Genomic DNA, 227,206 nt, shown 5'->3' with positions numbered 1-227,206 from the left:
GGCTGGGCGGCTGCAACGCCGTGCTGCTGGCCCCGGCCGGCGACCTGGCCGTGCGGCAACGTGACCTGATCCTCATTTCCACCGGTCTGATGCTGCTGATCATCGTGCCGGTGATCGTGCTGACGCTGGTGTTCGCGTGGCGCTACCGCGCCGCCAACGCCGATGCGCACTACAACCCCGACTGGGACCATTCCACGGTGCTGGAGCTGCTGATCTGGTCGGCGCCGCTGCTGATCATCATCGCGCTGGGGGCCATTACCTGGGTCAGCACCCACAAGCTCGACCCCTACCAGCCGCTGGCCCGCCTCGATGACAGCCGCCCGCTGCCGCCGGGCACGCAGCCGCTGACCGTGGAAGTGGTGGCGCTCGACTGGAAGTGGCTGTTCGTCTACCCCGAGCAGGGCATCGCCACCGTCAACGAACTGGCCGCCCCGGTCGACCGGCCGATCCGCTTCAAGATCACGGCCGCCACCGTGATGAATTCCTTCTTCATTCCCGCCCTGGCCGGGCAGGTCTACGCCATGCCCGGCATGGAAACCCGCCTGCATGCGGTGGTCAACCAGCCGGGCGTCTACGAGGGTTTCTCGGCCAACTACAGCGGCGCGGGCTTTTCGCACATGCGCTTCCGCTTCCACGGGCTGAGCGACGACGAATTCGGCCGCTGGGTGCGGACCGTGCGGGCCGGCGGCGCACCGCTGAGCCGGGCCACCTACACGCAGCTGGCGCAGCCCAGCGAACGCGAGCCGGTGCGGCGCTACGGCAGCGTCGACGCCAACCTGTTCGATGCCATCGTGAACCGTTGCGTGCAGGCCGGGCAGGTCTGCCAGAAGGACCTGATGGCGCGCGATGCACAACGCGCGGCGCAAGGCACCATGGGCCTGGGCGCCGCCGTCTGCACCGCCAGCAACACGCTGGACGAGCCACTGTTCCCGGCCGGCGCGGCCAGTGCCGGCAAGCTGCTGCGATAGCGTGCCCGCGGCAGGCGCTGCGCAAGACTGTGCCAATGACCGTGACCTAGAACGCCGTTGTTGTCCTGGAGATCCACATGCCGGAGCGATCCGAACTTGCCACGCAACTCTTCGGCCGCCTGAGCTGGGAGGCAATCCCGCTGCACGAACCCATCCTGCTGGCCACTTTCGCGGTGGTAGCCATCGGCGGGCTGGCGCTGGCCGGCGCGGTCACGTATTACGGCAGGTGGGGCTACCTGTGGCGCGAGTGGTTCACCAGCATCGACCACAAGCGCATCGGCATCATGTACATGATCCTCGGCATCGTGATGCTGCTGCGCGGCTTTGCCGATGCCGTGATGATGCGGATCCAGCAGGCCATGGCCTTTGGCGACAACCTGGGCTACCTGCCGCCGCACCACTATGACCAGATCTTCACCGCGCACGGCGTGATCATGATCTTCTTCGTCGCCATGCCGCTGGTCACCGGGCTGATGAACTTTGTCGTGCCGCTGCAGATCGGCGCGCGCGACGTGGCGTTTCCGTTTCTGAACAACTTCAGCTTCTGGATGACGGTGGGCGGCGCGGTGCTGGTGATGATGTCGCTGTTCGTGGGCGAGTTCGCGCGCACCGGCTGGCTCGCCTATCCGCCGCTGTCAGGCATCCTGCAGAGCCCGGACGTGGGGGTGGACTACTACCTGTGGTCGTTGCAAGTGGCCGGGGTGGGCACGCTGCTGTCCGGCATCAACCTGCTGGTCACCATCGTCAAGATGCGCGCGCCCGGCATGACGCTGATGCGCATGCCGATCTTCACCTGGACCGCGCTGTGCACCAACGTGCTGATCATCGCCGCGTTCCCGGTGCTGACCGCGGCGCTGGCGATGCTGGCGCTCGACCGCTACCTGGGCCTGAACTTCTTCACCAGCGACCTTGGTGGCAGCGCCATGATGTACGTGAACCTGATCTGGATCTGGGGCCATCCCGAGGTCTATATCCTGGTGCTGCCGGTGTTCGGCGTGTTCTCCGAGGTAGTGGCCACTTTCTGCCGCAAGCGCCTGTTCGGCTATGCCTCGATGGTGTATGCCACGGTGGTGATCACGGTGCTGTCCTACCTGGTGTGGCTGCATCACTTCTTCACGATGGGCTCGGGCGCCAGCGTGAATTCGTTCTTCGGCATCACCACCATGATCATCTCGATCCCGACCGGGGCCAAGCTGTTCAACTGGCTGTTCACCATGTACCACGGGCGCATCCAGTACGAGGTGCCGATGCTGTGGACCGTGGGCTTCATGGTGACGTTCGTGATCGGCGGCATGACCGGCGTGCTGCTGGCGGTGCCACCGGCGGATTTCTCGCTGCACAACAGCCTGTTCCTGGTCGCGCATTTCCATAACGTGATCATCGGCGGCGTGCTGTTCGGGCTGATGGCCGGCATCACCTACTGGTTCCCCAAGGCCTTCGGCTACCGGCTGGACCCGTTCTGGGGCAAATGCTCGTTCTGGTTCTGGCTGGTCGGCTTCTACGTGGCGTTCATGCCGCTCTACGTGCTCGGGCTGATGGGGGTGACGCGGCGCGTGAGCCATTTCGCCGACCATTCGCTGCAGATCTGGTTCCAGCTGGCGGGCGTGGGCGCGCTGTTGATCGCGCTGGGCATCGGCTGCTTCCTGGTGCAACTGGTGGTGAGCTTCCTGCGGCGTGAGTCGCTGCGCGATGTCAGCGGCGATCCCTGGGACGGCCGCACGCTGGAATGGTCGACCTCGTCGCCGCCGCCGCCGTACAACTTTGCCTTTACGCCGGTGGTGCACGATACCGACGCCTGGTGGCAGATGAAGGCGCTCGGCTACCAGCGCCCCGCGCAGGGCTTCATCCCGATCCACATGCCCAAGAACACCGGCGCCGGCATCATCCTGGCCGGACTGAGCACGCTGTGCGGCTTCGCGCTGATCTGGCATATCTGGTGGCTGGTGGTACTGGCCTTCGCCGCTATCCTCGTCACCGCGATCGGCCATACCTTCAACTACCAGCGCGATTTCTATATCCCGGCCGACGACGTCCACCGCACGGAGGCAGAGCGCAGCGCGCTGCTGGCCGGCCATGGCTGATATCTACGCACCCTTTACCGCCGACGGCGCGCGCGCGCACGAGGGCCCGCCGCAGCGCGCGCCCGCGCCGCCGGCCGAGCTGCGCTTCTACATGGCCGAGGAATACCACGCGCCCAATGGCACGCTGCTCGGCTTCTGGCTCTACCTGATGAGCGACTGCCTGATCTTTGCCTGCCTGTTCGCCGCCTACGGCGTGCTGGGCCGCAACTACGCCGGCGGGCCTACCGGCGCCGAGCTGTTCGAGCTGCCGCTGGTGGCGCTGAACACGTCGTTCCTGCTGCTGTCGTCGATCACCTATGGCTTTGCCATGCTGGAGACCCAGCGCGGGCGGCTGGGGCCGACCCAGGGCTGGCTCGCCGTGACCGGCGTGCTGGGGGCGGCCTTCCTCGCCGTCGAGATCTACGAGTTCGCGCACCTGGTCGGCGATGGCGCGGGGCCGCAGCGCAGCGGCTTCCTGACCTCGTTCTTCGCGCTGGTCGGCACCCACGGCCTGCACGTGACCTTCGGCATCGTGTGGCTGGTCACGCTGGTGGCCCAGGTGCGCCGCCACGGGCTGATCCCGGAGAACAAGCGCCGCCTGATGTGCCTGTCGATGTTCTGGCACTTCCTCGACGTGGTCTGGATCGGCGTCTTTACCTTTGTCTACCTGATGGGAGTGCTGCCATGAGCGCGCATGACGACACGCTGCAGGCCCACGGCCATGGCCACGGAGAAAGCGAGGTCCATATCTCGCTCGGCGGCTACGTGACCGGCTTCGTGCTGTCGGTAATCCTGACCGCCATCCCGTTCTGGCTGGTGATGGGCAAGGTGTTCGACAAGTCCAGTACCACCGCGATGGTGCTGCTGGCGCTGGGCGCGGTGCAGATCGTGGTGCACATGATCTACTTCCTGCACCTCAACGCCCGCTCGGAGGGCGGTTGGAACATGCTGGCGCTGATCTTCACGCTGGTGCTGGTGGTGATCACGCTGACCGGCACGCTGTGGGTGATGTTCCACCTGAATTCCAATATGATGCCGGGCATGCAGACCACCAAGACCTTGCCTTGACCGGTTCCACCGACGACCGCGCCGCGCCGGTCGAAAATCCGCGCACCGCCAACGCGGCCCACGCCGCCAAAGGCCCATCCGAATCTCCGCGCCCGCTGCCGACGATCTGGCTGATGGCGCTGGCGCTGTTTGCCGCGGCGGCCATCGCCGGCCTGGTGGCGCTGGGCAACTGGCAGGTCGAGCGCCGCGCCTGGAAGCTCGGCCTGATCGCCCAGGTGGCCGAGCGCGTCCATGCGCCCCCGGTGGCGGCGCCCGCGCCCGCGCAGTGGGCGGGGCTGACCCGGGCCAATGGCGAGTACCGGCGGGTGCGCGCCAGCGGCACCTTCCTCGACGATCGCCAGACCCTGGTGCAGGCCGTGACCGAGCAGGGCGGCGGCTACTGGGTGATGACGCCGCTGCGGCTGGCCGACGGCAGCATCGTGCTGGTCAACCGCGGCTTCGTCGCCGAACCGTTCCGCGCGCGCGTGGCCCCCGCCGGCAGCGGTACCCGCGAAGTGGTCGGCCTGCTGCGCATGAGCGAGCCGGGCACCGGCGTGCTGCGCCACAATGACGCGGCGCGCGACCAGTGGTTCTCGCGCGACGTGGCGGCGATCGCCGCGCGCCGGGGCCTGGGTCCGGGCGCGCTAGCGCCGTATTTCATCGATGCCGAGGCGGTGCCGCCGCCGGCCGGGGCGGATCCCAAGGCCTGGCCCGTCGGCGGGCTGACGGTGACGGCCTTTACCAACAATCACCTCGGCTACGCGCTCACCTGGTACGGCCTGGCGCTGATGGTGGCCGCCGCCGCCGCGTACGTGGGGCGCGAGGAATACCGCAAGCGCCGCGCGGCCGACGCCGCCGCGCGCGACCCGCGCCCGTGATGGCGCGACGCTGATGCCACGGCCCTGACGCCGCGCCGGCAAGCCGGGGCAGATGGCGGCACAATGTGGGCTATCCCACCCCAAGGAGCCGCCATGCCCGACCTGTCCATGCCGTACCGCCGCCTCGGCGCCAGCAACCTGCGCGTCTCGGCGCTGTGCCTGGGCACCATGATGTTCGCCGACCAGACCGACGAGGCCGAGGCCACCCGCATCGTCGCCAGCGCGCGCGACCACGGCGTGAACTTCATCGATACCGCCGACGTGTACACCAAGGGCGGATCGGAACAGATGGTCGGGCGCTTGCTGAGCGCCAACCGCCACGACTGGGTGCTGGCCACCAAGCTAGGCAATGCGATGCACGCCGCGCCCAACCACGGGCACTATTCGCGCGTGTGGATCACGCGCGCGGTCGAGGACAGCCTGCAACGGCTGGCGACCGATTACATCGACATCCTCTACCTGCATCGCGACTACCCGGGCGCCAACCTGGAAGAGCCGGTACGCGCCATGGGCGACCTGGTGCGCAGCGGCAAGATCCGCTACTGGGCGGTGTCGAACTTCCGCGGCTGGCGCATCGCCGAAATCGCGCGGCTGTGCGACGCGCTGGGGGTGCCGCGCCCGGTAGCGTGCCAGCCGTACTACAACCTGCTGAACCGGCTGCCGGAGGTGGAGATCCTGCCCGCGTGCGAGCACTACGGCCTGGGCGTGGTGCCCTACAGCCCGGTGGCGCGCGGCGTGCTGACCGGCAAGTACGCGCCTGGCCAGGCGCCGGCCGAAGGCACGCGGGCAGGGCGCGCCGACCGCCGCATGATGGAGACCGAGTTCCGCGAGGAGTCGCTGGTCATCGCCCAGCAACTCAAGGCCCATGCCGAGGCGCGCGGGCTGACCCCGGGCCAGTTCGCCACGGCCTGGGTGCTGGCCAACCCGATCATCTCGTCGGTGATCGCCGGCCCGCGCACGCTGGCCCAGTTCGAGGATTATTTCGGCGCGCTCGGTGCCGGGATCACGCCCGAGGAAGAGGCGATGGTCGACGCGCTGGTGTCGCCGGGCCATGCGTCGACGCCCGGCTACAACGATCCCGGCTATCCGCTGGTGGGCAGGCCGGTGGCGCGCGACGCGTCTGGCCGATAATCTGCCGGCCGCGTTTCGGACGCACCGCAAGTGGCGCAGCCGTTGCACCGCGTGACGCCGGTTTGCAACGACACACAACGCGCGCGCGTGCTTGATGCACGCGCGCGCGACTCCTACTAATATCAATACAGGCGGCGCGCGCGCAGCGTGCACCGCGAAAAAGATTGCGCTTCGAGCCGGTGCAAGGAGATCTTTGCGCGCTGCGCCGGCCCCATGAGGAAGCCCAAACGTGTCGCGTCGTGGCTGGATTTTCGCTGGCTTGGCGGTCGCCCTCACGGGGGGCGCCTATGTCGTGTATAGCTTTGTCGCAAGCGAAGTGCGCAACTCGCACTTGCAGGCCCGGCTCATCGGCAGCCTGGGCCAGCGCCTGACATTCGAGATCCAGCCGGGTGCCAGCGACAGCATCCGCTTCCCGCATTCCGGTCCCTATGACGCCCGCCTGGGCTACGGCAGGCTGCCGCTGTTCGCGCAGCGGCTGGAGCAGCGCGGCTACGTGCCCGCCGAACAGGCGCGCATGTCGCCCGACATGGTGCGGATGATCGACGAGGGCCTGTTCACACCCTATCGGGAAAAGAACCAGGCGGGGCTGCTGCTGCGTGACTGCAACGGACTGACGCTGGCGTTCGAGCGCTATCCGCAGCGCCAGTACCCCGACTTCGGCGCGGTGCCGCCGCTGCTGGTGAGCGCGCTGCTGTATGTCGAGAACCAGGGCCTGCTCAATCCGGAATACCCCAATATGAACCCGGCGCTGGACTGGCGCCGGCTGTCGCGCGCGGTGCTGGACCAGGTCATCCGGCTTGCCGACAAGTCGCACGATGCGCCCGGCGGCAGCACGCTGGCCACGCAGATCGAGAAATACCGGCACTCGCCCGAGGGCCGCACCTCTTCGATCCCCGAGAAGTTCCGGCAGATGGCATCGGCGTCGCTGCGCGCCTACTTGGACGGGCCCGACACACAGCGCGCGCGCGAGCGCATCGTGGTCGACTACCTCAATACGGTGCCGCTGTCGGCGCGCGCGGGATTCGGCGAAATCAACGGCATCGGCGATGCGCTGTGGGTCTGGTACGGCGAGGACTTCGGCGAGGTCAACCGGCTGCTGAAGGAAATGGATCCGCGCGCGCCCGAACCGCGCCAGGCGCAGGCGTTCAAGCGGGCGCTGTCGCTGGTCATCTCGCAGCGCCGGCCGTCCTACCACCTGCGCCGCGACGACACCAACCTCGATGCGCTGACCGGCAGCTACCTGCGCCTGCTGGCGGCTAACAACATCATCACGGCTGAGTTGCGCGACGCGGCGCTGGCGCAGCCGCTGGACAAGGCGGCTGCGCCGCAGCGCCCGCCGCAGGAACCGTTTGTCACGCGCAAGGCCGTCAACCGGGTGCGCGCCGACATCACCCGGCTGACCGGGGTCGAGAGCCGCTACGACATGGACCGGCTCGACCTGACCGTCGACAGCACCATCAACCGCGAGGCCCAGCGCCTCGTCACCGAGACGCTGCAGCGCGTGAACAACAAGGCCGACGCGCGCGCCATGGGCCTGTATGGCCACAACCTGCTGCGCGACAACGACGATCCTTCGAAGCTGATGACCAGCTTCACGCTGTACGAGCGCGTGGGCAACGCCAGCGTGGTGCGGATTCAGGCCGACAATATCGACCAGCCCTTCGACATCAACAGCGGCGCGCGCCTGAACCTTGGCTCCACCGCCAAGCTGCGCACGCTGGTGACCTACCTGGAGATCATCAGCGAGCTGCACGCGCGCTATGCCGGCATGACGCGCGCGCAACTGGCCGCGCTACCGCTGGCGCGCCAGGACGCCCTCAGCCGCTGGGCGGTCGATTACCTGTCCAAGGCGCGCACCCCCGCGGAGCGCGAACTGATGCCGATGCTGGAAGCGTCGATGGAGCGCAAGTATTCCGGCAATGCCGGCGAGGGCTTCTACACCGGCGGCGGCCTGCAGAGCTTCACCAACTTCGAGCGCTGGGAAGGCGAGCGCATCATGACCGTGCGCGTCGGCTTCCAGCATTCGGTCAACCTGGTCTTTATCCGCATGATGCGCGACATCGTGCGCTACGAGATGTTCCATGCCAGGCCTGACATGGGTGACCTGTTCGAGGACCGCAACGCACCGGGCCGGCGTGAATATCTGGAGCGCTTCGCCGACCAGGAAGGCAGCGCCTACATGACCGGCTTCTACCAGCGCTACCGCGGCAAGAGTTCCGAGCAGCGCCTGGACACGCTGCTGGGCCGCGTGCGCATGACCATCCCGCACCTGAATGCGGTGCGCATGTCGGTGACGCTGCTGAGTGCGCGGCCGGATCTGGACGAGGCAAGCTATGTCCGCATCATGCGCGCGCGCCTGGGCGACAAGCAACTGGCCAAGGAAGACCTGCCAGCGCTGTACCGCAAGTATGGCAAGGACAAGTTCAACCTGAACGACCGCGGCTACCTGTCGCGCGTCCATCCGCTCGAACTGTGGATGGTGGAATACCTGGACCAGCACCCGCAGGCGACGCTGGCCGAGATCCTGCGCGCCAGCACCGCCGAGCGCCAGGAAGTGTACAAGTGGCTGTTCAAGACGCGCAGCAAGGCGGGCCAGGATAACCGTATCCGCACGTTGCTGGAGCAGGACGCCTTCACGCATATCGCGCGGCGCTGGCAGCGGCTGGGCTATCCGTTCGATTCGCTGACGCCGTCGTACGCCAGCGCCATCGGCGCCGCCGGCGACCGCCCCGCCGCGCTGGCCGAGCTGGCCGGCATCCTGCTGGCCGGCGGCGTGGTCACTCAGAACGCGGCGGTACGCAGCCTGGCCTTCGCCGATGGCACCCCGTACGCGACCCGCTACGTGCTGCAGCCGGGCCCGGGCAAGCGCGTGTTGCCGGCAGAAGTGGCCGAGCTGGCGCGCCGTTCGATGCTGGATGTGGTGGAGGGCGGCACCGCCAAGTCGATCCGCGGGGCGTTCACGGTGCCGGGGCGCGATGGCGCCACCCTGAACGTGGCCGGCAAGACCGGCACCGGCGACCAGCGCTTCCAGGTCTACGGGCCGGGCGGACGGCTGATCTCGTCGCGCTCGGTGAACCGTTCGGCCACCTTCGTCTTCACGCTGGGCGAGCGCTTCTTCGGTACCGTGGTGGTCAATGCGCGGGAACCCTACGCGGCGCGCTACAGCTTTACCAGTGCGCTCGCGGTGCGGGTGCTGCGGGCGATCGCGCCGCAGGTCTCGGCGATGACGCCGGGCGGCGACCGCGCGCTGCTGCGCTGCCGCGACGCGGCCCCGGGCCTGCGCCCGCCGCGCGCGCCCACCATGGCGGCACCGCCCGACGGCGTCCCCGGCCCGGTGCTGGCGGATGGCCTGGATGCGGCGCTGGACGCCGGATCGCAGCCGCCGGCCCGGCAGGAAGTGGCGGTGGTACCGCCGCCGCCCGCGCCCCAGGTGCCGGCGCTGGCCGACCACAATGACGCGGCCGGCGTGCGGCGCGCGAGTCAGGCCTTGCGGCGCACCATGCCGTAGATCACCAGCAGTACGATCGCGCCGACCACCGAGGCGACCCAGCCCGCCGGTTCGCCCGGCTGGTACCAGCCCAGCGCACGGCCGACGTAGCCCGCCACCACCGAGCCCAGGATGCCCAGGACGATGGTCATGATCCAGCCCAGCTTGTCGTCGCCGGGCTTTACCGCCCTGGCGATCAGTCCGACGATAAGGCCGACGAACACGGTGCCAATGAATGCCATCATGGTGCGCTCCTGTCAGTGGTCTGGGGTAACGGTCTGATGCACTGAGCCGGCTGCCTGTGCGGCCGGCTTCGCTTCATCATACACGCTGGCGCTGCAGGCCGATGGCGCGGAAGGACCTCGCCCTGGCCGCGCCGCTCAGGCCGCCAGGCGGAACTGGCCCACGGCGCGGTGCAGCGCTTCGGCCTGGTCTTCCAGCGAAGCGGCCGCCGCCGCGGCCTGTTCCACCAGCGCGGCGTTCTGCTGCGCCATCTGGTCCATCTGCGACACCGCCTGGTTGACCTGCTCGATGCCGCCGGTCTGCTCCTCGGTGGCGGCGCGCATTTCGCCCATCAGGTCGGTCACGCGCTTGACCGCGTGGACGATCTCGTCCATCGCACGGCCGGCATTCTCGACCAGCACCGCGCCGTCTTCCACGCGCTGCGCCGAGTTGCCGATCAGCGCCTTGATTTCCTTGGCCGCGGTGGCGCTGCGCTGCGCCAGCGTGCGCACCTCGCCGGCCACCACCGCGAAGCCGCGGCCCTGGTCGCCGGCACGGGCTGCTTCCACCGCGGCGTTGAGCGCCAGGATATTGGTCTGGAAGGCAATGCCCTCGATCACGCCGATGATGTCGACCACCTTGCCCGAGGCGCTCTTGATCTCGCCCATGGTGTCCACCACCTGGCTGACGATGGTGCCGCCGCGCACGGCGATGTCCGACGCGCCCTCGGCCAGGTGGCTGGCCTGGCGCGCATTCTCGGCGCTCTGGCGCACGGTGCTGGTGAGCTGCTCCATGCTGGCGGCGGTTTCCTGCAGCGACGCGGCCTGCTCCTCGCTGCGGCGCGACAGGTCGGCATTGCCCGCGGCGATCTGCTTGGCCGCGCCGGCAATCGAATCAGCCGAGCCGCGGATGCTGCCGATCGCGCCGGTCAGGCGCGCCTGCATCCGGTGCATGGCATAGAGCACGCTGTGCTCGTCGCCGGCGCGCACCTGCACCGCGCTGGCCAGGTCGCCTTGCGCAATGCGCCCGGCGATCTGCGCGGTGGTGGCGGGCTCGCCGCCGAGCTGGCGCTGCAGGCTGGCCGCCACGCGCACCATTACCACCGACATCAGCAGGCCGACCGCCAGCAAAATGCCGAACGCCTTCATCAGCTCGGCGCGGAAGGCCGCCTCGATGTCGTCAAGGTACAGCCCGGCAATGAAGTTCCAGTCCCACGGGCGGAAGTTGGCCACGTAGCTCAGCTTGGGCTGCGGCGCTTCGGCGCCGGGCTTGGGCCACAGGTATTCGACAAAGCCCTTGCCGGAACCCTTGCCGATCGCGGCGATCTCGCGGAACAGGTAGACCCCGTTGGGATCCTTGGTGCCGCCCATGGCCTTGCCGTTCATCTCTGGCTTGAACGGGTGCATCAGCACCACGGTGTCGGAACGCATCAGCGTGAAATAGCCGTCGGCGCCAAAGCGCATCGCGCGCACGCGCGCGATCGCCTGCTGCCTGGCTTCGTCGGCAGGCAGCTTGCCGGCCTTCGCCAGCGCCTCGTACTCGGCCACCACCGAGACCGCGGCGTCCGTCACGTGGGCCAGGTCGAGCCTGCGTTCCTCCATGCGCAGCGTGCGGACCTGCCACGCATTCCACAACGTGATGCCGAGCAGGCAGACCCAGCTCAGCACCAGCGGCAACAGCAGTTTTTTCTTCAGGCTCAGGTTATGCAGCATGGCTACCACTCCTCCTTCTTCGCGCTTTGCGCTTCTTTCTCGTCGGTGATGCGCATGGCCGTGCCGCGCCGGTTGGCGCGGGCCGCCCTGCCTGCAGGGGGACAGGGGCCTACGGCGCATGCGTCTGCCGCATAACGGCGCGAAACGGAAGTAACTTGATTGAGGTAGCTCCGCCACATTGACAGTGTGGTTGACTGGCTATAACAGTCAGGTGTCCCTTGTGCTCCATAGAACGCTTTTGACGTCGCCCCTTCCGCGCTTGGGTGATGCCGGCCTCGCTTTGTCGCCCGGCACCGGCAAAATCGTTCAGAATCTGCGCTGTCTTCCGCCACCCTCTTGTTCGCCTCGCCCCATGGCCACCTTGCCCAGCCCTTCCGACGACACCCGCGGCCACGACGGGCCGCTCGCCGTGTTCCTGATCTTCCTGCGGCTTGGCCTGACCTCGTTCGGCGGTCCGGTGGCCCACCTGGCGTATTTCCGCGAGGAACTGGTGCGCCGCCGCCGCTGGCTCAGCGAGGCGGCCTATGCCGACGTGGTCGCGCTGTGCCAGTGCCTGCCCGGGCCGGCCAGCAGCCAGACCGGCATCGCGCTGGGCCTGGCGCGCGCCGGCTATGGCGGCGCGCTGGCGGCATGGGTGGGTTTTACGCTGCCGTCGGCGCTGCTCATGATCGTGTTCGCGCTGGGGGTGACCCACTACGGCGTGGCCGCCGCGCCGGGCGCGCTGCACGGGTTGAAGCTGGTGGCGGTGGCAGTGGTGGCGCAGGCCGTGTGGGGCATGGCGCGGACGCTGTGTGTCGGCCCGGTGCGCATCGCCATCATGCTGGTGGCCGCCGCCACCGTGCTGGCGTGGCCGGGACCCTGGGTGCAGGTGGCCATGATGGCCGCCGCCGCGGTCGCCGGCATGGCACTGTTGCGCCCGGCGCTGGGCGCCGCGCATGAACCGCTGCGCCTGCCGGTGACGCATCGCGGCGGCTCGCTGACGCTGGCGCTGTTCGCCGTGCTGCTGGCTGGCCTGCCGCTGCTGGCGCAGTGGACCGCCGATCCGGCGCTGCGCGTGTTCGATGCCTTCTACCGCGCCGGCGCGCTGGTCTTCGGCGGCGGGCACGTGGTGTTGCCGCTGCTGGATGCGGCCGTGGTGGCGCCGGGCTGGGTTGGCAAGGAAGCCTTCCTGGCCGGGTACGGCGCGGCGCAGGCCATGCCGGGACCGCTGTTTTCTTTTGCCGCCTTCCTCGGCGCCGCCATGCAGCAGCCGCCCACTGGCGTTGCCGGGGGGCTGCTGTGCACGTTGGCCATCTTCCTGCCCGGCGCGCTGCTGGTGCTGGGCGCGCTGCCGTTCTGGGAAAGCCTGCGCCGCAACCTGCGCGCCCAGGCGGCGCTGGCCGGCATCAACGCCGGCGTGGTCGGGCTGCTGCTGGCAGCGTTGTGGCATCCGGTGTGGACCAGCGCGGTACAGGGCCCGCTGGACATCGTGCTGGTGGCGCTGGCGCTGGTGGCGCTGATGCGCTGGAAGCTGCCGCCGTGGCTGGTGGTGGTGGCCAGCGGCGTGGCCGGCTGGGCCGTCACAGCCGTCCTCTGAGGCGGGGGGCGGAGGGCGGCTTGACGTTGTAATGGGCTGTAATCTGGCCCGTCCGCCGACCGTTTGCACTTTCAAATGCGAACGATTATCCTTCTCTTTTTCGCCCGTCCTTGTGCCTGCCATGGCACACCTTGACGCCAAGTGAGCGTTCCAGGGGCGCTCCAGCCACCCGTATGCAGGCAACACGGGCGCGGCCCGACCCGGCGGCGCCTGCCGACCCACCGCAATGACCGACACCCAGCCGGCCGCCGGCCAGCAGCGCCGCGCCTTCTGGCTCAAGCATCTCCACCAGTGGCACTGGATCAGTTCCGCGATCTGCCTGATCGGGATGCTGTTGTTCGCGGTCACCGGCTTCACGCTGAACCACGCCGGACAGATCGAGGCCAGGCCCGCCGTGCAGACCCGGCACGCCATCCTGCCGGCGCCCGTGCTCGACAAGGTCCGGGCCGCTGCCCCGGCCCGCGCGGCCCGTGCGGGCGAGGCCAAGGCGCCCATGCCGGCGGTGCTGGCCGAATGGTTGGCGCAGGCGCTCGCTATCGACGCCAGCGGACGCGAGGCCGAATGGTCCGCCGACGAAATCTACGTGGCGCTGCCGCGCCCGGGCGGCGACGCCTGGGTCAGCATCGCGCTCGACAGCGGCGAGGCGCAGTTCGAACGCACCACGCGTGGCGCCATCTCCTACCTGAACGACTTGCACAAGGGCCGCAACACCGGCGCGGCGTGGAGCCTGTTCCTGGACGCCTTCGCGCTGGCCTGCCTGGTCTTCTGCGTGACCGGCCTGTTCCTGCTCAAGCTGCACGCCGGCGGGCGCGTGGCGACCTGGCCGCTGGTGGGGCTGGGGCTGGTGGTGCCGGTGCTGCTGGCGATCCTGTTTATCCACTGAACTGACGAGGTTTCTCCGATATGCGCCGACTGCTCTCCGTCTCCCTGACCGGCATCGCCGCCGTGCCGCTGGCCGGCCCCGCACTGGCCGCGGACCTGAACGTCAAGGTCGACATCCCGCGCCTGACCGTGGCCGAGTACCACCGGCCCTACGTGTCGATGTGGGTCGAGCGCGCCGACCAGAGCCCGGTGCAGACCCTGGCGGTCTGGTACGACGGCAAGCTCAAGGACGGCGAGGGCACCAAGTGGCTCAAGGACATGCGCCAGTGGTGGCGCAAGGCCGGCCGCGACCTGCATATGCCGGCCGACGGCATCTCCGGCGCGACGCGCGCGCCGGGCGAGCACAGCATCAGCTTCAGCGACGGCAAGGCGCCGCTGGGCAAGCTGCCCGCCGGCAACTACCAGTTGGTGGTGGAGGCCGCACGGGAAGTGGGCGGGCGCGAGTTGCTGCGCGTGCCGTTCACGTGGCCGCCGCAAACTGCACAGACCGCCCGCGTCAAGGGCGAACACGAACTCGGCGGCGTCACCGTCGAACTGAAGCCTTAATCCGCCCCGGAGCCCGACCATGAATTCTTCCCTGATGTCCGTCGCATCTTCCCGCCTGGCTGTGCGCGCTGCCGTGCTGGCTCTCGCCGCGCTGGCGCCGCTGGCCGCCCACGCGCACCGCCAGTGGCTGCTGCCGTCGGCTACCGTGCTGTCCGGCAGCGATCCGTGGGTGACCGTGGACGCCGCGGTCTCCAACGACCTGTTCTACTTCGAGCACGTGCCGATGCGCCTCGACAACCTGCAGGTGACCGCCCCCGACGGCAGCGCCGTCAAGGCCGAGAACGCGGGCACCGGCAAGTACCGCAGCACCTTCGACCTGCACCTGACCCAGCCGGGCACGTATCGCGTGGCGGTGGTCAACCACGGCCTGTTCGCCAGCTACAAGGTCGACGGCCAGGCCAGGCGCTGGCGCGGCACCGCCGAGACCTTCGCCAGGGAAGTCCCGGCCAACGCGCAGGACCTGCAAGTCACGCAGGCCGAGGGCCGCATCGAATCCTTCGTCACCGCCGGCAAGCCCAGCGACAAGGGCCTGCGCATCGTCGGCCGCGGCCTGGAGCTGGCGCCGATCACGCATCCGAACGACCTGGTCGCCGGCGACACCGCCAGCTTCCGCCTGCTGCTCGACGGCAAGCCCGCCAGCAACCTGAAGGTCGCGGTGGTGCCGGGCGGCATCCGCTATCGCGACCAGCTGCAGGAGTTCAGCGCCACCACCGACGCCGACGGCAAGTTCAGCGTCAAGTGGCCGGCTGCCGGCATGTACTGGATGGAAGCCGAGGTGAAGGACGACAAGACCACCTTCAAGCAGGCCAAGTCGCGCCGCGCCGTCTATGCGGTGACGGTGGAAGTGCTGCCGCAATAAGCCGCTTGCAACCCGTGAACCGTGTCCTGGTCCCGGTGGCGCTGGCCGCGCCCCCGCTGCCGCCGGCTGCCGATGCGCGCCTGCAGCGCTGGGGCGGGCCGACCATGGGCACGACCTGGTCGGTGGCCGCGCTGCTGCCGCCAGCCGTGGATGGCCGCACCGTCGGCGCCGGTATCGAGGCCGTGATCGCTCGCGTGATTGCGCAGATGAGCAACTGGGAGGCGGATTCGGACCTGAGCCGTTTCAACCGCGCGCCGCCCGGCAGCTGGCAAGCGTTGCCGGAAGACTGCTTCACGGTGCTGCAAGCCGCGCTGCGGGTCGCGCGCGACAGCGGTGGCGCGTATGACCCGAGCGCGGGCCCGCTGGTCGACCTGTGGGGCTTCGGCCCTGCCTCGATCCCGGCCGCGGCGCGCCGCGTGCCGCCCTCGCCCGAGGCGGTGCAGGCCGCGCGCGGCCGTGGCGGCTGGGCCCGCATCGAAGTCGATGCCGCTGGCCGGCGCGCCCGGCAGCCGGGCGGCGTGGCGCTGGACTTCTGCGCCATCGCCAAGGGCTTCGCCGTGGACGCGGTGGCGCGCTACCTGTGCGAGCAGGGCCTGGACCACCACCTGACCGAGATCGGCGGCGAATTGCGCGGCCATGGCGTCAAGCCCGACGGCCTGCCGTGGTGGGTGGCCGTGGAAGCGCCGCCGGGGCCTGGCGGCGATGATGCGGGCCAAACGCTGGTGGCCCTGCACGGACTTTCCGTGGCCACCTCTGGCGACTACCGGCGCTACTTCGACAGCGACGGGCGCCGCTATGCCCATACCCTCGATCCACGCACCGGTTATCCGGCGAGCCACGCGCTGGCGTCGGTCACGGTGATCCACCCGCAGTGCATGCTGGCCGATGCGCTGTCCACCGCGCTGACCGTGCTGGGCCCCGAGGCCGGCATGGCGCATGCGCGTCGCCACGGCATTGCCGCGCGCTTCCTGGTGCGCACGGCGGACGGTTTTCTCGAACATCTTTCGCCGGCCTTTGCGGCGATGCTGGCATGAGCGCCGGCACCATGCCATCCGCTGTCGTGGCGGCCAGCTGGCTGGTCGTGGCCGGCGGCGTGGCGTTATCCGTGCTCGGGCCGTCGCGCATGGCCATGGCGGGCGGGGTGCTCGCGGCTTACGCCGGGTTTTGCGCGGCGGTGGTGGCCCGTCACCGCCAGCGGCGCGCCAGCGCGAAGGCGCTGGCCGGCACGGAAGACGGCGCGACGCTGGTGGCCTATGCCAGCCAGACCGGGTTTGCCGAACAGCTGGCACTGCAGACCGCCACCGCGCTGCAGGGCGCGGGCATGCCGGTGCAGCTGCTGTCGCTGGCAGAGGTCGACGGCCGGCGCCTGCGGGCGTGCCGCCAGGCCCTGTTCGTGGTCAGCACCACCGGCGAGGGCGATGCCCCCGACAGCGCCTCGGGCTTCGCCCGCCGCCTCCTGGCCGGCGCCGATGGCCTGCACCCGCTGCGCTACGGCATCCTGGCGCTGGGCGACAGCAGCTACGCGCGCTTCTGCGCCTTCGGCCATGCGCTGGAGGGCTGGCTGCGGCGCCAGCGGGCCCAGCCGCTGTTCGACCTGATCGAAGTCGACAACGGCGACCCCGGTGCGCTGCGCCACTGGCAGAACCACCTGTCGGCACTGAGCGGCGGCGTCGAGATCGCCGACTGGGAGCGGCCGCGCTATGACTCCTGGCAGCTGGCGCAGCGGCGCCATCTGAATCCCGGCAGCCAGGGCGCGCCGGCCTTCCATCTGGTGCTGGCGCCGCCAGGCGGCGCGGCGCTGGATTGGCAGGCCGGCGACATTGCCGAGGTCGGCCCGTGCCACGCCCCCGCCGAGGTCGGGCGGCTGCTGGCGCGGCTTGGCCTGGATGGCGCCATCCCCGTGCGCTGCGATGGCGGCGGCACCACCCTGGCGGCGGCCTTGGCCACGCGCATGCCGCTGCCCGAACCCCACTTCGCCGCGATGCAGGGCCTGGCCCCGCAGCAGCTGGTGGATGCGCTGGCGCCATTGCCGCACCGCGAGTATTCGATTGCCTCGCTGCCGCAGGATGGGCAACTCGAATTGCTGGTGCGCCAAACCCGCCACGACGACGGCCGCCTGGGACTGGCCTCCGGCTGGCTGACCGCGCACGCCGCGCTGGGCAGCCGCATCGCGCTGCGCATCCGCACCAATCGCGCTTTCCATCCGCCGGCCGACGACCGGCCGCTGATCCTGGTCGGCAACGGCACCGGGCTGGCCGGACTGCGGGCCCAGCTCAAGGCCCGCGCCGCGGCCGCGCGACGGCGCAACTGGCTGCTGTTCGGCGAGCGCTCGGCGCAGCATGACGCCTTCTTTGCCGAAGAGCTGGCCGGCTGGCGCGCCGACGGCACGCTGGCACGCGTGGACCACGCCTGGTCGCGCGACGGCGGCGCGCCGCGCTACGTGCAGGACGCCTTGCGTCTGCAGGCGCAGGCGGTGCGGCAATGGGTGGCCGACGGCGCGGCCATCTATGTCTGCGGCAGCCTGCAGGGCATGGCCGGCGGCGTCCATGACGCGCTGGCCGAGATCCTGGGCGAGGACGCGCTGGGCCGCCTGACCGACGACGGCCGTTACCGCCGCGACGTCTACTGAGTCGGCGCGGGACCCGACCCGGCGCCCAGCCCGGCGCCCAACTCGCCATCTCCCGCACTGCAAGCGGCGTGCGGAGATCGGCCGCAGGGCTCGCCACCGGGCTGGCCATGCACTATCTTCGGTGTGAACTGCAAGACATCTGCAGCCATCACAACACCGAGGAGACCTGATGTTACGCACCCCCCGCCGGCTGGCCGCCGCGCTGGCCCTGCTCGCCACCACCGTTCCGGCCGCGATGGCCGAAGTCCCTGCCCGCCACGACACCTTTGCCGTACCCGGCCTGGAAAAACCCGCCAGCGTGCTGGTCGACCGCTGGGGCGTGCCGCATATCTATGCCGGCACGCTCTACGACGCCTTCTATGCGCAGGGCTTCATGGCCGCGCGCGACCGCCTGTGGCAGATCGACCTGTGGCGCAAGCGCGGGCTTGGCGAGATGGCGCGCGACTTCGGCCCGGCCTACGTCGATGGCGACCGCATGGCGCGCGCGGTGCTGTTCCGCGGCGACCTGTACCGCGAATGGCTGGCCTACGGCAGCGACGCCAAGCGCGTGGCCGAGGCCTTTGTCGCGGGGGTGAACGCCTATGTGGCACTGACCGAGCAGAAGCCCGAGTTGCTGCCGCCCGAGTTCCGCAAGCTCAACTACAAGCCGGCGCGCTGGCAGGCGGAGGACATCGTGCGCATCCGCCACCATGGCCTGACCCTGAACTTCACCGGCGAGATCGATCGCGCCCGCCTCTACTGCGAGGCCAAGACCCATGCGGCGCGCGCCGACTGGCTGCGCCGCGAGCTCGATCCGCAGATCGAACCCCGGCTCAACCCCGGCGTCGACCCCTGCACCGTGCCCGCGGCCGAACTGCGCCGCGCCTATGAGCTGGCCACCGCCGCGGCGCGCTTCCCGAAAGAGGCGTGGAGCGACGCGAAGGCCGCCAGCCTGCCGCTGGACCAGTTGTACGCGCTGGTGGATGCCAACAGTGATACCGGCCGCAGCCTGGGCTCGAACAACTGGGTCATCGGCGGCAAGCGCACCACCACCGGCCGCCCGATCCTGGCCAACGACCCGCACCGCTCGCACGGCGCGCCCAGCCTGCGCTACATCAGCCACCTGAACGCGCCGGGGATGTCGGTGATCGGCGCCGGCGAACCGTTCCTGCCGGGCATCTCGATCGGGCACAACGGCACCATCGCCTTTGGGCTGACGCGCTTCTACATGGACCAGGAAGACCTGTACGGCTACGAGCTGAACCCGGCCAACCCGCGCGAGTACAAGTACAAGGGCCGCTGGGAGCCGATGGAGACCATCACCGAAGAGATCGCGGTAAAGGGCGAGCCCGTGCCGCGCAAGGTGACGCTCGACTTCACCCGGCACGGCCCGGTGCTGGCGGCCGACGGCGGTCGCGCGTGGGCGCTGCGCGCCGCGTGGCTGGACTACGGCATGGCGCCGTACTTCGGTTCGATGGACTACATGCGCGCGCGCAACAGGGACCAGTTCCGCGCTGCCATGAACCGCTGGGGCGCGCCCGGCGAGAACCAGGTCTACGCCGACACCAGCGGCAATATCGGCTGGATCCCGGGCGGGCTGACCGTCAAGCGTCCCAACTGGGACGGCCTGACGCCGGTGGCCGGCGACGGTCGCTATGAATGGGCCGGCTACCGCAACATGGACGAACTGCCGTGGGCCTATAACCCCGCGCCGGGCTATATCGTCACCGCCAACGAAAACAACATCCCGCCCGAGCACTCGGCGGCGAAGCTGGGCGTGGGCTACGAGTGGAGCGACAACTCGCGCGCGCGCCGGCTCAAGGCGGTGGTCGGCGCCAATCCGCGCAGCTCGGTGCAGGATTCGATGGCGTGGCAGAACGACACCGTGTCGCTGCCGGCCCAGCGCGTGGTGGCGCTGCTGCAGGATCTGCGCAGCGACGACCCGCAGCTGGCCCGCGGCCTGGACCTGCTGCGCGGCTGGAATGGCAACGAGCGCGCCGACAGCGCCGCCGCGGCGCTGTTCGAGGTCTGGTTCAGCAAATACCTGCGCCAGGCGGTGGTGCGCGCCGCGCTGCCGCCCGAGGCCGCGCGCCTGGTCGGCGCCGGCGATGCCGCGCGCGTGGTGGCGGTACTGGAGCAGCCGGGACCCTGGATGCCGGTGGAACGCCGCAATGCGGTCATGCTCGAATCGCTGAAGGCCGCGCTGGCGGAGGTGGAAGGCAAGCTCGGGCCGGACCCGCGCGGCTGGCAATGGGGCAAGCTGCACACCGCCGTGTTCACGCATCCGATGGACCCGATCCTGAGCGACGCGGAACGCCAGCAGTTCAACGTCAACGCCGGTCCGATCGGCGGCTCGGCCTTCACCCCGATGAACACCAGCTATCGCAACAACGATTTCCGCCTGACCGCGGGCGCGTCGTTCCGCATGGTGCTGGACGTCGGCAACTGGGACGCCTCGCGCGTGATCAACACGCCGGGGCAGTCGGGCAATCCCGCCAGCCCGCATTACCGCGACCTGGCGCCGCTGTGGGCCAAGGGGGAGTATTTCCCGCTGGTCTATACGCGCAAGGCGGTGGAGAAGGCGAGCCGGGAGCGGGTGGAGCTGGTGCCGCAGTAGGCCTCCAGCGCCCCAAATCCCGCTTGCGGGAGAGGGCGGGAGTATCAACGAAGTGAAGACCGTCGCTTATTGCCGGCGCCCGCCCTCTCCCCCGGCCCCTCTCCCGCGCGCGGGAGAGGGGAGCAAACCGGCAGCGGGTTGAACGCTGTGTGTCTTACTTCAACAACCCCAATACCGCCTCCGCCCCCGCTTCTGACGACGCCGGATTCTGCCCCGTCACCAGCCGTCCGGCCACCGCCACGTGGCTGGCCCAGTCATCGCCGCGCGTAAACCGGCCGCCACTGGCCTTCAGCACATCCTCCACCAGGAACGGCACCACCTCGGTCAATTGCACCGCCGCTTCCTCGCTGTTGGTAAAGCCCGTGACTTCCTTCCCCTTCACCAGCGGCTGTCCGTCGGCGCCCTTGACATGCCGCAGCACCCCCGGCGCATGGCACACGGCGCCAACCGGCTTGCCGAGCCGGTCAAACCGCTCGATCAGCGCGATCGACCGCTTGTCTTCCGCCAGGTCCCACAGTGGCCCATGGCCGCCGGGATAGAACACGGCGTCGAAGTCCTCGGCCTTCACCTGGTCCAGTGTCAGCGTGCCGGCCAGCGCCTGTTGCGCGGCGGCATCGGTGCGGAAGCGGCGGGTCGCGTCGGTCTGTGCATCCGGATCGTCGCTCTTGGGGTCGATCGGCGGCTGGCCGCCTTTTGGCGAAGCCAGCGTGATGTCGGCGCCCGCGTCCCTGAAGACGTAGTACGGCGCCGCGAATTCCTCCAGCCAGAAGCCGGTCTTCTTGCCCGTATTGCCAAGCTGGTCGTGCGAGGTCAGCACCATCAGGATTTTCATGTTCGTTCTCCGGTTTGCATTCACGGTCGGCCGGGCACGCCCCGGCATTGGCAACATCCTACGCAGCTGGCTATGATTCGAAAACTTCGAATCTTCGATGTCTGCCATCCAAAAAATGAATATCGCCGGCAAGGACCTGAACCTGCTCTATGTCTTCCATGTGCTCTACCAGGAAGGCAACGCGTCGCGCGCGGCGGCGCGCATGGCGCTGAGCCAGCCGGCGCTGAGCCACAAGCTGAACCGGCTGCGCGACGAACTGGGCGACCCGCTGTTCGTGCGCGCGCCGCGCGGGCTGACGCCCACGCCGCGTGCGCACGAGCTGGCACCGCAGGTGCAGCGGCTGGTGGCCGAACTCGATGCCTTCTACGATGCCTGCGATGGCCGCGACTTCCTGGCGCGCAGCGAGGCCGTCCATCTCTACACCACCGACTACATGGAGCAGCTGCTGCTGCCGGCGCTGCTGCCGCGGCTGCGGCGCGATGCACCCGGACTGGTCGTGGTCACGCACAACACCCGCGGCGAGCTGCCGCGCGAAGAACTGGAGAAGGGCACCTGCGACCTGGCGATCGCGGGCTTCTACGAAGACCTGCCGGATACCTTCCACCAGCAGCGCCTGTGCAGCGAAGACTTCGTCGTGCTGGCATCGAAGTCCAACCCGCACCTGGCGCGGGGGCTCGATCTGGAGGCATTCCTTGCCTGCGAGCACCTGCTGACGACGCTGACCGGCGACCTCAACGGCGTGGTCGACCGCGCGCTGGCGGCGCAGGGGCGCCAGCGCAAGGTAGTGGCGGGGCTGTCGAGCTTCCTGGCGCCGAGCCGGCTGGTGCGCGGCACGGCCTTGCTGCTGACCTGCCTGCGGTCGGTGGCGCAAGAGGCGGTCGCGCGCGATCCGGACCTGTTGCTGCTGCAGGTGCCGTTCGCCTTGCCCAGGGTGGAGATGATGCAGATCTGGCATGCGCGCACCGACGCCGACCGGCTGCGGCGGTGGCTGCGCCAGCAGATCCAGGAAGTGGCCGGCTCGTTGCAGCCGCAGCCGCAGCCGCGGCGCAGCCCCGCTGCACGCAAGCCGGCCCGGCCAGCGCTCAGGCGCGGTTGACCACCGGCACCAGCGCGCCCTGCACCGCGCGCGCGGCGTCGGAGGCGAGGAACAGGATCACATCGGCCAGTGCGTCCAGGCCGACCCAGCGCGAGGTATCGGCGTCCGGCATGGCCTGGCGGTTCTCGGGGGTGTCGAGGATGCTGGGCAGCACCGCGTTGACGCGGATGCCCTGGTCGCGCAGTTCGGCCGACATCGATTCGGTGACCCGCGCCAGCGCGTCCTTCGATGCGCAGTAGGCGCCCATCTGCGCCAGCCCGCGCGCCGCCGAATTCGCGCCCACGTTGACGATGGCGCCACCACCGGCGGCCAGCATGTGCGGCACCACCGCGCGTGCCATGTTCAGCACCGTGCCCACGTTCATGTCGAACAAACGGTTCCAGTCGCCCGCGCTGGTCTCGTGGATGCCCGTGCCCATGGCAAAGCCGCCGGCCAGGTTGCATACCACGTCGATGCGCCCGCATGCCTGCACGGCCGTGCCGATGGCCTTGCCCAGGCTGTCCGCATCGAGCAGGTCGGCCTGCAGCGCCAGGTGGCCGCTGCCGGCTTGCGGCAGCGGTGCGGCATGGCGGTCCAGCAGCACCACGCGCGCGCCCGCCTGCGCAAAGGCGTGTGCGACCGCGCCCCCGAGGTTGCCGCGTGCGCCGGTGACCAGTACGTTTTTGCCTTTGAAGTGCATTTGCGTGCTCCTGCGCCGTCGCGGCGCGTATTGTCGTGATCAGCTTCGGCCGGCCGTTTTCCCACCAACGTGGCCGGAGCGAAAAACGCGAGCCAGTCTACGCAACGGCATGCAACATATGCTTGCGAAAACGCCTCGGGGTAACCCTCGAAACGCACAGGAAGTTGCGCGCGGCGTCTACCGTTTGCGCCGTGCCGGGCCCTGCGCGGGTACAACGCCCGATGCCGTCGCTTCCTTCGCCGCGGCGTCCTCCAGGAACCGCACCAGCAACTGTGCCGCCGGCGACAGTAACGAGAAATCGCGGCAGCAGATCGCAAAGCGCCGCCGCGCCCAGTCGTTGCGCAGCGGGACGACGCGCAGGCCGAAGGCCGTGGCGACGAGCGAGGCGATCTCGGCCGGGATGATGACGATGCCGAGTTCCGCGCGCACGCAGCGCAGCGCGGCGTCGAAGGTCGACACCACCGCGCGATGCGCCAGGCGGCGGCCCAGGATCGCGGCATAGCGGGTCAGCATGATCTGCACCGCGGTCTGCGCCGGCATGGCGATCTGGTCGTAGTCCAGCGTGTCTTCGAACAGGCAGGTGTCCGCCTGCGCCAGCGGGTGCCCGGGGTAGACCACCGCGGCGAGGTGGTCGGCGCGGTAGGGGCGGGTCTGGAAGCCCTCCAGGTCGGCCGCATCCCAGCAGATGCCCAGCGGCGCGGTGCCGTCGCGCAGCGCGCGCACCACTTCGCTGCTCAGGCTTTCTTCGATGGTCACGCGCACGTCGCGGTGCCCGGGCAGTTGCATGAAGGCGGCGATGTCATCGGGCAGCGATTCCGCCATCGTCGATACCGTGGCGAGCAACCGCACCTGACCGCGCACGCCGGTGCCGTAATCGGCGAGGTCGCGCGTGACGCGATCGGCGGCGGCGAGCATCGTGCGCGCATGCGCCAGCACCAGTTCTCCCGCGGGCGTGGGGATGACGCCGCGGCGGCGGCGCTCCAGCAGCGTGGCGCCGACGGTTTCCTCCAGTTGCGCCAGGCGCTTGCTGATGGCGGAGGCGACGATGTGTTCCTGCTCGCCGGCACGTGCCATGTTGCGGGTTTCGCAGACGGCAACGAACAGGCGCAACGTAGTGAGGTCGAGATCTCGCATGGAAGGGGCGCGGTGTTTCCGGATTGGAATGCTACGCGCGTTGAGGACGTCATGACATCGCATCCGGGAAATCCCGTAGCGTTTTCCGGACGCATGGGATGGCTTTCCATTCCGGCATGTCTGGATGCGTAAACCATCGCTTCAGCTTGGCTGCAGAAACCCATACAGTTCTTTCGTCGCCCCCGCCCGGGGACGCTTTGCCCCAGCCCCACGAGAACCATGCCCCACTCCTTCCCCAGCCAGGCCGTGATCCGCGAAGTCGGTTTGCGCGACGGCCTGCAAAGCCTGCGCAGCATCCTGCCCACCGCCAGCAAGCTGGCGTGGATCCGCGGCGCGCATGCCGCCGGACTGCGCGAACTGGAAGTCGGTTCGTTCGTCCCCGCGCGCCTGTTGCCACAACTGGCCGATACCGCCGAACTGGTCGCGTTTGCGCGCACGCTGCCCGGCCTGTTCACGTCGGTGCTGGTGCCCAACCTGCGCGGCGCGCAGGATGCGCTGGAGAGCGGCGCCGACCTGATGATCGTGCCGCTGTCCGCCAGCCATGCGCACAGCCTGGCCAACCTGCGCAAGACGCCCGATGAAGTCGTTGCCGAAGTGGCGCGCATCCGTGCCGCGCGCGATGCCAGTGGCGCCAGCACGCTGATCGAAGGCGGCGTCGGCACGGCATTCGGCTGCACGCTGCAAGGCCATGTCGATGCCGACGAAGTGCTGCGGCTGATGCAGGCGCTGCTCGATGCCGGCGCCGACCGCGTCAGCCTGGCCGACACCGTCGGCTATGCCGATCCGGCCATGGTGCGCGAGCTGTTTGCGCGCGCCATCGCCATCGCCGGCGAGCGCTTCTGGTGCGGCCATTTCCACGACACGCGCGGACTTGGGCTGGCCAATGTCTATGCCGCGCTCGAAGCCGGCGTGACCCGCTTCGACGCCTGCCTGGCCGGCATCGGCGGCTGCCCGCATGCGCCCGGCGCCAGCGGCAACGTCGCCACCGAAGACCTTGCCTATCTGCTCGGCAGCATGGGCATCGATACCGGCATCGATATCGAACGCCTGCTGGCGCTGCGTGAAGACGTGGCCGGCTGGCTGCGCGACGAAACCCTGCACGGTACGCTGTGGCGCGCCGGCCTGCCCAAGACTTTCGCGGCCCCGCGCGCCGCGGCCACTGCCTGAGGAAGAACATGCCCCAAGACAGCAACAGCAATACCCTGCCGCTCGCCGGCGTGCGCGTGGTCGAATTCACGCACATGGTGATGGGCCCCACCTGCGGCATGATCCTGGCCGACCTCGGCGCCGAGGTGATCAAGGTCGAGCCGCCTGGCGGCGACAAGACGCGCAACCTGCCGGGCCTGGGCATCGGCTTCTTCCGCGCCTTCAACCGCAACAAGAAGAGCGTGGTGCTCGACATCACCACCGACGAGGGCCGAGCCGCCGCGGCCGAACTGGCGGGCCAGAGCGACATCCTGCTGGAGAACTTCCGTCCCGGCCTGATGCAGAAGCTGGGGCTGGACTACGCCACGCTGTCGCGCGATTACCCGCACCTGATCTATGTGTCGCACAAGGGCTTCCTGCCCGGCCCGTACGAGCACCGGTTGGCACTGGACGAAGTGGTGCAGATGATGGGCGGCCTGTCCTACATGACCGGCCCCAGCGGACGGCCGCTGCGCGCCGGTACCTCGGTCAACGACATCATGGGCGGCATGTTCGGCGCGATCGGCGTGCTGGCCGCGCTGCGCGAGCGCGACCGCACGGGCACGGGGCAGGAAATCCAGAGCGCGTTGTTCGAGAACTGCGTGTTCCTGGCCTCGCAGCATATGCAGCAGTACGCGATGACCGGCGAGGCGCCGCCGCCGATGCCGTCGCGCGTGTCGGCGTGGAGCGTCTATGACGTGTTCACGCTGGCGCAGGACGAGCAACTGTTTATCGGCGCGGTCAGCGACAAGCAGTTCGTCACGCTGTGCCGGGTGCTGGAGCACCCGGAGCTGATCGACAAGCCGGAGTACGCCAGCAACACCTCGCGCGTCGCGGTGCGGCCGCAACTGCTGGCAGAACTGGGGGCGATCCTGCGCCACCATCGTTGCGCGGAACTCGCGCCCAAGCTCGAAGCAGCGGGCATTCCCTATGCGCCGATCATGCGTCCGGACCAGCTGCTCGACGATCCGCACCTGCTTGCCAGTGGCGGACTGGTGCCGATGCAGGCGGACGACGGCTCGACCACGCCCACGGTGTTGCTGCCGCTGCTGATGGGCGGGCGCCGCCCCGGCGTGCGCAGCCCGCTGCCCAAGGCCGGCGAGCACAACGAAGAGATCCTGGGGCAGCTGGGCAACGGCCGCCGCTGAAGTGCCTCGGCGGGAAAGCCGCGTCACCGCAGCACGGAACGCGGACCTCGCCCTACGATAACGATACGGAGACAACGCATGCAACGTCGCACCCTGCTCAAGTCCGCGCTGGCACTTTCCGCCACCCTTGCCGCGGCACTCGCCAGCCCCGGCTTCGAAGCGCTTGCACAGAGCGGCTCGGGCAAGCCCGTGCGCCTGATCCTGCCAATCAGCGCCGGTTCCGGCGTCGACACCATCGCGCGCGCCGCGGGTCCGGCGCTGGGCAAGGCCTTCGGCCAGCCGGTGGTGATCGAAAACCTGCCCGGCGCCGGCGGCATCACCGGTGCCGCGGCCGTGGTCAAGGCGCAGCCCGACGGCAGCACGCTGGGGCTGGTATCGAACAATCACGTGATCAATCCCAGCGTGTTCCGCGCCATGCCGTTCGACGCGATCAAGGATATAACGCCGATCAGCGTGCTTGGCACCACCCCGCTGGTGCTGGTGGTCAATGCCAAAGTGCCGGCGAAAAACGTGAAAGAGCTGGTGGCGCTGCTCAAGGCCAGGCCCGATGCCTACAACTATGCATCGTCGGGCAACGGCACCATCATCCACCTGGCCGGCGAGATGTTCCTCGACGAGGCGGGCGTGACCGCACGCCATGTGCCATACAAGGGCACCGGCCCGATGATCAACGACCTGCTTGCCGGGCAGGTGGAAATGGGCGTGGTCGCGCTCAACGCGGTGGCGCCGCACCTGAAGGCGGGCACGCTGCGCGCGATCGGCCTGTGCGGCGACAAGCGCACTGCCGCCGCGCCGGAGATTGCCACCATCGCCGAGCAGGGTTTGCCGGGCTACAACGTGGCGGGCTGGTTTGCCGTCATCGGGCCCGCCGGCATGCCGGCGCCGGAAGTCAGGCGCGTGCACGACGCCTTTGCCAAGGCCTTCACGTCACCCGAAGTGCTGGAAACGATGAAAAAGCAGGGCACGGTGATCGAGCCCGGCACGCCTGAGGCCGCCGCCGCGTTCTTCCGCAGCGAAGCCGCGCGCTACGCCGCGCTGGTGAAGAAGGCCAACGTCAAGGTCGAATAAGCTCGCAGGGTTCGCTGCTTCCCCGCTGCCGGCGTGGCCCGTGCCTTATCCAGGGCGGGCGCGGTGGCGGCCTTTTTCCTCACCTTACCTATCATGACTCTCTACAAGCTTGGCGAGCTCGCGCCCGCTATTGCCGGCAGCGCCTTTGTCGCGGCCGAAGCCACCATCATCGGCCGCGCGGAACTGGCCGAGCACGTGTCGGTCTGGCCCGGTGCCGTGATCCGCGCCGACAACGAGCCGGTGACCGTCGGCGCCGGCAGCAATATCCAGGAAGGCGCCGTGCTGCATACCGACCCCGGCTGCCCGCTCGCGCTCGGCGCCGGCGTGACCGTGGGGCACCAGGCCATGCTGCACGGCTGCACCGTGGGCGACGGCGCGCTGATCGGCATCCAGGCCGTGATCCTGAACCACGCTTCCATCGGCGCCGAATCGCTGGTCGCCGCCGGTGCGCTGGTAACCGAGGGCAAGCAATTCCCGCCGCGCTCGCTGATCCTGGGTTCGCCCGCCAAGGCCGTGCGCGAGCTGACCGATGAGGAAGTGAAGAACTTGCGCGCCAACGCAGAGGACTACGTCCGCCGCGCCGCGCGTTATCGCACGGCGCTGGAAAGGATCGGCTGAGCCGCCATCGCCGCGGTCTGGTCAGCGTGACCGCCGGCAGGTTGGCCGGCAAGCGCCTAGAATGGCCTGCATCCCGCCATGCAGGAGCACGACAATGCCAGGCAAGCCCGTCAGGATTCCCGGCCCCGACCATCCCATCGCCATCACGCCGACACCGGGCCGCGTGGTGGTCAGGGTGGCGGGGCGCGTTGTCGCCGACAGTACCGCGGCGCTGACCTTGCAGGAAGCCGGCTACGCGGCGGTGCAGTACATCCCGCGCGCCGATGTCGACATGGCGCAGCTGGCGCCCAGCGATCACGCCACCTACTGCCCGTACAAGGGTGACTGCAGTTACTTCTCCATTCCGGCCGGCGGCGAGCGTTCGCGCAATGCGGTGTGGAGCTATGAGGCGCCGTATGCGGCCGTCGCCGCGATCGGCACGCACCTTGCGTTCTATCCGGACCGCGTCGACAGCATCGAGATCGCCGGGCCGTGAGGGAACGCGCCGTGGCAGGGCCTAAGTCAGCGCGCGGGCATCGGCAATTGCACGACCGCCAGCGTGGCGTCGGTGGCGCCGACCACCTTGCTGGCATGGCCCTTGCCAGTAGTGTCTTCGAGCAGCAGGGCACTGCCGGTCGGTAGCGCCCGGCGTTCGCCATCGCTTGCCTCGAATTCCATCGCGCCGCCCAGCACGAAGATCCACATGCGCAACGGCGAGGGGTGCAGGGCGCCGACCCAGCCGGCTGGCACAACCAGGAAGCCCTGGCGCGCGGCTTCCTCCAGCGGCGACACCCAGAACGCGCGTGCGGGCGGCGCGAACAGGCGCTCGGTGATGGCAATGGCAAGCGGGGCGAAATGGGATTCGCCGGCGGCATCCGCATAGAGCCGCTCGAATGCCAGCGGTGCGCGCCCGGCGCTGGCGGACTCCTCGGTGGTTGCCATGATGGACCTCCCTGTGGAACTCTCTGCGGCGCGTGGCGCGCGGCATTGTCATGCAGCCAGTCTAGGCTGCCGGACGCGGAGTGCAATCCCGGTCCGGGGCCTGGCGGGGACGGTTTCAGCCCTTGCTGAAGATGCTGTAGAAGTCCGGCGTGCCGCTGTCCGGCAGGCTCAGGTCGAGCGACCCTTCGATGTGTTCCAGGTGTTCCGCCATCAGCGCGCTGGCCCGCGCGGCATCGCGCTGCTCGATGGCGTCGATCAGCTGCCGGTGCTCGTGCTCGGCGCACGCGGGGGCGCCGGGGCGGTCGTACAGCGTGATGATCAGGCAGGTGAGCGACACCATCTCGCGGATCAGCTTTTCCAGGATGGCATTGCCGGCCATTTCCGCCAGCAGGATATGGAACTCGCCCGACAGGCGGATCATCGCCGCGCGGTCGCCGCGGGCGCGCGCGTTGTCTTCTTCCATGGCATGGCGGCGCAGGCTGCGCACCTTGGCGGGCGTGGCGCGTTGCGCCAGTTCGGCGGCCAGCGCGGGCTCGACCACGCGGCGCGCCTGGAACACTTCGCGCGCCTCGTCCACGCTGGGGCTCGAGACAAAGGCGCCGCGGTTGGGCACCAACGTGACCAGCTTCTCGTGCGCCAGGCGCGCAAAGACCTGGCGGATGCGCGCGCGGCTGGCGCCGGTGACTTCGCACAGCCGTTCCTCGACCAGCTTGGTGCCCGCCAGCAGGCGGTGTTCCATGATCGCGTAGAGCAGGCTCAGGTAGATCGCCTCGGTGGCCGACGCCTCGCCGACGGCGCCTTCCGCGCCTGCCTCGTCGTTCGGGGCGGCATTGGCCGCGGCTTTCTGCGGGGTTTTCGGGTTGGCCTTGGCGGCGGCGCGGCGCGGGGCTTTCGCGGCAGCGCCGGGCGCCGCCTTTTTCGATGTGGTTGCCATATCAGGGTACGGACAGTCTGCCTGTCGCCGGAACTGGCGACGAAATACAGCTATATCGTACACAACTATGGCGACAGAGCGCCCGCTGGTCAGGCCGGCGCGGTTTCCTCGCAGGCCGCGCGCGCCCCGGCGGCGGCGCCCGCGGCTTCGAACGGATGGGCCTGCGCCCAGTGCCGGGCGATGTCGACACGCCGGCAGATCCACACTTTGTCGTGCCCCTGCACGTAATCCAGAAAGCGCTGCAGCGCGCGGAAGCGGCCGGGCCGGCCCAGCAGGCGGCAATGCATGCCGATCGACAGCATCTTGGGGCTGTCCTGGCCGGCCGGGTCGCCTTCGTCATACAAGACGTCGAACGCATCCTTCAGGTACTGGAAGAACTGTTCGCCGGTATTGAAGCCCTGCGGCGTGGCAAAGCGCATGTCGTTGGAGTCGAGCGTGTACGGCACCACCAGGTGCGGCTTCTTCTCGCCGCCGGTGACTTCCACTTCGGTCCAGAACGGCAGGTCGTCGCCGTAGTAGTCGGAGTCATACAGCAAGCCGCCGTGCTCGACCACCAGGCGGCGCGTGTTGGGGCTGTCGCGGCCGGTGTACCAGCCCAGCGGCAGCTCGCCGGTGAGCTCCTGGATGATCTGCATGCCGATGCGCATGTGCTCGCGCTCGGTGGCTTCGTCGATGTTCTGGTAGTGGATCCAGCGCCAGCCGTGGCAGGCGATCTCGTGGCCGAGCTCGACGAAGGCGCGCGTCAGCTCCGGATGGCGCTGCAGCGCCATCGACACGCCGAAGATGGTCAGCGGCAGGCCGCGCTTCTCGAACTCGCGCAGGAGGCGCCAGACGCCGGCGCGCGAGCCGTATTCGTAGATGCCCTCCATGCTCATGTGGCGGTCGGGGTAGGCCGCGGCGCCGACGATCTCGGAGAGGAACTGCTCGGAGGCGGCGTCGCCGTGCAGCACGCAGTTCTCGCCGCCTTCTTCGTAGTTGAGGACGAACTGTAGCGCCACGCGCGCGCCGCCCGGCCAGCGGGCGTGCGGCGGGCGGGCGCCGTAACCGATCAGATCGCGGGGATAGCGGGACTGGAGCATGGTGGTGGAAGCGAAGAGGGAGCGGGATGTCATACGGTTCAGTTCAATGCATAAGGGGCCAGCATGCCCGCATAGGCTTTGGGCAGCGGCCGTGCCCAGTCGCCGCGCTTGCTGGTGCCCAGGCGCACCGAGACCAGCGCCTCGGCCAGCTTGACTGCGCACGACACGCCGTCGATCACGGGCGCGCCGATGGCGTCGGCGATCTCGTCGCACAGGTCGGTCATGCCGGCGCAGCCCAGCACGATGCAGTCGCTGCGGTCTTCTGCCAGTGCCTGGCGGCAGGCCTCGGTGATGACGCGGCGCGCGTCCGAGCCGGGGCGCTCCAGCTCCAGCACCGGCAGGTCGCAGGCGCGCACGTTGCTGCAGAAGCGCTTCATGCCGTAGCGCTCAGCCAGGTGCCAGGCGATATTGCAGGTGCGCGCCAGCGTGGTCACCACGCTGAAGCTGCTGCCGACCACGCTGGCCATGTGCATAGCGGCCTCGGCGATGCCGATCACCGGCCCGCGCGCCACTTCGCGCGCGGCGTACAGGCCGGGGTCGCCAAAGCAGGCGATGACATAGCCGTCCACGCCTTCCTGCTCGCCGGCCAGGATCTCGTCGAGGATGCCGGGCACCGACAGGGCTTCGTCATAGTGGCTTTCGATCGAAGCCGGTCCCATGCGCGGGCTGACCGCGCTGATGCGCGTGCCGGGGGCCGCCACGGCGGCGGCGCACTGCCCGATCTTGTCGGTCATGCTCTGGGTGGTATTGGGGTTGATGATTTTCAGCTTCATGGATGCGGCTCTGCTGGATGCGTCGAAATCGTGCAGTGGTGATATGGGGTAGGGATCAGGCTTGGCTGGCCGCACGGCCGGCCCAGTGGCCCGGCATCATGCGCGGTGCCAGTTGGCGGTACAGCACCAACGCAATGCCCATGCCGATAAACCAGCTGTAGTTGGCCGCCGCCTGCCAGGCCGGCACCACCACGCACAGGATCGGGATGATGGCCGCGGGAATCATGGTGGCCACCGCGGCCGGGTTGAAGCCGTTGCGGTACCAGTAGCGGCCACGCGGGTTCAGCGTGTACAGGTCGTCGACTTCCACGTGCTGGCGCCGCACCAGGTAGTAGTCGGCAATCAGGATGCCGAACAGCGGGCCGATGAAGGCGCCCAGCACGTCCAGCGTGTAGTGGATTACCGCCGGGTTGTTGTACAGATTCCACGGCGTGATGAAGATCGACGCCACCGCGGCGATCATGCCGCCAGTGCGCCAGCTGATGTGCCGGGGCGACACGTTGGAGAAGTCGAACGCGGGCGAGACGAAGTTGGCGACGATATTGATGCCGATGGTCGCCGTCATGAAGGTAAACGCGCCCAGCAGCATGGCGAAGGTGCTGTCGATATGGCTCACCGTTTCCACTGGATCGGTGATCAGCTTGCCGAACACCGGCAGCGTGGCCGAGGTGGTGATCACGGTCAGCAGCGAGAAACCCAGGAAGTTGACCGGCAGGCCCCAGAAGTTGCCGCGCCTGACCGCCTTGAAATCCTTGGCATAGCGCGAGAAGTCACCGAAGTTCAGCATCGGGCCGGAGAAGTAGGACACCACCAGCGCGATCGCGCTCAGCATCACCGGCACCGCTTCCCAGCCGGTGTACTTGACGAAGCTCAGCGTGAAGTTGACGTTGTCCCAGCCGGCCTTGTTCACCAGCCAGATCGCCAGCGCGATCATCACCACGTACACCGCCGGGCCGGCCCAGTCGATGAACTTGCGGATGGTCTCCATGCCGGTCCAGAACACCAGCGCCTGCAGCACCCACAGCACCATGAACGCGCCCCAGCCGAGCGTGGACAGGCCGGCAAAGCCATGCAGCCTGACGTCGGCATACGGCGCCAGCGCGGGGAAGAAGTGCAGGGCCAGCACCAGGAAGGCGCTCGACGCCAGGTAGGTCTGGATGCCGTACCACGCCACCGCGATCAGCCCGCGGATGATGGCCGGGATATTGGCGCCGAGCACGCCGAACGAGGCTCGGCAGATCACCGGATAAGGGGTGCCGGTCACCTGGCTCGGCTTGGCCACGAGGTTGCAGAAAAACTGCACGATCACGATCCCGACCAGCAGCGACACCAGCACCTGCCAGCTGGTCAGCCCCAGCGCGAACAGGCTGCCCGCGGTGATATAGCCCCCAACGCTGTGCACGTCCGACATCCAGAACGCAAAGATGTTGTAGGTGCCCCAGGTCTGCTTGCGCAGCGGCGCCAGGTCCTCATTGGTCAGGCGTTCGTCATAGCTGGGCTTGATCAGGGCATTGCCGTGGGTGGCATGCCCCGCCTGCGCCGGCGCTGCATCGGCTGCGGTTGCGGTGCTTTGCATCATCTGAGTCTCCTGGCAGATGGTTGTCTTGACGATAGGCGACGTGCGGCCGTTCGGGCTCTTTGGCGTGCGCCAAGGGAAGTTGATGTGTCTACTAAATTGTCTACAAAATAGCTGAATGATGTAGACGATGTTGTAGATCACGGATTCTTGATTGTCAACATTCGTTTTCCCTGAAGTCGCAGCGGCTGCAACTGCGCCCGCGGCGGACGAAAAAAAAAACCCCGCTCCGGAGAGCGGGGTTCTGCGGGCGCGGCGGACGGCGGCGGACGTCAGTAGGCAATTTTCGCCGTCAGGCTGATGCTGCGCGGATCCGCGGGCTGGATGTAGTTTTCGTACTGGAAACCCCAGTAGCGCTTGTTGGTCACGTTGTTCAGCGCGGCGCGCAGGGTCAGGTCCTTGCCGGCGACGCGTGTGCTGTAGCTGGCGCCGAGGTTGAACACCGTGTAGCCGCCGGCGTCGAGCGTATTGCCGGCGTTCAGCTTGGTGCTGCCGGTGTATTTGCCATCGACGCCAAGGCGCAGGCCCGGCACGAACGGCACGCGGTAGCTGACGCGGCCCGCCATGATGAAGCCCGGCGCGCCGGCAACGCGGTTGCCGCTGTTGGCCACGCCCTTGTCGTAGTAAGAATCGAGATACATCGCGCTGGCGCCGAACTCCCATTGCGAGCCCAGGCGGTACACGCCGGCCAGTTCCAGGCCCTGGTAGATCGAGGTGCCATCCTGCTGGCGCGTCGGCACGCCGCCGTTGATGCTGTCGTACTCGGCGCCGCGTTCGATGCGGAAGGCGGCCGCGGTGGCGCTCCATGCGGCCTGGTCGGCCTTGACGCCGATTTCATACTGCTTGCTGCGGATCGGGCTGAGCAGCTGGCGCGCGTTGGTGTAGCCGTCCGGCACGATCGATCCCGGTTCCAGCGCCTCGACATAGCTGGCATAGACCGTGGCCGCGGGCACCGGCTTGAACATCAGCGCCAGCGTCGGCGTGACCACGCCGTTCTTGCTGTAGCTGGAGGTCACCGGCACATAGCCGTTCTGCTCGAAGTTGGTCACGCGCAGGCCGGCCAGCACCGACCAGCGCTGGCTCAGTTGCACGGTATCGCTGGCGAACACCGACTTCTGCGTGATGTCGCTGTTGCGGACCTTGTTGAAGGCGGTCGAGCTGTAATAGGTGTTGGGGTTGGGCGCGAAGATATTGCCGGTGCCGATGAGCGCGCCGAAACCGTTGTTGTCATAGCGGTCGATCTGTTGCTGCCACGACAGGCCGGCCACCAGCTGGTGGCCGAACGGCCCGGTGCGGAACTTGCCTTCCAGCATCGCCTGCCATTGCCCCACCTGCTGGTTTTGCGCGGTGTCGTAGCGCTGGTCGGCGTAGTCGCCGGCCTGGTTCAGCAGGTTGTAGGTGCTTTCGTTGCGGCTGCGATTGACCTTGGTGAAGCTGTAGCTGGTGCTGACCGCCCAGTCCGGATTGATCTGGTAGCGCAGGCCGGTGCTGTACAGCTGCAGGTTGGTGTTCAGGTGCTGGTCGGTGCCGGCGAAGTTGCGGATGCGCCCCGATACCGCGTTCGGCAATGCGGTATCGCCGTAGCTCCACAGGCTGAACGACGGCATCTGTCCGGTGGCGCGGCGGTCCTGGTAGATCGAATCGAAGGTCCAGGTCAGGTCCTTGGTCAGGCGCGCGTCCAGCCCCAGCGACACGCTGTCGCGCCGGATGTTGCGGGCATTGTAGGGCGTGCCTTCCTCGTGCGTCACGTTCAGGCGGTAGCCGAACATGTTGTCCGGGCCGGCGCGCCCGCCCAGGTCGACGTGTTCGCTCCAGACATTGGCGGCGCGATAGCCCAGCTCGAACGACGCGGTGAAGGTATCGGTCGGCTTCTTGGTGACGTAGTTGACGATGCCGCCCGGCGTGGCGAAGCCGTACATGAAGCCAGGCAGGCCCTTGAGCAGCTCAACCTGCTCCATGTGTTCGTACGGCAGCGTGATGCCATACGCCACGAACGGCAGGCCGTTGATCTTGAAGCCGTTCTGCCAGTCGATCTGCAGGCCGCGCACGCTCAGGTAGCTGGACCAGCTGTTGTAGCCGTTGCCGTTGTCGCTGACCGACGCGTCCATGGTGAACACATCGCCGAGCTTGGCCACCTGGCGCTCGGCGAGGTCTTCGCCGGTGACGATGGTGGTGGAGTAAGGCGTGTCCAGTTGCGTGCGTGAGCCGAGCGCGCCGGTGCTGGCCTTTTTCTCAAGCTGCAGGCCGGAGTCGTCCACCGCCGCGGCGCTGACGGTTACCGCCGGCAGCGACGCCGCATCGGCCGGCGCGGGGCTTTGCTGCGCCAGCGCGGCCGTCGCCGGAAAGCCGGCGAGCACGGCAAGTTGCGCCAGCACGGCGAGATGGCGGGGTTTGGGTGCGCGCGCGGGCGCGGCGCGAAGGACATGGCGGCTCATGATGGAACAGCAGAAAACAGGCAGGCCTGTATGTAAATGTCAATACAAATGCGAATAATTCGCATTTAGGAAAATACCGAATGATGCCCATGAGTGAGCTGTGGCGTCAAGGCGGGAGGTCAGGATTTGGGGGTGGAAGCAACGGCTGAGGGCGCTGGTCCCGATGCAATCGCTACCCGGTTGCTGCGCGCGCAGCGCGCTGGGCGACGGGCGAGACGCGCCTGCCCAAGCCGCCGCTGCCGTGAGCGGGCCTTCGCGTCAGAACGTGTACGCCGCCGCGAGATAGGTGAAGTTGGTATTGCGCCCGCCCGCCGTGCGCAGCACCGGCGCCACCTCCACGTGCACCAGCCCGGCGTTGACAGCGACATGGCGGTCCACTTGCCAGAACACGTCGAAGGCGAGTTGGCTGCCCGTGTAGCGCCCGGGCCGGCCCGCGGTGCCGGCGATCGGGACGGAGGTTGCGGTATAGACCGCGTCGCCGGTGGTCTGGCGCCAGATAAAGTCCCACGACACCGTCAGCCGCAGCGTTGCCGTCGGCCGCAGTGTCAGCGAGGGCTGCAGGTCCATCACGTTGGCGGTGCCAAGCAGGCCGGCCTGGTTGAAGTAGGCCAGCTTGGGAAACAGCCCCCCGTAGGTGCCGAGCCGCCCGTCGCCTGGGTCCTTGTCGCCGCTGCCAACGGTGGCTTTTAGGCCTGCCCGTGCCTGCCACGCGGCAACGGCGAAGGCGTAGCCGGTGTCGGTCGAGACACCCCAGGCCCGCAGGTCTTGCCGGCCGAAGCTGCCGAACTGCGCCAGCGCTTCCCAGTCCCAATCCCAGCGGCCGTGGCTGCCGAAGATGCGCCAGCCCATGGAATGGCGGCGCTCCACGCCCGCGCCGATGCTGTACAGCGCGCGGCTGTTCTCGAAGCCCAGGTAATAGAGATCCAGGCCGGATGCCGGCACGATGCTGCGCGGAAGGGTCGTATAGACGCCCCAGAAGCCTTGCGCATGATTGGCATGGTCGTCGAAGTTGCCGGCCTGGAGCAGCACCGGCCGGGTGGCGAAAGCATCGATGCGGGTGTCGTCGGCATTGCCGCCGAGGCGCACGCCATCGAACGCGCGCCGTACGTTGGGGGCGTCGCGCACCGACACCAGCCGCTGCGAACCAAACGCCATCTCTTGACGCCCGATGCGAAGGTTGGGATCGGCCGAAGCCGTGCCAGACAGCGGCAGACGCGCGTCGATGAACGCTTGCTGCAGGTCCAGCCGGTCTTCGTACGGCGGCACCGCGACGTCCTTGCCGGCTGCGAGCTGATTGCCGAGCTGGACGAAGGCGCGCAGGCGCTCGCCGGCATGCAGGTCGGCATGCAGCAGGATGCGATGCAGCAGATAGCCGTCTGCCTCGCGGCCCGGCGTGCCGAAGTTCGCTGCCGAATAGTTCTCGAAGCGTTCGCGGATCTCGCCGCCCAGGCTCAGGAAGGCATTGGGCGGGCCAAGCCCAATGTACTTGACGGGATCCCAGGCATCGCGGCGCGTCGCGTCGGCGCCGGGGCCTTGCAGGTAGCGGTAGTCTTCCTCGTAGCGGAGGGACTTGTAGGCAGGCGCGCCGGCCGGTGCCTGGGCCAGCGCGGCGCCCGATACGGCGAGCAAGGCGAGCGCAAGTGCGCGGATAGGAGCCAATGGCTGCTGCGGCGTAGTCGACATTGCAGGCAGGCCGGCTTGCGCATCGCTACGCGCACCGCCTTCGTCAAGCCAACATAGGCCGTGCGGTCTGGCAACACAACCCGCGCTCGTCTGCTACACCACGTTGCGGCGGCGGTCGGCTTGCGCTTTGGCCGCTAGCGCACGTCCTGCGTCAGCTGATAGGTCATCGAGTAGCTGAAGCGGCTTGCCGGATGCACGCCGGTGGTCACGGCGATGACCTGGTCGCGCAGGAAATACGTGCGCACGATGCGCAGCCCCGCGGCATTGTCTTCGACGTGCAGGCGCCCGGCTTGCGCTTCATTGATCAGCACGCCCTGGAATTCCTGCTCGACGCGGGTCACCTTGATGCCATATTGGCGCTCGATCATCGTATAGACGGGAACGCTCAGCACTTCGCCCAGTTCGGGCAACTGGCTGAAGGCGTGGCTGACATAGATGTCGACCAGCGCAATGGGTTCGCGCTCGGCATCGGCGCCGTAGCGGACTCCGGCAATGTGCAGCCACTCCGCGCCCACGTCGCTGCGCAGCAGGACTGCCTGCTCCGCGTCCGCCCGGATGCGCGTACACGAGGTGGTACGCAGCGTGGTGCCTTTGGCATAGCCAACCAGGTCGGCCGGCGAATCCATGACCTGCATGTAGCGTTCGCGCGGCCGGTCCGCAATCACCCGGGTGCCCACACCGGCCTGGCGGCTCACCATGCCCAGGTCTGACAGTTTCTGGATCGCCTGGCGCACGGCGTAGCGGCTCAGGCTCCATTGCTCGCACAACTCCGCCTCGGTAGGCAGCAACTCGCCGATGCGCGGCCGCCCGTTGACGATCTCCTGCATCAGCGTGCGGGCCAGGTCCAGGTGGCGCGGCGGCGTGCTCGCCAGCGAAGAGGGGTAGGCAACGGTGTCGTTTTCCATGGGCTGCGTAGGCACTGCGTTCCGATGATGGCTTCGCCGAAGTATAGCCCAGCTGGCAGGGTTTCTCCTAATATTAGAATATTCGAACAAAGTCCTATAGTTCGTTCCATCGCGGCGGCGGCTGGTGCGCGTCGGCATCGCCCCGCCTTGCTATCCGGAGATGAACCAGCATGTACCCTATCGACTTCCTGTGGCGGGCCGCCCACCGGCATCCGAACCGCGTGGCCATCATCAGCCCCACGGGCAACCTTTCCTTCCGCGAGCTGGCCGAGGTCGTGCTTGCCCGGGCGGCGGCGCTGACGGCGCTCGATCCCGTGCCGCGGAGCCGGGTCTGCGTCGGCGCGGCGAATACCGTTGACCATCTGCTGGCGATCCTCGCCATCCTGGCGGCCGGCAAGGTGTGGGTGCCGCTGAATCCGCGCAACGGTGATCCGGAACTGCGGCGCATCGTGGACTTTGTCGAGCCATCGCTGGTACTGGCGGATGCCGATATGGCGGCACGCCTTGCGGGCGCGCCGGCCACCCTGCATGCGCTGGCGGTGCTGGCACGGCCGGCAGCCGACACTTCGCGCGTGATGATGGGACCGCGCGCGCGTGCCGGCGTCGACCTGGCCGAGGCGCAGGCGGTCAAGTTCACCGGCGGCACCACCGGCTTCCCCAAGGGCGTGATCCAGCCGCTGCGGGCCTGGAACACCAATATCGCAACCCAGGTCCACGAGCTCGGGCTGACGCCAGACGATCGCTACCTGGTCGCCGCGCCGATCACGCATGGCACCTCGACCTACATGCTGCCGCTGCTCGCGGTGGGCGGGGCGCTGGTCTTCCCGGAGTACGCCAAGGCGCCGGCCTTGCTCGATGCCGCCGAGCGGCATCACGCCACGCTGTTCTTCGCGCCGCCCACGCTGATCATGGCGCTGGCCGAAGAGCAGCGGCGCGCGCCGCGTGCCTTGCGCGCCCTGCGCTACCTGGTCTACGGCGGCGCGCCCATGCGCCCCGAGCAGATCCGCGACGCGCAGTCGGTGTTCGGGCCGGTGGTGTGTACGTCGTTCGGCCAGACCGAGGCGCCGCAGATCATTACGTTCTTGCCGCCCGATGAAATGTCGGGCCACAACCTGGCCTCGGTCGGCCGGCCGTCGCTGCTGACCCGCGTGGCCATCGTCGACAAGGAAGGCCGGCCGCTGCCGCCCGGTGAAGAGGGCGAGATTGCCGTGCGTGGCGACCTGGTCATGAGCGGCTACCTGAAGGCCGAGGTGGAAACCCGCAAGACCCTGGTGGATGGCTGGCTGCGCACCGGCGACGCGGGCGTGCTCGACGAGCGCGGCTATCTGTTCCTGCGCGACCGCCTCCGCGACGTGATCATCACGGGCGGTTTCAACGTCTATCCCAGCGATGTCGAGGTCGTGCTGTCGGCGCACCCGGCGGTGGCCGACTGTTCGGTGGTCGGCGTGCCGGATGCGAAGTGGGGCGAGGCGGTGCATGCGGCGGTGCAGTTGCGCCCGGGCATGTGCGTCGAGACCGACGACCTGATCGCGCTGGTCAAGCGCGAGCTCGGTTCGGTCAAGACTCCCAAGCACGTCCACCTGTTCGAGGCGCTGCCGCGCAGCGCCGTCGGCAAGGTGCTGAAGCCCGCCGTGCGGGACATGATCCTCAACCATCGGAGCTGATGATGCCCAACACGGAAGCCCGGAACGGCGGCAAGGCCGCGGCGCCGGCCACGAAGCTGTGCCGCTACACGGAGCAGGCGGTCTATTACGGCGAAAGCGACCTGGTCGCGGATCTGCTCGGGCGGGCCAGCTTCATCGATGTGTTCATGCAGCAGACCTTCGGCAGGACGCCGTCGCCAGCAGAGCGGCAGATCGTCGAAGCCGTGCTGGTGACGCTGATGGAACACGGCATGACGCCCAGCGCGATTGCCTCGCGCATGATCTACGCCAGCTCGCCGGAGAACCTGCAGGCAGGCGTCGCGGCGGGCCTGCTCGCCGTCGCCAGCCAGTTTGTCGGCACCATGGAGCCGGCCGCGGCGCTGCTCGACCGCATCGTGGCCGCGGGCGAGCAAGGTGCAGCCGAGGCGCAGCGCATTGCCGCCGAATTCCGTTCCAGCCGCCGCGCGGTGCCGGGTTTCGGCCATCACCTGCACCGGCCCGATGATCCGCGCGCGATCGCGCTGCTGCGCCTGGCGCGCGAACTCGGCACCGATGGCCAGCGCTGCGCCGCGCTGGCCTTGCTGGCCACCGAAGTCGACGCTGCCGCGGGACGCCACATCACCATCAACGCCACCGGCGCGATCGCCGCCATCCTTGGCGATATCGGCATTCCGGCGGCGCTGATGCGCGGGTTTGCCGTGCTGAGCCGGACCGCCGGGCTGATCGCGCATATCGCCGAGGAACAGCGAGAGCCCTCTGGCCGCTTTATCTGGAGCCTGGTCGACCACGCCATGACGCAAGCGCCCCCGTCAGCCTGAGCAGAAGCCCGGCGCCACGCCCAACCGCAGGCATCGCGCGCCACCCCGATACGACAAACCGTTGGAGACACTCATGACCCAAGCCACACCCTCGATTCAGCGCCATCACCACATCACGCTAAGCGTCGGCACCGCCCAGGAAGACTATGACTTCCACACCAAGGTGCTATCGCTCAAGAGCGTCAAGAAGACCCTGATCTACGACGGCGGCACGCCTTTCTACCACCTGTATTACGGCAACGATATCGGCGAGGAAAGCACGCTGATCACCTGCTTCCCGGTGGCGCATTTTGGCCGCAAGGGCACGCGCGGCACGGGCCAGATCGGCAGCCTTGCCCTGTCGGTGCCGGTGTCCGCAATCCCGTTCTGGGACAAGCGCCTGCGCGACCATGGCTTCGAGGTCCGCCGCTCCGAGCGCTTCGGCGAGCCGGTGCTGGCGTTCGCGCATCCGTGCGGCATCGAGTACGAACTGATCGGCATTGCCGACGACGCGCGCCAGCCATACTCGAACGGCGAGGTCCCGGCCGAGCTGGCGATCCGCGGCCTGCACACCATTGCGGTGAACGTGCGCGAAATGGAGTCGTCGCAGGAGTTCATGGACGCGGGCTGGTCGGCGCGCGAAGTGGCCCGCGACGGCAAATACGCGCGCTTTGCCTTCGGCGACGGCGGTTCCGGCAAGTTCGTCGACTATGCGCTGGAAACCGCCATGCCGCAGGCGAGCTGGACCTATGGCTCCGGCACGGTCCACCACTGCGCGTTCCAGGTCGAGGACCATGCGGCCCAGGACTACTTCAAGCGCAGGCTCGAAGGGCTGGGCTTTACCGATACCTCGGAACGCAAGGACCGCGGCTACTTCGAATCGATCTACGTGCGCACCCCCAGCGGGGCGCTGTTCGAGGCCACGGTGTCCAAGCCCCAGGCCTTCCTGATCGACGAGCCCTACGAGACGCTCGGCGCCGAGGTGCAGGTCGCGCCGCAGTTCGCCAGCCAGCGCGACAGCATCCTGCGGTCGTTGGAAGCGCTGAAGTACTGAACCGAGCAGAGGGCGGCGCACGGTGCCGCCGCCCTCCCGCACACCCGCACACCCGATAAGGCCAGCATCCATGTCTGAACCCAACCCACATCTGCGCGCACCAGTGGCCGTCTTTGGTGCGCCTGCGCGGGAGGCCACCATGGCGGCCATCCTGGTGCATGGCCGCGGCCAGTCTCCAGCCTTGATGAAGCAGATGGTGGTCGAGCGCTGCGGGCGGCCCGACATCGCCTGGTTTGCGCCGGCGGCGGCCGACAGCAGCTGGTATCCCGAGCGCTTCATCGAGCCGCTTGAACGGAACGAACCGCGGCTGTCGCAGGCGCTGGAGCGGCTCGAGGTGTTGTCGCGCGAACTGCTTGCACTGGGCTTTCCGTACGCATCGCAGGTGTTGATCGGCTTCTCGCAAGGCGCCTGCCTGTGCACCGAGTTCGTGTGGCGCCAGGACCGGCGCTACGGCGCGCTGCTGGCGTTCACGGGCGGCCTGATCGGCCCACCCGGCATGCCCAGGCCGGTCATGCCCCAGCACCTGCGCGACATGCCGGTGCTGTTGTCGACCTGCGAAGCCGACCCGCATGTGCCGCTGGACAGCGTGCAGGACTCGGCCCGCTGGTTTCGTGCCGCGGGCGCCGACGTCAGGCTGGTGGTCGAGCCGGGTTGCGACCATGCCATCCGCGATACCGAACTGACCTTTGCCCAGGCCGCGTTGACGCTTTGCGCGCCGCAAGCCGATTGATACTGGAGCTGTGAGCATGGAGCCGTTTGTCCACGAAACCCGCGCCGCGCGCGTCGTCTTTGGCCCCGGGTCACGCCGCCTGCTGCCGCGGGAACTGGAACAACTGGGGATCCGGCGCGCGCTGGTCCTGACCACGCCGGAACAAGCCGCGCTCGGCGAGCAGGTTGCCGCGCTGCTGGGCGACCGCTCGGTCGGCGTCTACAGCAAGGCGGTGATGCACGTCCCCGCCGAAGTCGCGCGCGCAGCGATGGCGACCGTCGCGCAGCTTGGCGTGGACGGGTGCATCGCGGTGGGGGGCGGCTCCACCGTCGGCCTGGCCAAGGCCATTGCGCTGGAATCGGCGCTGCCGATCGTGGCCTTGCCGACCACCTATGCCGGCTCCGAGATGACGCCGCTGTATGGCATCACGGAGGCGGCGCACAAAAAGACCGGCAGGGACTGGCGCGTGGCCCCGCGGGCGGTGGTCTATGACCCCGAACTGACCCTGACCTTGCCGCCCGGGCTCACCATGACCAGCGGCATGAACGCCATGGCGCATGCCGCCGAGGCGCTGTACGCCCCTGATGGCAACCCGGTGTTCAGCCTGATGGCGGAAGAGGGGATCCGGGCCCTGGCCACGGTCCTGCCGCGCCTGCGCGACGCGCCACAGGATCTGCAGGCGCGCGGCGAAGCGCTCTACGGCGCGTGGTTGTGCGGCACCGTGCTCGGCAACCTGCAGATGGGCGTGCACCACAAGCTTTGCCACACGCTGGGCGGCAGCTTCAACCTGCCACACGCCGAAGTGCACACGGTCATGCTGCCTTACGCACTGGCCTACAACGCCGCGCTGGTGCCGCACGCCATGGCGCGCATCGCGCGCGCGCTCGGGCGAGAGGCCGCGCCGGCGGGGATGCGGCAGCTGGGCGAGGGCCTCGGCGTGCCACGCTCGCTGCGGGAAATCGGCATGCCCGAGGAAGGGCTCGACCGCGCGGCCGACCTGGTCGTGGCGGGCGCGTATCCGAACCCCCGCCCGATCGAGCGCGCGGCGATCCGCGCGCTGCTGCAGCGCGCCTACCACGGCGCGACGCCTGGCTGAACCCTGAGGACCCGACCGGAAGCATCACCATGTCATACATCGTTCGTGCCTATTTCCGTCCCGGCGTCGCGGCATCGCGGCTAAAGCTGCGGCCGGACCATATCCGCCATGTCATGTCGGCACTGCCCGGCATCGTGTGCGCGGGCGCGCTGTGCGGCGAAGACCAGCTTCCGCGCGGCTTGTTCCTGGTCCTCGACTGCCAGCGGCGGCAGCAGGCCGAGGCCTTCATTGCCGATGAGCCCTACCACCGCGCCGGCTTGCTGGAGCGCGTCGAGGTGGAACGCCTGATCCAGTTCGCCCCGCATCCGAACCCGCGCATCCTGCATGAGGAGCTGGAACGGGCAGTGGATGCGGCAAGCCGCGCCACCGCCGGCTGAGACCGCGACCGCCGGCGCCGCGGGACCGGCGCCATCACCATCACCATTCATAAAACTAGCGAGATGGCGGTGCCTCGCCGGCACCGCACTTCCGCAGGAGACAACATGTACAAGCCATCCATCGCGCCGGTAGCCGTACCGGCGCCTGATACCGCCTAGCCTGCTGCCGCCGGCAGGCCATCGCCCCAAGTCAAACCCAAGCCATGCAGCGCCACCCTGCGGGGTGGCCTGCGCCTGAAGCAAGTGTGCTGCACGCCGGCAGGGCGCCGCTCGTCCCGCGCCCGGCCTGCATGCCGCTTGCCGGGACGCGGTCCCGTCGAAGTTGTCACGATGAAGTCTTCAATCATGGAACGAATCAAACGCCTCCTCCTCTCCGGCATGCCGCTCGCCATTATCGGCGGGTTGCTGTATGCGGGCCTTTTCGTCAAGCCCAAGCCGGCCGGCGGTGCCGTGGCACAGCCGCTTATCGAGCGTGGCGACGCCTTCTATGGTCTCGCCACACTGCCCGATGGCGGCCTCTGGGCGGCCGGCTCCCACGGCAAGATCCTCTTCAGCGCCGACGCCGGCACCAGCTGGCGCCAGCAGGCGGCACCCGGCCGCGAAACCCTGCAGGACATTGCCGCGTGGGACAGCCGGCGCGCGGTCGCGGTCGGCAACGACGGCGTGGTCCTGGCTACCGACGATGCCGGGCAAACCTGGCGCGCCGCGCAAACCCCCAAGTCGGCCTTCAGCAACAAGCTGATGCGTGTGCAGGTCAGCCAGGACGGCAGCGCCTGGGCGGTGGGCAGTGGCGGTGCGCTGCTGCGCTCGACCGATTACGGCAAAAGGTGGCAGTCCGTGGCACAGCACGAGGACACCGCGTGGAACGGAATCGATTTCCAGGGCCGACGCGGCTGCGTGGTCGGCGAGTTCGGCCGCATCCGCACCTCTGCCGACGGGGGCGCGAGCTGGACCAGCGTCGCCAGCCCCGTAAAGCACAGCCTGATGTCGGTGCGCTTCAACGACGCCGGCCAGGCCGTGGCGGTCGGGTTGCGCGGCACCGTGCTGGCCAGCGACGACGGCGGCAGCACATGGAAGGCCGCGGCGCCGGCGACCGATGAAGACTTGTTCGACGTGACGTGGGATGGCAAGCGGTGGGTTGCCGTGGGCGACAAGGGCATCGTGCTGGTTCACGAAGGAACTGGCAGCGCGGTCGGCAACTGGCGACCGGCGCGCATCGCTGCCGATGATCGCGGCTGGTACACGAGGGTGCGCGCGCAGCACGGCAATTACTACGTTGCCGGCTCACGCCTGGCCGCCACCGCGGCTGGCGCCCTGTAACCCGCGCAGCAAGGATTGGAGAGAGACATGAAAAAGACACTGGGAAGCGGGCTCGAACGCCTGGTCGAGTCCTGCATGGAGCGAAGGGCCTGGGTGGCGGGAATCTTTTTTCTCGTGACCGCACTGATGCTGGCGGTGGCGACAAAGGTGGAGGTCAGGACGGTATTTGAAGACCTGCTGCCGCGCAGCCACCCCTATATCCAGGTGCATGAGCAGTACAAGCATGCGTTCGGCGGATCGAACGTGGTCAGCATCGTGCTGGAAGCCGAGCGCGGCGACATCTTCAACACGCCGTTCCTGAACAAGGTCAAGCAGGTCACGACGGCGTTGCAGCAGGTCGATGGCGCCAACCAGTTCCAGATCGTCTCGCTGGCCTCGCGCAAGCTTAAGGAAATCCGCGGCTCGACCGAGGCGATCGACTCGAACCCGCTGATGTGGCCCGACGTGCCGCAAGACCAGGCCGGCATCGACAAGCTGAAGCAGGCCGTGCTGAACAACCCGCTGGTCTATGGCGCCTATGTGTCGCGCGACCTCGGGTCGGCGCTGGTGACGGTCGATTTCTATGAGAACGCGGCCGACTACAACAAGATCTTCCCGCAGGTGATGTCGATTGCCGAGGCGGCGCGCGGCGACGGGGTGCGCGTACGCGTGACCGGCGAGCCGATCCTGTACGGCTGGATCAAGCACTTCCTGCCCGAGACCCTGCAGATCTTCCTGGTAACCATCGGCTGCCTGGTACTGCTGCTGTTCCTGATCGCGCGGACCTGGCGCGGCACGCTGCTGCCGCTGCTGGCGGGCGTCAGCAGTGCCGCCTGGGCGCTGGGCACGGCGCGACTGCTCGGCTTTAACCTGGATCCGCTGGTGATCGTCATCGCATTCCTGATCACCGCGCGGGCGATCTCGCACGCGGTGCAACTGGTGTCGCGCTTCGACGAGGAACTTGCCGCGGGAGCGCTGACCACGCGCGCGGCAGCGAAGGCGAGCATGCTGCAGCTGTTCAAGCCCGGCATGCTGGGCGTGGTGGCCGACGCCGGTTGCATGATCGTGGTGGTGCTGACCCCGATCCCGCTGATGCACAAGGTCTCGATCATCGGCACGGTATGGGTCATGACCATTGCGGTCAGCGCCTGCGTCATGACCCCGGTGCTGCTGTCGTGGGTGCGCTACCCGCGCGGCTACGCGCACGGGCTGGATCTTGGCCCTTGCCTGGATCGCATTCTCGCTCTTTGCGTGCATACCGCCACCACGCGCTGGCGCTACGCGGTGCTGGTCGCCACCGTCGCCGTGTTCGGCGTGTCGGCGTGGTACGCCGCGCGCATCCAGGTCGGCGATGCGCAGCCCGGTTCGCCGATCCTCTGGCCGGACTCTGCCTATAACCGCGACGCCGCCGCGATCAATCGCCAGTTCCAGGGGGCCGACCGTCTCTATGCGGTGTTTTCCGGCAACCGGCCCAATGCGGTCAAGGAACCGCAGGTGCTGGAGAGCATGGCGGGAATGCAGCGCTATATGGCCGCGCAGCCGGAAATCGGCGGCAGTGTGTCCATTGCCGACGTCGTGCCGATGGTGCGGCGGGTCCTTAACGAGAACAACCCGCGCTACCTCGAGCCCGGACGTACCGCGCAGGAGAACGGCGAGTTGATGTACATGTTCGTGTCGGGCTCCGATCCGGGCGACATGGCCCGCTTCACCGACAGCCAGTCCCGCGACGCCTCGGTGACGTTCTTCTTTCGTGATCACCGCGGCGACAGCATCCGCACGGCGATGGCCCGGCTCAAGGCATACGTCGAGGCGCATCCGCTGGCCGAGGGCACCTACCGCCTCGCCGGCGGCCTGGTCGGCGTGCTGGCGGCGGTCAACGAGGTCATCCTGGCTGGCCAGATCGAAAGCATCGCGCTGGCCTTGCTGGTGCTGGTGGTGTGCTGCGCGGTGGCATACCGCTCGATGACGGCCGGCATCTTCTTCATGGTGCCGGTGATCCTGTCCAACACCATCACCTTCAGCTACATGGCATGGAAGGGCATCGGCATGAACCTGAGCACGCTGCCGGTGGCCGCGCTCGGGATCGGCCTGGGCGTCGACTATGCGTTCTACATCGTGGACGGCATCAAGGAAAAGCTGGCCGAGGGCAAGGACCTGACGGCGGCAACCGTTGCTTCGCTGCACGGCGCGGGGCGCGGCGTGATGGTGACGGCGCTGACGCTGACCACCAGCGTGGTGCTGTGGTGCGCCTCGTCGCTGAGGTTCCAGGCCGACATGGGCGTGCTGATGGCGATCTGGCTGTTCGTGTCCGCGCTCAGCGCGCTGTTCATCATGCCGGCGATGGTCCTGGTGTTCCGGCCGGCATTCATTGTCAGGGCCGGGGCCAGGCAGGCACCGGAGCGCGTTGCGGAGCTTGCGCTCGCGCTTCCGGAAGCGCAGACCCCGCTTCGATAAACACAACAAGACTGATACTGGCTGGAGGAGACTATGAAACTGAACCATTGGGGCGGCATCGGCCGCAGGTCCGGCGCTGCCGGCTTGCTGCTGGCCTGCCTGTCGGGACCCGCCGCCGTGCGCGCAGCGCCGTCCGAGGCGGACGCGGAAGCCCCGGCCGACAGCGTGACGAGCCCGGAGAACTACAGCTTCCGCCTGGGCGGCTATGCCCGTGCATGGACCTCGTTCAATCTGCAGGACCCGCCGGAAACGTCTCGCAACGACCGCTTCTCGCCGTCGATGGCGCGCGGCTCGCTGTTGCTGAACGCCGATGCCAAGACCGGTCCCGTTGCCTGGAAGGTGGTCGGGCGCGCGGACCAGGAGTACAAGACCTCCTATCTGCGCGACCTGCAGAACCTGAACCGGCAGAACTCGCCGGGCGGCCCCGGCAGCAGCCTGATGGACGAGTACAACCAGGCCGAGCTGCGCGAGTACTACGCGGATTTCTCGCCGCTGGACCGCGTGAGCTTGCGCATCGGCAAGCAACAGGTGGTGTGGGGCGAAACCGACTTCTTCCGTGCGCTCGACCTGGTCAACGGCTTCGACTATCGCTGGCGCTCGTTCCTCGAGCGCGAGGGCGATGAACTGCGCAAGCCGCTGTTCCTGGTCAAGGCCAAGGTCGACGTACCGGAGGCCGATGGCAGCCTGCAACTGCTGTTCCGGCCCGGCATCGACCGCTTGCGCGACGTCGGCAACAGCTACGACCTGTATGGTGGCCGCTGGGCGGGCCAGCCCTACAAGGGCGTCGACTTCCTGGCGCCGGGGGCGCTGAACTACAACTACCGTGCGCCAGGCGCTGACGTCAGCGACAAGACCTGGGGCATGCGCTGGGAGGGCATTGCCGGACCCGTCAACTATTCGCTCGCCTACCTGAAGACCTTCAACAACGACCCGGTCGTCAATTCGGCGTTCGCCCCGGCGGGGTCGACGCCGACCGGGGCGCTCGGCGATTTCATCTTCCCCAAGATCGACCTGTTCGGCGCCACCGTCAGCGGCTACGTGCCGGCGATCGATTCCGTGCTGAGCACCGAACTGGTCTATACGCGCAATACGCCGTACAACGTCGGCACCAACTTCTTCGGCGGGGCGCTGCCGGGTTTCGGCGGGATCATCAAGAAGGACCTGGTCACCACCATGGTCCGCATCGACAAGAACCTGAACCTGACGCGGCTGCTCGGCACCAGCAGGCCATCTTTTTTCTCGGTGCAGGTGTTCGACAAATGGATCCAGAACTACAAGCGCTCGGATGACATCGTCAACATGGTCGGTTATGGCAGGCCCGCGAACCAGCATTCGACCATTGCCACCGTCATCCTGGGCCTGAACTACAAGAACGACAAGATCAATCCCCAGCTGGCGGCCGGCGCCTCGCTGCAAGGTGGCGGCGGCTTCCTGATCCCCAGCGTCGAGTTCGTCTATGGCGACCACTGGCGGCTGGTGCTGGAGGCCGATCTCTTTTTCTCGAAGCACAAGCGGCAGCCACGCCAGATCGAAAGCGCGACCGGCCTGTTCGGCTCGTTTGCCAACAATGACCAATTCGTCGCTCGCCTGACGCGACAGTTCTAAGCAGGAGACCCACCAATGCATAGCATCAGGAATACTCTCGCGCTCTGCGCGATCGCAGCACTCGGCGTTACCGCGCACATCGCGCGCGCGGCGGAGTTGCCCGCTGGCACCGTGATCGACAAAGCCAACATCGACAAGGTCAAGGCCGACACCTTTGACGGGCATACCATCGCCAGCCTGCTGACCGACAAGCTGGAGTGGCAGATCCGCAATACCGGCCTGAAGATCCCGCTGGGCCATGCCAAGCCCGTGCAACTGGACCCCAAGTACCTCGAGGCGACGAAGAAAAACGCAGGCAAGGCGGCGTTCGACGAGAAGACGCGCGAGGTGACCGGCTGGGTCGCCGGCGTGCCGTTTCCGGACGTGAACCAGAACGATGCGTTCGCGGGCGACAAGCTGATCTGGAACTTCTATTACGCGTCGCCGGAAGGCGATGTCATCAACAACAAGGCCACGTTCCTGATGATCAGCGGGGACAAGGGCCTGGAGTCGACCCAGGACTGGGTGTTCCAGCGCTTCTACATGAAAGGGCGGCTCAGTGGCGACCAGCCCGTGCTGGGTGACGGCAGCATCCTGAGCAAGACGCTGTTTGCGGCGACAGCGCCGGAAGACATCCGTGGGCTCGGCACCTTCACCATCCGCTACGACAGCCCCAAGCTCGAGGACAGCTGGGCGTACATCAAGTCGGCCCGCCGCACCCGCCGCCTGTCCGGCGGCGCGTGGATGGATCCGGTCGGTGGTCTGGACGTGCTGAACGACGACATCTATGTGTGGAATGCGCGACCCTCGTGGTATCCGAAGATCAAGCTGGTCGGCCGTCGCTGGATCCTGGCGATCTCGGACGCCAAGCTCGGCTATAACCCATCGAAGAAGGGCACGCCCGAGGCGTGGAAGACGGTGGACCTGAGCAACCCGCCGTACTGGAACCCGGTGCAGACCTGGCAGCCGCGCGAGGTCTGGGTCATCGAAGGCACGCCGCCGACCGAGCATCCCTACGGCAAGAAGGTGGTCTACATGGACGTGAACTACCCGCGCGTCTACATGGGCGAAGCGTACGACAAGAAGGGCGAATTCTGGAAGTTCATCAACTTCCACATGACGCCGTCGGTGGGCGAGGACGGCACCCGGTACTCATCCTCGGTCCAGGGCGACATCATCGACTTCAAGGCCCGCCACGCTTCCATCTACCTGTTCCGGGGCTACAAGCTCAACGAGGCGAAGATCAAGGAAACCGACATGAGCTACAGCGCGCTCGAGTCGATCGCGAAGTAGCGCCAGGCAGCACCCCGCAGCGTGCAGCGCGCGCCGGCTGCCTGCCGGCGCGCCCGTTCCCGAATCAAGGAGAAGGACGGACACCATGGAAACCAGACCCATGACCGACGAACAGCGCAAGGCGATTGCGTTGGAGTATTTCCGCCGCATGGACCGCGGCGAGAGCGTGGTCGAATTATTCGACGAGCACGCCACGCTGTACTTCCCGAAGTGGGGGGTGGCGCGCGGGCGCACCCGCATCGCAGCGCTGTTCAGCGACCTGATGGGGATCCTCGAATCGGTGAGCCACGACATCGCCCATGCCAATGTGATCCAGCAGGGCGACATGGTCGTGGTCGAGGGCACCTCCAGCGGCACGATGAAGTCGGGCGCGTCGTGGCGGGCCGGCGTGACCCATGCCGGCCACTGGTGCGATGTCTTCGAGATCCGCGACTTCCGCATCCAGCGATGCTATGTGTACCTGGACCCGGACTATGGCGACGAGGACACGGGGCGGTATCCGTGGCTGCCCCGCCAGGGCGGGCCCGGCGTGCGCAACTGAGCCGCCACGGCCTGGCGGCGCGGCGCCCGGGCAGCTCGCCTTGCACCGCGGCACCGGAGCGGTGCCGCACGCGACCGCCTGGCTATGGCTGGCTTACCGCTTGCCGTCCTTCGCGTAAACGCGCTCCCCAGCCACCCACGTTTCCAGCACCTGCGTCTTCCAGATATCCGCCGGCTTTACCTTGAACAGGTCCTGGTCGACCAGGATAAAGTCCGCCCACTTGCCCGGCTCGAGCGAGCCCAGCGTTTTCTCCTGATGCTCGGCGTAGGCCGCATCCAGCGTGAAGGCGCGGAAGGCCTGTGGCAGGGTCATGGCTTCTTCCGGATGCCAGCCGTGGATGGGGCGGCCTTCATGGTCGGTGCGGGTGACTGCCGCGTGCAGGCCATAGAATGGATTGGCCGATTCCACCGGGAAGTCCGAGCCGCCGGCGATCACGGTGCCTTGCCTGAGCAGCGTCTGCCAGGCATACGCGCCCTTGATGCGGTCCTTGCCGACGCGGTCTTCGGCCATGTTCATGTCGCTGGTGGCGTGCGTGGGCTGCATCGACGCGATCAGGTCCAGGGCCTTGAAGCGCGGGATGTCCGGCAGCGCGATCACCTGGGCATGCTCCACGCGGTTGCGCAGAGCGCGCCCGCCCACGTCCTTGTACGCCGCTTCCATGGCGTCCAGCACCTGGTGGTTGGTGGCGTCGCCGATGGCGTGGATGTTGACCTGGTAGCCGGCCTGGATCGCGGTCTTGACTGCGGCCTGCATGGCGGCATCGCTCATGAACAGCAGGCCGCTGTGCACGTGGTCGTCCGAGTACGGTGCCATCAGCGCCGCGCCACGGCTGCCGAGCGCGCCGTCGCCGTACAGCTTGACCGCGCGCAGGTAGTAGCGGTCATTGCCATAGCCCGACAGCGGCCCCTTGGCCGACAGCGCCTTGAAGTCGTCGCCGGTGTCGCGGATCATGCCGTAGATGCGGGCGGTCAGCTTGCCCTGGTCGGCGAACTCGCGGTAGATCCGGTCTTCGGCGACGGTCACGCCAGCGTCGCCCGCCGCGGTCAGGCCGAGCGCGTTCATATGCGCCAAGGCGGCGGCCAGCGCGGCGCGGCGATCGTCGTCGCTATACGGCGGGATCACGTTGTTGACCAGTGCCATGGCCTTGTCGACCAGCACGCCGGTGGGGTTGCCGCTGGCATCGCGCTCGATGCGCCCGCCGGCCGGATCTTTGGTGTCGCGTGTGATGCCGGCCAGCTGCAGCGCCCTGGTGTTGAGCCATGCGGCGTGGCCGTCGACGCGCACCAGCCGCACCGGGCGGTCCGACACCGCGGCGTCAAGCTCCGCCGCCGTCGGGAAGCGGCCCAGCTTCCAGTTGACCTGGGTCCAGCCATAGCCCAGCAGCCACTGGCGCTGCCGGTTCTTGTCGCCATAAGCGCGGATCATGTCCTGCGCCTCGGCCAGCGTGCGCGTGCCCGACAGCGAGATCTCGGTGGTCTTGAAACCCAGGCGGAACACATGGCCGTGGGCGTCGATCAGGCCCGGCAGCAGGGTCTTGCCCTGGCCGTCGATGCGCTGCGCGCCGGGATACTGCGCACGCAGGGCGGCGGCCTCGCCGGTGGCCAGCACCTTGCCCTGGTCGAACACCAGGCCGGTGAAGCGGGTGACCTGGTCCTGCTGCAGGGTGTAGCCCTGCACCGACTCCACCAGCGTGGGCGCGGCGTGCGCGGGCAGGCTCAGTGCCATGCCGGCGCCCAGCGCCAGCATGGTCATGCGGTTTGCCTTCTTCAAAGCGATGCTCCTTGTTGTTGTGCTTGTTGTTTTTTTACTGCTTCATGAAGCGCCCGGGAACGGCGCTTATTCACCGGTTGCCGGTGCGACGGCGGGCGCCGGCATGGCGTCGTCGCCCCTGGCCGGCAGCGCGGGGAATTCCATCTCGGCATAGGGCACGAAGCGCGTCTTGCGCGCGATGCGGTAGCCCAGCCAGATCAGCAGGAAGATCGGAATGCCGATGTAGGTGGCGGCCACGCTGACCCAGTCGATCTTGCCGCTGGTAAAGGCCTGGTAGTTCTGGCCCAGCGTGACGACCAGGCATAGCGCAAAGGCAAAGACCGGGCCGTAGGGAAAGAACGGCGAGCGATAGGGCAGCCGGTCCAGGTCCAGCCCCTGCGCGACAAAGCCCTTGCGGAAGCGGTAATGGCTGACGGCGATGCCGAGCCAGGCAATGAAGCCGGTCATGCCCGACAGGTTCAGTAGCCACAGGTACACCGACTTGCTTTCGAACAATGAGGTCAGGAAGCACAGCGCGCCGACCGCGGTGGTGGCCAGCAGCGCCACCAGCGGTACGCCGTTGCGTGTCAGCCGGGCAAACACGCGCGGCGCGCGGCCCTCGGTGGCCAGGTTGTACAGCATGCGGGTCGAGGCATACATGCCGGAGTTGCCCGCTGACAGCACGGCGGTCAGGATCACCGCGTTCATCACGCCGGCGGCAAAGGCCAGGCCCGCATGGCGGAACACCAGCGTGAACGGGCTGATGCCCACGGTTTGCACGTCGCTCTTGAGCAGGCTGGGGTCGGTGTAGGGAATCAGGATGCCGATGATCAGGATCGCCAGCACGTAGAACAGCAGGATGCGCCAGAACACCTGGCGCACCGCGCGCGGGATGTTCTTCGCCGGATCGGCCGACTCGCCGGCGGCAACGCCGATCAGCTCGGTGCCCTGGAACGAGAAGCCGGCGATCATGGCCACGCCGATCAGCGCGGGGAACCCGCCGACGAAGGGCGCATCGCCGGCGGTCAGGTTGGCCAGCCCGGGGCTGGCCGCCATGTCGCCGCGCAGGATGCCGAAGATCATCAGCGTGCCGATGCCGATAAAGGCGATCACCGTCACCACCTTGACCAGCGCGCACCAGTATTCGGCCTCGCCGAAGCCGCGTACCGAGATGGCGTTGAGCGCGAACATCAAGCCGAGAAACAGCCCGCTCCACAGCACGCCGGGTGTGTCCGGGAACCAGTACTGCATCACCAGCTGGGCCGCGGCCAGTTCCACCGCGATGGTCACCGCCCAGTTGTACCAGTAGTTCCAGCCCAGCGCGAAGCCGAAGCCCTCGTCGACATAGCGCGCGCCATAGGTGGCGAACGAGCCCGACACCGGCATATAGGCCGCCAGCTCGCCCAGGCTGGTCATCAGGAAATAGACCATCGCGCCAATCAGGATATAGGCGGCCAGCGCGCCGCCGGGCCCGGCTTGCGCGATGGTGGCGCCCGACGCCACGAACAGCCCCGTGCCGATGGAGCCGCCGATGGCGATCATGGTGAGATGGCGCGCGCGCAGGGTGCGGCGCAAGGCGGGCGCCGGCGCGCCGGCGGAGGAAGGCTGGGAAGGTTGGGTCGACATCGGGATCCGGTCTGGGCGCGCGCCCTGCGCTGCAAGGCAAGGCGAAGGGCGGCGCAGGCGCGCAACGATGCCGGCAGCGCCGGGCGGCTGCAAGCTGCGCCACGCCGCCAGCCGCACGGGCGGCGACAGATGCCGCAAGGCCTCCTCCCGGTGCTACCGGCCGGTATATTGGCCCGCATCATAAGAGAAATCGCTGTGCAGGGAAAGCCGCTGCCCGCCGGCTGTGGCCGAGCGCCGCTGGGCGAAGTGCCGCCGCCGCCGCCGCGCCATGGCCTGCCCGCCGGACCTGCGGCGGTGTAGGACAAACTCCCGGCACGGACAGGAATGGCACCGCTGCCGATGCCGCCGCCCGCGGTATATCTTGCGAAATAGCAGGCGCTGCACGCCGGCCGGTGTGAGGAACCGGCCCATCCCCGTTCCTTCATTCACTGGTGCAGGGAGACTGACGGATGTTCCAGACGCACAGCGATGTTCCGTTTGACGCCCCGCGGCCGGCGCCCGCACGGGGTGCCGGCGCCGGCTGGTGCCGGCGCGCGGGCCGGCTGGCCGCCATCGCGCTGGCCGGTCTGCTCGGCATCGCCGTGCTGGGCGGTTGCGCCAGCCTGCCGGCGCAGGCGGAGCGCACCCCGTCGAGCGCGCCGGCCAACACCAACGACACACCGCTGGGCAAGGTGCTGGCGCCGCGCCTGGCCAAGCGCCCGGGCGAGTCGCTGTTCTATCCGCTGCAGTCCGGGCCCGACGCGCTGGCGGCGCGGCTGGCGATGGCGCGCGCGGCGCAACGCAGCCTGGACCTGCAGACCTATATCTTCGAGCCGACCGGCACCGGCGCGGCCGTGCTGGGCGACATCCTCGACGCGGCCGACCGCGGCGTGCGCGTGCGGATGCTGCTCGACGACATGCACACCGGCGGCCTCGACAAGATCCTGTCGGCGATCGATTCGCATCCCAATGTCGAAGTCCGCCTGTTCAACCCGTTTGCCAACCGCAGCGTGCGCTGGCTGGAAATGCTGACGGGTTTCAAGCGCCTTGACCGGCGCATGCACAACAAGTCGATGACGGTGGACAACCAGATCACGCTGCTGGGGGGGCGCAATGTCGGCGACGCGTACTTCTCGGCACGCACCGACATGGACTTCAGCGACCTCGACGTGCTGGTTGCGGGGCCGGCGGTGCCGCAGGTGTCCGCGGTGTTCGACGAGTACTGGAACGACGCGTCGTCCTACCCCGTGGTGGCGCTGATCCCGGCGGGCAAGGAAGCGCCGGTGGAAATGCGCAACCTGCGCAAGCGGCTGGAGGCGCGCGGCGACCAGGCCGTGGCCAGCCCCTACGTGCAGGAGCTGCTGGATTCGGGTCTGGCCAAGGGCATCGAGAGCGGCCACATGCCCGGCTATTCGGGCAAGGCGGTGGTGGTGTCCGACAAGGCCGCCAAGATCACGCACCGGACCAATGACGACCCCGGTGACGCCACCGCCCGGCTGGAGAAGATGATCAGCGGCGCGCAGAGGGAAGTGCTGCTGATCTCGCCCTACTTCGTGCCCGACGACGACGGCGAAGCCTGGCTGATCGCGCTGGCCCGGCGCGGCGTGCGCGTGCGCATCCTGACCAACTCGTTTGAAGCCACCGACGTCAGCCCGGTGCACGCGGGCTATGCGCCGCACCGCCAGGCGCTGGTGGCGGCCGGCGTCGAGCTCTATGAGCTTAAGCCCAGCGCCTATGCCGAGCTGGCCAACCGCGGCAAGGCCGCGCGCGGGTCGCGCTCGCGCGCCTGGCTCTCGTCCAGCCGCGCCAGCCTGCACGCCAAGAACTACATCGTCGACCGGCGCCTGGTCTTTATCGGCTCGCTCAACATGGACCCGCGCTCGGCCAGGCTGAATACCGAGATGGGGGTGGTGCTCGACAGCCCGGCACTGGCCGAACGCATGATCAAGTCCACCGAGGACGTTCTGCTCGACATGGCTTACCGCGTCGGGCTGCAGACCGATGGCGACGGGGGCAATCCGCGCCTGACCTGGACCACGCGCGAGAAAGGGCAGCTGGTGGTGTACGCCAGCGAGCCCGGCATGGGCCCGCTGCAACACCTGGGGATCGGCGTGTTGCGCGTGCTCCCGATCAAGGAAGAGCTGTAAAGCCGGCCCGGCGCGCGGCCGGCGGCTTTCCTGAATCTCGGTTTGGGAGTATTTTTTCCGGCACCGTTGCTCCCCTCGAGAGGACTTCCATGAAAGCTGCAGTGCTGCATCAACCCAGGACGCCGCTGGTGATCGAAGACGTGGCGATCGGCAAGCCCGGGCCGCGCGAAGTGCTGGTGCGCACCGCCGCCGTCGGCGTGTGCCACTCGGACCTGCACTTCGTGGACGGCGCGTACCCACACCCGCTGCCCACCATCCCGGGCCACGAGGCCGCCGGCGTGGTCGAGCAGGTCGGCGCCGAGGTGCGCACGGTCAAGCCCGGCGATCACGTCATCACCTGCCTGTCAGCCTACTGCGGCCATTGCGAGCATTGCCTGACCGGCCACCTGTCGCTGTGCACCGAACCCGATACCCGCCGCCGCGAAGACGAGGCGCCGCGCCTGGTGGCCCCGCATGGCAAGGCCATGCACCAGTTCCTGAACCTGTCGGCTTTCGCCGAGCAGATGCTGATCCATGAGCACGCGCTGGTCGCAATCCGGCGCGACATGCCGCTGGACCGCGCCGCGCTGATCGGGTGCGCGGTCACCACCGGCATGGGTGCCGTGATCCATACCGCCCGGGTGCAGCCGGGCGAGACCGTCGCCGTGATCGGCTGCGGCGGCATCGGCCTGGCCACGGTCAACAGCGCCGCCATTGCCGGCGCCGGCCGCATCATCGCCATCGACCGCGTGCCCGGCAAGCTTCAGCTGGCGCGCGAGTTCGGCGCGACCGACGTGATCGACGCCAGCGATGGCAATGTGCTGGACGCGGTGCGCACCCTGACCGGCGGCGGCGTGCACCACGCCTTCGAAGCCATCGGCCTGAAGGAAACCACCGAGCAGGCCTTTGCCATGCTGCGCCGCGGCGGCACCGCCACGGTGATCGGCATGATCGCGCCGGGGGTCAAGATCGAGCTGAAGGGCAGCGATTTCCTGGGCGAGAAGCGCATCCAGGGCTCGCTGATGGGCTCCAACCGCTTCCCGGTGGACATGCCGCGCATGGTGGATTTCTACATGGCCGGCCGCCTGCACCTGGACGCGTTGATCGCGCAGCGGCTGCCGCTGGCGCGCATCAACGATGCCTTCGACGAACTGCGCCGCGGCGAACTGGCGCGCTCGGTGATCCTGTTCGACTAGGCACCCATCCGGGCCGATGCACCAGCGCCGGCCCTGTGGGACAATCGCGGCGCACCGCAATCACGAGGCGCCGCATGAAGACCGTCGAATGGAAGGACTGGGAGATTTTCTGCCGCGTGGTGGAAGGCGGCGGCTTTACCCAGGGCGCGGAACTCGCCGAGGTGCCCAAGTCTTCCGCCAGCGCCGCGGTGGCGCGGCTCGAAAGCCAGCTTGGGGTGCGCCTGTTCGAGCGCACCACGCGCCGCGTGCGCGTGACCGAGCGCGGCCAGCGGCTCTATGAGCGCGTAGCGCCGCTGTTTGCCGAACTGCATGAAATCAGCGCCGAGGCCGCCTCGGACAGCGCCGAAGTCAGCGGCCTGCTGCGCATCTCCACGCCGTATGAAGTCGGCTCGCAACACTTGTCAGAAAGCCTGACGCGCGTGCTGCGTGCCCACCCGGGCCTGCGCGTGCAGGTTGACGTCAGCTGGGACCAGCCCGACCTGATCCGCCACGGCTACGACCTGGCCTTCGTGATGACCGACACCGCGCTGCACGACACCTCGTTTGCCAGCAAGCGGGTGGTGCTGGTCGAGCGCGCCTTTTATGCCGCGCCGACGCTGATCAAGGCGCGCGGGCTGCCGCGCACGCCACAGGACCTGCAGGGCTGGCCCACGCTGGGCAACGCCGACGACCGGCACTGGGAGTTCCTGCGTGATGGCGTGGAGATCGCCCGCATGGAGGTCGCGCCGCGCATCAGCACCCATAACGCCGAGCTGCGGCTCAAGGCGGCGCTCGACGGGCTGGGTGTGACGCGGCTGTCGCCGCGCTTCGTGCAGGATGCGGTGGCGCAGGGGCAGCTGGTGCGCGTGCTGCCGGCCTACGCCTCGTCGCCGCTGAAGGTCTATGTCCTCATGCCGGCGCGCAAGCTGATGCCGGCGAGCGTGCGGGTGCTGCTGGACATGCTGGAGCAGACCTTGGGCGTGCCCGAGACGCGGCGCCCCGCGGGCCGGCGGCGCGAGAGTGCGTAGGCGCTGCGCGCTCCACGCACGCCATGCAACACGCCGGGGCCGCGGTCAATAAGGCTGATCCGCCGGCCGCACCTCGAAGCGCAGGATCTCGGCCAGGTCCAGCATCTCTTCGTCGTCCTCGCTGCGCGTGATCCAGCCGCCGTAGGCGTCGCCGCCGGTGTCCCAGTTCCACAGCGTATAGCCGGCCACGCGCAGCTGGTTGTGCGCCAGCTCCATCAGCTCCGGCACGCTGGTGCTCTCCAGGAAGGCTTCGTCCTCGGGGTCGTCGGTGCCCCAGTCGAGTTCCAGGTCCATCCGCTCGCACAGCTGGTTCAGGCAGCCGATCAAGGACTGCGCATCCTTCCAGTCGACAAAGAACCCCGACTGCCAGTCGATGACCTCGCGCACCACCCACAGCAGCTCGGGGCCTTCGGTGTCGTCGTCCTCGGCATCGAGCAGCGCATCTTCGAACATCGACAGCTGCGCCGCGGTCTGGGCGCTGTCGCCCAGGTTGATCAGGGCGAAGAAACGCGCGATCGCGTCCTGCGACTCGTCATCCAGCGGTGTGGCCATCTTTTTTCTCCCGGTTGCCGCGGCATGCTAGGCCGCGATGCGGATGATCTCGCGTTGGCCGGCCGGTGTCACGCGCAGCGCGCGCGAGGTGCGCATGGGCTCGATCCAGCCCCGCCCCAGCAGGCTGCCCAGCAGCGCCGCGCCCAGTGCGCCGCCCAGGTGCGGCTTGCGCTCGCTCCAGTCCGGGCAGGTACAGGCGAACTGCCGCCGCTTGCGGCGCGCGGCATCCACATCCACGCCCAGCCGCGCCAGCGCCTGCGCGCCGTCGCCGCTGAGTTCGACGCGCTGCCCGTCCAGCATCAGCCAGCGGGATTGCGTCATGCGCTCGAACAGGCCGACTGCCAGCTCGCCCGCGAGATGGTCATAGCAGGTGCGCGCCTGGCGCAGCGCCGGCGGTGCGGTGCGCGACACCGGCACCGCCCGCAGCCGCGGCGGCTGGCTCGCCACCGACGCCGACGCCAGCGCCTCGATCGCCACGCCGATCTCCGGCGTCGCCAGCCGGTAATAGCGGTTGCGCCCGCGCGTCTCGGCCACCAGCAGGCCGCCTTCGGACAGCCGCGCCAGGTGCCCGCTGGTGGAAGACGCCGACAGGCCGGCGATCAACGCCAGCTCTCCCGCCGGGCGCGCGCTGCCGTCCATCAGCGCCCACAGCATGGCGGCGCGGCCGGGATCGGCGAGCAGGCTGGCGAGGTGGCTGATGCCGGGGGTGTAATCCATGGTTTGGCGTGGGCTGAAGGGAATCATGCGCAGTATAGGCAAGGTTGGCCTCGCTCGCCGTGATGGCCAAAACGCCGCAACGAGCCGGTCACTACCGCGCTGGCGCAACCGCTACGGCCGGCCGCCGGGCGGGAACTCCCTTGCCAATGAGAAAGGCCTCCGCGGAGGCACCGCGAAGGCTTTCACTCAGCGCAAATGACGCCTCGGATCCCTTATGCGGCGACGCTCTGTCCGGTGCCGACGCCCATCGCGGCCAGGACTTCGCCAATTGCCTTTACCGCCCCGGGGATGCCGGCGTCGCCGAAATGGCCGATGCATCCGACGCGGAAGGTCTCGATCTCGGTCAGCTTGCCCGGATACAGGATGTAGCCGCGCTGCTTGACAGCCTGATAGAAGGTCTTGAAGTCGTAGCGCGGGTCGGCGGGCGCGTGGAACGTGACGATGATCGGTGCCTGCACCTTGCGATCGAGGTAGGGCTTGATGCCAAGCGCTTCCATGCCATCCACCAGCAACGCGCAGTTGCGCGTGTAGCGGGCGCCGCGTGCCGGGAGTCCGCCTTCTTCCACATACTGCTGGAGCGCCTGGTCAAGCGCCGCGACCACGTGCGTCGGCGGCGTGAAGCGCCACTGCGTGGTGCGTTCCATGTATCGCCACTGGTCGTAGAGGTCGAGCGACAGCGAGGGGCTGTTGCCTTCGCAGCGTTCCAGCGCGACGCGGCGCACGATGACGAAGCCCATGCCCGGCACCCCTTCCAGGCATTTGCCCGAGGCGGCAATGACGGCGTCGAACGGCGTGGCGCGGGCGTCGATGTCGATCGCACCGAACGAGCTCATGGCATCGACGATCAGTCCGCGCCCGTGCCGGGCCACCACCTGGGCGATCTGCTCGAGCGGATTGAGCACGCCGGTGCCGGTTTCGCAGTGGACCACGGCGACGTGGGTGATGGACGGGTCCGCCGCCAGCCTACGGTCGATGTCCGCGGCCCGCATCGGGCGGTCCTCGGCATACTCGATGGTGGACAGGCGCCGGCCGATCGTCTTGCAGATCCTGGCGATGCGCTGGCAGTAGGCGCCGTTCACAGGCACCAGCACATGGCCGTCACGCGGCACCAGCGTGCCGATGGCGGCCTCCACGGAAAAGGTACCGCTGCCTTGCAGCGGCACGCATTCGTGCGTGCCTTGCCCATGCACGATCGCAAGTACCTGCTGGCGAATGCGGCCGGTAATGGCGTTGAAGTCAGTGTCCCACGAGCCCCAGTCGCGCAGCATGGCCTCGCGGGTGCGGTCGGAGGTTGTGAGGGGGCCGGGAGTGAGAAGAATGGGGTAGGGCGTGGCGGTCATGGTGTCTCCTGATGGCGGTTTATTGGCTTGTGGAAAAGCGATGCTCAGCCGCGGGCCAGGTCGCGCCAGGCCTGCGTGCGTCGCAGCAGCACGCGGGTGCACAGGGCATAGACCAGGCAAATGGCGGTGGACGTCAGTACGATCAGGCTGGCCAGGGCGGCTGCCGGGCCGATGTCGCCGGCATCGTCCATGTGCATGATGGCCACCGACGCGAGGATGGTTTCCGGCGTATAGAGGAAGATCACGCAGGACAGCGTGGCCATCGACACCACGAAGTAATACCGGGCGATGTCGAGCACCGCCGGCAGGCATACCGGCAGCGTGACACGCAGGAACGTGCGCCACTGCGGCACCTTGAGCGAGGCCGAGACCGCCTCGAACTCGTTGTCGATCTGCTTGAGGGCGGTAATGGCCGTCAGGTGGCTCGAGGTGTAGTAGTGGATGATGGTCGACTGGATCACCAGCGCCATCGTGTTGTAAAGGAAGTTGAGCGGGTTGGCGGGATGATTGAAGAAGATGACATAGCAAGCCCAAGCACCAGCCCCGGGACCGCCATCGACAGGACCGCCAGGAAATGCATGAGCGGCCGCATCAGCCCCAGGTTGCGGGTCTTCTCGATCAGGTAGGCCCCCGTGAAGACAATGAGCGAGCCCGTGAGCGCCGTGGCGCCGGCCAGCACCAGGCTATTCTTGTAGGCACCCGCCATGTCGCTCTCGAACAGCACCATGCGGTAGTTCTGCAGGCCGAGCGTCAGGTCGTATGGCCACAGCTTGATCAGCGAGGTATAGACCGCCATGCCGACCACTGCCAGCAACAGTGCGCAAACCAGTACGCAGTAGCTGCCCAGCAGCGTGTTGACCCAGGCATTGGGCTTGGGCGCGTAGGGCACCGAACGTGCGGTGAGCTGGGCGCGCAGCTTGCGGCGCACCACGGTGTCGATCATGAATGAGAGGACGGACGGCACCAGCAGCAGCAGCCCCACCACCGCACCCATCGAAAAGTTATGCTGGCCGATCACCTGCTTGAAGACGTCGATGGAAAGCACGTTGAAGTCACCGCCAATCACCTTGGGCGCACCAAAGTCAGAGATGACATAGGTGAAGGTCACCGTCGCCGCGCTGATCAGGCCGTACTTGCAGGAGGGCAGGGTAACGGTGAAGAACTTGCGCGAGGTACTGGCGCCCAGGGCGCTGGCGGCCTCATAAAGGCGGCCGTCGGCAAGCGACAGCGCCGTGACCAGGATCATCAATGCATGGGGAAAGGTGTTATACACCTCGGCGATGATGATGCCGGGCGCGCCATAGATCGACGCCCCGCCCAGAAGGGGTTTGAGCACGCCCTGATTGCCAAACCATTGCACGAAAGAGATGGCGGAAAGCAGCGACGGCGCCAGCAGCGGGATCAGTGCCACCAGCCGGAACACCGCCTTCAGCGGCGCGGGCAGGGTGGTGCGCGTCAGCGCATAGGCGAAGACAAAGGCCAGTGGCACCGAGATGCCGACCACGCTGCCGGCCAGCAGCACCGAGTTGCGTGCCGACTGCATCAGCGCCGGCGTCCTGATATACGCGGCGAAGTGAGCCAGCCCGACAAAATGGCCGTCGTGATCGAGCACGGCATTGCCGAGGATGGCACCCATCGGCGCCAGCAAGAAGAGCAACAGCGCCAGCAGGACGCAGGCCAGCACCGCGCGGGCGATGATTTCGTCCCAGTTCAGGCGGGCCAGCCAGCCGGCGTCGGTGGCCTCGGGCGTTTGGGGAAGCGCGAGCTCTTTCATCGTCTTGCTCCTGTCGCCGCGAAGGCCTGGATGCGGTTGGCGCGCAGCGCAATCCGAAGGGGCTGGCCGGCGCGGATACCGTGATCGTGGAACTGGTCGAGGGTGAACTGGAGGCTGAGCGACTGGTCGCGCAGTTGCTCGCAGCGGACTTCGGCCATGCAGGTGTCGCCGAGGAATTCCACCTTTTCGATGTTGACGCTCAGCTGGTTGGGCATGTCGTCGCCGAGCTCGCCGATGTGGCGGTCTTCGGGGCGAACATAGAGATTGACTGGCGTGCCGGGCTCGAACTCACGGCGGCAGCCTCCACAGGTCAGTTCGAGCGTGCCCGCGCGGTAGCGCTGCCCGCCCAGGGCCGTCGCGGACAGCACGTTTACGCGCCCGACAAAGTCAGCCACGAAGGGCGTGGCCGGGCTTTCATAGACCTCCAGCGGCGTGCCGACCTGCTCGATGACACCGTGGTTCATGACCACGATCCGGTCTGCCATGGACAGGGCTTCTTCCTGGTCGTGCGTGACCATGATGGTGGTCACGCCCACTTGCTGCTGCAGGCGCCGGATCTCGCCGCGCAGGCGCACGCGTTCGAGGGCATCGAGCGCTGACAGCGGTTCGTCCAGCAGCAGCAGCCCGGGCCGGGTCGCCAGCGCCCGGGCCAGCGCCACGCGCTGCTGCTGGCCGCCCGACAGCTGGCTCGGATACTTGCGCGCGGAGGTCGGCAGGCCCACCAGCTCGAGCAGTTCCTGCACCCGCTGCGCGGTCTCGGCCCGGCCGGCGCGGCGATTCGCAAGGCCGTAGGCCACGTTGTCGGCAATCGTCAGGTTGGGGAACAGGGCATACGACTGGAACACGATGCCGTAGTCCCGCCGGGCGGGAGGCAGGGCCGAAATATCGCGCCCGGCCTGGAGGATGGTGCCGGCGGTCTGCTGCTCCAGTCCGGCGATGATGCGCAGCAGCGTGGTCTTGCCGCAGCCCGACGGGCCGAGGAAGCACAGCATTTCGCCCTGGTAGACGGTCAGGTCGATATGCCGCAGGGCGCAGAACGATTCGAATTCCTTGCGCACGCCGCGGATCTCGAGGGCGGGCACGCTGCCGGCGCGCGTGGCGACGAACTTGGCGCTGGTCATTTCCATGGGGGTCCCCACTATGTGGTGATGGCTACAGGTCGTGAAAGACCGGGCGGACGGGCGCCCGCCCCGGCGCGAGTTATTTGGCTTCGGCCTTGCTGTCGTAGCGCTTGCTCCACTCGGCCAGGATGCGGGTGCGGTTCCTGGCGGCCCATTGGAAGTCATTGCGGGCGAAGCGGCTCTCATAATTGGCGGGAATGCCGTCCAGCGGCTTGGCCACGCCGGGATAGGCCACCACGGCCCACCAGTTGGCGCTGATCTGGTTGGCGTCGCGGCTCGCCATCCAGTCGGCGAAACGCCTTGCCTCGGCCACCTTCTTGGTCGTCTTCATGATGCCGGTGGCCTCGATGTCCCAGCCCAGGCCCTCGGCGGGGAAGACCAGGTCGACCGGCGCACCGGCCTTGCGCACCTGGTGACCGCGGAATTCGAACGAGATGCCGATCGGGAACTCGCCGGTGGCGGCCTGCTTGCACGGCTTGGAGCCAGAGTGCACATATTGGGCGATGTTCTCGTGCAGGCCATCCATGTACTTCCAGCCATCGGCTTCGCCCCACATCTGCAGCCAGGCCGCCACATCGAGGTAGCCGGTGCCGCTGGAAGCCGGGTGCGGCATCGTGATGCGGCCCTTGTAGATGGGCTTGGCCAGATCCTTCCAGCTTTCGGGCTTGGGCAGGCCGAGCTTCTGCGCTTCGACCCGGTTGAAGCAGATGGTGGCGGCCCATACGTCCATGCCGACCCACTGCGGTGGCCGCGCCGGATCGGAATAGGTCGGGTTCAGTTGCTGGAAGCCCTTCGGCTCGTAGGCCTGCAGCATGCCTTCCTGTGACAGCAGCACGAGGCTGCTGGCGGCCAGCCCGGCCACCACGTCGGCCTGCGGGTTGGCCTTTTCGGCCATCAGCCGGGCGGTAACGATGCCGGTGGAGTCGCGCACCCATCGCACTTCGATATCGGGGTTCGCCTTCTCGAAGCCGTCCTTATAGAGCTTCATCGCATCGGTCTCCAGCGCGGTGTAGACCGTCAAGGTGGTCTTCTGCGCGGCGGCGATGCCTGTGGCGAATACCAGGGAAGAGGCGCACAGCGCCATGGCAAGGGAATGTCTCATGCTTGTCTCCGTGTTTGGCAGATCTGTCGTCTGTCCTGTTTGCCCTGCCGCGGTGTGCCGCATCGACACCCTGCGGTAAGATTGGAAATCAATGTAGAACGTAGGCTGATGACTGTCAACTGAAGATTGAAAACTGTTGACAATTTACAGTTCGCCCACTTTAATGGAGCCATGGGAATGACCGACGCCATCCAACTCTTGCGTTCAAGCTCGCTGCCAATGCTGGTGCAGGAGGAAATCGAACGACTGATCATGACCGGTGAACTGCCGCCCGGCACGCGCATCAACGAGAGCGACATCGCTGCGCGCTTCGGCACCAGCCGCGGCCCCATCCGCGAAGCACTGCGGGCGCTGGAGGAAGCCGGACTGGTGCGCAACGAGAAGAATCGCGGGGTCTTCGTGCGCGAGATCTCGGTTGAGGAGGCCGATGAAATCTACGAACTGCGCGAGGCCCTGGAAGAAATCATCGGCAAGCGTGTGGCGCAGCGCGTCAACGCAACGCTGGCGGATGACCTGAACCAGTTGGTGGGCGCCATGGAAGAGGCCGCAAACAACAAGGAGGCGGCCACCTACGCCTCGCTCAACCTGCGCTTCCATGAACTGCTGCTGGATCGCGCGGGTAGCAGCAAGCTCGCCGAGACCTACCGGCGGCTGGTGAAGGAGCTGCATCTGTTTCGCATGCAGGCATTGACCCAGGGCGGGGGGCTTGATGTCTCCGCCGACGAACATCGCACCATCGTCAACGCCATCGTGTCGGGCGATGCCAGGCGCGCCGGCGCTGCGCTGCGCGCGCACGTGGCCGCCAGCCGCGTACGCATGCTCAAGGCGCACCGCAAGGTGCATCCAGGCAGTAACAAAGAACCATGAGCTGACGCTCATCACCAAGGGGATTGAAAATGGGAACGACCAAGGCCGAAAGGATCGAAGTCAACGGCAGGACCTACCGCTGGATGGACCGGCCGGTGGTCGTGGTATGCGTGGACGGCTGTGCGCCGGAATACCTTCACGCTGCCGCCAAAGCGGGCGTGGCGCCTTTCCTTCGGCGTGTCATGCAGCGCGGCACCAGCCTGCTGGGCGACTGCGTGATCCCATCGTTTACCAATCCCAACAACCTGTCCATCGTCACGGGCGTGCCGCCGTCGGTCCACGGCATCTGCGGCAATTATTTCTTCGACCGCGAGCTGGGCGCCGAAGTGATGATGAATGATCCGAAATACCTGCGCGCCGGCACCGTGCTTGCTGCTTTTGCGGACGCCGGGGCCAGGGTGGCGGTGGTCACTGCCAAGGACAAGCTGCGCAAGCTGCTCGGCCACGGCCTGCGCGGCATCTGCTTCTCTTCGGAGAAGGCAGACCAGGCCACGCTCGAAGAAAACGGCATCACCGGTGTCGTGGAGATGGTGGGCATGCCCGTGCCGTCGGTCTACAGCGCGGAGTTGTCCGAGTTTGTCTTTGCCGCCGGCGTCAAACTGATGGAGCAAGAGCGGCCCGACCTGGTGTATCTCTCCACCACGGACTACGTGCAGCACAAGGCCGCTCCGGGGCAGCGAGGCCGCCAACGCCTTCTACCGGATGATGGACGGCTACCTGAGCCGGCTCGATGCCATGGGCGCCACCATCGTGCTGACCGCCGACCACGGCATGAACGACAAGCACGACGCTACCGGCGAGCCCAACGTCATTTACCTGCAGGACCAGCTCGACGCCTGGTACGGCGAGGGGGCGGCCCGCGTCATCCTGCCCATTACCGACCCCTATGTGGTGCACCACGGCGCGCTGGGGTCGTTTGCAACGATCTATACGCCGGACGCCGAGAGTGCGGCCCGATGGATTCCGCGCATCGCCGACATCGACGGCATGGACAGCGTACTCACACGCGAGCAGGCAGCCGAGCGCTTCGGGCTGCCGCCCGACCGCATCGGCGACATCGTTACGGTCTCACGCCAGAGCGTTGTGATTGGCACGTCGAAATCCAGGCACGACCTGTCCGGCCTGGACGCGCCACTGCGCTCCCACGGCGGGGTGTCGGAGCAGGTTGTGCCGCTGATCTGCAATCGCGCGATGGTGGGGCTCAGTCCGGGCCGTCGCCTGCGCAACTTCGACGCGCTTGACCTCGCGCTGAATCACGCCGCCTGACGGCACCTTCCCGAATCGCTGGCTGCTGTCCCGATACGCCCCCGCCGCAGGGGCGGGGGGACAGTCGTGCCCGCCGATTCAAACCAAGAGGAGACACTCATGAGCACACCAGTCACGTCAAGCATTCGCCATGAAGCGCTGCGGATTGCCGGCGAAAAGGTCTATCGCGATCGCGTGATCGAGGTGACTTATCCCTACACCGGGGAAGTCATCGCCACGGTGCCGAAGGCCGATATCGAAGACGTGCGCCGCGCCCTGCGCATTGCCCATCAGTACCGTTCGACCCTGACCCGCTACGACCGCTACCGCATCCTGATGCGCGCCGGCGACATCATCGCGCAGCGCAAGGATGAGATTGCAACCCTGATCACCCTGGAATCGGGCTTGTCGCTCAAGGACACGCTCTATGAAGTCGGCCGCGCCTCCGACGTGCTGCTGTTCGCCGCCAACCAGGCGCTGGTGGACGATGGCCAGGTCTTCTCGTGCGACCTTACCCCCCACGGCAAGAGCCGCAAGGTCTATACGCTCAAGGAACCGCTGCTGGGTGCCATCTCGGCCATCACGCCGTTCAATCACCCGCTTAACCAGGTGATTCACAAGGTGGCGCCAGCGGTGGCCACCAACAACCGCATCGTCCTCAAGCCGAGCGAGAAGACGCCACTGGCCGCCTTCGCACTCGCCGATATCCTCTATGAAGCCGGCCTGCCACCGCAGATGCTGTCGGTCGTCACCGGCGATCCGCGCGAGATCGCCGACGAATTGCTGACCAGCCAGCACGTGGATCTGGTGACCTTCACCGGCGGCGTGCCGATCGGCAAGTACATCGCGGCAAAGGCCGCATACAAGCGCCAGGTGCTGGAGCTGGGCGGCAACGATCCGATCATCGTGATGGAAGACGCCGACCTGGAGGAGGCCGCGACGCTGGCCGCCGGTGGCTCATACAAGAACTCCGGGCAGCGATGCACCGCCGTCAAACGGATGCTGGTGCAGGAATCCGTGGCCGACCGCTTTGTCGAGTTGCTGGTCGCCAAGACGCGGGCAGTGAAGTATGGCGACCCGCTGGATCCCGACACGGACATGGGCACGGTCATCGACGAGGCCGCTGCGATCCAGTTCGAGTCCGTGGTGAATGCCGCCATCGCCGGCGGCGCGCGCCTGCTCGCCGGCCACAAGCGCGACGGCGCACTGTACGCGCCTACCGTCCTCGACCACGTGGACCCGGAAATGACCGTGGTCAGGGAAGAAACCTTCGGCCCGGTCTCGCCGGTGATTCGCTTTAAAGATATCGACGACGCTATCCGGATCTCCAACGGCACGGCGTACGGGCTTTCGTCGTCGGTCTGCACCAACCGGCTCGACTACATCACCCGCTTGATCCGCGAGTTGCACGTCGGCACGGTCAATGTCCGCGAGGTCCCTGGCTATCGTCTTGAGATGACACCGTTCGGCGGCATCAAGGATTCAGGGCTGGGCTACAAGGAGGGGGTGCTCGAAGCGATGAAGAGCTTCTGCAATACCAAGACTTATTCGCTGCCCTGGTAAGGCGGCAGCGCCATCGTACCGGATTCACATAACACCAAGGAAGGAGACAGCCATGAGGATCGGAGTTCCGCGGGAAATCAAGAACCACGAATATCGCGTCGGCCTGACGCCGTCGTCCGTGCGCGAGATGACGGCACACGGCCACCACGTGCTGGTGCAGACGGCCGCCGGTGCAGGCATCGGCGCCAGCGATGCCGACTACCGCAAGGCCGGCGCGACCATCGTCGATACGGCGCAGGAGATCTTTGCCAAGGCTGACATGATCGTCAAGGTAAAGGAGCCCCAGGCCGGCGAGCGCGCCATGCTGCGGGAGGGCCAGGTTCTCTATACCTACCTGCACCTGGCGCCGGATCCGGACCAGTGTGCCGATCTCATCCGCAGCGGTGCGGTGTGCATTGCCTACGAGACCGTGACCCAGGCCGGCGGCGGCCTGCCGCTGCTGGCGCCGATGTCGGAGGTCGCTGGCCGCATGTCGGTGCAGGCCGGGGCCAATTGCCTGGAGAAGGCGCGCGGCGGCATGGGCGTTCTGCTGGGCGGTGTGGCGGGCGTGGAGCCGGCCAAGATTGTCATCCTGGGCGCGGGCGTGGTCGGCACCAACGCGGCGCAGATTGCTGTGGGCACCGGCGCCCACGTGGTGGTGATCGACCGCAATATCGATGCGCTGCGACGCATGGACCGCCTGCTGGGCGCCCGCGTGACGACGGTCTACTCCAACCAGGACAACCTGGAGCGCCATGTACTGTCGGCCGACCTGGTCATTGGTGGCGTGCTGATCCCAGGCGCGGCCGCACCCAAGCTGGTGACTGCCGGCATGGTGGACGCAATGAAACCGGGTGCGGTCATCGTCGATGTGGCGATAGACCAGGGCGGTTGCTGCGAAACCGCCAGGGCGACGACCCACGCGGATCCGACCTACCTGGTTGGCAGCGTGTTGCACTATTGCGTAGCCAATATGCCGGGGGCAGTGCCGCGTACATCGACCTATGCCCTCAACAACGCCACGCTGCCCTTTGCGCTGCAGATCGCCGACAAAGGCTGGAAGACCGCACTGGCGGACAACGCGCACCTTGCCAATGGCCTGAACGTGGCGTTCGGCAAGGTGACCTGCAAGGAAGTCGCCCACGACCTTGGCCATGTCTACCACGAACCTGCGCAGCTGCTGAGGCATTGAGCCGGTCGCGAGCAAATCGGCTACCGTGAGCGGATGGCGTCGCGCACTGGCCTCATAAAGGTGGACAATGCGTAGGGCCGGCCCGGCAGGGCTGAGTGCTGCATCGCACAGGACTCGGCTCTGCCGCCCAACCAGGCGCCGGCGGGCATAGGGAGGCGCAAATGACAACTGGCAAGCGTTCCGCGGGGCTGCTTGTGATGCGGTGCGTCGACGATGAATGGCGCTGCCTGGTGTTGCGCGCGTATCGGAACTGGGACCTGCCCAAGGGCCTGTCGGACGCGGGCGAAGACCCGTTGTCCACGGCGTTGCGCGAGACCCGGGAGGAAACCGGCTTGTCCGTCCTGCAGCTTTGCTGGGGCGAGGACTATCGGGAAACCGCCCCGTATGCCAATGGCAAGATTGCGCGGATCTATCTTGCCGCCTCGCCTTGCGGCGAGGTGGCATTGCCGGTCAGCGCGGAACTGGGCCGCCCCGAGCATCACGAATATCGCTGGGTAACGCTCACGCGGGCACGAGACCTGTTGCCGCCGCGGTTCGGTCCCGTTCTGGAGTGGGCGGCCAGTGTGGTCGGCTCGCCGCCAAGGGAATAGGACGCGCCGAAGCGGATCGACACCGTGCCGTCGCCCCTTGCTTCGCCGTCAGGCGACGGACAGGATCCACACATTACGCTGGCTAGCGAGCGACTAGCCTCGGGCACGTCGCCGTGGGGCAGGGGCATGGAGGCCGGACACGTGATTGCACGATTTCACGTGCATGAGACTATTCTCTATGCCAAGCCCCCTGCAGTATCTGGGGGCTTGTGTCTCCTGGAGCGCTACACCTAGCAGATGCGACCTTCGCGCGTGGCGCTACGCGTCTGGATCGACGCGGATTCGTCGGACTTGGATGCGGCAGGCAGCACTACGATTTCTTCGCTAGAAGTCGGGCAAGGTGAAATAGTTCGCAGGGTAGTCAAATTGTTCACGCGCCGGACTGCGCGGGCACGATTAACCCCCATCCACCGCTCTGTAACTCTTCCTTCATCACCTTTGCGATCCACTTTCGTCGCTCATCGTCCAATCTGGAGCGAATGGCGCCTACGCTGATCGCGGCGTACGTCCCTGGAGTGACTTGAAATGCTATGCCCACGCCACTCACGCCAGTCGCCACGAGGTTGTCTGTGCTTGCGTAGCCCTGCTTCCGAATCAGTGCCAATTGTCGGCGCAGGTGGGACAGCGAGCTTCGCTCGGCGGGAAGTTTGCTCATATGGCGCGCGTGGAAAGACTCCAGTTCGGCGTCGGTCAACGTGGACAGCAATGCCGTGCCTGCGGATCCCACCCCCAGCAAGCGCAGGCCACCCACATGCAACACCAGGGCCTTGATGGGAAACGTACCCTGCTCATAGTGCACACAGTGGGCGTAGTCGCCGTTGCGAACCACCAGATAGATCGTATCTTCCGTGCGGCGGGCAAGACGGATCATCGTGGGCCGGCAGCGCTCCATGATAGGTACGCGGCTCATGGTAGCCAGTCCCAATTGCATCGATTCGAGTCCCAGGCGATAGAGCTTATCGTCGTCTCGCGCGAGCATGCCGCTCTGCACGAGCGAACTCAACAAGCGATATGCCGTGCCGCGGTCCAGCCCCGTTTCGGCAACCAGCGACGCGAGTGATATCCCGTGCTCATGGTTCAGGCCCACCAGTTTAAGCAGATCGATGGCGCGAAACACCGCCTGGGCGCCACGCGTGCGCTCGGGACTGGTCATGGAAGCACGCTCAATAGTCACAATATGAACTCCTATAAAACCCCATTCTCCGGATTCTCCACATTCTGGCAACGGGATCGCTTTTGCTCATTCACATTATGAACAAATTGACACGTGCTGTTTTACCACAGTCCGGCCGGGCATCGATACTGTCCATGCAGTCGAAAACCAGAGAGGAAACGGAGACAACATGACACGCACTCAATGCATTGCCGCAGCCTGCCTTGCGTTGCTGGCGCCGGCGAGTGGATTGGCACAGCAGGAGGCCTATCCGGCCAGACCGGTCAAGCTGCTGGTGGGATATCCGCCAGGCGGTGCCTCGGACACCATCGGTCGCATCGTCGGACAGGAACTGTCCCGCCTCAATGGCCAGCCGTTCGTGATCGAGAACCGGCCCGGGGTAGGAGGCATGCTGGCCATGAGCATGGTGGCGAAGGCCCCGGCTGACGGCTACACGCTTGGCCTTGCGGTGAGCGGGACGCTGACTACTGGGCCGCATCTGCAAAACACCAGGTTGTACGACCCGCTGACCGATTTCGAGCCCATTGGCATGGTGGCCAAGGCGCCGATGGTGCTGTTGGCCGGACCGGCCGCGGGCTATGACAGCGTGGATGCTGTCGTGCGTGATGCGAAGAAGCGCCCCGGCCAGTTGATGTTTGCCTCGGGCGCGCAAGCCTTCGAACTGGCACTGCAGCTCTTCAAGTCGAAAGCCGGAGTCGATATCACGACAGTGTCTTACCAAGGCGGCGCACCGGCGTCCATCGATGTGATGTCCGGGCGTGCCCAGCTTATGGTGGACACCATCGGCGCACAGCAAGCGAACATCAAGGCCGGCAAGCTCAAGCCGCTGGCCGTGCTTGACAGCCAGCGTTCGCTGATTGCACCGGATATACCAACCATGGCTGAAGCCGGCGTGAAAGGTTATGAAGCGCTTGGCTGGACTGCGCTGGTTGCCCCGAAGGGTACGCCGCCAGCGGTCGTCCAGAAGCTCAATGCCCAACTTCAGCAAGTCCTGAAGCAGCCACAGATCAAGCAGAAGCTCGATCTGCTCGCCTTCGAACCCTGGCCGAGCACGCCGCAGTTCATGCAGAAGACCGTCACCGCCGAGTATGCGAAATGGGGTGAAGTGGTGCGCCTCTCTGGCATGAAGGTCAAATAGCCCTTTCCTTTTTCGTTTCCTGTCCCACTCGACTTTCCGGGTCCCGGCTGCCGCTCGCAGCGGGCCGAGGCCCTCCTTTTGCCCGAAGCTTGGATGAACACGATGACTCAGATGCCCGATCACGACTGGACCCGACAGCTCGACGAAGCATTGCCGACCGCCAATGTACCGACGCTGCTCATGGTGCTGCTGCACCTGACCGGCGACAAGCGCTGGCTATCAAAACGCTACCAATGCACGCATATCCGAGGCATTGATGACCATGACTCCGGCGGTCTCGCGCCGGAAGTACAGCAAGAGATTTGCTCGGCCGCGCGCGAAGCCGTGCTGGCATGGAAGGCCGGTACCGCCGCTGCGCTGCCAGACCCCGGCCTGGACGAACTCGTCGAGATGCTGCGCTGTAGCGTTGGCGAAGAGATCCCATATACCTATGGCCCGATGGTCGGCGCATGGTTGGGGCTGGACCACGACTTCCGGATCGACCAGCGTGATGAATACCGCGTGCCCGACAACTTCCATGTGGTGATTATCGGCGCCGGCGTGGCGGGCCTGTGCGCATCGATCCGGCTGCGTGGTGCAGGCATCCCGCACACGGTCATCGAAAAGAACGCCGAGGTGGGCGGCACATGGTACGAGAACCGCTATCCGGGTGCAGGCGTGGACACGCCAAACCACATTTATTCCTACTCGTTCGCCAACAGCGACTGGACGCGGTATTTCGCGCTGCGCGAGGAAATCCAGGCGTACTTCGTGAGCGTATCGCATCGCTTTGGCGTGCGTCCGCACGTGCGTTTCAGCACCAAGGTGGAATCTGCAATCTACAACGAAGGCACGAGGGACTGGGCGGTCCGCGTGTCGGATGCAAACGGCAATGCTGACGTACTGCGTGCCAACGTGGTAATCAGTGCCGTCGGACTGCTCAATGTGCCCAAGATGCCCAATATTCCCGGCCTTGGCACTTTCACCGGGCCGTGCTTCCACAGCGCGCGCTGGCCGGAGGGGCTCGACGTTCGCGGCAAGCGCGTGGCTGTCATCGGCAATGGCGCCAGCGCGATGCAAATCGTGCCGGCCATCGCGCCACACGTGGCGCAGCTCACCGTATTCCAGCGTTCGAAGCAGTGGGCCGCACCGTTCGAACGCTTCCAGAAGCCGGTACCCACTGCCGCACGGTTCCTGCTGAAGGAAGTGCCGTACTACCAGCCGTGGTACCGCCAGCGTCTTGCCTGGATCTTCAACGACCGGATCCACGCCTCTCTGCAGATTGATCCCGAATGGCCGCATCCGGAACGGGCCATCAACCGCCGCAACGACAAGCATCGCGAGTACTTCACCGACTACGTGAAGAAGGAACTCGGCGAGCGCCAGGAACTGCTGGCCGATGTGCTGCCCGACTATCCGCCATTCGGCAAGCGGATGCTGATGGACAATGGCTGGTTCCGTACGGCGACGCGCGATAACGTACGCATTGTCAACGACGGGATCCAAAAGATCGATGGCAACGCCGTCATCACGGCCGATGGTCAGCGGTTCGAGGCTGACATCCTTGTGGTCTGCACTGGATTCGACGCCGTCAACCTGCTGTCGTCGTTCCGGCTGATTGGCCGCGGTGGCCGCAATGTGCGAGATCACTGGGATGCGGATGGTGCGCAGGCGTACCTGGGGGTAGCAACGCCCGGGTTTCCCAACTTCTTCATGCTGGCCGGTCCCAACACGGCGCTGGGCCATGGTGGCAGCGTGGTGGCATTGCTCGAAACCCAGGTGCAATACGTGATGTCGCTGCTGAAGGCCGCGCTCAACGAGAATCCGGCAGGATTCGAGATCGAAGTCCGCCAGGACGTGCATGACCGCTACAACCAACGTGTCCAGGATGCACACGCGCGCATGATCTGGACGCATCAGGGCATGTCGAACTGGTATCGCAATGGCAAAGGCCGTATCGTCGCGCCGACGCCATTCCGTAATGACGACTACTGGCACATGACCCGAACGTCCGGCCTGGCCGACTATATCGTCAGGAGCGCGCAGCCGGAGGATGCCGGGCAAGAGCGCGTCGAGGGAGCGGCATGATGACGCGCGATGGCATCCGTCCCGGCCCGCACATGCTCAGCGGCCTGCGCATTCTGGACCTTGGCACCATGGTCGCCGGTCCGGTCGCGGCCACGCTTTTCGGTGATTTCGGCGCAGAGGTCATCAAGGTCGAGGTCCCTGGGCGCGGCGACACCGTGCGGGACCTTGGGCCGTTCGTCGATGGCCAATGCCTGTACTGGAGCGTCGAGAACCGCAACAAGAAGTCCATCACGCTGGACTTGCGCAAGCCGCAGGGGCGCGACCTGCTGCTGCAGCTCGTGGAAAAGGCCGATGCGATCGTGGAGAATTTCCGGCCCGGCACCCTTGAGAAGTGGGGGCTCGGATGGGATGCTCTGAAAGCACGCAACCCCAAGCTGGTGATGTTGCGGATCTCCGGGTTTGGCCAGACCGGCCCGTATCGCGAACGCGCGGGCTATGACCGTATCGCGTTGGCGTTTGGCGGGCTGATGGGCATCACGGGCTTCCCCGATCGCCCGCCCGTGCGCATCGGCACGTCGATTGCCGACTACCAGACGGCCATCCTGGGCGCCTTCGCGCTGATGATGGCCATTTACCACCGGGACATGCATGACGGTGAAGGACAGCAGATCGACCTGGCGATGTACGAGTCGGTCATTCGCTTTACCGAGGTGCTTGTACCGGCCTACGACCGCCTGGGCACCGTGCGCGCACGGCAGGGCAACAAGCATTTTGCAGCCGCGCCAGGCGAGCATTTCCGGACAGCGGATGGACGTTACATGATCCTGACGGTGTCGGCGGATTCGGGCTTCCAGCGGCTGGCGCTGGCCATGAACCGCACCGATTGGATCCACGATCCGCGCTTCGCCACGCACGAACAGCGCTGGAAGCATGTGGATGAACTCAATGCCGCGCTGGCCGCATGGATCGAGGGGCAGCCCGTCGAACAGCTCTGCGCAAAGCTGGACGAGGCCAAGCTCGCCTATTCCTTCATCTACAGCATCGAAGACATCATGAACGATCCGCACTACCAGGCGCGGGAAACGATCGCGTCGGTGCCCGATCCGCATATCGGACCGGTCAGAATGGCCGGCGTGGTACCAAAGTTCCCCGATCGAGAGGTGAAACCGATCGAGCCGGCCCCGGCCCTCGGCCAGCATAACGCGGAGATCTATGGGGACTTGCTTGGTATGTCGGAACAGGACCTGGCGGTGCTGACCGGTGCGGAGGTCATATGAGCCGCGCCGTCGTGCTGGGTGGGGGAGGGGTGGCCGGCATTGCGTGGGCGACGGGCGTTGCCGCGGGCATGGCGCGCAAGGGCGTCGACATTACGCACGCCGATGCGTTCGTGGGGACCTCCGCGGGCTCCGTTGTCGGCGCGCAGATTGCCGCGGGCATCGGGCTTGAGATCCTGCTGGCAGGACAACTGGTTCCGCCCTCGCAGTCGCGTGAAATGGCCAGGCAGTATTCGCAGTCCGACGCCGATGCCCGCAACCGTCAGCTGATGGAAAAGGTGCACGGGGATCTGACGGCCGCGCGGCGGCGTATCGGCGCCTACGCGCTGCGCACCGAGTCCGTGTCAGTAGACGTGCGCCGGGAGATCATCGCTTCGCGCCTGCCGCGTCACGGATGGCCAGAGCGCATGCTTCGCGTGGTGGCGGTGGATGTGGAAACGGCCGAGCACGTGGTGTTCGACAAGCACAGCGGCGTAGATTTCGTCGACGCCATCGCCGCCAGCTGCGCCGTACCGGGCAGTTGGCCGACAGTGCCCATCAACGGCCGTACGTATATGGACGGCGGTATCCGCTCGCTGACCAACGCCGACCTTGCGCCAACCGCCCGATGTGTGATCGTGATCGCACCGCTCGGCTACGCGGATGGGAACCCTGTGAGCGGACATCTTCGCGCGGAAGTCGCCACGCTGAGAGCAAGCGGGGCGCAAGTGGAAATCATCGTGCCCGATGCCGCGTCGATGGATGCCATGACCGACAACGTGCTCGATCCGTCGCGCTGCGTGCCCAGTGCGCAAGCTGGCCTCGGGCAAGGGGCGCGCATGGCGGAGCAGATTGCGCAGGTGTGGAACATGGGAAGGACTGCCCCATAAAGAGAGGAGAAGCGCATGCAGCACTCGAGGCGGCATCATTGCCGCCGGATCGATCACATTGGTTGCTGGCCTCCATGCCAGGATAAATAACCCCAATACTCTCATTGACTGCGCCATTTTTAAAAAATGACTGACGGAAAGCAGATTTTTAGTGGTGTTAGAGTACTGGATCTCACGCGCGTCATCGCAGGGCCGCTGTGCACGCAAATCATGGCGGATCTTGGCGCAGAGGTTTATAAAATTGAACGGCCTCATGTTGGTGACGATTCAAGGCGAATGATGCCGTTGATCGACTCGGATGAGTTTGATTGTTACCGCGGTGAATCGACTGTATTTACGAGTTACAACAGAGGAAAGAAATCTGTTGCGATCGATTTCACGAAGGCGGAAGGTGTTGACGCAATCATTTCGCTGGTCGCGACTTGCGATGTCCTTGTCGAAAACTTTAAAGTTGGAGACCTGGCTAGATATGGACTGGATTACGACTCGATAAGGAAGATACGGCCAGACATAATTTACTGCTCGATTACAGGTTTTGGGAAAACCGGGCCATATGCCTCCTATCCGGCATATGACTTCATCCTTCAGGCCATGGCTGGGCCGATGAGTACGTGTGGAAGGCCGGAAGGGGAGCTTGGTGCCGGTCCTATGCGAACGGCTATTCCTATCGTGGACCTGTTTACGGGACTACATGCCAATTCGGCGATCGCGAGTGCGCTTTTCCATCGAGAGCGTACCGGGCAGGGCCAATATATTGAGACATCGCTCTTGAATTGTGGCGTTGCGCTAAACGGACATTTCGCCAATTCGTACCTGCTGAATGACGTGATTCCGAGAGCGTCAGGCAATTCCAACCCAATCGCAGCACCATCCGAGGTCATCATGTGCAGTGACGGCGCGGTGGTCTTGGGCACCGGCAATGACCGGCAGTTCATTCATTTGTGCCAAGCGCTTGGCATCGATGATCTCGCGCATGATGCCAGGTTCTCGAGTAACGTGTCCCGACTGGCAAACCGTAGCGAATTGACCCGGATTCTTGTAGAGGCAATGGCTCCGCTAAAGCGCGATTGGCTCATCGAGCAACTCCGCAGGACAGGGGTGCCCTGTGGTCCTATCAATGATATGTCGCAGGTATTCGATGACCCTCAGGTCCGTCATAACGGGATTGAAATGACTTTGGATCATCCGGATCTGGGATCCATCCCTGCGGTCAGACACCCGGTATTTTTCAGCGAAACACCTGCGCGAGAGAAGCACCCTCCAAAACTGGGGGTTGATACGGAGGCAACTTTGACTGCGCTTGGGTTCTCGGAGACGGAGATAAAAAAGATGTCGGCAGCTGGGGTAATTTAGTACTTCAATCAATAACTAAACCTAGAGTGGGGAGATTTAAGATGAATAAGAATCAAGCAGCGCTAATCGAAAGATTACGATATATTCTGTTGGGGATTGTAGGGATATACATTTCGATTGTCTCATGTCACGTCTTCGCCGAGCCTTCAGGCTATCCCAATGGAACTGTCAAGATTATAGTTCCAGCCCCGCCCGGTGGAATGGCAGATACGATTGGTCGGCTGGTGGCAGAGGAGTTGCATCAGAACTTCCATCAGCCTGTGATCGTGGAAAATCAGGCCGGGGCATCCGGAATGATTGCCGCTCAGAATCTTGCCCGCGCCAAGCCGGATGGCTACACGCTTGGCATTGGATACACTGCATTTTTGACGGCGCCCATTGTAAATGCATCTGCGGCCAAGTTTCACCCTGTCAAGGACTTCTCCCCGGTCAGTCAGCTCGCGGATTCTGTCGGGGTGATATTGGTTCGTGGTGATTCCAGGTTCAAAAACTGGCGCGAACTACAGAACAGCAAATTCCAGAATCATGAGGCGCTGAGCTTTGGTGTTCCTGGATACGGGTCAACACCCCATTTCTATGGGGAGGCAATTGCAAGAGAGACGGGGCTGAAGCTCAATGTTGTTCCCTATCGGGGAGAGGCGGCCATCCTTACTGATTTGCTTGGAGGAAACCTGGACTCGGCGGTACTGACGCCTGCAATTGCAATGCCGCTTATCAAGGAAAACAAGCTGACGCCGCTCGCGGTGACAAATCCGAAACGTTCACCTGCGCTTCCGAACGTTCCGACGATTGGTGAACTGGGCTTGCCTGCACTAGGAGGAGCCCAAACTTGGGTTGGCGTTTTTGCTCCGGCAAACACGCCTGGATATATTGTGAAGGAGATTTCCGTGGCCATGCAGAAGATGATGGCGAAACCCAAGGTCCGCGAGAGATTTATCGAGAATTTTGGGCTGGTGCCGGTCGGCTCTAATGACTCTGAATTCAGGAAAGTTATGGAGCGTGACTATGTGAATTGGAATTCTGCCAGGGATAAATATAATATCAGAATGGAATAAAATATCCGCTGGCTTTTCGAAATCGTAGGGCGTGCACGCCAATATCTTTCGCAGTTCGCTTTGCGTCATGGCACGAAGAAGATCAACAACGAATTGTGGAAGGCGTTGCAGCCGCTGGCTTCCGACGGAACGCATGCGCCCGCTGGTAGCTTCACGCATCGTGAATTCCCCGGACAGGTCAATAAGTAAGTGGTCCCTTGGATAGGACCACGCGGTTCCATTGAACGCAGCAGGCCCCGGGCATAGAGTCCACTTCACCCGAAGTAGCTAGAACAGCGGTGGAGACCGACATGCCTTTGAGCAAAAGACAGTTCCTGGCCAGTGCCGCGCTGGCCGTCCTGGCCTCGATGGCCCCGGCAGTGCACGCTGCAACCGACAAGCCAATCACGATCGTGGTCGGTAGCCCGGCCGGCGGCACCACCGACGCGCTGGCGCGCGTGATCGCCCGTTCGATGGGTGAGACGCTGCGACGCAGCGTGGTGGTGGACAACAAGCCCGGCGCCGGCGGCAATATCGCCGCCCAGTATGTTGCGCGCAGCACGCCCGACGGCACCACGCTGCTGATGAGCTTTACCGGCCATACCATCAATGCCTCGCTTTACAAGAACCTGCCGTTCGACGCGGTCAGAGACTTCACGCCGATCTCGATGGTCGCGCGGGTGCCGAGCGTGCTGGTGGCGCGCAAGAACGCGCCGTTCGATAACACTGCCGGCCTGATCGATTATGCCAAGCGCAACCCTGGCAAGTTGAGCTTTGCCATCGGCGCGCAGGGGTCGTCGCTGCACCTGGCCAGCGAGCAGTTCAAGCTGCAGACCGGTACCGACATCCTGAACATTCCCTACAAGGGCACCAATCCCGCGCTGACTGACCTGCTGGCCGGCACCGTGGACCTGATGTTTGCCAGTACCGTCAACGTGCTGCCGCATGCGAAGTCCGGCGCGCTCAAGATACTGGGCGTCAGCAGCAGGCAGCCGCTGCCGCAGTTCCAGGGCGTGCCCACCATCGGCAGCACCGTGAAGGGCTTCGAGTCGTCGGCATGGTTCGGGCTTTTCGGGCCGGCCAAGCTGCCGCAGGCAACCACTGACCAGCTGTATCGGGCGGTGAAGATCGCGGTGGAGGATCCCGCGTACAAGCAACGAATGGAAGCCGAGGCCGCCAGCGCGGTCAGCATGACGCCGCAGGCGTTCGCGCAGTTTGTCCGTGTCGATATCCAGCACTGGGCGAGGGTGATCCAGGCATCAGGCACACGGGTGGAATGATGTCGCAGGTGTCCGCACAGGCCGTCCCACCGGCCATTCCCCAGACGCTCGCACAGAAGCTGCTGGCCCGCGCATCCGGCCGCGCGCATGTCACGCCGGGCGAGATTGTCACCTGCCGTGTCGACCTGGCCATGATGCATGACTCGGGCGGCCCGCGACGCGTCAAGCCGCTGCTGGAAAAAATCGGCGCCCAGGTCTGGGACCCGTCCAGGGTGGTGGTGGTCACAGATCATTACGTGCCGGCCCATGACCCCGACAGCCGCAGGATCGTGCAAATCGCGCGCGACTGGGTCCGAGATACCGGCGTGACGCGCTTCCATGACATGGAGGGCATTTGCCATGTGGTGGTGCCGCAGAAGGGCTACCTGCGTCCGGGCATGATGGTGGTGGGTGGCGACAGCCACTCGTCGACGGGTGGGGCGTTCGGCGCGTACATGTTCGGCATCGGTGCGACTGAGATGCTGGGCGTACTGGTGACCGGTGAGATCTGGGTGCGCGTACCGCAGACCATCCGCATGCAATGGCACGGCCGGTTGCGCCCTGGCGTGTCGGCGAAGGACATGATGCTGCGCATGTGCACGCAATTCGGCATGGACGGGGGCCAGTACCAGGCGGTTGAATATGCCGGCGCCGCCGTGTCGGCGTTGTCGATGCAGGAGCGGATGACGCTGTCGAACATGACCGCGGAGCTGGGCGCCCAAGTCGGCCTGGTGGCGCCCGACGCGGTGACCCGCGACTGGCTGCTCGGCGCCGGCGTGGAGCCATCGGACCTCGACATCGACCGCTGGCAGTCGGATCCCGGCGCTGCATGCCTGGCTACGCACGACTTCGACGCCGCGTCGCTGGCGCCGCAAGTCTCGCGGCCGCATACCCCGGCCGATGCCAGCGATGTCGACAGCCTGGACAATGTCGCGGTCGATATCGCATACATCGGTGCCTGCACCGGTGCCAAACTCGACGACCTCCGCATGGCGGCGCAGCTGCTGCGCGGACAGCGCGTGGCGCAAAATACCAGGCTGCTGGTGGCGCCGGCCAGCGCTGCGGACCAGGCGCAGGCCGAGCGTGAGGGTACGCTGGGCGCGCTGGTGGCCGCCGGCGCCGAGCTGCTGCCGAACGCGTGCGGCGCATGCGCTGGCTATGGCGAGCACCGCTTTGGCGAGGACACCGTGGTGATCAGCACCACCGCGCGCAATTTCAAGGGGCGCATGGGCGCCGCATCGTCGCAGGTTTATCTCGGCTCGCCTTACACGGTGGCCGCCTCTGCAATCGCCGGCCGAATCGCCGATCCACGGGGGATGCTGTCATGAACGACACGCGGATGCCAGCCACAGGTCGTTTCACCGGTCGCGCCTGGGTGTTTGGCGACGATATCAATACCGACCTGCTGGCGCCCGGCGCGTATATGAAGTACGGCATTGAAGTGCTCGCGCGCCATTGCATGGAGCATGTCGATCCCGAGTTTGCCGCCGCGGTGCGGCCCGGGGACATCGTATTCGGCGGGCGCAATTTCGGCGCGGGCTCGTCGCGCGAACAAGCGGTGGAGGTCCTGCGGCATCTGGGCGTGGCAGCCGTGGTTGCGCCGTCGTTCGCCGGGCTTTTCTATCGCAACGGCTTCAACCTGGGCCTGCCGCTGTTCACTTGCCCGTCGCTGCCGCGTATCGCGGCGGGCCAGCGCACCGGTTGCGATCTTGCGCGTGCGCAGGTCTTTGTCGAAGGCCTCGCGCCGCTACAATGCGAACCGATTCCGCCGCACCTGGTGAAAATGATCCATGACGGCGGCCTCGTGCCGCACCTCGCCCGCAAGATCGCGGCAGGCCAACTTTCCGTGACCGGAATTCCAGCATGACACTGAAGCAACGCCTGCAACAACCTGGCATCGTGACCGCACCGGGTGTCTATGATGCCTTTTCTGCACTGCTGGTCGAACAGGCCGGCTTCCAGGCCGCCTATCTGTCCGGCGCCAGCATTGCCTACACGCGCTTTGGGCGGCCGGATATCGGCTTCCTGTCGATCGACGACGTGGCCTCGGTCACCCGCAATATCCGCGAGCGCGTAGCGCTGCCGCTGATCGTCGATGCCGACACCGGCTTCGGCAATGCCCTCAACGTAGTGCAAACCGTACGCGTGCTCGAGCGTGCCGGCGCATCGGCGATCCAGCTGGAAGACCAGGCGGCGCCGAAGCGCTGCGGGCACCTCGATGGCAAGTCAGTGATCCCGGCCGCCGAGATGGCGGGCAAGATCCGCGCTGCCTGCGACGCGCGCCGCGATGCGAACACGCTGATCATCGCCCGCACCGACGCCGTGGCGGTGGAGGGCATGGAAGCGGCGCTGGAACGCGCCGAGCGCTATGCCGAGGCTGGCGCCGACCTGCTGTTCGTGGAAGCGCTGCGCAGCCGCGAAGACATGTCGGCGGCCATCGCCAGGCTCGGGGCACGCGCGCCGCTGCTGGCCAACATGGTCGAAGGCGGCAAGACGCCGGTGCTGCCCGCGCCGGAACTGGAAGAGATCGGCTTTCGCGTCGTGATTTTCCCTGGCGGTACCGTACGGGCGCTAGCCTTTGCGCTGCGCGACTACCTGCAGAGCCTGGGAGCGCATCAGACCACCACACCGTACCTGGACCGGATGCTGTCGTTCCAGGCGCTCAACGAGTTGATCGGCACACCTGAAATGCTTGCGCTGGGCAAGCGCTACGAATAGGGGCCGCATCGCTTGTTCAACTAGCGCGACAGGCGTACCGTGTCGGCAATGTCCCGGTACGCTTGTCAGCCTATTGCCCATGCCTTTGGATGCCAACCCCGAGCTTCCCCGCTTCCAGCAAGTCCGGCTGATCCTGCGCGACCGTATCCGCGGCGGCTACTACGAGACCGGGATGCCGCTACCCGGCGAGCGCCAGCTTGCCGAAGAATTCGGCGTGGCGCGCGTCACCGTACGCTCCGCGCTGGCGCGGCTGGAAGAAGAGGGGATGGTCGCGCGTCTGCGCGGCAAGGGCACCGTGCCGACATTCGGGCATGCGGCAACCGCCGCCACGGCCGTGCGCGGCGGATTGCTCGACAACATCGTCAGCGTCAGCAAGCGAACCCGCGTCACGGTCCTGGAATGGAAGTGCATGCCGGCTCCGCTGGCGGTCAGCACGGCGCTGGATCTGCCGCCTGGCGCGGTGGTGCTCAAGGTGGTGCGCGTGCGCAAGTTCAAGGCGCAACCGATCGCCTATACCGAAGTCTTTGTGCCCGACGACCTGGCCGGCGCGCTCGACCGGCATACGTTGCGGGACACGCCGATGCTGGTTGCGCTGGAGCAGCACGGCGTACATGTCGTTTCTGCCGACCAGACGCTCGGGGCTGCCGTGGCGGATCTTAAGGTTGCCCGCATCCTGCGCCTTAGTCCCGGGGTGCCGCTGCTGCGCGTTTCGCGCATCGCCACGGATCGGCAAGGCCGACGTGTGCAATATCTGGTGGGCTTGTATCACCCGGAGCGCTACACCTACCAGATGCGCCTGTCGCGCGTGGGCGGCGCTACGCGTGTCTGGATCGACGCCGATTCGTCGGACGCCGACGCGACGGGCAGCACGACGATTTCGCCGCTGGAATAAGCAAGGGCGGAATAGTTAAAGGTACGCAAGCCTGGTTCGCCTAGGTCGGCGTTTCGGGTAAATATCGATAGGACCGGCGGTGCCGTTCTCCCGTCTGGGATACCAGCAAACAGGCGCTGCTCCGATGGGCATGACAAGGGCGATCTCGATCGACGCACGCGCACGCAGCGACGCGGCAGTGGATTCCCTGCCGGCGAACACCTAGGATGCGCGCGCCCGGCCTTCCTCAGAGACGCTAGCGTTATGGCCAGATCCCGCTACCTGGCGCCACTGTGCAGCACCGCATTGCGGCGCGCGTACAGGAAGTAGATCACCAGCCCCACCGCCAGCCAGATCAGGAAGGCGGTCCAGGTCAGCGCCTGCAGGTGCGCCATCAGGAACAGGCAGAAGCCGATCGACAGCAGCGGCACCACCGGCGCGCCCGGGCAGCGGAAGGCGCGCGGCAGCTCGGGCCGGGTCTTGCGCAACACCAGCACCGCCACCGAGATCAGCGTAAAGGCCGCCAGCGTGCCGATATTGATCAGTTCCGCCAGCACGTTCAACGGCACCAGGGCGGCAATCGCGGCAAACACGAGGCCCACGGTCCAGGTGGCAAAGTAGGGCGTGGCATGTACCGGGTGCACCGAGGACAGCCGCTCGGGCAGCAGCCCGTCGCGCGACATGGCAAAGATCACGCGGGTCTGGCCATAGGTCATCACCAGGATCACCGTGGTCATGCCTAGGATCGCGCCCAGGTCGACAAAGCCCGCCACCCAGTTCTGCCCGGCAAACTGCAGCGCCAGCGAGACCGGATGATCGACGCCGGCAAATTTCGCGAACGGCACGATGCCGGTCATGATCGCCGCCACCACCACGTACAGCACCGTGCAGACTGCGAGCGAGCCGATGATGCCGATCGGCAGGTCGCGGCGCGGGTTGCGCACCTCTTCCGCGGCCGAGGTCACGGCGTCGAAGCCGATAAACGCAAAGAACACCAGCGCCGCCGCATTGAAGATGCCGGTAAAGCCGAACGGCGCGAACGGCTGCCAGTTGGCCGGTTGCACGTGCCACACGCCCACGGCGATAAACAGCAGCACCACGCCGATCTTGATCGCGACCATCAGGTTGTTGACGCGCGCGGACTCGCGCACGCCGTAAGAGACTACCCAGGTGATGGCCAGCATGATCAGACATGCCGGCAGGTTCAGCACAGTCTGCACCCCTGGCACCGAGCCCGGCGCCGCCGTCAGCGTCACCGGCAGCTTCATGCCGAAACCCGCCATCAGCGACTGGAAATAGCCTGACCAGCCCACCGACACCGCCGATGTGGCCAGCCCGTATTCCAGCAGCAGGTCCCAGCCGATCATCCACGCGACGATCTCGCCGAGCGTGGCGTAGCTGTAGGTATAGATCGATCCCGACACCGGGATCGCCGAGGCAAACTCCGCGTAGCACAGCGCGGCAAAGCCGCACGCCAGCGCCGCGATCACGAACGACACCGTCAGCGCCGGCCCGGCGGTCAGCGCGCCGGTACCGGTCAGCACGAAAATGCCGGTGCCGATGATGGCGCCGATGCCCATCATCACTAGGTCGACCGGACCCAGCACTTTCTTCAAGCCACTAACGTGGTTGTCCGCCAGCATGGCGTCGATGTCCTTGATTCGGAACAAGCTCATTGCGTAGTCTCCTGCATGTATTGCCGCGCGATCGCACGGGTCCGCGCCGGAGATGGCGATGAGTCATGCGGCCGCGACGGCATCCGGGCAGCGTGCTGTCGGGTAGACGGCACGGCTTGCCGGCACGCGGGTTGCGCACCGGCCCCGGTATTTTCTGGAATTACCCGGACCGCCCAGGCGGGCGGGGACAGACGTCAAACCGAATCAACGCGGCGCGCGATGTCCTGCGACTCCTTGCACGCCGTCAGGTCAAACACGCCGGTCTCAATCGACGTGATGCACCCATCCGAATGGGTCGGCGGTCTTTCCGCGCTGGATGCCGGTCAGCAACGAACGGAGGCGTCGCGTGACTTCGCCTTCCCCGCCATCGCCGATCGTGAACTCGCCACCAGCGTGCCGCACCTGCCCGATGGCGGTGACGACCGCGGCCGTGCCGCAGGCGAACGTTTCCTTGACGCGGCCGCTGGCTGCGTCTGTGCGCCACGTCTCGAAGTCGTACGGTGTTTCGCTGACCGGAATTCCCTCGTGCCCGGCCAGTTCGATGATCGAAGCGCGTGTAATGCCGGGCAGGATGGTCCCTGATAATGGGGGCGTGCGCAGAGAGCCGTCATCCATCACGAAAAACACATTCATGCCCCCGAGCTCCTCGATCCAGCGGTGCTCCGCGGCGTCAAGGAACACCACCTGGTCGCAGCCCTTGGCCGAGGCCTCGGTCTGCGCGATCAGGCTGGCCGCGTAATTGCCGCCGCACTTGGCCGCGCCGGTGCCGCCAGGGGCCGCACGGGTGAATTGATCCGAAACCCATACGGTCACCGCCGACTTGCCGGCCTTGAAATAGGGGCCGACCGGGCACGCGATCACGCAAAATACAAATTCGGCCGAGGCGCGAACGCCGAGGAAACTCTCCGAGGCGAACATGAATGGGCGCAGGTAGAGGCTGCCCTCGCTGCCTGGAATCCAGTCGCGGTCAATATCGACGAGCGCTTCGACGGCTTGCAGGAAGGTGGCCTCAGGCAGGTCGGCCATCGACATGCGGGCAGCGGAGGCGCGGAAACGCCTGGCGTTCTCCTGTGGTCGGAACAACGAGATCTTGCCGTCCTCGCCACGGTATGCCTTCATGCCCTCGAAGATTTCCTGCGCATAGTGCAGTACTGCGCAGGCGGGATCGATCTGGAATGGACGGCGTGCCTGGACCTTCGCGTCATGCCAGCCGCGACCGTCGGTCCAACGGATCGTGACCATGTGATCTGTGAATACGCGTCCGAACGTCGGATTCGCCAGCCTGGCAGCGATCTCATCGGCGGGCGTGGGGCTGGGATGCGGCTCTAGAACGAACTGCAATGGATTTTCCGTGCTCATTCTTCAGTGTTCCGGGGATATGGGGCCATATGGCCCGGGCCGCCGCGGTAGCGTCACCGGGGCGGGTGCGTTACAAGGGTGGAGAGTTTCTCGCCAGAAAAACCAGGGCTTCGTTGACAACGGGGTGGGAACGCCAGCAGCGAGGTACTGTTTGTCTCCCACGGCGCGTGGTCGGCGGCGGCCGGTGCCGAGCCGCGGCAGGCGGAGATGAAGCCGGCCGTCTTCAGGCAGGCGGCGCGGTTGCGCGCATTCTGCAGCATGGGCAAGCGGACCCGCCCTGGACCACGGCCATGTCAACGCGGCCTTTGTCGAGGGGCCTTTTGTCCAGGCTGGCGTAGGCCGCGGCCTGATGCAGGTCAGCGCGTAATGTGGCATTCACGATGTCTGTCTCCGGATGCTTCTGCTTCTTTTGTTTGGAGGAGTGTAAGAAGCGGCCGCGCTACCGTAAATTCATGAATTCCAACATCTGGTATCTTCAAAACGAATAGCGAGCGATACTCAGACCCATCGCATCGCCGAAGGCTTCAACATGACTGCCGACCTTGCCCGCTCCTGGTTGACCTTCAGCGCGCCCGTGGCCGCCGCACGCGCCGCCGGCCGCCCGCTCGTGGCGCTGGAATCGACCATCATCGCTCACGGCATGCCGTACCCGGAGAACGTGCGCACTGCGCGCGAAGTGGAAGACTTGATCCGCAACCTAGGCGCAGAGCCAGCGACGATCGCGCTGATCGGTGGCCGGATCCGCATCGGCCTTGCGCATGATGAACTGGAACGGCTCGGCCGCTCGGGCCAGGCACAGAAGGTCAGCCGTCGCGACTTGCCGGCCGTGCTGGCCAGCGGAGGGCTCGGCGCCACGACGGTGGCGGGCACCATGATATGCGCCGCGCTGGCCGGCATCGAGGTCTTCGTCACCGGTGGCATCGGCGGCGTGCACCGCGGTGCGCAGGAGACCTTTGACATCTCGGCCGATCTGCAGGAGCTGGCGAAGACCTCCGTGGCAGTGGTCTGTGCCGGTGCGAAGTCCATCCTGGACATCGGGCTCACACTGGAATACCTGGAGACACATGGCGTGCCGGTGCTCAGTTGCGAGCAGGACAATGTCGCTGCGTTCTACACCCGCGACAGCGGCTTTCGCGCGGATTTCAGGCTAGACGATCCCGCGCAGCAGGCACGCTTCATCCGCACCAAATGGGACCTCGGCCTGGCGGGCGGCGTGGTGTTGAGCACTCCGGTGCCAGAAGCGGCAGCGATGGCATCAGATGAAATCGACGCGCTCACGCAGCAGGCGCTCGCCGACGCCATGGCGCAGGGGATCACCGGCAAGGCCGTGACCCCCTTCCTGCTGGCGCGAATCGAGGCCCTGACAAGCGGGCGCAGCCTGGCGACGAACATCGCGCTCGTCAAACACAATGCCGAGGTGGGGGCAAGGCTGGCACTGGCGCTGGCCCAGGTGCTGTGAAGCCCTGCCTTGACCTGCCATGGCGCCTGGCCTGGAGGGCCGTGCCTGCCTTGGCGATGCTTCAGCCAGCGAGCTCGCGGTGCAACGCCAGATACTCCTGCGCCAGCTTGTGGCGCGGATCCAGGTGGATCATGGGGGTAGCGTACTGGTGCGATTCCCGGATCTTCACCGACGCAGAGAGACGTGATTCAAGTACCGGCAGGCCCTCGCTTACCAGTTCTTCGACCAGTTTCGCCGGCAAGCTTGCACGCGGCTGGAACTGGTTGATCACGATGCCCTCGACCTGCAGCCCGTCGTTGTGGTCCTGCTGGATTTCCTTCACATTATCGAGCAGCGAGTACAGGGCCCGGCGCGAAAAGTCATCGCAATCGAACGGGATCAGGCAGCGCTCCACGGCGATCAGCGCGGACCGGGTATAAAAATTCAGGGCTGGGGGCGTGTCGAGGTAGATGGCGTCATAGACAGCGTCCAGTTCAAGCAGGGCGTCGCGCAGCTTGTAGATCTTGTAGCGGGATTCCAGCTTGCCATGCAGCGCGTCCAGGTCAGGATGCGACGGCATCATATCCAGGTTCTCAAACGGCGTCGGGCGGACAAAGGACGTCACGTCGACCGGCTTGAAATTGTAGGTCAGGGACGTCTCGAAGAAGTTTGCCGCGGTCGGACCGGCCTCTCCGGCCTGCGCGCCCATCAGATACTGGGTCGAGTTGCCCTGCGCATCCAGGTCAACGACGAGGGTGCGCAAGCCTTCGCTGGCGCTGATCGCGGCGAGGTTGCATACAATGGTTGATTTTCCGACCCCACCCTTCTGATTGAATACGACGCGCCGCATTTGCCCCTCTGGAGAAGATCGATTCGAAGGCGAAAGCATACCTTAGCAAGGCGGGCGGCTGATAGCAGCCGGAAGCCCTGGCTCGCAGTTTGGCGGACCATTCTCAGCGAGGAGCGGACACTATATTTGTGCGAATGTCGGGTCATGGCCGACGTGCGACGGCCAGATTGCAATGGGGACGACCGCGGTCGGCCAATCCTCGCCGGTCGCCGGCATCCAGTGCCGACGGTTCAATCATTGGCTTGATCCATCCTTCCGGAGCCACTGGCCCGATTCGGGGTGCACGCCGACCCCTTCGCCATTCCGCCACACTTGCTCTTCATTGACCGTCATCGCATGCATAAGGTCATTGTCGAAGGCGACTTTGAGCGCCTGTCCGACACCGGGATCCTCGATGGGAAGCTCCCAAGTCAGGAATATCTGCGTGCAATCCTGGCCGTAAGGGAAGTCAGCCACGTCAAAACGGTTGCTGCCACGCCGGACGACCCCATGAGGCTGGCAGGTATCGAATATCAGAACCGTTCCCCGCCTCAGGGGGATCCGAAGATCGAGCGACGGAAAATATACGTCCTGCCCCTTGTCCTCGCTCAGGAAGAGATTGCAGAAGGCCGCACCGCCATACTGCTCTCCGTCATGGTGATACCTGGCTCCGCGGCAAGCCATGAGCGCCACGTCGCTTGAGGCAAGCAGTCCAGGAAGTCCGAGCGAGCTCGTCCAATGGGACACCTCTCCCACGCAGCGCGAGTAGTCCGGCCAACGCGCGCGCGCGCGTGCTAGTGGCATGACTTCGACATTCCCCGGTTCCAGGGCCATGCGGAGCGATATCTCCCTGGCCCAATCCGCCAGCAGCCGCGCAGGCGGTTCCGGGACGTCGACCGTGCCTGACAGCACAATGTCGCTCACGCTCCGGCTGCGGATGGCGTCGCCACTCCAGAAGAAGGAGGTGAAGCGGTTCTGGGTGTGAGCGTTCGGCTTCAATTTGAGCATTTCACGGACCTGGAACCCAGGATCCGCTCGGTATCCTCGCCGAGACGAGGGGCAGGCTTATAGATCGAAGCACGCGTCCTGGAGAACAGGGCTGTCGGGCGGGTTGTTACCACGTCGCCTTCGGTGGGGTGCGTCATCGTCTGGAACAGCCCGGTGCTTTGTACATGGGGTGGGTCTGGATGGTGTGAATGGAATACATTGCCGCGACCGGAATATCCATCTCCCGGCATACATCCATCATCTCCTTTGTAGTGTACTGCGAGGTGATGTTGCGCAGCTCCGCATAGATCGCCTGGATGTTCTTGTTGCGCTCGATGCGGCTGCTGATGTTGAACTGGTCGATGAACTCGCCGCGCCCGAAGCGATGGAAGAAGGCCTTCCAGTGCTGCTCGGTGTAGGGCAGCACGGCAATATAGCCATCTCGCGTCGGCGAAGGCTTGCGCCCACCCTTGAGCAGGCGCGCATAGCCGGCATCGCCGATTGGTGGGTGGAAACCATGGCCGCCCAGGTGTTCCGTCGTTGCCAGCTGTCCGTACCGGGCTCGAGCGAGAAGATGATGGCCAAGGCCGCGGGCATGGGCGTGGACTTCGTCTTCCTTGACCTGGAGGACGCGGTCGCGCCGAGCGAAAAGCGCCCGGCGCGGCGCAAGATCGTCGACGCGCTCAACGGGCTGGACTGGGGACGCACCACGCACTGCGCGATCGATCCGTCGCGCGAGCTCACGCCGGTGGCGTCAATGAGTACTGGCGTCGGCGTGATGGTGGCGACCAAGGCGCTGCCGGCCGGTACATTCAAGGAACTGATCGCACTCGCGCAGAAGCGGCCGGTCAGCGTGGGCAACTATGGCATCGGCTCGGGCTGGCAATTGATGGTAGCGCAACTGAAGAAGCTGACCGGAGCCCAGCTGGATATCATCAACTACAAGGGCACCGGCGCGATGATCGGCGACCTGCTGGCTGGGCACATCGACATCGGCGCCGGCTCGCTGCTCGGCATGTCAGGGGGACTGGGGTCCGGCGGGCTCAAGCCGCTGCTGGTCATTTCCGGCCCGCGTTCCGCGAAGCTGCCCGGCATACCGACCTGGGCGGATGAAGGCATCTCTGACCCGGTTTTCAGCAACCTGGCCGAGTGCAACATGCTGCTGGGGCCTGCCGGACTGCCTGCCGGCATCGTCTCAACGCTCGCCACGCTGGTACGGCAGTCAGTTACCGAATCCGAGGCAGTCAAGAACGTGCGGGAGCAATTGGGAAGCCAGGACACGCCTCTGACGGGTGAAGCACTGCAACAGTTCATCGGGCGTACATGGCCGACCTACCAGGCCATGACCAGGACGGTAGGGCTCAAAATGGAGTGATGGCCGCGTTGAAATCGGGCGCGCTCATGGCGCGTTACCGGTCTTTCGCTTGCTCAGCTCCGGCGCGTTCGCAGGCATGGTGTTTTCTGGTGCTCAACTGGGAGCGGACAACCAGCAGCTGCCGGCGGCGCCCGGGAAGGGACGGGAAGTAATTCGGCTGTGAACAATAAATATACAGAGGAGACATCAAATGAACAGGGATGGGCAATCCCCCTGGAAATACGTGGTCGCCTGGTTGAATTGTATGAGACGAGCTAGATAAAATCCGTGCCCTCCACTGATCTAGCCGCGAGGGGTGGAAGCCGCAATCGGCGACACGGGCGGGCCCTTCGACAAGATTTGCTGTGGACTGACGCAAACTGGCCGAACCTGCGGATAGGCGATGATGCGACATGTGGGTCCGCTCATCACCATCACGCGCCCGCCATGGTTTCCGGCGTCACTTCCCAGCCTGCATCGATGCCGCCGGGAAGCATTTGCCCACGGTCTTCACCGACCTCCGCATCAATCAACCGGTTCAACTTCTCGTTCATCGCGACGACAAGTTCACGGTGTCGGGTTTCGCCCGCCAGGTTGTGCATCTCGTAGGGATCGGTCTGCAGGTCAAACAGTTCCAGGTCATTGAACTGGTTCAGCTCCTCTAACGTCCCGGGGCGGTTATGCTGCTTGGGCGAGAAGTAGCGGGCGAAGGTGTAGCGTCCATCGAATACCGAGCGGACCGCACCGCGCTTCATCAGGTCCGGCCGCACGCCCGTACTCTTGAACTGGTCTGGCTTGCCACCCTTTTGCAGGTAGTCCACCGCCTTGTAGAGGAAGTCTCCATCGATGTAGGCGAGCATGTTGTAGCAGAACAGCGCGCCATCGCGGACCGCATTCGCGTCGGCCTTTTCCGGGGCGTCGAGCAGGCCCGAGAAATCCTTGCCGGGAAGCCGCCCAGCCACCGTCGCGCGCTTGCTGGTGTCCATGCCGGACAACGCAACCAGCGTCGGCGCGAGGTCAAGGTGCGAAGTGACCGCGCGGCATTGCCTGCCGCCACGATAGGCCGGATGGGAAATGATCAGCGGTACGTTGTTCTGCTCGCGATATGAGACAGCCCCCTTGGCATGAAGCTGGTGGGCGCCGTCCATGTCGCCATGGTCGGACGTCAGGATCACGATGGTCCTGTCGGTCAGGCCGGCCGCGTCGAGTTCCGCCAGCACGGAAGCGATATTGCGGTCGACGTCGCGCATGCAGTTCAGGTAATAGTTGTGCCGGCGCCGCCAACGCGCCGCTTCGTTCGGAATGGCGCCTACCATGGCGTCGTGCGAGCGCAGGAAATCCCGATGGGCAGGTGGGCGCCCCGGTGCGTCCAGCGCCTGGGCGTGGCTGACCGGGAGCGTGAAATTCCACTGCTTCGCATATAGCGGGTCAGCCGGATCCCGGGCGACATGCGCCAGCCCGCGCGTTGCCTGGACGCTGGTTCCGGGCGCGTCCGTGTCGTAGAACATCACGTCATGCGGGTTGACGAGATTCATCGCCAGGAACCATGGTTTGCCTTCTGCCGCAAGCTCGCGGCCCTTCCCGCGCAGCCAGCTCGCTCCCATGGCCGCGATCACACCGTCGTGCAGGTAGCCGCCGCTGGTGTGGGCGATGATATCGCCGATTCCGACATAGTCCGAGAAGCCATAGGCTTCCATCTCCGCGGTGAATATCTTGGTTGGCGTGCCGAGCTTGTTGACGGTCTCGAATTCCTTGGTGAGATGCCATTTGCCTTTGTAGGCGGTGTAGTAGCCGGCATCGCGAAGCATGTCGCCAAGCGTCGGTATGTCGGTTGACATGCTGGAGATCCACGGGAAGTTTGTGTTGTCGAACATCCGCGTCTGCTGGATGTGCTGCCCCGTGTAGAGCACGGACCGCGATGGCGTGCAGACGCAAGCGTTGATCTGATGGTTCAGGAAGGTCGTGCCACGCTGCATCAGGCGTTCATGCGCAGGCATGCTATAGCCAGCCGGCAATTCTCCGGGGCGAAAAAGGCGTTCCTGATCGACCACGATGAGAAGAATGTTGTAGGGGCCTGCCGCGCGGCTCGCCATGGATGGCGCGTCGCCCTCTGTACGTGTTGCCGCTGCCTCGGCGCTGTGGCCGCTGCCGAGGCTCAGCGCGGCGGCGCCCAGACCGGCAACACGGAGGAAATCACGGCGCGTCAGTGCCGATTCGGGATTGCTGTCGTTTGTCATCTCGATTTCCCCATCGCAAGCACTGCGCCCGGTGGGACTGGCGGATGACGAGCTACGCATGGCCCACGCATGCCAATGGAGCCTAGCAATATCACTCCCGGTTAACAAGCCGGCTTTCGACCGCGAGAGTGCGAAATTGTTGGGCAGCGTACTAATAGCGCACACCGTGCCATGCGCGCCCAATATAACGGACGGCTCTGACAGGTTCGAACCTTGTGGCCGAAACTCCATTTCGTATGTAATATACAGAATATCAGAGTCTGGAAACCTGTCATGCTCGATCCCTCGCTGCTCGGTCGGCTGGCCTTTACGCCGGCGCATCCTGTGGATGCGCCGTTGCCGCCGGGACATCACCCCATTGCGTTGGCGGAGGGGCGCCCCGCCGTGCTGTTCGTTCCCGCCGGCATCGATGCCAGCGCGCCGGTGCCGCTGATGGTCATGTTCCACGGCGCCGGCGGCTTCCCTGAAAAAGTCTTGCCGCATCTCGAAGCGCATGCGCAGCGGCACAAGTTCCTGGTGCTGGCCCCGCAGTCGCTTTATCCCACGTGGGACATCGTCATTGGCGGCAATGGGCCGGACCTGGAGCGGCTGCACCGGGCACTGACCGCGGTGACCCGCCGCTACCGGATCGATCCGCAGCGGCTGGCCTTTGCCGGATTTTCGGATGGCGCCAGCTATGCGCTGTCGCTGGGCCTCACCAACGGCGATATCGCCAGCCATGTGATTGCCTTCTCCGGCGGCTTCATGTCGGTCTTCATGCAGACCGGCGTCCCCAGGGTGTTTGTCGCGCACGGGCTGGCTGACGAGCAGCTGCCCATCGCCACCAGCGGTCGCGCGCATGCGGCCAAGCTCAGGGCCGCGGGCTATGACGTGCAATACGTCGAGTTCGACGGGCCCCATGTCATCCACGCGCCCGTGGTCGAGCGGGCGATCAATTTCTTCCTCCAATAGAACCCTGGCCGCTGGCCGGCGCGGCCACGCCATTGAACGGGAGTGCGGTACATGGATTTCGAGATTCCGGAGGCGCTGATCCATCCCCTGCTGGCGATGATCGAGACCGGGTCGCCGCTGGCCCGGCAGCTGCAGCAGCATGGCGTGTGCCACGGCAACATGCTGGTGTCGAGCCAGCTGTTCGATGCGCAGGCGCTGAGTTCGCTCTATACGTTGAGCAAGACCCAGAACGAGCGCGCGCTGATGTTCCAGATGCTGGCGCTGGACAATATCTACAACGCGCCGCAGGCGCGCGTGATTCCGGGGCTGGAGCAGCTGGTGGCGGGGCTGGTGGCTTACCTGGCGCGCGATGCCATCGATGGCTGGCTGTACCAGCGCAACCGCGACGGCGTGCTGCTGCCCTGGCTGGTGCGCCGCATGCGTTATGTCGCGCCCGAGCAGGGCCTGTCATACGTGGTGGTCGATCTGCTCGCCAACACCATGCAGTCGGCCAACTCCGCGCTGACCGACCACCACCTGCGCCGCTCGGGCATGACTACCTCGATGGTGATCACGCGCGACGATATTGCCAACCGCACCATTCCGGAGCTGCTGGCCGAATTCGGCTTCTACAAGGAATGCGCGGAGTTCCGCCAGGAATACGAACAGCACGCGCAGCGCTTCGTACGCTGCCAGCGCAGCTTCGGCGCGCAGTTCGTGGCGACGCGCGCGGCGTTCTCGCTCGATGCCAAGGGCACGGCGGAGCTGGTCCCCTTCGCCGACGCCGCGGGCGCGCGCTGCGTCAATGACGAAGAGCGGCTGGAGCGCCGTTTCGAGATGACCTGCGACCCGTCGTTCTGGCGCGAGGCCGGCATCACGGAAGGCTTCGAGCGCGTGCCGCTGCATGGCTATGTGCACCTGTTCCACCTGGAGTGGCACCGCAATATCTGGGTCCACGTCCAGCACCTGGCCGAGTATTGCTACCAGCCGGCCCTGCGTGACAAGCTGGTGCTGCCCGCGCACCACCGCGACCTGATCGACATCCTGACATCGCATATGGACATGCTGGCGCCGGACTTCGTGCCGGGCAAGTCCGGCGGCACCACCATCCTGTGCCAGGGCGCACCCGGCCTGGGCAAGACGCTGACCGCCGAGGTCTATGCCGAGGTGGTCGGCAAGCCGCTGTACCGCGTGCACTCCGGCCAGCTGGGCACCACCGCGGCTTCGGTGGGCGCCACGCTGATGACCATCCTGCGCCGCGCCATGCGCTGGAACGCGATCCTGCTGCTGGACGAGGCCGACGTCTATATCCGCCGCCGCGACAACGACCTCGAGCACAACGCCATCGTCGCCGAGTTCCTGCGCACACTGGAGTACTTCAGCGGCCTGCTGTTCATGACCACCAACCGCATCGGCGACGTCGACGATGCCATCCTGTCGCGCTGCATTGCCACCATCCACTACACGACGCCGTGCCGGGAGGACGCGGTGCGGCTGTGGCGGTTGCAGGCCGCACAGTTTGGCGCTGAACTGGACGATGGCCTGATCGATGCCCTGACCGACGCCTACCCCGCAGCGAGCGGGCGCGACATCAAGGAGCTGCTGAAGCTGGCGACGCGCTATGGCAAGGCCAAGGGGATGCCGCTGTCGATGGACGTGTTCCGCCTGTGCGGGCAGTTTCGCGGGATCGGGTAACCGCCGCGGCATGCGCGCAAGGGGAGGGCGCGGGTATGATGGCGCATCGTCCAGGCAACCGCCCAACATCCCCGATGAGCCTTGACCCCGCCGAACTCCAGGCGCTACGCCCCTACCTGCTGCGCTTCGCGCGCCTGCAGCTGCGCGACGAGGTGGTCGCCGAGGATGCCGTTTCGGAAACCCTGCTGGCTGCGCTCGAGCATCCGGAGCGCTTTGCCGGCCAGTCGGCGCTGCGCACGTATCTGGTCGGCATCCTGAAGCACAAGATCATCGACGTGCTGCGCAGCGGCAAGCGCGAAGTCAGGCTGGCGCTGGCCAGCGATGGCGATGGCCAGCCGCAGTCCGACGACGACGCGTTCGACGCGCTGTTCACACGCAACGGCCACTACCAGGACCCTCCCTCCGACTGGGGCGACCCCGAGCGCGCGTTCGAGCGCCGCGAGTTCTTCGAGATCCTGCAGCTGTGCGTGGACCGGCTGCCGGCGCGCACCGGCCGCATTTTCCTGATGCGCGAGTGGCTCGAGCTCGACACCGAAGAAATCTGTCAGCATTTGCAGATCAGCGCGACCAATGCGTGGGCGATGCTCTATCGTGCCCGGATGCGCCTGCGCGAATGCCTGGAACTGCACTGGTTCCGCCAGCGTGGCCGGCCCGGCAAGGCGGGCTGAGCCCCTCTACACGCAACGGAACCACATGCCGGACTTCCCACCCTCCCGCTTCCCGCGCCGGCTGCTGCCGGACTGCAAAGAGGTCCACCATCTCACCATGAAGAGCCTGGACCTGCCGCTGTCGTGGACGGAGCGGCTGCGTGTGCGCTCGCACCTGGTGATCTGCGATGCTTGCACCCGCTTCAGCGCGCAGATGCGCACGCTGCGCGAAGCCATGCACAGGCTGGGGCGCGAAGAATGACGAAGGCCAGCGCTTGCGCTGGCCTTCTTGCGAGACGTGATGTGATGCCGCTCAGGCGCGGGCGCCTTCGCCGTAGGGGTCGAACTTGCCGGCGCGGCTGCCCTCGGTAAAGGTGTCGAAGCTGCGCGCGGGCGTGGCCGACACGCCGCCGCGATCCAGGCCTGCCACGGTGCGGGCACCGTCGGTGAAGGGATCCGCCTTGCCGGTGCGGGCGCCGTCGGCGAAGGGGTCCACCTTGCCGGTACGGGCCCCGTCGGTAAAGGCGTCGTGGCTGCGGAATTCATAACCATACTTGTCGCCCGGCACGGTGCTGCGGAAGTTGTAGCCATACTTGTCGCCGGGCAGTTCATCGGCAGCGGTGGCGGCTTGTGCGGCGCCGAGGGCGGCCAGCGACAGGAGCACGGCGGAAGCGAAGCGGGCGGTCTTGGTCATGGTGGTTCTCCGTCAGTTTGTTGAATTTGTCAGAAGGCGTTGCTTTGTGCGCGTGCCGTTCATGTACGGAACTATAGGATCCACGGTCCACCGCAAGCGGGCGCTTTGCCGGATGAGTTATTCAAAAATACTGAATAAACGGATCCACGCCCCGCCTGACCTGGCCATGACGCAAATGTAATGACCCCGTTGCCCGAATGTGGGGCGCGCCTCGGTTAAACTTTCGGCTCGCTGCCGGCGCTCCCGCTGGTCTTGCCTGCAGCGCAGACCTCACGATCCATGCAACGGCTCCTGCTCGTCCTCCTTGCGCTCGTCCTGCCGCTCCAGTTCGCCTGGGCGGGAGCTGCCGCGTATTGCGGACATGAGGTCGCGGCTTCTGCCAAGGCCCATTTCGGCCACCATGAGCACCGGCACCAGGCCGCCGGCGGGAAGCAGGACCAGCCCGCCAAACCTGCGCCGGACAAGGCGAAGCTCAACCTGGCCGATCCCGACTGCGGCGTCTGCCATATCGCCTCGCTGCCATTTGCGCGGGCCGATGCGCAGGATGTGCCTGCGCTGCGCCGCGTGGAACTGGCGCAGCCGGTGCCGCAACCCCGCTTCTCCTCGCACAGCGCACGGGCGCCCGACCGCCCGCAGTGGCCGCGTCTCGCTTAGCCGGCGAGACGACGCTTCCCCGCTTTCCTGATCCTTGCTGATCGCCTGCTGGCGTCATGACCGCGTGACGTCAGGCGTCTCGCCGAATTCCCCCGGTTTTCTTCTGGTGCAATTCGATGCGAAGACTTTTGCTGCCGCTCGGGCTGGCGGCCGTGTTATCCAGCCCTTTCTCCGGCGTCGCGCAGACGCCACCCGTGGTGCTGCCACCGGCGCCCGCGCCGGCCGGCGCACCGCAGCCGGCGACGCCGCTGACCCTCGATGCCGCGCTGGCGCTGGCCGAAGCCGGCAGCTTCACGCTGTCCGCCGCTGGCAAGGAACTTGACGCCACCGAAGGCGACCTGATCCAGGCACGCGTGCTGCCCAACCCGGAACTGGCGGTATCGATGGAAGACACCCGCAAGGCCTCGCGCTCGACCACCGGCCAGGTCAACCTGCCGCTCGAGCTCGGCGGCAAGCGCGCCGCGCGCATCGGCCTGGCCGAGCGCGGGCGCGAGCTGGCGCAGGCCGAACTGGCTGGCACCCGTGCCGAACTGCGCGCCGCGGTGATCGCGCGCTTTTTCGGCGTGCTGGTGGCGCAGGAGCGCGTCACGCTGGCCGAGGGTTCGGTCGGCATCGCCAGCCAGGCCGCCGCCGCCGCGGGCCGACGCGTGGCCGCCGGCAAGGTGGCGCCGCTGGAAGCCACGCGCGCCAGGGTGGAGCAGGCCAACGCCGAGCTGGAGCTGGCCGAGGCCACCGGCGCGCTGCAGACCGCGCGCCAGGCGCTGGCCGCGCTGTGGGGCGATACCGTGCCGCGCTTTGCGCAGGCGCAGGGCGATCTCGATGCGCTGCCGTCGCGGCCCGCGCCGGCAGCCTTGCAGGCCGCGCTGGAGGAATCGCCGCTGCTGGCGGCAAGCCGCCTGTCGGCGCAGCGCAGCCGTGCCGAAGTGGCGCTGCAGCGCAGCCGCCAGTATCCCGACGTGACCGTGAGCCTGGGCGCCAAGCGCGACAACGAGGCCAACCGCAACATGGCGGTGCTGGGCGTGGCGATTCCGCTGCCGCTGTTCGACCGCAACCAGGGCAACCTGTACGCGGCGCTGCGCCGTGCCGACCGGGCCCAGGATGCGCACGCCGCCACGCGCGTGCGCCTGCAGGGCGAACTGCAGCAGGCTTCGACGCAGCTGTCGGTGTCCCGCGCCGCGGCGCAGACGCTGCAGGCCGCGGTGCTGCCCGCGGCCGAGCAGGCCTACGCCGCCGCCTCGCGCGGGTTCGAGGCCGGCAAGTTCAATTTCCTCGACGTGCTGGACGCCCAGCGCACGCTGTTCCAGGCGCGCATCCGCTACCTGGACGTGCTGGCCCGCACCTATGACGCCGCGGCCAGCATCGACCGCATCCTCGGACACTGATACGGAAGCCGTAGACATGGCAATGACCAAGCAACAACGGGCCGCGGTGGCGGCCATCCTGGTCGCGGGGCTGCTGGGCAGCGCGGCGATCCTGTTCACTGGCAAGGGCGGCAGCGCCACGGAGGCCGGCCATGGGCATGCCGAACCTGGCGACGGGCATGATCATGGCAAAGAGGGTGACACCGCGGCAGGGCACGCCACGGCGGCGGGGCGCGCCGGCGCCAGCGTTCCGGCGGCGCAGCCGGCACCCGCAGCCAAGCCGCACGTGATTGCGCTGACGCCCGCGCAGATCGGGCAGGCCGGTATCGGCGTGGCCACCGCCGCGGCGGCGGCGCTGCGCAGCAGCGTCGACTTTCCCGGCGAGATCCGTTTCAACGACGACCGCACCGCGCACGTGGTGCCGCGCGTGGCCGGCGTGGCGCAGGCGGTGCCGGCCAACCTGGGCCAGCCGGTGCGCCAGGGCGAAGTGCTGGCGCTGATCGCCAGCACCACGGTGGCCGAGCAGCGCAGCGAACTGCTGGCCGCGCAGAAGCGCGAGGCGCTGGCGCGCGCCACCTACGCGCGCGAGAAAACGCTGTGGCAGGAGAAGATCTCCGCCGAGCAGGACTACCAGCAGGCGCGCACGGCGCTGGAGGAGGCGCAGATCGCGGTGCAGAACGCGCGCCAGAAGCTGACCGCGATCGGCGCCGCCGAGCGCGGCGCGGCCGGTGGTGGCGCGCTGAACCAGTTCGCGCTGCGCGCGCCGTTCGACGGCATCGTGGTCGAGAAGCACCTGGCGCTGGGCGAGGCGGTCAAGGAAGACGCCAGCGTCTTCACCGTCTCGGACCTGAGTTCGGTATGGGCCGAGTTCGTGGTGTCCGCGCGCGACCTGGACCGGGTGCGGGTGGGCGGGGCGGTCACGGTGCGGTCCAGCGCTTCCGCGACGCAGGCGGAGGGCCGGGTGTCCTACGTCGGTGCCTTGCTGGGCGAGCAGACCCGCACCGCCAAGGCGCGCGTGACGCTGGCCAACCCGGGCACGGCGTGGCGCCCCGGGTTGTTCGTCACGGTCAGCGTGCTGGGCGCGCCGGAGCCGGTGCCGGTGACGGTGGCGGCCGACGCGGTGCAGCAGGTCGACGGCCAGAGCGTGGTGTTCGTAGCGGTGCCGGACGGGTTTGCCGTACAGCCGGTCAGGACCGGTCGCAGCGACGGCAGGCTGGTGGAGGTAAGCCACGGCCTGCAGGCCGGCGCGCGCTACGCCGCGACCAACAGCTTCATCCTCAAGTCCGAGCTGGGCAAAGCCAGCGCCGGGCATGAGCACTGAGCGGGAGGCGCGCATGTTCGAACGCCTGATCCGCTTTGCCATTGCGCAACGCTGGCTGGTGCTGCTGGCGGTGCTGGGCATGGCCGCGCTGGGCCTGTACAGCTATACCCGACTGCCGATCGACGCGGTGCCCGACATCACCAACGTGCAGGTGCAGATCAACACCGCCGCGCCGGGCTATTCGCCGCTGGAGACCGAGCAGCGCATCACGTACCCGGTCGAGACCGTGATGGCGGGCCTGCCCGGGCTGGAGCAGACCCGCTCGCTGTCGCGCTACGGGCTGTCGCAGGTGACGGTGATCTTCCGCGACGGCACCGATATCCATTTTGCGCGCCAACTGGTCAACCAGCGCATCCAGCAGGCGCGCGACCAGCTGCCCGCCGGCATCACGCCCGCGATGGGGCCGATCTCGACCGGGCTCGGCGAGATCTACCTGTGGACCGTCGAGGCTGACCCCGGCGCGCGCAAGACCGATGGCACGCCCTACACGCTGTCGGACCTGCGCGAGATCCAGGACTGGGTGATCCGGCCGCAGCTGCGCAATGTGCCGGGCGTGACCGAGGTCAACGCCATCGGGGGTCATGCGCGCGCCTACGTGGTGGCGCCGGACCTGGAACGCATGGCGTCGCACGGGCTGTCGCTGGCCGATGTGGTGGGCGCGCTGGAGAAGAACAACGACAACGTCGGCGCCGGCTATATCGAGCGCCGCGGCGAGCAGTACCTGGTGCGCGTGCCGGGCCAGGTGCGCTCGCTCGACGACATCGACGACGTGATCGTCGGCAGCGCGCAGGGCCAGCCGATCCGCGTGCGCGACGTGGCCACGGTGCAGACCGGCGGTGAGCTGCGCACCGGCGCGGCCACCGAGAACGGCCGCGAGGTGGTGCTGGGCACCGTGTTCATGCTGATCGGCGAGAACAGCCGCACGGTGTCGCAGGCGGTGGACCGCAAGATGGCCGAGATCAATCGTACGCTGCCGGCCGGAGTGAAGGCCGTCACCGTGTACGACCGCACCACGCTGGTCGACAAGGCCATCGCCACGGTGAAGAAAAACCTGCTGGAAGGGGCGGTGCTGGTGATCGCCATCCTGTTCCTGTTCCTGGGCAACTTGCCCGCGGCGCTGATCACCGCGCTGGTGATTCCGCTGTCGATGCTGTTCACCTTCACGGGCATGGTGCACTACCGCATCAGCGCCAACCTGATGAGCCTGGGCGCGCTGGACTTCGGCATCATCGTCGACGGCGCGGTGGTGATCGTCGAAAACTGCGTGCGCCGGCTGGCCCATGCGCAGGCCCGCCAGGGACGCGCGCTCACGCGCGACGAACGCCAGCACGAGGTCTTTGCCGCGGCGCGCGAGGCGCGCCGGCCGCTGCTGTATGGGCAGCTGATCATCATGGTGGTGTACCTGCCGATCTTTGCGCTGACCGGGGTCGAAGGCAAGATGTTCCATCCGATGGCCTTTACCGTGGTGCTGGCGCTGCTGGGGGCGATGGCACTGTCGGTGACCTTCGTGCCCGCGGCGGTGGCACTGTTTATCGGCAACCGCGTGGCCGAGCGCGAAAACCGGCTGATGGCGTGGGCGCGCCGCCGCTACGCGGTGCTGCTGGAGCGGGCGCTGGCCGCCACGCTGGTGGTGCTGGCCGGTGCCGGCGTGGCCGTGGTGTTATGCCTGGCGATGGCCACGCGCCTGGGCAGTGAATTCGTGCCCAGCCTCAACGAAGGCGACCTTGCGCTGCAGGCGCTGCGCATTCCGGGCACCAGCCTGACGCAATCGGTAGCGATGCAGCAGCAGGTGGAAACCGCGCTCAAGGCCAAGTTCCCGGAGATCGAGCGCATCTTTGCCCGCACCGGCACCGCGGAGATTGCCTCGGACCCGATGCCGCCGAATATCTCCGACGGCTACATCATGCTCAAGCCCGAGGCGCAATGGCCCGCGCCGCGCCGCACGCGCGACGCGCTGATCGCCGCGATCCGCGCGGAAGTGGGCAAGCTGCCGGGCAACAACTATGAGTTCTCGCAGCCGATCCAGCTGCGCTTCAACGAGCTGATCTCGGGCGTGCGCTCGGACGTGGCGGTCAAGGTGTTCGGCGACGACAACGCGGTGCTGGAGCAGACTGCCAATCAGATCGCCGCGGTGCTGCAGGGCATCCCCGGCGCGGCCGAGGTCAAGGTCGAGCAGACCACCGGCTTGCCAATGCTGACGGTGCAGATCGACCGCAACCAGGCCGCGCGCTACGGGCTGAACCTGCGCGAGATCCAGGAAACGGTATCGATTGCGATCGGCGGCAAGGTGTCCGGCACCTTCTTCAGCGGCGACCGGCGCTTCGATATCGTGGTGCGCCTGCCCGAGGCCGTGCGCGCGGACGTGGACACGCTGCGGCGCTTGCCGGTGGCCCTGCCGAGGGACGCCGGCGCGCGCACCAGCTATATCCCGCTGAGCGAAGTCGCCAGCGTGGAGATCGCGCCGGGCCCCAACCAGGTCTCGCGCGAGAACGGCAAGCGTCGCATCGTGGTCAGCGCCAATGTGCGCGGGCGTGATATCGGCAGCTTCGTGCCCGAGGCCGAGGCCGCGATCCACGCGCGTGTACCGGTCCCGGCCGGCTACTGGACCAGCTGGGGCGGCACCTTCGAGCAATTGCAGTCCGCCACCGCACGGCTGCGCGTGGTGGTGCCGCTGGCGCTGGGGCTGGTGTTTGTGCTGCTGTTCGCCATGTTCGGCAATGTGAAAGACGGGTTGCTGGTTTTCACCGGCATTCCGTTCGCGCTGACCGGCGGCATCCTGGCGCTGTGGCTGCGTGGCATCCCGTTGTCGATCTCGGCGGCGGTGGGGTTTATCGCGTTGTGCGGGGTCGCGGTGCTCAACGGGCTGGTGATGCTGTCGTTTATCCGCTCGCTGCGCGAGGCCGGCCACGGGCTGGATCACGCCATTCGAGAGGGCGCGCTGACGCGCCTGCGTCCGGTGCTGATGACGGCGCTGGTGGCTTCGCTCGGCTTCATGCCGATGGCGCTGGCCACCGGCACGGGGGCGGAAGTACAGCGCCCGCTGGCAACGGTGGTGATCGGCGGCATTCTGTCGTCGACGGCGCTGACGTTGCTGGTGTTGCCGGTGCTGTACCGGCTCGCGCACCGCAACGACGGGCCGGTGACGGCGGCGGTGCGGGGCGAAGGGGAACTGGCTTGAAACCGATGGCGGATCTCATCGGGGCGTACCCGGCAGCGCGCCGGGTGTCAGCACGCTCCACCCGGAGACGCCGCTCGACGTGGTCCGGCGCTGGCTCCTGAGCACGCTGTTCTGGTCGAACTCGAACAGCACCGTCGAAGACCGGATCGCGCCGCCGGAAAACAGCGGCCCGATGAACGGAATGAAGCTCTCCGGATGGGGTTGCGACGTCGCGAACGAATAGACCAAGATGGTGGACCCGTCGTGCAGCGTGGCCCGCGACGACGGCGGTCCCAGCTGCGCGGTGACTTGGTCAAGGGTGGAGAAGCCGGGCAGGAAGTTCGACAGTTGCTCGGACTTCACGTCCACGCCCGTCGACACGCATGCCGACAACAGGGTGCCAGCCACAACCAGTGCGTGAACACGCTTCATGTCGCCACCGCCGTACTTGGTCCGGCGTGGTCTGACAACGTGGGGAAGCCATGGTGCCAGCGTTGCCGCCCGTGGGCGCGGCACGCCGTGCCTGAAGCATACATCCATTTGCCGGCCCGCATTCGACAGTTCACGCCGCCATGAAGCTTTGCCTGGTCGCCGGGCGGCATGATGCGCATGTGCGCCGGACACCGCGGCGCGCCGATCGCCGCCACCGCGGCACCCACCGTTCGCGCCACCATGAACCAGAGTCGCATTGCAGAGATGGAAGAGACCGCCGGGATCGACCCGCTGAGCGCGGTCACCCATCCCGATCCGTACCCGTATTACCGTGAACTGGCCGCCAGCCGGCGCTTCTTCCGTGATGCGCGGCTGGACCTGTGGGTAGCGGCCGGACCGGCTGAAGTCGCGGCCGTGCTGGCGCATCCCGACTGCCGTGTTCGGCCGCCGGCGCAGCCAGTACCGCCGCCCCTGGCCGGCACCGCCGCGGGCGCCCTGTTCGGCCGGCTGGTGCGCATGAACGACGGCGCCCCGCACGCACCGCTGAAAGCCTTGCTGGTGCCGATGCTGGCAGCCATCGATCCGGCCACGGCGGCGCAGCGGGCCCGCGCGCTGGCGCGCCGGATGGAGCCAGACGATGCGCCGCGCGCCGCGATGTCCGGCGATCGCGTCAATCGCTGGCTGTTCACGCTGCCGGTGGTGACGCTGGCGGATCGGCTCGGCCTGCCGGTAGTGGATGCCGCCGGCGCGCGCGGCAACGCTACGCAGGTCGCCCACCATGTCGCGGCATTCGCCGCGGCGCAATCGCCATTGGCCGATGCGCAGGCGGTGACGGCGGGTGCCGAGGCCGCCCAATGGCTGGGCCAGTGGCTCGCCGGCCTGCCGCCCGCCGGAGGGCCGCTGCAGGTGCTGCGGGCTGCGGCCCAACGCGCCGGCATCGAGCCGCAAGCGGTGGATGCCAACATCATCGGCCTGCTGGTGCAGGCGTGCGAAGCGAGCGCCGCGCTGGCGGGCAATACCCTGCTGCGGCTGGGACGCGGCGCATCCACTGGCGATGTGCTGGAGCACGTGGTGGCGCGCGTCGCGCAGGACGATCCGCCGGTGCAGAACACGCGCCGCTTCCTCGCCGCGGATAGCGAGTTATGCGGCCACGCGGTCAAGGCCGGCGACACGGTGCTGGTGCTGCTGGCCGCCGCGTCGTGCAGCGGCCTAGCGGACGATGCGCGGGCGTGGACCTTCGGCCATGGCCGCCATGCGTGTCCCGGCGACCGGCTGGCGCAGGCGCTGGCCGCCGCCACGGTGGCGGCGCTGCTGGCAAGGGGCGCGGAACCGGCTGCGCTGGCGCGCGCATTCCGCTATCGTCCGTCCCTGAACGCGCGCATTCCCCATTTCCTTTGATACTACGGAGACAACCATGATCGCCGTCATCTTCGAGGTCGAGCCCGCACCGGGCAGGCAGGACAGCTACCTCGACATCGCCGCGCACCTGCGCCCGCAGCTCGAGGCCATCGATGGCTTTATCTCGGTGGAGCGCTTCCAGAGCCTGACCAATCCCAACAAGCTGCTGTCGCTGTCGTTCTTCCGCGACGAGGCCGCGGTGATCGCGTGGCGCAACACGCTGGCCCATCGCCAGGCGCAGGCAGCGGGGCGCGGCGGCGTGTTTGCCGGCTACCGGCTGCGCGTGGCGCAGGTGCTGCGCGACTACGGCCTTGACCAGCGCGAGGAAGCGCCCGCGGACAGCCGCGCGGTGCATGACCGCCCAGCGGGCTGAAGGGGCGGATCATGATGGAATCGATCGGCACCCAGGCCGCATTCATCGGGCTGACGTTCCTGCTGGCAGGCTTTGTCAAGGGCGTGGTGGGACTGGGCCTGCCCACGGTCGCGGTGGGCCTGCTCGGGCTGGTGATGCCGCCCGCGCAGGCCGCGGCGCTGCTGGTGGCGCCGTCGATGGTGACCAACGTGGTGCAGCTGTTCAGCGGCCCGCGCTTTGGCCGGCTGGTGCTGCGGCTGTGGCCGATGCTGGCGGCCATCTGCGCCGGCACGTGGCTGTGCGCGGCACTGGTGCCGGCCGGCATGATGACGCACGCGACTGCCGCGCTCGGCGTGGCGCTGGTGCTGTACGCGGTGGTGGGGCTGGCGGCAGTGAAACTGACGGTGCCGGCCGGGACGGAACCCTGGCTGGGGCCGCTGGTGGGGCTGGTGACTGGCGGCATCACCGCGGTGACAGGCGTGTTCGTGATTCCGGCCGTGCCCTACCTGCAAGGGCTGGGGCTGGAGAAGGAAAGCCTGGTGCAGGCACTGGGCCTGTCGTTCACGGTGTCGACCATCGCGCTGGCGGTCAGCCTGGCGCTGGGCGGGGCGCTGTTGCATACGCCGGTGCTGGGCGCGTCGGCGCTGGCGCTGGTGCCTGCGCTTGGCGGCATGTTCCTCGGGCAGTGGCTGCGGCACCGGATCAGCGCCGAGCGGTTTCGCAAGCTGTTCTTCTGCGGGCTGCTGGTGTTGGGCGGGGAGCTGGCGATGCGTGGGGTGTCCTGAGGGGCTAGGAGTTGCTGCCGGGCGGTGTGCTCCCCTCTCCCGCTTGCGGGAGAGGGGCAGGGGTGAGGGCAGGCACTCGCATACCAGCCGGCCTCAATGCGCCGATACGCTGGCCTTCACCCCCGACCCTCTCCCGCAAGCGGGAGGGAGTACCCAAGCGGTGTGGAGAGTTTCCCAGCCGTGGGAATATCTAGCGGCTTGCCTGCACCGTCCGGCCATTCAGCGGCTGCACCGGCCGCGCGTTCATCGGATAGAGCCGGCGGAATGCCGCCAGCTGCGCCGGCGAGACTTCCACGGGCGTCTTGAGCACCTGCCAGCGCACGTCTTCGCTGCATGGCGGCGTGGTCAGCGAACCGGTGAAGGCCCAGTAGGCCTGCTGCGCCGGCAGCATGGCCGCCACGTCCAGCGGCGCGGCGAGTTCGCGCGATGCGCCGGCGCTGTCCGGCAGACTGGCAAAGACGGGTTTGAGCGCGGCGTTCTCGCGGCCCGACTTGAACAGCACCGCCACCACCGCCAGCTTGCCCTCGGCATTCTGGTGCACCAGGTGCGCCACCAGCGGATAGGTCTTGCCGTTGATCTTCTCTTCGCTGGGCGTGTGAAAGTGGAACTGCAACAGCTTGTAGGGCACGCCGTCCAGCTCGATCTGTCCCGCGGCCGGCAGGTTGACCTGCACGGTATGGCCGTTGTTGACCACCGTGCCGGGCGCCGCCGCGTAGCCGAAGCCGATCGGCTTGAGGTCTGCGGCGCGGGTCTTGCCGGTGCGGATATCGATGGGCGACTGGTGCTTGCCCAGCGCGCAGGTCTGGTAGGCCTGGTTGAGCTCAGCCCAGTGACTGGTGCCGGTGGGGCCGGTGTAGCTCCAGTGCGGGTCATTGCCGGCCCATGCGGCCGGTGCAAGCAGGGCGGCGCAAACCGTGAAAAGCGGCAGCTTGGTGTTCATGTATCGATGCGTCCTCGTGTTGGTAAACCCCTTGTGTTCCGACGTGGTGTTGTCGAGCTGTCCCAGTCTTGAGTGCCGGGCGCGGGCCCGGGTCCGAAATCATGCAGCAAAACTGCCGGCCGGCGAATAAGGCATTGCTGAACTCCGGTCTGCACTGCGCTTATCGGAAGTACGGGCTGCATGCGGGCGAAGCATTGATGCATGGCGCTCATGCTGTCACGCGAGCGACATCAAGCCGACATATCGGCCCACCACCATGGCGCATTGCCCAACTCCAGGAACCCTGCAATGCGCCTGAGCGTCTTTTCCTCGCGCCGGTCCCGCGCGGCATTGGCCAGCGCCGCGGTGGCGGCATCGCTGCTGGCAGCATGCGGCGGCGACGACAACGACAACGCCGCAGTCACGCCCACGGTCACCGCACCCACGCTGGTGGGCCGCGCGGTCCTGCCCGCCGCCACCTTTGCCAGCGGACCGCAGTCCGGACGTTATGTCACCGGCGATCTCAACGGACAGGCCGCGCCGTTCGCGTCGCAGCCGGTGCAGGGCTTCTCGGCGGTGCTGCGCAACCCGGACGGCAGCTTCATGGTGATGGCCGACAACGGCTACGGTTCGCTGGAAAACTCGGCTGACTTCAATCTGCGCGTCTACACGGTGGCGCCCGCGTTCAAGACCGCGGCCGGCGGCGCGGGCAGCGTGGCGGTGCGCAGCTTTATCGAGCTGAAGGATCCGAACCGGCATGTGAAGTTCGCGATTGCAAACCAGTTCACCACCGAGCGCGTGCTGACCGGCGCCGACTTCGATATCGAGAGCATGCAGCGCGGCAGCGACGGCACGCTGTGGTTTGGCGACGAGTTCGGCCCGTTCCTGCTGCATACCGACGCCGACGGCGTGCTGCTCGAAGCGCCGATCCCGCTGCCGGATTTCGAGAACCCCGGCAAGGAGGTCCGCTCGCCGCAGAACCCGTTCAACGAGGAGGCCACGCCGGTGCGCATCATGAACGCCGTGCGCGCGCATGCGTTTGCGCATGGCGGCACCCGCGCACCGGTGTTCGCGCCGTATTACGTGCAGCTCAAGTACGACGTCAACGGCGTCAGGTCGAGCCCCGACGCGCACTACGCACGCGGCAGCAACCCGCAGCCGGGGCTGGCACCGGCGGTGTCCGACACGCTCGACGTGGCCTCGGTCAAGGCCGCCGGCTACAGCGTGGTTACCTGGACCGTCAACGACAGCGCCAAGATGACCGAACTGCTGAGAGCCGGCGTCAACGGCATCATCTCGGACCGGCCCGACCTGCTCTATGCCGCCGTGGCCGCCTTTGATGCCAACGGCGACGGCAAGGCCGGCGACTACCTGAGCGCCGATGGCCTGATCGATGCGTCGAAGTTCGACGCGCAGGGCCATCGCGGCGCGCGCGACCTGCGCCCGGAGAACACGCTGCCGGCGATGGAAGCGGCGCTGGACAACCTGATGACCACGCTGGAGACCGATGCCGGCATCACGGCCGACGGCGTCGCCGTGCTCAAGCATGATCCCTATATCGAATCGGTCAAGTGCCGCCGCGCCGATGGCGCGCCGTACGGCAGCGCCGACGAAGTGCTGATCCGCAACCTGACCGCGGCGCAGATCCAGTCCACCTATATCTGCGACAAGCTGTTCCGCGGCCCGAGCCAGCGCAACGATGCGGCGCTGTCGCCGGTATCGGCGGCAGTGGCCGCCGCCAAGGGCTACGCCAGCCCGTACGTGGTGCCGCGCGTGCAGGATGTGTTCGACCTGGTCAGCGCCTACGTCGCCTACTACAGCACTGGCGCCGGCAGGGATCATGCGCAGGCGGCGCAACGCGTGAAGAACGCCCAGGCGGTGCGCTTCAATATCGAGACCAAGCTCAACCCGCGCAGCGACAAGGACGGCAAGGGCAACGTCTACAAGGACCGCACCGTCGGCGCCGAGCCGATGGCCGACACGCTGGCGGGCGTGATCAATGCTGCCGGCATGGCCCGGCGCGCCGATATCCAGAGCTTCGATTTCCGCACGCTGCTGCGCGTGCAGGAGAAGTTCCCCGCGATCCGCACGGTGTACCTGTTCGGCGACTTCCCCATCTATGGCGACGCGGCCAACAGCGACGACGGCACCAACATGCAGGACGAAGCCGGCGCCAACACGCCGTGGATGGCAGGCCTGTACTGGCCGTACCGCGCCACCGCGACGTCGGATCCCATGCGCGCGAAGCGCTCGGGCGGCTTCGAGGGCATGGCGATCAGTCCGGACGGCAAGAAGCTCTATCCGCTGCTGGAACTGCCGCTGGCCGGCCACGACGGCAAGACCCTGCTGATCTCGGAGTTCGATATCGCCAGCCGCACGTTCACCGGCGTGCAGTACAAGTACCGGCTCGACGACAAGGGCACCAATATCGGCGACTTCATCCTGTTCAACGGCACCGACGGCATCGTCATCGAGCGCGATGGTTCGCAGGGCGACCCGAATGGCTTCAAGAAGCTGTTCCAGGTGACGCTGGGCCAGCCGGGCGACTACGTCGCCAAGTCCGAACTGGCCAACCTGATGGCGCTGCGCGACCCGTCCGGCATCAGCGCCGGCGGCGCCGCCGGCGACGTGGCGGTGGGGGATCCGTTCGGCATGCCGTTCAACACCATTGAAGACGTGCTGCTGCTGGACGCGACCACGCTGCTGGTGATCGACGACAACAACTTCCCGTTCAGCGTGGGGCGGCACGTCGGCAGCAAGATGCCGGATGACAGCGAGTTTATCCAGATCCGGCTGCCGAAAGCGCTCAAGGTAGGGGGTTAAGGGAACCCCACGGCCCAAAAAAAAAGGAAGGTGCGCGGGCGTCCCCGCCCGGGCGGGGATGTCAGCCGGACCGCGTGCCGGCGTGTGCCCGTTCCAGTTGGGCGCGCACCGCGGAGATATGATCGCCCGCCTGATCGACGGCGCTTTCCAGGGCGCTGGTGCTGCAGCCAAGCTCCCTGCACCAGTATTGCACTTCGAGCGGATCCGTCAGGTTGATGCGGCCCGGATCCAGGGGCCTGAAATCGCTTGTCACATCGCTCATGCTTGCCTCCGGTTCGTGTCTCGTTGCGACACGGCCCTTGCATTGTAGGCAGTCATCCGGAACGCGTGGCATGCAAGGCGTGCCGCGCCAGGGCATATGATGTAGCGGTTACCCAGCCGACAGGATGCCGCATGCCCCGCTCGCCCGGCGCAAAACTCTGGTCCACGCTGAACCAGGCCGCCGCCCGCAATGCGCGCCAGATGCAGCGCGCCGTCAACAAGAACCTGACCAAGCCGATGACCGAGGCCATCGTGCGCAACGCGGTGAAGCAATCCGCTGCAGTCACGGCCGCCACGCAGCGGGCGTTGTCCGGCGTGGTCTCGCCGGTGCAGGCACCGCAAAGCCGTGGCAGCGGACGCTGGGAGGAAGGCGCCTGGGGGGCGCCGCTGGCGCCGCGCCGCTACCGCATCTTCGTTCCCGCCGGAGCCACCGCGTCACGGCGCGCGCCGATGCTGGTGCTGCTGCACGGCTGCGGCCAGGACGCCGCCAGCTTTGCCGCGGTCACGCGCGCTGCTGCCGTGGCGCGCGAATCGGGCTGGGTGGTGCTGCTGCCCGAGCAGTCGTCGCAGGCCAATGCACAGCGTTGCTGGAACTGGTTCCGGCCCGCCGCGCAGGGCACCATGGAAGCCGGGCTGCTGATGGCGCTGGTCGACCAGGCCTGCCGGCGCCATCCGGTGGCGGCGGACCGCATCAGCGTACTGGGCCTGTCCGCCGGCGGCGCAATGGCGCTGATGCTGGGGCTGCGCTATCCGTCACGCTTCGCCGCGGTGGGCTCGCACTCCGGCGCGGTGCCATGGAGCGCCAGCAATGCCGCGCAGGCCACGCGCGCCATGCGCGGGCAGCGCGGTCCCGATGCCAAGGCCATGCAGGCGCTGCGGATCGGGTTGGCGGGGCGGCGCCCGCCGCCGTTGCTGCTGCTGCATGGCGATGCCGACCACGTGGTCGACTTCAGCAACGCCACTGCTTCGGCCGGCATGTGGATGCACCTGCAGCCCGAGGGCGGGCTTCCCCTGGCCGGCGTGCCGGCCCGTCGCATCCAGCGCGGCATGCGGCGCGCCATCGATGTGTTCGACTGGAACGAAGGCCGGTCGCCCTATCTGCGGCTGGTGCGGGTAGAAGGCCTGGCCCACGCATGGAGCGGCGGCGCCGGGGGCCATGCCTTCTCGGATCCGGCGGGGCCGGATGGGTTGAAGCTGGCGTTGCGGTTTTTTCTGGCGGCTGGAGCTTAGAGGAACGGCGATTGCCGCGGGAGGATGGGTGGACTAAACTAAGTGGACTTAGTTTAGGGGGCAATCATGCAAACCATTAACATCCATGAGGCCAAGACCCATCTTTCACGGCTGGTCGATCAGGCGGCCAACGGCGAGCCTTTTGTGATTGCCAAGGCTGGCAAGCCCCTTGTCAAGGTCGTGCCGCTGAATGCGCCCGCGGAAGGCCAAATCAAGCGGTTGGGATTCATGGCTGGCCAGGGGCAGGTGCCCGATGATTTCGATCGCATGGGCGAGCGGGAAATCGAAGCCATGTTCGGCGGCGAGTCATGAAGCTGCTGCTCGATACCCACCTATTGCTGTGGATGGCATTGACGCCTGCGCGTCTCCCGCTGGACGCGCAGTCGCTAGTGAGCAGAGATGACACGGTGCTTTTTTTCAGCCCGGCCAGCCTGTGGGAGGTTGCGATCAAGCAGGGCCTGGGGCGCGCGGACTTCCAGGTCAATGGCAGGGTCCTGCGCAGAGGCTTGCTGGATAACGGCTACATTGAACTGCCCATCCGCAGCGATCATGCAGTAGCGATCGATTGTCTCCCCCCGATTAACAAGGATCCATTTGATCGGCTTCTCGTTGCCCAGGCGACCGTGGAGGGCGTGACGCTGCTGACCACGGACTCGCTCGTTGCCCAATACCCGGGGCCCATTCGGCTAGTCTGATCGCAGCTAGCAAAGCCTCACAGGCTCAAACACCACATCACTCGTCGGACAAGCCACGCAGGGCAATATCAGCCCCTCGTCCTTCTCGTCCGGACTCAGCCCCGGCCATTCAATCCGGTAGCGGATCGTCCCGGCGTGCAGCCGGCTGGCACAGGCGCGGCAGGTGCCGTTGCGGCACGAATTAGGCAGCGCCACGCCTTCGAGCAATGCCGCCTCCAGCAGGCTCAGCGCCGCCGGCGCCGTGAAGGGGGTACAGCCCGGCAGCACCTGTGCGGTGAATTCGGCGCTCTCGACTGAAGCGTCCAAGTCAGTCATGGCTGTCATCCTCCACCTGCGGAAACCGGGCGCGTCCGTGGGTGGCGTCCCGCAACGCGTCGCGCGCGGCGTCGAGCTGTGTCGCGGGCATGCGCAGCACCAGCGTGGCGAGCGCGCCGTAGCTGGTCTCGGCCAACGTGCAGCCTGCGGACGCGTCGTAGTCCAGCCAGCGGCGCACACGGGGCTCGTCGGCGTAGTCGACGGCCACCGTCAGGGTCCCGTAGGCAATACGTTCCACGCGCTCGGCCGATTTCAAGGCGGCCGCAATCGCGTCGGTGTAAGCCCGTACTAACCCGCCTGCCCCCAGCTTGACGCCACCGTAATAGCGCACGACTGCCGCCAGCACGCCGTCGAGATCATGGTGGCGCAGCACTTCCAGGATTGGCCGCCCGGCGGTGCCGGACGGCTCGCCGTCGTCGGACATGCCCGAAGCCCCGCCGGCCAGCAGTGCCCAACAGACGTGGGTGGCGGTGGGGTGTTCGGCCCGCAGCGCCTGCAGCGCGGCCATGGCGGCATCGCGGTCGGCCACCGGCAACGCCAGCGCCAGGAAGCGGCTCTTGCGTATCTCGATCTCGGCGTGGACGGGGGTGGCTAGCGTGTAGGTGGGCAAGTGCAGCGGCGCAAGGGGGAGGGAATCCGCGCCGGCCGGGCCGCGGAAAAGCAGGCAGAAGTGTACCGCAGCCGGTCGGGCGGCCCGGCGAGTCGTGACCGTTGTGTTGCATCGTCAACTTCCTGTCACAAAGCGAGCCTACGATCCGGCCCGGACGTGCGCAATGACGCCCGCCGCCCGCCTGTGCAACAGGTGCCCGGTTCCGCCCGCGGGTCCGGCGCGAACATGCATTCAACCATCCCTTCCTTTCCCCGGATCGAAAACATGCTTGAACAACCCAATGCTGGCCGCCGCAAGGCCCTGAAGCTGCTGGCCGGCGCGCCCCTGCTGCCGCTCGGCCTTGCCTCCACCAGCCTGCTGGCAGGCTGCGGCGGTGGTGACGATGCCGCCGTCGCGCCGACCCCGGCGCCGGCACCGGGCGCCACCGCCACCTTCACCACCGCCGAGTTCGTGCCGATGAGCGCGCCCACGCTGGCCACGCCCGAGGCCATGGCCACCACCACGGTCGGCTCCAGCCTCAAGGTGTCCTTCAGCGACGGCAGCAGCCAGACCTACAAGCTGGCCTACCAGCCCTTCTTCATCACCGGCGACACGCTGCCCGACGGCAAGGGCGGCACCATCCTGGCGGGCGGCTACTACGACATCAGCAACCAGCCGATCATCGATACCTCGGTAGCCGGCAAGGAACGCCAGTTCTTCTCCGACGCGCCCGACGGCAGCTCGCTGCTGACGCTGGCCAACCCGGCCGTGCCGGGGGTCAAGGGCAACACGGTGTTCGCGGTGGTGCAGTTCGAATACACCACGCGCAACCAGAACAACGTCAGCATGTACGGGCTGCTGCCGTCGCCGATCGCGGTGCTGACGCTGGACCAGGACCCGGCCACCGGCAAGCTGACCCCGGTCAAGTACCACAACGTCGACACCTCGGTGGTCAACGGCCTGTGGATCACCTGCGGCGCCAGCCTGTCGCCGTGGAACACCCATCTGTCGAGCGAAGAGTACGAGACCGACCTGATGGATGCCAACGCGGTCAAGCAACTGCAGGGCTACAGCCAGAACCTGTATGGCGACCCCGCCCGCGCCAACGCCTACCACTACGGTCACCTGCCCGAAGTCACGGTCAACCCGGACGGCACCGGTACCATCAAGAAGCACTACTGCCTGGGCCGTATCTCTCACGAGCTGGTGCAGGTGATGCCCGACGAGCGCACCGTGCTGATGGGCGACGATGCCACCAATGGCGGCCTGTTTCTGTTCGTCGCCGACCAGGCGCGCGACCTGTCCGCCGGCACGCTGTACGTGGCCAAGTGGAACCAGACCTCGGGCGCCGGCCCGGGCAGCGCCACGCTGTCGTGGATCCGGCTCGGCCACGCCACCAGCGCCGAGATCCGCGCGCTGGTCGACGGCGGCATCCGGCTGGCCGACATCATGGATGTCAAGACCGCCGACCCGGCCGACACCAGCTATACCCGCATCCTCTACAACGGCAAGCAGAACTGGGTGAAGCTGATGCCGGGCATGGAAAAGGCCGCGGCGTTCCTGGAAACCCACCGCTACGCCGCGCTGGTCGGCGGCAGCCTGGGCTTTACCAAGATGGAAGGCACCACCGTCAACATCAAGGACAAGAAGGCCTATTCCGCGATGTCCCGGATCGAATCGAGCATGCTGGCGGGCAATGCCGCCAATGCCGGTGATATCCAGGTCGAAGGCCCGTACTCGGGCGCGGTCTATGAGCTCAACCTGAAGGGCGGCCAGGCCGACAAGACCGGCGCGGCGATCAACAGCGAATGGGTGCCGGTCGACATGGCCGCGGTGCCGGCGCTGGTCAGCGAAGACCTCGGCGGCGGCAAGATGAAGCAGCAGGACGCGCTCGGCAACTTTGCCAACCCCGACAAGGTGGCCACGCCGGACAACCTGAAGTTCTCGGAGAAGCTGCGCACGCTGTTCGTCGGCGAAGACAGCAACACCCACGTCAACAATTTCCTGTGGGCGTACAACGTCGACACCAAGGTGCTCAGCCGCGTGCTGTCGTGCCCGGTCGGCGCTGAATCGACCGGCCTGCATGCGGTGGACGAGATCAATGGCTGGACCTACGTGATGAGCAACTTCCAGCACGTTGGCGACTGGGAATCGCCGCTGCACGACAAGGTGAAGGCGCAACTCGATCCGCTGGTGCGCGCCAACTACAAGGACCGCTTCGGCGCGGCCGTCGGCTACCTGACCGGCGACCCGACCGGCCTCAGGCTGGCCAAGGCCTGACGCGCGGCAGCGTGCGGCAATAAGGACGGCGGGCTTCGGCTCGCCGTTTGCATTGGCGCGCTCATCTGCCGTACGCCCCCGGTGCGATAACACGCAGCGCCGGTTCACGCGAGCCGGGGGTAACCCCCACCCGTTGCAAGCGTCGCAGCGTGCCGAGGATTGCCTCCATGCGGGATGCGCCACCGTGTCCTACAGTGGTGGGGGCGTCGGCCACGGCACTTCGCTGCCGGCGCGCCATCCGCCAGGACAACAAGATCCGCATGACAAAGGAGACCAGGGCATGAAACGAACTGTCGGGAAAGCCGCGATGCTGTGCCTCGCCGCCACGCTGCTGTACGGTTGCGGCGGCGATGACGATGCGCCGGCGCAGAATCCGCCGCAGGCCGAAGAAAAGCGGCCGCAGGACGACCGCGCTTTCACCATGGATGCGGCCACGCTGCCGTTCGCGGCGCTGGCCGGCGCGCCCGATGCGGACCGCTGGTGGGGCGTGCAGGATGGCGCCGGCTACCGCATCGAAGTACCAAAGAACTGGAACGGCCGGCTGGTGATGTACGCGCACGGCTATGCGGGCACCGGCGCGGCGCTGGCGGTGACTTTGCCCAGCATCCGCCGGCACCTGCTGGAAAACGGCTACGCCTGGGCCGCGTCGAGCTACGCGAAGAACTACTATGACGTGCGCGCCGGCCTGGAAGACACCAACGCGCTGGCGCTGGCCTTTACCCGCATTGCCGCACAGAACGGGCGCTCGCTGTCGGCGCCGGCGCGCACCTACATCATCGGCCATTCGATGGGCGGCCATGTCTCGGCCGCCGCGGTCGATGACGAGAACATCCAGGCCGCCAACCACAAGGTGCGTTACCACGGCGCGGTGCCGATGTGCGGCGTGCTGGGCGATACCGAGCTGTTCAATTATTTCGGCGCCTACCAGACCGCGGCCCAGCAACTGGCCGGCTATCCGGTGACGGCGTGGCCGGCGGCCAACTGGGCGCAGGTTGCCCCGGCGGTGCGCGCGGCGCTGTTCACCACCTACCCCGGCCAGACGACGGCGCCGGGCGATACCCTCAAGGCGATCGTGCGCAACCTGACCGGCGGTCAGCGGCCATTGTTCGACTGGGGCTTCGGCGGTCCGGGCGCGCAGGCGCTGCAGGACGCGGTGTGGAGCACCTTCGGCCAGGACGGCACGGTCAACGGCATCCTGACGCAGAACGTGGTCAACACCACCGGCATCACCTTCCAGTTCGACAATGACCCGGCGCAGTCGCCGGCGGAGCAGTCGTTCAACGCGGGCATCTTCCGCGTGACCGGCAGCGCCGACGCCAATCGCCCGCGCAGCGACGGCCTGCGGTGGATTCCGCGGACCAATGCGCGCATCGGCGTGCCGGTGGTGACGCTGCATACGCTGGGCGACATGTACGTGCCGTTCAGCATGGAGCAGATCTACAAGCGCCGCGCCGATGCCAACGGCACCGCGCAATGGCTGGTGCAGCGCGCCATCCGCGGCGTGAGCCATTGCGACTTCACCGTGGCCGAACAGGCCAGGGCCTTCGACGACATGGTCAACTGGGAGCAGAACGGCGTGAAGCCGGCCGGCGACGAGGTGCTGGACGCCGCCATCGTGGCCAGTCCCGCCTACGGCTGCAAGTTCACCGACAACACGCTGGTGAGCGGCGAGGAAAGCCCGACCACGGCGGCGCTGCGGCCCTCGGTGGCGCAGGCGTTCCCGTGCACGCCCGGCTGATCGCCAAAGCCGATCGGCCACGCGGCGCGCGGCCGGCCCGCGCGCCGATTCTGCTACGCTAGGGCCCATTCCCTTGCCCCCCTGCCCCTGCCATCATGACCGGACCGACCCACGACCCCGACGCGCGCCGCATGGCGCCCGCCACCGACCGCAACCGCGAACCCATCCTCGCCGTGCTGCGCCAGGTGCTGCCCGCCCGCGGCACGGTGCTGGAAATTGCCAGCGGCACCGGGCAGCATGCCGTGCACTTTGCCGCGGCGCTGCCGGGGCTGACCTGGCAACCTAGCGATCCGGACGAGGCCGCGCGCGCGTCGATCGCCGCCTGGACCGCGCACGCCGGGCTGGCCAATGTGCGCGCGCCGCTGGCGCTGGATGTCTGCCGCCAGCCGTGGGGCATCGACGCCGCGGACGCGGTGGTCTGCATCAACATGATCCATATCGCGCCGTGGGCCGCGGCCGAGGCGCTGTTCGCCGGCGCCGGCAAGCTGCTGGGCCCCGGTGGCGTGCTGTTCCTGTACGGCCCTTATCGTCGCGGCGGCGCGCACACCGCGCCCAGCAACGCCGCCTTCGACGCGCAGCTGCGCGCCACCGACCCCGACTGGGGCGTGCGCGACATGGAAGCCGTGATCGCGCTGGGCGCGGCGCAGGGCCTGCGCTGCGATGAGCCGGTGCCGATGCCGGCCAACAACTTCTGCCTGGTGCTGCGCAAATAACGCCCCGCGCGGGGTTCAGCCGCCGCGCACCAGCAACACCACCGCGGTGGCGATCAGGCACACCGCGAACCACGCGCGCAGGCGGCGCTCGGGCATCCGGTGCGCCAGCGCCACGCCCCATGAGATGGTCAGCATGCCGCCCAGCGACAACGGAATGCCGCTGGCCCAGTCGACGTGGCCGGCATGGGCATAGGTGGCCAGCGCCACCACCGCGCCCGGCGTCACCAGCGCCAGCGCCAGGCCCTGTGCCGCCGCCTGGCGCAGCCCGAACAGGCCCACCAGCGCCGGCGCGGCCACCACGCCGCCGCCCACGCTGAAGAAGCCCGAGAACAAGCCGCCCACCACGCCCACCAGCGGTATCCAGCGGGGCGAGAGGCGGGCCTGTTGCGCCGTCACCGCGCGCCCCGGCAGCAGCCGCCACAGGAAGTACAGCGCCATGCCGATCATGAACAGCGCAAAGATCTGCCGCAGCAACTGGGCGTCCATCGCGGTGGCTGCGCGCGCCGCCAGCCAGGTTGCCAGCACCGCCGACAACCCGAGCACCACCGCCGTGCGCAGCGCAATGTCGGCGCGCTTGCGGTACTGCCAGAAGCCGATCAGCACGTTGGGCGCGATCATCACCAGCGCAGTGCCCTGCGCCAGCTGCTGGTCCATGCCGAACAGCAGGCCCAGCGCCGGAATCGCAATCAGCCCGCCGCCGATGCCGAACAGCCCGCCCACCGCGCCGAGCAAACCACCGAGTCCGAAGATCAGCAGGGAGGACAGCAGCAGGTGGTCAGGCATCAGGGCAAGGGGCAATGCGGGGATTTCAGGCCGGATTCCGGAGAAAGCGGGGGCAAGGCGCGGCGGCCTCAATCATACGCGAGCGGCCCGGGCGGCGCTTTGCACTAAAATCTCGGGGTCATTTGATCCTTGCCCTGCGCCGCCTGCCCGGCGTGCCGCATCGCATCCGCTATGCACCCCGCCACGGAGAACACGATGAAGGTCCAGAACATCCTGCAGACGATCGGCAATACCCCGCATATCCGCATTAACCGGCTGTTCGGCAACGGCCATGAGGTCTGGATCAAGTCTGAGCGCAGCAACCCGGGGGCCTCGATCAAGGACCGCATCGCGCTGGCAATGGTGGAAGACGCCGAACGCCGCGGCGTGCTCAAGCCCGGCGGCACCATCGTCGAGCCGACCTCGGGCAACACCGGCATCGGCCTGGCCATGGTGGCCGCGGTCAAGGGCTACAGGCTGGTGCTGGTGATGCCAGACAGCATGTCGGTGGAGCGCCGCCGGCTGATGCTGGCCTATGGCGCCACCTTCGACCTGACCCCGCGCGAGAAAGGCATGAAGGGCGCGATCGCGCGCGCCGAGGAGCTGGTCGCCGCCACCCCGGGCGCATGGATGCCGCAGCAGTTCGAGAACCCCGCCAATGCCGATGTGCACGCACGCACCACCGCGCAGGAGATCCTGAACGACTTCCCTGAGGGGCTGGACGCGCTCATCACCGGCGTCGGCACCGGCGGCCACCTGACCGGTTGCGCCAGGGTGCTCAAGGAAAAATGGCCGCAACTGAAGGTGTTCGGCGTCGAGCCGGTGGCGTCCCCGGTGATCTCCGGCGGCGCGCCGGCGCCGCATCCGATCCAGGGCATCGGCGCGGGTTTTATCCCGAAGAACCTCGACACCGCGTTGCTCGACGGCGTGATCCAGGTCGATGCCGAGCCCGCGCGCGAGATGGCGCGCCGCTGCGCGCGCGAGGAAGGCATCCTGGTCGGGATCTCGTCGGGGGCGACCCTGGCGGCGATTGCGCAGAAGCTGCCCGAACTGCCGGCCAACGCGCGCGTGCTGGGCTTCAACTACGACACCGGCGAGCGTTACCTGACGGTCGAGGGGTTCCTGCCCGCCTGAGGGGCTTCAGCGTTCCGAGCGCACGGCACCGGGCGCTCAGAACGCTTCGTTGATCTGGAAGTAGACCCCGCGCGTGCGCCGGCCGAAGCCGGCATCGAGGCGCACGTTGACGCGTGGCTTGAACTCGAAGCGGTAGCCGATGCCGGCGTTCGGCAGCCAGTGCGCCGAGGGCAGGTCGCCCGGCTTGGGCGCAATCGCCCCGGCGCCGGCCCAGAACACCATGCCCTGCCGGCCGGCGATATGCAGCCGGTATTCCACCTGCGTCATGACCACGTTGCGGTCGCGGTACTGCCCCAGGAAATAGCCGCGCATGCGCTTGTTGTCGCCGAGCTGCGACAGCATGTTCCACGGCACGTCGCCCCAGCTGAAGCGGCCGTAGAGGTCGAACGCCAGCACATCGCGACCGCGCAGGCGGTGGTAGCGGTCATAGCTCCATTCCAGCGTCTCGAAATCGGTATTGCTGCCGAGCCCGCGCCGGTACACCGCGGCGTTGGCGATCAGCGCCTGGCCGGCGTAGGGGTTGGGCAGGAAGTCGCGCGTGTCGTACGAGAAATGCGCGGTCACGCCGGCGCTGAACACATGCGGCCCGTTGGGATCGGTGGCCAGCGCGCTGGCGGCGCCGCGCTGCAGGCTGTTGGCGTCGTCGTTCTGCACCGAGAAGCCGGCGCCGACATAGGTGTTGGGCCGCACCCGCACCAGCATGCGCGGCTGCAGGAAGAACTCGCGGCGGGTATAGCCCTCCTGGTTGGCGTCGTCGCTGGCGCGGTCGTAGCCGATGCCCCAATAGGACGTCGGCATGTTGAGCACCGCGCCGGTGACCACCAAGCGGTAGCTGTCGTCGGCAAAGAAGGTGGTGTTGTCCACGCCCAGCCCGACGGCGCCGCGCGTGGTGATAAAGCCGTGCAGGTTGAGCGTGGAGACCTGCGTGTCGGCCTGCGCGTTGGGCGGCTTGTACAGCCCGATCGCCGCCATGCCCAGCCCAAGCCCCATTTCCGGGTTGTAGAACGGCCCCGGCAACACGCCCCAGTCCATGCCGTGGCTCAGGTCGACCTGGCTGGACGCGCCCAGCCGCGTCAGCAGCCGGTCCATCCAGCCCGGCTCGTCGGCGTGCGCGGGCGCGCCGGCGCACAGCAGGGCGAGGGTGGCGGCGAGACAGCGGTGCAGCGCGGACATGGCCTGGGCAGCGTCAGAAGCGGAGAAATCCGGTGGCGATCACGTTGTTGCGGTTGTAGCCGTAGCCGACTTCCACCAGCAGCCCGACGTACTTGTTGATGGTCCAGTTCATGCCGACCGAGCCGCTCCAGGCACCCGCCACTTTTTCATCGATCTGGTAGTTCAGGCGTTGGGTCTGGTCGCTGCCCGGCACCGGCACGTCGAAATGCCCGGTGATGCTGGCGTGGGTGCGGAACCAGGTGGCACCCACATAGGGTGTCAGCACGCCGAAGCGGCCCAGCCGGAGATTCCAGCCCACGCGCGGGCCGATATTGAGCGACTTCACCGGTGTGTCGGACATCGAGATGTCGGAGACGGTGAACGTCACCGGCAGCGAGAAGAACAAGTCGCCGTAGGCGCCCACCAGCGTAAAGCCCGCGCCGTAGGAGTGCCCGCTGTAGCTGGCATGCTGCGTCGGCAGCCGGATCGGGTTCGCGCAATCCGGCCGCGGCCGGCGCCCCCCGCAGCCGACATCGATGCCGAAGAAGCGCTCCAGCTCGGTCAGCGACGAAAAGCGGATGCCGATATCGCCGCTGCCCCGCACCGTGCCGAGCATCCCATAGACGTTCATGAACGGGAACAGCCACGCGCCGACCTGGACCTGGTGCGAGGTATTGCGGATGCGCGACTGGTCGAAGCGCACGAAGTCCGCGCTGCGCACCGGCGCGCTGCCCGCCGACACGCTCAGCCCGCTCAGCTGGTAGCGCTGGTGGCCATCGAAATACGAATAGCCGATGTCATAGGGATTGGGCAGGTCATAGCCCTTGTCGATCACGCGCTGGGCAAAGAAAGGCAGCGCGCGGTCCCATTGGCGCGGGGTGGTGGCGGGTTCGCCGGTGTCGGGCTGCGCGGGCGGACCGACATAGCCGCGGTAGGGCCCGGCCGAGGTGCCGCCTGCCAACGCGCTGGTGGTGGCCGCCGCTTCGCCACCGTTGCCGGCCACCCATGCCCGCGCGGCTATCGGCGTGCATGCCAGCGCCGCCAGCAGCACCGCGGTGCCGACCGCGCCGGCGCTGGGCGCGGCACGCTGGCTGCGGCGTTCCGTGGCTGCCGTGGCGGCACCTGGCGGCATGGCTCTCCCGTGGCTGGTCTGCATGGTCGATGCCAGAAGATACTGGCGGGCGCCGCGCGAGGCAATGCGTGCGGGGCCCAAACCGTTGCAATGGCCGCGTCAGGAAGAAAGACTAAGATCTCTCGGCGAAAACGTTCATATCGCGCCGGCGCGCCCTTCAGGGCGACGACAGCCCGTGCCGCTTGTGCCAGTCAGCGAGCGATTCTTCGGGCCACGTGTCGCAGTGGACATGGCCCTTGCCGCGCGGCACGTCGACCCAGGGCGCCACGGATTCCAGCGAGGCCTCGACCACCTCCGGCGGGCGCGGCAGCGGCGTATCGATGGCCGAGGCATGGGGATACAGCAGCTCGGGCCAGCGCGGATCCCAGAGCCATAGCGCGCTGCCGCACTTCACGCAGAAATGCCGCTGCGCCGGCGAGCGCCGCGCGCGCTTGCCGGGTTCGCGCAGCACCGCGTGGTAGACCCCGAGGTGCTTGCGCCCGCGCACGCGCAGCGTGGCGGCATCACCGCCGATGTTGATGGCATAGCCGCCGCCGCCCGCCGTCTTGCGGCAGATCGAGCAATGGCAGTGCATGTAAGGGCAGGGCGAATCGGATTCGAGCGAGAAGTGGACCGCGCCGCAATGGCAGGAGCCGTCGAGATGCATGGAGGGGCCTTTGCACGTTGGCGTTCATGACAGTCCATTGACTGTAGAAAACCGCCGGCAAAAGTGCCAAGGCCGGGCGGGAACCTACTGCGCCTTGCGGAATGTGAGGTTGATGCGCAACGACCCCAGCAGCGGATGGTCGCCATCGGCCAGCGGCGCCACGCCGTGGAACGCCAGCCGCGACGGCCCGCCCCATACCACCACGTCGCCATGCGCCAGCCGCACGCGCTGCGGCTTGTCGGCGCGGCGCATGCCGCCGAACAGGAACACCGCTGGCAGCCCCAGCGAGACCGAGACGATAGGCGCGGAGAAATCACGCTCGTCGCGGTCCTGGTGCAGCGACAGCCGGGTGCCCGGCACGTAGCGGTTGATCAGGCAGGCATCCGGCGCAAAGCCGGCAAAGCCCGCCTGCGCGGCGGCGATGGAGGCCAGCGCGCGAAAGCTCGCGGGCATCTCGGGCCACGCTTGTCCACTCAGCGGATCGATAGGGTCATAGCGATAGCCGCGCGCGTCGGAGACCCAGCCGAGCGCGCCGCAGTTCGTCATCGCCACCGACATCTTCAGGCCGCCGGGGGTGACCATGTGCCGCCACGGGGCCAGGGCCACGATGGCCTGCGCGTCGGCGAGCAGCACTTCGGCATTTGCCCGCGCCGCGCCGCGTAGCACGGCGGCGCCGTCGGCGAGGGGTTCGATGGCGAGGGTGGCGGCGCTGTCTTCGGGCAGGTCGTCGAACAGGTCGAACGTCATGGTGGGGAGGGTGCTGCCGAGGCCAGGCGGGTTCAGGCGACCTTCAGTTCCAGCCGCTTGCCCAGCGCCCGGAACGCGGCTTCGATCGTGTCGATCTTGGTCGCATGATCGAGGTTGACGATGCGCTGCACTTCTTGCTTGCGAGTGTGCAGCCGGCGTGCCAGCTCCACCTGCGTGACCCCCTGTGCGATCATCTCGTTGAGCAGCAGCACCTTTGCCGACATGCTTGCCGGCAGCTCTACCAGATGCTGTCCGCGTCCGGCCTTCGACGGCAGTGGCACCGGGCGGCCATCCTCGAAATAGAACTCCATGGCCGTTGCAAGCGCATCGGCGGCCATCTCCCGGGCCTGCTCGATAGTGGCGCCGCTGGTCAGGGCTTCGGGGATATCGGGAAACGAGACCGCAAAGCCATCGCCGTCGGGGACGATGTTGGCGGGAAAGCGCAGCATATTGAAACTCCTTTGGCGAAAGGGGCGGGTACGTCTTGCAGGCTCACGACAGGCCGAGTTGCTTGAGGATCGCCTTGCGCAGCCCCTCGCCGATTTCATGTCTGGGATGCCTCGGCAAAGTCGACTGCCTGCCATTGAGATACACCTTGATGTGCTTTGCCCCTTCGCTGAACGTCGCGCCTTGTCCGGAGCCATCGCCGAAATTCACTTTGCTTCACCCGAAACCTCCTGTCGCTCAGTGGGAGTCAGGGTAAGCAAAAATGTTTACGCATTCTAGCAGCAATACGTCCATTCTTGTTGCAGCAAAGTATCCGAGCTTCCATGCTTGGTCACTTCTGATATGACAAGGCCGCCCTTGAGGCGGCCTTGCTCTCTTGTCCGGCCGCGAAACAAATTCGCGCGACGGAGTCCTTTACGCAAACGTATCAATCTCCCCCCGCCCCAGCACGCGCGCGGGCCGTGCCGTAGCACCTGCCGCTGGCGCCGACTCTGCCGCCGCTATCGCAGCGCCACCAAAGCCGGCTTGTGCGCGCCCTTGCCCCGGCGCCTGCTGTTGCTGCCCGTTGCCGTTGCCGTTGCCTGCCTGGCTGGCAAAGCCATCGGCGCCCACCGAGGTGTGCCCCAGCTGGATGCCGTTTTCCGAGAGCGCGGTGCGCAGGTGCGGCAGCGCGGCCTCGACCGCTGCGCGCACGGCCTGGTGCGGCGAGACGAATTGCGCCTGGGCCTGGTCGTTGATCACGTTGAGCACCACCTTCAGCGGCCCCAGGTCGGGCGGGTTCAGCTGCAGTTCGGCGCTTTGCTGGCCTTGCGTGCCCAGGCGGATCATCTGCTGGCCCAGGGCCTGCGGCCACTGGCTGTCGTACAGCGGTGGTGCGACCACGGGCCGGCTGGCGGCAGCGGCGGCAGCGGCCGGCGTGGGCTGGCCGGCCAGCATGGCGGCCAGTGCCGGGGTGCCGTCGGGGCTGGCCGCGGTGCTCTCGCCGGCGCGCGCGGTCGCCTGCGCGGCGGCGAACGCGATGGCCGCGGGGCGGGCCTCGGGCGCGGCCGTGCTGGCGGCGAGCGGATCGGCGCGCTGCTGGCCAAGGCCGCTGTCTGGGCGATGCCCCGATCCGCCTGCCGAAGCGCCGGCATCCTGGCCCGGCAGATCCGCTTGCAGCAGCGCCAGGGCGTCGCCCGCAACGGCCTGCGTGGCAGGGGCTTTGGCGTCGCTGCCGGCGCTGCCGCCGGGCCGCATCGCCGCGCGCTGCGAGGCGATGGTGGCCAGCGTGTCGGCGACCGACGGCTGCGCCGGGCGGGCATCGCTGGTGGCCGCCTGCAACGCGTCGGGCAAGGCCGTGCCGGCGGCCGGTCCCGCGGCGGTGCCCGCGTCGGCCTGGGTTTGCGCGGTGGCGTCGGCGGTGCCGCTCAGCGCCGCCTGCAATGCCGCGGCACTGCCGGTGCCGGCCAGGCCGGCCGCGGCGGCGTCCGTGGCGCCTGCGGCGCCGGCTGGCGTGGCGGCGGGGTTCGGTGTGGCCGCGGGCAGCATCAGCGCCAATACGGCGGCGGCTGCCTGCGTCGACGTTGCCACGGCGGCGTCTTCCTTGTCCTGATCCTGATCCTGGTCCTTGTCTTCCGGGCCGGCAGCTGGCTTCTTGCCGGTGGCGGCGGCAGCCTGGGGCTTGCCGGCGTCCGCCGGCGCGGCAGCCGCACGCGCGGTGGGCTTGTCGCGCGCCACGGTCTCCCGCGCGGCGGGCGCCGCCGGGGCGGCCTTGTGGCTGTCGCGGGCGTTCGACAGCGCGTCGCGGAAGCCGGTGGCGGCGGCGTCGGCCGTCGCACGCCGGGCACCTTCCACCGCATTCGCGGCGCTGCTGACAATCTGGCTGATATCGATCATGGGTGTTCGCTACGATGTGGCCTGGCGGATGGCTTGCGCCCAGGCGTTGTTCAGGCTTCGCTCAGGCGGCCGGCCGTGGTACGGGCGAGGCGCGCGGCGTATTCGTCGTTGGCGCGCTGCTCGCGGCGGGCGGCCACCTGCTCGTGCTTCGCTTCGGCGCGCGCGATCAGCGTGTCGAACGAGTTCAGGCGGCGCTTCTGGTGCTGCCAGCGGTTGCGGCCGGCCAGCAGGTCGGCCTCGGCCTTGGCCAGCGCTGCGCCCTGCTGGCGGATGGCATGGTCCAGCGAATCCAGGAAGCGCGAGAAATCCTGCCAGCGGCTTGAGCTCATGCCTTGCGCCGCCACCGCCTGCATGCGCTCGCGGTATTCCTGGCGGTACTGCGTCAGCTGGTTCAGCTGCAACTCCGCCTGCGTGCGCAAGCCCTGCAGCCGCCCGAGCTCGCGCGCGGCGGTGTCGGTATCGGTCTGGGCCAGGTCAGCCAGCGTGTTGAGCGGTGAATGCTTGAGCATGTTCACTCCTGTCGAAGAGGCGGTGCAGCGCGGCGATGGCGTCGGCGTAGCCGGCGCGCTCGTGGATGTCCTGCTGCAGGAAGGCTTCCATGCGCGGATGCAGCTGGATCGCCAGATCCAGCTCCGGGTCATTGCCGGGCACGTACGCACCCACGCTGATCAGGTCGCGGTTGCGCTGGTAGCGCGACATCAGCTGCTTGAAGCGGCGCACCGAGCCAAACTGCTCGTGCGGGATCAGCGCGGTCATGGCGCGGCTGATCGAGGCCTCGACGTCGATGGCCGGATAGTGGCCGGCTTCGGCCAGGCTGCGCGACAGCACGATATGGCCATCGAGGATGGCGCGCGCGGAATCGGCGATCGGGTCCTGCTGGTCGTCGCCTTCGGTCAGCACGGTGTAGAACGCGGTGATCGAGCCGCCGCCTTCGGGGCCGTTGCCGGTGCGCTCGACCAGCGTCGGCAGCTTGGCGAAGACCGACGGCGGATAGCCCTTGGTCGCCGGCGGCTCGCCGATCGCCAGCGCAATCTCGCGCTGGGCCATGGCGTAGCGCGTCAGCGAATCCATGATCAGCAGCACGTGCTGGCCCTGGTCGCGGAAATACTCGGCCAGCCGCGTCGCATAGGCGGCGCCCTGCATGCGCAGCAGCGGCGAGCAGTCCGCGGGGGCAGCCACCACCACCGAACGCGCACGGCCCTCGGGACCGAGGATGTTCTCGATGAATTCCTTCACCTCGCGCCCGCGTTCGCCGATCAACCCGACCACGATCACGTCGGCGCTGGTGTAGCGCGCCATCATGCCGAGCAGCACGCTCTTGCCCACGCCGGAGCCCGCGAACAGGCCCATGCGCTGGCCGCGGCCGACGGTCAGCATGCCGTTGATGGCGCGCACGCCGGTGTCGAGCACGGTTTCGATCGGCGCGCGCATCAGCGGGTTGATCTGCTCGCCGGCGAGCGGCACTTCCATCGCCGCGGCAAGCGGGCCGAGCCCGTCGAGCGGGCGGCCGGCCGCATCCAGCACGCGGCCCAGCAGCCCCGGGCCGACCGGCAGGCGCTTGGAGCCAGGCTCGCGCGGCGCGGTGGCGCCGGCCGGTTGCGGCGACGGCTCCAGCGGATAGACGCGCGCGCCGGGCAGCAGCCCGACCACGTCGGACTGCGGCATCAGGTAGAGGCGGTCGGCGCCAAAGCCGACCACCTCGGCCTCCGCGGTGCGCGGGGCGTTGCTGTCGGTGGTGAACTGTCCGGCCGGCAGCTCGATCAGGCAATCGCTGCCCACCGGCAGGCGCAGGCCCACGGCTTCCAGCACCAGCCCCGCGGCGCGCGTCAGGCGGCCGCAGCTGCGCTTGCTGTCGAGCCCGGCGATGCCTGCCGCGGCGCCGTTGAGCGCGCCGATCCAGCGTTGCGTGTGGGCCTGCGCAGCGTCTGCCGAGGGCGTGGCCGTGGCTTGCGCGCTATCAGGCATGCGGCGGCTCCCATGGGTCATCGCGGCCCAGCGCCCGGACCACGCGGGTCCAGCGCGTGGGCAGCGTGGCGTCGCGCTCGCCGCTGGCGGCGCTGGCAATGCAGCCGCCGCGCGCCACCGACGGATCGGCGCGCACGGTCCAGCCGGCGGCGGCGAGTTCGCCGTGCAGGTGGGTCTCGACCAGTGCCACATCGTCGGGGTGCAGCAGCAGGCTGGGCGATCCGGACAGCGCCGGTTCGCTGGTCAGCAGCTCGCGCACCGCCGGCAGCAGGGCCGCGGGGTCTTGTGCCAGCGTCGAGCGCACCAGTTGCCGCGCCACGTCCAGCGCCAGCGACACCAGCGCGCGCGCGACCGCGTCGTCCACGCTGCCAAGCGCGCCGCGGAAATTGCTGGCCAGCGCCTGCAGCTGCGCGGCTTCGTTGCGGGCGGCCTCGAGGCCGCGCGCATAGCCTTCGCGGTGGCCGTCGCCGTAGCCCTGGGTCTGGCCCTGGGTGTAGCCCTGGGCATAGCCTTCCTTGCGCGCGCCTTCGCGCATCGCGTCGAGGGCGGCAAAGTCGATCGGCGGGGGCGCCGGTTCGGCGGGCATGGTGGCGAAGGCCTCGGGCGGCTCGGCATGCCGGGAATCGAGCGAGCCCATTTGCCAGCGCTGCCAGCCGGCGGCACCGCCACGCGCACGGCGCGGCGGCTCGAACGGCGCGAAGCCGCCCGTACCGGCGGCCGCGCCGTGGCCGGCCAGGGACGAGAGCGAATCCGCGCCCGACGCCCGGCGCGCGCTCCCGCGCTCGGGGTCTGCCTCAGACATAGGCATCGTCGCCTCCGCCGATCTGTACTTCGCCCGCATCCGCCAGGCGCCTTACCACCTGCAGGATGGCCTTCTGCTCGGCCTCGACCTGCGACACGCGCACCGGGCCCAGCGCGTCCAGGTCCTCGCGCAGCATCTCACCGGCGCGGGTGGACATGTTGCGGATGAACTTGTCGCGCAGCTCCTGCGGCGCGCCCTTGAGCGCGACGATCAGCGACTCGGTGGCGATTTCCTTGAGCACGCGCTGGATGCCGCGGTCGTCGACCTCGAGCAGGTTCTCGAACAGGAACATCTCGTCGATGATCTTCTGCGCCAGGTCGCCGTCGTGCAGGCGCACGCCGTCGATCACGGCCTCTTCGTGCGCAGTGCTCATCAGGTTGATGATCTCGGCCGCGGTGCGCACCCCGCCCATGCGGCTGCGCTTCAGGCTCTGGCCCGCCAGCAGCTTGGTGAGCACGTCGGTCAGTTCCTGCAGCGCGCCCGGCTGCACGCCGCCGAAGGTGGCAATGCGCAGGATCACGTCGTTGCGCAGGCGGTCGGTGAACAGCCCCAGCACTTCGGACGACTTCTGGCGGTCCAGGTGGATCAGGATGGTGGCGATGATCTGCGGGTGCTCGTCGCGGATCAGCTCGGCGATGGCCGTGGCATCCATCCAGTTGAGCGAGTCGATGCCGCCGCCCGGATCGCGCGACTCCAGGATGTCCTCGATCACCGACTGCGCGCGCTCCTCGCCCAGCGCCTTGTTCAGCACGCTGCGGATAAACGCGCTGGAATCGACATTCAGCGCCAGGTATTGCTCGGTCTCGGCGCGGAACTCGCCCAGCACCTCGGCCATTTCCTCGCGCGTGACCGAGCTGAGCGTGGCCATGGCCGAGCCCAGTTCCTGCACTTCGCGCTGCGACAGGTGCTTGAACACCTCGGCGGCGGCATCCTCGCCGATCGCCATCATCAGCACCGCGCTTTTCTGCAAGCCGGATTCAGAGATGCCCTTAGCGGTTGTCATTGCTAATCCAGTTCTTGATCACGCTGGCGACCAGGCGCGGGTCGCGTTGGGCGGCGTCGCGCACCAGCGCGAGGTCGCTTTCATACTTGGCGGCAAGCCGCAGGATTTCCGGATTGGCCGGCTCTTCCGGCGGCAGCAGTACCGCCTCGGTCTCGTCCCGGGGCTCGGGCGCGGGCAGCGGTGGCGTGGTGTAGCGGCGCAGGATCGGGCGCGCCACCTTGAACCACGCGAACAGCGCCAGCAGTGCCAGCAGCAGGTAGCCGGCCAGGGTCTTGCCCAGTGCGATCATGTCGGGCTGCTTCCACAGCGGCAGTTCGGGTTCGGCCTTCTCGCGCTCGGCGGTGAAGGGGCTGTTGACCACATTGATGGAGTCGCCGCGGTCGGCCGAGAATCCCATCGCTTCCTTGGTCAGGTTCTGGATCTGCGCCAGCAGCGCCGGCGGCAGCGGCTCGGCCACGAGCTTGCCCTTGGCGTCGGCCTGCTGGCGGTAGTTGACCACCACCGCCACCGACAGCCGGCGCACGCCGCCCGGGGCCTGCTGCACATGGCGCACCGAGCGGTCGAGTTCGTAGTTGACGGTGGAATCGCGGCGGTTGCTGCTCGGGCCGCTGGACGCGGCCGTGGTGGCGCCCTGCGCGGCCTGGCCGGCTTGAGCCTGGGCCGGTGCGCCGGCCTGGCCCGGCGCCTGGCCCGCGCGCGGCGTCTGCGGCGTGGTCACGGGCGCGGCGGCGGCAGCGGGCGGCTGGTTCGACAGCGCGCCGGGCACGCCACCCGGGGGCGTGGCGCCCTGCTGGGTCGATTCGCTGGTCTGCTGGCTGCGGATCGCCGAGCGGGTCGGGTCCTGGTTGGGCTTGTAGCTCTCGTCGGTGTGCTCGACGATGGAGAAATCGACGTCGGCGGTGACCTGCGCGCGCACGTTGTCCTTGCCGACGATCGGCGTCAGGATCGCCTCGATGCGCTTCAGGTAGTTTTGCTCCAGTGCCTGCACGTACTTGAGCTGGGTGGCGTCGAGCATGCGCTCGTTGCCGGTATTCGACAGCAGGTTGCCGTGCTGGTCGACGATCGAGATCGACTTGGGCGTCAGCTCCGGCACGCTCGACGACACCAGGTGGCTGATCGCCGCGACCTGGCCCTCATCGATGGCACGGCCCGGGTACAGCTGCAGCACGATCGATGCGGTCGGCTTCTGGCGCTCGCGCACGAACAGCGTCGGCTTGGGGATGGCCAGGTGCACGCGCGCGGACTGCACCGCGGCGATCGACTCGATCGAGCGCGCCAGCTCGCCTTCCAGCCCGCGCTGGTAGTTGACCTGCTCGGCAAACTGGCTGATGCCGAACTTCTGGTTGTCCATCAGCTCCATGCCGGCCGTGCCGCTCTTGGGCAGGCCTTGCGAGGCCAGCCGCAGGCGGGTCTCGTGCACCTTCTCGGCCGGCACCATCACCGCGCCGCCGCCTTCGGCGAACTTGTACGGCACATTCATCTGCTGCAGCGACTGCAGCACCGCGCCGCCATCGCGCTCGGACAGGTTGCTGTACAGCACCTTGTAGTCCGGGCCGCGCGACCACAGCACGCCCACCGCAATCGCGGCGGCCAGGGCCGCGCCGCCCAGCATCAGCGGCAGCTTCGGGTTGGCCTTCAGGCGCTCCAGCATTTCGGCCGGACGCCCGGGCAGTGCCACGGCCGCGGTCATGCGCGTGCTCCAGACCCGGCGCGGCGATGCGCACGGCGGCACCGGCGATGCTGACCGCCCTGGTCGTCGGCGCGGCTCACGGCACGGCTCACATTACGCTGCAGAGAAAACACGCGTACTCCCGAATCGATGGTTGTCTGGTGATCTCCGGGGGCAGCACGGGTCGACAGCCCGCGCTCCTCCGGCACGGTGGCAATGATCGGCCAGACTTGAGCGGCACAATCCGGTGAATAGACCGGGTTTTCCGGCCGATTTCGGTCCATGGGCCAGCGGTGGCGGCAGGTACTCTGCGGGGGCTGAAACTGGGTGCGAACCGCCTGAGGCCTGCTTGCCGCAGGCTGGCTGTGATGCAAGGGGGCGCGCCACAAGACGAACCGAGCCGGTACGCCGGTGTACGACGAGCCAAATGACCACTATCTCTTCCATCGAGGGCATGCTGCAGCAACTGCGCGGGATGTCCCAAGTTGCCTCGGGCAACACCGCCAGCCAGTCCGCGGCGCCGGTCGGCGGCGGCTTCGCCGGCGAGCTGCAACGCTCGCTCGGCCGCATCAACGCCGCGCAGGAGCGCGCCTACGGCCAAGCCGAGGCGTTCGAGCTGGGCAAGCCCGGCGTGGCGCTCAATGACGTGATGATCGACCTGCAGAAGGCCAATGTGTCGTTCCAGACCGGGGTGCAGGTGAGGAACCGGCTGGTGGCGGCGTATCAGGAAATGATGAATATGGCGGTGTAAGGCCAGCGGCCTGCCCCAAAGAGAAAGAGCCCCTGGCGCGCGCAAGCGGCCAGGGGCTCTTTGTCGTCGGGAAGATCTGCGGGGTCAGGTCTGCGCTTCCGCGCCTGGGTCGGTGCCCGCTTCAAGGTGGTAGATCCATGCCAGCAGTTCGGCCACAGCCACATAGAGCTGCGGCGGCACGTGGCTGTCCAGGTCGATCTGCATCAACAGGTTCACCAGCGTGGGGGAATCGTGGATATACACGCCGGCTTCGCGCGCGCGGGCGATGATGGCTTCGGCGACGACGCCGTATCCCTTGGCGACGACGCGCGGCGCCTTGTCGCTGTGCTGGTACGACAGCGCGATTGCCGTGCCGCGGTCGTGCGCGGCTTCGCTCATCTGACCTCTCCCGGGGCGAGGTTGTCCTCGGTCTGCACGCTCACGCGCTGCACCACGATGCCGTGCGCCTCCAGCTGGCTGCGCAGCAGCGGCCGTGCCGCGATGAAACGCGCCGCGACATCGGTGTCTGGCGTTGCCACACGGGCGTCGAGCCCGGCGGGGCCGAGGGTCAGCACCGCCTCGACGATGCCAAGGCCGGGCAACTGCAGCCGCAAGCGGCTTGTCCAAGGCCGCGCGGCTTCGCCGTTGGCCTGCGCAGGCCCGTCGGCATCCGCGCGCAATAGCTCCCACGCCATCGGCACGCCGGGCCAGGCTTCGCCGGCAAAGCGGAACTGCTGCGTGGCGAGCAATTCCAGTTGCTGCCGGACTACGCCCTCGGTCGCGGGATGGATGGCCGGGCCGTCCGCCGCCGCCAGCCGGCCGGCATCCGCCAGGCTGACCTGCGCACGGCCTTCGAACGCGCCCCCCGGCCGGGTGGCGGGATCGTCCGGCGCGGCCATGCGCGCACCGGCCTGCGCCGTGGATTGGTATGCCTGCGTGGCCAGCGCTGCCGCCGACTGGCGCCACGCGGCGGGCTCGGCCGCGGCGTCGCGGCGGTACGCCGCGGTGGTGGCGGTGCCTTGCCGCAGCGCCTGCTCCGCCGCCGCATGGCTATGGGCCACGCGCGGATTGCCGGCCGCGGCCAGCGCTTCGGCCAGCACCTGCGAGGCCGGCAGCAGCGTCGGCGCGGCAGGGCGCGCCGGTTCCGCCACGCTGCCGTTGCCCGCATAGGTCAGCTGCAGCGACGGCGGCATGGCGGCGGTGCCCTGACCTGGGCCGCCGGCCATGGTTCGGCCAGGCACCGGGACTTGCGCCTGCGGCTCCTGGCGGATGCCGGCCAGCGCGCGTGCGCCGGCCACCCATTGCGCCAGGTGCGCTTCATAGAACAGGCCGCTCTGGCCGACCGCGCTGGCCAGCGCCGCGGCAGTGGCCGGCGCGGATGCCGCCATGGACGCGGCGGCCAGCAACGGACCGGCGCTGCGCACGGGCTGCGCCTCGGTACCGTCCATCACCGCCAGGATGGCGCGTGCCGCCGCACTCAGCGATTCCTGTGTCGACGCGCCGGGCAGCAAGGCGGCCTGGCCGGAGGCCCCGCTGGCGCCGGCCGCGAGCGCGCTGTGGCGGACAGCCTGGCCGGTGGCGTTACTGACATTCGACTCGGTGGCGTCGGGCACCGGCTGCAGCGCCGAGACCTGGTCGATGGCGATGGCGGTGCGCAGCGATTGCGGGTCCGGAGCCTGACCGGGTGCCAGGCCTGGAGGCAGAAGGATGCCGGTCATACGGGTGGCGTCGGTGAAGACGGCGGGCCTTGCTGCCCGCCGCGGGGCTGGAAGCGGCGCTCAGGCCGCGTCAGGTGGTGGCGCCGGTGGTGGCGCCATAGGCTGCGCTCAGCGCGAACTGCCGGCGCGAGCTCGTCAGCATGTCGCCGAGCCGCTTGAGCTGCGGCACGGCCAGTTCGCGGATGCGCGCGTCGTAGGTCAGGATGCGATCCAGCAACTGGTAGCGGCGCATGCGCTCGGCATCGGAAAACGGTGCCTCGTGGTCGAGCAGGCGCAGTCGGTCCACCTGGGCCAGGTAGCCTTGCTGCAAGGTGGTGACCGTGTCCCAGTCGGCGCCCTGCGCCGCCTCGTGCATGCGCGCCGACAGTGCGAGGATTTCCTCGTAGCAGCCCACGATCGCGGAAAACGTTGGAGCGAAGGCCATGTCAGCTGTCCTGTAAGGCCGGTTGCCGCTCGGCACCGCCGGCGTCGTCGTCGATCTGCGCCCACGCCGAAGCCAGGCTTTCGAGCAGCGTGTCGACCTCGGCCAGCAGGGCGGCGTCGCTGCGCAGGTTGGCCAGCATCAGCCGGCGCACCATGTATTCGTAAAGGGATTCGAGATTGGCCGAGATCTCGCCGCCGGCATCATGGTCAAGCACGGCGCGCAGGCCGTTGTCGATGATGTCGATGGCCTTGGAGATGGCATTGCCGCGCTCGGCGATGTTGCCGCCGTCCAGGTGGAACCTCGCCCGCGCAATCGCGGCGCGCGCGCCGTCGTACAGCATGGTGATCAGCTTGTGCGGGCTGGCGCTCATGGCGCCGGTCTGGACGCCTACCTGGGCGTAGGTATTGATGGCTTGGCGGGCGAACATGGTTTGCTCCCGGTAAGGCGGTTACTTGCTCGAGGCGTTATTCAGGGCGGTGAACTGCTGCGTCAGGTAGCTGCTGGTACGGTTCATCTGGCTGATCATCAGGTCCAGCTGGGTGAACTGGGCCTTGTAGCGGTCCATCGTTGCGTTGATGCGGTCCTGCATGTTGCTGTAGTTCTTCTCCAGGTCCTTCAGCGTCTTGGTGATGCCGTCCTGGGCCGTTTTGAGCGAACCGTTTGTCGTCGACAGACCGTCAACATAGTCGACCACCTGCTTGCCGATGCCGCCGCTGCCGGTGGTGCTCGAGAACATGGCGGTGACGCCGGCAAGGTTGGTGTTGATCGCCTTGGTCAGCTTGGTATCGTCGAGCGACATGGTGCCTTCCTTCGCGTCGAACTTGATGCCGATGTCCGCCAGCGTGATGGTGCCGCCGTTGCCGTCCGACATGGCGCCGCCAAGCATCGAGCGCAGGCGCTGCTGGATCGAGCGCAGCGTGCTGTCGCCGGTCAGCGCGGCAGACGTGCCCGCCGACGTGTCGAACGCTGTCAGCGTCTTGGCCGTGCTCTGGATGTTGTTGTAGGCGGTGACGAACGCCTGGATCGACGCCTTGATCGAATCGTTGTCGCGCGTGACGGTCAACGATGTGGTGCCGGTCTTGACCAGGTTCATCGTCACGCCCTGAGCGGCGTCGACCACGGTGTTGCTCTGGCTGACGACATCGATGCCGTTGATCGTCAGCGTGGCATTGGCTGGCGGAACCTTTTGCGCCATGGCATTGCCGGTGGCGGTCGGGGCCGGATCGAAGCCAACCAGGTTGTTCAGGTCGGTGCTTGCCGAAGATACGCGCATGGTGGCCTGCGTCCCGGTCTTGTCCGAGGTCAGGACCAGGCGGTAAGGCGTGCTGCTGCCATCATTGACGATGCTTGCCGTTACGCCGATGCCGGCCTTGTTGATGGCATCGCGGATATCCTGGAGCGAGGCGTTGGCGGCAATGGTGACCTTCTTCGTGCTCGTCGGCGTGGCCGTTGCGTCGGTCGCCAGCGCTTCGCCGAAATCGAACACGATGTCGCCGCCGCTCCCTGCAATAGCCGCCTTCTGGTCAGCTACCTGACCGCTGACCAGCGACTGGGCCGTCGCCAGGGTGCCGACGGTGATGCTGTAGTTGCCGGGCACGGCATTGGCCGCCGTGGACACGGACATGACGTCGGTCGAACCCACCGATGCCTTGACCGCGGCAAAGGTGGCCGCGTCGCCGAGCTTGTTGGCGGCGGCCCGGTAGGCGCTCACCACGCTCTGCAACTGGCCGAAGGCCGACAGCTTGGCCTGGTAGCTCTTGGCCTGCGTATTGATGGCTTCGAGCGGCACCTGCTCGGCAGATTGCAGCTGGGAAAGCAGGGTGTTCAGGTCCAGATTGGAGCCAACGCCGAGCGAGGAGATCGATGCCATGGTCTTGTTACCTCTTCTTCAACTGATGTTGCTTTGCGTGGTGGCCGCGCTCACACGGCGTGGCTGATGAACTGCCCTTGCAGCTTGTCGATGGCGCGGGCGATGCGCAGTACCTCTGCAGTCGGCATTTGCCGGATGAGCTCGCCGGTTTCCTTGTCGACCACCTTGGTGATGACGCGGTGCGTGCTTTCATCGATCTCGAAGCGCAGGCTGATCGAGGTAGTCTTCAGTGCTTCAACGAGTTCACCGATTGCGGCGGAGGTTTCGATCGCATTCCCCGATTCGAACAGACGGTCGTCGCTCTGCCCACTATTTCTGGCGGAGGGACGGACGGCTCCTGGCGCTGGCGTGGCAATGGCGCCTGCCGGCACATCGGTCGGCAGCCGCACTGCGGCCGGGATCACGGTAGGGGAAGACGCCATGGTTTGCTCCGTCCGGATTGATGCGAATCAGGATTGAAAGAAACACTTTGCGAGCAGCGGTCTGCTTGCAAAATGCTCCCGGCAAAAAGGCCGGGCCTTGCGGCCCAGCCCTTTTTTGCCAGCGCAGTTGCGATTAACGCAGCAGCGACAGCACGCCTTGCGTGGTCTGGTTGGCTTGCGCCAGAACCGAGGTACCCGCTTGTTGCAGGATGTTCGCGCGGGTCATGTTCGACACTTCCGTTGCGTAGTCGGCATCCTGGATGCGCGAGCGCGAGGCCGACAGGTTCGTCACGGCGGTGCCCAGGTTGGAGATCACCGAGTCAAAACGGTTTTGCACCGCGCCCAGCGAGCTGCGCAGGTCGTCGACCTTCTTGATGGCGGCATCGATGGAAGCCAGCGGGCTGGCGGTCGAGCCGGTCTGCAGGCTGCCCACGGAAATCTTCGACGTGTCGACGGTAAATGCGGCGGTGCCGCTGGTCGTCGTCGTGTCGGCCGACTGCGGGTCCAGTGCGACGTAGCGGTACATCGAGGTGCCGTTCACGGCGCCGGTGAAGCCCTGGTTGACCAGCGAGGTAGCTTCGCCAGCGCTTGCCGGGGTGATCTTCACTTCCGCGTACAGGTTACCGTTCTTGTCGGCCACCGCGTTGCCAGTGAGGGTCGCGCCACCGGCGGCCAGGCCCAGCTTGGTCGACAGATCGTCAGTGGTCTTCTCTGCCACCGTCGTGGTCGTGACGGCAGTGGTCGAGCCATAGATAGCCTGCAGCTGCGAAGCCGTCGGTGCGTCGCCGGCGGCGGATGCGGTCGTGCCGTCGAAGGCGAAGCTGGCCGTCGCCGTCGGACCGGCAACGTTGAAGCCTTGCATGCCCAGGGTCTTCGAGCTGATTTCCGTCAGGTTGATCGTGATGGTTTCGCCATCATTCGCGCCAACCTGGATCGTCAGCGGCTTGGCGCTGCTCGACAGGACCTTCACGCCGTTGAAGTCGGTCTGTTGCGACGTACGGTCGATTTCAGCCAGGCGCTGGGTGATTTCATCCTGGATCGACTTCAGGTCCGAACCCGAGTTCGAGCCGTTGGCGGCCTGCACGCTCAGTTCGCGGATACGTTGCAGGTTGTTGTTGACTTCGGTCAGCGCGCCTTCAGTGGTCTGCGCCAGCGAGATGCCGTCGTTGGCGTTGCGCTGGGCTTGGGTCAGACCCTTGATGTTGGCGGTGAAGCGGTTCGCAATGGCTTGGCCGGCGGCATCGTCCTTGGCGCTGTTGATGCGCAGGCCCGACGACAGGCGTTGGATCGCGGTGTTCAGCGACGATTGCGAAGCGTTCAGGTTGTTCTGAGTCATCAGAGACAACGAATTGGTGTTAATGACTTGCGCCATGGTACGACTCCTGTATGCAAAGTTTTGGGCATTCCGGCTAGTGCCGTAACGTTGGCGGCCTGCTTTGCAGGGCGTAGAGTGCCTCCGTTGCTTGGGTTATCGACCGGGCAAGGCAAAGGTTTAGAGTGATCTCCGCGATAGTTTCGCGGGGTGCCGGCAGGGCGGGGATGCGCCGTACGGCGGTGTGCGGCGAGGGTGACAAGGTGCCGGAGCGAACCCCGGCCTAGCGGCGCTTGCGCGTGCGGGGGATAAAGAGCGGCACGAAATCCGGCGCGGCCATCGTTTCCGGCGCGACCCGGACCAACTCCGGGGCATCCGCCGGCGTGACCACGCAGATGGCGTGCTTGTACACCACGGTAGGCTGGACGTCGTCGGGCCGGCGGCCGAGCAGCAGCATGAAATCGTCGGCGGCCAGCACCAGCCCATGCAGCCGGGCGCCGTTGGACAGATGCACGATCACCGGGGTCTGGCTGATGTGGTACGCCGCGAATTGCTGGGGCTGCAGTTGCCGTCGGCTGGGGGGCTTGGGCCGGATTTCCTTCTTCTTCACAACGACTCCGGAAGAGCCCGCAAGGGTTCTGGCGGCTGATAACGGTCCGTTGGCCGGCGGCTTGGGGTGCGGCACGGCGCTGGCGGCAGGGGAAACATCCGCTCTCGGTAACGGCGACCGGGCTGGCCGCAGCCATAGCGCTGATCGCAGGCCGGATACAGGGCCTCCGGAATGTTGCGCAATGGCCGGCGACGGGTGCTGCCAGAAGAGAAGGGGAATACTTCAGGGCCGAGAGTAACAAAGTTTTACAAGCATTGACGGACGGTGCGTCCCCGTCCATCTAGAGGTTTTGCTCTACTAATGTAGTTGCCTGTCTATTATGTTTTGATGTAGGAACTTGCGACGACGCGGCAAGGAGAGGGCGCGCGATTGGCCGGCGAGGCCAGGCAGGCGTTGGGCTGGCGGCGATTTGCCAGTGTCTGCGAGAACTGACCTGAAAGTGATTTCAGGGCCAGAAGTGCCAGAAGTACTGAAATTCCTGCTTGCCGGTAAGGGAATCCCCTGATAGAAGCGGGATTTACACCTCATGTAAGCGCGTTTATATTCATCACAAGAGCTTTTTGGCTCGAGCAGTCCTGGAAAGCCTACGAGCACCCCGCGCGTGGGCTTTTTTTTTGCCCGCGTCGTTTGAATCGCGCTCTGCGGCGCAGTGGCCGGCCCTCAAATTCGCTGACCGGCCGTTCGGAATGCCGAGCCACATTTAACGCCACTTTGCGCGGGCTCAATTCACTGAAATGCGGGGGATTCTGGCCCTAATTCCGCTTTACCGTCCGGAGGCGTTCGCGTATCGCCCTTGGTCGGGGGCGGCGCACCTCGTTCGCAGCGGTTCGGGCTTCAACCCGTCCTGGCGTCCGTGCCGCGCGCCACGCGCCGCCGGGCACGCGCGGCCAGGCCGGCACCCAGTGCCCAGCGCAGTGCCGGCGCCAGCACGCGCATGCCGGCCAGTGCCGCAGGGCGCCGGATCGACGGGCCGTCCAGGTCGAGCTGGTGGCGTGCCCAGGACGGCAACAGCGCGATGCCGGCATCGGTCATGATGCTGACCGCAGGCTGCAGCAATGGATTGGCCACCGGCATCTTCCTGACCAGCCGCACCACTTCGCGGGTGCGCTCGCTGGCCAGCAGCGCGGGCCGCATGGTGTCTAGGTAGGCGGCCACTTCGGCGCGCGAGCGCGGCACGTCGGCCGCGCCCAGCAACTGCGCGATGCGCGCCACCTCGGCGTAATAGCGGTCCTGCTCGGCAGCGCCCAGCGGGCCGACATAGCGCAGGTAGCCGGCCAGGAAGCTCGAGACCTCGGCCACGTGCACCCAAGTCAGCAGCGCGGGGTCCGACGCCGCGTAGGGCCGTCCGTCCGGCGCGAAGCCGGACACGCCGGTATGGATGCGCCGCACCCGTTCAATCAGCGCCATGGCATCGGCGCGGCTGCCATAGGTAGTGCCGGCAATGAACTGTGCGGTGCGGCCCAGGCGCCCCTGCATGTCGGTGCGGAAGCTGGAGTGGTCCCACACCCCGGCCAAGGCCAGCGGATGCAGGGTCTGCAGCAGCAACGCGCTGACCCCGCCGGCCAGCATCGACGGAAAATCCGCATGCACGCGCCAGCAGACCGCTTCCGGGCCGAACAGGCCGGGGTCGCCCGGCGGGTTGTCATAGTCCAGGCTCAGGCCGGAGTTGCTGCGGGTCAGGGCGCGCACGTGCGCACCGGCCTGTGCTCGCAGTCTTGCCGAGAGTTGATGCAGGGGGCCGCGGCGCCGCGGCGTGGCGGCGCCCGGGGCGGGGTCGGTGACGCTGGACAAAGCCGGTATGCCTGCAAGGCAAGGGGTTGGGTCAGGGCCAGCATACACGGGATGGCGGCAAGCTGCGCGCACCGCCCGCGTGCCGCGTCCGTAAAAAGGGCCGGAGCCCCGTGCGGGGTTCCGGCCTGCCAATCTCCGGCGTATGCCCCTGCGTCAGCACCGCATGTTGCTCACGCACATACCCGGATAGCTGCCTGGTTGTGGTGGGTGGGGTTATTGCTGGCGTTGTCCGCCTTGTCCGCCCTGGCCGCTCTGCTGGCCACCCTGTTGCCCGCCCTGCCCGCCTTGCTGGCCGCTGCGTTGGCCGCCTTGCTGGCCAGGTTGCGAGCTGCCGCGGTCCTGTTGCTGCTGTTGGTCCTGCATGCGGTCCTTGTCACCCATCTGCCCGCCGCCTTGTTGTCCCGGTTGCTGCTGGCTGCCGCGTTGGCCAGTTTGCGATTGTTCCTGTTGCTTCTGGCCAGATTGCGATTGGCCCGACTGCGATTGACCCGGCTGTTGCTGCTGTCCCATTGCTAGCTCCTTGACGCGGCGAACTGCCGCAGACCTTGCTTCGCAATCGCCATGCCAAGCGCGACAGTGCCGGCGCGCCGCCTGCGCCAGGCTTATGCGCGCGATGCGGCACGCGCGCGCCGCGGCGCTTTTACAACGCGTGGCCCGTTTTACACAGCGGCCGGCGTGCTGCGGTGGCCGCGTCCAGGCCGACCACGGCGGGTACGGAGCTTGCTGAAAAATGCCTTACCCGTGGCGCTGGCTGCCAGTCCGGCAGCGGTGCCCGCTGGACTATCGAGGAGAACGCCATGCAATGTTCCCGAATCACCGCGCGCGCGCTGCGCAGGGCCTGGCTGGCCGCGGCACTGGCAGCGGCCGCCGGTAGCGCGCTGGCGCTCGACAAGAGCGGACTGATATTCGCCGCGACGGAGAATGCGCCGGTGGCGCCGGTCAACTCGGCGCCGGGCATGCCCGGGCGGCCTGATCCAAATGCCAGCCCAGGGTCGGAAGCCGACCAGCCGAAGCAAGCCGTGCAGGACAGCGCCATTACCGCCCGCATCAAGACCCGGCTGCTCGCCACCAAGGACCTCAAGTCCACCGGCATCCACGTGACCACGCAGCAGGGCGCGGTGGACGTCAGCGGCACGGTGTCCAGCCAGCAGCAGCACGACCTCGCGCTGAAGACGATTCGCGGCGTCGACGGCGTGACGTCGGTGACTGACAACCTCAAAGTATCGGCGCGCTGACAGGGCCTTTGCATAGGACCGGGCGCCGCTTCGTGGAGGCGCTTGCCCTTGCCCGGCCCTCTCCCGCATGCGGGAGAGGGCGCGGCTTCTCGGGAACGTCGCTGGTCCCGGTTGCGAGGCTCAGGCGGCGCGCTTGCGTCCGCTGGTGCCGGCGCTCTTGCGCGCGGCAGGCGCGTGCGATTCGCGCTTGGCGGGCGCGCGCTTGGCGCTGGCGGTCTTCGCGCCGCTGGTGCCGCCGCTGCGCTTGGCCGGCGTGGCGCTGGTGCGCTTCGCGGCCGGCTGTTTGCGCGCGGCGGCATGCCGCGCGGGGGTCTTGCGGCGTGCGGGCTCTGCTTCGGCTTCGGTCTCGTCTTCCGGCTTGTCCTTGCCGCGTTGGCCCAGGCTCTGGCGCAGCAGCGCCACCATGTCGATGACCTTGGCGCCCTGGCGCGGGGCTTCTTCCTCTTCCGCGGGCGGCGTCAGTTGGTGGGTCTTGCCGGATTCGATCTTTTCCTCGATGCGCGCCATCAGGTCGTCGCGGTAGGTGTCGCGGTATTGTTCCGGGGCCCATTCCTCGGTCATGTCGTCGACCAGCTTGGTGGCCATCTCGATCTCGCGCGCGTGCGCGCCGGTGGGCTTGCCGCTGGCAGCCTTGGGCAGGCGCAGCTCGGCGATCGGCAGCACCTCGTCGGCAAAGCGCATGGTGTTGAGCACCAGCGCATCGTCGTGCACCAGCATCGCCGCCAGGTGCTGGCGCGCGCGCAGCACCACCAGCGCCAGCGCGGCCTTGCCGGTGCGGCGCATGGTTTCGTGCAGCAGCGCGTAGCCGCGTTCGCCGCGCTTGTCAGGCTCGAGGTAGTACGGGGTGTCGAAGTAGTACGGCGGAATGCTCTCCGCATCGACAAAGCTGACGATGTCCACGGTCTGCGTGGCTTCCACATTGGCGCGGCGGAAATCTTCGTCGTTGAGCAGCACGTACTCCTCCTTGGCGTACTGGTAGCCCTTGACGATATGCTCCTTGTCGACCGGCTTGCCGGTGCTCTTGTTGATGCGCTGGTAGCCCACCGGGGCCATGTCGCGCACGTCTAGCAGGTCCAGGTCCAGCGACTGGCTGCGCGACGCGGGGCGCAGGACGACGGGGATGTTGACGAGGCCGAAGGCAATGGCGCCTTTCCAGATGATGCGGGACACTTGATCGCTCCTTTGCCACGGGCGCCGGCGCGTTGCGGCGGCGGTGGCGGCATGTCGCCCGGGGGCGGGTCTTCCACGGGTTGGGGCGGGCCCGGCGGCGGCTCCGGCGGCGGGACTTCGGGCTCGCGGGGCGGGATGTCGGGGTCTGGCGTGGTATGCACGAATCGCTCCTTGTTGAGGGCTCGGGTAACAGCACGGATGCAGGGTTCGGCGGGCACGGGCATGGCGCTAGGCTTGCTGCTGCGGATCCAGTTCATCCAGCAGCCGCGTCAGCGCGTCCAGGTCGGCGGGCTTGACCAGGTGCTGGTCGAATCCCGCCGCCAGCGCGCGGCGGCGGTCCTCGGGCTGGCCGAAGCCGGTCAGCGCGACCAGCCGTGCGCCACGCAACTCAGGCAGCGCGCGCAGCCGGCGCACGGTTTCAAAGCCATCCATGGCGGGCATGCCGAGGTCCAGCAGCACCACCTCCGGACGCGCGGCGATGGCGCGCGCCAGCGCGCTCGGGCCGTCGGGCGCGGTCACCACCGTGTGCCCCATCGCCTGCAGCGCCATCGTCATGGCCTCAAGGGCATCGACGTTGTCGTCCACCACCAGAATGCGGCGCGGCACGCTGCGCCGGGTGCCTGCCTTGCCGGAACCGGGATGCCAGTTCTGCCAGGGTTCCACCGGCAGCGTCACGGTGAAGGTGCTGCCCTGGCCGGGGCCAGCGCTATAGGCGCGGATGGTGCCGCCGTGCAACTGCACCAGCTTTTGCACCAGCGTCAGGCCGATGCCTGGGCCGTCGTGCGGGAAGGCGCTGCGCGGGGTTTGCGTGGCAATGTCGCTCCGTTCGCTCCGTTCGCTCTGTTCGCGCTGGTCGGTGGGGGCGCCTGGGGCGCCCGGGTCCGGCGGGGCAAGCGGATCGAACAGTTGCCGCTGCAGCGCTTCCGACAGTCCGGTGCCGTTGTCGCGCACGCGCACCGTGACCTGCCCGCCCGAGACGGCATCCGGAATGGCTTGCGGCGCGCTCTCATCGAAGCCGGCTTCAACCGAGATCATGCCGCCGGCCGGGGTGTACGCGGCCGCGTTCTGCAGCAGGTTGCTGAAGATCTGCGTCAGGCGCACCAGGTCGCCGCGCACCGGCAGCGGCTGTTCGGGCAGCGACAGCCGCAGCGTGTGGCGGTAGCCATCGAGCACCGGACGCACCGCTTCCACCGCGGTATTGAGCGCGGTACGCAGCTCCACCAGGTCTTGCCGCAGCGTGATGCGGCCCTGGTTGAAGCGGGAGATGTCGAGCAGCTCGTCGACCAGGCGGGTCAAGTGATGCACTTGCCGGCCGATGATGTCGCGCGCGCGAAACATGTCCTCGCGCGTGGGCGCAAGCTGCTGCAGCAGGTCCGCGGCGCTGCGCAGCGGCGCCAGCGGGTTGCGCAGTTCATGCGCCAGCATCGCCAGGAACTGATCCTTGCGCCGTTCCTCGTCGTGCAGCGCGCGCCCGGCGCGGTTCTGCAGCGTCACGTCCTGGCAGATCCCGGCAATGCGCAGCGGCGGCGTGCCCGCGGCAGCCGGCGCGCCGTCGGTGCCATCGGTGCCATCGGTGCCGTCCGCGCCGCCATGGCTGCGTACGGGGAAGGCGCGCGCGCGGATTTCGCGCGGCTCGCCGCTGGGCAGGGTCAGCGCGAATTCGAGGTCCATGCTGCCGTCGCGCAGCATGCTTTCGACGGCGGCTTCCACGCGCGCGCGGTCGGCCGGCGCCACGCGTTCCAGGCACAGGCGCGGGTCCTCCATGAGCTGCTCGGCGGAGTGCCCGCACACCGTCGCCAGCGACGAACTGGCAAACAGCAGCCGCCGGGTCGCCGGATCCAGGATCCAGACCACGTCGGCCAGCGATTCGGCGAGCTGGCGGAACATGTCCTCATGCTCATGCAGGGCCCGCGAGGTGCGATGGTAGGCGTCCTCGGCACCCCGCAGGCGCAGCAGCGCCTGGATGCTCGACAGCAGTTCCTCGGGTTCGGCAGGCTCCACCAGGTAGCCGTCGGCGCCGCAGTTCAGCGCCTCCACCCGCTGCCGCGACTGGGCCAGGCCGGGCGAGGTCAGGAGCACCAGCGTGCGCGCGGTCTGCGGATCCTCTTTCAGCAGGCGGCACACTTCCAGGCCACTGATATCGGGGAGCTTTGCCGACAGCAGGATCAGCGACGGCGCATGCTGGCGCACCAGCGACAACGCCGAGTGGCCCGTCACGGCCTCGATCACCGAAAAGCCGCCGCGGTGCAGGATGCGGCTTTTGACGTAGCGCGGTCCCTCCCGGTCCTCGACGTTCAGGATCAGCGGAGCCCGGTTGGCTTGCGGCTTCATGACTGCACACCCCGCGCCACGGCAGCGCGCGCCCGCAAAGACTGGCATGCCGGCGCGGTGATGCCGTGTAAAAGCGCGCTGGCTACGGTGTGGTGCGTGTAACAATTACCACGGTGCCGCGCACTGCCTTTGGAAGTTTTGCAATCTCCCATCCCCCAGATCATCGCCGTCCCCCTTATTCATCAACATGGCCGCGGTGCTTTGCACAGACCGTTCGGCTTCGCCGTGGCAAGACGCGTGCCGGGTGGGCAACGTCGCGGCAACCTGGGCAGGTGGGGAAGTCGCCGGCCAAGCACGCCGGGATCCGGCCCGGCGTGTTCGGCTAGCGGCGCGCGGCTTCGCCGCTGTGAGCCTCGGCACTGGGCGAGGTCCCGCCATGCGGGCCAGCGGAGCGGGGCGCTTCGGCTGCCTTCTGCGGGATCTTGCCCGGTTCGGTCGCGGCGCCGGCCGTGGCGCCCTTGCCAAAGCGCGCGGCAATCCGGTCCTGCACCGTGGCGAGCGCTTCGGCCTGCTGTTTGGCCGTTTCGGCTTCCTTGGCTTTCTTGGCCTCGGCTGCCTGCTGCTGTTCGGGCGTCGGCGGCGGCAGCTTGGCCTGCACCGGCGCCGCGGCGCAGGACAGCATGGCGCAGGACACCAGCAGGCGCTGCAGGCCGCGACGGTTGCGCGGGGCCGCGCCGGTGGTGCCGGCGGCGCGGAGATTCGCGAGAATCCTGAGTGGGGGCATGGTCAGTCTCCGTACGGTGTTGCCATCCCGGCGTGATGCGCAAGAGAGAGAACGCCAGGACGCGCTCGCCACCAAGGGGCAAGAAATGTGCCGTCGGCCAGGGCCGCGACAGCCCGGGGCCCTTGGTTATCCGGCCCGCGCGAGGCGTGCCGCCGCGCGCGTGATGGCCTGCCGGGTGCCGGCGTAGTCCGCCCACGGGTCGGCCGCTTCAAGCGCCTCCAGCCGCGCTTCGACGTTGGCGACGGTCCATTGCGCGGCGCTGGTGAGGGTGTCCAGTTCCTCCCATGCCACAGGAATCGACACGCCCAGTCCGGGCCGCGCGCGCGCCGAGAACGCCGCCACGGTGGTGGCGCCCATGCCGTTGCGCAGGTAATCGATGAAAATCTTGCCGACCCGGTTGCGCGCGCCGCTCTTGGCGACGAAGCGCTGCGGCAGCGTCGCGGCCACATGCAGCACCACGTCGCGCGCGAAATCCTTCAGCTCGTCCCAGCCGGCGCGCGGCGTCACCGGCACCACCACGTGCAGGCCCTTGCCGCCGCTGGTCTTCAGGAAGCTGGCCAGCCCCAGCTCGTCCAGCAGCGCCTTCATCAGCGCGGCCGCTTCCTGCACCTGCGCCCAGGGCACGCCCTCGCCGGGGTCCAGGTCGAAGATGATGCGGTTGGGCCGGTCGATGCTGCGCTTGCTCGCATTCCAGGTGTGGAACTCCACCACGTTGAGCTGCGCCGCAGCCACCAGCGCCTCGGCCGAGGCGATTTCCAGCAGCGCGGGATGCCCCGGCCACAAACCCGGGTCCAGCACGTTGAGGCCGTCCACGCGCAGCGTGTCGCTGTGCCGCTGGAAGAACTGTTCGCCGCCCACGCCCGAGGGCGCGCGCACCATCGCGATCGGGCGCCCGCGCAGGTGCGGCAACATCAGCGCCGCGGCGCGCTCGTAGTAGCGCACCAGTTCGCCCTTGGTCGTGCCCGAGTCGGCATCGATGACGCGCTCGGCGTGGCTGATCGAGACCTTGCCGCCCACCGCGGTAGGGCGTTTGGCTGCGGCGCCGGACTTCGGCTTCGGCGCCGCCTTGGCTGTGGTTGTCGCGGCCTTGCCCTTGCCTGCAGGTGCCGCCGGTTTCTCCACCGACACTGCGCCGGCGGGCTTGTCGGTGCGCAACCCATGGAAGACGGCGTGGCGCACGCGGCCTTCGCGGGTCCAGCTGCCGAACGAGACCTCGGCCACCAGCTTCGGCTTGACCCAGTGCCCACGCACGCCGGCCGGCACCGTGTCGAAGGGCGCCGCATCGGCGCGCAATGCATCCAGTTGCGCGCGCAGGTCGTCCAGCGTGCGGGTGTCGAAGCCGGTGCCGACGTTGCCCGCGTAGCGCAGGCGCCCGCCGGTGTCGTGCACGCCCAGCAGCAGCGCGCCGATGCCGGTGCGGCTGCCCTTGGGATCGGTGAAGCCCGCCACCACGAATTCCTGGCGCAACGTGCATTTAAGCTTGATCCACGTATTGCTGCGCGCGCTGACGTAGCCGGAGTCCACGCGCTTGCCGATCACGCCTTCCAGCTTCATGCGGCAGGCCGCATCCAGCATGTCGCCCGCGCTGGCTTCAAAGTCTTCGCTGAACTGCAGGCGCGGCGAGGCGTTGTGCTCGAAGATCCGGCGCAGCAGCGCGCGCCGCTCCACCAGCGGCACCTTGCGCAAGTCATGGCCGGCGAAGTAGGGCAGGTCGAACGCAAAGTACTGGATCGCCTCGACGCGCGAGGTATCGAACGCATTCTGCAAGGCCTGGAAGTCGGTCTCGCCGTGCTTGCCGAGCACCACGATCTCACCGTCGAGCCAGCCGTCGGGCAGGCCGAGCGCGCCGACATCGCGGGCCAGCGCGCGCAGCTTGCTGGTCCAGTCATGGCCTTGCCGGGTGAACAGCCGCACATCCTTGCCGTCGACGCGGGCCAGCAGGCGGTAGCCGTCGAACTTGATCTCGTAGCGCCACGCCGCGGCGTCGGGCGGAGGTTTTTCAACCAGCGTCGCCAGCTGCGGCGCCAGCGCCAGCGGCAATGCCGCGCGCGTTGCGCCGGGGGGTGGCTTCAGCGCCCGGATGGCGCTGTGCGCCGCGGGCGCGGCGGTCTCGTCCCCCTTTGCCGTGGCCTTGCCCGCACTGGCCTGCTTTGCCGCGGGCTTGCGCTGGGTGCCGCCCAGCACGCTGTCCGGCAGAGCCTCGACCACGTCGAATTCCGACGCCGGCACCGCGGCGTCGTCGCGTTCCTTGATCAGCAGCCACGCGTCCTGGTCTTTCTGCTGGCTGCCATGCATGCGTACCAGGGTCCAGTGGCCGTGCAGCTTCTCGCCGCGCAGCTCGAACTTGAGCTTGCCGCTGCGATAGCCAGCCTCGGGGTCGCCCACCGGCACCCAGGTGCCGCGGTCCCAGACGATCACCGTGCCGGCGCCATAGTGCCCCGCGGGAATTACCCCCTCGAAGCCGGCGTAGTCCATCGGATGGTCTTCCACATGCACCGCCATGCGCTTGTCGGCGGGGTCCAGGCTGGGTCCCTTGGGCACGGCCCAGCTCTTCAGCGTGCCGCCCAGTTCCAGCCGGAAATCGTAGTGCAGCCGGCGCGCGGCATGCTTCTGGATCACGAATGACAACGCCGCGGCGCGCTTGCGCGGCGCGGCGCCGCCGCTGGGCTCGGGCGTGGCGCCGAAATCGCGCATGCGGCGGTATCTGTCGAGCGCCGCTGGCGTGCCCGCGGCCGAGGTCGCACCGCGTGCCGCCGGGCGGGCGCTGGTCGACCGCTTTGCCGCTGTCGTCTTGCCGGCGCCGGTGCTGGCTCTGGCGGTCCGGGTGCCGGGCTTGCCTGCGGTGCTGCCGGCGGGTTTCGCCGTGCCCTTGCCAGCGGCGCGCCGTGCGCGCGAGTCCTGCGGAGTGGTCTTGGCCATGGCGGTCGCCGGTTGCGTGGATGCATCCAGCTTAGGCAGCACATGCGCGCGCTGAAATCGGCGCCCGTCCTACATGCAGCACCGCGGCCGGGCTTGCCAACAGCCTGCGGCGACCCTGACCGGGGATGCGCCCCCGGAGCCATGTGGTTCTTACCGGGCGTTGTAAATCTGCCGCGGGCGCCATGCGCCGGCGCCGCGGTCACGGCGGCTTCGCGACGGGAACGCTCCTTGCGACTTCCCACCGGCACGCCCGGCGCCGTGCCGGGCCTCCCCATCGGAGGAAGCGGCAGATGAAACCCACCTTGAAGAAAATCAGCTCGCAGGTGATGGTGCTGACCGGCGCCAGCAGTGGCGTGGGGCTGGTCACCGCGCGCAAGGCGGCGCAGCAGGGCGCACGCCTGGTGCTGGTGGCGCGCAGCGAGGGGTCGCTGCACCAGCTGGCGGAAGAGCTGCGCGAGCAGGGCACGGAAGTGATCACCGTGGTCGCGGACGTTGGCCGGCACGATGAGATCGGCAAGGTGGCGCATGCCGCGATCGAGCGCTTCGGCGGTTTCGACACCTGGGTCAACAACGCCGGCGTGACCATCTTCGGGCGCCATTGCGACGTGCCGCTGGAAGACCAGCGGCGGCTGTTCGACACCAACTACTGGGGCACCGTGCATGGTTCGCTGGCGGCTGCCGCGCATTTGCGCGACCGCGGCGGCGCCATTATCAACATGGGCAGCGAGGCCGCCGACGGCCCGATGCCGCTGCAGAGCGCCTACTCGGCGTCGCAGCATGCGATCAAGGGCTTCACCGATTCGCTGCGGCTGGAGCTGGAGCAGGAGCAGGCGCCGGTCAGCGTGACCCTGATCAAGCCCGCCGGCCTGGAAACGCCGCTGGCGATGCACGCCAAGAACTTCCTCGACGTCGAGCCGCGCCTGCCGCCGCCGCTGTATGACCCCGCCCTGGCCGCCGACGCGATCCTGTTCGCCGCGGAAAACCCGCGCCGCGAGCTGTTCGTCGGCGCCGCGGCCAAGGCCTTCTCGGCGGCCGCGTACCATGCGCCGCACACCTTCGACCGCTTCATGCGCCGCTTCATGGGCCGTGCGCAGCAGACCCGCCACCCGGCCGGGCCGCTCGAAGACAACGCGCTCTACGGCAGCGGCAGCGGCCTGCAGGAACGCACCGGCGCCCATACGGCGCTGCATTCCTGCCCGTACACCACCACCGCGCGCTACCCCATGCTGACCACCGCGCTGGTGGTCGGGGCCTCGGCCGCGGTCGCGGCGATGGTCCAGTTGCGGCGCCGCTAGCGCGCGCCGGCGCCGCGCGGTGCCGCAATGGCAGCCGCGCGGCACACCGTCTTCTCTCCCGTCCCAGCGCGGCCCGCGCCACGATATCGGGTGGCGCATGGGCCGCCAGCGCCTATCATTGAGAATGCCCGCGCTCGCGGGCATCTGGCCCTGTGCGGCGGCAAGGGTCGATGGCTCCCCGCCGCGCGGGCCAGGCCACCATCCCACCCTAGCGAAGGTGCTCATGTCCGGGCTGCAAGCGGCAAGCAAGGTTCGCCCAACTCGGCTGGAGGCGTCCAGCCTGGCGCCGGACGATGACGCCTTGCAATTGGCGCAACGATATCGGCGTTTGCTCGACGCGGTGCAGGACTGCGCGGTGTTCGAACTCGACGCGCACGGCATGGTCGTGGCATGGCCGGAACCGGCGCGCCGGCTGTTCGGCTACAGCGCCGCGGAGATCGCCGGCAGCCACGTGTCCCGGCTGCACCGCCCCGAGGACGTTGCCGCGGGCCTGCTGCAGCAGTGGCTGGATGCGGCCGCGCGCAGCGGCCATGCGCGCGGCCACGCCTGGTGCGTGCGCCGCGATGGCAGCCTGCTGCAGGCCAGCTGGGAGCTGCGGCGCATTGACGCCACCAACCTGCCCGATGGCACATCGGCTGCCGGCTTTATCGTATCGTGCCGCAACACCACCATGGAGCTGGCTGCGGCCGACCATGCCCGCCTGGCCGACGACAAGCTGCAGCTGCTGGCCGACAACCTGCCCTGCACCGCGGTTTGCGAACTCGGCCTCGACGGCACGATCCGCAGCTGGAACGCGGGCGCGCGCGCGCTTGCCGGCCACACTGCGGAAGCGGCGGCGGGCCAGCCGCTGGCCTGGCTCTATACCCGCCAGGATGCCGCCGCGGGCCGCCCGCAGGCGGCGCTGGAGGCGGCGCGCGCATGCGGCCAATGGGCCGGCGAAGAACGCCTGGCGCGCAAGGACGGCTCGGTGGTGCGCTGCGCCACCCGCATGGTGCTGGTGCGCGATGCGGCGGGGTGCCCCGAGAGCCTGCTGTGGACCGCGCGTGACCTCAGCGATACGCTGCGGCTGGAAATGCTCGATGCCCGCAACCGCCGGCTGCAGTCCTTCCTGGCCATCCTCGCCCACGAACTGCGCAACCCGCTGGCGCCGGTGCGCAATGCCGTGGACGTCATCGCGCTGACCCCTGACGCCGGGCCGCGCGTGCGCCGCTGCGCCGAGATCATTGATCGCCAGCTGCGCCAGGTCGAGCGGCTGGTCAGCGACTTGCTCGACGTGGGCCGCGTGACCGCCGGCAAGATGAAGATGGAACTGAGGCCGACGTCCTACCACGACGTGGTGAGCACCAGCCTGGAAGCAATCCGTCCCACGCTGGAAGCGTCAGCGCAGCAACTGGTGGTGACGCTGCCGGAGGCTTCTCCTTATGTGCTGGCCGATGCCGCGCGGCTCGGGCAGGTGCTGCTGAACCTGCTCAGCAACGCAGCCAAGTACACGCCTCGCGGCGGCACCGTCAGCGTGCATGTCTACGTCGAGCCGGCGCGCGTGATCACCGCGGTGTCGGATACCGGCCGGGGGCTGGAGCCCGCGGCGCTGGACCGGATCTTCAACCTGTTCGCGCAGGAGGGCGACGGGGGCAGCCGCAGCGGGCTGGGCATCGGCCTGGCGCTGGCCAAGGCCATCGTCGAAGCGCATGACGGCGCGATCCAGGCCGACAGCGCGGGCGCGGGCAAGGGCAGCACCTTCACCGTGATCCTGCCGCGCGCCACCGCGCACCCGGCCGAGGCAGCCACGCCGCCGCCGGGCCAGGCGCCCCGCCGGCGCGTGCTGGTGGTGGATGACAATGCCGACTCGGCCGACAGCATGGCCGAAGTGCTGACCCTGCTCGGCCACGCGGCCCAGGCCGTGTACAGCGGCCAGCAGGCTGTCGGCGCGGCCGCGGCGTTCCGGCCCGACTGCGTGCTGCTGGACCTGCAGATGCCCGACATGTCGGGCTATGAAGTCCTGGAAGCGCTGCGCCAGAACTTGCGCGGCCGTGCGGTGCAGTTCCTGGCGCTATCGGGGTGCGGCACCGCCGAAGACCAGCGCCGCAGCAGGCTGGCCGGCTTCCATGCGCACCTGACCAAGCCGCTGTCGATCGAGGCCTTGTCGCGCGCCCTGGCCGAGCCGGTGCCGGCGGACCCCGCGGGGCCGGGGCCTCACAACGAGCGATAGGCGTCAAGCCGGTTGTAGAGCGTCTTCAGGCTGATGCCGAGGGCGCGCGCCGCCTGGCGCTTGTCGCCGTCGAAGCGCGCCAGCGTGGCCATGATGATCTCGCGCTGGGTGTCGGCCAGCGTGGTGCCGACGCGCACGTTGACCACGCCGTCGACGGTGGTGGGGCGCGGCGCCTGCGTGGCCAGGTTGGGGTTGCCGATCTCCACCACCTTGTCGGCGAGGATAAAGGCGCGGTAGACCGCGTTCTTCAGCTCGCGCACATTGCCGGGCCAGTCGTAGCGCACCAGGCGGTCCAGCGACCCCGCCGAAAAGCTCTTGTCGGTGCGTTCCATGGCGTTGTATTCGGCCAGGAAGTGGCGCGCCAGCGGCACGATGTCGTCGGGCCGCTCGCGCAGCGGCGGAATATGCAAGGGAAATACCGCCAGCCGGTACAGCAGGTCTTCGCGCAACTGGCCGCCGCGCACGGCCTCTACCGGGTCGCGGTTGGTGGCCGCCAGGATGCGCACGTCGGTGGCGATCAGCGTATCGCCGCCGACGCGGTGGAAGGTGCGGCCTTCCAGCACCCGCAGCAGCTTGATCTGCATTTCCAGCGGCATCTCGGTGACTTCGTCGAGAAACAGCGTACCGCCCTGGGCCTGCTCGAAGTAGCCTGCCTTCTGCTCGATCGCGCCGGTGAAGCCGCCTTTTTCATGGCCAAACAGCTCGGATTCGATCAGCGTGGGCTGGATCGCGCCGCAGTTGACGGCAATGAAGGGGCCGTTCTGGCGGGTGCTGCGTTCATGCACCGCGCGCGCCACCACTTCCTTGCCCGAGCCGCTTTCCCCTACGGCCAGCATGGTGACATCGGTGGGCGCCACGCGCTCGATCTGCGCCAGCAGGCGCTGCATCGCGGGCGCGGTGCTTTCCCACAGCAGCGATACCTGCGACGGCACGGCGCGGCGCGGCGCGGGTTCGCTGGCCGGCGCAGTGCCGGCAGCGTGGCTGGAAGCGGGGGCGGCATGGCTGCGCCGCGAAGTGCTGGCGGTCACTGGCACGATATCGGCCGGTTGAGGGTTGCAGGTGGCGGGTTGCCGGGAGAAGTTCCTATGCTAGCCTTTGGCGTGGGGGCTTGCCATAGCGGCGCGCGCCTGCGCGGCAACTTCCGACAGCTGTGTCAGACGGACACCGGCAACGACCGTGCCTGCCCGGGCTTAGACTGCCATTACGCAGTGTGGACCCGCCCCCGCGGACCAGAATCCGCAGTCAAGGCCGTGCCCTCCTGTGCCTGCCATGGCTGCCGTACGCGCCACGCATGAGGCGCGCCGGCGGATTTCCGCAGTCCCGGCGCCGTTCGGCGTTGCGGTCCCGGAAGGCGGTGCCCCAGGGTTTGCCTTGAGTTTCCATTAGGTCTCACTGACGGATCGTATGCCCCACATCCTGATTGTCGATGACGACGAAAACGCATGCGCCGCCCTGGCCGAGATCGTAGCCATGGAAGGCTTCACCTCCGCCACCGCCGGCACGCTGCGTGAAGCGCGGCTCCAGATCGGCTGGCGCATGCCGGAGGCAATCGTGGCCGACCTGCGCCTGCCGGACGGCAACGGCATGGAGCTGTTCGAAGAGGTCGGCGCGTCCGGCGTCGAGGTGATCCTGACCACCGGCTACGCCAGCGTCGAAAGCGCCGTGGAAGCGCTGCGCGCCGGCGCCACCGACTACCTGGTCAAGCCCATCAACGTCGCGCGCCTGCAGACCGTGCTCAAGCGCCTGGCCACCACCGGCGAGCTGCGCGCCGAAATCCATTCCCTGCGGGGCGAATTGCGCCGCTACGGCCGCTTCGGGCGGCTGATGGGCAGTTCCGAAGTGATGCAGTCCGTCTACGACCAGCTGGCGCGGGTGGCGCCCACCGAGGCCACCGTGCTGCTGATCGGCGAAAGCGGCACCGGTAAGGAGCTGGCCGCGCAGACCGTGCATGAGCTGTCGTCGCGGCGGCGCCAGCCCTTCCTGGCAGTCAACTGCGGCGCGATCTCGCCCACGCTGATCGAAAGCGAGATGTTCGGGCATGAGCGCGGCAGCTTTACCGGCGCCGATCGCCAGCACAAGGGCTATTTCGAGCGCGCCGACGGCGGCACGCTGTTTCTCGACGAGATCACCGAGATGCCCGCGGAACTGCAGGTCAAGCTGCTGCGCGTGCTCGAGACTGGCACCTTCATGCGGGTGGGTACCAACCGCGAATGCCATGCCGACGTGCGCGTACTCGCCGCGACCAACCGCAATCCGGAAGAAGCGGTGGCTGACGGCAAGCTGCGCGCCGACCTGTTCCATCGCCTCAATGTATTTCCGGTAGAGCTGCCGCCGCTGCGCGCGCGCGGCGACGACGTCATCCAGATCGCCAACATGATGCTGGACCAGCTCAATGCCGAGCAGGGGCTACAGCGCCGCTTCGCGCCCAATGTGCTCGACAGCCTGCGCCTGCATGCGTGGCCCGGCAACGTGCGCGAGCTGCGCAACTTCGTGCAGCGCGCCTTCATCATGGCCGACGACGACCTCATCACCGAAGCGCAGGTGCCGCTGCAGGTCGCGGCCACGCAGGCGCCGGGCGCGGCAGTGGTGTCGGTGCCGGTGGGCATGTCGCTGGCCGATGCCGACCGGCAACTGATCTTTGCCACGCTCGAGCAGTGCGCGGGGGTCAAGAAGCACGCGGCGGAGATCCTCGGCATCAGCCTGAAGACTTTGTACAACCGGCTGGAAGATTATGCCGCCCGTGGCGAATTGCCAGAGTGGTTGCGCGCCTCGCGCAATGACTCGGGCTCGTCAGCAACCGGGTGACCGCGTGCGTGATCGCTTGGGACGACGGGGAGGGCTGGCACGTGCGGCGTGCCAGGCGCGGGAGTGGGCGTGCGCAGCACGTTTCTTGCTTTCGAGCAGGACGAGGTTCCCGGCCGATCTGGCCTGCCATGTCTACTGGCCGTTGCGGCCGACCCGCAGATGACGCAGCTACTTCCGCCGTCCGGCGCGCCGGACACTCCTGAGTCGCGTCCAGCGTCATCGCTGGACCCGCAGGCGTCCAGCGCCCAGGCCGCTGCCGGCAACGGCAGCGCCGAGCCGGTGCGCAGCGTGCAGGAAGTCAGCACGCTGATCGAACAATCCGCGCATGACCTGCGCTCGTCGCTGAACGCCATCCAGAGCTGGGCCTACGTGCTGGACCGCGCCTTCGATACCACGCCGGCGCCGGCGCAGCGCGCGCTCGACGGCATCCGTTCCGGAATGCAACAGCAGCTGGCGCTGATCGAGGAAATGGAAGAGGCGGTGCGGCTGCTGGCCGACGAGAGCCCGCCGCGCTGGCAGCAACTGGACCTGCGCTCGCTGGCGAGCCAGGCCATTGCGGACCGGCGCCACGCGGCCGATGCGCGCGGCGTGCTGCTGTCGCCGCTGAGCGCGGACGGGTCGACCGGACCGGCCGCTGCCAGCGCCGCGGCGCCGGACGCGCCCGATACCGCGGCTTACTGCGTCGACGGGGATGCCATGCGGCTGGCGCCGTTGCTGCGGCACCTGCTGGTGCACTGCATCTGGCGCGCGCAGACGGGCGGGCGGGTGAGCGTGCACCTGTTCAGCGAGCCGGACTACGTCAAGCTGCGCATTACCGAAAGCCCGCCGCTCGATTCCCAGCGCAGTGCCAGCCGGCTGGCGGCCCTGACCGACTTCTTCGGCCGCCGCCCGCCGCAGCGCGGCGAGCCGCCGTCGCGGCAAAGCAGCGCACTGCTGCTGACGCGCCGCATGGTGGAAATGCACGGCGCGGTGCTGAGCGCGGAGAGCGACGGCTGCGACAGCGACAAGGTCAGTGTCTGCATCGCGGTCCGGTTCCCGCGCCATATGCGGCGCGACTGAATGCGCCGGGTCTCACTATGCGCCCCGGCACCTGAGACCGCCGCCGATGTAGTTTTTACCAGCCCGGCCCCAACGCTACGCGTACCACTTGCCCGCCACGCCATGGCACCGCCGCCGCGCGCCGCGGTATTGCAGCGTTCACACCGGTTGCGGCGTGGCTGACTGCCCGGCCGGTTGCCGGCAAACTTCTGGCCCGCCCCTTGCATGGATGGAACACCCCAAACCAAGGAGGGAACAACCATGCCCAACGCCAGCCGCAAGTCCGCCCAGGCCGAGCAGGTTGCTCAGAAGCCGTCCCGGGCGAAGTCCGCGACCGCCATGCGGTCCGCGCAAGCCAGCGGGTCCACGTCATCCGCGCGCGCCGGCACCTCGCCGGCAGGCCGCGGCAGCGGGCCGACCGCGGGCAAGGCCACAGCCGGCAAGCCGGCCGCGGGCGCCAAGCCGCGTGGCAAGGAAGCCAGGACCTACCAGGCCGCCGTCGACGATTCGCTCGAGATGACCTTCCCGGCCAGCGATCCGATCTCGCCCAGCGCTGCCATGCACGCCGAGAAAAAGATGCAGACCGCGCGCGACGACGTTGACTGGAAGCTCAAGCAGGGTAGCCAGGAGCAGCCGGTAGGCGCCAAGCCGGCAGGCCAGCGCAAGGGCGCGGCCGCGGAACCGGGGCGGCCCGCCAAGCCGGCTGCCAGGACAGCCGCAAAGAGCGCTGCCAAACCGGCCGCCAAAACTGCGAGCAAGACCGCAGCGAAATCGACGGCCAAGCCCGCCGCGAAGACTGCCGCGAAGCGCGCGGCCAAGCCTGCCGCGAAAACCGGTGGGGGCAAAGCCGCTACGAAGACGGCGGCCAAGTCCGCCAAGCCGGGCAAGTCGGCCAAGCGCTGAGGTGCGTGCCTGCCCCCTTTAGTCCACCTTGAGTCCAAGCGCCGCGGCGCGGCTGCACCAGCCTCGCCGCGGTTCCGAACACATCGATGAACGAAAAGGAGCCACCATGTCCGCCATCATCGCTGGCCGCTTCGACAGCTTCTCCACCGCCGAAACCACGGCAAGCCGGCTGCGTGCGCAGGGGTTTGCCGACCAGGACCTGAACCTGTTCTACGTGAACCCGCCCGGGCAGCACGCGGCCTATGCGATCGGCGGCGACCATGCCGCGGATGCCGGCGCGCGCAAGTCCGGCGTGGGCGCCATCAGCGGGGTGCTGATCGGCGCCGCTGCGGGTGCAGCCGTCGGAGCGGTGATCGTTGCCGCCCTGGGCGCGACGCCGCCGCTGTCGATCCTGGTGCTGGTATTTGCAATCGGGCTGGGCGCCTACCTGGGCTCGCTCGCCGGGGCGCTGGCGCTGGCGCGCCATGCCGGGCGCAATCCGCGCACCGGCCAGCCCGCCGTGCGCAATGCCGGGGTCGTGCTGGCGGCGCACCTGACCAGTACCGACACCGCCACGGCGGACACGGTCGCCACCGTGTTGCGCCAGGGCGGCGCCAAGGATGTCGAGCGCGCCGACGGCCAATGGGTCGATGGCCGCTGGGCCGATTTCGATCCGCTGGTGCCGCCGGTGCCGGCCAACCCGCGCGAACGCATCTAGCGAACGGCACCCCGCGCTTTTCTTTCCGCTCCACTTGCTACCCGAGCAGCCAAACGGAGGTATCCCATGAATCCAGTCCAACCTGAAACGCCCGGCGGCGAACACCCGCACGGCGCCTCGATCGTCGGCGGCATCGACCGCGATTCACCGGGTCCCGGCCCGTTCGTCATGGCGGCCGACACGCTCGAGGGCAACAAGGTGGTTGATCCGGCCGGCGACGACATCGGCACCATCGACCACATCATGATCGACGTGCTCGGCGGCCGCGTTGCCTATGCCGTGCTGGCGATGGGCGGCTTCCTCGGCATCGGCGAAAAGCTGTTCGCGTTGCCGTGGTCCGCGCTGACGCTGGACACGCGGCGCAAGTGCTTCGTGCTCGGCGTCGAGAAAGACCGGCTCAAGGCAGCGCCGGGCTTTGACAAGGACCACTGGCCCACCATGGCCGACTCGCAATGGGCCACCAGCATCCACCAGTACTATGGCATCTCGCCTTACTGGGAAGCCGACCGCTATGACCCCTGGGCCTGAGCGCGGCACGCCACGCCGCTAACGCCAGGACGGCCAGGGCGCCGGGGGAATACCTCCGGCGCCGTGGCGTTTAGCGGCGACTCACACCTTGTGGTTCACCTGCCCGGCGGGCTTCTCGGCCGGGTCGGCATGCATGCCGCTGGCGGGGGGCTGCGCCTGCGGCTCAGGCGGAGGCGGCTGCCGCGTCGACAGCGCGTTATGCACGCCCAGCACGCCGGGGCTGACCGCCGCGGCTTTCTCGACGCGCTGCGCGGTGCCGATGTCTTCGACGCAGCCGCGCACGGTCACGCGCCGGTCTGCGACCTCAAGCATCACGCCATCAGGAAAGCGGCCGTCGAAGGCCTCGGCAATTTTGGCGCGCACGGCCACGCGCAGGGCTTCGTCGTCAGCGGCAGGGGTTGCGTTCATCGCGGCTCCTTGTCGGTGCAGTGGGTTTATCGCGCGGGCGCTGAAGGCGTGGAGATCGACGCCAGCGCCGCGCCGGAATCGCGTGGCTCAACGCCCTTGCTGGCGAGGTCGCCCAGCGACACGATGCCCACCAGGGCGTGGTCGCGGTCAAGCACCGGCAGGCGCCGCACCTGCGCGGCTTCCATCTTGTGCCGCGCGTCTTCAAGCGATTCGTCTTCGCGGCACCATTCCACTTCGGGCGACATCGCCTCGGCGACGGGCGTGGCCTGCGGCGGCTGGCCGCTTGCGATGGCGCGCACGGTGATGTCGCGGTCGGTCAGCATGCCGACCAGGCGCCGGCCGTCGCATACCGGCAGCGCGCCGACATGCAGGTCGGCCATCAGCTGCGCGGCTTGCTGGATGGTTTCATCGGGGGAGAGATAGGCCGGCTGGCGCGTCATGATGTCGAGGACGCGCCGCGGCGCGCGGGGCTGCGTGGCAGGGGACTGGAACATGGCTGACTCCGGTTCGCTGGTGGGGCCGATCCCGTTTGCGGACCGGGCCCGGTTCAACAGGGCGGCGACTGGCCACCGGCGTACCGGGAGTCGCCGCTTCGTCACGGCTTCCGGCGCAAGAAGCGTTCCCGTCCCCCGCACGCGCGCTGACTCGCAAGGCGGCCACGCCGCCGGCAAGATTTATCACCCGATGTAGAAACGAAAGCGGCAGGGCGCGGCAACAGGCGGCAAGTGCTGCGCCCGTTGTAGGACTGCGCCCGCTGCACATTGGCCATGCGCTCCATACAATGAAATCAGCGTGCCGCCCAGCCAGCAGCCCCCTTAGCGGCCCATCCTGGCGGCCAATCCGGCGACTCATCCGTGGGAGTGCAACGATGCGCAAATCCAGCCCAATCCTGCCCGGCGTTGGCCATCGGCCCGGCCCCGGCAAACGTGCCACCGTGCTGCACCTGTTCGACCGCTTTGCCGGCAGCGCCACGCGCCATGCCGGGTCGCCGACCGCCTTTGTGCTGGCCGTCGGCGTGGTGGTGGCGTGGGCCCTCACCGGCCCGATGTTCGGGTACTCCGAAACCTGGCAGCTGGTGATCAATACCGGCACCACCATCGTCACCTTCCTGATGGTGTTCCTGATCCAGCAGAGCCAGAACAAGGATGCCGTCGCGGTGCACCTGAAGCTCAACGAGCTGCTCGCCTCCCACCGCGAAGCCAGCAACATGCTGGTGTCGATCGAAGACCTGGACGAAGAGGAACTGCGCCAACTGGTGACCTTTTACCGCCAGCTGGCCGAGCTGGCCGATCAGGAAGACGGCATCAAGACCAGCCATTCGCTCGACGAGGCGCGCGAGAACCACGCCGCCAAGCGCCACGCGCGGGCCTCGCGCGGGCGCCAGACCAAACCGCCCGCCGGCGACGCCGGCAGCGCGCCCACTACCTCCGCCTCGGCAGCCTCGTAGCGTGCCGGCCGCGGCGCCCCTTGCGCAAGACCCGTGCGACAAACCGAGACAGGAGCTGGCCGTGACCACATCGAGCAACGCAAGCAAGCGAAAACCGGCGCCGTCGGCCGCAGACCCGGCAACCCTGCCGCAGGGCAGCCGGACGGTGATGGCTTACGGCTGCGAGACCCTGGGCGAGGCCGACAGCCACCATGGCATGACCCTTGCCAATCTCGCCCGCAAGGTGGCCGAGATTGCCGGCCTGTCGTTCGCCGGCGGCTACGCCGCGCCATCGGCGGGACGTCCGGCGCCGTACCTGGTGCCGGCGCAGACCCTGGTCGGCCGCGAACTGGCGGCGGACCTCGGCGTGCAGGGCGAGGGCGATCTCTTCGGCGGCGTAGTGCCGTATGCGTTCGTCGCCACCAAGGCGATCACGCATGGCCTGGTGGAGCCCGGCGCCGCGGCGCCGCGGGGCTGGTCCGAGGCCTTCGTGCGGCGCGTGGTGGGCGCGACGCTGCCGGGGTTCACCGCGTTCAGCGTCGCTGATGCGCGCATCGCGGCGCTGCGGCTGTTGACGCTGGGCCCGGTGCGGCTGAAGGATACCGGCGGCGTCGGCGGTCTGGGCCAGCGCGTGGTCGACGGCGAACGCGCGCTGGACGAAGCACTGGATGCGCTCGCGCCCGAGGTGGTGGAACGCGACGGCCTGGTGGTGGAGCGCGATCTGCGCGCGCCGCAGACCTACAGCGTTGGCAAGGTGGTGCTGGCGGGACTGGAAGCCAGCTATTGCGGCACGCAGGGGCTGACCCAGAACAACCGGCGGCAGAAGGTCTACGGCGGTTCCACGCTGACGGTGGTACGCGGCGGCTTTGACGCGCTGCTGCAGCATCCGTTCGACGCCCGCATTATTGCCGCGGTGCGCGCGGCAATGGTGTACCACGAGGCGGCGCTGGCGTGCTATGGCGAGGGCGGCGGCATGGTGCTGTCGCGCTGCAATTACGACGTTGCCTTTGGCGCGCCCGCGGGCAACGCCGATTGCGGGCAGATGCTCGGCGGCGTGCTGGAACAGTCCTGGCGCGTGGGCGGCGCGACCGGTGCCGAACTGGTGGCGCTGGCTGCGCTGCGCGACGACCCGCACCGCACGCGCGTGGTCGCGTCCACCCGCGAAGTCTACGGCAACGACGTGCGCGTGCCGGATGACGCGGAAGTCTATTACCACGGTGAAGACCGCCATGTCGGCCCGCTGACCAAGTACGCACGACTGGAGCCTGAATCCGATGGCAACGCATGAAGAACTGCTGCAGATCGAAAGCGAAGGCGGCACCATCGCCGGTACCCTGATCAGCCCGGAAACCAAGTTGCCCGGGGTGTTGTTCGTGCACGGCTGGGGCGGCAGCCAGCAGCAATACCTGGCGCGCGCGCGCAAGGTGGCGGGGCTGGGCTGCGTCTGCCTGACCTTCGACCTGACTGGCCATGCCGGCACGCGCGCGCAGTACGAGACCGTCAGCCGCACCCGCAACCTGGCCGACGTGGTGGCCGCCTACGACGTGCTGGTGCGCCAGCCCGAGGTGGACCGCAACGCGATCGCGGTGGTGGGCAGCAGCTATGGCGGCTACCTGGCCGCGCTGCTCAGCGCCCTGCGCCAGGTGCGCTGGCTGGCGTTCCGGGCCCCGGCGCTATACATGGACTCGGGCTGGGACCTGCCCAAGCGCCAGTTGCATCGCGAGCAAGACCTGGTGAACTACCGGCGCCATATGGTGCCGCCCGCGAGCAACCGCGCGCTGCGCGCCTGCACGGCGTTTACCGGCGACGTACTGGTGATCGAATCCGAGCACGACCAGATCGTGCCCCATGCTGCGGTGATGAGCTATGTCGATTCCTGCATCCATGCCAACTCGCTGACCTACCGCGTCATCAAGGGCGCCGACCATGGCCTCGCCGATGAGGAATACCAGCGCACCTACAGCAGCATGCTGGTCAACTGGCTGCGTGAAATGGTCACCGTGGCCCGGGCCGGCCCGGTCACGGCCGAACGCGCGGTGCCGCCGGCGCCGCCGAAGCCTGCGCCGCCCGCACCCGACGCCGGGCTCGAAACGCCGCAACCCGAGTCGGCGAGCGCGCCGGGCGCCGCCTAGCGCCCGCACCCATGGACAGCACGCTGCCCGGCACCGACGCCCCCGCCGCGCTCGACACGGTGCTGCGCGACGCGGGGCTGCGCTATGTCGACGACAGCAAGCCTGGCATCACGCGCCGGCGCCATGGCAGCGGCTTCAGCTATACCGGGCCGGACGGCAAGCGCGTGGCCGATGCCGCCACGCTGGCGCGCATTGCGACGCTGGCGATCCCGCCGGCCTATGAGTCGGTGTGGATCTGCCCCGATCCGCGCGGCCACCTGCAGGCCACCGGGCGCGATGCGCGCGGGCGCAAGCAGTACGTCTACCACCCGCAATGGGCCGCGCTGCGCGATACGGACAAGTACGCGCGGCTGGCGGCTTTTGGCGCCGCGCTGCCGCGCCTGCGCGCCCGCGTGGCGCGCGACCTGCGCCGCAACGGCATGCCGCGCGAGAAAGTGGTGGCCGCGGTGGTGCTGCTGCTCGACGCCACGCTGGTGCGCGTGGGCTCGCCGCGTTACGCGCGGCAGAACCGCACCTACGGCCTGACCACGCTGCGGCGCCGCCACGTGACCGTGCGCGGCAGCCGGCTGCGCTTCCAGTTCACCGGCAAGAGCGGCATCACGCACGACGTCTCGGTCAACGACCCGCGCCTCGCGCGCATCGTGCGCAACTGCGCCGACCTGCCTGGGCAATGCCTGTTCAAGTACCGCGACAGCGACGGCGAGATCCGCGAGATCGGCTCGGCCGATGTCAACGCCTACCTGCAGGAAGTGAGTGGCGGCGACTTTACCGCCAAGGATTTTCGCACCTGGGCCGGCAGCGTGCATGCGTTGGCGATCCTGCGCAAGCTGCCTGAAGCAGCCAGCGAGACCGCGCGCCGCAAGGCCGTGACCGATGCCATCCGCGAGGTCGCGGGCCAGTTGCGCAACACCGTCGCGGTGTGCCGCAAATGCTATGTGCACCCCGACGTGATCGAGGCGTACCTCGCCGGCGTACTGCAGGCCGGCGGGCGCGCGCCGGCGATGACGCGGCTGCGCGCGGACGAGGCGCGGCTGCTGCAGTTGCTGGCGGCAGGCCAGTCCCGGCCGGCCAACGGCAAGACAGGCACCAACGGCACCAATGGCTGATCGTCACCGCACCGGCGCTCAGCATCCCAGCGCGCCGATATAGCCCGGCAGGTCCTTTGCCTCGCGGGAGTGCGCCAGCTTGAAAGCGCTCGCCAGCGCAAAGGCGAAGTGGTGCGGCGTATCGAACGGACCGGGCACGTGGCGCCGGAAGAAATCCGCCCAGCGGAAGTCCATATAGGCGGTCTTGACCTTGCGGTAGCCGCCGGCCAGCTGGACGAAGGCTTCCAGGCTGCGATAAGGGTCGTCGCGCATGTCGTGGATGGCCTCGGGCAGTTCGGTCAGCGGGCGCTTGCGTCCATGCTCGTCGTAAGGATGGACCATATGGTTGGCGACCATGTGGCGCCAGAATGCCGGCACGTCCATGTCGCTCAGGTCGGCGCGGACGATGGCGGGCACATGGGTGAGTCCCAGGTCATGCCACGCGCGCACCCAGTGGTGGTGGTCGACCACATAAAGCGTCTGGGCCGGTCCGATCACCAGGTGCACGCGGTGCCGGTCCAGGAACGCCGCGCGCGCTTCCGGCGCAACCCGACGCGTCACATGGACCTTTTGCGCTACGTGGTAGCCGCCCACCGTGATCTGGGTGGGACGCAGCGCGTCCAGCGGCACCATCAGCTTGCTCTCGGCGGCCAGTTTGCGCGGCGCTCGCCGCGGGGCCGGCGCGGTTGGCATGGCTCAACTCTTGTTGAGGGTGCGATCCGGCGAGGTGCCGCCCGCTGACGCGGTATCCGAGGTGTCCGTCGACGTGTCGCCGCCGACCTCGGATCCCGCCGCCCATGCACTGCCTTGCTGGCGCTGCACGCGCAGGCGGTTGTCGACCTCGGTGACGCCGAACACCGCGTCGGCGATTTCCTCGACCACGTACTTCTCGCGGCGCTCGCTGACGGTGCCGTCAAGCGTCACCACGCCGTTTGCCACTTCGACCGTGACCTCGCCGACGTCGATATACGGGTTCATCGCCAGGCGCTCGCATACATCCTCGCGCACGCGTTCGTCAGAGCGACGGTAACCCTTGGGGCCGGTCGCGCGCCGGCCGGCATGCTGCCCGCCCTGCGCACCGGAGGCGCCCGCCTGGCCGGCATGGGGGGAGCGCCGGCGGTAGCCCGGATCGTCCGGATAGACGCGCTGTCCGCCGCTGAACGACTGGCCGCCGCGGCCCGCATCGCCGAAATAGCCGCCGCCATAGCTGGGCTGGCCGCCGCGTTGGGCACGGTCGCGTTCGCTGCCTTCTTGCCAATGCATGGCGCGGCCGCCTTCACTGCGACCCCGCTCCGCGCCCCAGCCGCCCTGGCTGCGTGGATCGCGTTCGTTGCGTTCGTTGCGTTCATCGCGCTCGTAGCGTTCGTTGCGTTCGCTGGCTTCGCTGCGACGCCCGCGCGGGCCGAAGCGGTCCTCGTCGCGATAGCCGTAGCCCGATTCGCGTTCCTCGCTGCGATAGCCGCTGTCCTGCGGCGATGGCCGGTAGCCGCCATAGGCGCTGCTGTACGGATGGCCGCTGCCGCCGACATCGGCGGCGCCATAGCCGCGCTCGCCCCAGCTGCCGCGCCGCTGGCCCGCCGGCGTGTCCTGCTCATACCAAGGGCCGCCGTGGCGCGAGGACTCGCGCTCGCTGCCCATGCCACGGCCCTGGCCGCGGTGTTCGTCCGCGCGGCTGTCCTCGCGCTGGGCGCGGCTTGCATAGCCGCCATACTCGCCGCGCGGCTGGCTGCCTTGGCCGCGCCAGTCCTCGCCCCATTCCTGTCCCCAGTCCTCCGAGCCGCGGGCTTCGCTCTCGTCGCGCATCCTTTGCTCGGGACCGTGGTCGCGGCGTTGCGCTTCGGGCCGGCCGCGGCTGCCGCGGTCATTGCGGAAGTTGAACATATCTGCCTCCTGGCGGTGAGGCCCCGCGCGCTGGCACTGCACGCGGGCAAGTGCGGCAGGCGCCGGAAGCCGTTGACGGTTCGGATATCCAGTAGGCCGCAAAATCCGTGCCCCAACGCGTAGACCAAGCGGCGCAGCGCGGCATCCCGGCGCGCTGTAAGGATTGCCGTGCGATGTAAGGGTTACGGGCAGCGCCCCGGGGGCTGGCGCTCCAGCGCGCAGTGGCGTGCGGGGGGCCGTGCCATGCGCTTTGCGGCATGGAACTTGCGCGCCACCCTGGCATCTTGCATGGCCGCGGCGAGCCGTCACGCTGGCGTCGCATGGCGCGGCCATGCCGCCCATGCCGACAGGAGATTCCCATGTCCACACCCAAGAGCGTTCCGCCTCAGCACCAGTCGCGCCAGCCCGGCCTGGAAGCCCCGATGCGCCCGCAGCCGGACAGCGGCGCGGACGACTACGTCGGCAGCGGCCGGCTCAACGGACGCGTTGCGCTGGTCACCGGTGGCGACAGCGGCATCGGCCGCGCCATTGCGGTAGCCTTTGCGCGCGAAGGCGCCGATGTCGCGATCGCTTACCTGAACGAACATGCCGACGCGCGCGAGACCGTTGACCTGGTCGAGCAGGCCGGGCGCAAATGCCTGGCCATCGCCGGCGACCTGGCCGACTGCGACCACGCCGAGGCCGTCGCGCGGCAGACGCTGCAGCAGTACGGCAAGCTCGACATCCTGGTCAACAATGCCGCCGAGCAGCATCCCAAGGAATCGCTGGAGGAAGTCGAGGCCAGCCAGGTGGAGGCCACCTTCCGCACCAACGTGTTTGCGATGTTCCACCTGACGCGCGCGGTGCTGCCGCACCTGAAGGCCGGTGCGTCGATCCTGAATACGACCTCGGTCACTGCTTATCGCGGCAGCAAGCACTTGCTGGACTATTCCGCGACCAAGGGCGCGATCGTGTCGTTCACGCGCTCGCTGGCGCTGCAAGTGGTGGAGCGCGGCATTCGCGTCAACGGCGTGGCACCGGGCCCGATCTGGACGCCGCTGATTCCGTCCACATTCAGCCCCGAGGAAGTGGCGGAGTTCGGCAAGAAGACGCCCATGGGCCGCCCGGGACAGCCGTTCGAAGTCGCCGGCGGCTACGTCTTTCTCGCCTCCGATGCGGCCAGCTATATCACAGGGCAGATCCTGCACATCAATGGCGGCGAGGTCGTGAACGGCTGATCGACCGGGTCGCGCCACGCCAGCGCATGTAGTTCCGGGGTCGCGTTTGCAAATATTGCATGCACCGTTCCCTTCGCCTGCTGTGCCGTGCAGATCCTGCGCGCGGGCGTGGCTCTTGCAACATGGGTGAGATCAGCCGACCGCCATTGCCAATCTCTGGGAGGCATCATGTCATCGATTATCGCGGGACGTTTTGATTCGCTCGCCAGCGCCGAAGATGCCGCGCGCACACTGTTCGCGCGCGGGTTCTCGGTCTGGGATGTATCCATCGTGTCCGTGCCGGAGCGCGCCGCAGACCGGCAAGACGACGGCGCCGCGCAGCAGCCGGCGGACAACGTCATGCTGGCCGCGTGCGTCAACAACGGGCTGGGTTCGGTGGTGATCGACGTGCTGCGCGAAACCGGCGCCAGCCAGCTGGAGCGCGCGCAGGGAACCTGGGAATGCGGGCAGTGGACCGATTTCGATCCCGCCCGGCGGGGCGAGCCGGTGCGTGAGGGCGAGGGGGAGTACTGGCCCCGGCCGCTGGCCAGCGACGCCACCGCCGAGGAAAGCACCGGCAACGAAGACCCCGGCAGCGAACTCGAGCATTTCGTCGATCAGAAACGTGCCGAGCACGACTGAACGCCGCGCCGGTCAGGGCGACTTGGCCACCGGGACCGCGCCCGTCGCCTCGCCGCGCGGTTCGCGCGGCAAGGCGGTGGCCGAACTGGCAAGGCTGCGCCCGACCCAGCTGACGCTGGGCTACATCCACGTCCACCACAAGATGGAAGTCACGCAGCGCCACGCGGATCCGCAAGACCGCGAGGCGCTGCAGCGCTTCATGCGCCGCCATCGCATCAAGACCGTCGCGGGCCCGGGCGGAGAGCTCTATATCATCGACCACCATCATTGGGCGCGCGCGTGGCTGGATCTCGGCTACCAGCTGGCCCCGGTGCAGGTGCTGGAAGACTTCAGCGATCTGGACGGCGCCGGGTTCTGGAAGCGCTTGCGCCAGCTGGGCCATGTTCATCCTTACGATGAGCGCGGCAAGCGGCTGGGGCCCAAGGCGTTGCCTTCAACCGTACGCAGCATGCGCGACGACCCGTACCGCAGCCTTGCCGCCTTTGCCCGCGAAGCGGGCGCATACCGCAAGCCGGGCAGCGCCTACGGCGACTTCTGCTGGGCCGGGTTCCTGCGCAAGCGGGTGGAGCAGGATCTGGGCAGCATCGCGGGCTTCGGGCTGGCGCTGGCGGAATCGATCAAGCTCGCCCGCAGCCCGCGGGCCAGGCGCCTGCCGGGCTATTGCGGTGGTCCGCTGGAGGGCAGGACGGGCCAACCCGCAAAGTCATTGAAGACGGGCAAGGGCAAGGGCAAGAACGGCAGGGCCGGATAGCAACAGGGCAGGCGCGTGCCTGCCCTGGGTTGGCAATGCCGCCGCGCTGCCAGCGCGGGCCGGCGTATGCCCGGTCAACGTTGCCGGTCAACGTTCCGACTTGTGCTTCGGCATACCCTTGGTCTTGGTCGAAGCCATCTTGTCGAGTTCCTTCTCGCTCATCGACTTGTACATCGAGCGGGAAGGTCCTTTCAGCGAACCGGCCTTCTTTTCGCCGCGCTTTGCAGAGAGCGCCGCTCCGGCGGCCTGTTGTTGCGCCTTGGATTTTGCTGGCATCTGAGTCTCCTTGCGAAAAGTGGAAAGGTGGAAAGGACCCGGGCGCACGCTGCCGCGCGTGCCCGCGCTTCGTTATAGGTGCCAGGCGCGGCCGGGACAAGCGCGGACTGCGCGCCGATTCCCTGCGCACTCCGTGCCGCGGCGCGTTGCCGGCCGGACCGCTAGATCCGGCCCAGCACCACCAGCAGCACCACGATCAGGACGATCAGCCCCAGACCGCCGCTTGGCCAGTAGCCCCACCCGGAACTGTACGGCCAGGCCGGCAGGGCGCCGATCAGCAGCAAGACGAGAATGATCAGAAGGATGGTGCCGATTCCCATGGCGTGCTCCTTGTTCGTGGATCGGGGAAGCCGCGCGGCTTCCGGTCCGAGGCGGCTCCGAAGAGCCATCCGCTTACCGTTCAGCGTAGAACAAGGGGCGCGGGCATCCCTCCGGGCAAGGGCTGATATCGGTGTAGGAATCGGACGACGCCCGGGTGCCGGCAAGGCGACCTGCCGGGACTGCGCTGGCGGCGACGCGCCGGGGCGATGCAAGGCAACCTATGTGGACAAGCGCTGCGCAGGCAGCCATGGGCGAGGGTCAGGCCGTGTTCAGCCCGTGTTCCACGGCATAGACCGCCACCTGCACGCGGCTGGCCAGGTTCAGCTTTTTCAGGATGTTCTGCACGTGGATCTTCACCGTGCTTTCGGCAACGCCCAGGTCGCGCGCGATCTCCTTGTTGCTTTCTCCACGTGCCAGGCCTTGCACGATCTCGCGCTCGCGCGCGGTCAGCCGGGGCGCTTCATCGTGGCGCGGCGCGGCCGCGGGTGTTGGCGCGCGGAACTGGGCCACCAGCTTGGCGGTCATGCTGTCGGAGATCACCGGTTCGCCGGCGGCGGCGCGGCGGATGCCGGCGATCAGCGCCTCGGTCTCGATGTTCTTGATCAGGTAGCCGCGCGCGCCGCCGCGCAGCGCGGCAGCCAGTTCCTCGGCCTCTTCGGACACCGTGAGCATGATCACGGCGGTCTGGGGCAGGTCTTCGACCAGCAGTTGCAGTGCCTCGAGGCCGGACAGGCCCGGCATGTTCAGGTCCAGCAGGATCACGTCGGGGCGGTGCTGCTTGGCGCGCTTGATGCCTTCGACGCCGTCGGCGGCTTCGTCGACGATCTCGAAGTCGGCCTGGCGCTGCAGCAGCGCGCGGATGCCCGAGCGGAACAGGGTGTGGTCGTCGATCAGCAGGATGCGGATGGTCATGGCTGGGTCTCGCTCAGACGGTTGAGGCTGGTGATGGGGGTGGCGGTGCGGTCCTGCCGGGCGGCGCCCGCGCTGCCGGCGGGCAGCACCAGCTCGATGCGCACGCCGCGGCCCGGGCTGGCCTGCACGTGCAGTTGTGCCCCCAGCCGCGCGGCGCGCTCGCGCATGATGCTCAGGCCGATATGGGCGTCGGCGCGGGTGGCCAGTTCGTCGGGGTCGAAGCCTTCGCCGTCGTCCTGCACCACCAGGCGGAATTCGCGGCCATGGCTGAGCGCCACCGCCACGTGCGCCGCCATGGCGTGCTTGCGCACGTTGGACAGCGCCTCCTGCAGGATGAACAGCACCTGCAGCTGCTGCTCCGGCGCCAGCGGCCAGGCGCCGCCGCGTTCGTCGATGGCCAGCGTGGCCTCGGTGCGGCATTGTCGGCGAAAGCGCTCGACGGTCTCTTCCACCGCCGGGCGCAGTTCGCCGGTGGCCAGCCGCGAGCGGAAGTTGTTGAGCAGCTCGCGCACGTCCTGGTAGCTCTCTTCCACGCCATGGCGCAGCATCGGCACCAGTTCGCGGGTTTCGGCCAGGTCTTCGCGCGCGACCGCGTCGTCCAGCAACTGCACCTGCAGGTTCAGGTAATTGAGGCCCTGGGCGATGCTGTCGTGCAGCCCCTGCGCCACCAGGTTGCGCTCTTCCACCACCGCCAGCTGGCGCGCCGTGGCGGACAGGCGCAGGTGTTCCAGCGCGGTGCCCAGGTGCTGCGCCAGCGTCTGCAGCAACTGCCGGTCCGACGCCGGCAGCTTGCGCGGCGTGCGGAAGTGCAGCGCGAACATGCCGGTGGCGCCGCGCTGGCTTTCAATGCGGAACGCCGCCAGCGACTGGAAGCCATCGCGGCCGCAGGGCGTTTCGTCAGCGGCGCCGGCACGCGGCGCCCCGCGCAGGTCGACAATGGTGACCACGGCCTGGCGCGTGGCATCGCCGCAATGGCAGCCGATCGCGGACGCGCACGAGTCGGCCTCGGCCAGCGCCGCGGGCAGGCCGGCGGCGGCCAGCAGGTGCATCCTGCCGTGGCGGCTGTCGAGCGCGCGCACGCTGCCGCCATCGGCATCGAACTGGCGCATCACCCGCGCCAGGAAGCCCTGCGCCATGGTTTCGGCGTCCGCGGCCTGGTTCAGGAAGGCGGCCATCTCGTACAGGGTTTCCAGGTCGCGGTTGTGGCGCTCCAGTTCGGCGGTCTTCTGCGCCACGCGCGAGGCGAGGTCGTGGTACAGGCCCTGCAGCTCGCCCGCCATGCGGTTGAAGCCTTCGCTGAGCGTGCCGAACTCGTCGCGGCTTTCCACCGGCAGGCGCAGCGAGAATTCGCGTGCGGCCATGCGGCGCAAGCCGTCCTGCAGGCGCAGCACCGGCAGGATGATCCACAGGTAGAGCAGGTAGATCACGGCGACCGTGCCGATGCAGGCCATCAGCGCCAGCGCGATTTGCGACAGGCGCAACAGGTCGGTCTTGCGTGCGCTGTCGTGTTCGATCATGCCGACCAGGCGGTCGGCCTGTGCGACAAAGCCGGGCAGGGCGGCAACGTATGCGGCGGGCGCCTCGCGGGCGCCGGTCAGGGCCAGCGGTCGCAGGCGCTGTTGCCAGTCATGGGTGACGCGGGCCATCTGCGCATGGATCGCGGGTTCGTCGGGCAGGAACAGCGGCCGCGCCGCGTCGCCCTTCTTCAGCAGCGCCAGCGTGGCGTCGAGCGCCTGCACCTGGGCGGCAAGATCATTGGCGCGGCCCGTCTGCGCCAGCGTCAGTTCGATCGCCACGCGGTTGGCGCGCATGCGCAGACTGCCGGCGTCGTTGATGGCGGCGCCGGCGCCTTCCAGCTTCCAGGACAGCCACAGCGTGCCGGAGATCATGCCCAGCACCACCAGCAGCACGGCCAGCGAGAGCGAGATGATGCGCGTGGAAAGGCGATGGCGCAGCGCGGGCAAGGCGGACGCCGCCGTGGCGGGGGCGGCAGGAGGATCAGTATCGGACATGGCGGTATCGGGGGCTACCAGAGGGACCTGTCGTGGGCATGTCGAGGTGCCGGGCAGCGGCCCGACGGCCATGGCAACAGGGTCACGCAGGGGTCGGACGCGATTTTCCCTGCCCGCCAGGCTGGGCTTCCTGCGCCAGATCAAGGAAACCCGGCTTTGGCACGCGTATGTGCGGGCGGCGGCGCATCGCAGGCCTCGGGTGTGGCGCCATGGCGGGTTTCATCACACCGTGATGGATACGCCGGCGCCGGACTTGGCGACGGTCAAATCCCTGCGTGGCGTGGCGGCCTAGCATCGGGCCTCTGGTAAGAAAGGAGGAATGGCCATGTCGACTTCAAGCGGCGCACGGTTGCGCCACCGCGGCCGTGGCCCGCGCAGGGGGCGCGCATGAAAGGCGCGGATCTTGACTATGCGCGCGCGCCGCGGCCTGCGCTGGTGTTCGGCTGCCTGATGCCGGCGCCGTGGCTGGGCGCGGCCGCCGGGCTGCTGCTGGCAGCGGGGCCGGCCGACGGCCTGCCGGACCGCTTTGCGCCGCTGGCGCTGGCGGCGGTGCATGCGCTGGCGCTGGGCATGCTGCTGCCCGTCATGGTTGGGGCGCTGTTCCAGATGATGCCGGTGGTGGCACGCGTGGACGTTCCCGGCGCGGGGCCCCTGGCGCCGTTGATGGCCGCGTCCGGCGCGGCGGTGGCGGGCGCGCTGGGGGTTGGCCTGCTGGCCGGCGAACCGGCCGCGATGCGGGCCGCCGCCGCGCTCGGCGTGATGCTGCTGCTGGCAGGCGCGGTGCTGCTGGCTGCCGGGCGGCGCGTGGTCGCGGTGGATGCCACCACGCGCACGCTGGCCGGCATCGGTGCGACGTTGATGGTGGCGGTGCTGGCCGGCATCGCGCTGGCCGGCTCCTTCGGCGGGCTTTGGCGCGTGCCGGTGGCGCAGGCGCTTGGCCTGCATATGGCATGGGCGCTGGGCGGCTGGCTGGCGGCGCTGGTCAGCGGTGTCGCCGCCACCGTGGTACCGATGTTCTGGCAGACGCCACGCGTGCCGGCGGCACTGGCGCGCTGGCTGCCCATGGGGCACTGGCTGCCGCTGGCGGCGTTCAGCGCCACGCTGCTGCTGTGGCCCGGCCAGCCGGTGCTGGCCCGGGGCGCGCTGGTGGCGTGGCTGTCGTTCGTGGCGGTGTTGGCTGGATGCGGGCTGGCCGGTACGCTGCGCGCGCGGCGGCGTCATGATCCGCTGTGGCTGTTGTGGCCGGTCGCATGCGCCAGCCTGCTAGGCGCGGCGGTGCTGGGGGCGGCGGCGATGATGCTTCCCGCGGTAGCGCTGCCGCTGCCGTGGTGGGCCGGCACGATGGCGCTGGTCGGCGTGGGCGTGCTGCCGGTGACGGCCATGCTGGGCAAGATCGTGCCGTTCCTGGTGTGGCTGCACCTGCGCCGGCTGCTGCCGCCAAGGGCACGCGTGTCGGCCATGCAGGCCATCATCGCGCCGGGCCGGCAGCGGGGCCAGGCGTGGCTGCTGCTGGCGGCCTACGCGCTGCTGCTGGCACTGCCGCTGGCGCCAGCGCCACTGGCTCGTGCCGCCGGCCTGTTGCTGGCGGGCGCGAATGCGTGGCTGGGCTGGCAATTGCTGGCGGCGCTGCGCTGCATGCGGCAGATGCGCAAGCGTGGGGGGCTGCCACCGCGGCTTGCCGAGCGGCTTGCCATGGAGCCGGGGGAGGGGGCGGCTGGCATAGCGACGCGCCGAACTCTGTAGGCACTCCGGCCCTCACCCCACCCCTCTCCCGCACGCGGGAGAGCGAGCACGCCAGGCTTGCGCGGACACCATTGCATTTGCCGGCCTCGCCAGTCGCTCGCTTCCATGCCCGCGGCGCGTGCTGTCACCCTGCCGCCGGCGCCAGCCCCGCCGGCTTTTCCCCCGTCAACAGGTAGTGCATCAGCTCGGCCACCGGCCGGATGGCCTCGCCAAACGGCAGCGCCCCGCGGCCGCGGAAGAACAGGCCGCGCTCCACGTCGCCGCGCACGGCTTGCGCCAGCTTCAGGTCGATGCAGAACTGGCCGATGCGCGCGATGCCGTCGCGCAGCCCGCAGGCCTGCAGGCAATCGAATCCTTCCAGGCACTCGCGCACGCGTGCGCGGCGCTGCAGGCGCGCTTCGCTCGACAGGTAGCGCTGCAGCCATGGCGTCAGCACCGCGCGCGCGGGCAAGCCCGCCACGCTGGTGAATTCGCGCAGCGTTTCCGGCCGCGCCGTGGCCAGCACTTGCTTGAAGGCCGGATGGGCATCGCATTCCTCGGTCACGGCGAAGGCCGTGCCCAGCTGCACCGCGGCGGCGCCTTCGCCCAGCCAGTGGCGTACCTTGGCGTGGCTGTCGATGCCGCCCGCCAGGATCAGCGGAATGCTGTCCCAGGCCAGTCCCAGTTGCGCGAACAGTTCGCGGCACTCGACCAGCACACGCGAGAACGAGAAGCGCGGTTCGGACAAGTCCTGGATGGTGGCCGCACCCAGGTGGCCACCGGCGTGCGCCGGGTGTTCGACCACGATGGCGTCGGGCAGCCGGCCCTTTTTCATCCAGCGGCGCAGCACCAGGCCGATGCCGCGCGCCTCGGACAGGATCGGGATCAGCGCCACCCCGGGGTGATTGGCGGTCAGTTCAGGCAGGTCCAGCGGCAGCCCGGCGCCCATGACGATGGCATCGGCGCCGCTGTCGCAGGCTTGCCGCACCAGCGCCGCGTGCGAGCCCACGGCCTTCATCACGTTGACGGCGATCAGGCCGCGGCCTTCGGAGGCCACGCGCGCGGCGCGGATCTCGCGGTCCAGCGCCTCGAGGTTGGCGGCTTCGATGGCGGGCTTGTCGCGGCTGCCGCGGGTGCGCGCCATCAGGTCGGGGTGGTGGTGGCGCAGGTCGATGCTGGCGATGGTGCCGACACCGTTTTCGCGTGCGACGGCGCCGGCCAGCCGGTGGGCCGAGATGCCGATGCCCATGCCGCCCTGCACGATCGGCAGCAGGCGGCGGCCGCCCAGCTTGAGCCAGGGGTGATTCATAAACGGGTCTCCGGAAGAGGATGGGCGCCGGACCGCCATGGGGGGCGCCGGCGCAGGGATGACGCGCAAGCGTGGCACAGCGGCAAGGGCCCGCGTTTGCCTCAGGTCAACCCCGGCAGGGTGATCTGCCATCGGCCTACGCCGACCGGCGTAGCCCGGCGCGGCCAGGGTGGCGTTGGCGTCGGTTTGCGCGCGGTCAAGCCCCTGCTGCGGGCGCTTGGCTAGCATCGGCCGCTGTCCTGATCCCCGCGCCGCCGCCGGCGCCATCACCGATGACCTGTTCCCCCCAAGCCTCATCCGCGGCCCCAGCGGCGACCACGTGCGCGCCGCGCCGGCCCCAGCTGGTCGCGCCCGCCGGCTCGCTGGCGGCGCTGCGCATGGCCTTGCAGCACGGCGCCGACGCGGTCTACCTGGGCCTGCGCGACGCCACCAACGCGCGCAACTTCGGCGGCCTGAACTTCACCGAGGCCGACATCCGCACCGGCGTGGCCGAAGCCCATGCGCGCGGCGCCGAGGTGCTGTTCGCCATCAACACCTTTGCGCAGATGGGCGCGGTGGCGCAGTGGCACCGCGCCGTCGACGCCGCGGCGGACCTGGGCGCCGATGCCGTGATCATGGCCGACGCGGGCCTGATGGGCTATGCGAGTCGGCGCCATCCTGGCTTGCGGCTGCACCTGTCGGTGCAGGGCTCGGCTACGCACGCCGATGCCATCGAACTGATGCGCGAGCGCTTCAATATCCGCCGCGTGGTGCTGCCGCGCGTGCTGTCGCTGGCGCAGATCGGCAAGCTGGCGCGCCAGACCAGCGTCGAGCTGGAGGTGTTCGGCTTCGGCAGCCTGTGCGTAATGGCCGAAGGGCGTTGCCTGCTGTCGTCCTATGCCACCGGCGATTCGCCCAACAACAAGGGCGTTTGCTCGCCCGCGCACGCGGTGCGCTGGACCGAGCACGACGGCACCATGCAGGCGCGGCTGTCGGGCATCCTGATCGACAGCTACGCCCCCGGCGAGCCGGCCGGCTATCCGACGCTGTGCAAGGGTCGCTTCGAGGTCGAGGGCGAACGCGGCTACGTGCTGGAGGAGCCGACCAGCCTGAACGCGCTGTCGCTGCTGCCCGCGCTGGTCGACATGGGCATCGCTGCCATCAAGATCGAAGGGCGCCAGCGCAGCCCGCGCTACGTCGGCGATGTGGTCGGCGTGCTGCGCGCGGCGATCGACGCCGCCTGCGCCGATCCGGCCCGCTTCGTGCCGCGCCAGGAGTGGCAGGGCACGCTGGGGCGCCATGCCGAAGGCGACCAGGTCACGCAGGGCGCCTATGACCGCCCCTGGCGCTGACGTCATGACAGCCATGACCGCCACGATGGACCTGACGGAGCTTCCCATGCCACACACCGCCGCGGCCGCGATGCCGCACGCCGCAGCGATGCCCGGCTTCGGCATCGCGCTGGGCCCGCTGCTGTACTACTGGCCGCGCGAGACCGTGATGCAGTTCTATGCGTCGGTGGCCGACGCGCCGGTCGACCGCGTTTATCTTGGCGAAACGGTCTGCACGCGCCGCCACGAAATCCGCCATGCGCAATGGCTCGAGATCGCGCAGATGCTGCGCGATGCCGGCAAGGAGGTGGTGCTGTCCACGCCGGTGCTGGTCGAGTCCGATACCGATATCGGCTGGATGCGGCGCGTCTGCACCCAGCATGACTACCTGGTCGAGGCCAATGACCTGGGCGCGGTGCGCTGCATGGCCGGGCGGCCCTTCATCGGCGGCCCGCACCTCAATGCCTACCATGCCGATACGCTGGCATGGCTGGCCGGGCTGGGCGCGGTGGGCTGGGTCGCGCCGGTGGAAATGGATGGCGCCACGCTGGCCGCGCTGGCGGCAGCGCGGCCCGCCGGCACCCAGCTGGAAGCCTTTGTCTGGGGCCGGCTGCCGCTGGCGTTCTCGGCGCGCTGCTTTACCGCGCGCCACCATCGCCTGCGCAAGGACAGTTGCGAATTCCGCTGCATGGACTATCCCGATGGCCTGGTCGCCGCCACCGGCGAAGGGCAGGCGTTCTTCACCCTCAACGGGGTGCAGACGCAGAGCGCCACCTGCCTGGACCTGTGCGCCGAGGCGCCGGCGATGGCGCGGATGGGCGTGGGGATGCTGCGCGTCAGCCCGCATTCGGCCGGCACGCTCGACGTGGTGCAGCAGCTGGCGGAGGTCCGCGCAGGGCAACGCGCAGCGGGCGCCAGCGGTATCGCGCCGGCCGGCGCCGAGCCGTGCAACGGCTACTGGCACGGCCGCCCCGGCATCGCCTGGGAGAGCCCGGCATGAGCGCGCTGCACAAACTGATAGCGGGCATGCACCGGCGCCTGCCGGCCCGCGCCCGGGCGCTGCCGCTGGTGGCCGCGCTGGAACTCGCGCGCCGCGCCGGCTGGCTGGAACCGCCGGCGGCGCTGGATGGACATGCCTTCCTGCTGACGGTGCAGGACCTGGAGCTGGCGGTGCCATTCCGCTGCGAAGGCGGGCGCTTTCGCAGCGGTACGTCCGACGCCGAGCCGGCGCTGACGCTGCGGGCGGGCGCGGTGGACTACCTGCGCCTGCTCGGCGGCGAGGCCGACACCGACACGCTGTTCTTCCAGCGCCGGCTGGTGATCAGCGGCGATACCGCGCTGGGGCTGGAGGTCAAGTACTGGCTGGATGCCGCGCCGCGGCCCGCCTGGGTCAGCCAGGCCGCGGCGCGGCTGATCGCGTTGCACGGCGCCATGTCGGGGCGGGCCGGGACGGCAGCGTGAGCTCGGTTCAGGCGTCGCCGTCCAGCATGAAACGGTTGCGGCCGGCGCGCTTGGCGCGGTACATCGCGCTGTCGGCGCGGTGCAGCAGCGGCTCCAGCCGCGGCGCTTCGGGCACGGTCCAGACCGCGCCCACGCTGATGGTTACCACCGGCTGAACCGGCGTGCCCTGGTGCGCGATGCCCAGCTCGCGCACCGCGGCCACCATGCGGCGCCCGACCTCGCGCGTCTCGTCACGGGTGGCGCCGGGCAGCACCGCCGCGAATTCCTCGCCGCCCAGCCGCGCGCAGAACTGCTCCCCGTGCAGCGCGCGGCTGAGGGTGCCGGCAATCTGCCGCAGGCAATCGTCGCCGGCCATGTGCCCATGCAGGTCGTTGTATTGCTTGAACTGGTCCACGTCCAGGATCAGCAGCCCCAGCGGCTGGCTGCGCTCGCACGCGCGGGTCACGGCGGCGATCGATTCGCGCTGGAAGTAACGGCGGTTGCGGATGCCGGTCAGGGCGTCGATGTCCAGGTCCGCCTGCACTTGCCACAACTGCTCTTCAGTCTGGCCCAGCCGAGCGCTCAGCGCCAGTTCGCGCGATTGGAAGCGGCTGATGTCGCGCAGGAACAGCAGGCTGCCCATCTGCCTGCCGTCCAGGCGCGCGACGCGTTCGCCGGTCAGCTCGAACGGCGCACCGGGCGGCACGAAGGGCGCGGCAGCGCCGTCGGCGCCGTGGGCCTCGGCGCTTGCAGGGGCCGGCCGCAACACCGAGTCCCAGCCGGCGGGCAGCGGGTCGCCGCGGCGCAGCGCGGGCCACAGCTGCGCCGCGGCGGGGTTGAATTCGACGATGTTCCCATGCCCATCGACGATGACGCAGCCTTCGCTGAGCGCATCGAACACGCGCAGGCGGGCATAGTGGCCGATATCGTCAAGGTGCGTGCGCAGCCCGCAGAACCACACCAGTGCCGCCATCAGCGAGAACGTCGCCGGGGTCAGGTCGCCGCCCAGCGGGCCGGTCCAGCGGTTGAGGTAGGCGACATTGGCCAACAGCGGCAGGGCCAGGCCCGCGGCCAGGATGGCGCGCCCGCGGCGCGACAAGGCGCCGTTGGGCACCTCGGCCGTGACCAGGAAAAACAGGCTAACCGCCAGCATCAGGTACGACCACGCGGCCACCACGGCATAGCCGATGCCATGGTGGAATACCGCGCCGGGTGAGACCCCGGGCGGCATCAGCGTGATGCGCGGCCACACCAGGCCGTGGCGCTCGTTGGTAAATACCATCACCACGGTGACCACCGCGGCCAGCACCGGCAGCCACAGCCTGGACCAGGGCACCACGTAGCGCGGACGGCTCAGGTGCACCATCGCCACCAGCCAGCCGATCGGCACGGCAACGATGCCGAGGTACTGGATCTTGGCCCACAGGATGCGCCCCTCCAGGTCGGTCGAGCTGATCTCGAGCAGGCGGCCGCCGCTCCAGGTGGCCGCGCCGGCGGCCAGCACCAGGAAGGCCTGCACGGTCGGATCGTCGCGCCGCGGCCAGGTGGCGATGGCCATGCCGATACAGGCAACCACGGCGACGGTGAGCAGGAGAACCAGCGAATATGAGGGCATTGAAGGCGGCGCGCGTCTCGAGACCCGGGCGCTGGTGCCGCCGCCCGGCCAGGCGCGCGCCGTTTGCGGCGCTCCGCGGTCTCGTCAGCCAGCATGATACCGGGCAGCATGGCTGGCTTGGCGGCGGGTGCGCCGATGCAACAGCGCCGGGTGCTACCGCGCGGCAAACCGCGCGCCGGCAGCACGACCCGCTCAGGTCCGTCCCGGGGTTTCCCGCACCAGCCAGAAGGGAATGTCGACCACGTCCTGCTGCAGGCCTTGCCAGTCCCACCCCAGCCCCCGCGTCAGCAGGTGGCCCCAGCCGTCGATCCACTTCTGCTGGGCGCGGGCATACAGCTCCAGCATGGCCGAAGCGTAGTGCAGCGGCCCGCCGAGCAGCGGCAACTCACCGGCGATCTCGCGCGCGTAGCGGGCTTCGGGATCCGGCTCCATCAGCGCGCCCATGGCGTCGAACTGGATCTCTTCGAACATGGTGCGGGTGAAGTCAAGATTCAGTTCGGCCATGCGGCGCCAACTACCGGCCAGTTCGGCCTGCATGGTCTCCACTTGCTGCATGCCGGGGAACACGGCAGGAAGGGGCCAGAACCCCAGCGGCCAGAAGATTTGCGTTGCGGTCATCATCACGGGGATCTCCAGTGGTGGGCCGTGCGCACGGTGGGCGGCAGTTGCTGCACACGACGATGCCGCCCTGCGGCGAGCATCCGGATCAGCTTATGCGGTAATGGGGCAACTTGCCATGCCGTCGCTGCGCAGCCGCAAGGGGTCACTTGCATCCCAGCCGCCTGGCCAGCTTGTGCAGGTTGCTGGCATCGAGGCCCAGCTGGCGCGCCGCCTGCGCCCAGTTGCCGCCGTGGTCCTGCAGCGCCTGCGCGATGCAGGCCCGCTGGGTTTGCTCCACGGCGTCGCGCAGCGTGATGCCCGCGGCCAGCGCCGGCACGGCGGCCGGGCTGGCCTCGCTGGCGCCGGCGCGGGTGGCCGGTGGCAGCTCCAGTCCGTCGAGATCGAGCAGCGCCGGCTCCAGCGTGACGATGTCATTGCGCTCCGCGCCGCGGCTGACGGCGCGCAGCGCGGCGCGGCTGATCACGTGTTCCAGCTCGCGCACGTTGCCGGGCCAGCGGTAGTGGCGCAGCGCATCCTGCGCGCCGCCGGACAGCCGCAGGCTGCGCAGCCCCAGGCGCGCGCGATTCAGCTCCAGGAAGCGCCCCGCCAGCAACAGCACGTCGTTGCCGCGCTCGCGCAACGGCGGGATCGGGATCGGGTAGACCGACAGGCGGTGGTACAGGTCCGCGCGGAACGAGCCATCGCGCACATGCTCGCGCAGGTTGCGGTTGGTGGCGGCAATCACGCGCACGTTGACGCGGCGCGGGCGGTCCGAGCCCAGCCGCTGGATCTCGCCGTTCTGCAGCGTGCGCAGCAGCTTGGCCTGGATCGCCAGCGGCAGCTCGCCCACCTCGTCGAGAAACAGGGTGCCGCCGTCGGCGGCCTCGAAGCGCCCCGGGCGCTCGCCGGTGGCGCCGGAGAAGGCGCCGCGCGCGTGGCCGAACAGTTCGCTCTCGGCCAGCGACTCGGGCAGCGCGGCGCAGTTGACGTGCACCAGCGGGTGCGCGCGCCGGCGCGACTGGCGGTGCAGGCGGTGCGCGAACAGCTCCTTGCCCACGCCGGTTTCGCCCAGCAGCAGCACTGGCAGGTCGGTGTCGGCCACCACTTCCAGTTCATGCAGCAGGTTGGCGATGGCCTCGCTCTGGCCGATGATCTCGGCGCCGCCGTCATGCGGGGCCGCGCCTTCTTCAGCGTCGGGGCTGCCGCGCGCCAGCTGCAGCGCGCGGATCTCGCCCTCCAGCCGGGTGGTGCGGATGGCGGCTTCGACGATCACCGTCAGCCGCTGCAGTTCGGCCTGGGCCGCGCCGTCGAAGGTGCCGACCGTCAGCGCATCCAGCGTCAGCGCGCCCCAGGGCTGTCCGTCCACTTCCAGCCGGGTGCCCATGCAGTCATGCACCGGCAGCGGCTCGCCCACGTGCTCGTCGATCAGGCCATCGTACGGGTCGGGCAGCATGCTGTCGTGATGGAAGCAGGTCACCCCGCGGCGCGCGAGGATCGCGGCGAGGCGTGGATGCAGGCCCACGGCAAAGCGCCGGCCCAGCGCATCGCGTACCAGGCCATCGACCGCCACCGGACGCAAGTGGTCTTCCTCCAGTCGCAGCAGCGCCACGGCGCCGCAACGGAAATGGGTGCGTAACGCGCTGACCAGCCGCTGCAGGCGCACCGCGTGCGGCAAATCGGTGACGAGGTCGGCCAGAAGGTCGGGATACATGGCGCTCGGTAGCATGGTTAAAAAAACCGTAAAGGGTAATAAGTACCGCGAGAAGTATAGGGTATCTGATACCCTGATGTTTCCAAGACCTTGAATTATCGAGGTTTTTTCCTGGCACATTGCTCGCGTATGTCATGCGGTCATCACTTCCACACGGAGAAACCGCCATGACATTGCAAGACCATTCGCTGGGCCAGCTGGCCCGCCAGATCCCCGGTGCCACCCGCATCTTCCACGACCACGGGCTGGACTTCTGCTGCGGCGGCAAGCAAACCCTGCGCGACGCCGCGCAGCAGAAGGGACTCGATGCCGCCGCCGTGGCCGCCATCGCCGCGCAGCTGTGCGGACTGCAGAACGAGGCCGGTCCGTTGACGCAGGACTGGAACACGGCCGCACCGGCGGCGCTGATCGACCATATCCTCACGCGCTTCCACGCGCGTCATCGCGAGCAGTTGCCGGAGCTGATCCGCCTGGCGCGGCGGGTCGAACAGGTCCACGGCGATCGGCCGGAGTGCCCGAACGGCCTGGCCGACCACCTCAGCGAAATGCTGAGCGAGCTGGAATCGCACATGCAGAAGGAAGAGCAGGTGTTGTTCCCGATGCTGCTGCGCGGGCTGCATGCCGCGGCCAGCCGCCCGATCACGGTGATGCGCGCCGAGCATGACGACCACGGCGTGGCCCTGCAGCGGCTGGCCGAACTGACCCACGACATCACGCTGCCGCGCGCGGCCTGCAATACCTGGCGCGCGCTCTACCTGGGGCTGCGCACGCTGCGCGAAGACCTGATGGAGCACATCCACCTGGAAAACAACGTGCTGTTCGAAACCACCACGGCTACCGCTCCCGCCCCCGTGCCCGCGCAAGCCAACGGCTGCGGCTGCTCGGCGCACGCCTGAGCCCGCCGCCATCACCCTCAACCACTTCGCATCATGGGTCCCTACCGCAAACTCTGGTTCCTGCTGATCGCCGTGCTGGCGGTCACCTTCTCCCTGCTCGGCTACTACGGTGTCGAGGTGTACCGGCAGGCCCCGCCCATACCGGCCAAGGTAGTCACGGCCGAGGGGCGCACGCTGTTCAGCGGCGACGACATCCTCGACGGCCAGACCGCATGGCAGTCGGTGGGCGGCATGCAGCTCGGCTCGATCTGGGGCCATGGTGCCTACCAGGCGCCGGACTGGACCGCCGACTGGCTGCACCGCGAACTGACCGCGTGGCTGACGCTGGCCGCGCAGGACGCCTACGGCCGTCCCTTTGCGCAGCTCGACGCGCCGGCCCAGGCCGCCTTGCGCGAGCAGCTGCGCAACGAGTACCGCGGCAATGCCACCGATCCGGCCACCAACGTGCTGACCGTGTCCAAGCGCCGCGCGCAGGCCATCGCCGACACTGCCGCCTACTACGACCAGCTGTTCTCCGACGCGCCGGCGCTGCACACCACGCGCGAGCACTATGCGATGAAGGAGAACACGCTGCCGAGCGCGGAGCGCCGCCAGCAGATGACGCACTTCTTCTTCTGGACCGCGTGGGCCGCATCGACCGCGCGCCCCGGGCATGAGGCCACCTACACCAATAACTGGCCGCACGAGCCGCTGATCGGCAACCAGCCCACCAGCGAGAACGTGGTGTGGTCAGTGATCAGCGTGGTGGTGCTGCTGGCGGGGGTCGGCTTCCTGGTGTGGGCATGGGCCTTCCTGCGCGGCAAGGAAGAAACGCCGCCGCAGGCGCCCGCGCGCGACCCGCTGCTGTCGGTGGCGCTCACGCCGTCGCAGCGCGCGCTGGGCAAGTACCTGTTCCTGGTGGTGGCGCTGTTCGTGTTCCAGGTGTTGCTGGGCGGCTTTACCGCGCACTACACCGTGGAAGGGCAGAAGTTCTACGGCATCGATGTGTCGCAGTGGTTCCCGTACGCGCTGGTGCGCACCTGGCATATCCAGAGCGCGTTGTTCTGGATCGCCACCGGCTTCCTGGCCGCGGGGCTGTTCCTGGCGCCGCTGATCAACGGCGGCAAGGACCCGAAGTACCAGCGGCTGGGCGTCGACATCCTGTTCTGGGCGCTGGTGGTCGTGGTGGTGGGCTCGTTCACCGGCAACTACCTGGCCATCGCGCAGAAGCTGCCGGCCCACCTGAACTTCTGGCTGGGCCACCAGGGCTACGAGTATGTCGACCTGGGCCGGCTGTGGCAGATCGGCAAGTTCGCCGGCATCCTGATCTGGCTGGTGCTGATGATGCGCGGCATCTTGCCAGCGCTGCGCGCGCGCGGCACCGACCGCAACCTGCTGGCGCTGCTGACCTCGTCGGTGGTGGCAATCGGCCTGTTCTATGGCGCGGGCCTGGCCTACGGCGAACGCACCAGCCTGACGGTGATGGAGTACTGGCGCTGGTGGGTGGTGCACCTGTGGGTCGAGGGCTTCTTCGAAGTCTTCGCCACCACGGCGCTGGCCTTCATCTTCTCCACGCTGGGCCTGGTGTCGCGCCCGATGGCCACCGCGGCCAGCCTGGCGTCGGCCTCGCTGTTCATGCTGGGCGGGATTCCGGGCACCTTCCACCACCTGTACTTTGCCGGCACCACCACGCCGGTGATGGCGGTGGGCGCCGCGTTCAGCGCGCTGGAAGTGGTGCCGCTGATCGTGCTGGGCCATGAAGCCTGGGAGAACTGGAGCCTGAAGCAGCGCGCGCCGTGGATGGCCGACCTGAAGTGGCCGCTGATGTGCTTTGTCGCGGTGGCGTTCTGGAACATGCTGGGCGCGGGCGTGTTCGGCTTCATGATCAACCCGCCGATCGCGCTGTATTACATCCAGGGGCAGAACACCACGCCGGTTCACGCCCATGCCGCGCTGTTCGGCGTCTACGGCTTCCTGGCGCTGGGCTTCACGCTGCTGGTGCTGCGTTACGTGCGCCCGGGCTACCGGCTCAGCCCGGCGTTGATGAAGACCGCGTTCTGGGGCCTGAACCTCGGCCTGGTACTGATGATCGGCACCAGCCTGCTGCCGATCGGCATCATCCAGTTCCTGGCCAGCGTCGAGCATGGCACCTGGTATGCGCGCAGCGAGGCCTTCATGCAGCAGCCCATCCTGCAGACGCTGCGCTGGGTGCGCACCTTCGGCGACGTGGTGTTTATCGTCGGCGCGGTGTCGTTTGCCTGGCAGGTGGTGCTGGGGCTGGCCAATCGCACGCCTCGCGCGGCTGATGCCGTGGTGGCGGGAATGAAGCCGGCGGCACGCTGAATAACAGGGGAGTGAGAGGCAGGGTTGGCCCGCCCGGGGTTCCGGGCGGGCCTTTCTTATCCTGCCGATGCGTAGCTGCTCAACGGTTCCCGGCCTGCTGCGCCTCGGCAACGATCTCGCGGATGGCCTGCTCGAACGCCTCCACCGGCTGTCCGCCGGTCACCAGATAGCGGTTGTTGAAGATGATCGACGGCACTGAGTTGATGCCCATGCGCTGGTATTCCTGGATTTCCGCGCGCACCACATCGGCATAGTCATCGCTTTCCAGTACCTTGCGGGCTGCCGCGGCGTCCAGGCCGGCAGCGTGCGCGGCTTCGGCCAGCACGTCATGGTTGCTGGGGTCCTTGCCGTCGGCATGATAAGCGCGCAGCAGCGCCAGCTTCAGCGGCAGCTGCTTGCCTTCCAGGCCGGCCCAGTGCAGCAGGCGATGGGCATCGAAGGTGTTGTAGACATGGGTGCGCGGGCCAAAGGTAAAGCCCACGCCGGCGCCGCGTTCGCGGATCATCGCCTGGGTTTCGGCGATCTGCGCCGGGGTGCGCCCATACTTGCGGCCGAGATAGTCGACGATGGCCTCGCCCTCCGGCCGCATCCCGGGATTCAGTTCAAACGGATGCACGACGATCTCGGCATCCACCGCATCGCCCACGCGCTGCAGCGCCAGCTGCAGCGAAGACAGGCCGATGGCGCACCAGGGACAGGCGATATCGGAGACGAAGTCGATCTTGAGGGGCTGTGGCATGGCTGCTCCTGGGCATGTTCGCAGGCGGGGCGAGGCCATGGCCCCGGCACCGGATTGAAAGTTGCCGACAGGGTAGCGCGACTGGCGATTCCTTGCAGGCGAACGCCGCGGCCGGTGGCCGCGCGCCCGCCCGCCGCGCCGTGGCGGTGCTCAGTCCCAGCGGCGACCGTAGCCGCGGCGGCGGTCATCGTCGTCGCCATGGCGGTGCGCCCACTCGCGCCCGCGCCACTCGCGCCGGTTGTCGTGGTAGCCGTCGCGGTAGCCTTCGCGATAATCGCCCCGATAATAGGCGCGACGATAGCCGCGGTCATTGTCGTAGCGTACCGGCACCGGCGTCACCACCACGGGGCGCGGCGCCACCACGACCGGGCGCGGCGCATAGGCCACCGGTGCGGGCGCGTACACCGGCGCCGGCGCATAGACCGGGGCCGGATGGTAGACCGGCGCCGGCTGCGCCACCACCACGCCAGGCACGCCGATGCCGATATCGATATTCACACCGGCGTAAGCGCCGGCGCTTGCCACCAGCATTGCACTACCTGCTACCGCCATTGCGATGATGCGTTTCATGGCTGCCTCCCAGGGGGCGTTGGACATGGGCTCACTGTAGGGGGCCGGCCTGTAATATGGGGCGCGCGAAGTGTTGCAAGTGTGACGCGGTGTAACCCGTGCCGGGGCTGGCTGTATCATGCCAGCCGTTGCCGAGGCATTTCCCGTCCAAGCTGCTCATGCGCCGTACCGCCGCCACTCTGCTGGCACTGACCACCTTCACCGCTACCCCCGCTGTCGCCACCGCTGCCGCCGATGTCCAGGCCGGCAAGGCGTTGTTCGCCACGCGCTGCGCCTCGTGCCACCACGTCGGGCGCAATGCGCGTGCTGGCTTTGGTCCGCAACTGAACGGGGTCTTTGGCCGCGCCGCAGGCAGCACCCCTGATTTCCAGTATTCGGACGCGATGCGCGCGTCCAGGGTGGTGTGGTCGCATGACACGCTGCGGGCCTTCATCCGCTCGCCCGGCAAGGTGGTGCCGGGCACGAAGATGCGGTTCTGGGGGCTGGGGGATGACCAGCAGATCACCGATCTGCTCGCGTATCTCGAAACGTTCAGGTAAGGCGCGGCGCCAGCCGTCCGGGCTCATTCCGCAAAATGCGGCCCCGGCCCTTCCCCGGCCAGCGTGTCATGCGGGTTCCGTAACGGACACGCCTTCAGCGACAGGCACCCGCAACCGATGCATCCGTCCAGCTGATCACGCAATTGCGTGAGCGTGCGGATCCGTTCATCGAGGTCATCGCGCCAGCTGGCGGAGAGCTTGCGCCAATCCGCCACGGTGGGGGCGCGGCCATCGGGCAGTTTCTGCATGGCATCGGAGATCACCGCCAGCGGCAGTCCCATGCGCTGCGCGACGCGGATCACTGCCAGGCGCCGCAGCACGGCGCGCGCATAGCGGCGCTGGTTGCCGCCGCTGCGGGTGCTGGCGATCAGGCCGCGTGATTCATAGAAATGCAGGGTGGACACCGCCAGGCCGGTGCGCGCGGCGACTTCGCCGACAGAGAGCAGTTCTTCCGACGCCGCGGTGCGGCGCCGGCGCGGGTTGGGGGGCGGTTGCCTGGAAGCCATGGCGAGAGGAAGGCAGCGGTGAAACGAAGGAATGCCCATGCTACCACCATGGCCGCGCTTGACCTTAACCTAACTTGAGGTTTGATACTTGGGGCTCCACTGTCCGAGAGGCCTTCTTCAAGCCGATGACCATGTTTCCTTTCGCGCCCTCATCCCTGCGTTCTCCGTTGGGGCGCGCGAAACGGCACGGCCGGCGCAACCGGCAACGCCGGCATCGCAGGTCCCGACGGACTGTATGACCCGCGGCCCAATGGCTATTCGCATGTGGCCGTGGTGGAAGGTCCGGTCCGCCTCGTCTATGTCTCGGGACAGGGCGGCGAGGATGCGGCGGGCTGCCTGCCGCTGGATTTTCCGCGCCAAGTGGCGCGCGCCATGCAAAACCTGCGCATTGCGCTGCAGGCAGCCGGTGCCGACGTCGGCGACGTGGCCAAGCTCACGGTGCTGGTGGTGGACCACTCGCACGATCGCCTGCGCACCTTCGGCGCGGCGCTGCGCGAGATGTGGGGCGATAGGCCGACGCCGGCCTGCACGCTGATCCCGGTGCCGCGGCTGGCGCTCGACAACATGCTGTTCGAAATCGAGGCGACCGCGGTGCTGCCGGCCTGAGGCACGGCAGCGATCCTCACTCAGCGCGGCGCGGCGCTGAAGGTCTTGTTGACGATCTTCCAGGCCCCGTCGATCTCGAGCAGCGTCATGTAGTCGGTGAAGGTGACGCCGGGGTATTCCAGCACTACCTTGGCCACGCCGGCGTTGCCAACCACGTCGAACTGCGTGATGAAGCGCTTGCGCTGCGCTTCGTCAGCGGCCGGATGCCCGGGGCAGCGCGCCGAGGCGAATTCCTCGACCGTCAGCGCATGCAGCTTGCCGTCGCGGAACGAGACGATGCGCGCGTCGGCGGCGAAGGCCTTGTACATGAATTCGGCCTTGCCGGTGATATGACCCTGCAGATAATCCTCGATCGGTGCGAGCGCGGCCACATGGCGGGAGGTCAGGCCCGTCTCCGAATACGTCATGGTCTTCTCCAAAACTGGGGCGGCAGGGACTGGGCCCTGCCGCGACGTTGAAAGCGATGATTGTATTCCAGTTTTGTATGCAAAAGATCGGCCGCTGCAACGCTCACACCGATGTGGCGATGTGCTCACGCAGCCAGCGGTGCGCCGGATCGCGATGCACGCGTTCCGGCCACAGCATCGACATCTCGTAGCCCGGCACCTCGACCGGCGGCGCCACCACGCACAATGCCGGCACGCCGCGCACCAGCCGCTCGGGCACCATCGCCACCAGGTCGGTGCTGGCCACCGCCGCCGTGGCAAAAAGGAAGTGCGGCACCGACAGCACCACGCGCCGCTGCATACCCGCCTGTGCCAGCGCATCGTCGGTGACGCCGTGGAAGCCACCGCCGTCCGGCGACACGATCACGTGCTCGAGCGCGCAGAACTGCGCCAGCGTCGGCCGCCGCTTCAGCCGCGGATGGCCAGCGCGGCCTGCCAGCACATAGCGCTCGGTGAAGAGGGCGCGCCGGTGCAGCCCGGGCGGCGAGCCGTCGGTGGTGTGCAAGGCCAGGTCCAGCTCGGCGCGCTCGGCTTGCCGGGCGATGCGCGTCGGCACCATCTCGACCACAGCCAGCCGCGCGCCGGGGGCCGCCTTGCGCAGGCCCGGTAGCGCTGGCAGCACGATGGTCGATTCGCCATAGTCGGTCGCTGCCACGCGCCAGGTATGGCGCGACGTGGCCGGGTCGAACGGTGTGTCGGCGGATACGGCCTGCGCCAGTGCGCCGAGTGCTTCGCGCAACGGTTCGCGCAGCGCTTCGGCCCGGGCGGTGGGGCGCATGCCGCGCGGGCCCGGCAGCAGGAGCGGGTCGCCGAAGTGAGCGCGCAGCCGGGCCAGATGGACGCTGACCGAAGGCTGCGACAGATGCAGCCGCTGCGCCGCGCGGGTCACGTTGTGCTCGGACAGCAGCACGTCCAACGTCACCAGCAGGTTCAGGTCGAGCCGCCTCAGACTGGCAGCCGAATTAGTCATGGCAATACCTGGAATATTGGATATTCATTTCCAATATACCGGATAACTTCCTAAGCTGGCTTCACCAAAAACTTGTGAGGCCACCGCCATGAACGTACTACTGGTCTATGCCCATCCCGAACCGCGCTCGCTCAACGGGGCGATCCGCGACTTTGTCGTGCAGCGGCTGCGCGCAGCCGGCAACGAAGTCCAGGTTTCCGACCTGTATGCGATGCAATGGAAGCCGCAGCTCGATGCCCTGGACTCGAAGGTTCCGCCGGCCGAGGCGCCGTTCCATCCGTCGCTGGATTCGAAGCGCGCCTTCGAGAACGGGCTGCAAAGCGATGACATCGCACGCGAGCAGGACAAGCTGCGCTGGGCCGACGCCGTGATCCTGCAGTTCCCGCTGTGGTGGTTCTCGATGCCGGCAATACTCAAGGGCTGGATCGAGCGTGTCTATGCCTATGGTTTTGCCTACGGTGTTGGCGAGCACTCCGACGAGCGCTGGGGTGACCGCTATGGCGAGGGCACCCTTGCCGGCAAGCGCGCGATGCTGATCGTCACCACCGGCGGCTGGGAATCCCACTACAGCGCGCGCGGCATCAACGGCCCGATCGACGACATCCTGTTCCCGATCCACCACGGCATCCTGTACTACCCCGGGTTTGACGTGCTGCCGCCGTATCTGGTGTATCGGACCAGCAAGGTCGATGCGACGCGCTTTGGGGAGATTCGCGAGGAATTGGGCCAGCGGCTGGATACGCTCTGGACAACCGCTCCGATCCCGTTCCGGCGGCAGAACGCGGGGGACTACCGGATTCCGCAGCTGACGCTGCGCGACGAAGTAGCGCCGCAAACCGTCGGGTTCGCGGCGCATGTGGAGGCCGCGCGGCCCTGACCGCGCGCGCGGGGATCTATTCGGCGCGAATCTCCGCCCGCGCCGCCACCGCCCGCATCTCCGGCAGTTCCTTCTCCACCCGCGCCTTGACCGCGGCCCCGTTGCCATAGGCGGGCGTCAGCGCCAGCTCGACCATGCGCGCCCTGGTCGCCGGCGCGTTGGCTACGTCGGCCAGCGCCTTCTCCAGCTTCTGCTGCACCGGCGCGGGCAGGCCCGCGGGCGCCATCAGCGCGAACCACGTGCCCATCTGGAAACCGGGATAGCCGCTTTCCGCTACGGTCGGCACCTGCGGCAGCGCCGGCAGGCGCTGCGGCGACAGCACCGCCACCGGCCGGATCTTGCCGCCCTTGATCAGCGGCAGGGTTGCCACCACGGTATCGACGGCGACCTGCACCTGTCCGCCAGCCAGCGCGGTCAGGCTGGGGGCGCTGCCGTTGAACGGCACGTGCACCATGCGGATGCCGGTGGCGGCCTTGAGCATCTCCGCGCCGAAATGGACCGAGGAACCCGCGCCGAACGAGCCGTAGGAGAACTTGTCAGGGTTGGCCTTCGCCTGCGTCACCAGGTCCTTCAGCGAGGCGATGTGCGTGTCGGGGTTGGCCACCAGCACCAGGCTCATGTCGGCCACCAGCCCCAGAGGGGTGAAGCTCTTGATGGGGTCGTAGCCCAGGTGCGGGCGGATCGCCGGATTCAGCGTCAGCGTGGTGCTGGCCGCCAGCAGCAGCGTGTAGCCGTCGGGCGCGGACTTGGCCACCTGGGTGGCGCCGATCACGGTGCTGGCGCCGGGCTTGTTCTCGACCACCACCGGCTGGCCGAGCTTTTCGCCGAGGCCGAGTGCCAGCAGGCGGCCCAGCAGATCCGTGGCGCCGCCAGCGGCGAAGGGCACCACCAGCCGGATCGGGCGGTCCGGCCAGGACTGCGCCTGCGCGGCGGAGGGCGCGGTGGACAGCGCCGCGGTCAGCGCGGCGGCGCAGGCGAAAAACAGCTTCGGGGACGTTGCGGTCATCGTTGGCACTCCTGCGGGCAGTTGTTGGAATAGAAGGCAGTCGGAAGCAAGGCGGCGCGGTCTGAAGTGGGCGGCGTCGCCAGGCTCAGCCCAGCCAGGGGCTGCGCACGCGCGAGAAGCCGCCGGCCTGGTCGTAGGCGTGGCCCAGCTGCAGCACCGCGGCGTCGGCCTGCGCCGGGCCGATGATCTGCAGGCCGGCGGGCAGCCCCTGGGGGCCGAAGCCAGCCGGGGCGGCCAGCGCCGGCAGCCCGGCCATGGTGGCCGGCACCACCACCTGCATCCAGCGGTGATAGGTGTCCATGTCGCGGCCGTCGATGGTGTGCGGCCAGTCCCAGCTGGCATCGAACGGGAACACCTGCGCGGCCGGCAGCACCAGGTAATCGAAGCGCTCGAACAGCGCGCGCAGCGCCTGGTACCACGCGCTGCGTTCGGCCATGGCCTCGTACACGCGCGTACCCGGCAGCGCCAGCCCGCGTTCGATTTCCCAGACCGCTTCGGGCTTGAGCAGCGCGCGCTTGGCCGGGTCGCGGTACAGCGCCGCGTTGGCGCCCGCCACCGAGAAGCTGCGCAGGTCGATCCAGGCGCGCCACAGGCGTTCCAGGTCGAATTCCGGCAGCGCGGCGTCGATGGTGCAACCGAGCGCGCGCAAGTGGGCAAGGGCCTGCACGCAGGTGTCGAGCAGCCCCGCTTCGGTGGGCAGGTGCCCGCCCAGGTCGCCAAGCCAGCCGATGCGCACGCCGGTCCAGTCGCGCTCGGGCGGCAGCGCAAAAGTGCCGGGCGCCTCGCCGCGGCGCGTCAGCGGCAGGCGCGCGTCGAAGCCGGCCTGCACCGACAGCAGCAGCGCCAGGTCTGGCACGTTGCGCGCCATCGGCCCGGCCACGCTGAACTGCTGGAAAAACACTTCGTCACCCGGGCCGTGCGGCACGCAGCCGACCGAGGTGCGCAACCCATACACATGGTTGAACGCCGCGGGCGTGCGCAGCGACCCCATCATGTCCGAGCCGTCTGCCACCGGCAGCATGTGCAGGGCCACCGCCACCGCGGCGCCGCCGCTGCTGCCGCCGGCGGAGCGGGTAGGGTCGAAGGCATTGCGGGTGGTGCCGTAGACGGGGTTGTAGGTATGGCCGCCGAGGCCGAATTCGGGCGAGTTGGTGCGCCCGACAAAGAGCGCGCCGCCGGCCCGCATGCGCTCGAAGATCACGGCATCGGCGTCGCTGACCTGGCCGGCGAAGATCGGCGAGCCCTTGGTGGTGACCATGCCCGCGGCCGGGCTGATGTCCTTGGGCGCCTGCAGGAACCCGTGCAGCGGGCCGCGGCTGGCGCCACGCGCCAGTTCGTCGTCCAGTCCGTGCGCCTGCCGGCGCAGCGTGTCGCGGTCCACCGCGGCGACGATGGCGTTGACGCGCGGGTTGTGGCGGTCGATCTGGCCGAGGAAGGCATCGAGCACTTCCACGCAAGAGACCTCGCGCGCATGGATGGCGCGCGACAGCGCGACGGCATCGAGATCGGTGATGGATTCAGAGGGCTGGGCGAGCGCCATGGCGAGAGGTCTCCGTTGGTATCGTGGGACAGCATACGGGCGGCGCATGGTTTCCCGCAATCGACGATTTTTTCAAATATCCTTGCGTAAAACGCAAACCAGCCCGGAGCCCCCATGTTGTCGCATCGCCTGCAGGACACCTCGCTGCGCTATTTCCTGGAAGTGGTCCGCAGCGGCTCGCTGACCGAGGCGGCGCAGCGGCTCAATGTGACCGTGTCGGCGGTAAGCCGGCAGGTCGGCGCGCTCGAGGCGCAGCTGGGCGTGCCGTTGTTCGACCGCCGCCCGCGCGGCATGGTGGCCAGCGCAGCCGGCGAGTTGCTGGCGGCCTATGCGCTGCGCGGCGCGCTCGAAGCCGACCGGGTGGTGTCCGAGATCGCCGCGCTGCAAGGCCTGCGCCGCGGCCGGGTACGGGTCGCCAGTTCCGCCGGGTTTGCCATCGAATTCCTGCCGCGCGTCATCGCCGAGTTCCGCCAGCGCTATCCGGGCCTGCAATTCCACGTGCGCGTGGCGCCGCCGGCCGACGTCACCGGCATCGTGCTGCATGGCGACGCGGATATCGGCATCACCTACAGCCGCGCCGCCGAACAGGGCATCCGCATCGCGCACCGGCAGGCGGCGCCGGTGATCGCCATCATGCGCCCGGACCATCCGCTGGCGCGCTTTCGCAGCGTCACGCTGGCGCAGATGCAGCCGTATCCGCTGGCGCTGCCCGAGGGCGACAACACTGTGCGGCAGCTGTTCGACCTGGCCTGCGGCGAGCGCGGCATGGTGTTCGAGCCGGTGCTGGTGACCAACCACTTCGAGACCCTGACCAGCTTTGTGCTGCACGGCGGCGGCCTGTCGATCTCGGGCACCGTGACCGTGGGCGACCGGGTGCGCCGCGGCGAACTGCATGCCGCGACCATTCGTGAACGCGGCATGCGCGGCCGTGCCATCGAGCTGCAGACGCTGGCGGGCCGCACGCTGCCGGATGGGGTGCGCGCCTTCCTGGGGTTTATCCGCGACAAGCTGATGGCGGAAGCGGCGGGGCCGGCCGTCGTGGCCGGTGCGGAGGGGGCTTAGCCCGCCCGCTTGCGCTGCGCCGGCGGGCCCAGCAGCACCCAGGCCGGGGCGTGGTCGCTGGGGTGGTCCTCGCCGCGCACCCAGCGGTCCACGCCGGCGTCGCGCAGCCGCGGCGCCAGGTCGGCGCTCAGCAGCAGGTGGTCGATGCGCAGGCCGGAGTTGGTCTGCCAGTGCTGGCGGAAATAATCCCAGAAGGTGTAGACCGGCGCATCGGGATGGCGCTGTCGCAGCGCATCGGTCCAGCCCTGGGCCAGCAGGCGCGCGTACGCGTCGCGGCTTTCCGGCTGCAGCAGCGCGTCCTTGCGCCAGGAGCGGGGGTTGTAGATGTCCTGGTCGGTCGGCACCACGTTGTAGTCACCGGCGAGCACCACCGGGTGGCCACTGTCGAACAGTTGTTGCGCGTGCGCGATCAGCCGTTCGAACCAGGCCAGCTTGTAATCGAACTTCGGTCCCGGCTGCGGATTGCCGTTGGGCAGGTAGAGGCAGCCGATCACCATGCCCGACACCGCCGCCTCCAGATAGCGGCTGTGGCTGTCGTCGGGATCGCCGGGCAGGCCGCGGCGCACTTCCACCGGTTCCGCCCCGCGTGCCAGGATGGCCACGCCGTTCCAGGACTTCTGCCCGTGCCAGATCGCGCCATAGCCGGCGTCGCGGATTTCGCGCGCCGGAAAGCTCTCATCGGCGGTCTTCAGTTCCTGCAGGCAGACGATGTCCGGTGCTTCGCGCGCGAGCCAGTGGCACAGCGCCCCCACGCGGCTGCGGATGCCATTGATGTTGAAGGTGGCGATCTTCAGTGTGGACGCGGGCATGCGGTGCGGGCGATGACGGGATCAACAAAAAAGCCGGCGGAACGTTCCGCCGGCCACTTGCCTTATGCGCGCCAGGTGCTGCCGGTGGTTGCGCTGGAAGCGCTGCCGGCGGTGGTGCCGCTCACACTACCCGCGCCGCTGGCGCTGCCTGCGGTCGGTGCGCGGCTGGACGAAGCACCGGGACTGTCGCTGTCGCGGCGCACGCGGATGTCGTTGTTGACATCCTTGACGCCGTAGGTGCTGTCGGCCATGTCCTCGATGTAGTACTTCTGGCCGCGGTCACGCACCGTGCCGGTCAGCGACACCACGCCCTCGCTGACCTCGACGCTGACATCGCTGACATCCACCCCGCGCGCGTAGCTCAGCCGCTCGCAGATCTGGTCGCGGATGCGGTCGTCGCTGCGCTGGTAGCCGCGCGGACCGGAGCGCCGTTCGCGCTCGTCCGGCGTGCCGAACCAGTCGCCCACGACCTCGCCGATGCGCCGGCCAAGGTTATAGAGCACGCCGTGGTCGTGGTCGTCGTCGCGATCGTCATCACGGGAGTCAGCGGTCTCCCAGCCGCGCCGCTGCGCAAATTGGCGGTATCCGGGGCTGTGCTGCGCCGCGTAGCGGCGCGCCTCGTCTTCATCGTCGTCCGGTTCCGTCCAGTAGCGGGTGTCGCTGCGCAGGTCGCTGAAGTAGCGTTCGCGGCCTTCATCGCGAGACGAGCCGCGGGTCTCATAGCGCTCACGTCCCTGGTAGTGCTCGCGCGGTTCGCGCGCGCGCTCGGTACTCTGGCGCCACTGACGTTCCGCGTATTCGTCGTCACGTTCCCAGGCCTGCGGGTCGCGCCATTCGCTGGCGCGTTCCCAGCCGTAGCCGCCATTCAGGCCATAGCGCAGGTCGCTGCCATAGCGCGCCTCGCGCGGGTGGTCGGGGTAGCGTCCGGCGCCGTACTGCTCGTTGAATTCCCGGGACGGGCGGGCGGGGCCGCCGTAGCTGGTCTGGCCCGGGGCCATTTGCTGGCGTCTGCGCTGCGCTTGCCAGCGGTCGCGTTCGGACTCTGGCTGCCAGTCATCGTCGTCCCATGCCTGGCGGCGTTGGCGTTGATCGCGCGCTTCACGCTCATCGTAGTAGTAGCCCATGCTGGTTTCCTGAGAAGTAACGCCATGTGCGGAAACCGGCGCAACAGCGCGCCGTTACCGCTGGCGGGTATCAGCAATGGGCAAGATTCGTACCGTGCGGCAGATGGCCTTGCGGCCGCGGCTGGCCGGGACCCGACGAACGGGTGTCCGTGCAACGGTTTCAGAGCGTGTAAGGGATGCAGCCTGGGCTGCGGAGTGCGGCGCCGCCGCCACGCGCAGCGGTACGCCAGCGATGCGGTGCGGCGCCAGCGGCTGATCGGGTGACAGCACCGGCGCCCGTTCCGCGTTGGCCAGCTGGTTGGCCGGCTTACTTCTTGCTGGTCTTGGTCGATTTAGCCTTGGTGCTGGTGGCGGCCTTGGATGGGGTCGCCGTACTCACCGGTGCCGCTTCGATCTTCGACTTGGCGAAGGCGAAATAGCATTCCTTGTTGCTGCTGTTGTACATCTCGGAATCGCTGGTCGCCAGCACGCCGGTCACGTTGATCTTGTCCCCGGTCTGCAGGTTGCTGATCTTCTTCTGGTTGACCAGCATCGCATCGCGCATCAGCGCCTTGCCGGTGCACTGCGGATTGACCGAATCCTTGAAGTAGACCGCGATGGTGTCGTCCGACCGGCTCAGGCCGTCCACTTTGGTGATGCGCGAGACCGTGCCCGAGACCAGGATGGCCTGGGCATCCCACTTCTTCTTGGCCGTGATTTCGTTCTTCTTCCAGTCCGTCCAGATGTCGCCGAGCGACGCCGGCTTGGGGTCTGCCAGCATGCGGAAGTCGCCGCTGAGCACGTCGCCGGTGCCGTCCAGCACGCCGCCGATGGAGGACATTGCGCCATCCATCGATTCACAACCGGCCAGCAACCCCGCCAGGACCAACCCTGCCATCAGTTTTCCCGTCTGCATTTTGCTTCTTCTCCAGGTCCGCCAGCTCTATCGGCTGACGCCGGGGCATTGTATGCGTACATCTTGCAAAAACCAACAGAACTGCCAAAAGCGCTGCAACGGTCAACAAAAGCGCACGGGTATCCCCCGAACGGGGCTGGCCTGGCCGCGCCCCGCCAGCAAGCGGACCGGTCCCGCGCCTCCCCAGGATATGGGATGCGCATGCGGCGCCGCCGTGCGATGGATAGGGGCGGCGGCGTTTACCCTGAAGGGGCCGCCGGGCCCTCCTAACGCGGGCGGGATATGTCAGAATCCGCCGTCGTGCCGGCGCCACCTGCGCATAGCGCGGCAACACGGGGGACGCACCGCCGCGTGGCTCGGGAATACAGGCATGGCAAGCACAACAACAGTCCTCATCGTCGAAGACGACCCCCTGGCGCTGCGCCGGCTGGTGCAGGCGGTCGACCTGCATGCAGCGGATGCCGCGGTGGCGGGCTGCGCCTTTACCGTGGCGGAGGCGCTGGCGTGGCTGGCGCAGCGCCAGCCCGACGTGCTGCTGTGCGACCTCGGCCTGCCCGACGGCAGCGGCATCGACGTGATCCGCGCCACGCGCAAGCGCTATCCCGCCTGCGACTGCATGGTCGTGACCGTGTTCGGCGACGACCAGCATGTGCTGGCCAGCATCGAGGCCGGCGCCATCGGCTACCTGCTCAAGGATGAAACCACCGACCGCATTGCCGCCTCCATCGGCGAACTGCGCGCGGGCGGCTCGCCCATGAGCCCGCTGATCGCGCGGCAGGTGGTGAACCGGCTGCGCGGCGCGCCGCCGGAGGCGACGGCGCGCGATGCCGCCGGCGCGGTGGTGCTGTCGGTGCGCGAGAACGAGATCCTGGACCTGATCTCCCGCGGCTATACCTATGCCGAATCCGCCCGCTACCTGGGGCTGAGCGTGCATACCGTGCAATCGCACATCAAGAACATCTACGGCAAGCTGGCCGTGCGCTCGCGCGGCGAGGCCGTGTTCGAGGCCGCCAAGCTGGGCTTGCTCAAGTCCTTGTAGGCGCGCGCCATGCTGTCCTGGCCGCGTCCGTTCCGCGCCATGCTTGCCGTGCTGCTGGCGTGCGCCTGCCTGCTGCGGCCCGGCATCGCGGCGGCGGACACGATGGCGCTGGCGGCGGCCACGCGCTCGGCCACGCTGGCCGACGGCACCGTGCTGGCGGCGCTCCCGCTGACGTTGCCCGACTACTGGGACCGGGTGATGCCGGGCAAGTCCGGCACGGTGGTCTACGAACTGCGCTTTGATCGCAACTGGCCCGCGGCGGCGCCCGGGGGACTGTTCGTGCCCTGGGCCGGGGGCAGCTACGAGGTGCGCCTCAACGGGGTACTGCTCGCCGCCGGCGGGCGCCTGGACGCGCCGTCGTCGGCGCTGGCCAAGCGACCCTATTACGTCGCCGTGCCGCCCGAGCTGGCGAACGCGCACGGCAACCTGCTGCGCATCACCGTGGCCGCGCGCGCGTACGCGCGCTCGGGCCTGCTGCCGGTGACGGTGGGCCCAGCCGCCGAGGTGCGCGCGCAGTATGAGCGGGCCTTCCTGCTGCGCGTGGTCGGCCCGCTCATCGCGGCGGTGCTCAGCGTGGTGCTGGGTGGGCTGGCGCTGCTGATCTGGTGGCGCCAGCGCGATCCGCTGTTCGGCCTGTACGGGCTGGCCGAGATCGCCTGGAGCGTGCGCCTGCTCGACTATTTTGTCGATGACCTGGCCATCCCCGCGGAATTGCGCGGCTATATCGTCGCCGCCGCGCGCGAGGTGTTCCTGGGCGCCATCGCCAGGTTCTGCCTGCTGGTGATCCGGGTGCCGTGGCGCTGGCTGCATCGCACCCTGAACGCCTACCTGTGGCTGGCGCTGCCGGTGATCGCGCCGCTGGCCGCCATCTCCAGCCATCCGCTGGTGTTTCCGCTGAGCTGGCTGGTCAAGGTCGGCATCATCCTGACCGTGGCCGGCGCGATGGTGTGGGGCGCGTTGCGCCGGCCCAGCCGCGAGGCCACGCTGCTGGCGGTCACCGTCGGTGTGTCGGCGGTGCTGTTCCTGGCGGACTGGATCAAGGTCTGGCTGACCGGCGACTATTACTGGGTCCATTCCATGACCCGCTATGTCTCGGTGCCGTTCAGCGTGGTGATGGCGTGGATGCTGGTCGAACGCTATACCAGCGCGGTGCGGAGCCTGCAGAACGCCAACCAGGTGCTGACCGAGCGCGTGGCGCAGCGCGAGGCGCAACTGCGCGCGGCGTTTGCGCGCACGCAAAAGATTGACGCCGAGGAAACCGCGCTGCGCGAGCGCGGGCGCATCCTGCGCGATATGCACGACGGGCTGGGCAGCCAGCTGGTCACCACCTTGTCGATGCTGGAGTCGGGCAAGGCCAGCGGTGCGGAGGTTGCCACGCAGGTGCGGCATGCACTGGATTCGCTGAAGCTTTCCATCGACGCCATGCAGGACACCGGCGGTGATCTGGCCGCGGTGCTGGGCAACCTGCGCTACCGGCTGGGGCCGCGCATCGCCGATGCGGGGCTGGAGATCCACTGGGAGGTAGAGCGCCTGCCCACGCTGCCGCATTTCTCCGCGCGCAAGGTGCAGGAGCTGCAATACCTGCTGCTCGAAGGCATCACCAACGTGCTGCAGCACGCCGCGGCGCGCGCGCTGACCGTGACCGCCAAGGCGGACCCGGCCGCGCAGGCGATCCGCATCACGCTGGCCGACGACGGCCGTGGCTTCGATACCGAGGCCACGCGCGGCGGGCGCGGCTTGCGCAACATGCAGGTGCGCGCCGCGGCGATCGGCGGCCAGTTGCGGATCCGCTCGGCGCCCGGCGGCACGGCGCTGACGGTGGAGGTGCCGCTGGCGTCGGCGCAGGGCGATGAGGCGGGCGCCCCAGGGGAAGGGACCGCGCCCGCGGCATAAGGCCGGCCCCGTCTCACCGCGCCGCGCCCTTCGCCAACCGCCGCACCGCCAGCGCGGCCAGCGCCGCGGCGGTGGCCAGCGCGGCCACGCCGGTCCAGCCAAAGCGCGCCAGCGCCACGCTGCCCAGCGCCGCGCCGGCGGCCATGCCGGTGAACATGCAGACGAACAGTACGGCATTGAGGCGGCTGCGCGCACCCGGATCGATGCCATAGACGATGGTCTGGTGCGCCACCAGTGCCACCTGGACGCCCAGGTCGAAGCCGATGGCGCTGGCGCCGATCAGCCACAGCTGCGCCTGCGGCGCCAGCAGCGGGCTCAGCAGCATGGCGGCAAACGACAGCGCCGCCAGCGCCGCGCCAGCGCGCGTCACCGGTTCGGGACCGCCGCGGTCAGCCAGGCGGCCGGCCAGCGGCGCACCCAGCGCGCCGGCGGCACCGGCCAGGCCGAACGCGCCGGCGGCCTCGCTGCCCAGGTGGAACGGCGCGCCATGCAGCATCACCGCCAGCGTGGACCAGAACGCGCTGAACCCGACCGAAAGCAGTCCCTGCGCCAGCGCCGCGCGACGCAGCGCGCCATGCGCGCGCCACAGTGCCGCCAGCGAAGCCAGCAAGGCCCGATACGGCAGCGCCGTGGCGGGGGCGAAGCGCGGCAACTGGCGCCGGGCGACCAGCGCCACCGCCACGATGCTGGCCGCAGCCAGCAGGAACATCGCGCGCCAGCCGAAATGCGCCGCGACGAAGCCGCTGACCACCCGCGACAGCAGGATGCCCAGCAACAGTCCGGTCATCACGGTGCCGACCACCTTGCCGCGCTGCGCGGCCGGTGCCAGTGCGGCGGCGGCCGGCACAATGTCCTGCGCCAGCGTGGCGGACAGGCCCACCACCAGGCTGGACCCGAGCAGCATGCCAATGCCCGGCGCCAGGCCCGCCAGCAGCAGCGCGCCCGCCAGCGCCACCGCCTTGGCCACGATGATATGGCGCCGGTCATAGCGGTCGCCGAGCGGCGCCAGCAGCAGGATGCCCAGCGCGTAGCCGAGCTGCGTCAGGGTTGGGATGGCACCGGCGGTGGCATCGCTGGCGTGCAGGTCCGGGGCCATCACGCCGAGCATGGGTTGGCTGTAATACAGCGAAGCCACCGCGAGCCCGGCGCCGGTGGCAAGCAGCATGACCAGCCGCGCTGGCATGGCAGGGTTGCCCAGCGTAGCGGCGGGCGAGGTGGCGGGAACAGGGGACATGGCGGTTTGCGCGGTGCGCGGCAAAGTGGGGATGGCCCGAAGTGTTGTCCGCGCGCGCCGATTCTGGTAGAGGTGCCGGATGAACAATGGCTATACGAGACGCGTATGAAACGCCAGCCAGCCGCCCCGACCACCGCACACGCCATGGCTGCGCCACGCGGCGCGCCCGGCCCTGACCGGATCGAACTGATGCAGACCTTCGTGCGCATCGTCGAGGCCGGCAGCCTGTCGCAGGCCGCCGCGCAGCTGCAGACCACCCAGCCCACCATCAGCCGGCGCCTGCAAACGCTGGAACGCCTGCTGGGCGTGCGCCTGCTGCAGCGTTCCACGCATGCGATGAAGCTGACCGAAGACGGCGCGCGCTGCTACGAGCGCGCCCGCGAACTGGTGGCCGACTGGGCCAGGTTCGAGACCGACGTGCGCGGCGTGGGCCACGCCCCCAGCGGCACGCTGCGCGTGGTGGTGCCGCACGCGTTCGGGCAGGAGTTGCTGGTGGGTCCGCTGGCGGACTTCCTGCAGCAATACCCGCAGCTCGCGGTGGAATGGCTGCTGCACGACCGCACCCCGGATTTCATCGCCGAAGCCATCGATTGCGCGATCCATGTAGGCGAGGTGCATGAGCCCGGCCTGGTGGCCGTGCGCCTGGCGGAAGTGCCGCGCGCGGTGATCGCCGCGCCGTCGCTGTTCGACGGCAAGCCGCTGCCGCGCCGCCCCCAAGACCTGGAAAGCCTGCCATGGCTGGCACTGCGCACCTACTACCGCAACGAGATCGTGCTGCAGAACCTGCAGACCCAGGCACGCCAGGGCCTGGCCTTCGCGCCGCGCATGAGCACGGACAGCCTGTACGCGCTGCATGCGGCGGCCCGGCTGGGGCTGGGCGTTGCGGTCGGCTCGTCGTGGATCTTTGCCGACGACATCGCCAGCGGCAGACTGTTGCACCTGCTGCCGCAATGGCAGGCCGAGCCGTTGCCGATCTACCTGGTCTATCCGCATGCGCGCTTCTATCCGGCGAAGCTGCGGTTATTCGCCGACGCCATGCGGCAAGCCATCCCGACCGCCGGCATGGTCGAACGGGCGCGCATGCCGCGCGGGATGCCACAAGCGCGCCGATAACGCCTATCCTGTATCGGCTACTACCTCTGCCGCGGGCAACCCCGCGCCTCGACCTCATGGTGCCTGCGTGATCCGCCGCGTCTTTTCCAGGTTTCGAACAAGGGGCCGAATGTTCGCCTTTGCCGCCGCCGTCGTGTTGCTTGCCCTGGCGGGCATCGTTGCCTACAACCTGGTCGGCGGCGAGAAACGCATCGAGCGCCGCCTCGATCGCCTTTACAGCCTGGAAGATCCGCAGTTCGCCCGTGAACTGGGCGTGTTGCTGGGCCCGCCCGTGCTCGACGGCAACCGCTACCGCGTGCTCAGGAACGGCGACGAGATCTTTCCGGCCATGCTGGGCGCGATCCGCGCCGCGCAAAAGACCATTAATTTCGAATCATATATCTACTGGTCCGGCGACATTGGCCATGACTTCGCCCAGGCCCTGGCCGAGCGCGCCAGGGCCGGCGTCAGCGTCAAGGTGCTGCTGGATGCGGTCGGCAGTTCCAAGATCGACAAGGCCGCGCTCGCACTGATGACGGAGGCCGGCGTGGATGTGCGCCACTACCACCCGGTGCGCTGGTACACCGTCGGCAAGCTGAACAACCGCACCCACCGCAAGGTGCTGGTCGTCGATGGCAGGATCGGCTTCACCGGCGGCGTCGGCATCGCGCCGGAGTGGACCGGCCATGCGCAGGATCCCGACCACTGGCGCGATACGCATTTCGAGGTCGAAGGGCCGGTGGTCGGCCAGATGCAATCGGTGTTCCTGGACAACTGGATCAAGGTCAGCGGCGCGGTGCCGCATGGCCCGGACTACTTCCCCGAGCTGCCGCCGGTGGGCCAGGGCCGGGCCCAGATGTTCAGCAGTTCGCCCACCGGCGGCAGCGAGAGCATGGCGCTGATGTACCACCTGGCCATTACCGCGGCGGCGCGCAGTATCGACCTGTCGGCGGCGTATTTCGTGCCCGACGCGCTGACCGAGAAGGCACTGCTGGCGGCACTGGCAAGAGGCGTCAGGGTGCGGGTGATCGTGCCGGGCGAGCATATCGACTCGGAAACCGTGCGCTCCGCGTCGCGGGCGCGTTGGGGCGAACTGCTGAAGGCCGGCGCGCTGATCGCCGAGTACGCGCCAACCATGTACCACTGTAAGGTACTGATCATCGACGACCTGCTGGTCTCGGTCGGGTCCACCAACTTCGACAACCGGTCGTTCCGGCTCAATGACGAAGCCACGCTCAATATCCTCGACGCGGCCTTTGCCGCGCAGCAGACCCTGATCTTCGAGGAAGACCTGAAGCGGTCGCGTCCGATCAGCTATCAGGCGTGGGTCAACCGGCCCTGGCCCGAACGGCTGCGCGACTGGCTGTCGTCGCTGATCGGTGCGCAGCTATGAGGGGGCTTGGGAAAGGGCGGCGATAGCAGGCAGTGCGGGCGGCGGCCCCGCGGGGGTGCGCCAAGCCCCTGCCAGGTGCCTGGTCTGCCCCACTTCGGCGCTTTGATCGCACTGCATTTGCGCATGATCAAAAAGCCCGCGGCCCGCGCTTCAGCCTTGCAAAACCGGGCCGATAGCAGGGGAAACCCAGCCCTCTGCGACGACCCATGCCCGCCCTTTTCCTGCCAGCCGAGCGCCTGATGGCGCGCCTGAATATCCGCCGCAAGCTTGCGCTGATCGCCGTGCTGTTTCTGGTGCCTTTGGTGGGCGCGTTGTCGGTGGTGCTGCGCGATGCGGCGCACGCCCGCCGCACCACCGGCCAGGAAATCCGCGGGCTGGCGGTGGTGGGGGACGCGCTCGACTTCATGCGCGAGACCCAGGTCCGGCGTGGCGCCGCGCATGCGGTGTTGTCTGGCAACGCCGCCTTCCGCGCCAGGTTCGACCAGGCCGACGCAAAGGCGGCGGCCAGCCTGGCCGCATTGGCGCGCGGCATTGCGCAGAATCCTGACTTCGGCCTCGCGCCCGGCATGCGCCAGCTGGAGCAGGACTGGCTGCAATTGCGCGGGCTCGGGCTGGACAGCCAGGCAGGCCCGCTGTTCGAGCGCCATAGCGCGCTGGTGCGGCAAACGCAGGCGTATATCGCCGACGTGGCCGAGCGCTCGCAACTGGCGCTGGACAGTGAAACCGGCTCGTACTACCTGGTCAGCCTGCTGGCGGGGGCGATGCCGCGCCTGGCCGAGCTCAGCGCGCTGGCGCGCGGCCGCGGCGCCGGCATCATCGCGCAGGGCGGCTACGCCGATGCCACCCAGCAGGCGGGACTGGGCGCACTGTACGAACAGATCGATGCCGGCCTGGACACGATACGGCGCGACATCGCGCGCGTGGGCAAGGCATCGCCCGGTTACCGGGCACGCAGCGACGCCGCCCTGGCGCGGCTGGGCGCGATGGACCGTTTCCAGCGCACGCTCCAGTTGCGCATGCTGGGGGCGGGCGGCATCGGCATCGATGCCAGGGCCTATTTCGACGAAGCTACCGCCGCCATCGAAGGCGTGGCGGACGCCAGCCAGGCGTTTGCCGCGATTGCCGCCGAAATGCTGGCGCAGCGTGCCGCCGCGCAGGCCCGGCAATTCGCGTGGCTGGCCGGCGTTGCGCTGATGACGGTGGGTGCCGCGTTCTACCTGTTCATCGGCTTCAGCCGCGGCATGCGCGCCGACGTGCGCGAGGTCGCCGGGATGGTCGCGCGCATCAACGCGGGCGACCTGACCGTGCGCCTCGCGGTGCGCGGGCGCGACGAACTGAGCGAGATCAAGCGGCACCTGCTGTCGCTGGCCGAAGGCTGGCGCAGCCTGATCGGCGACACCAAGGCCGGCGCGCACAACGTGCTGGCCGCGGCGGGCGATATCGCGCAGGGCAATATCGACCTGTCGCAACGCACCGAGGAACAGGCGTCGTCGCTGGAGCAGACCGCGGCCAGCATGGAGCAACTGACCGCCACGGTGCAGCAGAATGCCGGCAACGCCGGGCAGGCCAGCGCGCTGGCGCGCGAGGCGTCCGCCGCGGCACGCGCCGGCGGCGACGCGGTCGGGCGCATGCAGCAGACCATGCAGGCGATCGACGCCGATTCGCGGCGCATCGCCGACATTATCGCGGTGATCGACGGCATCGCGTTCCAGACCAATATCCTGGCGCTGAACGCGGCGGTGGAAGCTGCGCGCGCCGGCGAGGCAGGCCGCGGCTTTGCGGTGGTGGCCAGCGAAGTGCGCGGGCTGGCGCAGCGCGCCGGCGCCTCGGCCAAGGAGATCCGCATGCTGATCTCGCAATCCGGCGAGCGCGTGGCCGCGGGCAATACGCTGGCGCTGGACGTTGCCGCGACCATGGCAGGCACCGTCGCCGCCATCGGCCGGGTGACGGCGATGATGGATGACATCAGCGAGGCCTCGCGCGAGCAGAGCACGGGCATCGGCCAAGTCAACCAGGCGGTGGCGCAGATGGACCAGGTGACGCAGCAGAACGCCGCGCTGGTGGAGGAGGCCGCCGCCGCGGCGCAGTCGCTGCAGGCGCAGGCGCAGCAGATGCAGCGCGCGATGGCGGTGTTCCGCACTGAGGCGCGGCCGGCCTGATGAAGCTGGCGCGGGTCAGCGCCGCAGCAGCCAGATCACGACCGAGACTACCACCGACACCAGGATGCAGGTCGTGATGGGCAGGCAGAAGCTGAAGCCGTCGCGGACGATATGGATATCGCCGGGCAGGCGGCCGAGGCGGTCGAACGGCAGCCTGGACAGCCAGGGCCAGGCGGCGCCGGCGGCAAGCAGCACGGCGCCCAGGATAAGGAGGAGGCGTTGCATAAGAAGGAAATCGCGAAGCCCTCTTTGAGGTGTTTGACCGGCGGATCTACGCGTTGATTCCAGTCCGTTGCGCGGGCCCAGCCGGTCAGCATGTTCAGACTTTTCAGAGGTTCTGGAATGTAAATTGAAGATTGGAGCTTTTTACATGAAATTTCCTTATCTTCCCTCCTATATTTTGTGAAAAATTTCATGCGTAAGCCCGTACTTGGAAGAAAGTATCAGGAGGCGCCATGAGATTCGTTCTTGCAACGCAAAATTAGATAAATCGTAGTGAATTCCGTCGCACCGGCCTACGCATTTTTCCCGGGTTAACGCCAATTCTTGGCTCAGGTGCCCGTTGCCTAAGATTCGTTCAATTAGAGAACGTCGGTTCGCTATTAGAACAATCGCGAGTGCGCGATTTCAAAGGCAGACGGAGACAACAGTGCCCCAATCCCTCCCCAAGGCTGGCGTCGCGGACGTCCAGGCCCTGATCGACGGACAGCGATTCACGGGTTATCAGTGGCTTATCCTCGTGCTTTGCTTCCTGGTGGTAGCCGTAGACGGCTTCGATACCGCCGCCATCGGCTATATCGCGCCGGCGCTGGTGCAGGACTGGGGGATCGAGAAGTCGGCCCTCGGGCCCGTCATGAGCGCGGCGCTGTTTGGCCTCGCCTTCGGCGCGATCTTTGCCGGTCCGCTGGCCGACCGCATCGGCCGCAAGAAGGTGCTGGTGCTGTCGGTCTTCTTCTTTGGCGCCTGCAGCCTGGCCACGGCCTTCGCGCCGACGCTGGGCTGGCTGACGGGGCTGCGCTTCCTCACCGGCCTGGGTTTGGGCGCCGCCATGCCCAATGCCGTGACGCTGACCGCCGAGTTCGCGCCGCAACGCCGCCGCGCCGTGCTGGTGAACACCATGTTCTGCGGCTTTCCGCTCGGCTCCGCCGCCGGCGGCTTTGTCGCCGCCGCGATGATCCCGCACTTCGGCTGGCACAGCGTGCTGCTGCTCGGCGGCATCGTGCCGCTTGCGCTCGCGCTGCTGCTGGTGCTGCTGCTGCCCGAGTCGGTGCGCTACATGGTGTTGCGCAACTATCCGGCCGACCAGATCCGCCAGCTGCTGCGCCGCGTGACCGGCGCGGACGTGGGTGAGGCGAACGCCTTCATCATCGGCGAACAGGCGCCCGCCACCCGCTCCGCCGTCGGCACGGTGCTGGCCCCGGGCTACCGCCTGGGTTCGGCGATGCTGTGGTGCACCTACTTCATGGGCCTGGTCATCTTCTACCTGCTGACGAGCTGGATGCCCACGCTGATGAAGGACGCCGGCTTCTCGATCCAGCACGCGTCGTTCCTGACCGCGCTGTTTCCGCTCGGCGGCGGCATCGGCACCATCGCGGCGGGCTGGTTCATGGACCGCTTCAATCCCAACAAGGTAATCGCCATCACCTACGTAGCCACCGGCGTGCTGATCTACGCCGTCGGGCACGGGACCGGCAGCCAGGTGCTGCTGGGCGTGCTGATCTTCCTTGCCGGCACCGCCATGAACGGCGCGCAGTCGTCGATGCCTTCGCTGGCCGCGGCGTTCTACCCGACGCAGGGCCGGGCAACGGGCGTGGCGTGGATGCTTGGCATCGGCCGCTTCGGTGGCATCGTCGGGGCCTTGCTCGGCGCCGAACTGCTGCGCCTGCAGCTTGGCTTCGACACCATCTTTACGCTGCTCACGGTGCCGGCATTCGTCGCCGCGGGTGCGCTGGTGGTCAAGCATGTCAGCGGCAGCCGCGCTGGCAACGCCGACACCGCCGGCAGCGCAGGCGTGACCGCTCACTGAGCGTTCACTGAGCGGCAAGCGGCCGGGCCGCGGCGCGGATGCAGTCCGCCAGCGCTTCGGCCATCGGGCTGAGCGTGCGGTCGCCGTGCCGCAGCAGGCCGACCGGTTCCTCAGTGCCCTGCGTATCGAGCGCCAGCAGGACCAGCTCATCCTCGGCCACCGCGCGCTGCGCGGCGGACAGCGGCGCCGCCCACACACAGTCGCTGTGGCGGGCCAGCAGGCGTCCGAGGTAAGCATCCGACGTTTCCACGCATCCGCCCGGCAGGGGGAGACCGTGGCGGGCGAGCAGGCTTTCGGTGTTGTGGCGGGGGATCGAGCCGGCGGCGGGGATCACCAGCGGCCATGCCAGCACGTCCAGCAAGGTCGGCCGCGATATGGCGGCAACCGGATGCCCGGGGCGCACCACCAGTACCAGCGAGTCCGGGCCGAGCGATTCGAACCACAGGCTTTCCATCGCCACCGGGTCGTCCATCCGGCCAATGACCAGGTCCAGCACGTCGGCCTTGAGCTGGTCGATCAGGCTGCGGTTCATGCCGGTCTGGACCGCCAGCCCGACCTCGGGATGCGCGGCACGGAAGCGCAGCAGGGCATCGGTCAGCACCGCGGGCACGACGCTGGGCAGCGCGCCCAGCCGGATGCGCTCCTGCGGCTGCGCCTGCTCGCCGGCCATGCTGTCGGCCGCCGCATCGATATCCGCGAGGATGCGCAGCGCGTGGCGCAGGAAGCGCGTGCCGGCGGTGGTCAGTTCCGTGCCCGCGCGCTGGCGCACCAGCAGGCGTGTGCCGGTCAGCTCTTCCAGTTCGCTCAGGGTCTTGGACACGGCTGGCTGGGTCAGCCCCAGGCGGTCGGCGGCACGGCCCAGATGCTGAGTCTGCGACACCGCGACGAAGCAATAGAGATGCCGCAGCCGCACCCGGTTGCGGAAGATCTCGAGCGCGGGCGGGGCGGTGGTTTTCATGCCGGAAAGTTATCGTAATTCTCAGAAAACTTAATTTACATGACTTTATGTGTTGCTTAAAGTCATTCCATTCCAACGACAAGGAGACTGCGCAATGACCCGCCTTGCCCAGTATCGCCGTCCCTACTGGGACACCCAGCCCGCATACCGCTTCGACCCCTACGCTTCGACGCAGAAGCGCTCGCCTGGCCAGTCGCTGATTGCGCTGCCGCAGTCGCTGTCCGAAGTGACCGGTCCCACCTTCGGCGCCGAGTTTGTCGGCGAAGGCGATAACGACCTGACCGCCGGCAACGGCGGCGAACCCATCGGCGAGCGCATCGTCGTGACCGGCCGCGTGCTCGACGAGAATGGCCGGCCGGTGCCGAACGCGCTGATCGAGGTGTGGCAGGCCAACGCGGCTGGCCGCTACGTGCACAAGCGCGACCAGCATGACGCGCCGCTGGACCCGCATTTCTCCGGCGAGGGCCGCACTGTCACCGACGCCAACGGGCACTACCGCTTCAAGACCATCAAGCCGGGCGCCTATCCCTGGCGCAACCACCACAACGCCTGGCGGCCGCAGCATATCCACTTCTCCCTGTTCGGCAACGCCTACGCCACGCGGCTGGTGACGCAGATGTACTTTCCCGGCGATCCGCTGCTGCCGTTCGACCCGATCTTCAACTGCGTGCCGGACCAGAAGGCGCGCGACCGGCTCATCGCCAGCCTCGACTGGGAGACTACCCAGCCCGAATACGCGCTCGGCTACCGTTTCGATATCGTGCTGCGTGGCCGCGATGCCACGCCGATGGAGTAAGACCATGCTTTACGCCACCGCATCCCAGACCGTCGGTCCTTATCTCCATATCGGCCTGAGCGGGCTGAACTGCGCCGACCTGACCGCCAGCGCGCCGGCACTGGCCGGCCAGCGCATCGTGATCGAAGGCCGCGTCACCGACGGCAACGGCGAGCCCGTGCCGGACGGCATGGTCGAGATCTGGCAGGCCAATCCCGCCGGCCGCTACCGTCACGCCGAAGACACGCGCGAGCTGCCGCTGGTGCCCGGCTTTTCCGGCTTCGGCCGCGTGCCCACCGCGGCTGACGGGTCGTTCCGCTTCGTCACCGTCAAGCCGGGCGCCGTGCCCGCTGCCGATGGCCGGCCGCAGGCGCCGCACCTCATGGTGTCGGTGTTCATGCGCGGACTGGTCAGGCACGTTGCCACGCGCATGTACTTTCCGGACGAGACCGCGGCCAATGCGGCCGATCCGGTGCTGGCGCTGGTGCCGGCCGAGCGGCGCGCCACGCTGGTTGGCAACGATGCCGGCAACGGCACGCTGCGCTGGGATATCGTGCTGCAAGGCCCGGGCGAAACGGTGTTCTTCGATATCTGACACGCTCGCGCCGGCGCCCGCCGGAATCTTCCGGGCCGCCGGTGACCTGACACATAATCAGGTGGTCGTCATCGTCACGGCCGCTACCGATCGCCCCCATGCCAACCGTCACGCGTCTTACCGACCCCATGTCTGGCAGCCCCGCCGTGCTGGACATCTTCTCCGACGCCGGCACCGTGCAACGCATGCTTGCCGTCGAGGCCGCGCTCGCGCGCGCCGAAGCGCAATGCGGCGTGATCCCGGCCGCCGCCGCGACAGCCATCACCGAAGTCTGCCGCGACGTCGGCACCATCGACCGCGATGCGCTGGCCCAGGCCGCGGTCGCCGCAGGCAATCTCGCCATTCCCTTCGTCAGGCAACTGACCGCCGCCGTGGCCGCGCGCGATGCCGATGCGGCGCGCTTCGTGCACTGGGGCGCCACTAGCCAGGACATTATCGACAACGCGCTGGTTCTCCAGCTCGCAGACGCGCTGCGCGTGCTCGACACCGACCTCGTACGGCTGGGCGAAGCGTGCGCTGCAATGGCCAGCGCGCATCGCGCCACGCCGATGGTGGCGCGCACCTGGCTGCAGCATGCACTGCCGACCACTTTTGGCTGCAAGGCCGCCGGCTGGCTCGACGCGCTGCGCCGCGACCTCGCGCGTCTGGATGCGGCGCGCGAGCAGGCCCGTGCGCTGCAGTTCGGCGGCGCCGCCGGCACGCTTGCCAGCCTTGGCGACGCCGCGCCCGGCGTAACCGCGGCACTGGCCCGCGAGCTGGGCCTGGCCGCACCCGTGCTGCCGTGGCATGCGCATCGTGACCGCGTGGTCGAAGTTGCCACCACGCTCGGCATGCTGACCGGCACGCTCGGCAAGATGGCACGCGACCTCTCGCTGCTGATGCAGACCGAGGTGGCGGAGGTGGCCGAGCCCGACGGGCCCGGCCGCGGCGGTTCCAGCACCATGCCGCACAAGCGCAATCCGGTCGGCTGCGCGGCAGTGCTGACGGCAGCGGTGCGCGTGCCGCCGCTGGTGGCCACCATGCTGTCAGGCATGGTCCAGGAACATGAGCGCGCGCTGGGCGGCTGGCAGGCGGAATGGGACACGCTGCCCCAGATCGTCACGCTGGCCGCGGGCGCGCTGCGCCAGATGGGCGAGGTGGTCGCCGGGCTGCAGGTCGACGCGGCGCGCATGCGGGCCAATCTCGATCTCACGCATGGGCTGATTCTTGGCGAGGCCGCGATGCTGGCGCTGGGTGCCCGCATCGGCCGCCTGCCGGCGCACAAGCTGGTCGAGAACGCCTCGCGGCGCGCGGTGGAGCAGGGCACGAGCCTGCGCGACGCGTTGGCGGCGCTGCTGCGCGAAGATCCCGCGCACGCCGAACTGCTGGATGCGGCGGCGCTGGACCGGCTGGCGGATCCGGCCAATTATGCGGGGCAGGCGGTGCAGTTCGCGGATGCGGCGGTAGCGGCGTGGCGGGAAGCGGTGGCGAGGCATTGAATGCGCGATCGGTACGAGGGCCTGAGGGGAGCAAACCGGCAGGTATGCGGAGGTCATCGAGCTGGCCATCATCCGTCGTGAACCCCTCTCCCGCTTGCGGGAGAGGGGTGGGGAAGAGGGCCGGCGTTTGCCAGGCCCGACGCCCCAAATTCACCAATAACCAACATCAAGTCAGGGAGACCACCTTGCCTTATCTAGACCACGCCGGCGCGCGCCTCTTCTACACCGTCGACGGCCCCGAGTCGGCACCGGCCATCATTTTCTCCAACTCGCTCGGCACCGACCACACCATGTGGCAGCCGCAGGCCGCCGCGCTGGCCGGGCGCTTCCGCGTGGTGCGCTACGACACGCGCGGGCACGGCCGCTCGAGCGCACCGGGCGATGCCTTCACGGTTGAACAACTCGGCCAGGACGTGATCGCCCTCCTGGATGGATTGGGCATCGGCCAGGCCGTGTTCTGCGGCCTGTCGATGGGTGGTCTCACCGGGATGTGGCTGGGCATCCATGCGCCCGAGCGCTTCTCCCGCATCGTGCTGGCCAATACCGCTGCAAAGATCGGCAACGCGCAGGGATGGAACGCGCGCATCGACACTGTCCTGCACGACGGCATGGGCGTGATGGTCGCGCCTTCGGTCGAGCGTTGGTTCACCCCCGGGTTTGTCGCCACGGCAGACCGCGCGCTCGACGGTTTGCGCGCCGTGCTGGCAGGACTCGATCCGCGCGGCTATGCCGCCAGCTGCGCGGCGGTGCGCGACGCCGACTTCCGCGAGACGGTGTCGTCGATCCCGGTGCCGGTGCTGGTCATCGCCGGCAGCCACGACCCGTCGACCACCGCACAGGAAGGCCGCGCGCTGGCCGATGCGATTCCCGGCGCGCGTTTTATCGAATTGCCTGCCGCGCATATCTCCAGCTTCGAGCAGCCGGGCCGCTTCACGGCCGCACTGGTCGATTTCGTGCGCGGCCGCCTGCCCGCGACCGACGACCACGCCCGCTATGAGGCCGGCCTCTCGGTGCGGCGCGAGGTCCTCGGCAGCGCGCATGTCGATCGTTCGCTGGCGCGGCTGACGCCGCTCAACGAAGAATTCCAGAACTTGATCACGCGCTACGCCTGGGGCGAGATCTGGACGCGCGAGGGCCTGCCGCGCCATACGCGCAGCCTGCTGACCATCGCCATGATGGTGGCGTTGAACCGCTCGGAAGAACTGAAGCTGCATCTGCGCGCAGCCGCCAGCAACGGCGTGACGCGCGACGAGATCAAGGAGGTGCTGTTGCAGGCGGCGATCTATTGCGGTGTGCCGGCGGCGAATTCGGCCTTCAACATGGCCGAGGAAATCTTCGCCGCGATGGACCAGGTGGATAAGCCAGCCTGATCCTTCAGCGTACTGCAAACGCCGGCAGCCGGGCCCGCCCCGCTTGCCGGAACGCCGTGGGCGGCTGACCCACCCGCTGCGCAAAGAAGCGCGAGAAGTACGCCGCATCGGAGAAACCGAGCGACAGCGCGATGTGCTTGATTTCCAGGTCGCTGAAGAGCAGGTCGCGCTGCGCTTCGGCGAGCACGCGCGCGTGGATCATCTGCAGGGCGGACTGCCCCGAGGCCTGGCGGCACACGCGGTTGAGCTGCGTGGGCGTGATGCCGATCGCGCCGGCGTAGTGGCCGATTTCCTTCTGCTCGCGGTATTCCGATTCCAGCAGTTGCTGGAAGTGCTGGAAGTGCCGCGCCGGGCGACTGCTGCCACGCGCGGCCGCTGGCTGCGAGGCATTGGCCAGCCGCGCCATGCCGATCAGCACCAGCGTCAGCAGCGCTGACAGCGATGCCCCGCGCCAGGCGGACACGGCTTCCATCTCCCCCCGAAACAGCGCCAGCGCCTCCGCCAGCGCGTGGCCGAGCCGCACGCGGTCGTGGCGCGGGTGATCGAACAGCGGCAGCGCATCCGGCACACCCGCCAGCAGCGTGCGCAGGTGGCTGTCGGTCATGGTGACGACCATGCCGTCAGTGTCCGGCGTAAACACGAAGCCGTGGATGTGCCGCGGCGGCATCGTCACCAGCGAGCCGCTGCGCAACGGCTCCCGGCGCGCTTCGAGCAGGGCTTCCCCGCCACCCGCATGAATGTACAGAATTTGCAGGAAGCGCTCGTGCCGGTGGGGCTTGATCTCCCACCCGTGCAGGCGGCTGCGCGCCGCGATGGACTCGAAATGCAGCTGGTCGGACAGCGGTGCGGACGAATTCACGCCGTACAGCGAGTAGGTCGGGACAGGTCTCACGGGGGCGTCAGTGTTTACCAGCGATGTTCCGATTGTCCTGTCATTGGTTCGGTCTGTCCATTCCGCAGCGGACCTCCGGCGACTATCGTTAGCGCCAGCGGATCGATATCCACAAGGAGACAAGACATGCGCACCCAGGTTGCCATCATCGGCGCCGGCCCGGCCGGCCTGTTGCTCGGGCAGTTGCTCAGCCAGGCGGGAGTCGACAACGTGATTGTCGAGCAGCGCAGTCCGGAATACGTGCTGGGGCGCATCCGCGCCGGCATCCTGGAAAGCGTGACCGTCGCTGCGCTGGAACGCGCGGGCGTGGCGGCGCGGCTGCATGAGGAAGGGCTGGTGCACGATGGCATCGTGCTGTCGTTCGATGGCCAGCGGCATCGCATCGACCTGCACGCGCTGGTGGGCCGCAACGTAACCGTCTACGGCCAGACCGAGGTCACGCGCGACCTGATGGTGGCACGGCAGCAAGCAGGCATCGCCACGGTCTATGACGCGCAGGATGTCAGCCTGCATGACTTCGACGGCGCGAGGCCGCTGGTCCGTTATCGCAAGGACGGCGTGGCACACGAGATCCACTGTGACTACATCGCCGGTTGCGACGGCTTCCATGGGGTCAGCCGCCAGAGCGTGCCGCGTACCGCCACGCAGGTGTTCGAGCGCGCCTATCCGTTCGGCTGGCTTGGCATCCTCTCGGAAACACCGCCAGTGGCGGACGAACTGGTCTACGCCAGCCACGAACGCGGCTTCGCGCTGTGCAGCATGCGCTCGCGCACGCGCAGCCGCTACTACGTACAGGTGCCGTCGAGCGAGCGCGTGGAGAACTGGTCCGATGACCGCTTCTGGGACGAATTGCGCCGCCGCCTCGATCCGCAGTCGGCGCAGTCGCTGGTGACGGGACCGAGCATCGAGAAGAGCATCGCGCCATTGCGCAGCTTTGTCTGCGAGCCGATGCGCTTCGGCAACCTGTTCCTGGCGGGGGATGCCGCGCATATCGTGCCGCCTACCGGCGCCAAGGGACTGAACCTGGCGGCCAGCGACGTGCTGACCCTGGCCGACGGACTGATCGCGGGCTGCCGGCATGACGACAAGCGCGAGCTGGACACGTATTCGGCGCGTTGCCTGCGCCGCATCTGGAAGGCCGAGCGCTTTTCATGGTGGCTGACTTCGCTGATGCATCGCTTCCCGGACGCGGATCCGTTTGCGCTGCGCATGCAGCGGGCGGAGCTGGACTATCTGGTGGGGTCGGAGGCGGCGTCGCGGATGCTGGCGGAGAACTACGCAGGCTTGCCGCATTGAACGAGAAAGGCGGCATTGCAGCACCTTGCATCGCCTACACGCCCATCCTCTCCCCCTGCGCTTGCCGCCGCGGGTTCCAAACTATGCGGCCAGCGGGTCCGCCCCCGCGGCCATCGTCGCCAATGCCGGCAGCGCGTCCGCGACCACCCCGCCCACCAGCACCACCGCCGGGCTTGCCAGCCCGGCTGCGAGCGCGTCGGCGAGCGTGCCGAGCGAGCCGGTCCAGCTGCGCGCCTGGTCGCTGCCGGCGTGCATCACCACTGCCGCCGGCACGCCGGCAGCCATGCCTGCTGCCAGCAGGCCGTCGCGGATCGCCGCGATGCGGCTCATGCCCATGTAGATCACCAGGGTGGTGCCGCCACGCACCAGCGCTTGCCAGTCGGGCCAACCGTGCGCGCTGGTATGGCCAGTGACGAAGGTCACGCCGTGGCAGTGCGCGCGATGCGTCAGCGCAATGCCCAGCACCTGCGCGGCCGCCATGCCGCTGCTGATGCCGTTGACGATCTCGACCTCCAGCCCGTGGCCGCGCAGGAACGCGGCTTCTTCGCCGCCGCGCCCGAACAGCAGCGGATCGCCGCCCTTGACGCGCGCTACCGTGCGGCCGGCCAGCGCGTGCTGCAGCGTCAGCTGCTGGATGCGCTGCTGGCTCACCGAGCAGCGCCCGCCGCGCTTGCCGACCCACTCCACATGGGTGCCCGGTCTGGCATAGCCGGCCATTTCGGGCGACACCAGGTCATCGACCAGCCAGACCTCGGCCGCGGCCAGCGCGCGCATGGCGCGTACCGTGACCAGGTCCGCGCTGCCGGGGCCGACCCCGACCAGCCAGACCTTGCCGGGCTTCAGCGGTGCTTGCATGTTGGACTCCTGCCATGGGATTTCGCCACGCGCTCAGTGGCTGGTGCCGGCCGAGCGCATGGTCTTGTTGAAGACGTTGTACTTGCCGATCGGCTTGTCCATCGGCAGGCGCTTGACCTCCTGCAACGTGGCCGCGTCATACACCACGATGGCGCCGTCGCGCTCCATCAGGCTGACCAGCGCGTAGCGCCCGTCGCGCGTGAACTCGACGTGCGCGGCGGTGCGGCCCGGGCTGGGCGTGACGCTGCCGACTACTTGCAGGCTCTGCTTGTCGATCACCTGCAGGGTGTCGCGGCCGGGGCTCATCATGGCATCGGCCCAGGCGTAGGGCGTGCGTTCATGGCTGCGCAGGAAAAAGCCCGGGCCGTTGGTCGGCACGGTGGCAACGGTGTGCCAGTCCTGCATGTCGATCACCGTGATGCGCCCTTGACCGAGGTCCGGCGACGCCATCACTGCACGGCCATCGCGCTGCCAGGTGATGCCGCTGCCCAGGTGCGGCATGCCGCCCAGCGCCAGCGACGCCACCTTGCGGCCCTGCTGCAGGTCGATCACCTGCCCGCCACCCTGGCGCGAGGCGCCCAGGATATGGCGGTAAGGCTGGTCGAAGAAGAAATCGTCGAGCCCATCGTCCAGCACGATCGCGCGCGGCGCCAGCAGGGCCGGTGGCGGCAGCGGCGTGCCGGCGGCATCGGCATACGGGAGCTCCCAGACCTCGGGGATATCCTTCAGCGCGGCGATAAAGCTGTGGCGCGGCGCGGCATCGTAGACGGCGGAGACGCGCGAGCGCGCGCCGTTGCGCCCGTTGACGTCGATCACGCGCGCCAGCGTCAGGTCGTCGGCATGGAGCAGCACCAGCGTGCGCGGCAGCGTGTTGCCGGCCAGCACCCAGCGTCCGTCGTCGCTGACGGCAAGGTTGCGCGTGTTCACGCCGACCCGGACCTCGGCCACATACGCCAGGTTCCACAGGTCATACTTGCCGACCCAGCCGTCGCGGCTGGCCATGTAGACATAGCGGCCATCGCGGCTGAACTTGGGCCCGCCATGCAGCGCGAAGCGCGTGGCGAAGCGATGGACCGGCTCCAGCCGGTCGCCGTCCAGCACGGTCATGTGATGGCTGCCGGCCTCCACCACGACGAACAGGTTGCGCGGATCGGCGCTGAACACCGGCCGCTCCGGCAGGCTGGCCGGGGCGTGGTAGACAATGTGGCTGGCGCGGATGGCCCGGGCGTCCCACTGCGGCGCGGTGGCGGGCGCGGTGCGCAGCCAGCGTGCCAGCGCCTGCAGCTCGGCCGCGGCCAGCGTGCCAGCGAACGCCGGCATCTGCGTGGCGGCACGGCCGTCGCGCAGCACCGCATCGAGTTCGCCGGCGCGCAGGCGCTCCAGGCTTTCCGGCAGCAGCGCCGGGCCCATCGCCCCCAGCCGGTCGGCGCCGTGGCAGGCGGCACAGTGCTGGCCGTAGAGCGCCGCCGGGTCAGCCGCGGCGGCAGGCGTGGCAGCCTGCGTGGCGTGCGCGCTGGCGAGCGCCAGCGCGCCCAGCCATCGGGTCAGTGGGGTCATGCCGCGACCTCCGCGCCCGGCGTGTGCGCGATCTCGGCATCGCTCAGGTAGCAGCCCGGATCTTCGGCCCACGGGTTGCCAGTCAGCGCAAAGGCGCGCACGCGCGTATTGCCGTTGCAGATGGCGCGATGCGCGCAGCCGGCGCAACGCCCCTGCAGCGGGCGCGGCGTGCTGGCCAGGCCCGCCATCAGCGGATCGGCGCGGTCGGCCCAGATCTCGCCGAACGGGCGCTGGCGCACATTGCCGAGCGTCACGTGCCACCACATGGTATCGGGATGGACGTTGCCGAGGTTGTCGATATTGGCCACGCCGACGCCGGTGGCATTGCCGCCCCAGCGCTCCAGCCGCTGGCGCATATCGGCGACGCGGTGCGGAAAGCGGCTGGCGATCCAGTACAGCAGGTACACCCCGTCGGCATCGTTATTGCCGGTGACGAAGTCGCCCGCATGCCCTTGCCGCGCGCGCTGCCAGACGTGGTCGAACAGCCAGTCCAGCGCAGCGCGGGTGTGGGCGTGGCGCGCGTCGTCGGCGCGATGGCTGCGCGCGCGGCCGGCATAGTTGAAGTGCGACAGGTAGAACTTGTCGATACCTTCGCGCGCGGCCAGCCCGACCAGCTCTGGCAACTGCGCCGCGTTGGCTTCGGTCAGCGTCATGCGCACGCCCACGCGCAGGCCGGCCGCGCGCGCCGTGCGCAAGCCGGACAGCGCCTGCGCGAAGGCGCCGTCGCTGCGGCGGAAGCGGTCGTGCGTGGCGGGCAGGCCATCGAGGCTGACGCCGACGTAGTCGAAGCCGGCCGCCGCCAGCCGCGCCGCGTGGCCGGCATCGAGCAGCGTGCCGTTGGACGACAGCGACAGGTGGAAGCCAAGTGCGCGCGCGTGGGCGGCAATCTCGTACAAATCGGGCCGCAGCAGCGGCTCGCCGCCCGACAGGATCAGCGCCGGCACGCGCGCCTCGCGCAACTGGCCAAGCACCCTCAGCGCTTCGTCGGTATCGAGCTCGCCCTTGAAATCGGTGTCGGCGGAGGTGGCGTAGCAGTGCCGGCAGTTCAGGTTGCAGCGGCGGATCAGGTTCCAGATCACCACCGGGCCGGCGGGTTGGCGCGGCGGCGGCAGCGGGCCGTCATCGCGCAGGGCTTCCATGAAGCGGGACAGGCGGAACATGGGTGGGGCTTCCTATTGGTCTGGACCGGACGGCGGCAGGCGCAGCCCGGTTTTCTTGAGGACGCGGGTGGACCACAGCACGTCGTGCGCGCGGCAGGCGTCGCCCAGCAGTGCCGCGATCACGGCGACCTGGGGCGCCGCGTCTTCGCGCGCGCGGGCATGCACCATCGCGAACAGGTTGTACGGCCAGTGCGGCAAGCGGCGCGGGCGGCGATAGCAATGGCTGACGAAAGGCAGGGCGCCGATGCGCGCGCCCAGCGCGTCGATGCGGGCGTCGTCGACATCCCACACGGTCATGCCGTTGGCGCGCCAGCCCAGCCGGTAATGGTTGGGCACGGCGGCGATGCGGCGCAGCACGCCGCGCGCCTGCATCGCCGCCAGCCGCGCGATCACTTCCATCTCGCACAGGCCGAGTGCGGCGGCGACCGCGGCGTAGGGAGCCGGCACCAGCGGCAGGCCGGCCTGCGTGGCGCGGATCAGCGCCAGGTCAGTGGCGTCGACGGAACCGGCGGAGCCGGTGGCATCGGCGGCATCGGCGGGATCGGAGAAGTCGGCAGGGTCGGGCATCACGCGGGCAGGTAGAGGTTGACGAAGAATTCGCGTTCCTTGGGAAACGGCAATACCTCGACGCCGGCCGTCGCGGCGATGCGCGCGAGCAGCGGCGCGACCTGTTCCGGCCGCGCCACCGCCAGCACGAACCACAGGTTCAGGTGGTGGGTGCGCGCGTAGTGGTGCGCGACCTCGGGGTGGGCGTTGATGGCGGCGATAACGGCTTCCATGCGCGCCGCCGGCGCATGGCAGGCGCATAGCACGAAGCGGCCGCCCGCGCGCTCGATCTGGTACAGCGGACCGAAGCGCGTCAGCACCCCGCTGGCAAGCAGGGCGCGCAACCGCTCCAGCAGCATGGCCTCGGTCATGCCGAGCGCCGCGGCGGCTTGCGCGTACGGGCGCGGCACCAGCGGCAGGCCGCGCTGCAGGGCGTTGACGATGCGGCGGTCGAGCGGATCGAGCGGCTCCATCGGAGTGGTGGCGGCGGTTGCCGCACGGGCGTTGTTCATGCCGGCACCTGGGTGGCGTAGCGCGTGCCGCGCTGCTTGTAGCAATGCGTGCCGACCAGCACCGTGCCGGGCAGCGTATCCAGGCCGGCGGCGGCGCGGATCCGCGCGAGCGCGGGCTGCAGGTCCTGCGCGCTGCGGGCGTGGACCATCGCGAACAGGTTGTAGGGCCAGTCCGGCAGCCGGCGTTCGCGGCGGTAGCAGAGCGTCACGCGCGGCTGCCGCGCCAGCCGCATGCCGATGGCATCGACACGGCCGTCCGGCACATCCCACACGCACATGGCGTTGTGGCGGTAGCCGAAGCGCCCGTGGCGCAACACCACCCCCAGGCGCCGGACCACGCCTTGCGCCGACCATTGCGCCAGCCGCTCGAGCACCTTTGGCACGCTCAGGCGCGCCTGCCTGGCCAGCGCATCGAACGGGCGCGGCGTCAGCGCCAGGCCGGCTTCCAGTGCGGCCACCAGGCGCCAGTCATCGTCATCCAGTGCAACGGCGGCGGGGGATACCGGGCCGGCGCGCCGGCGCGGGCGGGTGTCATGCTGGCGCGCCAGCGGAAAGCCCAGGTCGATGTGGTACTCGCGCGCCATCGGCAGGTCCAGCGGTGCCTGGCCGGTGAGATCGCCGATCGACGCCAGCGTGGCATCGAGCGTGCCGCGCTCGCGCGCGCCCGCGACAAACCACAGGTTGTACCGATGGCCGCTGCGCGCGTAGTTGTGGCTGACCGCGGCGCAGGCGCTGACGCGCGCCGCCACGCGGTCCAGCTGCGCCGGCGGCACGGACAAGGCGCCCAGCGTGCTGACGCCGATCACGTTCGGTGCGAACACGGCGCCGACGCGGCTGATGCGTCCGGTGCCGAGGTCGCGCGCGAGCAGGCTCAGCAGCGCGTGCTCGCACCATCCGGCTTTGGCGGCCAGCGCCTGGTAGGGCCGCGGCTGCAGCGGGAAGCCGCGCTGCAGGTGGTCGTAGAGGGTTTGCTCGTTGAACATGGTGCGCCCTTACATGCCGAAGCGCTGCGCGCGCGCGGTAAAGAAGATGCCGCTGGGATTGTCGGCGGGTAGCGTGGCCACGCGTGTCAGGCTGGCGGTGTCGTAGACCTCGACGCGGTTGTCGTCGCGGCACGACAGCCACAGCGCCTCGCCTTTGGGCGTGAATTCCATGTGCAGCACGCCGCGGCAGGGGCGCAGCGTGCGCACCACCTGGCGCGTGGCGGTGTCGATCACCTGCACGGTGTCGTTGTGAGGGAAGGCGAAATTGACCCAGACCTGGCGCCCGTCGGGCCGCGCCATGGCAAATACCGGCTGGCCCGCCAGCGGCACGCGGGCCGCCTCGCGCCAGCCGTTAGCGGGATCGGCCACCAGCACCTCGTGGCGCCCGATCGCCGGCAGCCACGCCAGGCCCTGCGCCATGGCCCAGCCGCGCAGGTGCGGCATCTTGTAGACTGGCAGCGGCGCGTTGCCGCGGCCGTAGCCGGACAGGATGCGGCGCGCCTGCGGCGGCGCCTGCCACAGGTCGACCAGTGCCAGGCCATCTTCGCCGAACAGGCCAGCCAGGTACCAGCGACCGTCGGGCGTGACCAGTCCGTCGTAAGGTTCGCGGCCGGCGGGCAGGCGGGTCACTTGCGGCTGGCGCGGGTCGCTGGCGTCGATGATCCAGATTTCGCCGGATTCGAACAGGCTTGCGGCGAAGCGCCGGCCGGGCAGGTCGGCCAGCCCGACCACCTTGGCGCGGCGCCCGTCGCCGCCGATGGCAGGAAGCTCCGCCAGCGGTTCCAGTGTCTGGGCGTCGAACAGGCGGATGCCCCCCGGCGCGTAGTTCTGCGCCGCCACCACGCGCCCGTCCTGCGAGATGGCACCGCCAATGCTGTTGCCGGCCTGCAGCACGCGGTGGGTGATGCGCGCGCCCAGCAGGTCGACCCGCGTCAGGCCGCCATCGCGGCCGAAGACATAGGCGTAGCGCGCATCGCGCGAGAACACCACGCTGGCGTGGGAAAGGTCGCCCAGTCCTGTCACCGTGGCCAGCCGCGTCATGCCGGTGGTCTCGACAATCTGCAGCCGTCCCGCGGCGCGCTCCACCACCACGCCCAGGTCGCCGGTGCCGCGCACGGTGCCGGCGCAGCCGGCGAGCAGCGCGGCAACGAAGACAGCGCCCAGCGCGCGCATCAGTTGCCTTGCGGCGCAACGGCCGGCGGTTGGCCGGCCTGCAATCGATCGATCAGCCATCGGGCTTCATCCTGCGTCATGAAAGGTTGCCAGGGCGGCATCGCCGTGCCTGGCCGGCCGTACAGCACTGTGGCCGCGAGGCCGTCAGGCGGCTTGCCGGCCAGGCTCGCAGATGTCAGCGGCGGGCCCAGCCCACCGCGCAAGGTCATGCCGTGGCAGGCGCCGCAGTCATCGCGCAGCCAGAGCGCCAGTTGCGCCTGCCGCGCCGGCGCGGGCGGGTCCGCCGCGGCGAGCGCGCTTGCGGCCAGGGCGGCGGCAAGACCCGCGGCGGCGGCATGGCGCCAGGCGGTGCGCCTCAGAGGGAGAGAATCCATTTGGCCAGCGTATTGGCGTCGGCCTCGCTGACGGCGTTGGCCGGCATCGGCACCGGGCCCCAGCGGCCGCTGCTGCCTTTCAGGATGGACTGGACCATCTGCGCCTGCCCGTCCTTGCGGCCGCTGTACTTGCCCTGGATGTCCTGGAAGGCGGGCCCGACCATCTTCTTGTCGAGGCTGTGGCAGGCCAGGCAGGTCTTGCTCGATGCCAGGGCCTGGCTGGCGCGGGCCGGCGTGGCGGCGCCGAGCGCCACGCAGCAGCCGAACGCTGCCAGCAGCGCGGGCAGCGCGGGTTGGGTTCGCATGTTGCATTCTCCGGTGGTGGGAAGGCGGACGACCCTCGCCGCGCCGCGGCGCAGCGAGGGCGCTGTCTCAGTAGACGTCGTGCTGCGTGTTGTAGGCGTTGAACTTGCCGGTTGGCGTGATCAGGCGCTTGTCCTTGATCACGGTCTTGAGCGTGCGGGTCTTGTCGTCGACCACCACCAGCGCGGATTCGCCGTCCTTGGTGCCCCACACCGAGAACCAGACCTCGTCGCCGGCCTTGTTGTATTCGGCCTGCACCACGCGCTTGGCGCCCGCGCCCTTCAGGTCGGCCCACTCGGCGACCGGCAGCACCTTGAAGCCGGCTTCCAGGTTGCGTGTATCGAACACCGCGACCGACTGGTTGAGCCTGGCATCCGGATTCAGCGGCGTATCGACCCACAGGTTGGACGACTTGGGATGCGTCTTGATGAAGAGCGAGCCGCCGCCCTGGCCCTTGACCGTCTGCACCACCTTCCACGCTTGCGCGGGGTGGCCGGCGGGGTCGGTGCCGATCAGGCTGATGGTCTCGTCGCCCAGGTGGCTGGTGGCCCAGACCGGACCGAACTGCGGATGCGTGAAGTTGGCGCCGCGGCCCGGGTGCGGGGTCTTGCCGACGTTGACCAGCGCGGCCAGCTTGTCTTCCTTGGTGTCGACCACCGCGATCTTGTCGGAGGCGTTGGCCGCGACCAGGAAGTAGCGTCCGGTCGAATCGAAGCCGCCGTCATGCAGGAACTTGGCCGAGTCGATGGTGGTGGTCTTCAGGTTGGCCAGGTCCGAGTAATTTGGCTCTTTACATTGATAGTGGCCAAAACCTGCATTAGAAGCGACCAAAGGCCACCCCCGAAAAACCTAAAGAGCCAAGCGCAGAACGAAATTAGGCGCATCTAATGTTGTGACGCCCGGGCAAGGATAGTGGGCTTGATGACGGCCGCGTCAACCTTGATTCTTTTGCTAGATTGCGTTGACCGACGACTATCGAAGCCAAAAAACTGACTTCACATTCGGTTCCCTCGGAGGTGGCGAGTCTAGCCTCGAGATTTATATGTCAGTACTCACCTTCGGTGCCGCAAGCGGGGTGCTATACAGAGGATGCAGAGAGTTTCCGCTTTCCTTGGCTCGCAACCAGTGCGCACCTCTCTGAATGTTAGAGGTGAGGTCGGGACCGGATGCCAATGGTTGGTGACCGCTCACTTTTCGATGTTGCGGTCGAGTGAGGCGATATCGGCTGAACGGTAAAACAGGCGGTTTTAAATTTAGTGTTTGGCCCGTTGCGCAACTTGGCTGGTTTAGGAAAAGAGGGGGCTATACAGGGCATGCAACTGCCCCCAACCGAATACGTCGACGCCTACGACCTTGCCGCCATATTCAAGGTCACCCCTGCCACCATTCTTCGCCGCGTCAGAAGCAAGCCGCAGACTCTGCCAACGCCTGCCCATCTAGGCCCCGTCCGCCCCAGCCGCGGCCGCCCGACCGGCGGTGTCGAGGAGCTCCCCAACCGACGGCCTGCGGCGGCGGCGCCAAAAATGCCGCAGCTAAGGCGCATTCTGCGTTAGCCAGAAGGCGACGCTACTGCGCCATAGGCCCGTTAGGACGGCCTCAGGTGAGTCGAATCGGTTTGCAAAAGTGGGAGACGTCTATGAAGACCAGCGCCTCGGTCGTTGTGGCCGGCATCGACGTTGGTGGCGCAAGGAAGGGATGTCACCTCGTTATTTTGCAAGACCGCGAAGTTGTCTGCGTTGCGAAAAGCACCAATCCGGAAGATTTGTACCAAGAATGCCTTCGGCAAACGGTCGAGGTCGTGGGCATCGACTCACCATGCCGATGGAGTCTGGATGGGACAGGCAGGCTCGCAGAAAAGGAACTCGCCAGCGAGAGAATATTTTGCTTTTCAACTCCGACACAGGACCGAGCCGAGGCAAGCACCAGCGGATTCTATGGATGGATGTTTTGCGGCGAGACGGTTTTCCAGACCTTCGCGCCGACATACCCTCTGCTGACTGAGAAGCGCTACTCGGGGGGGAGGGGCACCTTCGAGACATTCCCGCACGCTATTACCTGTTCGCTTCTTGGCAAGGAAGTCACCTCGGCCAAACTGAAGCGCGTTCAGCGACGCAAGTTGCTGGAAGATGCGGGCATCGATACTGGGTCTCTAACCTCTATTGATGCCGTGGATGCCGCACTCTGTGCATTGACAGCAGAGCTCTTAGTCCTTGGGAGAACGCGAGCCTACGGCGACGCCCATGGCGGATACATCTTCGTGCCAGACCCAAACTTGGGAAAGCTTCGCTCGCTTGTTTAGGAATCCTTCGCTTTGCGAAGGATGAGTTCGGTAGTGTTCTGTGGACAAGGATGAATCACGTTTTATGGCTGGGCGGATTGTCCGTAAGTGCCCCCCGAATGTCGTCCGGCACCTCAAACCTCCCTTTGGCGATACCGATGCAAGCGCATTGTCTGATTAGACTCGGTTCTGAAATTAAACCAAGGTTGGAAATTGTCGACCAAATCTAATCAAGCGCTCGCAGACAGCTTAGAACCGACATCGCTTTCCCGAACTGGCCTTTGCTCCGCCCAGAACGAGCATCACGGCGCACATCTATACATTTGCCTCCCTTGTAGCCTATCCGGGGGCGCGAATCATTCGCGAACAAGGACGTAGAAAGCCTAGCGTCCTTCCACGCCGCCTTGTCGTTTCATGATTATGCCACCAGGCATTGAGCCAGCACGTTTCCGGCCCACCTCCCATCGCTCCGATAGAATCTTGGAGAGACCTATTGAGCCAGACCTCTTGCACCGTTCTCCAGCTAACTGAAAGCCGTGGCACTCCGCGCCTCCACAACTATGACAGTAAGACTCCCTGTAACGTTGGACCGCGACAGACTTCCCCGTTTGTTCGCCGAGCTGGATTCGACGCGAGACCATCCGGAGGTTTCCGTTGATTTCGCACCACTGCAATTCTCGATGCCGACGGGAATGCTTGCGCTAGGTTCGAAGCTCCGTGAGTGGGTCGCCTACCGAAAGCAGTCGAACCTCTCCTCGTATGCGTTGGGAATTAGCGACGCGAAGCAAGCTCATTCGTATCTGATGCACTTGGGCTTCTTTCACTTCATCGGCTTGGAGGCGGGACGGGATGTCGGCGAAGCCAGAGGGTCCCGTAGTTACGTACCGATTACGCGCATAGTTCGTCCAGACATCGATATTGGTCGACAAGGCCTTGAAGATTGGTACACGGCGATTGAAGTGGAAGCCCGTCGTGTTGGGGGTGTCCTTGCCGGCTCTTTTGATGACTCACAGCCACTCAGAACCTACACGTACTCCATTCGAGAGGTCATTCGAAATGTCTTCGAACATTCCCAGGCCGCCGAGTGCTACATCTGCGGCCAGCGTTGGAATAACGGCCAAGTTGAGATAGCGATTCTTGATGAGGGGATTGGGATAGCCCGAACGCTTTTGGAGTCGCATCGAGTTGCGACGGACGCGGAGGCGCTGCAGCTAGCAGTTCGCCCGGGAGTCTCGCGAACAAGCAACTACGACAGAGCGCAGAACATTTACGATAACTCGGGATTCGGCTTGTACGTCATGAGCGAACTGGCAGCAAACTTTGGCTGGTTCGCCCTCGGAAGCGGCGATTCTTTGCTGTTTGGATACCAGCAGCAGCGCACAGTGAGCGATGCTTCCTTCCGAGGTACCTTCTTTGGCATGAAATTTCTCAGTACTCCCGCAGACATACGGTCAGTTCTTGATGACATCATCAGCGCCGGTGAGGAAGATGCTCAACAGGCAGGCATTCGTGTCCGTGCATCCGGTCGGAGTCGAATCGTACAGTGATGTGCGCACCGTGACGGCCCTCAAGCCTAGATGCAGAATCTATTAACTGGTCGAACAGGCGGCGCCGCTGCCGGACTTGCATCTGACGGGGAACGTCCTACACTCCAGTCACGCGCCCCCCTCGGCGCCTCAGCGTTGCCGCCACAAGCAGAACTACATCCTGGCAACAAATTTCCGAATCTTGTTTGCATACGCGCTAT

Annotated in this window: 205 protein-coding genes and 3 pseudogenes (1 of these 208 cut by a window edge); 111 read left to right on the top strand and 97 right to left on the bottom strand. The window is 68.0% G+C overall.

What is annotated here, in order from left to right:
* From cyoA to E5S69_RS15640, 7 genes are all read left to right on the top strand, one after another.
* Positions 1–968: the 3' portion of a ubiquinol oxidase subunit II gene (gene cyoA / locus E5S69_RS15670; protein WP_236901354.1), read on the top strand. The gene continues 49 nt to the left of window position 1, outside the view; only the last 968 of its 1,017 coding nucleotides appear in the window; its start codon lies beyond the left edge, outside the window; it ends in the stop codon at positions 966–968.
* 77 nt (positions 969–1,045) lie between these two features.
* Positions 1,046–3,049 carry a cytochrome o ubiquinol oxidase subunit I gene (gene cyoB, locus E5S69_RS15665; protein ID WP_171515559.1) on the top strand — a complete coding sequence of 668 codons (2,004 nt, stop codon included), beginning with the start codon at positions 1,046–1,048 and terminating at the stop codon, positions 3,047–3,049.
* Positions 3,042–3,716 (top strand): cytochrome o ubiquinol oxidase subunit III, encoded by a 675-nt coding sequence (cyoC, locus tag E5S69_RS15660; protein WP_236901353.1) that lies wholly within the window; start codon positions 3,042–3,044, stop codon positions 3,714–3,716. The genes cyoB and cyoC overlap by 8 nt, the downstream gene beginning before the upstream one ends.
* Positions 3,713–4,096, top strand: coding sequence for a cytochrome o ubiquinol oxidase subunit IV (cyoD, locus tag E5S69_RS15655; RefSeq protein WP_171515558.1), 384 nt, complete (start codon positions 3,713–3,715; stop codon positions 4,094–4,096). The genes cyoC and cyoD overlap by 4 nt, the downstream gene beginning before the upstream one ends.
* A complete protein-coding gene (locus tag E5S69_RS15650) occupies positions 4,093–4,953 on the top strand; it encodes an SURF1 family protein (protein ID WP_171515557.1) in 861 nt (286 codons plus the stop codon). The genes cyoD and E5S69_RS15650 overlap by 4 nt, the downstream gene beginning before the upstream one ends.
* Positions 4,954–5,046: 93 nt before the next feature.
* Entirely contained in the window at positions 5,047–6,084 is a 1,038-nt protein-coding gene (locus E5S69_RS15645; protein WP_171515556.1) for an aldo/keto reductase, read from the top strand.
* A 229-nt stretch (positions 6,085–6,313) separates the two neighbouring features.
* On the top strand, positions 6,314–9,592 hold the full coding sequence (locus E5S69_RS15640; protein WP_171515555.1) for a transglycosylase domain-containing protein: 3,279 nt from the start codon (positions 6,314–6,316) through the stop codon (positions 9,590–9,592).
* Here E5S69_RS15640 and E5S69_RS15635 read toward each other — a convergent pair.
* Together E5S69_RS15635 and E5S69_RS15630 are read right to left on the bottom strand one after the other, a co-directional pair.
* Complete coding sequence (locus E5S69_RS15635; protein ID WP_171515554.1) at positions 9,565–9,816, bottom strand: GlsB/YeaQ/YmgE family stress response membrane protein; 252 nt, start codon at positions 9,814–9,816, stop codon at positions 9,565–9,567. The two genes, E5S69_RS15640 and E5S69_RS15635, sit on opposite strands and share 28 nt — an antisense overlap.
* A 135-nt stretch (positions 9,817–9,951) precedes the next feature.
* The gene (locus E5S69_RS15630; protein WP_171515553.1) at positions 9,952–11,505 is read right to left on the bottom strand and encodes a methyl-accepting chemotaxis protein; all 1,554 of its coding nucleotides are present in this window, start codon (positions 11,503–11,505) and stop codon (positions 9,952–9,954) included.
* A gap of 352 nt (positions 11,506–11,857) precedes the next feature.
* On the opposite strand from E5S69_RS15630, the gene chrA reads away from it, so the two are divergent.
* The 7 genes from chrA (at position 11,858) to E5S69_RS15595 (ending at position 20,593) form a co-directional block, all read left to right on the top strand.
* Complete coding sequence (gene chrA, locus E5S69_RS15625; RefSeq protein ID WP_171515552.1) at positions 11,858–13,081, top strand: chromate efflux transporter; 1,224 nt, start codon at positions 11,858–11,860, stop codon at positions 13,079–13,081.
* 226 nt (positions 13,082–13,307) lie between these two features.
* On the top strand, positions 13,308–13,964 hold the full coding sequence (locus E5S69_RS15620; protein ID WP_171515551.1) for a PepSY-associated TM helix domain-containing protein: 657 nt from the start codon (positions 13,308–13,310) through the stop codon (positions 13,962–13,964).
* Positions 13,965–13,984: 20 nt separating this feature from the next.
* A complete protein-coding gene (locus E5S69_RS15615) occupies positions 13,985–14,509 on the top strand; it encodes a DUF2271 domain-containing protein (RefSeq protein ID WP_171515550.1) in 525 nt (174 codons plus the stop codon).
* Between the two features lie 19 nt (positions 14,510–14,528).
* The gene (locus E5S69_RS15610) at positions 14,529–15,368 is read left to right on the top strand and encodes a DUF4198 domain-containing protein (RefSeq protein WP_171515549.1); all 840 of its coding nucleotides are present in this window, start codon (positions 14,529–14,531) and stop codon (positions 15,366–15,368) included.
* Positions 15,369–15,382: 14 nt separating this feature from the next.
* Positions 15,383–16,402, top strand: coding sequence for an FAD:protein FMN transferase (locus E5S69_RS15605; protein WP_171515548.1), 1,020 nt, complete (start codon positions 15,383–15,385; stop codon positions 16,400–16,402).
* An 11-nt stretch (positions 16,403–16,413) separates the two neighbouring features.
* Positions 16,414–17,997 (top strand): sulfite reductase subunit alpha, encoded by a 1,584-nt coding sequence (locus tag E5S69_RS15600; protein ID WP_171515547.1) that lies wholly within the window; start codon positions 16,414–16,416, stop codon positions 17,995–17,997.
* Positions 17,998–18,166: 169 nt separating this feature from the next.
* Positions 18,167–20,593, top strand: a complete 2,427-nt coding sequence (locus E5S69_RS15595) for a penicillin acylase family protein (protein ID WP_171515546.1) — start codon at positions 18,167–18,169, stop codon at positions 20,591–20,593.
* 154 nt (positions 20,594–20,747) lie between these two features.
* Here the strand turns inward: E5S69_RS15595 and E5S69_RS15590 are convergent, their stop codons facing one another.
* A complete protein-coding gene (locus tag E5S69_RS15590; protein WP_171515545.1) occupies positions 20,748–21,425 on the bottom strand; it encodes a type 1 glutamine amidotransferase domain-containing protein in 678 nt (225 codons plus the stop codon).
* 97 nt (positions 21,426–21,522) lie between these two features.
* On the opposite strand from E5S69_RS15590, the gene E5S69_RS15585 reads away from it, so the two are divergent.
* A complete protein-coding gene (locus E5S69_RS15585) occupies positions 21,523–22,521 on the top strand; it encodes a LysR family transcriptional regulator (protein ID WP_236901352.1) in 999 nt (332 codons plus the stop codon).
* Here the strand turns inward: E5S69_RS15585 and E5S69_RS15580 are convergent.
* On the bottom strand, positions 22,508–23,200 hold the full coding sequence (locus tag E5S69_RS15580; RefSeq protein WP_171515544.1) for an SDR family NAD(P)-dependent oxidoreductase: 693 nt from the start codon (positions 23,198–23,200) through the stop codon (positions 22,508–22,510). The two genes, E5S69_RS15585 and E5S69_RS15580, sit on opposite strands and share 14 nt — an antisense overlap.
* 177 nt (positions 23,201–23,377) lie before the next feature.
* The gene (locus tag E5S69_RS15575) at positions 23,378–24,334 is read right to left on the bottom strand and encodes a LysR family transcriptional regulator (protein ID WP_171515543.1); all 957 of its coding nucleotides are present in this window, start codon (positions 24,332–24,334) and stop codon (positions 23,378–23,380) included.
* A 219-nt stretch (positions 24,335–24,553) separates the two neighbouring features.
* Here E5S69_RS15575 and E5S69_RS15570 point away from each other — a divergent pair, with 219 nt between their 5' ends.
* From E5S69_RS15570 to E5S69_RS15550, 5 genes are all read left to right on the top strand, one after another.
* On the top strand, positions 24,554–25,501 hold the full coding sequence (locus E5S69_RS15570) for a hydroxymethylglutaryl-CoA lyase (protein ID WP_171515542.1): 948 nt from the start codon (positions 24,554–24,556) through the stop codon (positions 25,499–25,501).
* Between the two features lie 8 nt (positions 25,502–25,509).
* Positions 25,510–26,667, top strand: a complete 1,158-nt coding sequence (locus E5S69_RS15565; RefSeq protein ID WP_171515541.1) for a CaiB/BaiF CoA transferase family protein — start codon at positions 25,510–25,512, stop codon at positions 26,665–26,667.
* 78 nt (positions 26,668–26,745) lie between these two features.
* Positions 26,746–27,735: a tripartite tricarboxylate transporter substrate binding protein gene (locus E5S69_RS15560; RefSeq protein ID WP_171515540.1), complete on the top strand. Its 990-nt coding sequence runs from the start codon at positions 26,746–26,748 to the stop codon at positions 27,733–27,735.
* 93 nt (positions 27,736–27,828) lie between these two features.
* The gene (locus E5S69_RS15555; protein ID WP_171515539.1) at positions 27,829–28,353 is read left to right on the top strand and encodes a gamma carbonic anhydrase family protein; all 525 of its coding nucleotides are present in this window, start codon (positions 27,829–27,831) and stop codon (positions 28,351–28,353) included.
* A 94-nt stretch (positions 28,354–28,447) separates the two neighbouring features.
* A complete protein-coding gene (locus tag E5S69_RS15550; RefSeq protein WP_171515538.1) occupies positions 28,448–28,828 on the top strand; it encodes a DUF427 domain-containing protein in 381 nt (126 codons plus the stop codon).
* A 26-nt stretch (positions 28,829–28,854) separates the two neighbouring features.
* Here E5S69_RS15550 and E5S69_RS15545 read toward each other — a convergent pair whose 3' ends face one another.
* The 8 genes from E5S69_RS15545 to E5S69_RS15510 form a co-directional block, all read right to left on the bottom strand.
* Positions 28,855–29,274 carry a cupin domain-containing protein gene (locus tag E5S69_RS15545; protein WP_171515537.1) on the bottom strand — a complete coding sequence of 140 codons (420 nt, stop codon included), beginning with the start codon at positions 29,272–29,274 and terminating at the stop codon, positions 28,855–28,857.
* Positions 29,275–29,389: 115 nt separating this feature from the next.
* Positions 29,390–30,208, bottom strand: coding sequence for a GntR family transcriptional regulator (locus tag E5S69_RS15540; RefSeq protein ID WP_171515536.1), 819 nt, complete (start codon positions 30,206–30,208; stop codon positions 29,390–29,392).
* Positions 30,209–30,297: 89 nt separating this feature from the next.
* Positions 30,298–31,287, bottom strand: a complete 990-nt coding sequence (gene puuE, locus E5S69_RS15535; RefSeq protein WP_171515656.1) for an allantoinase PuuE — start codon at positions 31,285–31,287, stop codon at positions 30,298–30,300.
* Between the two features lie 38 nt (positions 31,288–31,325).
* Positions 31,326–32,060: an aspartate/glutamate racemase family protein gene (locus E5S69_RS15530; RefSeq protein ID WP_171515535.1), complete on the bottom strand. Its 735-nt coding sequence runs from the start codon at positions 32,058–32,060 to the stop codon at positions 31,326–31,328.
* 55 nt (positions 32,061–32,115) lie between these two features.
* Positions 32,116–33,639 carry an NCS1 family nucleobase:cation symporter-1 gene (locus tag E5S69_RS15525; RefSeq protein WP_171515534.1) on the bottom strand — a complete coding sequence of 508 codons (1,524 nt, stop codon included), beginning with the start codon at positions 33,637–33,639 and terminating at the stop codon, positions 32,116–32,118.
* 269 nt (positions 33,640–33,908) lie between these two features.
* On the bottom strand, positions 33,909–36,071 hold the full coding sequence (locus tag E5S69_RS15520; protein ID WP_171515533.1) for a TonB-dependent siderophore receptor: 2,163 nt from the start codon (positions 36,069–36,071) through the stop codon (positions 33,909–33,911).
* A gap of 258 nt (positions 36,072–36,329) precedes the next feature.
* Positions 36,330–37,730 (bottom strand): alginate export family protein, encoded by a 1,401-nt coding sequence (locus tag E5S69_RS15515; RefSeq protein WP_236901351.1) that lies wholly within the window; start codon positions 37,728–37,730, stop codon positions 36,330–36,332.
* Between the two features lie 158 nt (positions 37,731–37,888).
* The gene (locus E5S69_RS15510) at positions 37,889–38,659 is read right to left on the bottom strand and encodes a GntR family transcriptional regulator (protein WP_171515531.1); all 771 of its coding nucleotides are present in this window, start codon (positions 38,657–38,659) and stop codon (positions 37,889–37,891) included.
* 170 nt (positions 38,660–38,829) lie between these two features.
* On the opposite strand from E5S69_RS15510, the gene E5S69_RS15505 reads away from it, so the two are divergent.
* The 11 genes from E5S69_RS15505 (at position 38,830) to E5S69_RS15455 (ending at position 51,506) form a co-directional block, all read left to right on the top strand.
* Complete coding sequence (locus E5S69_RS15505) at positions 38,830–40,323, top strand: class I adenylate-forming enzyme family protein (RefSeq protein WP_171515530.1); 1,494 nt, start codon at positions 38,830–38,832, stop codon at positions 40,321–40,323.
* Positions 40,323–41,120, top strand: a complete 798-nt coding sequence (locus tag E5S69_RS15500; RefSeq protein ID WP_423766640.1) for a citryl-CoA lyase — start codon at positions 40,323–40,325, stop codon at positions 41,118–41,120. The genes E5S69_RS15505 and E5S69_RS15500 overlap by 1 nt, the downstream gene beginning before the upstream one ends.
* Before the next feature lie 73 nt (positions 41,121–41,193).
* Positions 41,194–42,153 (top strand): VOC family protein, encoded by a 960-nt coding sequence (locus tag E5S69_RS15495; RefSeq protein WP_171515529.1) that lies wholly within the window; start codon positions 41,194–41,196, stop codon positions 42,151–42,153.
* Positions 42,154–42,223: 70 nt separating this feature from the next.
* On the top strand, positions 42,224–42,883 hold the full coding sequence (locus E5S69_RS15490; protein WP_171515528.1) for an alpha/beta hydrolase: 660 nt from the start codon (positions 42,224–42,226) through the stop codon (positions 42,881–42,883).
* Positions 42,884–42,899: 16 nt separating this feature from the next.
* Positions 42,900–43,958: a maleylacetate reductase gene (locus E5S69_RS15485; protein ID WP_171515527.1), complete on the top strand. Its 1,059-nt coding sequence runs from the start codon at positions 42,900–42,902 to the stop codon at positions 43,956–43,958.
* A 29-nt stretch (positions 43,959–43,987) separates the two neighbouring features.
* Positions 43,988–44,335 carry a YciI family protein gene (locus E5S69_RS15480; protein WP_171515526.1) on the top strand — a complete coding sequence of 116 codons (348 nt, stop codon included), beginning with the start codon at positions 43,988–43,990 and terminating at the stop codon, positions 44,333–44,335.
* A 345-nt stretch (positions 44,336–44,680) separates the two neighbouring features.
* A complete protein-coding gene (locus E5S69_RS15475) occupies positions 44,681–45,655 on the top strand; it encodes a WD40/YVTN/BNR-like repeat-containing protein (RefSeq protein ID WP_171515525.1) in 975 nt (324 codons plus the stop codon).
* Positions 45,656–45,682: 27 nt separating this feature from the next.
* Positions 45,683–48,088: an efflux RND transporter permease subunit gene (locus tag E5S69_RS15470; protein WP_171515524.1), complete on the top strand. Its 2,406-nt coding sequence runs from the start codon at positions 45,683–45,685 to the stop codon at positions 48,086–48,088.
* Between the two features lie 33 nt (positions 48,089–48,121).
* Positions 48,122–49,693 (top strand): DUF1302 family protein, encoded by a 1,572-nt coding sequence (locus E5S69_RS15465; protein WP_171515523.1) that lies wholly within the window; start codon positions 48,122–48,124, stop codon positions 49,691–49,693.
* A 15-nt stretch (positions 49,694–49,708) separates the two neighbouring features.
* Positions 49,709–50,965: a DUF1329 domain-containing protein gene (locus E5S69_RS15460; RefSeq protein ID WP_171515522.1), complete on the top strand. Its 1,257-nt coding sequence runs from the start codon at positions 49,709–49,711 to the stop codon at positions 50,963–50,965.
* Between the two features lie 85 nt (positions 50,966–51,050).
* Positions 51,051–51,506 carry a nuclear transport factor 2 family protein gene (locus tag E5S69_RS15455; protein WP_171515521.1) on the top strand — a complete coding sequence of 152 codons (456 nt, stop codon included), beginning with the start codon at positions 51,051–51,053 and terminating at the stop codon, positions 51,504–51,506.
* Between the two features lie 93 nt (positions 51,507–51,599).
* Here E5S69_RS15455 and E5S69_RS15450 read toward each other — a convergent pair whose 3' ends face one another.
* Together E5S69_RS15450 and E5S69_RS15445 are read right to left on the bottom strand one after the other, a co-directional pair.
* The gene (locus tag E5S69_RS15450; RefSeq protein WP_423766643.1) at positions 51,600–53,258 is read right to left on the bottom strand and encodes an amidohydrolase; all 1,659 of its coding nucleotides are present in this window, start codon (positions 53,256–53,258) and stop codon (positions 51,600–51,602) included.
* An 84-nt stretch (positions 53,259–53,342) separates the two neighbouring features.
* Positions 53,343–54,881: an amino acid permease gene (locus E5S69_RS15445; protein WP_171515519.1), complete on the bottom strand. Its 1,539-nt coding sequence runs from the start codon at positions 54,879–54,881 to the stop codon at positions 53,343–53,345.
* 449 nt (positions 54,882–55,330) lie between these two features.
* On the opposite strand from E5S69_RS15445, the gene E5S69_RS15440 reads away from it, so the two are divergent.
* The 3 genes from E5S69_RS15440 to E5S69_RS15430 all read left to right on the top strand — a co-directional run bounded on the left by E5S69_RS15440 (position 55,331) and on the right by E5S69_RS15430 (position 59,189).
* Positions 55,331–57,007, top strand: coding sequence for a phospholipase D family protein (locus tag E5S69_RS15440; RefSeq protein ID WP_171515518.1), 1,677 nt, complete (start codon positions 55,331–55,333; stop codon positions 57,005–57,007).
* An 89-nt stretch (positions 57,008–57,096) separates the two neighbouring features.
* The gene (locus tag E5S69_RS15435) at positions 57,097–58,182 is read left to right on the top strand and encodes a Zn-dependent alcohol dehydrogenase (RefSeq protein WP_171515517.1); all 1,086 of its coding nucleotides are present in this window, start codon (positions 57,097–57,099) and stop codon (positions 58,180–58,182) included.
* A 74-nt stretch (positions 58,183–58,256) separates the two neighbouring features.
* A complete protein-coding gene (locus E5S69_RS15430) occupies positions 58,257–59,189 on the top strand; it encodes a LysR family transcriptional regulator (RefSeq protein WP_171515516.1) in 933 nt (310 codons plus the stop codon).
* A gap of 45 nt (positions 59,190–59,234) precedes the next feature.
* Here E5S69_RS15430 and E5S69_RS15425 read toward each other — a convergent pair whose 3' ends face one another.
* The 6 genes and pseudogenes from E5S69_RS15425 to E5S69_RS15400 all read right to left on the bottom strand — a co-directional run bounded on the left by E5S69_RS15425 (position 59,235) and on the right by E5S69_RS15400 (position 65,795).
* Positions 59,235–59,741 carry a DUF6630 family protein gene (locus E5S69_RS15425; RefSeq protein ID WP_171515515.1) on the bottom strand — a complete coding sequence of 169 codons (507 nt, stop codon included), beginning with the start codon at positions 59,739–59,741 and terminating at the stop codon, positions 59,235–59,237.
* A gap of 27 nt (positions 59,742–59,768) precedes the next feature.
* Complete coding sequence (locus E5S69_RS15420; RefSeq protein WP_171515514.1) at positions 59,769–60,458, bottom strand: ArsR/SmtB family transcription factor; 690 nt, start codon at positions 60,456–60,458, stop codon at positions 59,769–59,771.
* Between the two features lie 212 nt (positions 60,459–60,670).
* On the bottom strand, positions 60,671–61,798 hold the full coding sequence (locus tag E5S69_RS15415; RefSeq protein ID WP_171515513.1) for a 2-aminoethylphosphonate--pyruvate transaminase: 1,128 nt from the start codon (positions 61,796–61,798) through the stop codon (positions 60,671–60,673).
* A gap of 44 nt (positions 61,799–61,842) precedes the next feature.
* Positions 61,843–63,572: pseudogene (locus E5S69_RS15410) on the bottom strand (putative 2-aminoethylphosphonate ABC transporter permease subunit).
* On the bottom strand, positions 63,569–64,699 hold the full coding sequence (locus E5S69_RS15405; RefSeq protein WP_171515512.1) for a putative 2-aminoethylphosphonate ABC transporter ATP-binding protein: 1,131 nt from the start codon (positions 64,697–64,699) through the stop codon (positions 63,569–63,571). Before E5S69_RS15405 ends, E5S69_RS15410 begins: the two are co-directional and overlap by 4 nt.
* Before the next feature lie 73 nt (positions 64,700–64,772).
* Positions 64,773–65,795, bottom strand: coding sequence for a putative 2-aminoethylphosphonate ABC transporter substrate-binding protein (locus tag E5S69_RS15400; RefSeq protein WP_171515511.1), 1,023 nt, complete (start codon positions 65,793–65,795; stop codon positions 64,773–64,775).
* 177 nt (positions 65,796–65,972) lie between these two features.
* Here E5S69_RS15400 and E5S69_RS15395 point away from each other — a divergent pair, with 177 nt between their 5' ends.
* The 5 genes and pseudogenes from E5S69_RS15395 (at position 65,973) to E5S69_RS15375 (ending at position 71,231) form a co-directional block, all read left to right on the top strand.
* Positions 65,973–66,662, top strand: a complete 690-nt coding sequence (locus E5S69_RS15395; RefSeq protein WP_171515510.1) for a phosphonate utilization associated transcriptional regulator — start codon at positions 65,973–65,975, stop codon at positions 66,660–66,662.
* Between the two features lie 29 nt (positions 66,663–66,691).
* Positions 66,692–67,928, top strand: a pseudogene (phnA, locus tag E5S69_RS15390) (phosphonoacetate hydrolase).
* A 99-nt stretch (positions 67,929–68,027) separates the two neighbouring features.
* Positions 68,028–69,470, top strand: coding sequence for a phosphonoacetaldehyde dehydrogenase (gene phnY / locus E5S69_RS15385; RefSeq protein WP_171515509.1), 1,443 nt, complete (start codon positions 68,028–68,030; stop codon positions 69,468–69,470).
* A 52-nt stretch (positions 69,471–69,522) separates the two neighbouring features.
* A complete protein-coding gene (gene ald, locus E5S69_RS15380; protein ID WP_171515508.1) occupies positions 69,523–70,641 on the top strand; it encodes an alanine dehydrogenase in 1,119 nt (372 codons plus the stop codon).
* A 161-nt stretch (positions 70,642–70,802) separates the two neighbouring features.
* Complete coding sequence (locus tag E5S69_RS15375; protein WP_171515507.1) at positions 70,803–71,231, top strand: NUDIX domain-containing protein; 429 nt, start codon at positions 70,803–70,805, stop codon at positions 71,229–71,231.
* A 370-nt stretch (positions 71,232–71,601) separates the two neighbouring features.
* Here E5S69_RS15375 and E5S69_RS15370 read toward each other — a convergent pair whose 3' ends face one another.
* Entirely contained in the window at positions 71,602–72,384 is a 783-nt protein-coding gene (locus E5S69_RS15370; protein WP_171515506.1) for an IclR family transcriptional regulator, read from the bottom strand.
* Positions 72,385–72,574: 190 nt separating this feature from the next.
* Between E5S69_RS15370 and E5S69_RS15365 the strand changes: the two genes are divergently transcribed.
* The 11 genes from E5S69_RS15365 (at position 72,575) to E5S69_RS15315 (ending at position 84,949) form a co-directional block, all read left to right on the top strand.
* Positions 72,575–73,543: a Bug family tripartite tricarboxylate transporter substrate binding protein gene (locus tag E5S69_RS15365; RefSeq protein WP_171515505.1), complete on the top strand. Its 969-nt coding sequence runs from the start codon at positions 72,575–72,577 to the stop codon at positions 73,541–73,543.
* 102 nt (positions 73,544–73,645) lie between these two features.
* Positions 73,646–75,610: a flavin-containing monooxygenase gene (locus E5S69_RS15360; RefSeq protein ID WP_236901350.1), complete on the top strand. Its 1,965-nt coding sequence runs from the start codon at positions 73,646–73,648 to the stop codon at positions 75,608–75,610.
* Complete coding sequence (locus E5S69_RS15355) at positions 75,607–76,827, top strand: CaiB/BaiF CoA transferase family protein (protein ID WP_236901349.1); 1,221 nt, start codon at positions 75,607–75,609, stop codon at positions 76,825–76,827. The genes E5S69_RS15360 and E5S69_RS15355 overlap by 4 nt, the downstream gene beginning before the upstream one ends.
* A complete protein-coding gene (locus tag E5S69_RS15350) occupies positions 76,824–77,693 on the top strand; it encodes a patatin-like phospholipase family protein (RefSeq protein WP_171515504.1) in 870 nt (289 codons plus the stop codon). The genes E5S69_RS15355 and E5S69_RS15350 overlap by 4 nt, the downstream gene beginning before the upstream one ends.
* A gap of 126 nt (positions 77,694–77,819) precedes the next feature.
* A complete protein-coding gene (locus tag E5S69_RS15345) occupies positions 77,820–79,046 on the top strand; it encodes a CaiB/BaiF CoA transferase family protein (RefSeq protein ID WP_171515503.1) in 1,227 nt (408 codons plus the stop codon).
* 41 nt (positions 79,047–79,087) lie between these two features.
* Positions 79,088–80,101 carry a tripartite tricarboxylate transporter substrate binding protein gene (locus E5S69_RS15340; protein ID WP_171515502.1) on the top strand — a complete coding sequence of 338 codons (1,014 nt, stop codon included), beginning with the start codon at positions 79,088–79,090 and terminating at the stop codon, positions 80,099–80,101.
* Positions 80,102–80,391: 290 nt separating this feature from the next.
* Entirely contained in the window at positions 80,392–81,360 is a 969-nt protein-coding gene (locus E5S69_RS15335; RefSeq protein ID WP_171515501.1) for a Bug family tripartite tricarboxylate transporter substrate binding protein, read from the top strand.
* On the top strand, positions 81,360–82,667 hold the full coding sequence (locus E5S69_RS15330) for a 3-isopropylmalate dehydratase large subunit (protein ID WP_171515652.1): 1,308 nt from the start codon (positions 81,360–81,362) through the stop codon (positions 82,665–82,667). The genes E5S69_RS15335 and E5S69_RS15330 overlap by 1 nt, the downstream gene beginning before the upstream one ends.
* Positions 82,664–83,206, top strand: coding sequence for a 3-isopropylmalate dehydratase (locus E5S69_RS15325; RefSeq protein WP_171515500.1), 543 nt, complete (start codon positions 82,664–82,666; stop codon positions 83,204–83,206). Before E5S69_RS15330 ends, E5S69_RS15325 begins: the two co-directional genes overlap by 4 nt.
* Positions 83,203–84,057 carry an isocitrate lyase/PEP mutase family protein gene (locus E5S69_RS15320; protein WP_171515499.1) on the top strand — a complete coding sequence of 285 codons (855 nt, stop codon included), beginning with the start codon at positions 83,203–83,205 and terminating at the stop codon, positions 84,055–84,057. The genes E5S69_RS15325 and E5S69_RS15320 overlap by 4 nt, the downstream gene beginning before the upstream one ends.
* Positions 84,058–84,136: 79 nt before the next feature.
* On the top strand, positions 84,137–84,949 hold the full coding sequence (locus tag E5S69_RS15315; RefSeq protein ID WP_171515498.1) for a GntR family transcriptional regulator: 813 nt from the start codon (positions 84,137–84,139) through the stop codon (positions 84,947–84,949).
* Between the two features lie 257 nt (positions 84,950–85,206).
* Here E5S69_RS15315 and E5S69_RS15310 read toward each other — a convergent pair whose 3' ends face one another.
* Both E5S69_RS15310 and E5S69_RS15305 read right to left on the bottom strand, forming a co-directional pair.
* A complete protein-coding gene (locus E5S69_RS15310) occupies positions 85,207–86,604 on the bottom strand; it encodes an amino acid permease (protein ID WP_171515497.1) in 1,398 nt (465 codons plus the stop codon).
* Positions 86,605–86,868: 264 nt separating this feature from the next.
* Positions 86,869–87,963 (bottom strand): branched-chain amino acid aminotransferase, encoded by a 1,095-nt coding sequence (locus tag E5S69_RS15305; protein ID WP_171515496.1) that lies wholly within the window; start codon positions 87,961–87,963, stop codon positions 86,869–86,871.
* A gap of 529 nt (positions 87,964–88,492) precedes the next feature.
* Here E5S69_RS15305 and E5S69_RS15300 point away from each other — a divergent pair.
* Positions 88,493–89,422, top strand: coding sequence for a pseudouridine-5'-phosphate glycosidase (locus E5S69_RS15300; protein WP_171515495.1), 930 nt, complete (start codon positions 88,493–88,495; stop codon positions 89,420–89,422).
* A 61-nt stretch (positions 89,423–89,483) separates the two neighbouring features.
* On the opposite strand, the gene E5S69_RS15295 is transcribed toward E5S69_RS15300, so the two are convergent.
* From E5S69_RS15295 to E5S69_RS32420, 3 genes are all read right to left on the bottom strand, one after another.
* The gene (locus tag E5S69_RS15295) at positions 89,484–90,251 is read right to left on the bottom strand and encodes a ParA family protein (RefSeq protein WP_171515651.1); all 768 of its coding nucleotides are present in this window, start codon (positions 90,249–90,251) and stop codon (positions 89,484–89,486) included.
* Positions 90,252–90,485: 234 nt separating this feature from the next.
* Positions 90,486–91,238 carry a hypothetical protein gene (locus E5S69_RS15290; protein WP_171515494.1) on the bottom strand — a complete coding sequence of 251 codons (753 nt, stop codon included), beginning with the start codon at positions 91,236–91,238 and terminating at the stop codon, positions 90,486–90,488.
* Between the two features lie 133 nt (positions 91,239–91,371).
* On the bottom strand, positions 91,372–91,644 hold the full coding sequence (locus E5S69_RS32420; protein WP_336510596.1) for a CoA transferase: 273 nt from the start codon (positions 91,642–91,644) through the stop codon (positions 91,372–91,374).
* A gap of 90 nt (positions 91,645–91,734) precedes the next feature.
* Between E5S69_RS32420 and E5S69_RS15275 the strand changes: the two genes are divergently transcribed.
* Complete coding sequence (locus E5S69_RS15275; RefSeq protein WP_272871722.1) at positions 91,735–92,592, top strand: tripartite tricarboxylate transporter substrate-binding protein; 858 nt, start codon at positions 91,735–91,737, stop codon at positions 92,590–92,592.
* A gap of 413 nt (positions 92,593–93,005) precedes the next feature.
* Here the strand turns inward: E5S69_RS15275 and E5S69_RS15270 are convergent, their stop codons facing one another.
* Positions 93,006–94,808, bottom strand: coding sequence for a sulfatase-like hydrolase/transferase (locus E5S69_RS15270; RefSeq protein ID WP_171515493.1), 1,803 nt, complete (start codon positions 94,806–94,808; stop codon positions 93,006–93,008).
* Positions 94,809–95,081: 273 nt separating this feature from the next.
* Between E5S69_RS15270 and E5S69_RS15265 the strand changes: the two genes are divergently transcribed.
* The 4 genes from E5S69_RS15265 to E5S69_RS15250 all read left to right on the top strand — a co-directional run bounded on the left by E5S69_RS15265 (position 95,082) and on the right by E5S69_RS15250 (position 98,342).
* Positions 95,082–95,759, top strand: coding sequence for an alpha/beta hydrolase (locus tag E5S69_RS15265; protein WP_171515492.1), 678 nt, complete (start codon positions 95,082–95,084; stop codon positions 95,757–95,759).
* Between the two features lie 51 nt (positions 95,760–95,810).
* Positions 95,811–97,433 (top strand): ATP-binding protein, encoded by a 1,623-nt coding sequence (locus E5S69_RS15260; protein WP_171515491.1) that lies wholly within the window; start codon positions 95,811–95,813, stop codon positions 97,431–97,433.
* A 74-nt stretch (positions 97,434–97,507) separates the two neighbouring features.
* On the top strand, positions 97,508–98,101 hold the full coding sequence (locus E5S69_RS15255) for a sigma-70 family RNA polymerase sigma factor (RefSeq protein ID WP_171515490.1): 594 nt from the start codon (positions 97,508–97,510) through the stop codon (positions 98,099–98,101).
* A 25-nt stretch (positions 98,102–98,126) separates the two neighbouring features.
* Positions 98,127–98,342: a zf-HC2 domain-containing protein gene (locus E5S69_RS15250; RefSeq protein ID WP_171515489.1), complete on the top strand. Its 216-nt coding sequence runs from the start codon at positions 98,127–98,129 to the stop codon at positions 98,340–98,342.
* A 51-nt stretch (positions 98,343–98,393) separates the two neighbouring features.
* Here the strand turns inward: E5S69_RS15250 and E5S69_RS15245 are convergent, their stop codons facing one another.
* Positions 98,394–98,774 carry a hypothetical protein gene (locus E5S69_RS15245; protein ID WP_171515488.1) on the bottom strand — a complete coding sequence of 127 codons (381 nt, stop codon included), beginning with the start codon at positions 98,772–98,774 and terminating at the stop codon, positions 98,394–98,396.
* A gap of 279 nt (positions 98,775–99,053) precedes the next feature.
* Here E5S69_RS15245 and czcI point away from each other — a divergent pair, with 279 nt between their 5' ends.
* From czcI to E5S69_RS15225, 4 genes are all read left to right on the top strand, one after another.
* Positions 99,054–99,428 (top strand): cation efflux protein, CzcI family, encoded by a 375-nt coding sequence (gene czcI / locus E5S69_RS15240; RefSeq protein WP_171515487.1) that lies wholly within the window; start codon positions 99,054–99,056, stop codon positions 99,426–99,428.
* A 116-nt stretch (positions 99,429–99,544) separates the two neighbouring features.
* Positions 99,545–100,810, top strand: coding sequence for a TolC family protein (locus tag E5S69_RS15235; protein WP_171515486.1), 1,266 nt, complete (start codon positions 99,545–99,547; stop codon positions 100,808–100,810).
* A gap of 16 nt (positions 100,811–100,826) precedes the next feature.
* Positions 100,827–102,110, top strand: coding sequence for an efflux RND transporter periplasmic adaptor subunit (locus tag E5S69_RS15230; RefSeq protein WP_171515485.1), 1,284 nt, complete (start codon positions 100,827–100,829; stop codon positions 102,108–102,110).
* 13 nt (positions 102,111–102,123) lie between these two features.
* Positions 102,124–105,288 carry a CusA/CzcA family heavy metal efflux RND transporter gene (locus E5S69_RS15225; RefSeq protein WP_171515484.1) on the top strand — a complete coding sequence of 1,055 codons (3,165 nt, stop codon included), beginning with the start codon at positions 102,124–102,126 and terminating at the stop codon, positions 105,286–105,288.
* Between the two features lie 15 nt (positions 105,289–105,303).
* Here E5S69_RS15225 and E5S69_RS15220 read toward each other — a convergent pair whose 3' ends face one another.
* Positions 105,304–105,699 (bottom strand): hypothetical protein, encoded by a 396-nt coding sequence (locus tag E5S69_RS15220; RefSeq protein WP_171515483.1) that lies wholly within the window; start codon positions 105,697–105,699, stop codon positions 105,304–105,306.
* 264 nt (positions 105,700–105,963) lie between these two features.
* Here E5S69_RS15220 and E5S69_RS15215 point away from each other — a divergent pair, with 264 nt between their 5' ends.
* From E5S69_RS15215 to E5S69_RS15205, 3 genes are read left to right on the top strand one after another with little or no spacing between them, the layout of a single operon-like run.
* Positions 105,964–107,097, top strand: a complete 1,134-nt coding sequence (locus E5S69_RS15215) for a cytochrome P450 (RefSeq protein ID WP_171515650.1) — start codon at positions 105,964–105,966, stop codon at positions 107,095–107,097.
* Positions 107,098–107,113: 16 nt separating this feature from the next.
* Positions 107,114–107,470, top strand: a complete 357-nt coding sequence (locus tag E5S69_RS15210) for an antibiotic biosynthesis monooxygenase family protein (RefSeq protein WP_171515482.1) — start codon at positions 107,114–107,116, stop codon at positions 107,468–107,470.
* An 8-nt stretch (positions 107,471–107,478) separates the two neighbouring features.
* On the top strand, positions 107,479–108,234 hold the full coding sequence (locus E5S69_RS15205) for a TSUP family transporter (protein ID WP_171515649.1): 756 nt from the start codon (positions 107,479–107,481) through the stop codon (positions 108,232–108,234).
* A 190-nt stretch (positions 108,235–108,424) separates the two neighbouring features.
* Here the strand turns inward: E5S69_RS15205 and E5S69_RS15200 are convergent, their stop codons facing one another.
* The gene (locus E5S69_RS15200) at positions 108,425–109,174 is read right to left on the bottom strand and encodes a carbonic anhydrase (RefSeq protein WP_171515481.1); all 750 of its coding nucleotides are present in this window, start codon (positions 109,172–109,174) and stop codon (positions 108,425–108,427) included.
* A 288-nt stretch (positions 109,175–109,462) separates the two neighbouring features.
* Here E5S69_RS15200 and E5S69_RS15195 point away from each other — a divergent pair, with 288 nt between their 5' ends.
* Entirely contained in the window at positions 109,463–111,976 is a 2,514-nt protein-coding gene (locus E5S69_RS15195) for an esterase-like activity of phytase family protein (RefSeq protein ID WP_171515480.1), read from the top strand.
* A gap of 61 nt (positions 111,977–112,037) precedes the next feature.
* Here E5S69_RS15195 and E5S69_RS15190 read toward each other — a convergent pair whose 3' ends face one another.
* Positions 112,038–112,238 carry a DUF3606 domain-containing protein gene (locus E5S69_RS15190; protein WP_171515479.1) on the bottom strand — a complete coding sequence of 67 codons (201 nt, stop codon included), beginning with the start codon at positions 112,236–112,238 and terminating at the stop codon, positions 112,038–112,040.
* A gap of 131 nt (positions 112,239–112,369) precedes the next feature.
* Between E5S69_RS15190 and E5S69_RS15185 the strand changes: the two genes are divergently transcribed.
* From E5S69_RS15185 to E5S69_RS15175, 3 genes are all read left to right on the top strand, one after another.
* Positions 112,370–113,467 carry an alpha/beta hydrolase family esterase gene (locus tag E5S69_RS15185; RefSeq protein ID WP_171515478.1) on the top strand — a complete coding sequence of 366 codons (1,098 nt, stop codon included), beginning with the start codon at positions 112,370–112,372 and terminating at the stop codon, positions 113,465–113,467.
* A gap of 66 nt (positions 113,468–113,533) precedes the next feature.
* Positions 113,534–113,779 (top strand): type II toxin-antitoxin system Phd/YefM family antitoxin, encoded by a 246-nt coding sequence (locus E5S69_RS15180; RefSeq protein WP_116297039.1) that lies wholly within the window; start codon positions 113,534–113,536, stop codon positions 113,777–113,779.
* On the top strand, positions 113,776–114,162 hold the full coding sequence (locus tag E5S69_RS15175) for a type II toxin-antitoxin system VapC family toxin (RefSeq protein WP_171515477.1): 387 nt from the start codon (positions 113,776–113,778) through the stop codon (positions 114,160–114,162). Before E5S69_RS15180 ends, E5S69_RS15175 begins: the two co-directional genes overlap by 4 nt.
* A 6-nt stretch (positions 114,163–114,168) precedes the next feature.
* Here the strand turns inward: E5S69_RS15175 and E5S69_RS15170 are convergent, their stop codons facing one another.
* Together E5S69_RS15170 and E5S69_RS15165 are read right to left on the bottom strand one after the other, a co-directional pair.
* Entirely contained in the window at positions 114,169–114,477 is a 309-nt protein-coding gene (locus E5S69_RS15170; RefSeq protein ID WP_171515476.1) for a 2Fe-2S iron-sulfur cluster-binding protein, read from the bottom strand.
* Positions 114,470–115,087: an IMPACT family protein gene (locus tag E5S69_RS15165; RefSeq protein ID WP_171515475.1), complete on the bottom strand. Its 618-nt coding sequence runs from the start codon at positions 115,085–115,087 to the stop codon at positions 114,470–114,472. Before E5S69_RS15165 ends, E5S69_RS15170 begins: the two co-directional genes overlap by 8 nt.
* A gap of 264 nt (positions 115,088–115,351) precedes the next feature.
* Between E5S69_RS15165 and E5S69_RS15160 the strand changes: the two genes are divergently transcribed.
* The 3 genes from E5S69_RS15160 to E5S69_RS15150 all read left to right on the top strand — a co-directional run bounded on the left by E5S69_RS15160 (position 115,352) and on the right by E5S69_RS15150 (position 119,797).
* Positions 115,352–117,346 (top strand): PhoX family protein, encoded by a 1,995-nt coding sequence (locus E5S69_RS15160; protein WP_171515474.1) that lies wholly within the window; start codon positions 115,352–115,354, stop codon positions 117,344–117,346.
* A gap of 280 nt (positions 117,347–117,626) precedes the next feature.
* Positions 117,627–119,084 (top strand): alpha/beta hydrolase family protein, encoded by a 1,458-nt coding sequence (locus E5S69_RS15155; RefSeq protein WP_171515473.1) that lies wholly within the window; start codon positions 117,627–117,629, stop codon positions 119,082–119,084.
* 95 nt (positions 119,085–119,179) lie between these two features.
* Complete coding sequence (locus E5S69_RS15150) at positions 119,180–119,797, top strand: DUF938 domain-containing protein (protein WP_171515472.1); 618 nt, start codon at positions 119,180–119,182, stop codon at positions 119,795–119,797.
* A 15-nt stretch (positions 119,798–119,812) separates the two neighbouring features.
* Here the strand turns inward: E5S69_RS15150 and E5S69_RS15145 are convergent, their stop codons facing one another.
* Complete coding sequence (locus E5S69_RS15145; protein ID WP_171515471.1) at positions 119,813–120,580, bottom strand: sulfite exporter TauE/SafE family protein; 768 nt, start codon at positions 120,578–120,580, stop codon at positions 119,813–119,815.
* Between the two features lie 195 nt (positions 120,581–120,775).
* Between E5S69_RS15145 and cysK the strand changes: the two genes are divergently transcribed.
* Positions 120,776–121,693, top strand: a complete 918-nt coding sequence (gene cysK, locus E5S69_RS15140; protein WP_171515470.1) for a cysteine synthase A — start codon at positions 120,776–120,778, stop codon at positions 121,691–121,693.
* A 36-nt stretch (positions 121,694–121,729) separates the two neighbouring features.
* Here the strand turns inward: cysK and E5S69_RS15135 are convergent, their stop codons facing one another.
* The 12 genes from E5S69_RS15135 to fliF form a co-directional block, all read right to left on the bottom strand.
* On the bottom strand, positions 121,730–122,866 hold the full coding sequence (locus E5S69_RS15135) for a BamA/TamA family outer membrane protein (protein ID WP_171515469.1): 1,137 nt from the start codon (positions 122,864–122,866) through the stop codon (positions 121,730–121,732).
* A 13-nt stretch (positions 122,867–122,879) separates the two neighbouring features.
* Positions 122,880–123,977 carry a hypothetical protein gene (locus E5S69_RS15130; RefSeq protein WP_236901348.1) on the bottom strand — a complete coding sequence of 366 codons (1,098 nt, stop codon included), beginning with the start codon at positions 123,975–123,977 and terminating at the stop codon, positions 122,880–122,882.
* A 157-nt stretch (positions 123,978–124,134) separates the two neighbouring features.
* Positions 124,135–124,623, bottom strand: coding sequence for a GFA family protein (locus E5S69_RS15125; protein ID WP_171515468.1), 489 nt, complete (start codon positions 124,621–124,623; stop codon positions 124,135–124,137).
* Positions 124,624–124,707: 84 nt separating this feature from the next.
* The gene (gene alkB, locus E5S69_RS15120; protein WP_171515467.1) at positions 124,708–125,370 is read right to left on the bottom strand and encodes a DNA oxidative demethylase AlkB; all 663 of its coding nucleotides are present in this window, start codon (positions 125,368–125,370) and stop codon (positions 124,708–124,710) included.
* A gap of 32 nt (positions 125,371–125,402) precedes the next feature.
* Positions 125,403–125,819: a type II toxin-antitoxin system HicB family antitoxin gene (locus E5S69_RS15115; RefSeq protein WP_171515466.1), complete on the bottom strand. Its 417-nt coding sequence runs from the start codon at positions 125,817–125,819 to the stop codon at positions 125,403–125,405.
* Between the two features lie 43 nt (positions 125,820–125,862).
* Positions 125,863–126,027: a type II toxin-antitoxin system HicA family toxin gene (locus E5S69_RS15110; RefSeq protein WP_423766639.1), complete on the bottom strand. Its 165-nt coding sequence runs from the start codon at positions 126,025–126,027 to the stop codon at positions 125,863–125,865.
* 204 nt (positions 126,028–126,231) lie between these two features.
* Positions 126,232–127,692, bottom strand: a complete 1,461-nt coding sequence (locus tag E5S69_RS15105) for a flagellar hook-length control protein FliK (protein WP_171515465.1) — start codon at positions 127,690–127,692, stop codon at positions 126,232–126,234.
* Between the two features lie 50 nt (positions 127,693–127,742).
* Positions 127,743–128,201, bottom strand: coding sequence for a flagellar export protein FliJ (fliJ, locus tag E5S69_RS15100; RefSeq protein ID WP_171515464.1), 459 nt, complete (start codon positions 128,199–128,201; stop codon positions 127,743–127,745).
* Positions 128,167–129,657, bottom strand: a complete 1,491-nt coding sequence (gene fliI, locus E5S69_RS15095) for a flagellar protein export ATPase FliI (protein WP_171515463.1) — start codon at positions 129,655–129,657, stop codon at positions 128,167–128,169. The genes fliJ and fliI overlap by 35 nt, the downstream gene beginning before the upstream one ends.
* On the bottom strand, positions 129,650–130,465 hold the full coding sequence (gene fliH / locus E5S69_RS15090) for a flagellar assembly protein FliH (RefSeq protein WP_171515462.1): 816 nt from the start codon (positions 130,463–130,465) through the stop codon (positions 129,650–129,652). Before fliH ends, fliI begins: the two co-directional genes overlap by 8 nt.
* Positions 130,452–131,462, bottom strand: coding sequence for a flagellar motor switch protein FliG (fliG, locus tag E5S69_RS15085; protein WP_062803757.1), 1,011 nt, complete (start codon positions 131,460–131,462; stop codon positions 130,452–130,454). Before fliG ends, fliH begins: the two co-directional genes overlap by 14 nt.
* Positions 131,449–133,152, bottom strand: a complete 1,704-nt coding sequence (gene fliF, locus E5S69_RS15080; RefSeq protein WP_171515461.1) for a flagellar basal-body MS-ring/collar protein FliF — start codon at positions 133,150–133,152, stop codon at positions 131,449–131,451. Before fliF ends, fliG begins: the two co-directional genes overlap by 14 nt.
* A 406-nt stretch (positions 133,153–133,558) precedes the next feature.
* Between fliF and fliE the strand changes: the two genes are divergently transcribed.
* Entirely contained in the window at positions 133,559–133,882 is a 324-nt protein-coding gene (gene fliE, locus E5S69_RS15075; protein WP_115214578.1) for a flagellar hook-basal body complex protein FliE, read from the top strand.
* An 84-nt stretch (positions 133,883–133,966) separates the two neighbouring features.
* Here the strand turns inward: fliE and E5S69_RS15070 are convergent, their stop codons facing one another.
* The 9 genes from E5S69_RS15070 to E5S69_RS15030 form a co-directional block, all read right to left on the bottom strand.
* Positions 133,967–134,260: an EscU/YscU/HrcU family type III secretion system export apparatus switch protein gene (locus tag E5S69_RS15070; RefSeq protein ID WP_171515460.1), complete on the bottom strand. Its 294-nt coding sequence runs from the start codon at positions 134,258–134,260 to the stop codon at positions 133,967–133,969.
* The gene (locus E5S69_RS15065) at positions 134,257–135,579 is read right to left on the bottom strand and encodes a flagellar hook-length control protein FliK (RefSeq protein WP_171515459.1); all 1,323 of its coding nucleotides are present in this window, start codon (positions 135,577–135,579) and stop codon (positions 134,257–134,259) included. Before E5S69_RS15065 ends, E5S69_RS15070 begins: the two co-directional genes overlap by 4 nt.
* A gap of 70 nt (positions 135,580–135,649) precedes the next feature.
* Entirely contained in the window at positions 135,650–136,003 is a 354-nt protein-coding gene (locus E5S69_RS15060; RefSeq protein ID WP_171515458.1) for a flagellar protein FliT, read from the bottom strand.
* A 1-nt stretch (position 136,004) separates the two neighbouring features.
* Positions 136,005–136,430, bottom strand: a complete 426-nt coding sequence (gene fliS, locus E5S69_RS15055; protein ID WP_171515457.1) for a flagellar export chaperone FliS — start codon at positions 136,428–136,430, stop codon at positions 136,005–136,007.
* A 21-nt stretch (positions 136,431–136,451) separates the two neighbouring features.
* Positions 136,452–137,873, bottom strand: a complete 1,422-nt coding sequence (gene fliD, locus E5S69_RS15050; protein ID WP_171515456.1) for a flagellar filament capping protein FliD — start codon at positions 137,871–137,873, stop codon at positions 136,452–136,454.
* Between the two features lie 50 nt (positions 137,874–137,923).
* A complete protein-coding gene (locus E5S69_RS15045; protein WP_171515455.1) occupies positions 137,924–138,295 on the bottom strand; it encodes a flagellar protein FlaG in 372 nt (123 codons plus the stop codon).
* A 133-nt stretch (positions 138,296–138,428) separates the two neighbouring features.
* On the bottom strand, positions 138,429–139,667 hold the full coding sequence (locus E5S69_RS15040; RefSeq protein ID WP_171515454.1) for a FliC/FljB family flagellin: 1,239 nt from the start codon (positions 139,665–139,667) through the stop codon (positions 138,429–138,431).
* Positions 139,668–139,890: 223 nt separating this feature from the next.
* Positions 139,891–140,217 carry an RNA chaperone Hfq gene (locus E5S69_RS15035; protein ID WP_171515453.1) on the bottom strand — a complete coding sequence of 109 codons (327 nt, stop codon included), beginning with the start codon at positions 140,215–140,217 and terminating at the stop codon, positions 139,891–139,893.
* Positions 140,218–141,051: 834 nt separating this feature from the next.
* A complete protein-coding gene (locus tag E5S69_RS15030; RefSeq protein WP_171515452.1) occupies positions 141,052–142,008 on the bottom strand; it encodes an oxygenase MpaB family protein in 957 nt (318 codons plus the stop codon).
* A gap of 234 nt (positions 142,009–142,242) precedes the next feature.
* Between E5S69_RS15030 and E5S69_RS15025 the strand changes: the two genes are divergently transcribed.
* Together E5S69_RS15025 and E5S69_RS15020 are read left to right on the top strand one after the other, a co-directional pair.
* Complete coding sequence (locus E5S69_RS15025; protein ID WP_216621344.1) at positions 142,243–142,524, top strand: hypothetical protein; 282 nt, start codon at positions 142,243–142,245, stop codon at positions 142,522–142,524.
* A gap of 281 nt (positions 142,525–142,805) precedes the next feature.
* Complete coding sequence (locus E5S69_RS15020; RefSeq protein WP_171515451.1) at positions 142,806–143,243, top strand: BON domain-containing protein; 438 nt, start codon at positions 142,806–142,808, stop codon at positions 143,241–143,243.
* 120 nt (positions 143,244–143,363) lie between these two features.
* Here the strand turns inward: E5S69_RS15020 and E5S69_RS15015 are convergent, their stop codons facing one another.
* From E5S69_RS15015 to ligD, 4 genes are all read right to left on the bottom strand, one after another.
* Positions 143,364–144,413: a Ku protein gene (locus tag E5S69_RS15015; protein WP_171515450.1), complete on the bottom strand. Its 1,050-nt coding sequence runs from the start codon at positions 144,411–144,413 to the stop codon at positions 143,364–143,366.
* Between the two features lie 228 nt (positions 144,414–144,641).
* Positions 144,642–146,744 carry a response regulator gene (locus tag E5S69_RS15010; protein WP_171515449.1) on the bottom strand — a complete coding sequence of 701 codons (2,103 nt, stop codon included), beginning with the start codon at positions 146,742–146,744 and terminating at the stop codon, positions 144,642–144,644.
* 322 nt (positions 146,745–147,066) lie between these two features.
* Positions 147,067–147,468: a hypothetical protein gene (locus E5S69_RS15005; protein ID WP_171515448.1), complete on the bottom strand. Its 402-nt coding sequence runs from the start codon at positions 147,466–147,468 to the stop codon at positions 147,067–147,069.
* A 126-nt stretch (positions 147,469–147,594) separates the two neighbouring features.
* Positions 147,595–150,387, bottom strand: coding sequence for a DNA ligase D (gene ligD / locus E5S69_RS15000; protein ID WP_171515447.1), 2,793 nt, complete (start codon positions 150,385–150,387; stop codon positions 147,595–147,597).
* Positions 150,388–150,677: 290 nt separating this feature from the next.
* On the opposite strand from ligD, the gene E5S69_RS14995 reads away from it, so the two are divergent.
* Together E5S69_RS14995 and E5S69_RS14990 are read left to right on the top strand one after the other, a co-directional pair.
* The gene (locus E5S69_RS14995; RefSeq protein WP_171515446.1) at positions 150,678–151,682 is read left to right on the top strand and encodes an SDR family oxidoreductase; all 1,005 of its coding nucleotides are present in this window, start codon (positions 150,678–150,680) and stop codon (positions 151,680–151,682) included.
* A 223-nt stretch (positions 151,683–151,905) separates the two neighbouring features.
* Positions 151,906–153,891 carry a hybrid sensor histidine kinase/response regulator gene (locus E5S69_RS14990; protein WP_171515445.1) on the top strand — a complete coding sequence of 662 codons (1,986 nt, stop codon included), beginning with the start codon at positions 151,906–151,908 and terminating at the stop codon, positions 153,889–153,891.
* Here the strand turns inward: E5S69_RS14990 and E5S69_RS14985 are convergent.
* Complete coding sequence (locus tag E5S69_RS14985; protein ID WP_171515444.1) at positions 153,876–154,925, bottom strand: sigma 54-interacting transcriptional regulator; 1,050 nt, start codon at positions 154,923–154,925, stop codon at positions 153,876–153,878. The genes E5S69_RS14990 and E5S69_RS14985 overlap by 16 nt on opposite strands.
* Positions 154,926–155,295: 370 nt before the next feature.
* Here E5S69_RS14985 and E5S69_RS14980 point away from each other — a divergent pair, with 370 nt between their 5' ends.
* From E5S69_RS14980 to E5S69_RS14960, 5 genes are all read left to right on the top strand, one after another.
* On the top strand, positions 155,296–156,696 hold the full coding sequence (locus E5S69_RS14980) for a sigma-54-dependent transcriptional regulator (protein WP_171515443.1): 1,401 nt from the start codon (positions 155,296–155,298) through the stop codon (positions 156,694–156,696).
* 159 nt (positions 156,697–156,855) lie between these two features.
* On the top strand, positions 156,856–157,755 hold the full coding sequence (locus E5S69_RS14975; protein WP_236901347.1) for a sensor histidine kinase: 900 nt from the start codon (positions 156,856–156,858) through the stop codon (positions 157,753–157,755).
* A gap of 240 nt (positions 157,756–157,995) precedes the next feature.
* Positions 157,996–158,637, top strand: a complete 642-nt coding sequence (locus tag E5S69_RS14970; protein ID WP_171515442.1) for a hypothetical protein — start codon at positions 157,996–157,998, stop codon at positions 158,635–158,637.
* A gap of 106 nt (positions 158,638–158,743) precedes the next feature.
* Positions 158,744–159,334 carry a DUF6861 domain-containing protein gene (locus E5S69_RS14965; protein WP_171515441.1) on the top strand — a complete coding sequence of 197 codons (591 nt, stop codon included), beginning with the start codon at positions 158,744–158,746 and terminating at the stop codon, positions 159,332–159,334.
* Positions 159,335–159,400: 66 nt separating this feature from the next.
* Complete coding sequence (locus E5S69_RS14960; protein ID WP_171515440.1) at positions 159,401–159,862, top strand: PRC-barrel domain-containing protein; 462 nt, start codon at positions 159,401–159,403, stop codon at positions 159,860–159,862.
* 81 nt (positions 159,863–159,943) lie between these two features.
* Here the strand turns inward: E5S69_RS14960 and E5S69_RS14955 are convergent, their stop codons facing one another.
* Together E5S69_RS14955 and E5S69_RS14950 are read right to left on the bottom strand one after the other, a co-directional pair.
* A complete protein-coding gene (locus E5S69_RS14955) occupies positions 159,944–160,270 on the bottom strand; it encodes a BON domain-containing protein (RefSeq protein ID WP_171515439.1) in 327 nt (108 codons plus the stop codon).
* Between the two features lie 26 nt (positions 160,271–160,296).
* Positions 160,297–160,764 (bottom strand): CBS domain-containing protein, encoded by a 468-nt coding sequence (locus E5S69_RS14950; protein WP_171515438.1) that lies wholly within the window; start codon positions 160,762–160,764, stop codon positions 160,297–160,299.
* A 374-nt stretch (positions 160,765–161,138) separates the two neighbouring features.
* Between E5S69_RS14950 and E5S69_RS14945 the strand changes: the two genes are divergently transcribed.
* The 4 genes from E5S69_RS14945 (at position 161,139) to E5S69_RS14930 (ending at position 164,934) form a co-directional block, all read left to right on the top strand.
* On the top strand, positions 161,139–161,717 hold the full coding sequence (locus E5S69_RS14945) for a low affinity iron permease family protein (protein ID WP_171515437.1): 579 nt from the start codon (positions 161,139–161,141) through the stop codon (positions 161,715–161,717).
* A gap of 148 nt (positions 161,718–161,865) precedes the next feature.
* Positions 161,866–162,984 (top strand): DUF3182 family protein, encoded by a 1,119-nt coding sequence (locus E5S69_RS14940; RefSeq protein ID WP_236901360.1) that lies wholly within the window; start codon positions 161,866–161,868, stop codon positions 162,982–162,984.
* On the top strand, positions 162,971–163,828 hold the full coding sequence (locus E5S69_RS14935) for an alpha/beta hydrolase family protein (protein ID WP_171515436.1): 858 nt from the start codon (positions 162,971–162,973) through the stop codon (positions 163,826–163,828). The genes E5S69_RS14940 and E5S69_RS14935 overlap by 14 nt, the downstream gene beginning before the upstream one ends.
* A gap of 11 nt (positions 163,829–163,839) precedes the next feature.
* A complete protein-coding gene (locus tag E5S69_RS14930) occupies positions 163,840–164,934 on the top strand; it encodes a DNA topoisomerase IB (RefSeq protein WP_171515435.1) in 1,095 nt (364 codons plus the stop codon).
* Positions 164,935–164,952: 18 nt separating this feature from the next.
* On the opposite strand, the gene E5S69_RS14925 is transcribed toward E5S69_RS14930, so the two are convergent.
* Both E5S69_RS14925 and E5S69_RS14920 read right to left on the bottom strand, forming a co-directional pair.
* Entirely contained in the window at positions 164,953–165,606 is a 654-nt protein-coding gene (locus E5S69_RS14925) for a ParB-like protein (RefSeq protein ID WP_171515434.1), read from the bottom strand.
* A gap of 3 nt (positions 165,607–165,609) precedes the next feature.
* Positions 165,610–166,794, bottom strand: coding sequence for a BON domain-containing protein (locus E5S69_RS14920; protein WP_171515433.1), 1,185 nt, complete (start codon positions 166,792–166,794; stop codon positions 165,610–165,612).
* Between the two features lie 359 nt (positions 166,795–167,153).
* Between E5S69_RS14920 and E5S69_RS14915 the strand changes: the two genes are divergently transcribed.
* The 3 genes from E5S69_RS14915 (at position 167,154) to E5S69_RS14905 (ending at position 169,383) form a co-directional block, all read left to right on the top strand.
* Entirely contained in the window at positions 167,154–168,011 is an 858-nt protein-coding gene (locus tag E5S69_RS14915; protein WP_171515432.1) for an SDR family oxidoreductase, read from the top strand.
* A 168-nt stretch (positions 168,012–168,179) separates the two neighbouring features.
* Positions 168,180–168,632: a hypothetical protein gene (locus tag E5S69_RS14910; RefSeq protein ID WP_171515431.1), complete on the top strand. Its 453-nt coding sequence runs from the start codon at positions 168,180–168,182 to the stop codon at positions 168,630–168,632.
* On the top strand, positions 168,616–169,383 hold the full coding sequence (locus tag E5S69_RS14905) for a ParB-like protein (protein WP_423766638.1): 768 nt from the start codon (positions 168,616–168,618) through the stop codon (positions 169,381–169,383). The genes E5S69_RS14910 and E5S69_RS14905 overlap by 17 nt, the downstream gene beginning before the upstream one ends.
* Positions 169,384–169,470: 87 nt before the next feature.
* Here E5S69_RS14905 and E5S69_RS14900 read toward each other — a convergent pair whose 3' ends face one another.
* The 4 genes from E5S69_RS14900 to E5S69_RS14885 all read right to left on the bottom strand — a co-directional run bounded on the left by E5S69_RS14900 (position 169,471) and on the right by E5S69_RS14885 (position 172,904).
* Entirely contained in the window at positions 169,471–169,659 is a 189-nt protein-coding gene (locus E5S69_RS14900; protein ID WP_012356890.1) for a DUF3008 family protein, read from the bottom strand.
* Between the two features lie 161 nt (positions 169,660–169,820).
* Positions 169,821–169,979: a DUF3309 family protein gene (locus E5S69_RS14895; RefSeq protein WP_012356889.1), complete on the bottom strand. Its 159-nt coding sequence runs from the start codon at positions 169,977–169,979 to the stop codon at positions 169,821–169,823.
* Between the two features lie 259 nt (positions 169,980–170,238).
* The gene (locus E5S69_RS14890) at positions 170,239–170,892 is read right to left on the bottom strand and encodes a response regulator (protein ID WP_171515430.1); all 654 of its coding nucleotides are present in this window, start codon (positions 170,890–170,892) and stop codon (positions 170,239–170,241) included.
* Entirely contained in the window at positions 170,889–172,904 is a 2,016-nt protein-coding gene (locus E5S69_RS14885) for a type IV pili methyl-accepting chemotaxis transducer N-terminal domain-containing protein (protein WP_171515429.1), read from the bottom strand. The genes E5S69_RS14890 and E5S69_RS14885 overlap by 4 nt, the downstream gene beginning before the upstream one ends.
* Before the next feature lie 387 nt (positions 172,905–173,291).
* On the opposite strand from E5S69_RS14885, the gene E5S69_RS14880 reads away from it, so the two are divergent.
* Entirely contained in the window at positions 173,292–174,647 is a 1,356-nt protein-coding gene (locus tag E5S69_RS14880) for a hypothetical protein (protein WP_171515428.1), read from the top strand.
* Between the two features lie 124 nt (positions 174,648–174,771).
* On the opposite strand, the gene E5S69_RS14875 is transcribed toward E5S69_RS14880, so the two are convergent.
* Positions 174,772–175,935: an NAD(P)H-dependent flavin oxidoreductase gene (locus E5S69_RS14875; RefSeq protein ID WP_171515427.1), complete on the bottom strand. Its 1,164-nt coding sequence runs from the start codon at positions 175,933–175,935 to the stop codon at positions 174,772–174,774.
* A gap of 272 nt (positions 175,936–176,207) precedes the next feature.
* Between E5S69_RS14875 and ubiU the strand changes: the two genes are divergently transcribed.
* The 3 genes from ubiU to ubiT are packed head-to-tail and all read left to right on the top strand — an operon-like array spanning position 176,208 to position 178,706.
* A complete protein-coding gene (gene ubiU / locus E5S69_RS14870) occupies positions 176,208–177,266 on the top strand; it encodes a ubiquinone anaerobic biosynthesis protein UbiU (RefSeq protein WP_171515426.1) in 1,059 nt (352 codons plus the stop codon).
* A 46-nt stretch (positions 177,267–177,312) separates the two neighbouring features.
* The gene (locus E5S69_RS14865; protein WP_171515425.1) at positions 177,313–178,245 is read left to right on the top strand and encodes a U32 family peptidase; all 933 of its coding nucleotides are present in this window, start codon (positions 177,313–177,315) and stop codon (positions 178,243–178,245) included.
* Positions 178,242–178,706, top strand: a complete 465-nt coding sequence (gene ubiT / locus E5S69_RS14860; RefSeq protein ID WP_171515424.1) for a ubiquinone anaerobic biosynthesis accessory factor UbiT — start codon at positions 178,242–178,244, stop codon at positions 178,704–178,706. Before E5S69_RS14865 ends, ubiT begins: the two co-directional genes overlap by 4 nt.
* A 7-nt stretch (positions 178,707–178,713) precedes the next feature.
* Here the strand turns inward: ubiT and E5S69_RS14855 are convergent, their stop codons facing one another.
* The 3 genes from E5S69_RS14855 to norR all read right to left on the bottom strand — a co-directional run bounded on the left by E5S69_RS14855 (position 178,714) and on the right by norR (position 182,611).
* A complete protein-coding gene (locus tag E5S69_RS14855; protein WP_171515423.1) occupies positions 178,714–180,300 on the bottom strand; it encodes a histidine kinase N-terminal 7TM domain-containing protein in 1,587 nt (528 codons plus the stop codon).
* Positions 180,301–180,492: 192 nt separating this feature from the next.
* Positions 180,493–180,921, bottom strand: a complete 429-nt coding sequence (locus E5S69_RS14850) for a polyhydroxyalkanoate granule-associated phasin (protein ID WP_171515643.1) — start codon at positions 180,919–180,921, stop codon at positions 180,493–180,495.
* 142 nt (positions 180,922–181,063) lie between these two features.
* On the bottom strand, positions 181,064–182,611 hold the full coding sequence (gene norR, locus E5S69_RS14845) for a nitric oxide reductase transcriptional regulator NorR (protein WP_171515422.1): 1,548 nt from the start codon (positions 182,609–182,611) through the stop codon (positions 181,064–181,066).
* A gap of 167 nt (positions 182,612–182,778) precedes the next feature.
* On the opposite strand from norR, the gene ytfE reads away from it, so the two are divergent.
* A complete protein-coding gene (gene ytfE, locus E5S69_RS14840) occupies positions 182,779–183,507 on the top strand; it encodes an iron-sulfur cluster repair protein YtfE (RefSeq protein ID WP_171515421.1) in 729 nt (242 codons plus the stop codon).
* A 33-nt stretch (positions 183,508–183,540) separates the two neighbouring features.
* Positions 183,541–185,829, top strand: a complete 2,289-nt coding sequence (locus E5S69_RS14835; protein WP_171515420.1) for a nitric-oxide reductase large subunit — start codon at positions 183,541–183,543, stop codon at positions 185,827–185,829.
* Positions 185,830–185,908: 79 nt separating this feature from the next.
* Here the strand turns inward: E5S69_RS14835 and E5S69_RS14830 are convergent, their stop codons facing one another.
* The gene (locus E5S69_RS14830; RefSeq protein WP_171515419.1) at positions 185,909–186,568 is read right to left on the bottom strand and encodes a DsbA family oxidoreductase; all 660 of its coding nucleotides are present in this window, start codon (positions 186,566–186,568) and stop codon (positions 185,909–185,911) included.
* Positions 186,569–186,718: 150 nt separating this feature from the next.
* On the bottom strand, positions 186,719–187,138 hold the full coding sequence (locus E5S69_RS14825; RefSeq protein ID WP_236901346.1) for a hypothetical protein: 420 nt from the start codon (positions 187,136–187,138) through the stop codon (positions 186,719–186,721).
* A gap of 158 nt (positions 187,139–187,296) precedes the next feature.
* Here E5S69_RS14825 and E5S69_RS14820 point away from each other — a divergent pair, with 158 nt between their 5' ends.
* Positions 187,297–187,677: a c-type cytochrome gene (locus tag E5S69_RS14820; protein WP_171515418.1), complete on the top strand. Its 381-nt coding sequence runs from the start codon at positions 187,297–187,299 to the stop codon at positions 187,675–187,677.
* A gap of 23 nt (positions 187,678–187,700) precedes the next feature.
* On the opposite strand, the gene soxR is transcribed toward E5S69_RS14820, so the two are convergent.
* Positions 187,701–188,183 (bottom strand): redox-sensitive transcriptional activator SoxR, encoded by a 483-nt coding sequence (gene soxR / locus E5S69_RS14815; protein WP_171515417.1) that lies wholly within the window; start codon positions 188,181–188,183, stop codon positions 187,701–187,703.
* Positions 188,184–188,396: 213 nt separating this feature from the next.
* Here soxR and E5S69_RS14810 point away from each other — a divergent pair, with 213 nt between their 5' ends.
* Positions 188,397–188,789: a Rid family hydrolase gene (locus E5S69_RS14810; protein ID WP_171515641.1), complete on the top strand. Its 393-nt coding sequence runs from the start codon at positions 188,397–188,399 to the stop codon at positions 188,787–188,789.
* 20 nt (positions 188,790–188,809) lie between these two features.
* Here the strand turns inward: E5S69_RS14810 and E5S69_RS14805 are convergent, their stop codons facing one another.
* Together E5S69_RS14805 and E5S69_RS14800 are read right to left on the bottom strand one after the other, a co-directional pair.
* Entirely contained in the window at positions 188,810–189,196 is a 387-nt protein-coding gene (locus tag E5S69_RS14805) for a nuclear transport factor 2 family protein (protein WP_171515416.1), read from the bottom strand.
* 103 nt (positions 189,197–189,299) lie between these two features.
* The gene (locus E5S69_RS14800; protein ID WP_171515415.1) at positions 189,300–190,205 is read right to left on the bottom strand and encodes a LysR family transcriptional regulator; all 906 of its coding nucleotides are present in this window, start codon (positions 190,203–190,205) and stop codon (positions 189,300–189,302) included.
* 88 nt (positions 190,206–190,293) lie between these two features.
* Between E5S69_RS14800 and E5S69_RS14795 the strand changes: the two genes are divergently transcribed.
* On the top strand, positions 190,294–191,082 hold the full coding sequence (locus E5S69_RS14795) for an NAD(P)H-dependent oxidoreductase (RefSeq protein ID WP_171515414.1): 789 nt from the start codon (positions 190,294–190,296) through the stop codon (positions 191,080–191,082).
* 16 nt (positions 191,083–191,098) lie between these two features.
* Here E5S69_RS14795 and E5S69_RS14790 read toward each other — a convergent pair whose 3' ends face one another.
* Together E5S69_RS14790 and E5S69_RS14785 are read right to left on the bottom strand one after the other, a co-directional pair.
* Positions 191,099–192,088 (bottom strand): Bug family tripartite tricarboxylate transporter substrate binding protein, encoded by a 990-nt coding sequence (locus E5S69_RS14790; protein WP_171515413.1) that lies wholly within the window; start codon positions 192,086–192,088, stop codon positions 191,099–191,101.
* A gap of 85 nt (positions 192,089–192,173) precedes the next feature.
* Positions 192,174–193,628, bottom strand: a complete 1,455-nt coding sequence (locus tag E5S69_RS14785) for an amidase (protein ID WP_171515412.1) — start codon at positions 193,626–193,628, stop codon at positions 192,174–192,176.
* Positions 193,629–193,742: 114 nt separating this feature from the next.
* Between E5S69_RS14785 and E5S69_RS14780 the strand changes: the two genes are divergently transcribed.
* Complete coding sequence (locus E5S69_RS14780; RefSeq protein WP_171515411.1) at positions 193,743–194,690, top strand: LysR substrate-binding domain-containing protein; 948 nt, start codon at positions 193,743–193,745, stop codon at positions 194,688–194,690.
* On the opposite strand, the gene xth is transcribed toward E5S69_RS14780, so the two are convergent.
* The 3 genes from xth to E5S69_RS14765 form a co-directional block, all read right to left on the bottom strand.
* Positions 194,687–195,499, bottom strand: a complete 813-nt coding sequence (xth, locus tag E5S69_RS14775; protein WP_171515410.1) for an exodeoxyribonuclease III — start codon at positions 195,497–195,499, stop codon at positions 194,687–194,689. The genes E5S69_RS14780 and xth overlap by 4 nt on opposite strands.
* A 62-nt stretch (positions 195,500–195,561) precedes the next feature.
* Positions 195,562–196,623: a BON domain-containing protein gene (locus E5S69_RS14770; protein ID WP_171515409.1), complete on the bottom strand. Its 1,062-nt coding sequence runs from the start codon at positions 196,621–196,623 to the stop codon at positions 195,562–195,564.
* Between the two features lie 307 nt (positions 196,624–196,930).
* Positions 196,931–197,500 (bottom strand): OB-fold putative lipoprotein, encoded by a 570-nt coding sequence (locus E5S69_RS14765; RefSeq protein ID WP_236901345.1) that lies wholly within the window; start codon positions 197,498–197,500, stop codon positions 196,931–196,933.
* 388 nt (positions 197,501–197,888) lie between these two features.
* Between E5S69_RS14765 and E5S69_RS14760 the strand changes: the two genes are divergently transcribed.
* Both E5S69_RS14760 and E5S69_RS14755 read left to right on the top strand, forming a co-directional pair.
* Positions 197,889–198,557, top strand: coding sequence for a response regulator (locus tag E5S69_RS14760; protein ID WP_171515407.1), 669 nt, complete (start codon positions 197,889–197,891; stop codon positions 198,555–198,557).
* Positions 198,558–198,566: 9 nt separating this feature from the next.
* Positions 198,567–200,450, top strand: coding sequence for a sensor histidine kinase (locus E5S69_RS14755; RefSeq protein ID WP_171515406.1), 1,884 nt, complete (start codon positions 198,567–198,569; stop codon positions 200,448–200,450).
* Between the two features lie 13 nt (positions 200,451–200,463).
* Here the strand turns inward: E5S69_RS14755 and E5S69_RS14750 are convergent, their stop codons facing one another.
* A complete protein-coding gene (locus E5S69_RS14750; protein WP_171515405.1) occupies positions 200,464–201,684 on the bottom strand; it encodes an MFS transporter in 1,221 nt (406 codons plus the stop codon).
* 105 nt (positions 201,685–201,789) lie between these two features.
* Here E5S69_RS14750 and E5S69_RS14745 point away from each other — a divergent pair, with 105 nt between their 5' ends.
* The 3 genes from E5S69_RS14745 to E5S69_RS14735 all read left to right on the top strand — a co-directional run bounded on the left by E5S69_RS14745 (position 201,790) and on the right by E5S69_RS14735 (position 206,328).
* On the top strand, positions 201,790–202,797 hold the full coding sequence (locus E5S69_RS14745) for a LysR family transcriptional regulator (RefSeq protein ID WP_423766637.1): 1,008 nt from the start codon (positions 201,790–201,792) through the stop codon (positions 202,795–202,797).
* Positions 202,798–202,906: 109 nt separating this feature from the next.
* The gene (locus E5S69_RS14740) at positions 202,907–204,169 is read left to right on the top strand and encodes a phospholipase D-like domain-containing protein (RefSeq protein WP_171515404.1); all 1,263 of its coding nucleotides are present in this window, start codon (positions 202,907–202,909) and stop codon (positions 204,167–204,169) included.
* 206 nt (positions 204,170–204,375) lie between these two features.
* On the top strand, positions 204,376–206,328 hold the full coding sequence (locus tag E5S69_RS14735) for a methyl-accepting chemotaxis protein (RefSeq protein ID WP_171515403.1): 1,953 nt from the start codon (positions 204,376–204,378) through the stop codon (positions 206,326–206,328).
* A 15-nt stretch (positions 206,329–206,343) separates the two neighbouring features.
* Here E5S69_RS14735 and E5S69_RS14730 read toward each other — a convergent pair whose 3' ends face one another.
* Entirely contained in the window at positions 206,344–206,553 is a 210-nt protein-coding gene (locus E5S69_RS14730) for a DUF2905 domain-containing protein (RefSeq protein WP_171515402.1), read from the bottom strand.
* 424 nt (positions 206,554–206,977) lie between these two features.
* On the opposite strand from E5S69_RS14730, the gene E5S69_RS14725 reads away from it, so the two are divergent.
* Positions 206,978–208,354: an MFS transporter gene (locus E5S69_RS14725; RefSeq protein WP_171515401.1), complete on the top strand. Its 1,377-nt coding sequence runs from the start codon at positions 206,978–206,980 to the stop codon at positions 208,352–208,354.
* 4 nt (positions 208,355–208,358) lie between these two features.
* Here the strand turns inward: E5S69_RS14725 and E5S69_RS14720 are convergent, their stop codons facing one another.
* The gene (locus E5S69_RS14720; RefSeq protein WP_171515400.1) at positions 208,359–209,312 is read right to left on the bottom strand and encodes a LysR substrate-binding domain-containing protein; all 954 of its coding nucleotides are present in this window, start codon (positions 209,310–209,312) and stop codon (positions 208,359–208,361) included.
* 94 nt (positions 209,313–209,406) lie between these two features.
* Here E5S69_RS14720 and pcaH point away from each other — a divergent pair, with 94 nt between their 5' ends.
* The 4 genes from pcaH to pcaD all read left to right on the top strand — a co-directional run bounded on the left by pcaH (position 209,407) and on the right by pcaD (position 213,530).
* Complete coding sequence (gene pcaH, locus E5S69_RS14715) at positions 209,407–210,108, top strand: protocatechuate 3,4-dioxygenase subunit beta (RefSeq protein WP_171515399.1); 702 nt, start codon at positions 209,407–209,409, stop codon at positions 210,106–210,108.
* 4 nt (positions 210,109–210,112) lie between these two features.
* Entirely contained in the window at positions 210,113–210,682 is a 570-nt protein-coding gene (gene pcaG / locus E5S69_RS14710) for a protocatechuate 3,4-dioxygenase subunit alpha (protein WP_171515398.1), read from the top strand.
* A 98-nt stretch (positions 210,683–210,780) separates the two neighbouring features.
* Positions 210,781–212,160, top strand: coding sequence for a 3-carboxy-cis,cis-muconate cycloisomerase (locus E5S69_RS14705; protein WP_171515397.1), 1,380 nt, complete (start codon positions 210,781–210,783; stop codon positions 212,158–212,160).
* A gap of 185 nt (positions 212,161–212,345) precedes the next feature.
* Positions 212,346–213,530 (top strand): 3-oxoadipate enol-lactonase, encoded by a 1,185-nt coding sequence (gene pcaD / locus E5S69_RS14700; protein WP_171515396.1) that lies wholly within the window; start codon positions 212,346–212,348, stop codon positions 213,528–213,530.
* A 4-nt stretch (positions 213,531–213,534) separates the two neighbouring features.
* Here the strand turns inward: pcaD and E5S69_RS14695 are convergent, their stop codons facing one another.
* Entirely contained in the window at positions 213,535–214,422 is an 888-nt protein-coding gene (locus tag E5S69_RS14695) for a helix-turn-helix domain-containing protein (RefSeq protein WP_171515395.1), read from the bottom strand.
* A gap of 126 nt (positions 214,423–214,548) precedes the next feature.
* On the opposite strand from E5S69_RS14695, the gene pobA reads away from it, so the two are divergent.
* Entirely contained in the window at positions 214,549–215,718 is a 1,170-nt protein-coding gene (gene pobA, locus E5S69_RS14690; protein WP_171515394.1) for a 4-hydroxybenzoate 3-monooxygenase, read from the top strand.
* An 81-nt stretch (positions 215,719–215,799) separates the two neighbouring features.
* On the opposite strand, the gene cobA is transcribed toward pobA, so the two are convergent.
* The 10 genes and pseudogenes from cobA to E5S69_RS14640 all read right to left on the bottom strand — a co-directional run.
* Positions 215,800–216,573 carry a uroporphyrinogen-III C-methyltransferase gene (gene cobA / locus E5S69_RS14685; protein WP_171515393.1) on the bottom strand — a complete coding sequence of 258 codons (774 nt, stop codon included), beginning with the start codon at positions 216,571–216,573 and terminating at the stop codon, positions 215,800–215,802.
* A gap of 33 nt (positions 216,574–216,606) precedes the next feature.
* Positions 216,607–218,130: a nitrite reductase gene (locus E5S69_RS14680; protein WP_171515392.1), complete on the bottom strand. Its 1,524-nt coding sequence runs from the start codon at positions 218,128–218,130 to the stop codon at positions 216,607–216,609.
* A complete protein-coding gene (nirJ, locus tag E5S69_RS14675) occupies positions 218,127–219,290 on the bottom strand; it encodes a heme d1 biosynthesis radical SAM protein NirJ (protein WP_171515391.1) in 1,164 nt (387 codons plus the stop codon). Before nirJ ends, E5S69_RS14680 begins: the two co-directional genes overlap by 4 nt.
* A 12-nt stretch (positions 219,291–219,302) precedes the next feature.
* Positions 219,303–219,857, bottom strand: a complete 555-nt coding sequence (locus E5S69_RS14670) for an Lrp/AsnC family transcriptional regulator (protein WP_236901344.1) — start codon at positions 219,855–219,857, stop codon at positions 219,303–219,305.
* Positions 219,857–220,348, bottom strand: coding sequence for an Lrp/AsnC family transcriptional regulator (locus E5S69_RS14665; protein ID WP_236901343.1), 492 nt, complete (start codon positions 220,346–220,348; stop codon positions 219,857–219,859). The genes E5S69_RS14670 and E5S69_RS14665 overlap by 1 nt, the downstream gene beginning before the upstream one ends.
* A complete protein-coding gene (locus E5S69_RS14660; RefSeq protein ID WP_171515390.1) occupies positions 220,345–221,331 on the bottom strand; it encodes an Lrp/AsnC family transcriptional regulator in 987 nt (328 codons plus the stop codon). The genes E5S69_RS14665 and E5S69_RS14660 overlap by 4 nt, the downstream gene beginning before the upstream one ends.
* 9 nt (positions 221,332–221,340) lie before the next feature.
* A complete protein-coding gene (locus E5S69_RS14655) occupies positions 221,341–222,504 on the bottom strand; it encodes a cytochrome D1 domain-containing protein (protein ID WP_216621343.1) in 1,164 nt (387 codons plus the stop codon).
* Positions 222,504–222,878: a c-type cytochrome gene (locus tag E5S69_RS14650; RefSeq protein WP_171515388.1), complete on the bottom strand. Its 375-nt coding sequence runs from the start codon at positions 222,876–222,878 to the stop codon at positions 222,504–222,506. The genes E5S69_RS14655 and E5S69_RS14650 overlap by 1 nt, the downstream gene beginning before the upstream one ends.
* A complete protein-coding gene (locus E5S69_RS14645) occupies positions 222,860–223,183 on the bottom strand; it encodes a c-type cytochrome (RefSeq protein WP_171515387.1) in 324 nt (107 codons plus the stop codon). The genes E5S69_RS14650 and E5S69_RS14645 overlap by 19 nt, the downstream gene beginning before the upstream one ends.
* Positions 223,184–223,250: 67 nt before the next feature.
* Positions 223,251–223,964 (bottom strand): annotated as a pseudogene (locus E5S69_RS14640) (cytochrome D1 domain-containing protein); the annotation flags it as partial.
* 853 nt (positions 223,965–224,817) lie between these two features.
* On the opposite strand from E5S69_RS14640, the gene E5S69_RS14635 reads away from it, so the two are divergent.
* A complete protein-coding gene (locus E5S69_RS14635) occupies positions 224,818–225,480 on the top strand; it encodes a DUF429 domain-containing protein (RefSeq protein ID WP_171515386.1) in 663 nt (220 codons plus the stop codon).
* A 587-nt stretch (positions 225,481–226,067) separates the two neighbouring features.
* Positions 226,068–227,006, top strand: a complete 939-nt coding sequence (locus tag E5S69_RS14630) for an ATP-binding protein (RefSeq protein ID WP_236901342.1) — start codon at positions 226,068–226,070, stop codon at positions 227,004–227,006.
* Positions 227,007–227,206 lie beyond the last annotated feature (200 nt).

Source organism: Cupriavidus necator (assembly GCF_013141915.1).
Classification (GTDB): domain Bacteria; phylum Pseudomonadota; class Gammaproteobacteria; order Burkholderiales; family Burkholderiaceae; genus Cupriavidus; species Cupriavidus necator_B.
The sequence above is the reverse complement of the archived record's forward strand: the minus strand, read 5'-3'. Positions and strand labels throughout refer to the sequence as shown.

Coding starts and splice junctions, on each gene's coding strand:
- E5S69_RS15560 (WP_171515540.1), top strand. CDS start 26,746: ATGCAACGTCGCACCCTGCTCAAGTCCGCGCTGGCACTTTCCGCCACC.
- E5S69_RS14900 (WP_012356890.1), bottom strand. CDS start 169,659: ATGCCAGCAAAATCCAAGGCGCAACAACAGGCCGCCGGAGCGGCGCTC.
- E5S69_RS15155 (WP_171515473.1), top strand. CDS start 117,627: ATGAAACGAACTGTCGGGAAAGCCGCGATGCTGTGCCTCGCCGCCACG.
- E5S69_RS14895 (WP_012356889.1), bottom strand. CDS start 169,979: ATGGGAATCGGCACCATCCTTCTGATCATTCTCGTCTTGCTGCTGATC.
- E5S69_RS14925 (WP_171515434.1), bottom strand. CDS start 165,606: ATGCCAACCGCGCCGGCCCCGCGGCGAGCGCCGCGCAAACTGGCCGCC.
- E5S69_RS15540 (WP_171515536.1), bottom strand. CDS start 30,208: ATGGCAACCACATCGAAAAAGGCGGCGCCCGGCGCTGCCGCGAAAGCC.
- cyoC (WP_236901353.1), top strand. CDS start 3,042: ATGGCTGATATCTACGCACCCTTTACCGCCGACGGCGCGCGCGCGCAC.
- ytfE (WP_171515421.1), top strand. CDS start 182,779: ATGACATTGCAAGACCATTCGCTGGGCCAGCTGGCCCGCCAGATCCCC.
- E5S69_RS14670 (WP_236901344.1), bottom strand. CDS start 219,857: ATGCCCGACCCTGCCGACTTCTCCGATCCCGCCGATGCCGCCGATGCC.
- E5S69_RS15420 (WP_171515514.1), bottom strand. CDS start 60,458: ATGGATTACACCCCCGGCATCAGCCACCTCGCCAGCCTGCTCGCCGAT.
- E5S69_RS15065 (WP_171515459.1), bottom strand. CDS start 135,579: ATGACCGGCATCCTTCTGCCTCCAGGCCTGGCACCCGGTCAGGCTCCG.
- E5S69_RS15235 (WP_171515486.1), top strand. CDS start 99,545: ATGCGAAGACTTTTGCTGCCGCTCGGGCTGGCGGCCGTGTTATCCAGC.
- E5S69_RS15300 (WP_171515495.1), top strand. CDS start 88,493: ATGACTGCCGACCTTGCCCGCTCCTGGTTGACCTTCAGCGCGCCCGTG.
- E5S69_RS15105 (WP_171515465.1), bottom strand. CDS start 127,692: ATGATCGATATCAGCCAGATTGTCAGCAGCGCCGCGAATGCGGTGGAA.
- E5S69_RS14915 (WP_171515432.1), top strand. CDS start 167,154: ATGTCCACACCCAAGAGCGTTCCGCCTCAGCACCAGTCGCGCCAGCCC.
- fliE (WP_115214578.1), top strand. CDS start 133,559: ATGACCACTATCTCTTCCATCGAGGGCATGCTGCAGCAACTGCGCGGG.
- E5S69_RS14825 (WP_236901346.1), bottom strand. CDS start 187,138: ATGAAACGCATCATCGCAATGGCGGTAGCAGGTAGTGCAATGCTGGTG.
- E5S69_RS14760 (WP_171515407.1), top strand. CDS start 197,889: ATGGCAAGCACAACAACAGTCCTCATCGTCGAAGACGACCCCCTGGCG.
- E5S69_RS15115 (WP_171515466.1), bottom strand. CDS start 125,819: ATGCTGCGCTTTCCCGCCAACATCGTCCCCGACGGCGATGGCTTTGCG.
- E5S69_RS15160 (WP_171515474.1), top strand. CDS start 115,352: ATGCTTGAACAACCCAATGCTGGCCGCCGCAAGGCCCTGAAGCTGCTG.
- E5S69_RS15185 (WP_171515478.1), top strand. CDS start 112,370: ATGCCCCGCTCGCCCGGCGCAAAACTCTGGTCCACGCTGAACCAGGCC.
- E5S69_RS14660 (WP_171515390.1), bottom strand. CDS start 221,331: ATGTTCAACGAGCAAACCCTCTACGACCACCTGCAGCGCGGCTTCCCG.
- E5S69_RS15595 (WP_171515546.1), top strand. CDS start 18,167: ATGTTACGCACCCCCCGCCGGCTGGCCGCCGCGCTGGCCCTGCTCGCC.
- E5S69_RS15530 (WP_171515535.1), bottom strand. CDS start 32,060: ATGAAGCTGAAAATCATCAACCCCAATACCACCCAGAGCATGACCGAC.
- E5S69_RS14885 (WP_171515429.1), bottom strand. CDS start 172,904: ATGTCCGATACTGATCCTCCTGCCGCCCCCGCCACGGCGGCGTCCGCC.
- cobA (WP_171515393.1), bottom strand. CDS start 216,573: ATGCAAGCACCGCTGAAGCCCGGCAAGGTCTGGCTGGTCGGGGTCGGC.
- E5S69_RS15260 (WP_171515491.1), top strand. CDS start 95,811: ATGGATTTCGAGATTCCGGAGGCGCTGATCCATCCCCTGCTGGCGATG.
- E5S69_RS14960 (WP_171515440.1), top strand. CDS start 159,401: ATGAATCCAGTCCAACCTGAAACGCCCGGCGGCGAACACCCGCACGGC.
- E5S69_RS15555 (WP_171515539.1), top strand. CDS start 27,829: ATGACTCTCTACAAGCTTGGCGAGCTCGCGCCCGCTATTGCCGGCAGC.
- ligD (WP_171515447.1), bottom strand. CDS start 150,387: ATGGCCAAGACCACTCCGCAGGACTCGCGCGCACGGCGCGCCGCTGGC.
- E5S69_RS15480 (WP_171515526.1), top strand. CDS start 43,988: ATGTCATACATCGTTCGTGCCTATTTCCGTCCCGGCGTCGCGGCATCG.
- pcaG (WP_171515398.1), top strand. CDS start 210,113: ATGCTTTACGCCACCGCATCCCAGACCGTCGGTCCTTATCTCCATATC.
- E5S69_RS14780 (WP_171515411.1), top strand. CDS start 193,743: ATGTTGTCGCATCGCCTGCAGGACACCTCGCTGCGCTATTTCCTGGAA.
- E5S69_RS15020 (WP_171515451.1), top strand. CDS start 142,806: ATGCAATGTTCCCGAATCACCGCGCGCGCGCTGCGCAGGGCCTGGCTG.
- E5S69_RS15370 (WP_171515506.1), bottom strand. CDS start 72,384: ATGACCAGTCCCGAGCGCACGCGTGGCGCCCAGGCGGTGTTTCGCGCC.
- E5S69_RS14965 (WP_171515441.1), top strand. CDS start 158,744: ATGTCCGCCATCATCGCTGGCCGCTTCGACAGCTTCTCCACCGCCGAA.
- E5S69_RS15500 (WP_423766640.1), top strand. CDS start 40,323: ATGATGCCCAACACGGAAGCCCGGAACGGCGGCAAGGCCGCGGCGCCG.
- E5S69_RS15290 (WP_171515494.1), bottom strand. CDS start 91,238: ATGCTCAAATTGAAGCCGAACGCTCACACCCAGAACCGCTTCACCTCC.
- E5S69_RS15485 (WP_171515527.1), top strand. CDS start 42,900: ATGGAGCCGTTTGTCCACGAAACCCGCGCCGCGCGCGTCGTCTTTGGC.
- E5S69_RS15070 (WP_171515460.1), bottom strand. CDS start 134,260: ATGAGCGAAGCCGCGCACGACCGCGGCACGGCAATCGCGCTGTCGTAC.
- E5S69_RS14790 (WP_171515413.1), bottom strand. CDS start 192,088: ATGACCGCAACGTCCCCGAAGCTGTTTTTCGCCTGCGCCGCCGCGCTG.
- E5S69_RS15615 (WP_171515550.1), top strand. CDS start 13,985: ATGCGCCGACTGCTCTCCGTCTCCCTGACCGGCATCGCCGCCGTGCCG.
- E5S69_RS14635 (WP_171515386.1), top strand. CDS start 224,818: ATGAAGACCAGCGCCTCGGTCGTTGTGGCCGGCATCGACGTTGGTGGC.
- E5S69_RS15215 (WP_171515650.1), top strand. CDS start 105,964: ATGGAAGAGACCGCCGGGATCGACCCGCTGAGCGCGGTCACCCATCCC.
- fliH (WP_171515462.1), bottom strand. CDS start 130,465: ATGCCTATGTCTGAGGCAGACCCCGAGCGCGGGAGCGCGCGCCGGGCG.
- E5S69_RS14755 (WP_171515406.1), top strand. CDS start 198,567: ATGCTGTCCTGGCCGCGTCCGTTCCGCGCCATGCTTGCCGTGCTGCTG.
- E5S69_RS15010 (WP_171515449.1), bottom strand. CDS start 146,744: ATGAAGCCGCAAGCCAACCGGGCTCCGCTGATCCTGAACGTCGAGGAC.
- soxR (WP_171515417.1), bottom strand. CDS start 188,183: ATGGCTTCCAGGCAACCGCCCCCCAACCCGCGCCGGCGCCGCACCGCG.
- E5S69_RS14680 (WP_171515392.1), bottom strand. CDS start 218,130: ATGACCCCACTGACCCGATGGCTGGGCGCGCTGGCGCTCGCCAGCGCG.
- czcI (WP_171515487.1), top strand. CDS start 99,054: ATGCAACGGCTCCTGCTCGTCCTCCTTGCGCTCGTCCTGCCGCTCCAG.
- E5S69_RS15135 (WP_171515469.1), bottom strand. CDS start 122,866: ATGTCCGCGCTGCACCGCTGTCTCGCCGCCACCCTCGCCCTGCTGTGC.
- E5S69_RS15645 (WP_171515556.1), top strand. CDS start 5,047: ATGCCCGACCTGTCCATGCCGTACCGCCGCCTCGGCGCCAGCAACCTG.
- nirJ (WP_171515391.1), bottom strand. CDS start 219,290: ATGTTCCGCCTGTCCCGCTTCATGGAAGCCCTGCGCGATGACGGCCCG.
- E5S69_RS15245 (WP_171515488.1), bottom strand. CDS start 98,774: ATGACCAAGACCGCCCGCTTCGCTTCCGCCGTGCTCCTGTCGCTGGCC.
- E5S69_RS15225 (WP_171515484.1), top strand. CDS start 102,124: ATGTTCGAACGCCTGATCCGCTTTGCCATTGCGCAACGCTGGCTGGTG.
- E5S69_RS15325 (WP_171515500.1), top strand. CDS start 82,664: ATGAACGACACGCGGATGCCAGCCACAGGTCGTTTCACCGGTCGCGCC.
- E5S69_RS15250 (WP_171515489.1), top strand. CDS start 98,127: ATGCCGGACTTCCCACCCTCCCGCTTCCCGCGCCGGCTGCTGCCGGAC.
- E5S69_RS14995 (WP_171515446.1), top strand. CDS start 150,678: ATGAAACCCACCTTGAAGAAAATCAGCTCGCAGGTGATGGTGCTGACC.
- cyoB (WP_171515559.1), top strand. CDS start 1,046: ATGCCGGAGCGATCCGAACTTGCCACGCAACTCTTCGGCCGCCTGAGC.
- fliS (WP_171515457.1), bottom strand. CDS start 136,430: ATGTTCGCCCGCCAAGCCATCAATACCTACGCCCAGGTAGGCGTCCAG.
- E5S69_RS14645 (WP_171515387.1), bottom strand. CDS start 223,183: ATGCGAACCCAACCCGCGCTGCCCGCGCTGCTGGCAGCGTTCGGCTGC.
- E5S69_RS14875 (WP_171515427.1), bottom strand. CDS start 175,935: ATGAATCACCCCTGGCTCAAGCTGGGCGGCCGCCGCCTGCTGCCGATC.
- E5S69_RS14740 (WP_171515404.1), top strand. CDS start 202,907: ATGTTCGCCTTTGCCGCCGCCGTCGTGTTGCTTGCCCTGGCGGGCATC.
- E5S69_RS15425 (WP_171515515.1), bottom strand. CDS start 59,741: ATGGCCACACCGCTGGATGACGAGTCGCAGGACGCGATCGCGCGTTTC.
- E5S69_RS15545 (WP_171515537.1), bottom strand. CDS start 29,274: ATGGCAACCACCGAGGAGTCCGCCAGCGCCGGGCGCGCACCGCTGGCA.
- E5S69_RS15490 (WP_171515528.1), top strand. CDS start 42,224: ATGTCTGAACCCAACCCACATCTGCGCGCACCAGTGGCCGTCTTTGGT.
- E5S69_RS14655 (WP_216621343.1), bottom strand. CDS start 222,504: ATGCGCGCGCTGGGCGCTGTCTTCGTTGCCGCGCTGCTCGCCGGCTGC.
- E5S69_RS15415 (WP_171515513.1), bottom strand. CDS start 61,798: ATGACCGCCACGCCCTACCCCATTCTTCTCACTCCCGGCCCCCTCACA.
- E5S69_RS15475 (WP_171515525.1), top strand. CDS start 44,681: ATGGAACGAATCAAACGCCTCCTCCTCTCCGGCATGCCGCTCGCCATT.
- E5S69_RS15305 (WP_171515496.1), bottom strand. CDS start 87,963: ATGAGCACGGAAAATCCATTGCAGTTCGTTCTAGAGCCGCATCCCAGC.
- ubiU (WP_171515426.1), top strand. CDS start 176,208: ATGACCTGTTCCCCCCAAGCCTCATCCGCGGCCCCAGCGGCGACCACG.
- E5S69_RS15330 (WP_171515652.1), top strand. CDS start 81,360: ATGTCGCAGGTGTCCGCACAGGCCGTCCCACCGGCCATTCCCCAGACG.
- E5S69_RS15145 (WP_171515471.1), bottom strand. CDS start 120,580: ATGCCTGACCACCTGCTGCTGTCCTCCCTGCTGATCTTCGGACTCGGT.
- E5S69_RS15350 (WP_171515504.1), top strand. CDS start 76,824: ATGAGCCGCGCCGTCGTGCTGGGTGGGGGAGGGGTGGCCGGCATTGCG.
- E5S69_RS15040 (WP_171515454.1), bottom strand. CDS start 139,667: ATGGCGCAAGTCATTAACACCAATTCGTTGTCTCTGATGACTCAGAAC.
- E5S69_RS14930 (WP_171515435.1), top strand. CDS start 163,840: ATGGACAGCACGCTGCCCGGCACCGACGCCCCCGCCGCGCTCGACACG.
- E5S69_RS15590 (WP_171515545.1), bottom strand. CDS start 21,425: ATGAAAATCCTGATGGTGCTGACCTCGCACGACCAGCTTGGCAATACG.
- E5S69_RS15210 (WP_171515482.1), top strand. CDS start 107,114: ATGATCGCCGTCATCTTCGAGGTCGAGCCCGCACCGGGCAGGCAGGAC.
- cysK (WP_171515470.1), top strand. CDS start 120,776: ATGAAGGTCCAGAACATCCTGCAGACGATCGGCAATACCCCGCATATC.
- E5S69_RS15430 (WP_171515516.1), top strand. CDS start 58,257: ATGAAGACCGTCGAATGGAAGGACTGGGAGATTTTCTGCCGCGTGGTG.
- E5S69_RS14865 (WP_171515425.1), top strand. CDS start 177,313: ATGCCACACACCGCCGCGGCCGCGATGCCGCACGCCGCAGCGATGCCC.
- pcaH (WP_171515399.1), top strand. CDS start 209,407: ATGACCCGCCTTGCCCAGTATCGCCGTCCCTACTGGGACACCCAGCCC.
- E5S69_RS14880 (WP_171515428.1), top strand. CDS start 173,292: ATGAAAGGCGCGGATCTTGACTATGCGCGCGCGCCGCGGCCTGCGCTG.
- E5S69_RS15510 (WP_171515531.1), bottom strand. CDS start 38,659: ATGGAAAACGACACCGTTGCCTACCCCTCTTCGCTGGCGAGCACGCCG.
- E5S69_RS15570 (WP_171515542.1), top strand. CDS start 24,554: ATGCCCCACTCCTTCCCCAGCCAGGCCGTGATCCGCGAAGTCGGTTTG.
- E5S69_RS15255 (WP_171515490.1), top strand. CDS start 97,508: ATGAGCCTTGACCCCGCCGAACTCCAGGCGCTACGCCCCTACCTGCTG.
- E5S69_RS15170 (WP_171515476.1), bottom strand. CDS start 114,477: ATGACTGACTTGGACGCTTCAGTCGAGAGCGCCGAATTCACCGCACAG.
- E5S69_RS15550 (WP_171515538.1), top strand. CDS start 28,448: ATGCCAGGCAAGCCCGTCAGGATTCCCGGCCCCGACCATCCCATCGCC.
- E5S69_RS15060 (WP_171515458.1), bottom strand. CDS start 136,003: ATGGCCTTCGCTCCAACGTTTTCCGCGATCGTGGGCTGCTACGAGGAA.
- fliD (WP_171515456.1), bottom strand. CDS start 137,873: ATGGCATCGATCTCCTCGCTCGGCGTTGGCTCCAATCTGGACCTGAAC.
- E5S69_RS15150 (WP_171515472.1), top strand. CDS start 119,180: ATGACCGGACCGACCCACGACCCCGACGCGCGCCGCATGGCGCCCGCC.
- E5S69_RS15525 (WP_171515534.1), bottom strand. CDS start 33,639: ATGATGCAAAGCACCGCAACCGCAGCCGATGCAGCGCCGGCGCAGGCG.
- pobA (WP_171515394.1), top strand. CDS start 214,549: ATGCGCACCCAGGTTGCCATCATCGGCGCCGGCCCGGCCGGCCTGTTG.
- E5S69_RS15395 (WP_171515510.1), top strand. CDS start 65,973: ATGACCGACGCCATCCAACTCTTGCGTTCAAGCTCGCTGCCAATGCTG.
- E5S69_RS14855 (WP_171515423.1), bottom strand. CDS start 180,300: ATGCCCTCATATTCGCTGGTTCTCCTGCTCACCGTCGCCGTGGTTGCC.
- E5S69_RS14910 (WP_171515431.1), top strand. CDS start 168,180: ATGTCATCGATTATCGCGGGACGTTTTGATTCGCTCGCCAGCGCCGAA.
- E5S69_RS15310 (WP_171515497.1), bottom strand. CDS start 86,604: ATGAGCTTGTTCCGAATCAAGGACATCGACGCCATGCTGGCGGACAAC.
- E5S69_RS14970 (WP_171515442.1), top strand. CDS start 157,996: ATGCCCAACGCCAGCCGCAAGTCCGCCCAGGCCGAGCAGGTTGCTCAG.
- E5S69_RS14770 (WP_171515409.1), bottom strand. CDS start 196,623: ATGGGCTACTACTACGATGAGCGTGAAGCGCGCGATCAACGCCAACGC.
- E5S69_RS15505 (WP_171515530.1), top strand. CDS start 38,830: ATGTACCCTATCGACTTCCTGTGGCGGGCCGCCCACCGGCATCCGAAC.
- E5S69_RS15455 (WP_171515521.1), top strand. CDS start 51,051: ATGGAAACCAGACCCATGACCGACGAACAGCGCAAGGCGATTGCGTTG.
- E5S69_RS15275 (WP_272871722.1), top strand. CDS start 91,735: ATGGCCGCCCAGGTGTTCCGTCGTTGCCAGCTGTCCGTACCGGGCTCG.
- E5S69_RS15375 (WP_171515507.1), top strand. CDS start 70,803: ATGACAACTGGCAAGCGTTCCGCGGGGCTGCTTGTGATGCGGTGCGTC.
- E5S69_RS15125 (WP_171515468.1), bottom strand. CDS start 124,623: ATGCATCTCGACGGCTCCTGCCATTGCGGCGCGGTCCACTTCTCGCTC.
- E5S69_RS14850 (WP_171515643.1), bottom strand. CDS start 180,921: ATGATGACCGCAACGCAAATCTTCTGGCCGCTGGGGTTCTGGCCCCTT.
- E5S69_RS14890 (WP_171515430.1), bottom strand. CDS start 170,892: ATGACCATCCGCATCCTGCTGATCGACGACCACACCCTGTTCCGCTCG.
- E5S69_RS15445 (WP_171515519.1), bottom strand. CDS start 54,881: ATGTCGACCCAACCTTCCCAGCCTTCCTCCGCCGGCGCGCCGGCGCCC.
- cyoD (WP_171515558.1), top strand. CDS start 3,713: ATGAGCGCGCATGACGACACGCTGCAGGCCCACGGCCATGGCCACGGA.
- E5S69_RS14730 (WP_171515402.1), bottom strand. CDS start 206,553: ATGCAACGCCTCCTCCTTATCCTGGGCGCCGTGCTGCTTGCCGCCGGC.
- E5S69_RS14975 (WP_236901347.1), top strand. CDS start 156,856: ATGACGCAGCTACTTCCGCCGTCCGGCGCGCCGGACACTCCTGAGTCG.
- E5S69_RS15520 (WP_171515533.1), bottom strand. CDS start 36,071: ATGAGCCGCCATGTCCTTCGCGCCGCGCCCGCGCGCGCACCCAAACCC.
- E5S69_RS14990 (WP_171515445.1), top strand. CDS start 151,906: ATGTCCGGGCTGCAAGCGGCAAGCAAGGTTCGCCCAACTCGGCTGGAG.
- E5S69_RS14800 (WP_171515415.1), bottom strand. CDS start 190,205: ATGACTAATTCGGCTGCCAGTCTGAGGCGGCTCGACCTGAACCTGCTG.
- E5S69_RS15585 (WP_236901352.1), top strand. CDS start 21,523: ATGTCTGCCATCCAAAAAATGAATATCGCCGGCAAGGACCTGAACCTG.
- E5S69_RS15365 (WP_171515505.1), top strand. CDS start 72,575: ATGACACGCACTCAATGCATTGCCGCAGCCTGCCTTGCGTTGCTGGCG.
- E5S69_RS15295 (WP_171515651.1), bottom strand. CDS start 90,251: ATGCGGCGCGTCGTATTCAATCAGAAGGGTGGGGTCGGAAAATCAACC.
- E5S69_RS15180 (WP_116297039.1), top strand. CDS start 113,534: ATGCAAACCATTAACATCCATGAGGCCAAGACCCATCTTTCACGGCTG.
- E5S69_RS14650 (WP_171515388.1), bottom strand. CDS start 222,878: ATGGATTCTCTCCCTCTGAGGCGCACCGCCTGGCGCCATGCCGCCGCC.
- E5S69_RS15345 (WP_171515503.1), top strand. CDS start 77,820: ATGACTGACGGAAAGCAGATTTTTAGTGGTGTTAGAGTACTGGATCTC.
- E5S69_RS15565 (WP_171515541.1), top strand. CDS start 25,510: ATGCCCCAAGACAGCAACAGCAATACCCTGCCGCTCGCCGGCGTGCGC.
- E5S69_RS14705 (WP_171515397.1), top strand. CDS start 210,781: ATGCCAACCGTCACGCGTCTTACCGACCCCATGTCTGGCAGCCCCGCC.
- E5S69_RS14745 (WP_423766637.1), top strand. CDS start 201,790: ATGAAACGCCAGCCAGCCGCCCCGACCACCGCACACGCCATGGCTGCG.
- E5S69_RS14735 (WP_171515403.1), top strand. CDS start 204,376: ATGCCCGCCCTTTTCCTGCCAGCCGAGCGCCTGATGGCGCGCCTGAAT.
- E5S69_RS14720 (WP_171515400.1), bottom strand. CDS start 209,312: ATGAAAACCACCGCCCCGCCCGCGCTCGAGATCTTCCGCAACCGGGTG.
- E5S69_RS14820 (WP_171515418.1), top strand. CDS start 187,297: ATGCGCCGTACCGCCGCCACTCTGCTGGCACTGACCACCTTCACCGCT.
- E5S69_RS15270 (WP_171515493.1), bottom strand. CDS start 94,808: ATGACAAACGACAGCAATCCCGAATCGGCACTGACGCGCCGTGATTTC.
- E5S69_RS15405 (WP_171515512.1), bottom strand. CDS start 64,699: ATGGAAATGACCAGCGCCAAGTTCGTCGCCACGCGCGCCGGCAGCGTG.
- E5S69_RS15620 (WP_171515551.1), top strand. CDS start 13,308: ATGACCGACACCCAGCCGGCCGCCGGCCAGCAGCGCCGCGCCTTCTGG.
- E5S69_RS15315 (WP_171515498.1), top strand. CDS start 84,137: ATGCCTTTGGATGCCAACCCCGAGCTTCCCCGCTTCCAGCAAGTCCGG.
- ald (WP_171515508.1), top strand. CDS start 69,523: ATGAGGATCGGAGTTCCGCGGGAAATCAAGAACCACGAATATCGCGTC.
- E5S69_RS15495 (WP_171515529.1), top strand. CDS start 41,194: ATGACCCAAGCCACACCCTCGATTCAGCGCCATCACCACATCACGCTA.
- fliI (WP_171515463.1), bottom strand. CDS start 129,657: ATGCCTGATAGCGCGCAAGCCACGGCCACGCCCTCGGCAGACGCTGCG.
- E5S69_RS14945 (WP_171515437.1), top strand. CDS start 161,139: ATGCGCAAATCCAGCCCAATCCTGCCCGGCGTTGGCCATCGGCCCGGC.
- E5S69_RS14785 (WP_171515412.1), bottom strand. CDS start 193,628: ATGGCGCTCGCCCAGCCCTCTGAATCCATCACCGATCTCGATGCCGTC.
- E5S69_RS15460 (WP_171515522.1), top strand. CDS start 49,709: ATGCATAGCATCAGGAATACTCTCGCGCTCTGCGCGATCGCAGCACTC.
- E5S69_RS14795 (WP_171515414.1), top strand. CDS start 190,294: ATGAACGTACTACTGGTCTATGCCCATCCCGAACCGCGCTCGCTCAAC.
- E5S69_RS15230 (WP_171515485.1), top strand. CDS start 100,827: ATGGCAATGACCAAGCAACAACGGGCCGCGGTGGCGGCCATCCTGGTC.
- E5S69_RS15340 (WP_171515502.1), top strand. CDS start 79,088: ATGAATAAGAATCAAGCAGCGCTAATCGAAAGATTACGATATATTCTG.
- E5S69_RS15220 (WP_171515483.1), bottom strand. CDS start 105,699: ATGAAGCGTGTTCACGCACTGGTTGTGGCTGGCACCCTGTTGTCGGCA.
- puuE (WP_171515656.1), bottom strand. CDS start 31,287: ATGCTCCAGTCCCGCTATCCCCGCGATCTGATCGGTTACGGCGCCCGC.
- E5S69_RS14750 (WP_171515405.1), bottom strand. CDS start 201,684: ATGTCCCCTGTTCCCGCCACCTCGCCCGCCGCTACGCTGGGCAACCCT.
- E5S69_RS15400 (WP_171515511.1), bottom strand. CDS start 65,795: ATGAGACATTCCCTTGCCATGGCGCTGTGCGCCTCTTCCCTGGTATTC.
- E5S69_RS15465 (WP_171515523.1), top strand. CDS start 48,122: ATGAAACTGAACCATTGGGGCGGCATCGGCCGCAGGTCCGGCGCTGCC.
- alkB (WP_171515467.1), bottom strand. CDS start 125,370: ATGACGTTCGACCTGTTCGACGACCTGCCCGAAGACAGCGCCGCCACC.
- E5S69_RS15600 (WP_171515547.1), top strand. CDS start 16,414: ATGCCATCCGCTGTCGTGGCGGCCAGCTGGCTGGTCGTGGCCGGCGGC.
- E5S69_RS14955 (WP_171515439.1), bottom strand. CDS start 160,270: ATGAACGCAACCCCTGCCGCTGACGACGAAGCCCTGCGCGTGGCCGTG.
- E5S69_RS14805 (WP_171515416.1), bottom strand. CDS start 189,196: ATGACGTATTCGGAGACGGGCCTGACCTCCCGCCATGTGGCCGCGCTC.
- E5S69_RS15630 (WP_171515553.1), bottom strand. CDS start 11,505: ATGCTGCATAACCTGAGCCTGAAGAAAAAACTGCTGTTGCCGCTGGTG.
- fliF (WP_171515461.1), bottom strand. CDS start 133,152: ATGACCGCGGCCGTGGCACTGCCCGGGCGTCCGGCCGAAATGCTGGAG.
- E5S69_RS14665 (WP_236901343.1), bottom strand. CDS start 220,348: ATGAACAACGCCCGTGCGGCAACCGCCGCCACCACTCCGATGGAGCCG.
- E5S69_RS15470 (WP_171515524.1), top strand. CDS start 45,683: ATGAAAAAGACACTGGGAAGCGGGCTCGAACGCCTGGTCGAGTCCTGC.
- E5S69_RS14835 (WP_171515420.1), top strand. CDS start 183,541: ATGGGTCCCTACCGCAAACTCTGGTTCCTGCTGATCGCCGTGCTGGCG.
- phnY (WP_171515509.1), top strand. CDS start 68,028: ATGAGCACACCAGTCACGTCAAGCATTCGCCATGAAGCGCTGCGGATT.
- E5S69_RS15440 (WP_171515518.1), top strand. CDS start 55,331: ATGTTCCAGACGCACAGCGATGTTCCGTTTGACGCCCCGCGGCCGGCG.
- E5S69_RS15175 (WP_171515477.1), top strand. CDS start 113,776: ATGAAGCTGCTGCTCGATACCCACCTATTGCTGTGGATGGCATTGACG.
- E5S69_RS14935 (WP_171515436.1), top strand. CDS start 162,971: ATGGCAACGCATGAAGAACTGCTGCAGATCGAAAGCGAAGGCGGCACC.
- E5S69_RS15335 (WP_171515501.1), top strand. CDS start 80,392: ATGCCTTTGAGCAAAAGACAGTTCCTGGCCAGTGCCGCGCTGGCCGTC.
- E5S69_RS15195 (WP_171515480.1), top strand. CDS start 109,463: ATGCGCCTGAGCGTCTTTTCCTCGCGCCGGTCCCGCGCGGCATTGGCC.
- chrA (WP_171515552.1), top strand. CDS start 11,858: ATGGCCACCTTGCCCAGCCCTTCCGACGACACCCGCGGCCACGACGGG.
- E5S69_RS15005 (WP_171515448.1), bottom strand. CDS start 147,468: ATGCCCCCACTCAGGATTCTCGCGAATCTCCGCGCCGCCGGCACCACC.
- E5S69_RS14950 (WP_171515438.1), bottom strand. CDS start 160,764: ATGTTCCAGTCCCCTGCCACGCAGCCCCGCGCGCCGCGGCGCGTCCTC.
- E5S69_RS14920 (WP_171515433.1), bottom strand. CDS start 166,794: ATGTTCAACTTCCGCAATGACCGCGGCAGCCGCGGCCGGCCCGAAGCG.
- E5S69_RS14830 (WP_171515419.1), bottom strand. CDS start 186,568: ATGCCACAGCCCCTCAAGATCGACTTCGTCTCCGATATCGCCTGTCCC.
- E5S69_RS15635 (WP_171515554.1), bottom strand. CDS start 9,816: ATGATGGCATTCATTGGCACCGTGTTCGTCGGCCTTATCGTCGGACTG.
- E5S69_RS15580 (WP_171515544.1), bottom strand. CDS start 23,200: ATGCACTTCAAAGGCAAAAACGTACTGGTCACCGGCGCACGCGGCAAC.
- norR (WP_171515422.1), bottom strand. CDS start 182,611: ATGTATCCCGACCTTCTGGCCGACCTCGTCACCGATTTGCCGCACGCG.
- E5S69_RS14765 (WP_236901345.1), bottom strand. CDS start 197,500: ATGGCAGGGTTGGTCCTGGCGGGGTTGCTGGCCGGTTGTGAATCGATG.
- E5S69_RS15360 (WP_236901350.1), top strand. CDS start 73,646: ATGACTCAGATGCCCGATCACGACTGGACCCGACAGCTCGACGAAGCA.
- E5S69_RS14980 (WP_171515443.1), top strand. CDS start 155,296: ATGCCCCACATCCTGATTGTCGATGACGACGAAAACGCATGCGCCGCC.
- E5S69_RS15200 (WP_171515481.1), bottom strand. CDS start 109,174: ATGAACACCAAGCTGCCGCTTTTCACGGTTTGCGCCGCCCTGCTTGCA.
- E5S69_RS15320 (WP_171515499.1), top strand. CDS start 83,203: ATGACACTGAAGCAACGCCTGCAACAACCTGGCATCGTGACCGCACCG.
- E5S69_RS15355 (WP_236901349.1), top strand. CDS start 75,607: ATGATGACGCGCGATGGCATCCGTCCCGGCCCGCACATGCTCAGCGGC.
- xth (WP_171515410.1), bottom strand. CDS start 195,499: ATGCCCGCGTCCACACTGAAGATCGCCACCTTCAACATCAATGGCATC.
- E5S69_RS15130 (WP_236901348.1), bottom strand. CDS start 123,977: ATGCCGCCAGGTGCCGCCACGGCAGCCACGGAACGCCGCAGCCAGCGT.
- E5S69_RS15575 (WP_171515543.1), bottom strand. CDS start 24,334: ATGCGAGATCTCGACCTCACTACGTTGCGCCTGTTCGTTGCCGTCTGC.
- E5S69_RS14940 (WP_236901360.1), top strand. CDS start 161,866: ATGGCTTACGGCTGCGAGACCCTGGGCGAGGCCGACAGCCACCATGGC.
- E5S69_RS15045 (WP_171515455.1), bottom strand. CDS start 138,295: ATGGCGTCTTCCCCTACCGTGATCCCGGCCGCAGTGCGGCTGCCGACC.
- E5S69_RS15435 (WP_171515517.1), top strand. CDS start 57,097: ATGAAAGCTGCAGTGCTGCATCAACCCAGGACGCCGCTGGTGATCGAA.
- E5S69_RS15190 (WP_171515479.1), bottom strand. CDS start 112,238: ATGAGCGATGTGACAAGCGATTTCAGGCCCCTGGATCCGGGCCGCATC.
- E5S69_RS15610 (WP_171515549.1), top strand. CDS start 14,529: ATGAATTCTTCCCTGATGTCCGTCGCATCTTCCCGCCTGGCTGTGCGC.
- fliJ (WP_171515464.1), bottom strand. CDS start 128,201: ATGCTCAAGCATTCACCGCTCAACACGCTGGCTGACCTGGCCCAGACC.
- E5S69_RS15450 (WP_423766643.1), bottom strand. CDS start 53,258: ATGACCATGCTGGCGCTGGGCGCCGGCATGGCACTGAGCCTGCCCGCG.
- E5S69_RS15265 (WP_171515492.1), top strand. CDS start 95,082: ATGCTCGATCCCTCGCTGCTCGGTCGGCTGGCCTTTACGCCGGCGCAT.
- ubiT (WP_171515424.1), top strand. CDS start 178,242: ATGAGCGCGCTGCACAAACTGATAGCGGGCATGCACCGGCGCCTGCCG.
- fliG (WP_062803757.1), bottom strand. CDS start 131,462: ATGACAACCGCTAAGGGCATCTCTGAATCCGGCTTGCAGAAAAGCGCG.